Raw genomic sequence first — 230,686 nt, 5'->3', positions numbered from 1 at the left:
ACGCGTGCTCGAACTGGGTGACGCTGGCGCCGCTGATTACCTGGCCCGAGCCAGTCTTTATCAGCGGCTCGACTGCCCGAATGCCGAGCGCTTTGATCTGGAACACGCGCTGATGCTCAGCGACGACCCGATTCAGCGCCTGCGGCTGACTGAACGCCTCGGACACCTGCCGCCCAACTCAGTCGTCCATTAAAAGCAAAAGATCGCAGCCTTCGGCAGCTCCTACATTGAAATATGCATTCCCATGTAGGAGCTGCCGAAGGCTGCGATCTTTTGCTCTTCAGGATTTGACAGATATCCCCACTCCAACTGCCGAATTTCCTTCGGAAGGCGAACGCACCTGAATAATCAGCAGCGCGGCGATGACCGCCGGGATCGCACAGAAGAAGAAAATCTGCGTCACTGGAATGTGCATCGCCAGCAGCAGGCTGCCAAACAGCGGCCCGAGAATCGAACCGAAGCGACCCACGCCCAATGCCCAACCGGTGCCGGTCGCACGCACATGCGCCGGGTAGAAATTGCTGGCAAACGCATTCAGCGTCAGTTGCCCGCCGATGATGCAGAACCCGGCGGCGAACACGCAGGCGACCAGATAACGCGGGTTGTCGTGATTTAGCCCGAGCAGAATCGTGCACAGCGCCGCACCGGCCAACACTGCGGACAACAATCGCACCTTGCGCTTCAAGCGGTCAGCGAACCAGGCCATGCAGATCGCGCCCAAGGTGCCGGCGAACAGAAACATCGACGTCACCAGATTGGCTTCGTTGAGTTTCAAGCCACTTTCCAGCAGCAGCGTCGGCAGCCAGCTGATCATGAAATACAGCAGAATCAGGCTGACGAAAAACGTTGCCCAGATCAGCAAGGTCGGTCGCGCGTAGCCATTACGGAACAATTCGACCACGGTCAGTTTGCTGCCCTGCTCACGTTCGTTCTGCTCGGCAGTCGCCAGCGGTGGTTGCCAGTCCGGCAGCATGCGCGCGGTGACTTTGCGCAGCCGCGTATACGGCGGTTCATCACGCAGCAAACGTGGCAGCGACTCCGGCAGCATCCACCAGAGAAACGGAAACAACAGCAACGGCGTAACGCCACCGGCGAGAAACACTGCTTGCCAGCCGAACTGGTCGATGAACCCGGCGGCGACGAAACCACCCGCCGCGCCACCGAACGAAAAACCACACGCCGCCAGCGTTACCATCAAGGTGCGCAAACGCGGTGGCGAATATTCCGACATCAATGCCATTGCACTGGGCATCGCCCCGCCCATGCCGATGCCACAAATAAAGCGCGCGATCATCAGCGTGTTCAACGAGTCGGCGAAGACCATCAGCACCGTCAGCGTGGCGTAGATCAGTACGCAGGCGAGCAAGATCCGGCGTACGCCAAAGCGGTCGGCGAGCGGTGTGACTGCGAGCGAACCGAGCGTGAGGCCGAGCAGGTTGGCGCTGAAAACCGGGCCGAACGCAGACTTTTCCAGGCCCCAGTCCTGCGCCAGCGCAGGCACCACGTAACCGAGCACCTGGGCGTCATAACCGTCGGTGACCAGCAGCAAGGCGAGCAGGATCAAGAGCAACCACTGATAGCGGGACACAGGACGGGCGTCGAGTGCCGCCCGAAAGCTGGCAATCTGGTTGTGCATCGCAAGGTACCTGTTTTGTTTTTATGATTATGCGAATGGCGATATTCCCTTGTAGGAGTGAGCCTGCTCGCGATAGCGGTGGGTCAGTCAGAAACTGAGTGACTGACACTCCCTCATCGCGAGCAGGCTCACTCCTACAGGGTTATGGGGTGTCTGGTTGGTTGGCGGGATGCGCCTTGATGAACGCAGGATGTTCAGCCGCCAGTGCGGCGACCCGACGAATGTTCGGATACGCCTCAAGGCTGACATTGAACCGCTCAGCCGCATACAACTGCGGAATCAGGTACACATCGGCCACACACGGCCACTCGCCGAAACAGAAACCCTCATCGCCAATCAACTGCTCCACCGTCGCCAGCCCTTGGCTGATCCAGTGACTGATCCACTCCACCACCTGCGCCTCATCGTGCCCTAACTGACGCAGGCGATTGAGCACACTGACGTTGTGCAGCGGATGCACATCGCAGCCGATCACCGCCGCCACACCCCGCACCTGCGCACGGGCAAGCAGATCTTCAGGCAGCAACGGCACCTGTGGATAACGTTCTTCCAGGTACTCAATGATGGCCGGCGACTGAATCAGCAAACCGCCTTCGTCAGTGCGCAAGGCCGGCACCCGGCCCTGTGGATTGATCGCCAGATACGCCGCTTGGCGATGCTCGCCACCCGGCGGTGCGATCAGATTGACCGGCAACGCCTGATAGTCGAGACCCTTCAGCGCCAGCGCGATTCGCACCCGGTACGACGAGGTCGAACGGTAATAGGTATAGAGATCCATATGCCGCTCCTGTCAGCGCGCCGGCAACACTTTGCCGCGGCACTCGCCGAAGCCGATCGAAGCAAAACCATCGCGAGCGCAACGAGCGCGCAGAATGATTTCGTCACCGTCCTCGAGGAATTTACGCACCTCGCCAGACGCCAGTTCAATCGGCTTTTTACCGCCCTCGGTGATTTCCAGCAGGCTACCGAACTGACCGCTCTCAGGGCCGGACAAGGTGCCCGAACCGAACAGGTCACCGGCCTGCAACTGGCAGCCGTTGACGCTGTGGTGCGCGACCATTTGCGCGACGGTCCAGTACATGTAACGGGTGTTGCTCAGCGTCAGGCGATGAGCCGGCAGGTTCTGCTCGCGCATGGCTTCGGTGAGCAGCAACACTTCCAGTTCGATGTCGAAGGCACCGCCGTCCTGATCGCGCTTGTCGAACAGGTACGGCAGCGGCTGCGGATCACCTTCAGGACGCTTCGGTTGCGCGGTGCGAAATGGCTCCAGCGCTTCTGCGGTAACCACCCACGGCGAGACGCTGGTGATAAAACTTTTCGACAGGAACGGACCCAGCGGCTGGTATTCCCAAGCCTGGATATCGCGTGCCGACCAATCGTTGAGCAGGCAGAAACCGGCGATGTGATCAGCCGCGTCAGCGATGGCGATCGAATCGCCCATCTCGTTGCCCTGACCGATCCAGATGCCCAGCTCCAGCTCATAGTCCAGGCGTGCGCACGGACCAAACGTCGGCTCGGTCTGACCGGCCGGCAAGGTCTGGCCTTTCGGACGCCGTACGTCAGTGCCCGACGCGCGCACGGTGGAGGCGCGACCGTGATAGCCGATCGGCACATGCTTGTAGTTCGGCAGCAGCGGGTTATCCGGACGGAACAGTTTGCCGACGTTCTGCGCGTGCTCGATGCCGACGTAGAAGTCGGTGTAATCGCTGATGCGTGCCGGCAGATGCAGCTGGCAATCGGCGGCCAGTGGCAGCAATTTCGCGCCTTGGGCTTCGATGTTGCCACGGTGAGTGCTGCCTTCGCTGAACAGTTCCAGCAGACGCGAACGCAGAGCCACACGTGCCTCGCGACCGAGTTCGAAGAACGCGTTCAACTGGCCGCCGTGCATGGCTTCGACCGCACTGCGCGCGACGCCGTCGAACAGCCCGGCTTCCAGCGCCACTTGCAGATCGAAGATGTGTTCACCAATCGCCACGCCAGCGCGCGGCGGCGCACCGTTGCTGCTGAACACACCCAGCGGCAGGTTCTGCAGCGGGAAATCAGCGTGGCCGTTGGCCGAGGCAACCCAACTGCGGGTAATGGAAGTCTGAGTCATGGGTTATCTCCGGGTCGGGTCGAACGTCGCGGGCAGCGTGGCCCAGCAAGCGTCGTAAGTGGATTGCAGTTGCGGGCAGTCGAGGGCGAAGCGGCTTGGGCGCAGCACCTGGCTGGTCTCGAACATGAAGGCCATGGTGTTGTCGATTTTTGCCGGTTTGAGTTCGGCGTTGATCGCTTTGGTGCAGGTCTCGCCATCCGGGCCGTGGGCGCTCATGCAGCTGTGCAGCGATGCACCGCCGGGCACAAAACCTTCGGCCTTGGCGTCGTATTCGCCCTGGATCAGGCCCATGAATTCGTTCATCAGATTGCGGTGGAACCACGGCGGACGGAAGGTGTTCTCGGCGACCATCCAGCGTGGCGGGAAGATCACGAAGTCGAGGTTGGCCAGACCGTGCACGCTGGTCGGCGAGGTCAGCACGGTGAAGATCGACGGGTCCGGGTGATCGAAGCTGACGGTGCCGATGGTGTTGAAACGGCGCAGATCGTATTTGTACGGCACGTTATTGCCGTGCCAGGCGACCACGTTCAGCGGCGAGTGATTGAGTTCGGTGGCCCATAGCTGGCCGAGGAATTTCTGCACCAGCGTGGTCGGCTGCTGGAGGTTCTCGTAAGCGGCGACCGGGGTGAGGAAGTCGCGCGGATTGGCCAGACCGTTGCTGCCGATCGGCCCCAGATCCGGCAGGCGCAACGGCGCGCCATGGTTCTCGGCGACGTAGCCGCGTGCTTGCGGGTCGAGCAATTCGATACGGAATTTGAGGCCGCGCGGCAGCACGGCGATTTCCAGCGGCGCCACTTCCAGCACACCGAGTTCGGTGGCGATGCGCAATCGACCGAGTTGCGGCACCAGCAGCAGTTCGCCGTCGGCGTTGAAGAACACCCGTTCCATCGAACGGTTGGCGACGTAGTTGTAGATGCTGATGCCGGACGGCTTTTCCGCGCCAGCGTTGGCGACCATGCTCACCAGACCGTCGATGAAATCGGTTGGCTCGGCCGGGATCTCCAGCGGATTCCAGCGCAGGCGATTGGGCGTCACTTCGCCCAAAGGACCGCCGGCCAGTTGTCTTTCCAGTTTGACGAAGGCCGGGTGATTGGCCGAAGGCTGAATCCGGTACATCCAAGTGCGCCGCGCTTCACTGCGGGTCATGGTGAACGCGGTGCCGGAGAACAATTCGGTGTAGAGACCGTACGGCGCTTTTTGCGGGGAATTCTGGCCGACGGGTAGCGCGCCGAGCAACGCTTCAGAGCTGAATTCGTTGCCGAAACCGGACTGATACGCCAGCGCCTGAGCGGTTGAATCGAGGTTCATGGAGCCTCCTGAACAGGGAGTCGGCAGTGGCCCATCGCTCTGGCTCAGAGGTTTCGGCACGCCGGGGTTGTTATTATCGTAATTCGATTACGCATAACGTAATTTGCTCGCTATCCAGCGTCAAGCTATAAAGACGCCCATTCGTTTCGGAACCCGGCCGCACCATGGAAAAAACCAGCGACAGCAACGGCAAACAGAAAGTCCGCTCCGCCGAAGTCGGCACCGACATCCTCAAGGCTCTGGCCGAGTTGTCGCCGTCCACTTCGTTGTCGCGACTGGCCGAACATGTGCAAATGCCGGCGAGCAAGGTTCACCGCTATCTGCAGGCGTTGATCGCCTCGGGATTCGCCGAGCAGAACACCGCGACCAACCATTACGGCCTCGGCCGCGAAGCCTTGCGTGTAGGCCTCGCCGCACTCAACAGTATGGACGTGCTGAAAGTCGCCGCCCTGCCGTTGGCCGAACTGCGCGACGAACTCAACGAAACCTGCTTTCTGGCGGTGTGGGGCAACCAAGGCGCAACCGTTGTGCACATCGAGCCGGCGGTGCGTGCAGTGACGGTGGTGACGCAATTGGGTTCGGTATTGCCGTTGCTCAGTTCATCGACCGGGCTGGTATTCAGCGCTTATCTGCCACATCGCGAAACCGATGATTTGCGCGTTCAGGAGATTGCCGCTGCCGATCATCCGCTGAAGGACGAGAAGACTTACGTATCACTGTGTGAACAGATCCGCGAACGCGGTCTGCATCATGTGCATGGTTTGCTGATGCCGGGTGTGGATGCGTTGTCCGCACCGGTGTTCAACGCTGTCGGCCAGGTCGCCGCCGTGCTGACCATTGTCGGCCCGACCTCGCTGTTCCACGCCGACGAAAACGGCCCGGCGGCGCAGCGGTTGCTGGCGGCGACGCGGGCCGTGAGTTGGCGGATGGGTTATGAACGATAAACGCTTTACGCATTGAGCGAGCAGCAAGTGCTCAAAAGCGGTCAATGAACGGTTGTTTTACTCAGTCCGGAACTGGCACTTTCCATCAATGTGTTGAAGAACTCGACCAGCATCTCTTTCAACTCTTCCTGGCCTGTGTAGTAAGTGACCAGCTCCGCGACCGTCCGCGCATCTTCGAACAAACTGAGCAAGGACCGTTGTGCATGTGTGATTTCCTTGACGGGGGCACCCGCAGCTGCGGCCTGGCCCAACGTCATCAGCCCGGTCAGCGCTTCCTGGACATGTCCCAGGGCAGCGCGGTAGTCACCTCGCTTGTCCGACTGTGAGGCGTCGTAGATGCTTTTCATCATCTGCACAGCCACCACGACAGTGCCCACGGGAGGCACCAGCAGGCTCACGATGTTCGCGGCCTTCAACAGGTTGTCATAAATAATACCGGTGATTATTTCATTGAGACTGGTGGTGCGTTCGTCGATATCGCTCAATACACGGCGCACTCGCTCGTCATGGAAAGTGAACAGATCAGGCAATAACGAACGCTGCTGGGTGCGAATGACCGGTTTGGTATCGGCGGTTGCAACCAGATTGTCGAAATAGTCGTTGATCACCTTTTGGTCGACCAGCAATATCCGCTGGCTGTAGTAATTCCTGAACGGGCCGTATCGAAAACGAATCGAAGGAATGAAATCAGCGATGGGCCGGAAGCTGACCAGATCCGGCGCGTCAGGCGTATAGAGCAAATCGAGCAACCCTGAAGACATCTTCAGTCGGAAAATATAAACGCCGCCAACCGTGCGGTCCCAGGCAGCCGTCAAACCCGGCTCGACGATGTTGAACTTATACAGTCCGACGTCACCTTCGGCGACGCTATTCACAATTGACTGATAACCGCCACTTTCTTTCAGATTATCGATAGTCCGCTGGATAGCAGAAAAAGACTCTACTGACAGTCTGCCATTGGTAAAGTCGGCAAAAGCATTGCGGTACATTTCACAGCGGATTCTTCGGGCGTGTACCGCGCGCTTGAACGCGTAGTCAGGATGAGCGCTGTTCTGATATTGCGCTTTCAGCATGGCGGTATATCTGTCGCCGGGACGGAAAGTTTTCGACAGTGAGGACAGGTCTCGGATATCCAGTTTTTCAATGCTGGGATGGCCATTCACCAAATAGTATTTCGGGCTGAATTTCGTTTCGTAGCCCGGATGCACGGCCTCAAAGGCGAGTCCCTCAAGCAAAACGTCAGTAACGCTCTTACGAAACTCTTCGGTTTGAACAATGATCTTGTCGGGATTGACCGAAACCTTGCTGCCACGAGTACGCAAAATGTCTTCTATCTGAGCTTTCACCGAGTCATAAGTGAACTGCTCGAATGTCGGAAAACCATTGTCTCGTGCATCAACTGTAGAGAGTGCCTTGAGTTCGGTGGTCAGACGCGAATAGCGCTTGCGGCCTTCGATGCCCAGTGCTCGATAACCAGCCGGAGCAATGGCCTTGTGCAGGGCAACTTCGGCTCGGTAAGCGATATTTACGTAGTCTGCCAACGGTGCCTTGAGATTCAGGCCAAGATCGACCGGCCGGCCATCGAGCGTGTAGCGGTAGTTCAGTTTTGTGGGATCGCTGCCGAGCAACTTACCTGCTTCGTGCAGGTAGTCTGGATGGATCAGCAATGCAGCGTATTCACGATCTGCGGACAATGCCGACTCCAGCCAGACGTTCGCCGCATAAACATCGGAAAACTTTTGCAGTTCAAATTCACCGCCAGGCATTTTGACCAGCATCAGCGAGGGTACATATTCTCTGGCCGAAATGATCAGGACATCTTTCAACGCTGGTACTTGTGATTTGATTCCCAATCCCTGAATAGTCACCGTGGCGTCATTGGCCATGGCTCGCGCGATGATATTCGCATCGGTGGAGTCCAGCTTTCCAGAGTGGCGAGCAACAAAAACTGCAAACGCCATCTGGCTGAAGAGGTAGTTGCGATAAGCCTCTTGGTAATCAACCGAGGGCGAGGATGCAAGGCTGCTGGTAAATTCCAGTCGCAGGTTGCGACTCTCCAACCACTGCTCAAGCGCCACCGTCGTCAGCCGACTTGCGTCGGGAACGCCGATGATAGTCAGGGCGGCTTTATAACCATTGTCATGCAGACCGAAAACGATAAATTCTGTCAGCGTGCGGGTTTCTTCCTGTTCGATAGTACGCCCGGCAACTTGCAGAGTGTACGAGCTCTGGACACTTATCGCTTCTGGATCCAGGTGCTCACCGAGAACCCTGTCCGCCCATTCAGCGAACGTACGCACCACATAATCCTTAAACGAAAAACACGCATGGAACGCGCTTGAAAACGCAGCCTGGTATTGATCCTTGGATTCTTCAAGCTCGTTATATCGTTGTTGAATATCGCTACCAGCGCCATGGAGCCAAACCGGCCAGTCGGTGCGTTTCAACGCAGTCCGAAGCAGATAGAAGCGGGTGTTGATACCGTAGCGCAGAACATGCAGGCTTTGATTGTCCTGCAACACCGAGGTAAGCGGATTTTCCAGTTGTTCCCGACCACTGAACAAGGATGACACGCTTTCAAGCTGGCCTTTGAGATGAGTCTCTACACAAAAGGCGTGAGGACTTCGCGTACCCTTCAGGTATCTGATCTGGTCACTACCCAAGGACAATCGCTGCTGAAGTTTGCTGTGCAAATCGGTATTTTTTTCAAAAAACTCAAAGCCGTATTCCGGCGTGTGCACAAGATAGGACGTCGACTCGTTGAGCAGCGGCATTTCTGCATCCGGACGCTCGGCGTTGTCCAGAACGAAACAGGGCTGACGCGACAGAAGGTAATCCTGCGTCGGGCGCAGGTTGACTTCAAACGCTGCGCGGCCGGAGTCTGCGTCAAGAAGATGAGCGAATCTCTCACCCAACAGGGCATCAAAATTGTTGGCCATGACCGACAGGGACAGCTCTGCACTCGTGACCACGGCGTACGCTTCGATGAAAGTCTGCTTATTCGACAGAGGTGCAGTGTCCGGGCGAATGGTTTTCGCTGGCGCCGCCCAGAACTTTGCGATCTCGGCTCGCAACGTTTTTTCCAGTCCTGCAGCTACAGCCGCGATCAGATCCTCGACAATAAACGTATTCAGAACATTGACTTTGAATTGCTCACTGAACGTGTCCGGCAGAAAAAACACACCATCGCCGCCCACTATGTAAGCGGGGCTGACGTTGTTATCCAGACAATGAACTGTGACGTCCCAAAGAGTGCCTGAAGGCCGGTTTTCATTGGCGGGAAAAGCAGGATCCGTATTGATATAGACTTTGTCGATATCGACCGTTTTACCCAAGCGCTTTAACTCACTCCCAAGCAAGTTGCGAAGAATATCCAGCACGCTTGGCATGGCGTCGATGATCTTGAATAGACCTGCTTTTGCCTGGCTGGCCTTTTTCCACTCTTCAGCCCACGTAACTTGCTCACCCAACGAACCACGCATCAAACTTTTAAATAACTTGGCCACAACACTTCCTTACTTGACTATTCAGAGCTGCGAGTGCAGCTATGCAGAGGGTCGCAAGGTAGTTTCTTTTTCAATCAACATGAAGTTCGAACAATTTACAAAACATGCCAACAAACAACCAAAATCATTTTCACCAGCAAAAAAAATTAAAACACTAAGCCAATATCCCCATCAACTTTGCTTTCGCCACCGCCTGAGTTCTGCGCTCCACCCCCAACTTCCCATTAATCCGTCTCGCATGTGTTTTTACTGTATGTAACGAAATAAAAAGTTGTTCTGCAACTTGCTGATTCGAAGCACCTTGAGCAATCAACATCAGCACTTCGCGCTCACGCCGACTGAGGCCCGACGCCAGATCAGGGTTATCGCATTGCCTGGCAGGAATCTGCTTGGCAGACACTGTTCCGAGACTGCCCCGGCGTAATTCCCACTCCCGCATGGCGTGCTGCAATTGACAGCGCTCCACCAGCATTCCGGCACGCTGGAAAGCTTGCTGCGCCGCCTCTGTGTCACCGTTCGATTCGGCCAACTGGGCGAAGGCCAGCAGCAACTCCGTTTCCGCAGTCAACATGCCTCTGCCCTGCGCCTGATTGAGCAATCGTTCAATGGTTGGCAGACAGTTTTCATCCGGATTCAACTGCGTATGCGCGCAGGCCAGCAGGTATTCAATGCGGATAATCAGCTCGAAAGTGGCGGGCGGCGCCTGGAGTGCAGAGGGTCCACGGTAATGCCTTAACAGCCGGCCCAACGCCTCTTGCACCAATTGCGGTCGCCCCTGCTGCAACCAGAACTGGCTGCTGACCTGAAGCACGACACCGCGATAGACCGTATCGGGAATCTGCCGCTGCTGCATGACCCTTTCGGCCTCGCGCAGGCGCTCGAAAGCGCAGGCATAATCGCCTCGATTGCCGGCCAGTTGAGCCTGCCCGAGGTAGCCATACAAGACCCGCTTGTCTTCACTGCGCAAACAATCTTCAAGGCCTCGGCTGAACAGATCCGCAGCCTGCTCTTCCAGACCCATGCACAGCGCCAGCCGACCTCGTCGCAGGGCAATTCGGCCCAGCAGCGGCGTGGGTACCAGGGTGCGCTGACGCAGCAAATGCTCAATGTCCACCAGCAGACTTTCGGCACGCGCGGGCGCTCCTCGCTGCTCGAGCCATTGCGCATGATCAAGCTCCAGCAACCCTTCGAACAACAGGGAGCCATGCGCGCGCGCCAGGCACAGCGCCTCGCGGTTGAGAGCATGGGCCTGATCGAGTTCACCGCACAGTAACGCCTGCTGCGTCAGTCCCGACAGACACATCAGACGGGCTTGCCAGGCATCGTCGGTCAACGCTGACAATGCCTCCTGAAAACAGGCGCGCGCCGGCTCCATTTGCCCCTGCAAGTGGCAGAGCCAACCTTGTTGCGCCTGCCAACGTGCCAGCAGTTGCTGCTCCAGATGCTTCGTCGGCTGCGGCATGAAGCGGACGAGATGAGCCATGCATTGCGCGGCCTGTTCGAATCGGCCGGCGAACAGCAATGCCCCCGTGACCAGCCCGATCAATTGCGGTGTCATCAAGGTCAGCTCGCGACTTTGCTGCTCATGCAAGCGCAACAGCAGGACGACCGTCTGGTCTTCCAGCAGATCCTCGAAGCTCAAATGCTGCAACAGGCTTACGGCCGTTTCGTACTCTTCGGCCAACAACGCTTGCTCGAACGCTGCTCGCCAATCCTGCACCGCAGTGAACCACTGACAGGCGCGCCGATGCCACGAACGCGCACACGGCCAATGCGACTCCTGCATGATTCGCGACAGCGGGCGAAAAACCTGCAGCCAATCGACGGACTCCTGCCAAGGCTCGATAAAGCAGCCCAGCACTTGTAGGTCATGCAACAGCTGTGCGCCTTCGCCGGGGCCGAACAAATGCTCGCATAATGGCGCGTTGAACCGCGGCAATTGGGCCAGAACACGCCATGCCTCATCCTGCTCTGGCGTCAGGTTGCTGAAGAGTTCGTGCTGCAGATAATCGAGCAGGGTGTCGACACGCTGTTGTGGCTGCAGCTTTTGCGACCAGTCGCACTTTTGCAGCAGCGCCATACGCGCACCCGCGCACCAGCCGCCAGTACGCTGGATGATACCGGCGGCGACACGGTCCGCCTGGTCTGGCGGCAAATGGCGCAACACCGGTACAAGCTCATCGTGGGTCAGTGCCAGGCTGGCGCGCTCGGATTCGTAGAGTTCGTCATCGAGCAACAGGCGCGGCCAGTTGCACTGTGGCCGGCGGCGAGTGCTGATCCACCAGGTGAGCGCCGGGCTGCTGACCGCCAACAAACGATCCAGTAAAGCATCCAGAGCCGGATCCGGCAGACGGCTGTAATCGTCGATAAACAGCGAAGTTGTCCTGGGCCAACGTGCCAGCTCCGCCATCAGCTGCGCAACGTCAAGGTCCTCGACCAGCCCGAGCACCTGAGTCAGACGCAGGCAAAACTCCTCGCAGCTGAGCGCTGCTCCCGCCAGCGGCAGCCAAATCGTCTCGCAGTCTGCACGCACCTGCAGAAGACATTCGCTGAGCAGTGCGGTTTTGCCACTGCCAGCGGGTGCGCACAACAGCCTGACCCGCGCGTTCGAAGCCAGAAGAGGCGCACTCAAGCGAGGGCGAGGCTGATGATGTGAAGAAAGTCTGGGCAGAAATCCGGGTCGATCCAGGCACGGGGTCATGGCGGTCATCGGGTGAGCCTTCTTATCGTTGTGCGCTCACCCTAGCCCTCTCCCGTGCGCTTGTTGACGAGTATTCAGCACGCTGATTGACGACCATAAAAAAGGCGACCGTGCGGTCGCCTTTTGCGCTGCCGATGTATCAGAACCGTTACCGCACGCCCTCTGCGCGCAAGGCCGATGGCGTGTAGTCAGCTGCCTTGGCTTCGAAGCCGAACTCGAAACTGTGCTTCTCTTCGTTCTTCATTCCCAGGGCAATGTAGCGACCGGCGATGATGTCGTAGAGCGCTTCGAGGGTATAGGCCTGCGCCTGGTGATCGTAGTAGTACTGAGCATGCCCTTCGGCGACACGCCACAGTTGCCCGCGACCGTCGTAGTGATCGGCGAGCGCCACCTGCCAGCTGTCCTCGTCGATGTACATGTGGCGCTTGGCGTAGATGTGCCGCTCGCTCGGTTTCACCGTGCCGATCACTTCCCAGACGCGGTGCAGTTCATAGCGGGTAAGGTCCTGATTGATGTGACCAGCCTTGACGATGTCGTCGTATTTCAGGCTCGGCGAATCGAGTTTGTAGCTGTTGTAAGGAATGTACATTTCCTTTTTGCCGACCAGTTTCCAGTCATAGCGATCCGGTGCGCCGGAGAACATGTCGAAGTTATCCGACGTGCGCAGACCATCGGCGGCGGTACCCGGGCCGTCATAGGCCACTTGCGGCGCACGACGCACCCGGCGCTGGCCGGCGTTGTAGATCCAGGCCAGACGCGGCTCTTTCACCTGATCGAGCGTTTCATGCACCAGCAGCACGTTACCGGCCAGCCGCGCCGGCGCGGTCACCGACTGTTTGAAAAAGGTCAGCACGTTGGCGGCTTTTTCCGGATCGAGATCCTTCATCAGTTGCGGCACGGCGATCTCTTCTTCAAAGCGGATCGGCGTGTAGCTGCCGTTAGTCTGCGGCGTCACCTGGGTGATGATGCGCCGCAGGTTACCGCCGTGATATCGGGTGATGTGGTTCCACAACACCTCCACACCGTTCTTCGGAATCGGGAATGCGTAGTAGCGGTTGCCTGTGAAGTTGGCCAGGCCATTACCATCGTTGATACTGGTGACATTCAGCGCGCTGCGTTTGGCCGACTCATAGATCTCCGCTGGCACGGCGACGGTGCGATGGGTCGGGTAAACCGGGATTTTGTAGGTTTCGGGGTAACGTTTGAACATCGCCACCTGACCGTCGGACAGCTTGTCCTTGTACTTGTCGACGTTGGCCGCGGTGATCGTGAACAGCGGTTTCTCGTTGGCGAACGGGTCGGCGAGGAAGCCTTTGCTGTCCACCGCACCGGCGTTTTTCGGGATGCCACCGGTCCATGCCGGAATCGAACCGTCAGCGTTGCCAGCCTTCTCGGCGCCGAGTGGCGTCAGGCTGGTGCCAAGTTTGTTGGCTTCATCCGGCGACACCGCCGCCATCACATTGGCCGCCAGCAGACTCAGCGCCAGCACACCACATTGCAGAATCGTTTTGCGCATTGCAGTCATCCTTCTCGGGCAGATCAGAAGTTCACGCCGAAGCTCAGAGCCACGAAGTCACGGTCTTCGAGGACGTTGTAATCGCCACCGAAAAAGTCGGTGTAACTGAGGCTCGCGGTGTAGGTGTTGCGGTAGTCGGCATCGACGCCGACGCTGATCGCTTTCGCGCCTTCGTTGAACAGGCCGTTGGGGCCGTAACCGGCGACGTCATGCGACCACGACAGGTTGGGTTTGAGGTTGATACCGCCGATCACGTTGGCGTAATCGAGGATCGCCCGGGCGCGGTAACCCCACGAGGTCGAGGTGACGAAACCGTCGGTGTCGCCACCAAAACCGTACTGCCCGTAAACCGAATCACGGCCATAACGCAGCTTGTCGCGTGACTCCAGTCCGCCGACCCGCACCACAGCGGCTTCACCGACCAGGGTCAAGCGCTGAGCGCCCCAGACCTGATCGAAGAAGTGTGTGAGGGTGCTCTGGATTTGCGTGACTTCTTTGCGCCGATAGCCTTTGTTGTCCGCTCCCGGTGACGTCGCAAGTGGAGACGCCGTGCCACCCGCAATCGGGTTGAGCAGCGCCAGTGTCAGGTCGTTGGTGTTGACCTGCACCGGAGCGTTCGGACGGTAGCTGATCTCGCCGGTCCACGCGGTACCGGTGGGCAATGTGGTGGAGAAACTCGCGCCGTAGAGGCGAATGTCTTCCGGGTATTCAAGGTAATACCCACCGCGTCCGAGCATCACGCTCTGCGCCAGACCGGAACCACTGCCGGGGGCCAGGCCATTGGCGATGCCGACCATGCCCGGCAATGCCGCCAGCGTCGAAAGACCGGCCGTGGTCGTGCCTACCGCCGGCGTACGACTGTGGTAGTTCATGAAATAGAGACCGTACTCGGTGTCGTCGCCGAGCCAGCGCAACGCCGTCCCCCACTGCCCGGAATCCCGCGCATCACGGTCACCACCACGAGGAATCACCACACCCTCACGGGTCACCTGAATCCCTTGGCCAAAGGCCTGGGTCAGCGGCACAAACGGCGCGATCGCCGGGTTGCCGACGGTGTAGCCGTTGTTGCAACCGTCCGCCGCCACATCGACACCGAAGAAGGTGCCGCAGTTGTCGAGAACGGTCTGGTCCCATTCCAGTTGGTAGAAGCCTTCAACGGTCAGTTGATCGGTCAGGCCTTGCGAGCCAAACAACATGTTGACCGGAATCAGGCCTTCCTTGATCTCCGCACCGGGGCGGCGAAACGCCGAGACGTCGATCGGGTTGATGCTGTTGATCGAGTTACCGATGAAGGTACTTTCGCCCCAGCTCACCACTTGCTTGCCGGCACGCACGGTGCCCGGCAGGTCGGCGATGGAATAGTTGTGATAGACGAAGGCATCAAGAATTTGTGCGCCGGAAGATTTCGCGCCCTCTTTTCGACCGCTGTCGCTGATCGGCTTGAACTCGCGGTCTTCATCCTTCAGCTCGAAGTCGTACCAGTACTTACCGCGCACGAAGACACCGGTGTCGCCGTACTTGAGTTCAAGGTCGTGAATGCCTTTGAAGATTTTCGAGAAGGTCTCGCCCTTCTTGAAATTCAGACGCCCGTCATCACCGGTCGAGGATTGCCCGGTCCCCCCATTGACCGTGCCGACCAGCGACTTGTCGGCATCGCGCATGCCCCAACTCGCACCGATCGACAACGACGAGTCGAAGGTGCCTTCAATCTCGCCAATGTTGAACGCAACCGCTTGCGCCTGGGCGCAGCAACCCAGAGCTACCGCGGCTGCCAGCGCCTGCGGTGTGAAGATGGCGCGCATTGTTGTTTTTGTCATGCGTCTTCCCCGGTGAGTGACAGAAGGCCCCACCCTACTGCCGGGCAACCGCGTCGATAAGCGCACCAAGGAGGTATTCGTGTTGTCGCTCGAAAGGATGAATGGCCTTGCAGGACCGGGCTTTGCGCCGCTCATGGATCGGCTGGATGGAGGATCATCAGTGCAGCGCATGGTGCGCATTGGTTCATCGGACTGTTGCATGCCCCGCAACAGTGCATGTCCGGAATCGGTATTTTTCCTACACGCTCAAGACCTTATTCTGAACGCGCTTTCACGGGACACGCCGCAAAGCCCGAAGCCAGCTACGCTAAGTGACTGAAGCGAATGGCAACAGATTCCAGATAAATCGAAAGTTCGGTTTATCGCCCCGGTGTTCACTGACGTTGATTTGTAGCTCCTTGATCCAACGTCTTACCTTGGCCGCTGCGTTTGCAGCGGCCTTTTTTATGGGCGTTGAAAAAAAACCTCTACAACTTGCAAACACTTTCCGAGAACAACGTAGGACATTTCCTGCAGCGCAGAAGAATTCTCCCTACTTTGTTATTAGCCTGCGAAAACCCTCTCGAAACAAAGCCCTGTTACTTACGGGCTTCTCAGATTTTGTAACCGCAAGTCTGATGTAACTTGAAACACCTAAACCCCTCGCTGGTGACACGGACGTCGCTATCGGTCGCGCTGACTTGCCAGCGAATTATCACGCACATTCAAAAGGACATGAATATGCAAAAGCCTCCACCCTTTGTGTTAACCGAAGCTGTTCATACGACGGCAACAGCCCCCCCCAACACACCTTTGATTAGAGGGACATCACCGAACCTCTCCCAAAGCGGCACATTTGCTATTCCCAACAATGTTCAAGTCAACTCTCGGGAGTTTACTGCCCACAGCCTGAGAACTGCTCGTGAGTTTCAAACTCGAACAGAGCAACTGCCCCAATCAATTGAGCAGGATCTGGCCGCAACGCGGCTGGAAGGTGCAACCCACCCACTTCCTCCCGCGCAAGCAATCCTTCGTGAGTTGGGTGTACGACATACCCTCATTCAAAGAAAAACCGCTGAATTTCATCAAAAAATAGCACAAGCCAATCAGTTCTTTGGAGATGACCCACTTAATAAAGACTTCCATGCCTACTTTCGAAAAGCCCAAAGCATCGATAGAACCGTTAATGCGCGGGGAATTGCGATGCAGACCTGGGCTGCCTCGTACAGAGCCGCACACGAAGCGAAATTGCTGGCGCAATCAATTCAGATGCTCAACCAGCAACAGGTCAACGTGCAGAACTGGCTGGCCGCCGTTCAGACAAATGATCAGGCGCAAGCACAAGCGGCGGCAGAAGCTCGGCGAGTAGCGGCAGAACACGCACGGATTGCCTTAGAACAGCAACGTCAAAGAGAAATTGCTGAAGCTGCACGTCAAGAGCAGGAGCAAATTCGTGCCCGTGAACAGGCGCGACTTGCCACCCTGGCGAAAAAGCAGGATATGGATGCATACCTGGCAAAATACTCCGCCCAGTTGGCACGCATTCTTGCTGAAATGAGAGCTGAAGCTCGGGAACAAGCGCGAATCGCGGCATTGAAGAGCGCTTTAGCCGAAGCACAAGCAAAAGCTGAAGCAGCCGCACAGGCGTTTGCTGCCGAGCAGGCTCGTCTTCAAGCGCAAATGGAGCAGCGTGTAGAAGCGAACCAGCAGGAAGGTCATTCAGCAGAGATCCAGCATGTATATCCGGCTTCAGGAGCCGTGGCTTCAACCAGTCCGGTTTTGTCTTTTGCCTCCAAAACCATTCGTCTTCCTCCGGCATCGTCATCCGGGATTCTCAGCGCAATGCGCACAGGATTACTGGCCGTGAAGGCTGCAGGCGCTGCGCTGATCAGCGGTCCGGTGCTGGTAGGTTTCGCGGCACTGTTAATGCCATCACGCTTGGGCAACGGCGAACGCTTTTCCATGAGCGTTCCACTTGCGGAGTTGTCGCCGGAGTCTCCTCAGACATTGCGCGAAATAGCGGATCGGCAAGGCACATTAGAGCTGCCCGTGGGCTTAGGCGTAAGGCGGCTCGGGGCTGGCGCTGAAGTCTTCGTCGCTACAAACGATGACTTCCATATCCGCTCGAGTGTGCTGGTTCTGAATGCGGCTTATGACTTGCTGAATGATGTTTATGAAGTAGCGCTGCCAGATTCGCCGACGGACTTTCTGACCTGGACGCCCGCCATCTCGCCGGGTGACAGCTCGACTGAATCGCCCGTGGTAGATACCGACTCCCCGGCGTATACGGGCGCTCCGATTGTTCCGATCGAAGGACGGTTGGACCTGAATCCGATTCTGGTCGAAGGCTGGGAACGATTCATCATCGTGTTTCCCGATGACTCGGGGATTGCGCCGCTTTATGTGGTGTTCAGCAGTCCGTACGCGGGAGGTTATGTAAAAGGGAAATACAGCGGTCGGACCTACAACCCAGAGCAGTCTGGTGGACCAGTACTTGATCTGGATTGGCGAACGGCTGTAATCACGCAAGCTGGAGTCACCAACGTGAAATTACACGTAGCGAGATTCAACCAATCAGACGCTAACGACATCATGATTCAGCGATTAGAGAGAATTTTAAAAGGTGATCTGAATTTTACTGACACTGACCTGCGTTACTACACTCACGAATTGAGAGAGCTGGAGCGATACAGAAATTTTGGCTATAGCGACGACACATCGCCCTCTGAGGAATCCACGATATGGAACAATGCCCATACTGCGACCCTTGAGGACTACAAACTCGGCAGCGAATTGACTCTGCTCTACAACGAAGAGGCAGTCAACGCAATGAATGCTCAAGATGAACGGGAATATCAAAACGACATGCGGAGTTTCGTCCAATGACTACTGTCGAGAAAATCATAAAAAACGAACCGATTGCGGACGTCATTTCACTCTTAGCACTTTGTTTTCATCCCATGCGCCTCGATCAAATGTATGCACGTTATCGCAAGGATACAATCTCCCACAGTGTCTTCATCGACACATATAACTCGCTGTTCAGAGATGGGGTGTTGTCCTACGACGAAAATGGAAAAACCATTAAAGGTCCCAATTGGACACCGCCAGCGTTCATGACAGAAAAACGCTACGACTAAAACACAAAAAACCACCCGACCATCACTTGCATTAGTCGGGTGGCTTAAGTACTTAAAGCGAATACTTCTGCAAATTCGCCATCATTTCCTTCAGCGCCTCAATGTTGTCCTTCGGATGCGCCGCCCCTTCGAAATCGCAAATCTGCTGCCAGTGCGCCGCGACATCTTCCGGCGAGAAGCCTACGCGCGGATCAAAACCGGCACCGAGGCTGCGTTCCCAACGCACCTTGCCCATCCAGCCGCCCCCGACCTCGAACAGCCCTGACGTTTCCTGACATTGCTCACTGGCCAGATACACCACCAGCGGGCTGACCAGTTCCGGTTTCAATTGCTCGAACACTTGCGGCGGGATCAGGCCTTCAGTCATACGCGTGCCGCCGGTTGGGGCGATGGCGTTGACGAGGATGTTGTTTTTACGGCCTTCGATGGCCAGGGTGCGGGTCAGGCCGTAAAGGCCGAGTTTGGCCATGCCGTAGTTGGACTGACCGAAGTTGCCGTAGATGCCTGAGGTCGAGGCGGTGAAGATCACCCGGCCGTAGTTTTGCTCGCGCAGGTGCGGCCAGGCGGCGCGGGTGACTTTGTAGGCGCCTTCGACGTGGACGCGGTAAACCAGATCCCAGTCGGCGTCGTCCATTTTGTGGAAGGTCTTGTCGCGCAGGATTCCGGCGTTGTTGACGACGACATCGACCCGGCCGAAGACGTCGAGGGCGTTTTGTACCAGTTTGTCGCCGTCGGTGACCGAGTCGTGGTTGGCTTCGGCGATACCGCCAGCCCCACGAATTTCCGCAACCACGCGATCAGCGGCGGAGGCATTGGCGCCTTCGCCCTGAGTCGAGCCGCCAAGATCATTGACCAGCACTTTGGCGCCCTGTTTGGCAAACAACAATGCGTGGGCGCGTCCGAGGCCGCCACCGGCTCCGGTGACGATGACGACTTTATCTTCGAAACGCACAGACTCATTCATCGCAGCAACTCCAGCAGGCCAGTATTGATCCTGAGTGTCAGGCACAGGGCTTTGGGTCACAACGAACACGGCTGAGGCTGAATGGTGCGCGATAAGGTTGGGGGATGATGAGGGTGTCAAAGAAACAAAAGATCAAAAGATCAAAAGATCAAAAGATCAAAAGATCGCAGCCTTCGGCAGCTCCTACATTGGATTTGTGTAGGAGCTGCCGAAGGCTGCGATCTTTTGATCTGTCAGGAGCAGGCCACTTTGCGCGGCGGCAGCACAAAACGATCGCGAAACGCCAGATAGTGCTTGAGCACCTGCACCGGCGCCTCGGTCTGGGGATAGTGACCGATCCCCGGCAACAGCACCGTGTCCGCGTCCGGGATCAACTCGCGATAGCGCTCGACCATGTGCGCCCCGGAAATCGGATCGACTTCGCCATCGATCACCCGCAGGGGGATTTCGCCACGCTGCATCGCGCTCACCCAACGATCACGCTGCACCCGGCGCTCGGGAATGTAGCTGATCAATTTGTGCATGATCCGTGGCCCGCGATTGCTGTCGACCAGGCTCCAGAAATCGTCCAGCTCGCTTTCGCTCGGACGCGTTTGCGGACCGAAGATCTGCCGGAAGCTTTTCACCAGAGCATCGCGTGTAAACGCGCGGCCAATCATCCAGCCCAGTGGACTGAGCAGCAGTTTTTGCATCAGCACCGGGCGATGGGTTTCCGGAAACAATCCGCCGTTGAGAAACACGCAACTGGCGATCTCGATCTTGTCTTCGTAGTGTCGGGCAAGCAGTTCTTGCGCAACGCTGTCACCGTAATCATGCGCCAGCACATGCACCGGTTGTTCGACCTGTAAATGCGCGAGCAAGGCCTGTTGCAGGTCAGCCTGTTCCAGCAGGCTGTAGGTGTGATTGAGCGGTTTGGCCGAATCGCCAAAACCGAGCATGTCGCAGGCAATCACCCGATAACGCTGGGCCAGTGGCTGCCACAGGTAGTGCCAATCCCAACTGGCAGTCGGAAAGCCGTGGATCAGCAACAGCGGCTCACCCTGCCCCGCCGCCCAGTAACGAATCGGCTGACCACGAAAGACAAACGTCTGGCTGCGTTTACGCCAGACACACAGAGGAATCTCGGCAAGAGGCATTAGAGTTTATATCCGGGGTCTTGTTTATCGAGTTTGCGCAGCAACGCCGGCCAGGCCAGCGCGCCACCCATGCCTTGAGCACTTTTGGTGACGCCAGCGATCATCGCTTTGGCGCCTGCCAGAATCTGCGGTTCGATAGCGATGAGTTCCGCGCCACCGGTTTGCGCCATGACCTGAATGTCGCACGCGCGCTGGAAGGTAAACATCATCAGAAAGGTATCGGCGATGGTGCCGCCACAGGTCAGCAGACCGTGGTTGTGCAGCATCAGGAAATTGTTCTCGCCCAGATCCGCCTGAAGGCGCGCCTTCTCTTCATGGTTCAGCGCCACGCCTTCATAGGCGTGATACGCCAGGCTCGACAGCACGAACAGCGACTGCTGGCTAATTGGCAACACGCCCTGCTTTTGCGCCGACACCGCGACACCTGAGGCGGTGTGCGTATGCAGCACGCAAACCACATCGTGCCGCACTTCGTGCACGGCGCTGTGGATGGTGTAGCCGGCGGGGTTGATCTCGTAAGGGCTGTCCATGAGTTTGTTGCCGGCCTGATCGACTTTCACCAGGCTCGACGCGGTGATCTCATGGAACATCAGACCGAACGGGTTGATCAGGAAATCTTCGGTGCCCGGCACCTTGGCGGAAATATGCGTGAAGATCAGATCGTCCCAGCCATGGGCGGCGACCAGACGATAACAAGCGGCGAGATCGACTCGGGTCTGCCATTCCGCAGCACTGACCTGGTCTTTGACATTAAGGGACGATTGGACGGGGGCTACGCTCACTGTATGCACCTCTGCGTTCTTATTGTTCTGCACGTGTCAGCAGTCTAGTCAGGCGCAGAGCATCGCGTAGTTGCATTGGCAGCCAGCTTGATGACTGAGCGGGTCAGCCAGGCAAACTCCTTGGATCCATGTCAAAGCAACGACGCCAACAAAGGCGCGGCAAACAGATTGAGCAATCCGGTCAGCACCATCACCAGCCCGGCGACAGAACCTTCTTCGCCGCCGACTTCATGGGCCCGGCTGACCCCGGCACCGTGCGCGCCAACCCCGAACAACGCACCACGGGCCAAAGCACTGCGCAACGGCAACCACTTCAACAACACGCCGCCGAGCATCGCGCCAAACACCCCGGTGAACATTACAAAAACCGCCGTCAACTCCGGCACGCCCCCCAGGTTCTGTGCCAGCGGCATGGCGAACGGTGTGGTGATCGAACGTGGCACCAGCGACATCGTCACCGAACTGTCGAGCGCCAGCGCCCTTGCCAGCCCGAACGAGGTGCCGATCGAGGCAGCACTGCCGGCAACCATGCCCAACAGCAGTGCTGACCAGTGCCGCATCAGCAAGCGCCGTTGCTGCCAGATCGGCACGGCGAAAGCCACGGTGACCGGGCCCAGCACCAGCATCAGCCAGTGGGTATTGCTGGAGTATTCGGCATAAGCCGTGTGCAACGGCACCGCGAGCGCCAGCAGTAACGCCGGCACCAGAATCAGTGGCGACAAAACGTAGCGCCCGGTGCGCCGATACAACCAGCGGCTGAACAGGTACGCCAACAGGGTGAAGGCCAGCCAGAACATCGGCATCCATTCAAGCTTCATGGGACCGCCTCATGCGCACGGCAAGCTCGACTGTGAAAGCCGTTACCAGCATCACCATCAAGGTGCTGGCGGCAATCACCAACAAGATCCGCCAGCCGTCATTGCGCAACAGCGCGCCGTAGTCGAGCAGACTCATCAGCGCCGGAATGAAAAACAACAACATCTCGGCCATCAGCAAGCCCGCGCCCAATTGCAGCGCCGCCGGTTTCACCCAGCCAAAGGCAAATGCCAGCAGCAACAGCGCCATGCCGACTACGCCACCGGGAATCGGCCACGCCAGCCAGGCCGCCACTTGGCAACCGAGCAGGTAAAGGCCGAGCAATACCGCGAGTTCGGCGAGAAGACGAGACAGATGTTTGAGGGTGACGACGTTCATGATTTTGCTCCTGACAGGGGCATATTTTACGAAGCGCGCTGCCATCCCAGAAGCGAATTGTTAGACTTAATACCATTCCAAAATGGAATCAGGCTATGGAACTCAAACAGCTGCGCAGCTTTGTCGAAGTCATGCATCAGGGCGGCTTCACCCAAGCCGCAAAAACCCTGCACATCAGCCAGTCAGCGGTGAGCAAACAAATCGCGCAACTGGAACAGAGCCTCGGCACGCCATTGCTCGAACGGCTCGGTTCGCAACTGCGCCTGACCGCCGCGGGCGGCGTGGTGCTGCAACGGGCCGAGAGCATGCTGCGCTTGCGCAATGAATTGCTCGCAGAACTGGATGATCTGAGTCATCTGGTGCGTGGAGAACTGCGCCTCGGACTGCCACTGCTGGGCAGTGACGCGCTGTTCGCCGGGCTGTTTGCCGAATACCGACGACGCTATCCGAATATCAACATTCAGTTGCTTGAGGGGGGCAGCCGCAATGTTGAACAAGCGGTGCTCAGCGGTGAACTGGAGTTGGGCGGCAGCCTGTTACCAAAGGATCCGCAATTCGACTGTCAGCCGTTCTGTGATGAGCCTCTCGACGCCCTGCTGCCGGCAGATCATCCGCTGGCAGGTCGGGGTGAGATCGGCCTGGAAGAATTGGCCGAGACGCCATTCCTGCTCTATCAACGCAGCTTCGTGCTCAACGACCGCTTGCTGCAGGCATGCCAGCAATTGGGCTTCACGCCGAAGGAAGGCGGACGCAGCGGTCAGGCGGATTTTCTTGCGGCGCTGGTGGCCGCCGGGCAAGGCGTGGTGCTGTTGCCCAGCGTGGTTGCACGCGGCCTGGTGCGGCCAGGCGTGGTGCGTCTGACCTTGCGAGCGCCGGATTATCTGCGTTGGGATATCGCGTTTATCTGGCGTCGCGGTGCGTATCTGTCGAAAGCCGCACAGGCGTGGCTGAGCCTGCTGCGCGAGCGGGCGATCAACCCTTGAGCGTGTCGATCAACTGCGCCAGCCAAGGCTCGGCGTCGGTTTCCGGGGTGACGCTTTCGCTGGCGTCGATGCGCAGCATTTCTTGCACTTCACGCACACCCAGTTCGCCGAACAGCTCTCGCATTTGCTCGCCACCGCCGCAGAAGGTGTCGCCGTAACTGGCGTCGCCCAAGGCAATCACTGCGCCCGGCAAACCGCGCCATGCGGCTGGCAACTGGTCGCGAATCGCCGAATACAGCGGTTGCAGGTTGTCGGGCAATTCGCCCATGCCGGTGGTTGAGGTCACCGCGAGTAACGCTTCGGGGCCAAACGCCTGAAGGTCGGCGAGGCTGGCGCGCGAGTTGTAGAAGGTTTCAAAGCCAGCGTCTTTCAACAGGTTCTGGGCGTGGCGGGCGACTTCTTCGGCGGTGCCGTAGACCGAACCGGAGAGGATGGCGACTTTCATCAATCTGATCCTGAAACTGAAAAAAAGAGCGGCGATAGTAACAGCCTCCAATGCAAAGCTGCGACTGGATCTCAATTGGCGGTAATGGCCAGTAGACAGCGCCTACGGTTCTTCTAGAATGCGAGCCACTGACAACTCTGAAAGGATTCAAAGATGATCAACGCAAGCTTGTTGCAAATGGTGATCAACGCGTCGAACGACGGCATCGTGGTCGCTGAAAAAGAAGGTGAGCAGGACAACATCCTGATTTATGTAAATCCGGCCTTTGAACGTCTGACCGGCTACACCAGCGAAGAAATCCTCTACCAGGATTGCCGCTTCCTGCAGTCCGGGGACCGCGACCAAGAGAGCCTGGAACTGATTCGCGACACGTTGCGCGGCGGCGGATCGTGCCGGGAAATCCTGCGCAACTATCGCAAGGACGGCACGCCGTTCTGGAATGAACTGTCGCTTTCCACAGTAAAAAACGCCGATGACGGGCAGACTTATTTCGTTGGCGTGCAGAAGGACGTCACTGTTCAGGTCAAGGCTCAGCAACGCGTGGTGCAGCTGGAAGCGCAAGTCGCCGCACTCGAAGCCGAACTGGCTACGGTGAAAGCGACAAACGGTCAAAACAAAATCGCGAACTAAGTGTCATTAACTACAATCACCAATGACTTTGTAACTATATCTTTTGAGTTAGCCATGCAGCGCGACGCCCTCCTCACTCAGGATGAGCTGGATTTCATCCAGACCATGCAGCACAACCCGCAACTGAACGTGCGGGATGCGACGTCGAGTCTGCTGGTTAACGGCGGTTCACAGATCCGCGATTTGCTCACGCGCCTGGCCGCGCACGAGCAAGTGACCATTCAGGCCAACTTCGAAAACCAGCAGATGACCTTCCCGTTGCACCTGGTGGAAGATGAGTTTCACGCACTGCATCTGCGCCTCGGCGTGCCGAGTATTTACGAAGACGGCCCGATGGTACGGCCATGGCGCTTGACGCTCGAAGAGCCGGTAGCCCTGGAAAACGCCAAAGGTCAGCCAGGAATGTTGTGGGTACACGAGGTTTCGCACAAAGGTGTGCTGCTGGAAGTGCGCAACAAGACCAAACCGCCCAAGCATTTCGCGTTGTGGTTCAGCCCTTCGGGTTACGAGCGGATTTCATTGCGCGGTAATTTCGAACGAGAAACCGAAAGCGGGTTCTACGCCTACGAGTTGAGCCAGACCGATACCGACGAAACCGAACGTCTGCGCCAGTTCATCCTGCAGCAACATCGCTTGACGCATCCTGCCCTTCACACCTGAGTTTCAGGTATCCAGATTGCCGGCCAGAAACTGCAGCATGCGTTGACGCATGTTTGCGCCTTCATTGCCCAGACAGGCAACAGAGGATCCGGCCAGGCTGTCCTGCGCCAGATCCGAAGCGTCGCCCGCCAGCATCAACTGACAATCGAGTCTCAATGCCAACCGGTTCAAACGTCGAGGCAATTCGGTGCTGGGCGCGTGATTGGAAAACAGGACGAGTGCATCAGGTTTGATCTTTTCGCACACCAACGTCAGCTCATCGAATGGCTGACCTGTCGTCAGCACGCGAACACCGGAATTGCTATCGCTGAGAAACAGCGCCGCCACCAGCAATTCCAGCTCTCGACATTGCCCGGCCAGCGCGCTGACGATCACACGACGCGGTTGAGTGCCACGCAGCATTACGATCCGTTGCAACACCCGCGCCCGCAGGAACCCGTCGAAGAACAGCCACTCGCTGGTCTGCCCGAAAGCGTCTTGGCGCTGCAGCAATTGCAGCCACAGCGGCATGAGGATGTCCTGAAACACCACCGGCAATGAGTATGAAGAGAAAATCTGACCATAGACGCGGTCCAGTTGCTGGTCGTCGAACGCACTCACCGCCTGCTGGATCTGCTCCTGCCATTGCAGGTAATCGGCTTGCACCAAATCATCGGGGATGATGTGCGCCAGCACTTTCTTCGGTTCGGTTTTAGCCAGGATCTTGCCGACTTTACTCACGGCAACACCACGATCAATCCAGTCAACGATGCCGCGCACGCGCTCGATATCGGTCATCGAGTAGAGCCGGTGCCCACTTTCGGTGCGTGTCGGCTGAATCAAACCATAGCGTCGCTCCCAGGCGCGCAAGGTCACCGGGTTGACACCGGTGAGGCGCGCAACCTCGCGGATCGGGAACAGATCGGCGCGCTCGAGCGCAACAGATGCCTCCAAAGCAGGGCTTGCGTCGGTGATCACAGGCATATGGCGCTCAACTTCCATGTCGGTTCAATTGGATCCCATTCTAACGCTTATGTCCCATTGGGTTTCAAGTGATGAAATGCGACGAAAGTCGCTGGTTTATTCGCGAAAAAACGGAATAATCCTTGCTTGCTGAAAAACGCAGGCCTCTACCCCGGTCCTGCGTCAGGCGAAATTCCTACCCGGAGTGACGCACTCGAAATACGGAGATACAAAATGTCTACTTCCCCCGTCACGCTGATGGTTGCCCGTCGCGTCGCCGACGGCCGTTATCAGGATTTGATCGCCTGGCTGCGCGAAGGCGAACAACTGGCCACTGATTTCCCCGGTTACCTGGGCTCTGGCGTGCTCGCTCCCCCCCCCGGCGACAACGAATTCCAGATCATTTTCCGCTTTGCCGACGAACACACGCTGCATGCGTGGGAACATTCGGCGTCCCGCACCGCGTGGTTGAGCCGTGGCAGCGATCTGTTTGCCCACCCGAAAGAGCATCGGGTCAGCGGTATCGAAGGCTGGTTCGGCGCGGCCGGTCAGCGTCCACCGCGCTGGAAGCAGGCCGTCGCGATCTGGCTGGCGTTCTTTCCAGTGTCACTGCTGTTCAACTTTGTCCTCGGCCCGTTGCTTGCCGACATGAGTTTGTTGCCGCGCGTGCTGATCAGCACGGCGTGCCTGACGCCACTGATGGTTTACTTCTTTATTCCATTGTCGACCCGCTTGCTGGCGAACTGGCTGAACAGCACGCCGGTGCGACTGCCTGTTTCGGCAGCACCTCAGAAACATTAAAGATCGCAGCCTCGTTGCACTCGACAGCTCCTACAGGACTGAATACAGACCAGAGTAGGAGCTGCCGAAGGCTGCGATCTTTTCAGGCTCGTCGCTGTTATAGTTTTTGCTCCAGCCGCGACGCGAGCCGTTCATGACCCTTTCTTCCGCTCCGATCCTCATCACCGGTGCCGGCCAGCGTGTCGGCCTGCATTGCGCGCAGCGGTTACTCGAAGACGGCCATCGCGTCATCTTCACCTACCGCAGCGAACGCCCCGGCGTGCAAACGCTGCGTGATCTGGGCGCCATCGGCCTGTTCGCCGACTTTTCCAGCGAGGCCGGGATTCTCGCCTTTATCGAAGCACTGAAAACCCACACCGAGAGCCTGCGCGCCATCGTGCACAACGCTTCCGAATGGCTGGCCGAAACTCCGGGCAGCGAGGCCGAAGCCTTCACGCGCATGTTCAATCTGCACATGCTCGCACCGTATCTGATCAACCTGCACTGTGGCGAATTGCTGCAACGCTCGACGCCCGCCGACATCATCCACATCAGCGACGATGTCACCCGCAAAGGCAGCAGCAAGCACATCGGCTATTGCGCGACCAAGACCGGGCTCGACAGCCTGACCCTGTCCTTCGCCGCCCGCTATGCGCCGGCCATCAAGGTCAACGGCATCGCGCCAGCCCTGCTATTGTTCAATCCCGACGACGACGCGGCGTACCGCGCCAAGGCCCTGGCAAAATCCGCGCTGGGCATCGAGCCCGGCAGCGAAGTGATCTATCAGAGCCTGCGCTATCTGCTCGACAACCCTTATGTCACTGGTACGACCCTGACCGTCAACGGCGGAAGGCACGTCAAATAACACCTGCCTGCGAGGCTGCCCATGAGCCGCTCACTGCCCGAGAACTACCGCGAAATCCTCATCGGCCTCGGTGAAGATCCCGACCGCGAAGGACTGCTCGATACGCCAGTGCGCGCGGCCAAGGCCATGCAATACCTGTGTCACGGTTACGAACAGAGCGTCGATGAGATTGTTAACGGCGCGCTGTTTGCCTCGGACAGTGACGAAATGATCATCGTCGCCGACATCGAGTTGTACTCGTTGTGCGAACATCACCTGTTGCCCTTCATCGGCAAGGCCCATGTGGCTTATATTCCGACAGGCAAGGTGCTGGGCCTGTCGAAAATCGCGCGACTGGTGGACATGTTCGCCCGGCGCCTGCAGATTCAGGAAAACCTCACCCGGCAAATTGCCGATGCGGTGCAACAGGTCACCGATGCTGCCGGCGTCGCCGTCGTCATTGAGGCCAGACACATGTGCATGATGATGCGCGGTGTCGAAAAACAGAATTCGACCATGAACACCTCGGTCATGCTCGGCGCGTTCCGCGAGTCGAGCAACACCCGCCAGGAGTTCCTGCAATTGATTGGACGGAGCAAGTAAATGCCACAACTTCAGCCGGGAATGGCGCGCATCCGGGTCAAGGATCTGCGCTTGCGCACCTTTATCGGGATCAACGAGGACGAAATCCTCAACAAGCAGGATGTGCTGATCAACCTGACCATTCTGTATGCCGCGCAGGAAGCGGTGCGTGACAACGACATTGATCACGCACTGAATTACCGCACGATCACCAAAGCGATCATCGCCCACGTCGAGGGCAATCGCTTTGCGCTGCTTGAACGCCTGACTCAGGAATTGCTCGATCTGGTGATGAGCAACGGTTCGGTGCTGTACGCCGAAGTCGAAGTCGACAAGCCCCATGCGTTGCGATTTGCCGAGTCGGTTTCGATCACACTCGCCGCCAGCCGCTGAGTGCGTCTGGCGCATTGGCCGTCAGACTTTTATCATCCGCGCCACGAATTGACTGCACAGAGCCCATCATGACCGAGCAACAACGCCTCGAACTCGAAGCCGCCGCCTTCCGCCGGCTGGTCGCCCACCTGGACAGCCGCAAGGACGTACAGAACATCGACCTGATGAACCTCGCCGGGTTCTGCCGCAACTGCCTGTCGAAGTGGTACAAGGCCGAAGCCGACGAGCGCCAGATCGAGGTCAGCCTCGACGATGCTCGCGAAGTGGTTTACGGCATGCCATACGCCGAGTGGAAAGCCCAATATCAGCAAGAAGCCAACGCCGACCAGCAAGCGGCGTTCGCCAAAGGAAAAACCCATGAGTGATCTGAACACCCTGCGCACCAGCCTCAAAAGCGGCGAACACGCTTTCGCCGACACCCTGGCGTTCATCGCCGCCGGTTACGATTATCAGCCGCAAGCCTTCAACAACGGTGGTGTGGAAAACGCCGCCGGACAGAACGAAGGTTCGTGCAAGACTTTGGGTCTGGCGTTGCTGGAAGGTCTGAGCGATGAAGAAGCGCTGTTGGCGTTCGGCGAGCATTATCGCTCGGTAGTGGCGACGCCTGAGGGCAGTGATCACGGCAATATTCGCGCGTTGATCAAACACGGTCTGGCCGGCGTCAAATTCACCGCACAGCCCCTGACTCGCCGCTGATTCCAGCTGCAACGCCCCCCCCTGTAGGAGTGAGCCTGCTCGCGATAGCGGTGTATCAGTCGACTCATATGTTGACCGGTACACCGCTATCGCGAGCAGGCTCACTCCTACAATGAATTGCGTTGGAGCAGGAGTAACGGGCACAAAAAAACCGGCCGAAGCCGGTTTTTTTATGCCTGCGATCTTAGAACGAAGCGTTCTGCAGACCGTCCAGGTAACGCTCGGTGTCCAGTGCCGCCATGCAGCCAGCGCCGGCCGAGGTGATCGCCTGACGGTAAACGTGGTCAGCCACGTCACCGGCGGCGAAGATGCCTTCGACGCTGGTCGCAGTCGCATTGCCTTCACGGCCGCCGTGCACCACCAGATAACCGTCTTTGAGGGTCAACTGGCCTTCGAACAGCGAAGTGTTCGGAGTGTGGCCGATGGCAATGAACACGCCGTCAACGGTGATTTCATCGAAACTGCCGTCGTTGTTCTTCAGACGCGCACCGGTCACGCCCATGTTGTCGCCCAGGACTTCGTCGAGGTTGGCGTTCAACTTGAGGATGATCTTGCCTTCGGCGACGCGAGCGTTGAGCTTGTCGATCAGGATTTTCTCGGCGCGGAAGGTTTCGCGACGGTGGATCAGGGTTACGGTGCTGGCGATATTGGCCAGGTACAGTGCCTCTTCAACAGCGGTGTTGCCGCCGCCGACCACTGCAACAGGCTTGTTGCGGTAGAAGAAACCGTCGCAGGTCGCGCAGGCCGAAACGCCTTTGCCCATGAACGCTTCTTCCGAAGGCAGGCCCAGGTAACGCGCGCTGGCGCCGGTGGCGATGATCAGGGCGTCGCAGGTGTAGGTCGCGCTGTCGCCGGTCAGAGTGTAAGGCTTGGCAGCGAAGTCGACGGCGTTGATGTGATCGAAAACGATCTCGGTTTCAAAACGCTCGGCGTGCTCGCGCATGCGTTCCATCAGGGCTGGACCGGTCAGACCGTGGACATCGCCCGGCCAGTTGTCGACTTCGGTGGTGGTGGTCAGTTGACCGCCAGCCTGCATGCCGGTGATCAGCAGTGGCTTGAGGTTGGCACGGGCCGCGTATACCGCAGCGCTGTAACCGGCAGGGCCGGAACCGAGAATAATCACTCGCGAATGACGGACTTCAGACATGACCTGCTCCTGTTGACCGGGCCGAAAAACGGGCACGGATCGCCGGACTGCCGGCGGGAATAAAAAAGGACCGTGGAAAACCTTGGGGAAGGCTTGAGCTCGACAGTCCTGTAAAAAGTTGGGTGCAGCGTATCGAGGGGGGCAAGATTAAGGAAATACGGTTTAACAATCCAGCTCATAGGTGGTCTCTATGCCGACACACTGACGAGATGGACGTCTTTGTTACAGTGAATGTCGATCGCTCTGCCGCGCTTTCACAGGCGTTGCAAAGTCGGTAAGGTCGGCGCGTTTTCCCTTGCTCGGAGCACCTTATGCCCGCCCCTGTTCTGTCCGGCCCGCAATACCTGCGCGAAGGCCTTAAACTGGTCTTGAGCCCAGGCTTGCGCCTGTTCGTGTTATTGCCGCTGGCGATCAATCTGGTGCTGTTCGTCGGATTGATCTATCTGGCCGGCCACCAGTTCAGCCTGTGGGTCGATACGCTGATGCCATCGCTGCCCGAATGGCTGAGCTTTCTAAGCTACATCCTCTGGCCCTTGTTCGTGGTGCTGGTGGCGTTGATGGTGTTTTTCACCTTCACGATGCTGGCCAACGTGATCGCCGCACCGTTCAACGGCTTTCTTGCGGAAAAAGTCGAAGTGGTGGTGCGTGGCACCGATGATTTCCCGGCGTTCAGCTGGGGTGAACTGATTGCGATGGTCCCGCGCACCCTCGCCCGGGAAATGCGCAAGCTCGGCTACTTTCTGCCCCGCGCCATCGGTCTCTTCATCCTGTCGTTCATCCCGGTGGTAAACATCATCGCCGCACCGCTGTGGTTGTTGTTCGGCGTGTGGATGATGGCGATCCAGTACATCGACTACCCGGCGGACAACCACAAACTGGGCTGGAACGAGATGCTCGCCTGGCTGCGGCAGAAGCGCTGGCAGAGCATGAGTTTTGGCGGGATCGTCTATCTGGTGCTGCTGATTCCGGTGGTCAACATTCTGATGATGCCGGCGGCGGTGGCCGGGGCGACGTTGTTTTGGGTGCGTGAACGCGGTGCTGAGAATCTCGTCACTCAACGCTGAGCACGTCACAAATCCATCATCCGAACGTCACAAGCACGACATGGCCTCAGTCGACACTGAGGCCATGACGACAGCTCTACACATCACCCTGATCAGCGAAACCTTTCCACCGGAAATCAACGGGGTGGCCAATACTCTTGGCCGCTTGTGCGATGGGCTGCGCGCGCGCGGCCACCAAGTGGAACTGGTGCGCCCGCGTCAGGCCGGCGATCCGCAGCGCAGTGAAGACGACGCGTTGCTGTTGTGCCGTGGCTGGCCGTTGCCGGGATATCCGGGGCTGCAATGGGGGCAATCGTCGATGCACAAACTGCTGCGCCGCTGGAAACGTCAGCGTCCCGATGTGCTGTACATCGCCACGGAAGGCCCACTCGGCTTATCGGCCCTGCGTGCGGCGCGGCGTTTGGGCATTTCGGTGGTCAGCGGGTTTCACACCAACTTTCAGCAATACACCAGTCAGTACGGCCTCGGACTGCTGACGCGAATGCTGACGCATTATTTGCGCTGGTTTCACAATCGCTCGGCCATGACTCTGGTGCCGAGCGTCAGCCAGCGACTGGAACTGGAGCGACGCCATTTCGAGCGCTTGGCGCTGTTGTCGCGCGGTGTCGACAGCCAGCTATTTCATCCAAGCAAACGGCTGAATGCCTTGCGTGAGCAATGGGGCCTGTCCGAGCAGGACATTGCGGTGATTCACGTAGGACGACTCGCGCCGGAGAAGAACCTTGGCCTGCTCAAACGCGGCTTCGAAAAACTGCGGGACACTTATCCACAGCGCAATCTGAAACTGATCGTGGTCGGCGACGGGCCGCAACGGCTAGCGCTGGAAAAGGATTTGCCCGAGGCGATTTTCTGCGGCTCACAGCGTGGTGAAGCGTTGGCGGCGCACTACGCGTCCGGCGATATATTTCTGTTTCCCAGCCTGACCGAAACCTTCGGCAATGTCGTGCTGGAGGCACTGGCCTCGGGACTTGGTGTGGTGGCTTACGATCAAGCTGCAGCGGCGCAGCATATTCGCCATGGTTACAACGGCGTGCTGGCGATGCCCGGTGATGAACAGGCGTTCTGCGAGGCGGCGGCGTGGTTGCTGGAAGAGGATGAGGCGTTGCGCTGCGTGCGTTTGAATGCGCGGCAGCATGCGAGTCGTCAGGGATGGCCGGCGGTTATCGAGCAGTTTGAAAAGCATTTGCGCGGGGCTTGTGTGGGGGAGCAGGTTGTCCCGAATGCGCAGACATTGCCTTGAATTATTGTTGCGTTTGAAACCGCCATCGCTGGCAAGCCAGCTCCCACAGGGATTTCCAGTGACCACAGGTCGTGTGAACCCCCATGAAACCTGTGGGAGCTGGCTTGCCAGCGATAGCGTCAGTAAGGGCGCTGGTTAAACCAGCGTCATCAACGCCTCACGGCTGAACGGCAAAATATCCTGTTCACGCCCTTCGCGGACTTTTTGCGCCCAATCCGGATCGACCAACAGCGCGCGCCCAACCGCCACCAGATCGAATTCCTCTTTGTTCAAACGCTCCAGCAGGTTCTCCAGACTGGCCGGTTGCGCGACCTTGTCGGTGTTGACCATGAACTGCAGGAACTCGCCATCGAGACCGACGCTACCGACGGTGATGGTCGGCTTGCCGGTGAGCTTGCGGGTCCAGCCTGCCAGGTTCAGCTCGGAACCATCGAACTCCGGCTCCCAGAAACGCCGCGTCGAGCAGTGGAAAATATCCACACCGGCGTCGGACAACGGCTTGAGGAATTCGCCCAGTGCTTCTGGGGTTTGCACCAGACGCGCGGTGTAATCCTGCTGCTTCCACTGCGAGAAACGGAAGATGATCGGGAAACCTTCGCCAACGGCCGCACGCACCGCTTGAATCAGTTCGATGGCGAAACGCGAGCGGTTAGCCAGGCTGCCGCCGTATTCGTCGCTGCGCTGGTTGCTGCCTTCCCAGAAGAACTGGTCGATCAGATAACCGTGGGCGCCGTGGATTTCCACGCCGTCCATGCCGATGCTTTGTGCGTCTTTGGCCGCCTGGGCGAAGGCTGCGATCACGTCCTGGATGTCTTGCTTGGTCATGCCGTGCACCACGACCTGACCGTCCTTGAGTTTTTCCGACGGGCCGTAAGCCGGCACGCTGGCGTCCGGCTCGGTGCCGATGCGGCGTACGCTGCCCACATGCCACAGCTGCGGAACAATCTTGCCGCCTTCAGCGTGAACGGCGTCGACGACTTTCTTCCAGCCGGCCAATGGCGCATCACCAAAGAACTGCGGCACGTTCGGGTAACCGTTGGAGGCGATGTGGCCGACGGTGGTGCCTTCAGTGATGATCAGGCCGACACCGGCCGCCGCGCGACGACGGTAGTACTCGATGACTTTCGAATTAGGCACGCCGCCCGGGGAGAAGGAGCGAGTCATCGGCGCCATGACCACGCGGGTCGGCAGTTCGAGGGCACCGAGGTGGAACGGTTTGAACAAGGCTTGAACGGGCATCGATGGGCTCCACAGAGAAGGCTTTATGACGGCGATAATATGGAGACGTGAACCCTTTGAACAGCACTATTGATTTGGGTGATTAAGGATTAAAAGACGCAAAGCAAAAGATCGCAGCCTTCGGCAGCTCCTACATGGGGTTTTAAGGTCACCTGCAGGAGCTGCCGAAGGCTGCGATCTTTTGATCTTGCTGTTTCAGCTCAGCGCTTTTTCAATCGCATGCACAATGGTCGGATCATCCGGCGCCGTACGCGGCGAGAACCGCGCCAACACCCGGCCGTCCTTGCCGAGCAAAAACTTTTCGAAATTCCAGGTAATGTCACCGGGAAACTCCGCGCCCTCGCCCGCCAACAGACGGTAGAGCTGATGACGCTCGTGGCCGTTGACTTCGAGCTTGCTCGACAACGGAAACGTCACGCCATAGTTAAGGCTGCAGAAGTCCTGAATTTCTTTTTCAGAACCGGGTTCCTGACCGGCAAACTGGTTGCACGGCAGGCCCAGCACACTGAAGCCTTTGCCTTTGAATTGCTGATGGAGGTTTTCCAGCGCCGCGTACTGTGGGGTCAAGCCGCACTTGGAGGCGACGTTGACCACCAGCACGACTTGGCCCTTGAACGGCGCCAGCGGTAGCTCCTGGCCATCCAGGGCTGTCAACTTAAGGTCGTGAAAAGCACTCATGACGAACTCCAGGATTCCCATGTTCTACTCGAAACAGCCACTTGGCGAGGCCACCAAGGACAGCCGCGGACTAAAAAGGCGCCCGCAGGCGCCTCTCCAGTACTCGAAGCTTAGCGCAGAAAATCAGTGGTGATGGCCACCTTCGCCATGGACGTGGCCATGAGCGATTTCTTCCTGGCTGGCATCACGAATGTCAACGATCTTCACTTTGAAGTTCAGGCGCTGACCGGCCAGTGGGTGGTTACCGTCGACAGTCACGTCGTCGCCGTCGAGGTCACGGATGGTGACGATTTGCATCTGGCCGTCCGGCGCCGAAGCGTGAAACTGCATGCCGACTTCCAGTTCGTCAACGCCTTCGAACATGCTGCGGCTCAGGGTGCTGACCAGCTCAGCAGCGTATTCACCGTAAGCGTCTTCCGGCTCAACGGAAACTTCCAGCTCGTCACCAACAGCTTTGCCTTCCAGCGCTTTTTCCAAGCCTGGAATGATGTTACCTGCGCCTTGCAGGTAGACCAGCGGAGCGCCGCCGGCGGAGCTGTCGATGACCTCACCAGCGTCGTTGGTCAGGGTATAGTCGATGGAGACAGCCTTATTGGCGGCGATCAGCATGGGGCGAGACCTTTTGCATAAGAATATAGAAAGGCCAAGTTTAGCGAAGCAAACGCGCGAAAGCGAACACAACCCGGACAAACGGGTTTCGACGATCGCAGGCTTCCATCAAGACGAAGAAGGCCATTGGGTGGCCGAGCTTTCCTGTGGCCACACCCAACACCTGCGCCATCAGCCGCCCTGGCAATCACGTGCCTGGGTGCTCGACCCGGCGCAACGTATTGAAAAAATAGGCCAACCCTTTGCCTGCGGTTGGTGCGCACAAGGCTCGGTTAGCGATAACCTTGGCGACTGAATTTCGGCAGATTGTCAGTAAAAGATGATCGCCATTGCCATGCACCCTTAGAGAATTCGCATGCAAACTTTTTTTATCGCGCCCACCGATTTTGGCGTGGGTCTGACCTCCATCAGCCTCGGGCTGGTGCGTACGCTGGAGCGAGCGGGCCTGAAAGTCGGCTTCTTCAAACCGATTGCGCAGCCGCACCCCGGCGACACCGGCCCTGAACGTTCCACCGAACTGGTGGCGCGCACACATGGCCTGAAACCACCGCAGCCGCTGGGCCTGGCCCACGTCGAGCGGATGCTTGGCGACGGTCAGCTCGATGAGTTGCTCGAAGAAATCATCACCCTGTATCAGCAAGCCGCCATCGGCAAAGACGTGCTGGTCGTCGAAGGCATGGTGCCGACCCGCAGCGCCAGCTACGCCGCGCGAGTCAACCTGCACCTGGCCAAGAGCCTCGATGCCGAGGTGATTCTGGTTTCGGCGCCGGAAAACGAAGTACTTGCCGAGCTGTCCGGTCGCGTCGAGTTGCAGGCGCAATTGTTCGGTGGGCCGAAAGACCCGAAAGTCCTCGGCGTGATCCTCAACAAGGTCAAGACCGACGAGAGCATGGACGCCTTCGCCACGCGTCTGAAAGAGCATTCGCCGTTGCTGCGCAGCGGTGATTTCCGTCTGCTTGGCTGCATTCCGTTCCAGCCTGAACTCAACGCACCACGCACCCGTGACGTCGCCGACCTGATGGGCGCGCAAGTGCTCAATGCCGGTGACTACGAAACCCGGCGCATGACCAAAATCATCATTTGCGCACGGACCATGCGCAACACCGTCGAGCTGCTCAAGCCCGGCGTGCTGGTGGTGACACCGGGTGATCGCGACGACATCATCCTCGCCGTCAGCCTGGCGGCGATCAACGGCGTGCCGCTGGCCGGTCTGCTGCTGACCAGCGACACCTTGCCTGATCCACGCATCATGGACTTGTGCCAAGGCGCGTTGCAGGCCGGTTTGCCGGTGTTGTCGGTGAGCACCGGCTCTTACGATACCGCCAACCTGCTCAACGGCCTGAACAAGGAAATCCCCATCGACGACCGCGAGCGTGCGGAAATCATCACTGATTTTGTCGCCAGCCATCTCGACGCCAAGTGGCTGCACCAGCGTTGCGGCACGCCACGGGAAATGCGCCTGTCGCCCGCCGTATTCCGCTATCAGTTGATTCAGCGCGCGCAGGCGGCGAACAAGCGCATCGTCCTGCCCGAAGGCAGCGAGCCGTTCACCGTGCAAGCGGCGGCGATCTGTCAGGAACGCGGGATTGCCCGTTGCGTGTTGCTGGCCAAACCTGCAGACGTCGAAGCGGTCGCTCGCGCCCAAGGCATCGTGCTGCCGCCGGGGCTGGAGATTCTCGATCCGGATTTGATCCGCGAGCGCTACGTCGAGCCGATGGTCGCCCTGCGCAAAACCAAAAGCCTCAATGCACCAATGGCCGAGCAGCAGCTGGAAGACACCGTGGTGATCGGCACCATGATGCTTGCACTGGATGAAGTCGACGGCCTGGTATCGGGCGTGATCAACACCACCGCCAATACCATCCGCCCGGCCCTGCAGTTGATCAAGACCGCCCCGGGCTGCACGCTGGTGTCGTCGGTGTTCTTCATGCTCTTCCCGGAGGAAGTGCTGGTTTACGGTGACTGCGTGATGAATCCGCACCCGAGCGCCAGCGAACTGGCCGAGATCGCCCTGCAAAGCGCTGACTCGGCGGCGGCATTCGGCATCACTCCGCGTGTGGCGATGATCAGCTACTCCAGCGGCGAATCGGCCACCGGCGAAGAAGTCGAGAAAGTCCGCGAAGCCACCCTGCTCGCCCACGAACAACAGCATTCGCTGCTGATCGACGGCCCGCTGCAATACGACGCTGCTGCCAACGCCGACGTGGCCCGGCAACTGGCGCCGAACAGTCAGGTGGCCGGCCGCGCCACGGTGTTTGTGTTCCCCGATCTGAACACCGGCAACACCACGCACAAAGCCGTGCAACGCAGCGCCGATTGCGTCAGCCTCGGGCCGATGCTGCAAGGCCTGCGCAAACCAGTGAATGACTTGCCGCGCGGCGCGCAGGTCGATGACATCGTCTACACCATCGCCCTCACCGCGATTCAAGCCGCCAACCGACCTATGGATGTGTAAATGCTGGATTTTCTACCTGCACCGTTGCGCGGCGTGATTGCCTCGCTGCTGTTGGCACTTAATACGATTCTGCTGTGCTCGTTTCTGTTCTGCGTGGCGCTGATCAAAGTGTTGCCGTTCGATTTCGCCCGGCGAGCTTCGCTCTGGCTGATGAGCCATACCCATGAAGCGTGGATCAGCAACAACAAGGGCTGGATGAACCTGGTGCGCCGCACGCGCTGGCACATCAGCGGTTTGCAAGGCCTCGACTATCAACACTCATATCTGATCACCAGCAACCACCAGAGCTGGGTCGATATTCTGGTGCTGCAATACGTGCTCAACCGCCGTATTCAGCCGCTGAAATTCTTCCTCAAACAGGAACTGATCTGGGTACCGGTGATCGGTCTGGCCTGGTGGGCGCTGGGCTTTCCGTTCATGAAACGCTACTCCAAGGCGTACCTGGCCAAGCACCCGGAGAAGAAAGGCAAAGACCTGGAAACCACCCGTAAGACTTGCGCGAAGTTTCGTAATAACCCGGTGGGAATTTTCAACTTCGTCGAAGGTACGCGGTTCACTGAAGGCAAGCATGCGCAGCAGCAGTCGCCGTTCCAATACCTGCTCAAGCCCAAGGCTGGCGGAATTGCGTTTGTGCTGGATGCGATGGGTGAACAGCTGGAGTCGATCGTCAACGTGACCATCCACTACCCGGCCGGGCGTCCCGGGTTCTGGGACCTGCTGTGCGGCAATGTGCGCGATGTAGTGGTGCACTTTGAAGAGCTGAAGATTCCGCAGCAGTTCATTGGCAAGAATTACGATCAGGACGGCGAATATCGATTGCAGTTTCAGGGCTGGATCAATCAGCTGTGGCTGGACAAGGATGCGCTGCTGGAACAGATGCACCGCGAATATCCAGCGAATTAAAGATCAAAAGATCGCAGCCTTCGGCAGCTCCTACAGGGTGTACGCCGATCCAATGTAGGAGCTGCCGAAGGCTGCGATCTTTTGACACTCTCAAAGCGACAAAAAAGCCCGCCGATGATCACTCATCGGCGGGCTTTTTCTTGCAGCTTGAAGCTAGAAGCCAGTCGCTGCTTCAGTGCTTAGATCGCGCCACGCTTGCGCAGCAGATCCAGCACTTGCTTGACGCTCTCTTCCACACTCAGCGTCTGCGTGTCGATCACCAGATCGGCATTCAGCGGTACGTCGTACGGGAAGGATTCGCCCGGGATGTTGTCGCCAGCGGCGGCATACAGACCTTGCGGATCACGCTCGGCGCACACGGCCGGCGAGGCCTGTACGTAGACCGTCAGCAGACGATCCTTGCCGATCAGATCCTTGGCTTGCTCACGCCCTTCAGCGCTTGGCGCGACGAACGAGGCCAAGGTCAGCAGACCCGCTTCGTTGAACTGACGCGCGACGTGCGCGGCACGACGCCAATTCTCGGTGCGACCGGCGCGATCCTGTGGCAGGCCTTTGTTCAGGTCCTGACGCAGGTTCTGGCCATCCAGCACAAACACCGCACGGCCCATGTCGAACAGCTTGCGCTCGACCGCGTAAGCCAGCGTGCTCTTGCCCGCGCCCGACAGGCCGCTGAACAGCACAGTGGCCGGTTGCTGACCGAAGCGCTGAGCGCGTTCTTCAGTGGCAACATGCGCCAGTTTGCCGTGATGGGTGGCGGTACCGTGGGTCACTGGCTGCGCGACGATCATGCCGGCGCCAACGGTACCGTTGGTCAAACGGTCGATGATGATGAACGCGCCGGTGGTGCGGTTGCTTTCGTAACCGTCGAGGGCGATCGGCGCGTCGAGCGCGATCTTCACCTTGCCGATTTCGTTGAGCTGCAATGCGCTCGCCGGGCCTTCTTCGAGGGTGTTGACGTCGACCTTGTTGACGATGCTGGCGATCGAGCCCGGCACGTAACTGGTGGCGCGTTTGATGTCGTATTTCTTGCCAGGCAGCATCGGCTCTTCAGCCATCCACACCAGCATCGCTTCGAAGCTGTCGGTGACCGGCGGCACGTTGTCGGCATGCACCAGCAGGTCGCCACGGGAGATGTCGATTTCGTCTTCCATGGTCAACGTTACCGCCTGACCTGGACCTGCGTGCTCCAGCTCACCTTCGAAGGTAACGATGGATTTCACGCGGCTACTCTTGCCCGACGGCAGCACCACGACTTCGTCGCCCTTGTGCACGATGCCGCTGGCCAGGGTGCCGGCGAAACCACGGAAGTTCAGGTTCGGGCGGTTGACGTACTGCACCGGGAAACGCAGATCGGTGAAGTTGCGGTCGCCCGCGACTTCCACGGTCTCGAGGATTTCCATCAGCGACTGGCCGGTGTACCACGGCGAGCGCTCGGACTTGTTCACCACGTTGTCGCCCTTGAGGGCAGACATCGGCACGAAGTGCATGCTGGTCGGCTTCATCTTCAAGCCTTCGGCGAACTTCAGGTAGTCAGCCTTGATCGACTCGAACACGCCTTCATCGAAGTCCTTCAAGTCCATCTTGTTGATGGCGACGACGATGTGTTTGATCCCCAGCAGGGAGGCGATGAAGCTGTGGCGACGGGTCTGGGTCTGCACGCCGTAACGCGCGTCGACCAAAATGATCGCCAGGTCACAGGTGGAGGCACCGGTGGCCATGTTGCGGGTGTACTGCTCATGGCCGGGCGTGTCGGCGATGATGAATTTGCGTTTGGCGGTGGAGAAATAGCGGTAGGCGACATCGATAGTGATGCCCTGCTCACGCTCGGCCTGCAGGCCGTCAACCAGCAACGCCAGGTCGATGTCATCACCGGTGGTGCCGACTTTCTTCGAATCGCGGGTAATCGCTTCGAGGTGATCTTCGTAGATCATCTTCGAGTCGTGCAGCAGGCGCCCGATCAGGGTGCTCTTGCCGTCATCGACGTTACCGCAGGTCAAAAAGCGCAGCAGTTCCTTACGTTCGTGCTGGCCCAGGTAGGCGAGGATGTCCTCGCTGATCAAATCAGATACGTGCGACATGACAGCCCCTTAGAAATAGCCTTGACGTTTTTTATCTTCCATCGAGCCGGCACCATCGTGGTCGATGACTCGGCCCTGGCGCTCGGAAGTTCGCGTCAGGAGCATTTCTTGAATGATGTCCGTGAGGCTTTCGGCCTCGGACTCCACGGCGCCCGTCAACGGGTAGCAGCCAAGGGTGCGGAAACGCACTTTCTTTTTGACGATGCGCGCTTTGTCTTCATCGGACAGGTGCTCGAGGATGCGCTCGTCGTCGATCATGATCAGCGTGCCGTTCTTCTCGATCACTTCGCGTTCGGCGGCGAAGTACAACGGCACAATCGGGATGCCTTCGAGGTAGATGTACTGCCAGATGTCCAGTTCGGTCCAGTTCGACAGCGGGAATACGCGGATCGATTCGCCCTTGTTGACCTTGCCGTTGTAGACGTTCCACAGCTCGGGACGCTGATTTTTCGGGTCCCAGCGGTGCTTGCTGTCGCGGAACGAGTACACGCGCTCTTTGGCACGGGATTTCTCTTCATCGCGACGGGCGCCGCCGAAGGCTGCGTCGAAACCATGCTTGTCGAGTGCCTGTTTCAGGCCTTCGGTTTTCATGATGTCGGTGTGCTTGGCACTGCCGTGGGTGAACGGGTTGATGTTCTGCGCCACGCCATCGGGGTTGATGTGGGTGATCAGGTCCAGGCCCAGTTCTTCGACCATCTTGTCGCGGAACTTGTACATCTCCTGGAATTTCCAGCGGGTGTCGACGTGCATCACCGGAAACGGCAGTTTGCCCGGAAAGAACGCCTTGCGTGCCAGGTGCAGCATCACGGCGGAGTCTTTACCGATGGAGTACAGCATCACCGGGTTATCGAACTCGGCGGCCACCTCGCGGATGATGTGGATGCTTTCCGCCTCCAGCTGTTTCAGATGCGTCAGTTTGTCGACCATGGCTACTCACGAAAACTTTCTTATGAACGGCCAGCGGGCCGTGTTCGAGCGGGGAATCCTAGCACAGCGGCCTCTTCTAATCAGGACGCCAACTAGATCGAAAGGGTATATGAATATGCCCACTCGTTTGGGCGCCGCCCCCTGTAGGCGCTGCCGAAGGCTGCGATCTTTTTGATCTGGTCTGTTAAAAAACAAGATCAAAAGATCGCAGCCTTCGGCAGCTCCTACAGGGGGCGGCGTGAAATCAGATCGGGTTGGGGCAGTCGATGAAGATGTGTTCGACGGCAAAGCGTTTTGCCAGGTAGTCGCCCAGCGCCTGTACGCCATAGCGCTCGGTGGCGTGGTGGCCGGCGGCAATGAAGCTGATGTCGTTCTCGCGGGCACTGTGGAAGGTCTGTTCGGAAGCCTCACCGCTCAGATAGAGATCGACGCCTGCGGCGACGGCTTGATCGATATAGCCCTGACCGCCGCCGGTGCACCAGCCGACCCGGCGGATCATCGGATTACCTTCAATCAGCAACGGTTCGCGGCCCATGACTTCTTGCACCTTGCGGGCGAAATCGCGCGCGGTCATCGGCTCTTTCAAAGACCCGACCAGACCAACGATTTTAAGATTATCCGGATCCAGCGGGCCTTCAACAGTGATGTCCAATTGCCGAGCAAGCTGCACGTTATTGCCGACATCAGGATGCAAATCCAGCGGCAAGTGGTAAGCGAGCAGACTGATGTCGTGCTTGAGCAAGGTCTTCAGTCGACGCTGCTTCATGCCAGTGATGCAAGGGTTCTCGCCCTTCCAGAAGTAACCGTGGTGCACCAGCACCAGATCGGCCCCGGCCTCGACGGCGGCATCCAGCAAGGCCTGACTGGCCGTGACGCCACTGACGATGCGCATCACTTGCGGACGGCCCTCGACCTGCAATCCATTCGGGCAATAATCGGCAATTTTCGCACTGCCGAGGTAACGGTCGGCTTCTTCGACGAGGGTGCTGAGGGCAACGGCCATGAAAGACTCCTAAATATCCCGTTCAGAGGCGCGCGCGGCCTCGTATAATGCGCGACATTATGGGCGGTCTGACCCCGCCTGCAACTCTTCCAGGACGTGCTTAATGCTCAAGGCGCTGCGTTTTATGGGCTGGCCACTGTTGGCCGGCGTGCTTATCGCTCTGTTGATTATTCAGCGTTACCCGCAGTGGGTCGGGCTGCCGAGCCTCGACGTCAACCTGCAACAGGCCCCGCAAACCACCAGCGTGCAGCAGGGGCCGGTGTCCTATGCCGATGCGGTAACTATCGCAGCGCCCTCGGTGGTCAATCTGTACACCACCAAAGTCATCAACAAACCGGCGCATCCGCTGTTTGAAGATCCGCAGTTCCGCCGCTTCTTTGGTGATAACTCGCCAAAGCAGAAACGCATGGAATCGAGCCTCGGCTCCGGCGTGATCATGAGCCCGGAAGGCTACATCCTCACCAACAACCACGTGACCAGCGGCGCCGATCAGATTGTGGTCGCCCTGAAGGACGGCCGTGAAACTCTCGCCCGCGTGATCGGCAGTGATCCGGAAACCGACCTCGCGGTGTTGAAGATCGATCTGAAAACCCTGCCGGCGATCACCGTCGGCCGCTCAGACAACATCCGCATCGGCGACGTCGCACTGGCCATCGGTAACCCGTTTGGCGTCGGCCAGACCGTGACCATGGGCATCATCAGCGCCACCGGGCGTAATCAGTTGGGTCTGAACAACTACGAAGACTTCATCCAGACTGACGCGGCGATCAACCCGGGCAACTCCGGCGGCGCACTGGTCGATGCCAACGGCAACCTCACCGGCATCAACACGGCGATTTTCTCCAAGTCCGGCGGCTCGCAAGGCATTGGCTTTGCGATCCCGGTGAAACTGGCGATGGAAGTGATGAAGTCGATCATTGAGCACGGTCAGGTGATTCGTGGCTGGCTGGGGATTGAAGTGCAACCGCTGACGCAGGAACTGGCCGAGTCGTTCGGTTTGTCCGGGCGCCCGGGGATTGTCGTCGCGGGGATCTTCCGCGATGGCCCGGCGCAGAAGGCAGGCCTGCAGTTGGGTGACGTGATTCTGAGTATCGATGGCGAGCCGGCCGGCGATGGTCGCCGTTCGATGAACCAGGTCGCGCGGATCAAGCCGACCGACAAAGTGACGATTCAGGTGATGCGCAACGGCAAAGAGATCAAGCTCACCGCTGAAATCGGCCTGCGTCCGCCACCGGCACCGGTGAAAGAAAAAGAAGAATAAAACTTTGCTCGCGCGGAATGCGCGGATAAAAGACATTCTCAACAGACATGTTATATTGTTTCAATTCTAAGAATTGGAACAACATAACATGTCGTCTCGAACAAAGGCTTCCCTGCTCGGCCTGAGCCTCGGCTTGCTGGTCGATCCCGCCTTCGCCGAAGAACCCGAACCGATTGAACTCGACGCCATCAGCGTCATTTCCGACTATGAATCGCCGACCGGACCGGTCAAGGGATACCGCGCTACGCGCTCGTCCAGCGCGACCAAGACCGACACGGCGATCCGCGATATCCCGCAGGCGATCAGCGTGGTGCCCGCCAGCGTGCTCAAGGATCTGGGCAGCACCAGTGTCGAGCGCGCACTGGATTTTGCCGGCGGTGTATCGAAGCAGAACAACTTCGGCGGCCTGACGCTATACGAATACAGCGTGCGCGGCTTCACCACTTCGGAGTTCTACAAGGACGGTTTCAGCGCCAATCGCGGTTATCCGAGCACACCCGACGCGGCCAGCATCGAGCGCATCGAAGTGCTCAAAGGCCCCGCCGCCAGTCTGTATGGCCGAGGCGATCCTGGCGGCACGGTAAATATCGTCACCAAGAAACCGCAGCCCGGAGCGTTCACCACCCTGCAAACCAGCGCCGGCAGTTGGGACCGTTATCGCACCGCACTGGACGTCAACACGCCGCTGGATGATCAGGGTGATGTGCTGTCGCGGATCAATCTCGCGGTCGAAGATAACAATAGCTTTCGCGATCACGTCGACAGCAAACGCGTGTTCGTTGCGCCCTCGATCAGTTGGCAATTGAACCCGGACACGTCGCTATTGGTGGAAAGCGAAATCGTCCGTCACAGCTCGACGTTCGATCGCGGCATCGTCGCGCCCAACAACAAATGGAGCGGTGTTTCGCGTTCGACTTTCCTCGGCGAACCCAATGACGGCAACATCGACAATCACAACAATCTTCTTCAAGCCACGCTGGAGCATCATCTCAACGACAGCTGGAAACTGCGCCTGGCCAGCCACTACAAGGAAGGCAAGCTCTGGGGCGACGCCTCGGAACAACGGGCGCTGAACGCCGACGGCCACACGGTCAACCGTCGCTTGCGCGAACGCGATACAAGTTGGCACGACAGCATCACCCAACTGGAATTGCGCGGTCTGTTCGACCTCGGTCCTTGGCAGCATGAACTGCTGATCGGCACCGAGCATGAAAACTTCCGCAAGAACGAACGCGTCACCACCATTGCCGGCGGCCCTTACGCCATCGACATCTATAAGCCGATCTACGGCCAGCCAAAACCCAACGGCGCACGCTCGGGCACTGACTTCTTCGAACAGGTCGAAAGTCATGCGCTGAACCTGCAGGATCAGATCATCTTCACCGACAAATTGCGCGGAATGATCGGCGCACGTTTCGAACATTTCGACCAGCACATCGACGATCACAGCCGTAACGCCAAGAGCAGTCAGCGCCATGACGCCCTCACCCAGCGCGCCGGCCTGCTCTATCAACTGACGCCGAACACCGGCCTGTTCGCCAACGCCTCGACCTCGTTCAAACCGAACAATGGCCTAGATGCCTCCGGCAAATCCTTCGATCCGGAAGAAGGCGTCGGTTACGAAGTCGGGATCAAGAACGAGCTGTTTGACGAGCGCCTGAGCAGCACCCTCGCCTTCTTCCACATCGACAAGGAAAACGTCCTCGCCCTCGACCCGGCCAGCGACACCAGCCGCGCGATGGGCAAGGCGCGCAGTCGCGGTTTCGACCTGCAAGTCACCGGGCAAGTGACTGACGCAGTGCGGGTGATCGGCGCGTTCGCTTACATCGACGCCGAAGTGACCCAGGGTGACGCGGCAATTCCCACCGGCAGCCGCATCCTCGGCGTGGCCAAGCGCAGCGGCAGCCTGCTTGGGGTTTACGAGTTTCAGGATGGCCATTTGCGCGGCTCGGACGTCGGCGCAGCGTTTACCTATGTCGGCGACCGCTCGGGAGAGTCCGGCAGCGACTTCGAACTTCCGGCGTATCACACCGTCGACCTGCTCGCGCATTACAAGGCCAGCGACAAGGTCACTGTCGGCCTCAATCTGAACAACCTTTTCGACGAAAAGTATTACGAGCGCTCCTACAGCAACTACTGGGTCAACCCCGGCGAGCCGCGCAACTTCACCGTCAGCCTGACACTCAATCTGTAAAAGGACGTCACCATGCAATACGACAAAACCCTTGTGCTCATCGCCGCGCTGTTCGCAGGCGAAGTCTCGGCTCATGGCCTATGGACCGAAGAGCGTCGCGGCAATATCGAAGTGGTCTATGGTCACGGCGCTGAGGACAACGCGTTCAAAGCGCAGAAGATCAGCGGCGCCTGGGCTTACGACGTTGCCGGCAAGATGATTCCGGTGAGCGTCGAGCGCCTGGCGGATCATGCTCGCCTGAAACCTTTGAAGTCGCCGGCGGTGATGGCCGTGGCATTGAACAATGGCATGTGGTCGCAAACGGCCGACAAGAAGTGGGTCAACGAAGGCCGCAGCAAAGTGCCGGGCGCCATTGAGGCAACCGAGACGTTCAAGTACAGCCTGGCGATTTATCAGCCGGGGGCGAAGTTGCCGAAACTCGATCAGATCAAACTGCTGATTCTGCCGGAGGTTGATCCGCTGACGGTTGGGCCGGGCAAGTCATTACCGGTGCGGGTGTTGCTCGATGGCAAACCGGCGGCTGGGGTGAAGTTGATTGGCGATTATCGCAGTGCGCCGAACACATTGAGCACCGCGACTGACAAGGATGGTCGGGCGCAGGTGTTGGTGAGGAATGAAGGGTTGAATGTGATTGCGGCGCAGGTTGAGGTGCCGGTGAAGAACAGTGTGGATGTGAATAGTCGTGGGTTGTTCAGTTCGCTGACATTCCTCGGCGAGCCGCATCACGAATAAAAGCACACCCTCACCCCAGCCCTCTCCCAGAGGGAGAGGGAGCCGACCGATGTGCAGGGCGTCATGCATCGACCTGGAAGACCGAGTCGATTATGGATTCGGTAAAGCAGCATCAGGTCGGTGCAGTTCAACAGCATCCCCCATTCAGTCCCCTCTCCCTCCGGGAGAGGGCTAGGGTGAGGGGCTCTTGCTTTTATAGATCGCCAAGCCCATCGATCAGCGCCTGATTCTGCTCCGGCGTGCCAATCGAAATCCGCAGGAACTGCGCAATCCGCTCCTGCTTGAAGTGCCGCACAATCACACCCTGCTCGCGCAATTTAGCCGCCAGCCCCGCCGCATCATGCTGCGGGTGCCGGGCGAAGATGAAGTTGGCCGCCGACGGCAGTACTTCAAAACCCTTGGCCTGCAACTGTGCAATCACCCACTCACGGCTTTCGATCACCAGACGGCAAGTCTTGCCGAAATGCTCGCGATCTTCGAACGCCGCCGCCGCACCGACAATCGCCAGACGATCCAGCGGATAAGAGTTGAAGCTGTTCTTGATCCGCTCTAACGCCTCGATCAAATCCGGATGCCCAACCGCCAGACCAACGCGCAAACCCGCCAGCGAACGCGACTTGGACAACGTCTGCGTCACCAGCAGGTTCGGATAACGGTCCACCAGAGTGATCGCCGTCTCGCCGCCGAAGTCGATATAGGCCTCGTCAACCACCACGACCGAATCCGCGCTGGCCTTGAGGATCTGCTCGACCGCGTCCAGCGCCAGCAGGCATCCGGTTGGCGCATTCGGATTCGGGAAAATGATCCCGCCATTCGGCTTGGCATAGTCTGCCGGGTCGATCTGGAACTGCGCATCCAGCGGCACCGCATCAAACTCGATGCCGTACAAACCGCAATACACCGGATAGAAGCTGTAGCTGATGTCGGGGAACAACAGCGGCTTATCGTGTTGCAGCAAGCCGTGAAAAATGTGCGCGAGCACTTCATCCGAACCGTTGCCGAGGAACACCTGATTGCTCTGCACACCGTAATACTGGGCGACGGCGGTTTTCAGCAGGTCGCTGTTCGGGTCCGGGTACAGACGCAGGTTGTCATTCAGTTCGGTCTGCATCGCTGCCAAGGCTTTTGGCGACGGGCCGTACGGGTTTTCATTGGTGTTGAGCTTGACCAGTTTGGTCAGCTTCGGTTGTTCGCCCGGCACGTAGGGCACCAGATCCTTGACGAACGGGCTCCAGAATTTACTCATCGCTCAGTTCCCCTGCCCTTTTAGAAAGTCTTCGTCTTTGATGCGGTATTCGGCACTGCGTGCGTGGGCGCTCAGCGATTCTCCACGGGCCAATACCGATGCCGTTTTACCCAGCTCGGAAGCGCCGGCCTCGGAGCAGAAAATGATCGACGAACGCTTCTGGAAGTCATACACACCCAGCGGCGAGGAGAAGCGCGCGGTGCCGGAGGTCGGCAGCACGTGGTTCGGGCCAGCGCAGTAGTCGCCCAGCGCTTCGGAGGTGTGACGGCCCATGAAGATCGCGCCAGCATGGCGGATCTGCGGCAGCCAGGCTTGCGGGTCAGCGACCGAAAGCTCCAAGTGTTCCGGGGCAATACGGTTGGCGACTTCGATCGCTTGCGCCATGTCCTTCACGTGAATCAGTGCACCACGGCCATTGATCGAAGTTTCGATGATGGTCGCGCGGTCCATGGTCGGCAGCAGTTTATCGATGCTCGCGGCGACCTTGTCGAGGAACTCGGCGTCCGGGCTGACCAGAATCGCCTGGGCGTCTTCGTCGTGCTCGGCTTGCGAGAACAGGTCCATGGCGATCCAGTCCGGATCGGTCTGACCGTCGCAGACCACGAGAATTTCCGAAGGGCCGGCGATCATGTCGATGCCGACCTGACCGAATACGTGACGCTTGGCCGTGGCGACATAGATGTTGCCCGGGCCAACGACTTTGTCGACTTGCGGCACGCTTTCGGTGCCATAGGCCAGCGCCGCAACGGCTTGCGCGCCGCCGATGGTGAACACCCGGTCGACGCCGGCGATGCACGCAGCCGCCAGCACCAGCTCATTGATTTCACCGCGTGGCGTCGGCACCACCATGACCACTTCGGTCACGCCGGCGACCTTGGCAGGAATCGCGTTCATCAATACCGACGACGGATACGACGCTTTGCCCCCCGGCACGTACAGACCGGCGCGATCCAGCGGCGTGACCTTCTGGCCCAGTACAGTGCCGTCAGCTTCGGTGTAACTCCACGAATCCTGCTTCTGTTTTTCATGGTAGCTGCGCACGCGGGCTGCGGCTTTTTCCAGTGCTTCGCGCTGTGCCACGGTGATGCGCGTGAGCGCCAGTTCCAGGCGCTCACGCGGCAGAATCAGATCGGCCATCGAAGCGACTTCGAGGCCGTCGAACTTCTGGGTGAACTCGACCAGCGCCGCGTCACCGCGTTCGCGCACAGCCTTGATGATGTCCAGCACGCGCTGATTGACCGAGTCGTCAGACACACTTTCCCAGCTCAGCAGATGATCCAGATGATGCGCGAAATCCGGGTCAGCAGCGTTGAGTCGGCGAATTGCAGTCGGTGCGGTCATAGCGAGAGCCTCATAGGAATGGCAAAAACTCAGGCGCCCGAAACTATCATTCGATCCGCTTGGGCACCTGAGAATTCTGGCTATGAGGCGGATAGACGGCGCGACTTGGGGTCGCGCAGGTAAATCAGCCGCGGTGTCGCGATTCCACTGCGTTGCGCAGGGTATCGATCAACGCCTGGATTCGGGCGTGTTGCATTTTCATCGAAGCCTTGTTGACCACCAGGCGCGAGCTGATCGTGGCGATCAGTTCCTGAGGTTCCAGGCCGTTGGCGCGCAGGGTGTTGCCGGTGTCGACCACGTCGATGATCTTGTCAGCGAGACCGATCAGCGGTGCCAGCTCCATCGAGCCGTACAGCTTGATGATGTCGACCTGACGGCCCTGCTCGGCGTAGTAGCGCTTGGCGACGTTGACGAACTTGGTCGCCACGCGCAGACGGCCCTTGGGCTCAGGCGCGCCGATCTTGCCGGCGGTCATCAGCTTGCACTGGGCGATCTGCAGATCCAGTGGCTCGTAGAGGCCCTGGCCGGTGTATTCCATCAACACGTCTTTACCGGCAACGCCGAGGTCAGCCGCGCCATGCTCGACGTAAGTCGGCACATCGGTGGCACGCACGATCAGCAGACGAACGTCGTCTTGCGTCGTGGGGATGATCAGCTTGCGGCTCTTGTCCGGATTCTCGGTCGGCACGATGCCCGCTTCGGCGAGAAGCGGCAGGGTGTCGTCAAGGATGCGGCCCTTGGACAGTGCGATGGTCAACATGGGAAACGTCAGTCCTTATCAAGGTACTCATGTCCGGTCGCAATCGGCGCCGGACACACATCGAGCCGGAAACCGGCTCGACTCTTAAAATCAGTGGACACGTCCCTGTGTCCCAATGCAGCAATCAGCCCGGAACGCGACGGATCTTGGCGCCCAGCATCTGCAGTTTTTCTTCGATGCACTCGTAACCACGGTCGATGTGGTAGATGCGGTCGATCAGCGTGTCACCTTCGGCAACCAGTGCCGATATCACCAGGCTGGCCGAAGCACGCAGGTCGGTGGCCATTACTGGCGCGCCCTTGAGGACTTCAGTACCGGTAACGATGGCAGTGTTGCCTTCGACCTGAATCTTGGCGCCCATGCGGTGCAACTCGTACACGTGCATGAAACGGTTTTCGAAGATCGTCTCGATTACCGCACCGGTGCCTTCGGCAATGGCGTTGAGCGAGATGAACTGCGCCTGCATGTCGGTCGGGAATGCAGGGTACGGCGCGGTGCGCACGTTGACTGCTTTCGGACGCTTGCCGTGCATGTTCAGCTCGATCCAGTCTTCACCGCAGGTGATTTCTGCGCCGGCTTCACGGAGTTTTTCCAGAACGGCTTCGAGGATGGTCGGATCGGTGTCCTTGACCTTGACGCGGCCGCCGGTCACAGCGGCAGCGACAAGGTAGGTACCGGTCTCGATACGGTCAGGCATGACTTTATAGAAAGCCGAACCCAGACGCTCGACGCCATCGATGGTGATGGTGTCGGTACCGGCGCCGGAAACCTTGGCGCCCATGGCGTTGAGGAAGTTCGCCAGGTCAACCACTTCAGGTTCACGTGCGGCGTTCTGCAACACGCTGCGGCCCTTGGCCAGAGCAGCGGCCATCATGATGTTCTCGGTACCGGTCACGCTGACGGTGTCGAAGAAGAAGTGCGCACCGCGCAGGCCACCTTCAGGGGCCTTGGCCTTGATGTAGCCGCCTTCGACGTCGATGACCGCGCCCATGGCTTCGAGGCCACGGATGTGCAGGTCGACCGGACGCGAACCGATGGCGCAACCGCCAGGCAGTGCCACTTCGGCTTCACCGAAACGGGCAACCATCGGGCCCAGTACCAGGATCGACGCACGCATGGTTTTCACCAGTTCGTACGGCGCGATCAGGGTCTTGATGGTGCGCGGGTCGATTTCGACGCTGAGCTTCTCGTCGATCACCGGCTCAATGCCCATGCGACCGAACAGCTCGATCATGGTGGTGATGTCGTGCAGGTGCGGCAGGTTGCCAACGGTCACCGGGCCATCGCACAGCAGGGTGGCAGCCAGGATCGGCAGGGCAGAGTTTTTTGCGCCGGAAATGCGGATCTCGCCATCAAGACGAGCGCCACCGGTAATAATCAATTTATCCATAAGAATCTCGACGCCCTTAGGCTCAGGTGCGCTCGGCCCAGGCCGCGCTGCTGAAAAATTTCATAGTGACCGCATGGATGCTGCCATCGGTGATCCATGGGTTCAAATGGGCATAGATCTGCTGCTGACGCTTCACCGGGCTCAACGCCGCCAGTTCATCGCTAATCACGTTCAGCTGGAAATTGCAGCCTTCGCCCTCAACTTCTACCAACGTTCCGGGCAGCTTTCCTTCAAGGAAGCTCTTCACTTCTACGGCCTGCATGCTCAACCTCAATCGGCGCCCTGTGCGCACGGGTCGGACATCATACAAAAAAGCCCCGCGCCTGCGAACCCCGCATGGCAGGACTCTGACGGGGGGCTTCTTTATAGATGTGGGTTCAGGGGTGCGCCAACAGTTCGGTCAGTTCACTGACCTGAGCAATTTCGCGCATGTCTTCGGGCATCGCACGGATGCTGACAGCCTTGCCGGCCGCATTCGCATCGCGCATGAAGCACAGCAGCAACGACAAACCGACGCTGCTGGACTTCTTCACCGCCGAGCAATCGATCACCAGCGAAGCAGCCTTGCTGGACTTGATCAGCGCCTGGCCTTCCTTGCGCAGGTCGGCACCGGTGCGATAGTCCAGCACGCCACTGAGCAGAAGCTCGTCGACATCACTCATACGAACTGCGGCCTCATTCATTGCGCGGGGTTCTTTTCGGTGGCTTCCTTGGCCTTGGCCACTTCCCCGGCCCAACCATTGATGGTCTTGTCCAGATCGTTGCCATTGCGCTGCATCGCGTCGGCGAACTGATCACGGAACAGCTTGCCGATGTTGATGCCGTTGATGATCACGTTGCGCAGTTTCCACTCGCCGTTGATCTTCTCGAGCGTGTACTGCACAGGATAGATCGCGCCGCTGCTGCCCTTGACGGTCATGTTGACGCTGGTGCGATCGCCCGATTCGTCCTTGGCAGGATCAACGGTGATGCCCTGATTGTTGTACTCAAGCAAGGCGTTACCGTAGAACTGAAACAGGCCTTTTTTGAAGTTTTCCTGGAAGGTCTGCATCTGCGCCGGCGTGGCCTTGCGCGAATACTTGACCGTCATGATGCTTTTGGAAATGCCTTCGGCATCCACTACCGGCCCGACGATGGTGTTGAGCGCCGCGTAGAAATCAGTCGGATCCTGCTTGTATTTCTCTTTGTTGGCAGCCAGGTCGGCCAGCAACCGGGTGGTCGTGTCCTGAACCAGATCATGTGCCGAAGTCGCAGCAGCCACGGCGTTACCCATCAACGGCAAGGCCGCCAACAGCACCAACAGGCTGCGTCGCAAGATAGAGATCATTCAAAAGCTCCTCATTTGGCGTCTTTGCTAACGGTATTGAGCAGGAATTTACCGATCAGGTCTTCCAGTACCAGTGACGACTGGGTGTCGTGGATGGTTCCGCCATCCTTCAGCGGTTTGTCTTCACCGCCTACGCTGATACCGATGTACTTCTCGCCCAGCAGACCAGCGGTCAGGATAGACGCTGTGGAGTCGGTCGGCAGGTTGTCGACCTTTTTATCCACTTGCAGGGTGACCCGACCGGTGAAGCTGTCGCGATCCAGATCGATTGCCGTGACCTTGCCGATGGTCACACCGGCCATGGTCACTTTGGCTCTGACCGTCAAACCGGCGATATTGTCAAAGTAGGCATACAGTTTATAGGTGTCGGTGGTCGACGTCGGAGACAGACCACTGACCCGCAAAGCAAGCAGCAACAAAGCCAGGATCCCTGCCAGCAGGAACAGGCCGACACCGATTTCCAGGGTGCGGTTTTGCATCAGAAATCTCCAAACATCAAAGCGGTCAGAATAAAGTCCAGGCCGAGCACTGCCAGCGAGGCAAACACCACGGTCTTGGTGGTGGCACGGCTGATCCCCTCGGAAGTGGGCTCACAGTCGTAGCCTTGGAATACGGCGATCCAGGTCACTACAAAGGCGAAAACAATACTTTTGATCACGCCATTGAGCACGTCACTGGTGAAATTCACGCTGTTCTGCATGTTTGCCCAATAAGAGCCTTCATACACACCCAGCCAGTCGACAGCCACCCACGAACCGCCCCAGATGCCCACCACGCTGAATATCATCGCCAGCACTGGCAGGGAAATGAAGCCGGCCCACAGGCGCGGGGCAATGATGTACTTGAGCGGATCGACGCCGATCATTTCCAGGCTGGAAAGCTGTTCGGTGGACTTCATGTTGCCGATCTCTGCCGTCAACGCCGAACCGGCACGACCGGCGAACAACAGCGCTGTCACCACCGGGCCGAGCTCACGCAACAGGGTCAGCGCAACCATCTGCCCCACGGCCTGTTCCGAACCGTAGCTCGACAGAATGCTGAAGCCCTGCAGCGCCAGCACCATGCCGATGAAGATCCCGGAAACGACGATGATCACCAGCGACATCACGCCGACTGAATGCAGTTGCTTGACCAGAAGGCTGAAGCCACCGCTGATCCCGCCACGCCCCAGCAAGGCATGAAACAGAAACAGCGTCGCACGACCGAACACCGCGACGGCGTCGATCGCCGCCTCGCCGAACCGGCGCACGCGTTCTATTAATGAAATTCTGCGCATCAGCGCTTCCCCAGAAGATCTGCGCGGTAATCCGTCGCTGGAAAATGGTACGGCACCGGGCCATCGGGATCGCCGGTCATGAACTGGCGGATCCGCGGCTCGTCCGAGTTCATCAACTCGTCCGGCGTACCCTGACCCAGCACCTGACCATCACCGACGACATAGATATAGTCAGCGATGCTCGCGGTTTCAGCCAGATCGTGGGACACCACGATACTGGTGATCCCCAGAGCATCATTGAGCAGACGGATCAGACGGACCAACACGCCCATGGCGATCGGATCCTGCCCGACGAACGGTTCGTCGTACATGAGGATCTGCGGATCGAGCGCAATCGCCCGCGCCAGTGCGACACGGCGCTTCATGCCACCGGACAGCTCATCCGGCATCAATTCGATGGCACCGCGCAGACCGACCGCCTGCAATTTGAGCAGGACGATGTCGCGGATCATTTCTTCCGGCAAATCGGTATGAACACGCAGTGGGAAAGCGACGTTCTCGAACACATCGAGATCGGTGAACAGCGCGCCGCTTTGAAACAGCACACCCATGTGCTTTCGCGCATCGAACAGATCGCTGCGCGAAAGCGCAGGCAGGTTCTGGCCGTTGACCCAGACTTCGCCGCTGGCAGGGCGCAATTGTGCACCCATCAATCGCAGCAGCGTGGTCTTGCCACACCCGGAAGGTCCCATGATGCCGGTGACCTTGCCGCGCGGGATGCGAATATCGACGTTATTGAAAATGCTGCGCGCACCGCGCTTGAAGGAGACTCCCTTCAGCTCGACCGCGTAGGCGTTATCGGCACTCATCTAAACTCCTTGCGATGCAGCCTCTCACTCGGACGCCTGTCTTTACTTAAAAAGCACGTACATCCCGGGCAGGCCGAACTGGCGGCGAACTATATCACTGCAAAGGCTAAGCGCCCAAGGCTTGTACCAGCCTGTGTTCGGCGATATGACAGGTGCGCAGGCTCTTTTGCCGGCTTTTGGTAACGAGGAATGACAAAGCACGACGAACTTGCGTGAGCCTTTGCAACATAACCGCTATAATCGCCGCCTTTTCATCGGGCTATACGATTTCTGACATGAGCCAATCCAGCGACCTGATTCAATCGGCACAACGCACCATCCAACTCGAAGTGGAAGCCGTACAAGGCTTGCTGCCCCATATCGACGCCGATTTCGTACGTGCTTGCGAGATGATTCTGGCCAGTAAAGGCCGTGTGGTCGTGGTTGGCATGGGCAAATCCGGGCACATCGGCAACAAGATTGCCGCGACCCTGGCCAGCACCGGCACCCCTGCATTTTTCGTGCACCCGGCCGAGGCCAGCCATGGCGACATGGGCATGATCACCCGCGACGACGTGATCCTGGCCCTGTCGAACTCCGGCTCGACCAATGAAATCGTGACTTTGCTGCCGTTGATCAAACGTCTGGGCATCCAGTTGATCAGCGTCACCGGCAACCCGCAATCGCCGCTGGCCAAGGCGGCCGAAGTCAATCTCAACGTTCACGTCGAACACGAAGCCTGCCCGCTGAACCTGGCACCGACCTCGTCGACGACCGCAGCACTGGTCATGGGCGATGCGCTGGCCGTGGCACTGCTGGAAGCACGCGGCTTCACCGCCGAAGATTTCGCTTTCTCGCACCCGGGTGGCGCCCTCGGCCGTCGCCTGCTGCTGAAAGTGGAAAACGTCATGCACGCCGGACAAGAGTTGCCGCAAGTCCAACGCGGCACGCTGCTCAAAGACGCATTGATGGAAATGACCCGTAAAGGTCTGGGCATGACCGTTATCCTTGAAACGGACGGTAAACTCGCCGGGATCTTCACCGACGGCGACTTGCGCCGCACGCTGGATCGCAGCATCGACATCCGCAGCGCCACCATCGACCAGGTAATGACGGCCCACGGCAAGACTGCCCGCCCGGAAATGCTGGCCGCCGAAGCCCTGAAAATCATGGAAGATCACCGAATCAACGCATTGGTAGTCGTAGACGAGGAAGATCGCCCGGTCGGCGCCTTCAACCTCTCCGATCTGCTGCGCGCAGGAGTCATGTAATGAGCAACGATCTGCTGCAACGCGGCAAAGCGATCAAACTGGCGGTTTTCGACGTCGACGGCGTTCTCACCGACGGTCGCCTGTACTTCCTTGAAGACGGCAGCGAGTTCAAGACCTTCAACACCCTCGACGGTCAAGGCATCAAAATGCTGATGAACGCCGGCGTGCAGACCGCTATCATCAGCGGCCGCAAGACACCCGTCGTTGAACGTCGAGCGAAAAACCTGGGGATTCCCCACCTGTTTCAGGGCCGCGAAGACAAATTGGTTGTTCTCGACGGTCTGCTTGAGCAACTGGGCCTAAGCTATGAAGAAGTCGCTTACCTCGGTGACGATCTGCCCGATCTGCCGGTGATTCGCCGTGTTGGTCTGGGCATGGCCGTAGCCAACGCCGCCGATTTCGTCCGCGAACACGCCCATGGCGTAACCCGCGCCCGTGGTGGCGAAGGGGCCGCCCGCGAATTCTGCGAATTGATCCTGCGCGCCCAGGGCCGCCTCGATGCGGCCAACGCCGCGTACCTGTGAGCCAAACCATGTTTAGCAAAAAATTTCGCAACTTCCTGCTGTTCGGCTGTATCGCGGCGATATTTGCCGCGGTGGGCTACTGGAACATCAGTCCGGAACGCTTCCTCGACAAGCCACCGGTGACGTCGGTCGAAACGCCTATCGACTGGTATGCAACCAACACGCACACCCTGCAATACCTGCCGGACGGCAAAGTGCAGTATGAAATGACCTCCGACAAGGCCGAGCACGTCAAGGCTACCGATGTCACCCTGGTCACAAAGCCGGACCTGAACATGTATCGCGGCACCGACTTCCCTTGGCACGTAACCAGCGAACGCGGCGAAGTGAACTCGGGCGGTACCGAAGTTGAACTGATCGATTCGGTACGCGTACAGCGCACCGATGAGAAAAAACGCGGCACTCTGATCACCAGCACCCGCATGACCGTGTTCCCGCAGCAAGAATATGCGCAGACCGAGCAACCCGTTAGAATCGAGGGTGCTGGCGGTGTATCGACTGGCGTCGGAATGAAAGCGTACCTGAAGGAAAGCAGGATACACCTGCAATCGAACGTAAGAGGACAGTATGAGGCTCGTTAAAACCCTCCCTATTTTGCTCAGTCTGGGCGCAGCACTGGGAAGCGTGAGCGCCTGGGCTCTGCCGAACGATCAGCAGCAACCTATCCGCATTCAGGCCGACGACGCCCAACTGGATGACAAGAACGGCATCGCCACCTACAAAGGTGATGTGATCATCACCCAAGGCTCGATGATCGTTAAAGGCAACACGGTGACCATCACCCGTACGCCGGCTGGCGATATCGATGTCGTGACGTCGGTGGGCAACCTCGCCTACTTCGAACAGTTGCAGACTCAAGGTGATGCCAAGCCTGTACAGGGCTGGGGCGTAACGATCCAGTACCACGCCGCGCAAAACCGCGTTGTACTGATCGACAAGGCCAAGGTTGTCGATAAGGACAACAACACGACGCAAGGCGAGAAAATCGTCTATGACACCGTGAAGAAACTGGCCAGCGCCGGTCGCGCTACCGGCAGCAAGGTCACCGAGGCGCGTCCGCGCATCGACATGGTGATCCAGCCGAAGAAGAAAACCGACGAGAAAACCCAGTAATGGCAACTCTGAAAGCTCAGCACCTGGCCAAGGCCTATAAAAGCCGCCAGGTCGTGCGTGATGTCAGCCTGTCGATCGACAGCGGCCAGATCGTCGGCCTGCTCGGCCCGAACGGCGCCGGCAAGACGACCTGCTTCTACATGATCGTCGGCCTGGTACAGGCCGATCAGGGTCGCGTGCTGATCGATGATCTGGACGTCAGCCACCAGCCGATGCACGGTCGTGCCAAGGCCGGTATCGGCTATCTGCCGCAAGAAGCGTCGATCTTCCGCAAACTGTCGGTGGCCGACAACATCATGGCCATCCTCGAGACCCGCCAGGAGCTCGACAAGGCCGGCCGTCGCAAAGAGCTGGAAAACCTGCTGCAGGAATTCCACATCAGTCACATCCGCGACAACCTCGGCATGAGCCTGTCCGGTGGTGAACGCCGCCGTGTGGAAATCGCTCGCGCGCTGGCAACGGCACCGAAATTCATCCTGCTCGACGAACCGTTCGCCGGTGTCGACCCGATTTCGGTCGGCGACATCAAGCAGATCATCCACCACCTCAAGGCCAAGGGCATTGGTGTACTGATCACCGACCACAACGTCCGTGAGACGCTGGACATCTGCGAAACCGCTTACATCGTCAACGACGGTCAGTTGATTGCCGAGGGCGATGCAGAAACCATCCTGGCCAACGATCTGGTCAAGGAAGTGTATCTGGGCCACGAGTTCCGCCTGTAAGCGCAACAGTGCCCGGTGCGCCGCCCGGGCGCTGTATCGATTCAAGCAGGATTTAATACGCTTTAATTGTTACAGCGCTCTAGGCAAACACTTCAGTTTCAGGCATATAATTTGCTTAAGTTTGGCGCTTCGGCGCCCTGTAGTGGATGGCGCATAGCGCCGGCGAATAAGGTGTTAAGCCCCTGCCATGAAACCATCGCTAGTCTTGAGAATGGGCCAGCAGCTGACGATGACACCGCAGCTGCAACAGGCCATCCGTCTGCTCCAATTGTCGACCCTGGATCTGCAACAGGAAATCCAGGAGGCTCTGGAATCCAATCCGATGCTCGAACGCCAGGAAGAAGGCGACGACTTCGACAATTCCGACCCCATGGCCGACAACGCCGAACAGAAGCCCGCCACCGAAATCCAGGAACCGTCCTATCAGGAAACTGCCCCGACGGTGGACAACCTCGAGGAGGGCGAATGGAACGAGCGCATCCCCAACGAGCTTCCGGTCGACACCGCTTGGGAAGACGTCTACCAGACCAGTGCCAGCAGCCTGCCGAGCAGCGACGATGACGAGTGGGACTTCACCACACGCACCTCCGTCGGCGAGAGCCTGCAAAGCCATCTGCTGTGGCAACTGAACCTTGCACCGATGTCCGACACCGATCGCCTGATCGCCGTCACCCTGATCGATTGCATCAACAATCAGGGCTACCTGGATGAAACCCTCGAAGAGATCCTCGAGGCGTTCGATCCGGAACTGGACATCGAACTGGACGAAATCGAAGCCGTCCTGCACCGCATTCAACAATTTGAACCAGCCGGCATCGGCGCCCGCAACCTCGGCGAATGCCTGCTGCTGCAATTGCGCCAGCTGCCAGCCAAGACGCCTTGGCTGGCTGAAGCCAAGCGTCTGGTCAGCGATTACATCGACCTGCTCGGCGGCCGCGACTACAGCCAGTTGATGCGTCGCATGAAGCTCAAGGAAGACGAACTGCGTCAGGTCATCGAACTGGTGCAGAGCCTGAATCCGCGCCCAGGCTCGCAAATCGAGTCGACTGAAGCCGAATATGTTGTCCCTGACGTTATCGTGCGCAAGGACAACGAACGCTGGCTGGTCGAGCTCAATCAGGAGTCGGTGCCACGCCTGCGCGTCAATGCCCAGTACGCCGGTTTCGTGCGTCGCGCCGACACCAGCGCCGACAACACCTTCATGCGCAATCAGTTGCAGGAAGCCCGCTGGTTCATCAAGAGCCTGCAGAGCCGCAACGAAACCCTGATGAAAGTTGCCACCCAGATCGTCGAGCATCAGCGCGGTTTTCTGGAGTACGGCGACGAAGCCATGAAGCCGCTGGTCCTGCATGACATCGCCGAAGCGGTCGGCATGCACGAATCAACGATTTCACGGGTGACCACACAGAAATTCATGCATACCCCGCGCGGTATTTATGAGTTGAAATACTTTTTCTCCAGCCACGTCAGCACCTCCGAAGGCGGCGAATGCTCGTCCACAGCGATCCGCGCGATCATCAAAAAACTGGTTGCAGCGGAAAATCAGAAAAAGCCGTTGAGTGACAGCAAGATCGCTGGTTTACTGGAGGCACAAGGCATTCAGGTGGCTCGCCGCACCGTCGCCAAGTACCGCGAATCCCTCGGGATCGCGCCTTCGAGCGAACGCAAGCGGTTGATGTAAGCCACGTTACAGCGTTCCAGTGGCAGGCTTTTCGGCCTGCCGCTTTATGCACTGGCAACGAAGGAGAAGCTGTATGCAAGTCAACATCAGTGGACACCAACTGGAAGTGACCCAACCTCTGCGTTCCTACATCGAGGAAAAACTCCAACGACTGGAGCGACATTTCGACAAGATCACCAACGTGCAAGTCACGATGTGCGTCGAAAAGCTGAAGCAGAAAATTGAAGCCACCTTGCATATACCCGGCAGCGAAGTGGTCGCTAACGCAGAAGATACTGATATGTATGCTGCGATCGACTCACTGACCGACAAGCTGGATCGCCAACTCAAAAAGCATAAGGAAAAGACCCAGAGCCTCCTTCAGGGCGCTACCGGTCGTTAACATCCCTAATCCATGATCCGACTTGAAACCATCCTGACCCCCGGCCGTTCCCTCGTGAACGTGCCGGGCGGCAGTAAAAAGAAAGCCCTCGAACAAATTGCCAACCTGATCGCCCGCGAAGTGCCGGATCTGGAGATGCAAGATGTCTTCGAGGCGTTGATTGCCCGTGAAAAACTCGGCTCCACCGGTTTTGGTAACGGCATCGCCATTCCTCACTGCCGTCTCAAGGGTTGCCAGTCGCCTATCAGCGCCTTGATGCACCTTGATACGCCAATCGATTTCGACGCCATTGATGGCGCTCCGGTTGACCTGCTGTTCGTACTGCTGGTCCCGGAAGCCGCCACCGATGCGCACCTGGAGTTGCTGCGTCAGATCGCCAGCATGCTCGACCGCAAGGACGTGCGCGATAAACTGCGCAGCGCCGCGAGCAACGAAGCCTTGTATCAGGTTGTCCTGGACGAGCAGAACGGGCATTAATCATGCGCTTGATCATCGTCAGCGGCCGTTCCGGCTCGGGTAAAAGTACGGCTCTGGATGTCCTTGAGGACAATGGCTATTACTGCATCGACAACCTTCCTGCAGGCTTGCTGCCGGAACTGGCCGAACGCGCGCTGATTCACACTGAGCTGGCGCAACCGCTGGTGGCCGTGTCCATCGATGCGCGCAACCTGCCGAGCCACCTGACGCGCTTTCCGGAGCTGCTTGAAGATGTCCGGGGAAAGCACATCCAGTGCGACGTTCTGTATCTGGACGCCGACGAAGAAACCCTGCTCAAGCGTTTCTCCGAGACTCGCCGTCGCCATCCACTGAGCAACGCCAACCGCTCGCTGGCCGAGGCGATCCAGGATGAAACCGCCCTGCTCGGCCCGATTGCCGACCTCGCGGACCTGAAGATCAACACCACCAATCTGAACCTGTATCAGTTGCGCGACAGCATCAAGCTGCGCCTGCTGAACCAGCCGGAGCCGGGGACCGCATTTCTGGTCGAGTCCTTCGGCTTCAAGCGCGGCATGCCGGTCGACGCGGATCTGGTATTCGATGTGCGCTGCCTGCCCAATCCGTACTGGAAGCCGGAACTGCGCGCGCAATCAGGTCTCGATGCGCCGGTGGCTGAGTACCTTGCGGCGCAGCCAGAGGTCGAAGAAATGTTCCAGGACATTTTCACTTACCTGCACAAGTGGCTGCCGCGCTTCGCTGCGAGCAACCGCGCCTACGTCACCATTGCCATTGGCTGCACCGGCGGGCATCACCGCTCCGTCTACCTGACCGAACGCCTGGGTCAGGCCCTGCAGAAAACCCTGAAGAACGTCCAGGTTCGCCACCGCGACCTCACTTAAAGGATTCACACCGCGATGCCTGCTCTGGAAATCGAAATCATCAACAAGCTGGGCCTGCATGCCCGCGCATCGGCCAAGTTTGTTGGAGTGGCCGGGCGGTATCCGGATTGCACGATCAGAGTGGGTCGTACACCAGAGACCACGATTGATGGCAAAAGCATCATGGCGATGATGATGCTGGCGGCTGGCAAGGGCACCAAAATCTATCTGAGTACTGAAGGGCATCAGGAACAGGAAGCCCTGGATGCGCTGGTGGCGTTGATCTACAACTACTTCGACGAAGGCGGCTGACAGCCAAAGTCAAAAGATCGCAGCCTGCGGCAGCTCCTACACTGGAATGCGTTCCCTGCAGGAACTGCCGCAGCCTGCGATCTTTTGCTCTGCTTCAACCCAACGCCGTATCCATCACCATCATCAGACAAAACCCGATCAGCAAACCAAGACTGGCCAGCTTGTCATGACCATTGCGTCGCGACTCGGGAATCACTTCGTGAGTCACTACCAGCAACATCGCCCCTGCCGCGAGCGCCAGACCTAACGGCAACAACACCTGCGCCAGACTGACCAGCCAGGCACACAACAGTGCAAACACCGGTTCAACCAGACCAGACGCCGCGCCGATCAGAAACGCCTTGATCCGCGACATCCCCGCCCCGGCCAGCACCAAGGCAATCACCAGACCTTCCGGTACATCCTGCAAAGCGATGCCCATGGCCAGACTGTCCGCATCCGGCATGCCGCCGCCGGCGGAAACGCCGACGGCCATACCTTCCGGTATGTTATGGGCAATGATGGCGAATACGAACAGCCAGATACGCGGCGCAATTACCGGATGCTCAGGTGTGCCGACCAACATTTCCGGCGAAGCTCCGGATAACTGACGATCAACCAAATACAGACCGAATGCACCGAGCATGATGCCGAAGCAAATCAGGCCGCTGGATGACCAAGGTGTCAGACCCAGATTTTCGGCGGCGGCAATGCCCGGCACGATCAGCGAAAACGCCGTCGCCGCCAGCATCACCCCCGCGCCAAATCCCAGCAAGGTGTCACTGAGTGCCTGCGGCATGCGCCGAATCACCAGCACCGGAACAGCGCCAAGCGCCGTGCCGAGGGCGCAGATCGCGCCGCCCTGAAGCGCCCGTGACAGTCTCGGTTCCAGATTCAGCCATTCCAGTCCGTGGGCAACCAGCAAGGTCATGCCCGCCAACAGCAATAGCGAGCCCACTGCGTAGCGAAACATACGCCCACTTCCGATCGCCAGTGTTTCAGTGCCCATAGTCAGCCTTGGATTGTTTTTATAAAAGACTTAAACCAGTGCGGCGTGATAGCGCGCAGCAACTTCAGGCCAATTGATCACGTTGTAGAACGCGCTGATGTATTCCGGACGACGGTTCTGATAACGCAGGTAATAGGCGTGCTCCCACACGTCGAGACCGAGAATCGGCGTGTTGCCGTTCATCAGCGGACTGTCCTGATTGCCGCTGCTCTCCACGATCAGCTTTTTCTCGGGCGTCACACTGAGCCAGGCCCAGCCGCTGCCGAATCGGGTCAGTGCGGCTTTGGTGAAGGCTTCCTTGAAGCTGTCGAGACCACCCAGTTGCTCATCAATCGCCTTGGCCAGCGCGCCATCCGGTTTACCGCCGCCGCTCGGCACCATCACTTCCCAGAACAGCGAGTGGTTGGCGTGACCGCCGCCCTGATTGATCACGGCCGCACGGAGTTTTTCCGGCAGATCCTTAACGCTGGCGACCAGTTTTTCTACCGGCCACTCCGCATATTCAGTGCCTTCTACGGCGGCGTTGAGGTTGTTGATGTAGGTCTGGTGATGTTTGGTGTAGTGAATCTCCATGGTCTGCGCATCGATATGCGGCTCGAGGGCGTCGTAGGCGTAAGGCAAGGCAGGCAAGGTAAAAGCCATTTCAATGGACTCCATGGTGATGTGGGACAGGCGCGCGGCGCGCATTGCCGGTATCCGGGTGCAGCAGGCGCTGGGTGCGCGGGTATTCGCCGTGTTCACTGATGAAATTCAGCAGCTCGACGTAGGTCTTGCTGCTCTGGCGCAGCGCCGCTTCACGTAATGCAAGGCGCTGACGTTCGTCCTGCATGGTCTGCAACAGCCGTTGGTGGATGGCGCAGAGGTATTCGGCACTCTCCTCCGGCTGGTTCAGGCGCAAGTGCAGATCCGCCAGGTTGTGATGGGAGATGACGCAGGCCGCCACCGCTTCGTCGGCATCGGCCCAGCGTTCGAATAACACTTGCGCCAGGGCCAGGGCTTGCAGATAAGCCTCACGGGCGTCGATCAATTCGCCCAGCATGAAGCAGCGATTGGCCCGTTCGATCGTGCGTTTCCAGTGCTCCATGGTGAGCCTCCTCCAAAGCGGTTGCAGGGTTTACACGCCGCCGGCGGTGAGTTTCTCGGGGTTGAGCAACTCTTCCAGTTGGCTGCGCGACAGGTCGGTGTGTTCCATTGCGACGTCGATCACCGCGCGGCCTTCCTTGTAGGCCTGCTTGGCGATCTCGGCGGCTTTCTGGTAACCGATAATCGGGTTGAGCGCGGTGACCAGAATCGGGTTGCGTGATAGCGCCTCTTTCAGGCGCGACTCGTTGACCTTGAAGGTGGCGATGGCCTTGTCGCCGAGCAGACGGCTGGAGTTGGCCAGCAGTTCGATGCTGCTCAACAGGTTTTGCGCGATGATCGGCAGCATCACGTTGAGTTCGAAATTGCCCGACTGGCCGGCGACAGTGATCACCGAATCGTTACCGATGACTTGCGCGGCGACCATGGCGGTGGCTTCCGGGATCACCGGATTGACCTTGCCCGGCATGATCGACGAGCCCGGTTGCAGGGCTTCCAGTTCGATTTCGCCGAGACCGGCGAGCGGGCCGGAATTCATCCAGCGCAGGTCGTTGGCGATTTTCATCAACGACACAGCGGTGGCTTTTAGCTGACCGGAGACGGCGACGGCGGTGTCCTGCGAGCCAATCAGCGCGAACAGATCCTTGCCCGGGGTGAATTGCACGTCGGTCAGTTGGCTGAGCTGACGACTGAAACGCGCGGCGAATTCAGGATGTGCGTTGATCCCAGTGCCGACCGCCGTGCCACCCTGCGCCAGGGATTGCAGGCTTGGCAGCAAATCCTGCAGGTGAGCGATGTTGGCTTTGATTTGCTGCGCCCAGCCGTTGAGCACCTGGCTCATGCGCACCGGCATGGCGTCCATCAAATGCGTGCGGCCGGTTTTGACGTGATGATGCACTCGCCCGGCCTTGCGCTCGATCACTTGCACCAGGTGCAGCAGCGCCGGCAGCAATTGTTCGTGCAGGGCCAGCGCGGCGCTGACGTGGATGGTGGTCGGGATGATGTCGTTGCTGCTCTGGCCGCAGTTGACGTGATCATTGGCATTCACTGGCTCATCGAGCAGGCGACTGGCGAGAGTGGCAATCACTTCATTGGCGTTCATGTTGGAACTGGTGCCGGAACCGGTCTGGAAGATATCCACCGGGAAATGCTGCATGAAATCGCCTTCGAGCAGGCCTTGCGCGGCGTCGCTGATGGCTTTGCCCTGCGCGGCTGTGATCTGGTTGAGTTCAACGTTGGCGCGCGCGGCGGCGGCTTTGGCGAGGATCAGTGCGCGAATGAATTGCGTCGGCATAGGTTTGCCGCTGATCGGGAAGTTATCCACTGCGCGCTGGGTTTGCGCACCGTAGAGAGCGTCCACCGGCACCTGCAGTTCGCCCATGCTGTCGCGCTCAATACGTGTCTTGGTCATCTGAAAATCCTTGCACCAGTTCAATAAGAGGAATCGAGGGAAGCAGTTCGCAAGTGGCGAGCTGCCAGGTATAGCGTTGCCAACGTTTGAGCCGGCATTTGCACAGGGACAGGCGTTCCATTTCACGCAATGGGCGCCAGGCTTGATCGAGACAGAGGCTACGCCAGTGCCACGGCAAGGCGATGTCGGTGGCCGTGTCGAGCAGAAGGCGGAAGGAGGTTTCAGCGATGGTCCAGGGAGAAGTGGCCGTACAACAGGCCAGATACCGGCCTTCGGCCAAGTAATGTTCGATCACGCGCGGCTCGTCAGGATCCATCGCGCAACGGATCTGGCGACTCATCCAGCGCCAGCTTTCGAGATACGGCTGCTCGTGCAAGGCAGAACTCATGATCCGGGGCTCATCCGATAATGAGATTTATTATTAGATGATAATGAGAACCAAAACAAGAGCTCCGATTTACGCAGAGTTCATTGTGGGAGCGAGCCTGCTCGCGAAGGCGTCCTGTCAGTCACCGCTGCGGTCGGCTGTTAAATCGCTTTCGCGAGCAGGCTCGCTCCCACAGGGTTTTGTGTGGAGACAATAAAAAAGGCGCGCCATCCGATGGGGTGGCGCGCCCTTTTATTTTTGACGAATGGGGTTTAGCTGCCCGCCACCGTCATCCGCTCGATCAACACAGAGCCGGTGCGGATGTTGCTACGCAGTTCCAGGTCATTACCCACCGCAACGATCTGCTTGAACATGTCGCGCATGTTGCCGGCGATCGTCACTTCCTGCACGGCGAACTGGATTTCGCCGTTTTCAACCCAGAAGCCTGCCGCCCCGCGCGAATAGTCGCCGGTGACCATGTTCAGGCCATGGCCCATCAATTCAGTAACCAACAAGCCACGCCCCATACGCTTCAGCAGCGCCGCCTGGTCTTCATCACCATGGGTAACGAACAGGTTATGCACCCCACCAGCGTTCGCCGTGCTTGGCATGCCGAGTTTGCGCCCGGAGTACGTGCCGAGGATGTACGACACCAACTCGCCCTTTTCGACGAACGGTTTGGCATACGTCGCCAGACCATCACCGTCGTACGAAGCACTGCCCATTGCGCGCATCAGGTGCGGACGCTCGTCGATGGTCAGCCACTCCGGAAACAACTTCTGCCCTAGGGTGCCTTCAAGGAACGACGACTTGCGATACAGACTGCCGCCCGACACCGCCGAGAGGAAACTGCCGAACAAACCGCCCGCCAGCTCTGCGGAAAACAGCACCGGCACCTCGCACGTCGGTACCGGGCGCGCGCCCAAGCGGCTCGCCGCCCGTTGCGCGGCACGCTGGCCGATGCTCACCGGATCGGCCAGAAGACTGCCCTGACGGTTCACGTCGTACCAGTAATCACGCTGCATCTGGCCGTCGGCCTCAGCGATCATCACGCAGCTCAGGCTGTGTCGGGTCGACGCATAACCGCCGATAAAGCCGTGGCTGTTGCCGTAAACGCGGCAGCCCTGATGGGTGCTCAGGGTAGTGCCGTCTGCGTTCTTGATCCGCGCATCGGCGTCGAAGGCCGCTGCTTCACAGAGCAGGGCCTTCTCGATGGCCTGCTCCGGGGTGATGTCCCACTCGTGGAAAAGGTCAAAATCGTGCTGTTCCTTGGCCATCAACGCTGCATCAGCCAGACCAGAAGCCTCGTCTTCCGACGTATGCTTGGCGATGGCCAGTGCCGCTGCGACGGTCTCGCGAATCGCATCCGGGCCGGTTGCCGAGGTGCTGGCCGAGCCTTTGCGCTGGCCCACGTACAGCGTGATGCCAAAGCCCTGATCGCGGTTGAATTCAACGGTTTCGACTTCGCGCTGGCGCACCGACGTCGACAGGCCCTGCTCCAGCGACACCGCTACTTCACAGGCACTGGCGCCCTGACGCTTGGCTTCGGCGATGATCTGCTCGACTTGTTCTTGCAGTGCCGGCAATGCCTGCGGGCCGACGCTTTCAACTGCACTCATGCTCATCTCCACTCAAATTCTGCTTTCGGCTGGGGTCATCGAGCGACCGGGCCGGACAAGCGGCCCCCGACTGGTTATCATGGCGGCGTTTCTTTGCGGACTGCCACCATGGTTGATTCTTACGACGACTCCCTCGATACGGGAGAAAAAAGCAAATCTCAGGTCAAACGCGAGCTGCATGCTCTGGTTGACCTCGGCGAGCGCCTGACAACACTCAAGCCAGACTTGATCGCAAAACTGCCGCTGACCGACGCTATGCGCCGGGCTCTGGCCGATGCGCCCAAGCACACCGCGAACATCGCGCGTAAACGGCACTTGCAGTTCATCGGCAAACTGATGCGCGATCAGGACACTGACGCGATTCTGACCTTGCTCGATCAACTCGATGCCTCGACTCGTCAGTACAACGAGCGTTTCCATAACCTGGAACGCTGGCGTGATCGCCTGATTGCAGGCGACGATGCCGTGCTGGAGAAATTCGTCGTCGAGTACCCGGACGCCGATCGCCAGCAACTGCGTTCCCTGATCCGTCAGGCTCAGCATGAGGTTGCGCAAAACAAACCTCCTGCTTCCAGCCGCAAGATCTTCAAGTACATCCGTGAGCTGGACGAGACTCAACGCGGCCTGCGTTGATATTCGCCACCGGGTGGCCGCCCTGCGCGCCACCCGAAGCTCCACCTCTTCTTATGCGCCCGTGCCACCCACGGTGATCGCATCGATTTTCAGCGTCGGCTGACCCACACCTACCGGCACCGATTGCCCATCCTTGCCGCACGTGCCCACACCGCTGTCCAGCGCCAGATCGTTACCGACCATCGACACCCGGCTCATCGCCTCGGGGCCGTTGCCGATCAACGTCGCGCCTTTGACTGGCGCGGTGATCTTGCCGTCTTCGATCAGGTACGCCTCGCTGGTGGAGAACACGAACTTGCCGCTGGTGATGTCGACCTGACCACCGCCAAGGTTGGCGCAGTAGATGCCCTTCTTCACAGAGGCGATGATTTCTGCCGGATCGCTTTCGCCGCCGAGCATGTACGTGTTGGTCATGCGCGGCATCGGCAGATGCGCATAGGACTCCCGACGACCGTTACCGGTGCGAGCAACGCCCATCAAGCGCGCATTGAGTTTGTCCTGCATGTAGCCTTTCAGTACGCCATTTTCGATCAGCGTGGTGCACTCGGTCGGCGTGCCTTCGTCGTCGACGCTCAGCGAACCGCGACGGCCGCTCAAGGTGCCGTCATCGACGATGGTGCAAAGCTTCGAGGCAACCATTTCACCCATGCGACCGCTGTACGCCGAGCTGCCCTTGCGGTTGAAGTCACCCTCCAGACCGTGGCCGACCGCTTCGTGCAGCAGCACGCCAGACCAGCCCGAACCCAATACCACCGGCAAGGTGCCGGCCGGCGCCGGAATCGCTTCCAGATTTACCAGCGCCTGGCGCAGCGCTTCACGGGCATAGCCCATGGCGCGGTCTTCGGCGAGGAAATAACGGTAGTCGGTACGCCCGCCACCGCCATGCCCGCCGCGCTCGCGACGACCATTCTGTTCAACGATGACGCTGACGTTGAAACGCACCAGTGGCCGCACATCCGCCGCCAGGCCGCCGTCGGTGGATGCCACCAGAATGCGTTCCCAGACACCGGCCATGCTGACGCTGACTTGCTGGATACGCGGGTCGAGGGCACGGGTAGCCACATCGATGCGCTTGAGCAGCTCGACTTTCTCGGCACGAGTCAGTACTTCCAACGGGTTATCCGGCGCGTATAACTGTGCGACATCCTGCGTGGTGAACGCCTGCACCGTGCCGTTCTGCCCGGCCCGGGAGATCGAACGCGCGGCACGGGCCGCTGCGCCAAGCGCTTCGAGGGTGATCGCGTTGCTGTAGGCAAAACCGGTTTTCTCACCGGACTGCGCACGCACGCCCACACCCTGGTCTAGGTTGAAGCTGCCTTCCTTGACGATGCCGTCTTCCAGCGCCCACGACTCGGAGATCTGGCCCTGGAAATACAGGTCGGCCGCATCGATACCAGGACCGGCCAGATCACCGAGCACGCCTTGCAGGCTCTCGATCGTCACGCCACCGGGCGCCAACAGGTGATCACTGACTGAGGACAACAACTCGCTCATAGGTTTACGCCTTAAATTCGTGTTCTGAAGCAGGCCGCTGTGCGCCCTGCGAGAAAAACCGCCGATGGCTCACCACCGGCATTCGCGCCCTGATGGACGCTTGTTCAATACTGTCGCGTTCGGCCAACAACACCGCTTCGCCTTGATCCTGACTCGCCAGCACGCGCCCCCACGGATCGATAATCGCCGCATGACCGAAGGTTTCTCGCGGTCCTGGATGGCTCCCGCCCTGCGCTGCGGCCAGCACATAACACTGGGTCTCGATGGCCCGGGCGCGAATCAGCACATCCCAATGCGCTGCTCCGGTTACCGCAGTAAAGGCCGACGGTGCGGTAATCAACTCGGCACCGGCGGCGCGCAACTCGCTGTAAAGCTCGGGAAAGCGCAAGTCGTAACACACGGTCAGACCAAGTCGGCCTACCGGCGTGTCGGCAACCACCACGCCACTGCCATAAGCATAGTCATCGGATTCGCGGTAACGGCCGCGATTGTCCGCCACATCGACGTCGAACAGATGCAACTTGTCATAGCGTGCAACGATTTCACCCTGATCATCGACCAGCAGCGAGCAGGCATTGGCCTTGGCCGTCGGTTGATCCACCGGCGGCAACGGCAAGGTGCCGGCCACTATCCATAACTTGAGGTCGCGGGCGGTCTGTTTCAACCATGGCAGGATCGGTCCTTCGCCCAATGCTTCGGCGCGGCCGATGTCAGCGATGTCGCGACGGCCCATGGCGGCGAAGTTTTCCGGCAGCACCGCCAGCTTCGCGCCGCCAGCAGCAGCCTGTTCGAGCAGGCGTCGGGCCTGAGCCAGATTGGCCAGCACGTCGCTTTGGCTGACCATTTGAATCACCGCTAAAGACATGGCCGCTCCTCGGAATCTGCACATAAATCTGTAGGAGCTGCCGCAGGCTGCGATCTTTTGATCTGACTCTTAAAACAAAAGATCGCAGCCTTCGGCAGCTCCTACCAAGGCGTAGTGTCTGCTAGTTAAAAAGGCTTGTCGAAGGTGATTTTCGGCTCTTTCCAAGGGCCTTTGACGGTGTACTTCACACTGGCGAAGCGCGCCACGCGGTCACCGATCAACTTGTCGATAAGGAACAACGCACCGCCAACCGCTGGTGCGCCAACGATCAGCGCAGCAATCGGCAGGTTGTTGGTCACCGGCAAGGTCACCAGCAACTTGGCGTCAACCTTGTCGCCGACCAGATCCAGCGTACCGTCCAGCTCAAGGTTGCTGGAAGGACCGGTCAGGCGAATCGGCTCGCGGGTGACATACACACCGTTGTTTGCCACCAGCAAACCTTTGACCCGGTCGTAGCTCAAGCCTTTGCCGAACAGATCAGAGAAATCCAGACGCAAACGCCGGCCGATGGAGTTGAAGTTGAGCAGGCCGAACACCCGCAACGCCTGCGCGCCGCCCTCCACTTCAACGAACTGGCCTTTGTTCAGCGACGCATCAAGCGTGCCGGAGAAACGCTTGGTCGCCAGCCACGCCGGCGAGCCCGGCCAACGGCCATCGACGTCCATGTGGAATTCTTCGCTGGTTACGCTCGGGGCAAAACCCCAGCCCTTGAGGACGTCGGCGAGGTTCTTGCCACCAATGCGACCTTTGAACCAACTGTTGGTCGCACCCGGCGCACCTTCCCAGCCACCATTGCCCTGCAACAGGATGCCTTTTAGACCCATGTCGAGGTTGTTCAGGGCGATGCCTTTGGCGGTCGGACGCACCTTGAGCGACCAGCCGCCGACCAGATCCGGGCCGAGGAACAGTTGATTGATGGTGATATCCAGTGCCGGAATCTTCGTCGGATCGACAGAGACCAAAGGGTCCGGCGAATTCTCGTCAGCCTGCACCGTCGGGTCCGGCGCCGGCAGTTTCACGTATTGCAGATTGACCGCGATCGGCACGCCCTTGGCGTCCGGCAGACTGGCCGAGCCTTTCGCCTGCTGGCTGTCGAGCGCCAGATTCCACGCGCCCGGCTTGCGGTTGAGCTGTACCGACGCCTGATCCAGCGTGGTCCCGAATGCGGTGAGCTTGCCGACCTTGAAATCAGCACTGTTGAGTAATTGCTTGGCGCTGCCGCCCGGATCCTGCCCGGCATATTTGTTGACCAGGTCCTGCCACGGTGCGACGTCCAGTTCCGAGAGCACACCGCGAATCCGCAAACCCTTGGCGCCCGGCAGCACTGCTTCGCCGGCTCCGAGGAACAGCTCGCCACGGCCCTCGGCGAAATTGGTCGGCGGTGCAGCAAAGGTGAAGTTGGCCAATTGGTCGTAATTGACCCAATAACGCCGTTCCTGCCCCTGCAATGTCATGCGGAACACGGTATCGCGCCCGACATCCGCCGTCATGCCGAACGGTGCCGGCAGATCCACGGCAACGCCTTTGAGATTGGAGCTGACCATCAACTGACTGTCGGCGCCATCCAGATTCAACTGCAGTTGATACGGAATCACCCCCGACACTGGCAATGGCTGCGTGACACCCAACCAGTCGGTGAGTTTCTTCACTTCGACCTGCCCGGATGCCGCCACCCGAGTCTTGAGCTTGCCGGGACTGCCATCGGCGAAGATCTGCGCAGTCACCGGTTTGTCGAATGCGCGCGCGGCGATGTTCTGCCCGCTCAGCCCTTTGGCGCTGTCAAAGCGGAAATCGCCCTTGAGCTGAGTCAGCTCCAGCTTCGGCTCAGCCAGCTTCAGGCGCCCATTGGCGGTTTTGAAGTCGACGAGGATTTTCGGCTGGTCGCCACCCTTGTCCAGCGGGATATCGAGCTTGAGCTTGCCTTGCAGATCCCCGGCCCCTTCCCAACCGGCAAAGGTTTCACCTGTGCCGATCGGTGCGTCCTGAAGAATTTTCAGTCCATCACCGAGGCCGCCGGCAAAGCCGCCATCGAGATACATGTGCGTGTGTTGTCCAGCCGGCACATGCGGGATATTGACGAACACATCGCTGACCTGAGTGTCGAGCAACTGCCCCTTGTCAGCCCAGATCCGCACGCCACTGTCTTCGATGAACACGTCACCACTGACCTTGCTGACGTGCGGCCAGCCCGGCTGGAAGGCCAGTTCAGCGTCATGCACTTTGAAGAACAGACTGATGCTGCGGTCGGCCTCACCGGCATTCTTGCTCAGCGAGCCCTGATACTGGAAGAAACCCTGGTCGACTGCACCTTTGAGGATTGCTGTACGCAGCCACTCGTCGAGCGCCGGGCTCAAGACTTCGGGCAGGTATTTGGCCGTGTAGCGACCATCGCCCTCGACCAGACCGACCCGCAGGTCCATGTAGTCTTCCTGGCTATGGTCGAAATGCAGGCGAATCAGGAAGTCGCCGGCAATCTTGCCCTCTTCGCCGAGCACCTTCAGGTACGGAGCGATCAAGGTGAAACCGTCTTTATCGAGTTTCCAGGTCAGACGGGCGTTGGCCTGAAGGTACTGCCATGGCTTGGCGAAAATCGGGTCGAGGTGCAGGACAAAATCCTTGCTGTCCATGCGCAGTTCGCCACCGTCGAGGTTGCCGCTGAGGCTGCCGCTGACATTTCGTGCCGCCGGCGCTCCGTGATAGGCGTCGAAACCGACGTTATCCAGGTTGGTGGCGAAACTGAATTTGTTGCCGTCGGTAGCGTTGGGGCGAAAATCCAGCAACACATTGCGCAGACCACCGGTGACTTTCAAATGATCAACGGCCGTAGCGAAACCTTGCGGTAACGGCCCCAACGCATTCAGCAGTGGCGTGATCGGGGTCAGATCGAGACGATCCGCCTGCAAGTGCCAGAGCTCGTCCACCTTGTCGGTCGCGCGCGTCTGCTTGAGCTGTACATGCGACTCCCAACGTTTTTCAGCGAAATTCATCGCCAGCGAATCGAGGGTGAGAGTCGCGCCCTCGGCACTGTTCTCGTAGTAGGCATTCAGCGCCAGATTATTGATCTGGATCGGCTTGCGATCGGCATAGGCGCCGGTCAGTCGCGGCGCGTTCAAACGGAGCGCTGCACTTTGCAGCGTGCCCTTGGCCCAATTGACCCAGAGCTCACCGCCGGCCTTGATCTCGGAAAAATTCCATTGTTGGGTCAGACGCTCCGGCAGCCACTTCGACCAATCGCTCTGCGGCAGGCTGGCGTAACCCTCCACCACACTGTCCTGCCATTGATCAGGACGAATTCGCGTACGCAGGCTCAGCGCAACGGGCTGGCCGTCCGGCAGGGTCAGACGGGCATCGAGCCGTTGGCGGCTGGCGCCGGTTTTCAGATTGAGGCCGACATAGGTGAGCGTCAGCGGCGCGTGATCCTGCGGCTGCAAAGTCACCTGACTGTCGAGCACCGACAGTTGTTGAATCATCTGCGAGCGATTGAACAACTGCTGCGGATCGAGCGGCTGATCGTTCTGCACCGGCAAGCCTTCCAGTGCCCAACTGCCGTCTTCGGCCTCTTTCAGGCTGATCTTCAGACCATTGAGTTCCAGGTGGGCAATGCGCACCTCGCGAGCCAACAGACTGGCCCACAAATCCGGTACTACCCGCACGTGATCAAGACGCAATGCATTGGTACCGGCCCCGACCATCACGTCATGAGCCAGCAGGATCGGCGCAAAACCGCTCCAGTTCCCTTCCAGTTCACCAATCTGCAACGGCATGCCAAGGGCGGCGCTGGCCTTGTCCTCGATGTCGGCGCGATATTCGGCCACCAGCGGGGTCAGCTCACGGCCAAGACTGACGTACAACGCCATCAACACCAGAACCAACGCGCACAGGCCCAGCCCCCAGCGGGTGAGTGCGGCCAGAATGCGTGTCAGACGCTCCATGTCAGATGGCTCCCATGGCAAAAATACTGCGAAAAGCTGAGGCCAGCCGCGGTGGAATAAACGTGACGCAGGGGATCAGAGCAACACCACGTCATATTGTTCCTGGGAATACATGGTTTCCACCTGGAAGCGTATGGTGCGCCCGATAAACCCTTCAAGTTCGGCGACGTTACCGGATTCTTCGTCAAGCAGGCGATCGACCACTTTCTGGTTCGCCAGCACCCGATAACCCTCGGCCTGATAGGCCCGCGCTTCACGGAGGATCTCGCGGAAAATCTCGTAACAGATGGTTTCCGCGGTTTTCAGTTTGCCGCGCCCCTGACAACTGCTGCACGGCTCGCATAGCACTTGCTCGAGACTTTCGCGGGTGCGCTTGCGGGTCATCTGCACCAGACCCAACTCGGTGATGCCGATGATGTTGGTCTTGGCGTGGTCACGCTCCAGCTGTTTTTCCAACGTGCGCAGCACCTGGCGCTGGTGTTCTTCATCTTCCATGTCGATGAAGTCGATGATGATGATCCCGCCCAGATTGCGCAGGCGCATTTGCCGGGCAATGGCGGTGGCCGCTTCGAGATTGGTCTTGAAGATGGTTTCTTCGAGGTTGCGATGACCGACGAAAGCGCCAGTGTTTACATCGATGGTGGTCATGGCTTCTGCCGGATCCACCACCAGATAGCCGCCGGATTTCAGCGGCACCTTGCGTTCGAGGGCTTTCTGGATTTCGTCTTCGACGCCGTACAGGTCGAAAATCGGCCGTTCACCCGGGTAATGTTCCAGACGATCGGCGATTTCCGGCATCAATTCGGCAACGAACTGCGTGGTTTTCTGGAAAGTTTCCCGGGAATCGATGCGAATCTTCTCGATTTTCGGGTTGACCAGATCACGCAGGGTACGCAACGCCAGACCGAGGTCTTCGTAAATTACGCTCGGTGCGGCGATGGTTTTGATCTGCTCGTTGATCTGATCCCACAGGCGACGCAGATATCGGATGTCCATGAGTATTTCGTCGGCGCCAGCACCTTCTGCGGCGGTGCGCAGAATGAAACCGCCCGCCTCTTTGATGCCTTCTTTGGCTACGCAATCGCTGACCACCTGTTTGAGGCGCTCACGCTCGGCTTCGTCTTCGATTTTCAGGGAAATGCCGACGTGGGCAGTACGCGGCATGTACACCAGATAGCGCGACGGGATCGACAGTTGTGTGGTCAAGCGCGCGCCTTTGGAGCCAATCGGGTCCTTGGTGACCTGCACCACAAGACTTTGGCCCTCGTGCACCAGCGCGCTGATGCTTTCCACCGCAGGGCCTTCGCGCAGGGAGATTTCGGCAGCGTGAATGAACGCCGCGCGATCCAGACCGATGTCGACGAATGCGGCCTGCATGCCCGGCAATACCCGAACAATCTTGCCTTTATAGATGTTGCCGACGATCCCGCGTTTTTGCGTGCGCTCAACGTGGACTTCTTGCAGCACACCGTTTTCGACCACCGCCACGCGCGATTCCATCGGCGTGATGTTGATCAGAATCTCTTCACTCATGGCAGGATCTCGTTCAGGCATGTTCACGATAATGGCCGCATCTGGATTCGTACGACGCTCATTGCGCGTTCAGGTTTTGCCAACAGGGTATGCCGAAATGGCCTAACAGTTCTGCGGTTTCGCAAACAGGCAACCCGACCACAGCCGAGTAACTGCCATTGAGGCCGGCGACAAACACCGCGCCGAGCCCCTGAATGCCATAACCGCCGGCCTTGTCCCGTGGCTCGCCACTGGCCCAATAGGCGGCGGCTTCTTCACTGCTGATCGGGCGAAACCGCACCAGACTGCGCACCACCCGCGACTCGCAGCGCTCGTCTTCCAGCACAGCGATGGCGGTCAGCACTTCATGCTCCTTGCCGGACAACATCATCAGCATGGCGCATGCGTCGGCTTCGTCCACCGGTTTGCCAAGAATTTTGCCGTTCAGCACCACGGCGGTGTCGGCACCCAGCACGCAGAATGGCTGAGCAGACACGACGCTACGGCGCCCGGCCTCGGCCTTGCCGCGCGCCAAGCGCTCGACATAGGCCGACGGCGATTCTTCGGGTAATGGGGTTTCGTCGATATCCGCACTGATGGCGGAAAACGGAACGCCGATCTGCGTGAGCAATTCACGGCGACGCGGCGATCCGGAGGCGAGGTAAAGCGGCTTCATCAAAACATCTCCCTGTTCAGTGCCCTACTTCACCGGCTCAATTGATTTTGTAGCGTCGGCGCAATCCGCGTAGGGCAAAGCTGACCCAAGGCCAGAGCAAGGCACTGACCAGCGCCGGAAGTACCAGCGCCAGGGTCGGCTGACGATTACCGGTCAACGCGCTGAGCCACAATTGCACCAGCTGCGCGAGGCCGAAAATCACCAGAATTACCAGGCATTGCTGCCACATCGGGAACATTCGCAGGCGTTGTTGCAATGAGAGCACGAGGAAGGTGATCAGTGTCAGGATCAATGCGTTCTGCCCAAGCAGCGTGCCGTAGAGCACATCTTCAGCCAGTCCGAGGCAAAACGCTGTGACCATGCCGACCGTTTGCGGCATGTACAGTGCCCAGAATGTCAGGAGCAGCGCCAGCCACAGCGGACGCAGAATTTCCATGAATTGCGGCAACGGCGAGACACTGAGCAACATGCCGATGAGAAACGTCAGCCAGACAATCCAGCCGTTTCGCGATGCGGTAGCCCCGACCATTATTCTTGTCTCCCGGTTGTCGCCGGTGCACTGACAGGCGGTTTGACCGCAGGTCGCGCAGCAGGCTGGGCAGCTGGAGGTTTGGTTGCCGCCGGCGTAGCTGCCGGTGGTTTAGCAGGCGCAGGCGGTTTACTGGCAGCGGGTTTGGCCGGTGTGGCGCTGGCTGCAGCGGTCGGTGCGGCAGGTGTTGCGGGCGTCGGAGCAGCCGCCGCAGGCACAGTCACGGACTTCGGCACAGTGGCCGGAATAATCGGACCACCGCCAAAGGCATCAAGATTTTCCTGCGCTTGCGCGGCATCGTTGGCGCGCTCTTCGGCGGTGCGGTTGTCACTGAATACCAACAACAGGTAACGGCTGCGGTTGAGTGCGGCAGTCGGCACGGCGCGGACAATCGCGAACGGCTGGCCGGAATCGTGGATCACTTCCTTCACCGTGGCGACCGGGTAACCGGCCGGGAAGCGCTGGCCAAGGCCGGAGCTGACCAGCAGATCGCCCTCTTTGATATCGGCCGTGTCAGCGACGTGACGCAACTCCAGACGCTCCGGGTTGCCGGTGCCACTGGCAATCGCCCGCAGACCGTTGCGGTTCACCTGCACAGGAATGCTGTGAGTGGTGTCGGTCAACAACAATACACGGGAGGTGTAAGGCATCAACTCGACCACTTGCCCCATCAGACCGCGTGCATCGAGCACCGGCTGCCCCAGCACCACGCCATCACGCTCACCTTTATTGATGATGATGCGATGAGTGAAAGGGTTGGGGTCCATGCCGATCAACTCGGCCACTTCGACCTTTTCATTGACCAGCGCAGAGGAATTGAGCAACTCGCGCAGCCGAACGTTCTGCTCGGTAAGGGCGGCAAGCTTCTGCATGCGACCCTGATACAGCAGGTTTTCGGTCTTGAGTTTTTCGTTTTCGGCGACCAGTTCGGTGCGACTGCCGAATTGACTGGCAATCCCTTCCCAGAGCCGTCCGGGCAGGTCGGTAATCCAGTAGGCGTCCATCAACACCAGCGACGCTTGTTTGCGCGCGGGCTTGAGCAAGTCGAAGCGGGCATCGACCACCATCAGCGCGACCGACAGCACGGCCAGCACCAACAGGCGCACACCCAACGAAGGGCCTTTGGCGAAAAGCGGTTTAATAAGCCGCTCCTCCCAGGCAAATGTTCTGTTTATTCATACGGCATCAAACCGGCCTGGATGAAGACTGACAGAAGATAAACGCCAACAGGCAGCACTGCAAAGTGCTGCCTGCGCGCTCACCCACGTATTGCACTCGGCGACTTATTCGCTCGAGAGCAGATCCATGGTGTGCTTATCCATCATTTCCAATGCACGGCCACCGCCGCGAGCAACACAGGTCAGCGGATCTTCGGCAACGATGACTGGCAGACCGGTTTCCTGGGCCAGCAACTTGTCGAGATCACGCAGCAGCGCGCCACCACCGGTCAGCACCAGGCCACGCTCGGCGATGTCGGAAGCCAGTTCCGGCGGCGATTGCTCCAGCGCGCTTTTCACGGCCTGAACGATGGTAGCCAGAGACTCTTGCAGAGCTTCCAGCACTTCGTTGGAGTTCAGGGTGAATGCGCGTGGAACGCCTTCGGCCAGGTTGCGACCGCGAACGTCGACTTCGCGAACTTCGCCGCCCGGGTAGGCCGTGCCGATTTCCTGCTTGATGCGCTCAGCGGTGGATTCACCGATCAGGCTGCCGTAGTTACGACGCACGTAGGTGATGATCGCTTCGTCGAAGCGGTCGCCGCCAACGCGCACGGATTCGGCATAGACCACACCGTTCAGGGAGATCAGCGCGATTTCAGTGGTACCACCACCGATATCCACGACCATCGAACCGCGTGCTTCTTCGACCGGCAGGCCGGCACCGATCGCAGCAGCCATCGGCTCTTCGATCAGGAACACTTCACGGGCACCGGCGCCAAGGGCCGATTCACGGATGGCACGACGCTCAACCTGAGTGGATTTGCATGGAACGCAGATCAGCACACGAGGGCTAGGCTGCAGAAAGCTGTTTTCGTGAACCTTGTTAATAAAGTATTGCAGCATCTTTTCGCAGACGCTGAAGTCGGCGATCACGCCGTCCTTCATCGGACGAATGGCAGCAATGTTGCCCGGCGTACGGCCGAGCATGCGCTTGGCTTCGGTGCCGACAGCAACGACACTTTTCTGGTTACCGTGTGTCCGAATGGCCACAACCGATGGCTCATTCAGGACGATACCGCGCTCGCGCACGTAAATAAGGGTGTTGGCAGTGCCCAGGTCAATGGAAAGATCGCTGGAAAACATGCCACGCAGTTTCTTGAACATGGGAAAGGGACCCTAGGCAACGCGTGGGTAAAAAAGTGCGGCAAACTCTAACAACGACAGGGATTTTGGGCAAGGCGCCAATATGTTAAATTGGCCGCTTTTCTGTGCACCAAGCCCCACAATCGCGGCCTTATGACCGTAGAAGTGCGGTAGTGTTCCGACAATCTAACACACGGACGCCGTCCGTTCTGTTTTCCACAGGAGAATCCCGATGGCGCTAGAACGCTCCGACGTGGAAAAAATCGCTCATCTGGCCTGCCTTGGCCTCAATGATGCCGATCTTCCACACATTACTTCCGCTCTCAACAGCATTCTCGGTCTGGTCGACGAAATGCAGGCTGTTAATACCGACGGAATCGAGCCTCTGGCCCACCCGCTGGAAGCCAGTCAGCGCCTGCGCGCCGACGTCGTGACCGAGAGCAATCACCGCGAGGCCTACCAGTCCATCGCACCAGCGGTCGAAAACGGCCTGTATCTGGTTCCGAAAGTCATCGACTAAAGGGAAAGAGCCTGCAATGCATCAAATGACTCTGGCCGAGATCGCCCGCGGTCTCGCCGATAAAAAGTTTTCCTCCGAAGAGCTGACCAAAGTCCTGCTGGCGCGCATTACCCAGCTTGATCCGCAGCTCAACAGTTTCATCAGCCTCACCGAAGAGCTGGCCATCGAGCAGGCGAAAGCCGCCGATGCCCGCCGCGCCAACGGTGAGAGCGGCGCCCTGCTCGGTGCGCCGATCGCTCACAAAGACTTGTTCTGCACCCAGGGCATTCGCACCAGCTGCGGCTCGAAGATGCTCGACAATTTCAAAGCCCCGTATGACGCCACTGTCGTCGCGAAGCTGGCCGCTGCCGGTGCCGTGACCCTAGGCAAGACCAACATGGACGAATTCGCCATGGGTTCGGCCAACGAGTCGAGCTGGTACGGCGCGGTGAAAAACCCGTGGAACCTGGAACACGTACCGGGCGGTTCGTCCGGCGGTTCGGCGGCGGCGGTTGCTGCTCGTCTGTTGCCAGCGGCGACGGCCACCGACACTGGCGGTTCGATTCGTCAGCCGGCGGCATTCACCAACCTCACCGGCCTGAAACCGACCTACGGTCGTGTTTCGCGCTGGGGCATGATCGCTTATGCATCCAGCCTCGATCAGGGTGGCCCGTTGGCGCGCACGGCCGAAGACTGCGCAATTTTGTTGCAAGGTATGGCTGGCTTCGATCAGAACGACTCCACCAGCATCGATGAGCCGGTGCCGGATTACTCCGCAAGCCTCAACGAATCGCTGCAAGGCCTGCGCATCGGCGTACCGAAGGAATACTTCAGCGCCGGTCTCGACCCGCGCATCGCCGAGCTAATTCAGAACAGCATCAAAGAGCTGCAGAAGCTCGGTGCGGTGATCAAGGAAATCAGCCTGCCGAACATGCAGCACGCGATTCCTGCCTACTACGTGATCGCGCCGGCAGAAGCCTCCTCGAACCTGTCGCGTTTTGACGGCGTGCGTTTCGGTCATCGCTGCGAGCACCCGAAGGACCTGATCGACCTGTACAAGCGCTCCCGTGGCGAAGGCTTCGGCGCGGAAGTCCAGCGCCGGATCATGGTCGGTGCCTACGCGCTGTCCGCCGGTTACTACGACGCCTACTACCTGAAAGCGCAGAAGATCCGTCGCCTGGTGAAGAACGATTTCATGGCTGCCTTTAATGAAGTCGACATCATCCTCGGCCCGACCACGCCGAACCCGGCCTGGAAGCTTGGCGCCAAGAACAGCGACCCGGTCGCTGCCTATCTGGAAGACGTCTACACCATCACCGCCAACCTCGCCGGCCTGCCGGGTCTGTCGATGCCGGCCGGTTTTGTCGACGGTCTGCCGGTTGGCGTGCAGCTGCTCGCGCCGTATTTCCAGGAAGGTCGCCTGTTGAACGTTGCCCACCAGTATCAGCTCAACACTGACTGGCACACCCGCACCCCAACCGGCTTCTGAGGAGACACACATGCAATGGGAAGTCGTGATCGGGCTGGAGATTCACACTCAGCTCACTACCCGGTCGAAAATCTTTTCCGGTAGTTCCACCACATTCGGTTCCGAGCCGAACACCCAGGCCAGCCTGATCGATCTGGGCATGCCTGGCGTGTTGCCGGTGCTGAACCAGGAAGCGGTGCGTATGGCGGTGATGTTCGGTCTGGCGATTGACGCCGAGATCGGCCAGCACAACGTGTTCGCGCGTAAAAACTATTTCTACCCGGATCTGCCGAAGGGCTACCAGATCAGTCAGATGGAATTGCCGATTGTCGGCAAGGGTCACCTGGACATCGCCCTCGAAGACGGCACGGTCAAACGTGTCGGCATCACCCGCGCGCATCTGGAAGAAGACGCCGGCAAGAGCCTGCACGAAGAGTTCAACGGTGCCACCGGCATCGACCTGAACCGTGCTGGCACGCCGCTGCTGGAAATCGTTTCCGAGCCGGACATGCGCAGCGCCAAGGAAGCCGTGGCTTACGTCAAGGCGATTCACGCGCTGGTACGTTATCTGGGTATTTGCGACGGCAACATGGCCGAAGGCTCGCTGCGTTGCGACTGCAACGTGTCGATCCGTCCGAAAGGCCAGGTTGAATTCGGCACGCGCTGCGAGATCAAGAACGTCAACTCGTTCCGCTTCATCGAGAAGGCGATCAACTCCGAGATCCAGCGTCAGATCGAGCTGATCGAAGACGGCGGCAAAGTGATCCAGCAGACCCGTCTGTACGATCCGAACAAGGACGAGACCCGTCCGATGCGTTCGAAAGAGGAAGCCAACGACTACCGTTACTTCCCCGATCCGGACCTGCTGCCGGTGGTCATCGAAGAGTCGTTCCTCGGCGAGGTGCGCGCCACCCTGCCGGAACTGCCTCCGCAGAAACGCGAGCGCTTCCAGAGCCAGTTCGGTCTGTCGGCGTACGACGCCAACGTGCTGGCCACCAGCCGTGAGCAAGCGGACTACTTCGAGAAAGTCGCAGCCATCGGCGGCGACGCCAAACTGGCGGCGAACTGGGTGATGGTCGAGTTGGGCAGCCTGCTCAACAAGCAAGGCCTGGACATCGACGAGTCGCCGGTTTCCGCTGAACTGTTGGGCGGCATGCTGCAACGCATCAAGGACAACACCATCTCCGGCAAGATTGCCAAAGTGGTGTTCGAAGCGATGGCCAACGGCGAAGGCAGCGCGGACGAGATCATCGAAAAACGCGGCCTGAAGCAAGTGACCGACAGCGGCGCGATCTCCGCGGTACTGGACGAAATGCTCGCGGCTAACGCCGAGCAGGTTGAACAGTATCGTGCGGCGGATGAAGCCAAACGCGGCAAGATGTTCGGCTTCTTCGTCGGCCAGGCGATGAAAGCGTCGAAAGGCAAAGCCAACCCGCAGCAGGTGAACGAACTGCTGAAAAGCAAGCTCGAAGGCTGATTCCGGCCCGGCGCTCGGGGATCGTTCCCACGCTCTGCGTGGGAATGCCGCCCCGGACGCTCCGCGTCCATTGCGGTGTGACGCAGAGCGTCACGGGATGCATTCCCACGCTGGAGCGTGGGAACGATCACTTTGGAGTATCTGAATGAAACGTCTGCTCGGCGCCTGCGCCCTGCTCTCCTTGCTGGCCGGTTGCGCCAGCACCGATATCATCGACCCGCACGGTTACGACCAGACCGGCGTCGCCTCCTATTACGGTGCCAAGCACCACGGTAAACGCACCGCCAGTGGCGAGCCGTTCAACCAGAATTCCCTGACCGCCGCCCATCGCCAGTTACCCTTCGGCACACGGGTGAAGGTCACCAACCTGAAAAACGATGAATCCGTCGTGGTCCGCATCAATGACCGTGGCCCGCATACCCGTGGACGCCTGATCGACGTGTCCCGCGAGGCTGCCGAACAACTCGGCATGCTGCGCAGCGGCACCGCACGGGTTCGCGTGCAGGCCCTCGACGACTGATGGAGCGCTGACCATTTTCGGATTAGCCGACTTACCCCTGATCAGCGTGATCGAACTGCTCGCCGGCCTGTGCCTGCTGATCTTCGGCGCAGAGCTGATGGTGCGTGCGGCGGTGCGTCTGGCGGCGCGTCTGCATGTGCGGCCGCTGATCATCGGTCTGACCATCGTCGCCCTCGGCAGCAGTGCGCCGCAAATGGCCGTCAGTCTTCAAGCGGCACTGGCGCATAACCCGGACATTGCCGTTGGCAGCGTAGTCGGCAGCAGCATCTTCAACATCCTTGTCACCCTCGGCCTTTCCGCGCTGATCATTCCTCTGCGCGTTTCGCGGCAATTGGTGCGCCTCGATATTCCGCTGATGATCGGTGCCAGTCTGCTGGTGTTCGTATTGGCCTGGAACGAAGAGATCGGTCGCTTCGACGGCATCCTGCTGTTGGCCGCATTGGCGCTGTATCTCGGCTTGCTGCTGCGCCAGTCACGACACTCGACGCGGCCGCACACGGAGCGCATTGAAACAAGCCAAGCGTCGTGGATCGGCAGTTCGCTGATGATCATCGTCGGTTTGGCGATGCTGGTATTTGCCGGGCACCTTTTGCTCGGAGCTGCCGTGGTGGTGGCAACTGATCTTGGATTTTCCGAGCGTGTCATTGGCCTGACCGTTGTCGCTGTCGGCACCTCGCTGCCGGAACTGGCGACCTCGCTGATCGCCGCACTGCGCGGGCAACGGGATATTGCCGTCGGCAACGTGATCGGTGCCAACCTGTTTAATCTGCTCGGGGTACTCGGCCTGACCGCATTGATCGCGCCGACGCCGCTGTCGGTGTCGCCGAACGCACTGGATTTCGATCTGCCGGTGATGCTCGGCGTCGCCGCGCTGTGCCTGCCGGTGTTTTATTCCGGTTACCGCGTGACGCGAGCCGAAGGTCTGCTGCTGCTCGGTTTGTATCTGGCGTACGGGCTGCACGTGGTGTCGTTCACCACCGGCATGCCCCTGGCCGGCAAGCTTGAGCGAATGATGTTGTTTTACGTCCTGCCAACGCTGCTGACGTTCTTGTTGTTCACGTCGATACGCGCCTGGCGCCGCCAGCACCACAAGAGGGATATGCCATGACCGAATCGAAGAAGTCCGGGGTTGAAGTCCGCCGTCAGGTAATGGGCGATGCGTTTGTTGATCGCGCCTTGGGCAACGCCACCGAGTTCACTCAACCGTTGCAGGATTTCGTCAATGAACACGCCTGGGGCGGTGTGTGGAATCGCGAAGGTCTGCCGCTGAAAACCCGCAGTCTGATCACCCTCGCCGCGCTGACCGCATTGAAGTGCCCGCAAGAACTGAAAGGCCATGTGCGCGGTGCGCTGAACAATGGCTGCACGGTGGACGAGATTCGTGAGGCGCTGCTGCATTGCGCGGTGTATGCCGGCGTGCCGGCGGCGATTGATGCGTTTCGCGCGGCGCAGGAAGTGATCGACAGTTACGAGAAAAGCTAAAAGATCGCAGCCTGCGGCAGCTCCTACATGGAAATGCGGTCTCCTGTAGGAGCTGCCGCAGGCTGCGATCTTTTGATCTTGCCTTTATATCCACCCACCCCACTGCAAAACAAAGATCCCGACATTGGTGGTGATCGCCGCCATCAACGTGGTCATCACGATAATCGCCGCCGCCAGTTCATGATTGCCCTGCGCCGCCCGGGCCATGACAAAACTTGCCGCCGCCGTCGGGCTGCCGAAGTACAAAAACAGAATCCCCAATTCCGCGCCGCGAAAACCCCACAACCACGCCCCTAACGTCGCCAGCACCGGCAACCCGATCATCTTCACCAGGCTGGAACTGAGCGCCATGCTGCCGCTCTTGCGCAACGCCGCCAGCGACAGCGTGCCGCCAATGCAGATCAACGCCAGCGGCAAGGTGGTCTGCGCCAGATACTGACCGGAGGTCTCCAGCCATCCCGGCAAACCGATCTTGAAATAGGCAAACGGCGCCGCCGCAATCACGCTGATGATCAGCGGATTGCTGAACACGCTTTTGCAGATGCTCCACGGATCGGACTTGATCACCGGGCTGTACACCGCCAGCACGATGGTCGACAGCGTGTTGTAAAACAGGATCACCAGCGCCGCGAGAATCGCCCCGAGGGAAATCCCGTAATCGCCGTACATACTCGCCGCCAGTGCCAGACCGATGACGCCGTTGTTGCCGCGAAACGCGCCTTGGGTATAGATGCCGCGATCTTCGCGCGGGCAACGGAAAATCGCCCAGCCCCAGGCCAGGGCAAAGCTCACCAGCGTGGCGAGGGAGAAGTAGATCAGCAAGGACGGTTGCAACGCGGCGTGCAGATCGGCATGCAGAATGCCGAGGAACAGCAGCGCCGGCATGGTGACGTTGAACACCAGCGACGAAGCGGTATGAATGAAGTTGTCGTTGATCCAGTCGATGCGCTTGAGCAGCACACCAAGAAACAGCATGGCAAACACCGGCGCGGTGATGTTCAGGGTTTCGAGGAAGATTGCCAGCATGCCGGGGAGCCTTGGGTGAGCGTCGTTAGGGGGCTAATGATAAGCCAAAAGCTTGAAAAGCCCCTCACCCTAACCCTCTCCCCGAGGGAGAGGGGACTGACCGAGGTGTTTTGCGGCATACATCGACCTGCAAGACCGAGTCGATTATGGATTCGGCAAAGCACTTTCAAGTCGATGTACTTCTAAATATCCCCGGATCGGCCCCCTCTCCCCGAGGGAGAGGGGACTGACCGAGGTGTCTTGTGTCATACATCGACCTGCAAGACCGAGTCGATTATGGATTCGGCAAAGCACTTTCAAGTCGATGTACTTCTAAAATATCTCCGGATCGGCTCCCTCTCCCCGAGGGAGAGGGGACTGACCGAGGTGTCTTGTGTCATACATCGACCTGCAAGACCGAGTCGATTATGGATTCGGCAAAGCACTTTCAAGTCGATGTACTTCTAAAATATCTCCGGATCGGCCCCCTCTCCCCGAGGGAGAGGGGACTGACCGAGGTGTTTTGCGGCATACATCGACCTGCAAGACCGAGTCGATTATGGATTCGGCAAAGCACTTTCAAGTCGATGTACTTCTAAAATATCTCCGGATCGGCTCCCTCTCCCCGAGGGAGAGGGGACTGACCGAGGTGTTTTGCGGCATACATCGACCTGCAAGACCGAGTCGATATGGATTCGGCAAAGCACTTTCAAGTCGATGTACTTCTAAAATATCTCCGGATCGGCCCCCTCTCCCCGAGGGAGAGGGGACTGACCGAGGTGTTTTGCGGCATACATCGACCTGCAAGACCGAGTCGATTATGGATTCGGCAAAGCACTTTCAAGTCGATGTACTTCTAAAATATCTCCGGATCGGCTCCCTCTCCCCGAGGGAGAGGGGACTGACCGAGGTGTCTTGTGTCATACATCGACCTGCAAGACCGAGTCGATTATGGATTCGGCAAAGCACTTTCAAGTCGATGTACTTCTAAAATATCCCCGGATCGGCCCCCTCTCCCCCCGGGAGAGGGCTGGGGTGAGGGCCGAGCCGGTCACGCATCAAGTAATCGGCGCCGGGTTGAACAACGTAATGTCGTTATGCAGCTTGTGCTTCTCCGCCCACGTCTGCTGTTTGCCGCTGGCAACATCCAGGTAGTAGTGGAACAACTCCCAACCCAGTTCCTCGATCGTCGCGCGCCCGGTCGCAATCCTTCCGGCGTCGATATCAATCAGATCAGGCCAGCGCTGCGCCAATTCCGTCCGCGTCGATACCTTCACCACCGGCGCCATCGCCAAACCATACGGCGTACCCCGCCCGGTGGTGAACACATGCAAGTTCATCCCCGCCGCCAACTGCAACGTCCCGCAAACAAAATCACTCGCCGGCGTTGCACAGAAAATCAAACCCTTCTGCTTGAACCGCTCGCCCGGGCCGAGCACGCCGTTGATTGCGCTGCTGCCGGATTTGACGATCGAACCCAGCGACTTCTCGACAATGTTCGACAGCCCGCCCTTCTTGTTGCCCGGCGTGGTGTTGGCGCTGCGATCCGCTTCACCCTTGGCCAGGTAACGGTCGTACCAGTCCATCTCGCGCACCAGTTCCTCGGCGACGGTTTTGCTTTCGGCGCGTGAAGTCAGCAGGTAAATCGCATCGCGCACTTCGGTGACTTCGGAAAACATCACCGTCGCCCCTGCACGCAACAACAAGTCCGAGGCATAACCCAGCGCCGGGTTGGCGGTGATCCCGGAGAACGCATCGCTGCCGCCACACTGCATGCCGAGGATCAACTCGGACGCCGGCACGGTTTCGCGGCGGCGCTGGTCGAGCTTCTTCAAACGGACCTCAGCCAATTCCATGATCTGCTCGATCATCTCGGTGAAGCCGTGACTGGAATCCTGCAAGCGATACAGCCACGGATCGCTGAGATCCACCGACGCATCGTCTTCGTGCATCACCTGCCCGGCCTGCAATTTCTCGCAACCGAGGCTGATCACCAACGCCTCGCCACCGAGGTTCGGATTACGCGCCAGATTGCGCACGGTGCGAATCGGGATGTAAGCGTCGGTGGCAGTAATCGCCACGCCGCAGCCATAACTGTGGGTCAGCGCCACGACGTCATCGACATGCGGGTACTTCGGCAGCAGCTCTTCCTTGATGCGTTTTACCGCGTGATCAAGCACGCCGGTGACGCACTGCACCGTGGTCGTGATCCCGAGAATATTGCGCGTGCCGACGGTGCCGTCAGCGTTGCGATAGCCCTCGAAGGTGAAGCCTTCCAGCGGTGCCTGCGCGTCCGGCACCTCGGTGGACAGCGGCAAGCTGTCCAGCGGCGGCGCGGTCGGCATGCGCAGTTGATCTTCCTTGACCCAACTGCCACGGCGAATCGGCTGCAATGCGTAGCCGATCACCTGACCGTAGCGAATCACCTGGCCGCCCTCGGGAATGTCTTCAAGGGTGACCTTGTGGCTCTGCGGCACAAATTCCAGCGTCACCAGGCCATCGGCAAACTCAGTGCCGGCCGGTGCGCCCTGGTCGTTGACCACGACCACCACATTGTCCCGCTCGTGCAGGCGGATGTGGCGCGGCGAGTCGGAATGTTCAATCAACTGCATGACGCCGCTCCTCAGGAATGCGCTTGGGACAATTTACCGCTGGCTTCAACACCGCCGTTGGTTGGCGGCTCTTTGAGTACCACACGTTTGATCGGGCCAACGATGACCAGATAGCTGAACACCGCGACCAGTGCGTTGGCACCGACGAACACCAGCGCCCATTTGAACGAACCGGTGGAGCTGATGATGTAGCCAATCACGATCGGCGTGGTGATCGAAGCAATGTTGCCGAAAGTGTTGAACAGGCCACCGCTCAGACCGGCGATCTGTTTTGGCGAAGTGTCGGAAACCACCGCCCAACCGAGTGCGCCAACGCCTTTGCCGAAGAAGGCCAGGGCCATGAAGCCAACGACCATCCATTCCACTTCAACATAGTTGCAGGCAACGATGCTGCTGGAAACCAGCAGGCCGGCAATGATCGGCGCTTTGCGCGCGAAGGTCAGCGAGTGGCCCTTGCGCAGCAGGTAATCGGAAATCACCCCGCCGAGCACCCCACCGATAAAGCCGCAGATTGCCGGCAACGAGGCGATGAAACCAGCCTTGAGAATGGTCATGCCACGCTCTTGCACCAGATACACCGGGAACCAGGTCAGGAAGAAATAGGTGATGCCGTTGATGCAGTACTGGCCCAGATACACGCCGAGCATCATGCGATTGGTCAGCAACTGACGGATGTAATCCCACTTCGGACCGTCGGACTTTTTGCCCTTTTGGTCCATATCGACCATGCCGCCGTTTTCAGCGATGTGTTTGAACTCGGCTTCGTTGATACGCGGGTGTTCACGCGGGCTGTAGATCACTTTCAGCCAGACCAGCGAGAAGATGATCCCGAGAATCCCCATAACGATAAACACGTGCTCCCAACCGAAGGAATACACGATCCAGCCCATCAGCGGTGCGAACAACACGGTGGCAAAGTATTGCGCCGAGTTGAAGATCGCCGAAGCAGTGCCGCGCTCAGCGGTCGGGAACCATGCGGCGACGATACGCGCATTGCCGGGGAACGAAGGCGCTTCAGCCAGACCGACGAGGAAGCGCAGCATGAACAGCGCAACGATGGCGGTGGACATGCCGAACTCACCGACAAAGCCTTGCAGCACGGTGAACAGCGACCAGGTGAAAATGCTCAGGGCATAGACTTTTTTCGAGCCGAAGCGATCGAGCAACCAGCCACCGGGGATTTGCCCGGCCACATAGGCCCAACCGAATGCGGAGAAGATGTAGCCGAGGGTGACTGCGTCAATGCCCAGATCTTTTTGCAGGCTGGAGCCGGCAATGGCGATCGTGGCACGGTCGGCGTAGTTGATCGTGGTCACCAGAAACAGCATGAGCAGGATCAAATAGCGGACGTGAGTCGGCTTGGACGATTGCATGTAGAGGTACTCCCACTGATTATTTTTATGCGCGGGTGAATCTTCTTTGGTCTTGCATCTATTCCCTGTAGGAGCTGCCGAAGGCTGCGATCTTTTGATCTTAAAAGATCGCAGCCTTCGGCAGCTCCTACAGGGTTATTGCGTTTATCAGGAACCGATGTAACTGGTCTTCACGACCGTGTAGAACTCTTGCGCATAACGGCCTTGCTCACGTGATCCATAGGATGAACCTTTACGGCCACCGAACGGAACGTGGTAATCGACGCCAGCGGTCGGCAGGTTGACCATCACCATCCCGGCTTGCGAATGACGTTTGAAGTGGTTGGCGTACTTCAGCGAGGTGGTCGCAATACCCGCCGACAAACCGAATTCGGTGTCGTTGGCCATCGCCAGCGCCGCGTCGTAATCGGCCACGCGAACAATGTTGGCCACCGGGCCAAAGATCTCTTCGCGGCTGATGCGCATCGACGCTTCACTGTCGGCAAACAGCGTTGGTGCGAGGAAGTAGCCTTCGGTATCGCACGTCACCAGACCACCACCGCTGACCAGACGCGCACCTTCGGACTGGCCGATGTCGATGTACTTCATGTCCTGTTCAAGCTGTGCCTGGGAAACCACTGGACCGATGTCGGTGCCGGATTTCAGTGCGTGGCCGACCTTGATCGACTTCATGCGCTCGGCCATGGCTTCAACGAACTTGTCGTGAATCCCGGCGGTGACGATCAAGCGGCTCGACGCTGTGCAACGCTGGCCGGTGGAGTAGAACGCGCTCTGCACCGACAGCTCGACCGCTTGCTTGAGGTCGGCGTCATCGAGAATGATCTGCGGGTTCTTGCCGCCCATTTCCAGCTGAACCTTGGCCTGGCGCGAGACGCAGTTGACCGCGATCTGACGACCCACGCCCACCGAACCGGTGAAGCTGATGCCGTCGACTTTCGGGCTCTGCACCAAGGCATCACCGACCACACGGCCGCTGCCCATCACCAGATTGAACACGCCGGCCGGGAAGCCTGCGCGGGAGATGATTTCCGCCAGTGCCCAGGCGCAACCCGGCACCAGATCGGCGGGCTTCAACACCACGCAGTTGCCGTAGGCCAACGCCGGAGCAATCTTCCACGCCGGAATCGCAATCGGGAAATTCCACGGGGTGATCAGACCGACCACGCCCAGTGCTTCGCGGGTCACTTCGACGTTGACGCCCGGACGCACCGACGGCACGTAGTCGCCGGACAGACGCAGGCATTCACCAGCGAAGAACTTAAAGATGTTACCGGCGCGGGTCACTTCGCCGATGGCTTCGGGCAGAGTCTTGCCCTCTTCGCGGGCCAGCAAGGTGCCGAGTTCTTCGCGACGGGCGAGAATTTCCGTGCCGACTTTATCCAGCGAATCGTGACGGGCTTGAATGCCCGAAGTCGAGTACGCCGGGAATGCCGCGCGAGCAGCGTCGATGGCGGCGTGAACCTGAGTCAGGTCAGCCTTGGCATAGTCGCCGATGGTGTCGCTCAGTTCCGATGGGTTGATGTTGGCCGAGTAGTCGGCACCGGCAACCCATTCGCCGTTGATGTAGTTGTCGTAGCGTTTTGCAGTTGTCACAGGGGCAGCCCTCAAATCTCAAAGCCTTCACGCAAAAAGCCGCTGATTGCTCAGCGGCCTCGCTTTTATCGGGTGTTACTGCGCACCTTGCTTGTCGATCAGCGCGGCGAGCATTTCGTACTCTTCGCCAGTCAGGTCGGTCAGCGGTGCCCGCACCGGGCCTGCGTCATAGCCAGCGATTTTCGCGCCTGCCTTAACGATGCTCACGGCATAACCGGCCTTGCGGTTGCGGATGTCGAGGTACGGCAGGAAGAAGTCGTCGATGATCTTGCCGACGGTGGCGTGATCTTCACGAGCGATCGCGTGGTAGAAGTCCATCGCGGTTTTCGGGATGAAGTTGAACACCGCCGAGGAGTAAACCGGTACGCCCAGCGCCTTGTAGGCTGCGGCGTAGACTTCGGCGGTCGGCAGACCACCCAGGTAGCTGAAGCGATCACCGAGGCGGCGACGGATCGACACCATCAACTCGATATCGCCCAGACCATCCTTGTAGCCGATCAGGTTCGGGCAGCGCTCGGCCAGACGTTCCAGCAGCGGTGCGTTGAGGCGGCAAACGTTGCGGTTGTAGACGACCACGCCGATGTTGACCGATTTACACACGGCTTCAACGTGAGCGGCAACACCATCCTGGCTCGCTTCGGTCAGGTAGTGCGGCAGCAGCAACAGACCTTTGGCGCCCAGACGCTCGGCTTCTTGAGCGTATTCGATGGCCTGACGAGTCGAACCACCGACACCGGCTAGGATCGGCACACTCGTTGCGCAAGTGTCGACGGCAGTCTTGATGATTTCCGAGTATTCGCTGGCGGCGAGGGAGAAGAACTCACCAGTGCCACCGGCGGCGAACAAGGCTGAAGCGCCATACGGAGCCAGCCATTCCAGGCGTTTGATATAGCCCGCGCGGTTGAAATCGCCCTGCGCGTTGAAATCGGTCACCGGGAAAGACAGCAGGCCGGCAGAGAGGATGGACTTCAGTTCTTGTGGATTCATTATTCGAACACCCTGGTAGCAACGTTTTTTGTGAGTTGATCGTTCAGCCTTCGCTGAAGTTGTAGGTCATCGTACAACTTAAAAGATAACCGTCAACTGCATTTCATCGTTGTGGGTGGTTTTTTGTCGGACAAAAGTGTTTAAGCCCTAGCGCGAATTCTCGCAAAGGCCCGTGATTACTGGGTTCGATTGCAGAAACGTCTGGTCAAGATTCGTTTACTGAGCGCCGTTGCTACGCCGCGTAATGTGTGACGACCGCCACGAAGGATCGTGGCGGATCACTCGAAGGAACCCGAAATGTCCACGAATTACGCTGCTCCGACTCTCTCGAAAATGGCTGCTCAGTCCTCCTGCACCCTCACGCTTCAGCTATCGACGCTGCCTGATGTCTTGATCGTACAAGTCCCGGATTCCAGCGATTTTCCGGCGAACTGGAGCGTCTACCCGATTCTCGGCGACGACCCTGAGGAACCGGAATGGGCAGGTGAGGAAGTGAACACTGGCACTTGGGACGATGCCGAGGACGAGATGGAAAAGCTCACAGGGATCGAGTTGCAGATACCTAAAGAGGCGCTGCGGCCGTACCTGAACAGGGTGGTTGAACTGCGCTACAAGTTTTGCGACGAGTCGAGCATGGAGCCGTTTTCGGAAGTGTTGAGGTTGCGGATCGAAACTTGATCATGATTTTCGATTGACTAGCTCACAACGCTTTGGCACAGGCGCTTCGCGTGATAACCGTTCGTCGAGACTGGTATTTCTTACAGGTGCGTAAGAATGGGTATTCCTGAGCTAATGACGTCAGGAGATAACAAACCGACTCCGATCGTAGTGTGTCATCACTACGCGATTGCAAAGGTTTGATTGGTTATAAAAGGAATTTCGATCATGAATGTTCAAGTAAAAGCACTCGCTCCCCCCCGCCTCCGCGAAGCCATCGAGCACAATGGAGAGTTCACACTCTACGTTCACAACCTGGTTGATCCTGCCCACGGCGAAGTCCAGTCATATCCAAATGTTAGCAAGGGAGACAAGATCACATTCAAGGTCAGCACTTCCACAGGGAATGAATACAACTGGGAACTTGCCGTAGGGTCACCCGCCGATGCTCCATTTGTATTCGAGATCCCGAAAAAGATATTTGCAGAAAAGCTCGTACCAGGTGCCACCGCTAAATTGAGTTATAGCGTGCAGACCTCGTCAGGTAATACGGCTGAGTCTCCGGATCTGCGGGTTTACCTCAAACACTAATAAATACTAACCCTGCGCCTGCGCCTCTTCATGGGCCTGGCGCAGTCTTTCACGGCTGTTGGTCAGGTGCAGACGCATCGCCGCACGCGCTGCATCGGAATCCTGACGGGCAATCGCGTCGTAGATTTCTTCGTGCTCACGGCTCAGGCGACTCATGTAGTGCTGTTGATCATCATGGGCCAATCGCGCCGAATTCAGCCGCGTACGCGGAATGATGCTGGTGCCCAGGTGGGTCATGATGTCGGTGAAGTAGCGGTTGCCGGTGGACAGGGCGATTTCCAGGTGGAAAGCAAAGTCCGACGCCACAGCATCACTGGCATGGGCAGCGCTTTCATTAAGCGCATCGAGCGCGGCGCGCATGGTCGCCAGTTGCTCGGCGCTGCGACGTTGCGCGGCAAGGCCGGCAGATTCGACTTCGAGGCTGATGCGCAATTCGAGGATGGCCAGCACATCACGCAGGGTGACGACGGTGGCCGGATCGATACGGAAACCGCTCGGACTTGGCGTGTCGAGTACGAAGGTGCCGATGCCGTGGCGAGTTTCCACTTGGCCGGCTGCCTGCAAACGGGAAATCGCCTCGCGCACCACGGTGCGGCTGACGCCATGGGCTTCCATGATCGCCGACTCGGTAGGCAATTTGTCACCGCGTTTAAGCAGGCCATCGCGGATCTGCTCGCTCAGCACCGTCACCAGTTCCTGGGCCAGGCTGCGGCGCTTGCGCGGGAGACGCGGGGTGTCGATCAGGTTTTCCATGGTGTGCATCTAGTCTCGAAAATTCGGCTTGTGGGCATGATAGCTCAAGCGGGTTGTACGATCACTTTCCATTTCCATACAAAACCTGTGGGAGCTGGCTTGCCAGCGATGAGGCCATACCTGTCAATGAAGATGTCGACTAAACCGACGCCATCGCTGGCAAGCCAGCTCCCACATGGGATGTGTGTTGATTAGGCAGTCACGGTCTGTTCAACCAAATGCCCGCTGTCGATCCGCACATGCCGTGGGTGGAAGCGTTTCAAACTGCTGCGATGGCCGACGCTGACAATGCTCAGCCCCGGTATCTGATCAATCAACGCCTGATACAGCGTCGCTTCATCTTCCTCGTCCATCGCCGAAGTCGCCTCGTCCATGTACAACCACTGCGGTGCGTAAAGCAGCGCACGGGCGAAGGCCAAGCGTTGCTGTTCACCCGGCGAGAGCATGCGTTGCCAGTGATTGGCCTCGTCCAGCCGCGCGACCAGATGCGGCAAACGGCAGGTTTCCAGCACTTGTGCATAACGTTCAGACGCGTAGGTGTCACCCGGTTGTGGATAACTCAGTGCCTCGCGCAGGGTGCCGATCGGCAGATACGGCTTTTGCGGCAGGAACAGATACCGCGCCGCCGGCAAGCGGATGTTGCCGTGCCCCGCCGGCCACAAATGCCCCATCGCCCGCAACAGCGTCGACTTGCCGCTGCCGGAACGGCCGCTGAGCATGACCCGATCACCCGGCTCCACGGTCATGTCGGCATTGGTCAACAGATGACGACCATCGGCCAGGTCCAGACCAAGGTTATGCACCTGCAGTTCGCTGCCCTGATTCTGCACGTCGATCGCCGGGATGCGCTCTTCGTTGTCGGTCATGGCCTGGCGGAAACTCAGCAAACGATCACAGGTTGCGCGCCACGCGGCCAGATCCGAATACGCACTGATGAACCAGCTGAAATTCTCCTGCACGTTGCCGAATGCCGAGTTGATTTGCATCAGCTCACCCAGTTCGATCTTGCCCGCCAGATAACGTGGGGCCGCGACGATGAACGGGAAGATGATTGCGATCTGGCCGTAGCCGGAAGTGAAGAACGTCAGGCGCTTGGATACGCGCATGATGTCCCAGAAGTTGTGCCAGACCAGCCCGAAACGGCTGCTCAAACGACGATTTTCGTTCGGTTCACCGTTATACAAGGCGATGCTTTCAGCGTTCTCGCGCACGCGCACCATGGAGAAACGCAGGTCTGCTTCGAAACGTTGTTGTTGGTTGTTCAGGCCGATCAAGCGTCGACCGATCAGGTGCGTCAGCCAACTGCCGACGGCGGCATAAATCAGCGCACACCAGAACATGTAGCCGGGAATCTCGATGCCGAACACTTCGATGCTGCCGGAAACACCCCACAAAATGATCGAGAACGACACCAGACTGACCACCGTGCGAATCAGCCCGAGGCCAAGGCTCAGGGTGTTGGCGGTAAAGGTGTTGAGGTCTTCGGAAATCCGCTGGTCGGGGTTATCGGTGTAACCGCCCTGCTCCAGCTGATAGTAGTTCTTGTGGCCGAGCCAGCGCTTGAAGTGGTTCTCGGTCAGCCACGCCCGCCAGCGAATCGTCAGCATCTGCGTCAGGTACAGGCGATACACCGCGCCGAGAATCGCCACCGTGGCGATGCCGCAGAAATACAGGATCAACTGCCAGAACGCCGCTTCGTCCTTCTTTTGCAGAGCGTTGTAAAAATCCTTGTACCAACTGTTGATCCACACCGAGATCGCCACGCTGAACAGCGACAACGCGATCACGGCAATCAGCAATGTCCAGGCCTTGCCCTTCTCTTCGCTGCGCCAGTAAGGCGTGGTCATCGCCCACACTTTACGAAAAAACTGCCCGCGCACAGCATCGTTGACCGCGGAATATTCAGCGTTCTGATTCATGGATAAGGCTCGATATAGAAAAGAACAGACACGCACCGATCATAGATGATCGGTGCGTTTTATCGCGAGGGCTGGCGATAGTCGTTCAGCGCAGGTTCAGCGACGAACCGGGCGCTTCTGCAGTTTGCGCTGCAGGGTGCGGCGGTGCATGCCCAGGGCACGGGCAGTGGCGGAGATGTTGCCTTCGTGTTCGGTGAGCACACGCTGGATGTGTTCCCATTGCAGGCGGTCAACCGACATCGGGTTTTCCGGCACCAGACTGTCGAGATCAGCATGCTCGGAGAGCAACGCGGCCAGCACGTCGTCGGCGTCGGCCGGTTTGCACAGGTAGTTGCAGGCGCCGCGCTTGATCGCTTCGACTGCGGTGGCAATGCTCGAATATCCGGTGAGAATCACCACGCGCATTTCCGGGTCCAGCTCCAGCAACTTGGGCAGCAGTACCAGACCGGAATCGCCGTCCATTTTCAGATCGAGCGCAGCGTAATCAGGCAGATCGGCCTGGGCGATGGTCAGGCCTTCTTCGGCGGAACCGGCGGTGCTGACGCGAAAGCCACGGCGAGCCATGGCACGGGCCATGACGCGGGTGAAGGTTGCGTCGTCGTCGACCAGCAGCAAATGCGGCAGTTCTTCGCCTTCGACTTGGATTTCGTCACTCATGTTGGTCTCCTCGGGCGCCGTGGGGCAGGCGCAGCTCGGTGAGCGTGCCGCCTTCCTCATGACTATAGAGTTTCACTGAGCCGCCGGCGCGTGTCACGCTGGCCTTGCTCAAAAACAGGCCCAGGCCGAAACCTTTGCCCTTGGTGGTAAAAAACGGTTTGCCGATCTGCTCGGCGATGGCCAGCGGCACACCGGCGCCGTGGTCACGAATGCTGATGGTCACCGTTTCCGCGTCCCAGTCCAGGGTCACCTTGAGGTTTTCCGGGCAGGCGTCGGCGGCGTTGTTGAGCAGATTCAACAGCGCCTGAGTCAGATCCGGCGGCGGCGCCATGCGCGGCACGGTGCCTTGGCCGAGCCGGTGGAAGCGGTAACTGGCTTCCGGACGCATCAGGTGCCAGCGGTTCAGCGCTTCGTCGAGCCAGTCGGTGACGTCCTGCATCTCGACGGCCAGACGCCGGTTGGCCTCGGCGGCCCGCACCAATTGCTGCAAGGTCTCCTTGCAGAGTTTGACCTGATCCTGCAGCACTTTCAGATCGTCCTGCAGCATTGGGTCGGGGTGATCCTGCTGCATTTCCTTGAGCAATACGCTCATGGTCGCCAGCGGTGTACCGAGCTCATGGGCGGCGCCGGCGGCCTGGGTGGCGACAGCGAGCAACTGCTGATCGCGCAGGCCTTCTTCACGGCGGATCGCACGCAATTCTTCCTGACGGCGCAACTCTTCAGCCATTCGTGCCGCGAAGAAGGTGATCACCGCCGCCGCGAGCGCGAAGCTCAGCCACATACCGTAGATCTGCAGGTTCTCGCGGGCCACCGGCAGGGTTTCCAGCGGATAGAACCGCGTCAGCATCACCGTGTACAGCGCCAGCGCGATGCCGGAGAGGATCACCGAATAGCGCCACGGCAGTGTCACCGCGGCGATGGTCAGCGGTACCAGATAATAGGAAACAAACGGGTTGGTCGAACCGCCGGAGAAGTACAGCAGCGCACTGTGGATCACCAGATCGCAGGCCAGTTGCAGCGCATATTCGAGTTCGGTCACTGGCCACGAGGTACGCAAACGCACCGCGGTAAACACGCAGAGCAGCGTCGAGCAGCCAAGGGTCATTGCCAGTTGCACCCACGGCAACGGCAGCAGTTGCAGCCAGTAGGCCAGGCCTACGGAACCGGCCTGCGCGGCGAGCACCAGAGTGCGAATAAAAGTCAGCCGCCAGAGGTTCTGGCGAGTGGCGGAAGTCAATTGTACGGGGGCGAGCATGAGCTCTCCTGATGAGCGCTCCAGGCGGATCGCACGGAGTATAACCAAGCCACGGCCTTGAGAGGCGAAAGTGCGGCAAACGACCACATGGCGAAGACATCTTCGGCGGCTATAAGGGCCTCTTCGCGAGCAAGCTCGCTCCCACAGGGGGGAATGCATTTCAAAGGTGGCAGCGAGCCTGCTCGCGAAGGGCTGCACAGCTGACCCGCCGATGTGTATAGAAGTTGTAACTGGGCGAACCGGATCATAAAAGCTAGAGTCTGATGGTTTCACGCAGGCCCCCGAACCATCACCTGCGCCCTCATCAAGGAGCTTTCATGCACACATTCCGCCGCAGCGCCGCCCTTCTCGCCCTGACCGTCGGCAGCGTCGCCAGCCTTCCGGCCCTGGCCGCCGATGAGCTGCACTACAACCAGATTTCCCTGCGCGCCGAAGTCAGCACGGAAGTGGCCCGCGACCTGATGATTGTCACCCTCTACACCGAAGAGCAAAACACCGACCCGGCGAAACTCGCCGCCGACGTCAGCACCACCATGAACAAGGCATTGGCCCAGGCCAAGCAAGTCAAAGACATCACCTTGCGCCAAGGCAGCCGCAACAGTTACCCGATCTACGACACCAAAGGCCAGAAGATCACCGGCTGGCGTGAACGCGCCGAACTGCGCCTGGAAAGCGCCGACTTCGCCGCCCTGTCCAAACTCACCGGCGAACTGCTGGGCGACCTGAAAATGGGCGGCATGGACTTCGCCATCGCCGACCCGACCCGCAAGGCCAGCGAAGACCAGTTGCTCAAAGAAGCCGTGACCGCCTTCAAAAACCGCGCGCAACTGGCCACCGATGCACTGGGCGGCAAGGGTTACAAAATCGTCAACCTGAACCTCAACAGCAACGGTTATCCACAAACGTACCTGCGCGCACCGATGATGATGAAAGCGGCGGCGATGGACTCGGCGCCAGTGACGCCAGAAGTTGAAGCGGGTACCAGCCAGGTCAGCATGACCGCCGATGGCTCGATTGAAGTGTTGATGCAGTGATTTGATCTGGGCTGAATGAAAAACCGGCGATCAGAGCATGGTCGCCGGTTCCACCCTACAACCCCCGCAAAGCAGGCGACAACGTTGATAGGTCAGACAAGACTTCTACTGTTCTAGAGGTTTAAGTCCCAATCTCATCGACGATGCGCTGTGCATCTTCCCTCGTAGCGCATAACTGTGAATAAGGGGTTCCGTCCTTATAACAAACTTGAAAGCGGGAGAAGCCCCATTCATATTCGTAAATCCTGAAGGCTTTGTAGTCAGTAATAATCGGATAACTCATGGTCAAGTCCTTATGTGTTTTCGTTCAAGCCTCTAAGTCGCTCCTTGCAGTAGCGAAACGTACTCGGCTTGAAGAAATACTCAGGCGCATTGGAAAGATTATCTACTGTCATAAATTACAGGTTTGCGGTGAGCTTCATATCGAATTGAAATAAGCCATTGAGTCAAGCATTCATCTGCTTATGAAACCAAAAAACCGGGCCGTTACTGGTGATAATCACCATTCTTGTACCTGGATTTTTGGTGAATGAACCGGCTCCATAGCGAGCACGCTCGCGCCTACAAAGGGAACGCGTCCCAAATGTGGGAGCGAGCCTGCTCGCGAAGAACGATAACGCGGTCTCAGGTCTGCGGATCAACCCGATCCAGCGCCCGATTCACCGCCAACTCGGCCAGCATAATGATCTGCTGAATCGCCAACGCCGTATTACGCTCGGGCCGGCCCAGTTGATCGGCAAAGTTACCGGTTAACGTGTTCGCCGACGCCAGTGATTCACAGGCATGCGCCAGCAGGCTTTCGGTGTCGATGTTTGGCTGGATCAGGAACATCGTGCTGGGTTGCCGGGGCTTGACCGGGTCGGGGCTGAGATAGAAATCCAGGGCGCGTTTGATGGCTTCGCGGGTTTTGATCTGGTCGTCGGCGCGGATGGCGTCTTCGAGTGGGGTATCGAGGGGTGGGTCAGGTATCAATTTATCCATGGAAAATTTCCTTATTAACTGACGCCATTCATTTCCGATCTCACTCGAGAAATGAGGTGGCAACTATGTACGGAGTGAGATTACCGGTAAGGAAACCAACCCGGCCGGACAAAGTCCGCCCGTACATAGCCGCCATAAAAACTGCTGACAGCATGAGCTGGCGGCGATTATGGGGTGGCTTGTGCAGGTTTCCAAATTCAATAACCGGGAATCTCACCTCCCGATCGCCGAGTCTTCAGCGACGCCCAAAGACTAGAGAGCCCACGTCCGACGGACAACCTGAAAACCTTGTGGGAAGGTTCTGGTTATCTGACACAGATTTAAACAGCCAAAAGCCAACCCTCACCCTAGCCCTCTCCCAGAGGGAGAGGGGACTGACCGTGGTGTTTGGGAGAGTTACGCCGACGTGCGATTGCCGTGTTGAACTCAGATTCTGAAACAGATCAAAAGCCCCTCACCCTAGCCCTCCCGAAACGTCGGACCGCCCGCAGGGAGAGGGGACTGACCGAGTTGTTTGGGAGAGTTACGCCGACGTGAAATACCGAGTCGAACTCAGATTTTGAAATGCCCAAAAATCGGCTCCCTCTCCCTCGGGAGAGGGCTGGGGTGAGGGGTAGCCACAACACAAATCAACAGCCGAACACCGCTTGGCTCTTCACCACTCAACAGGATGAGCGTTAGCTCGGCTGCAGCTCTTGATCTGTAGGGCGACGTCGGAAGGCTGAGTGGAGGGATTGATCCGGGCGAGGGAGCGCAGCGACCGTTTGGCGCAGCCAAACACAGCGAGAGGAGGTGCAGCGAAGCAAACCGTAGGCGCTGCGCCCGGATCGATCCCGCAGCGAAGGAACCCCGAGCCCTAGCGAGCGGGCCGTACGTAGGAGCAAGCGTTTTTGGTTACTTTTGAGGCGTTTGTCAAAAGTGACCCGCCGTAAGGGCGGAACCCTAAGCAGCCGTTACCGCAGCAACGGATATACACACAAGTGCTAGATATGCCGAGATAGACGCTTCAACAGGAAAAACGATATTTCCGCCCCCCCCCCGCCCCAGCTACTCTTCCACGATTACCACAGCCGATTCCCCGGGGACCCCATGCCAAGATCCACCCTAAAACCGCTCTTGATCTCCCTCGCACTAACCGCCATAGCCCCGATCGCCAACGCCGCCACAACCCTGGTCTACTGCTCCGAAGCCAGCCCCGCCGGCTTCGACCCCAGCCAATACACCAGCGGCACCGACTTCGACGCCTCCGCCGAAACCGTCTTCAACCGCCTCACCCAATTCAAACGCGGCGGCACCGACATCGAACCCGGCCTGGCAACAAAATGGGATATCTCCCCGGATGGCCTGCAATACACCTTCCACCTGCGCCAAAACGTAAAATTCCACACCACCGACTACTTCACTCCCACCCGAGACTTCAACGCCGACGACGTCCTCTTCACCTTCCAGCGCCTGCTCGACCCGGAAAACGCCTTCCGCAAGGCCTACCCCGCCGAATCCCCCTACTTCACCGACATGGGCCTCAACACCACGATCAAATCAGTAGAAAAACTCGACGAGCAAACCGTGCGCTTCAACCTCAACAACGTCGACGCCGCGTTCGTGCAAAACCTCGCCATGAGCTTCGCCTCCGTGCAATCAGCCGAATACGCCAACCAACTGTTGAAAGAAGGCAAAGCCGCCGACCTCAACCAGAAGCCGATCGGCACCGGCCCATTCGTGTTCAAGCGCTACCAGAAGGACTCACAAATTCGCTACGCCGCCAACACGGCCTACTGGAAACCCGAAGACCTCAAAATCGATAACCTGATTTTCTCCATCACCCCGGACGCCGCCGTGCGCCTGCAAAAACTCAAGGCCGGCGAATGCCAGGTCAGCGGCTACCCACGCCCGGCCGACATCGAAGTGATGGAAAAAGACCCGAACCTGCGCGTGCTCAAACAGGCCGGTTTCAACCTCGGCTTCCTCGCCTACAACACCACCCACGCGCCACTCGACCAGCTCAAAGTGCGGCAGGCGTTGGACATGGCCATCGACAAACCGGCAATCATCAAAGCCGTCTACCAAAGCGCCGGCCAGTTGGCGCAAAACGCCTTGCCGCCGGCGCAATGGTCGTATGACCCGAACATCAAGGACGCACCCTACGACCCGGCAAAAGCACGGGTGCTACTGAAAGAAGCAGGGGTTGCGCCGGGTACAACCATCAACCTCTGGGCGATGACAGTGCAGCGCGCCTCGAACCCGAACGCGCGGATGTCGGCGCAGATGATCCAGCAGGATTGGGAGAAAATCGGCATCAAGGCCAACATCGTCAGCTACGAATGGGGCGAGTACATCAAGCGCGCGAAAAATGGCGAACACGACGCGATGATCTATGGTTGGACAGGTGACAACGGTGACCCGGACAACTGGCTTGGCGTGCTTTACAGCTGCGCGGCGGTAAAAGGCAGCAACTACGCCAAATGGTGCGATCCGGCCTACGACAAACTGGTGCAACAGGCCAAGTTGTCCACCGACAAAGCACAGCGGGTAAAACTGTATCAACAGGCGCAACTGATCCTTAAACAGCAAGTGCCGATCACACCGATTGCCAACTCCACGGTGTTTCAGCCGCTGCGCAAGGAAGTTACTGACTTCCGGATCAGCCCGTTCGGTCTAACCCCCTTCTATGGCGTGGGTATAAATAAGTAACACCGAGCCCCAAGGCGGCGCGCACAACGTGACCAACGCACCGTTTTGGGGCTTCATTTGCACCGTAAAAACCACCCGCAAACGGTCAAATGCGTCAGAAGTTATACAGATGCGACATTAAGGTACGTTCGTGCCACGCTTTGAGGCCGGCAGTCACTCTGGATCTTGCAATGGGTATGGCCCCTGCATAAGTATCCGCAGGCACGACTCACGAGGTCGTACCTCACAACTAAAAAATGACAACAAATCATGAGGCCAACATGCTTAAACACGCGGTCATTCCGTTTTTAGTCGGCGCAGGCTTGTTAGCCTCCGCACCTTTCGCATCCGCTGCGACTAACCTGGTGTTCTGCTCCGAAGGCAGCCCGGCCGGTTTCGACCCAGGCCAGTACACCACCGGAACCGACTTCGACGCCTCAGCCGAAACCATGTTCAACCGTCTGACCCAGTTCGAGCGCGGCGGCACCGCCGTGATTCCTGGTCTGGCGACCAAGTGGGACATTTCCGATGACGGCCTGACGTACACCTTCCACCTGCGTGAAGGCGTCAAGTTCCACACCACCCCGTATTTCAAGCCGACTCGTGAGTTCAACGCCGACGACGTACTGTTCACCTTCAATCGCATGATTAACAAGGATGACCCGTTCCGTAAGGCGTACCCGACCGAATTCCCGTACTTCACCGACATGGGGATGGACACCAACATCACCAAGATCGATAAAGTCGACGATCACACCGTCAAGTTCACTTTGAAAGAAGTAGATGCCGCGTTCATCCAGAACATGGCCATGAGCTTCGCCTCGGTACAGTCCGCCGAGTACGCTGCCCAGCTGCTCAAGGAAGGTAAGGCTGCCGACATCAACCAGAAGCCGATCGGCACTGGCCCGTTCGTGTTCAAGAGCTACCAGAAAGACTCCAACATCCGTTACACCGGCAACAAGGACTACTGGAAGCCTGAAGACGTGAAGATCGACAACCTGATCTTCGCCATCACCACCGACCCGTCGGTACGTATTCAGAAGCTGAAAAAGAACGAGTGCCAGGTCACCCTGTTCCCGCGTCCGGCCGACCTGAAAGCGCTGAAAGAAGACAAAACCCTGAAAATGCCTGACCAGGCTGGTTTCAACCTGGGTTACATCGCCTACAACGTGATGGACAAGGTCAAGGGCAGCAACGAGGCCAACCCGCTGGCAGACCTGCGCGTTCGTCAGGCGCTGGACATGGCCGTGAACAAGCCGCAAATCATTGATTCGGTTTATCAGGGCGCAGGCCAACTGGCCGTCAACGCCATGCCGCCGACCCAATGGTCTTACGACACCACCATCAAAGATGCCAAGTACGATCCTGAGAAAGCCAAACAGCTGCTCAAGGAAGCCGGCGTCAAGGAAGGTACCGAGATCGTGCTGTGGGCGATGCCGGTGCAGCGTCCGTACAACCCGAACGCCAAACTGATGGCTGAAATGCTCCAGTCCGACTGGGCCAAGATCGGCTTGAAAGTGAAGATCACCAGCTACGAGTGGGGCGAGTACATCAAACGCTCCAAAGGTGGCGAGAACCAGGCCATGATCATTGGCTGGAGCGGTGACAATGGTGATCCGGACAACTGGCTGAACGTGCTGTTCGGTTGCGACTCGCTCAGCGGCAACAACTTCTCCAAGTGGTGCGACAAGAAGTTCGACGGCCTCGTCAAAGAAGCCAAACGCACGACCGACCAGGCCAAGCGCACCGAACTGTACAAACAGGCGCAACACGTCCTCAAAGATGCAGTCCCGATGACACCTATCGCTCACTCGACGGTGTACCAACCCATGCGCGCCAACGTGCAGGATTTCAAGATCAGCCCATTCGGCTTGAATTCCTTCTACGGCGTCAGCGTCAGCAAATAAGGCACTGCAACGGCGACGTTTATAACGTCGTCGTTGTTTTACCTGCCGGGAAGTTAGGAAATTGCCTACAGCCAATTCCACTGTGGATTACCGCAGCGGTATAGGACGCGTCGCCTTTTCCTACGAGCTTTAAGGCATTTACGCATTTACTGCCAGAACCGCGGCCCCTACCGTCGGGTACTGACCAGTGTCTGCGTGGGCCACCGGTTTGCCGTACGCACTGGATTGAGCTCGATGCAGCCAAAACGTCTCCGGATGAGACGACGGCGCATTGAACAACACTAAAAAAGAGGGAGCGTCATGCGCCATACCTTGATTTATTCCGCATTGCTGGGGGCCGGCCTGTTGGCCGCCTCGTCCGCCAGTTTCGCCGCCAGCAAAAGTCTGGTGTTCTGCTCTGAAGGCAGCCCGGCGGGCTTTGATACCGCGCAATACACGACGGCCACCGATAACGACGCCGCCGAACCGATCTACAACCGACTGGTCGAGTTCGAAAAAGGCGCGACTAATGTCGTCCCGGGCCTGGCAACCACGTGGGATATTTCCGAGGATGGTCTCAAGTACACCTTTCACCTGCGTGAAGGTGTGAAATTTCATACAACGCCGTACTTCAAGCCGACCCGCGACTTCAACGCCGACGACGTGTTGTTCACGTTTAATCGCATGCTCGATGCACAGCAACCTTTCCGTAAGGCTTATCCCACCGAATTCCCGTATTTCAACGGGATGAGCCTGAACAAGAACATCGCCAAGGTCGAGAAGACCGGGCCGCTGACCGTGGAGTTCACGCTCAACAGCGTCGACGCAGCGTTCATTCAGAATATCGCCATGAGCTTCGCCGCCATCCTGTCCGCCGAATACGCCGACAAACTGCTGGCCGAAGGCAAGCCAAGCGACATCAACCAGAAACCGATCGGCACCGGGCCGTTCGTGTTCAAGAGTTATCAGAAAGACTCGAACATTCGTTACACCGGTAATAAACATTACTGGGATCCGAGCCGGGTCAAACTCGACAACCTGATCTTCGCGATCAACACCGACGCCTCGGTGCGCGTGCAGAAGCTCAAGGCTGGCGAATGCCAGATTACCCTGCATCCGCGCCCTGCCGATGTTGAAGCGTTGAAGGCCGACCCGAAACTGCAACTGATTTCCAAACCGGGTTTCAACCTCGGCTACATCGCCTATAACGTCCGCCACAAGCCCTTCGACCAGCTCGAAGTGCGCCAGGCGCTGGACATGGCGGTGAATAAACAAGGAATTCTCAACGCTGTTTATCAGGGCGCCGGTCAACTGGCCGTCAACGCCATGCCGCCGACCCAGTGGTCCTACGACGACAGCATCAAAGACGCCGCCTACAACCCGGAAAAAGCCAAAGAGCTGCTCAAGGCTGCCGGCGTTAAAGAAGGCACCGAGATCACCCTGTGGGCGATGCCGGTGCAGCGCCCGTATAACCCGAACGCCAAACTGATGGCCGAAATGCTCCAGGCGGACTGGGCCAAGATCGGTCTGAAAGTGAAGATCGTCAGCTACGAATGGGGCGAGTACATCAAGCGCACCAAAAATGGCGAGCACGACATCAGCCTGATCGGCTGGACCGGTGACAACGGGGATCCGGACAACTGGCTCGGCACGCTGTACAGCTGCGATGCCATCGGCGGCAACAACTACTCCATGTGGTGCGACCCGGCTTACGACAAGCTGATCAAACAGGCCAAGGTCGTCACCGACCGCGACCAACGCACCGTGCTCTATAAACAGGCCCAGCAATTGCTTAAACAGCAAGTGCCGATCACGCCTGTCGCCCACTCGACGGTCAACCAGCCGTTAAGCGCGAGGATCGAAGGGTTCAAAGTCAGCCCGTTCGGTCGCAACGTGTTCTCGGGTGTCGGTATCGATTAAACCAGATGATTAGCCGCAACGCTGGGGGGCGCTGTCTAGCCCCTCACGCAAGCGCTTTGCCGAAATTCGCCAATCCGGCTTTTTGCAAACGTTTGCGATGTGTGAACGAGTTCTAAACCAATAACCGGCATACCAAAAAAAGCCGGCATAAAAAGAAAGTAAAGGAGCTTCACCCATGAAACTGAGCAGCACCGCGATACTGGCTCTGGCCATCAGCAGCGTCACCGCCACGGCGTACGCAGAAACCCAAAGCCAGGCGTTCACTCCAGTAACCGTCAACGAGAAGAGCGCCCAGGCCGAGGCCACCGGCTTCCTCGAAGGTCAATCGATCAGCGGTTCGACCCGCAACTGGTACGCCAACGAGCAACTCAAGCGCGGCGGCAAGTTCGCCTATCGCAAGAACGGCCAATCGACCGAAACCGACCGCCGCATCAACTGGGTGCAAGGCACGATCATCAAGTACAACTCGGGCTTCACCGAAGGTACTGTCGGTTTCAGCACCGAAGTGGCGGCCTACAACGCCATCGCTCTTGAGCGTGACCGCGAGAACCTCGCCTCCAACAACGGCGGCGCACCGGGCACTCGTCCAGGCGCAGGCAACAACCGTACGCTGACCAAAGAAGGCGGTGACGCTCAAGGTCAATGGAGCAAAGTGGGCCTGGCCAACATCAAGGCACGTATCTCCAATACCACCCTGACCGCCGGCCGCATGAACTTCAGCAGCCCGCAGGTCGACGTGATCGGCAACCGTCCGCTGCCGTCGAGCTTCGAAGGTATCGCGATCCACAGCGAAGAGCTGAACAACCTCTCGTTCGACCTGGCAACGTTCGACCGCGTCTCGCCTCGTACCGAAGAGAGCCTCAGCAAGTTCCGCTCCGAATACGGCAACATCGACGCCGAAGCTGACCACGTGAATACCGCCGGTATCTCGTACCAGCCGTTCGCCAGCCTGACCACCAGCCTGTGGGGCACCCAGGCTGAAGACCTGTGGAACCAGTACTACTTCGGCGCCACCCACGTGCTGGGTGACAGCTCGATCCTCAGCCTGACCACCGGCCTGAACTACTACAAGACTGTCGACGAAGGCAAAAAACTGCTGGGCGACATCGACAACGACACCTACTCGCTGTCGTTCGGCCTGACTCACCTGGCACACACCCTGACCTTCTCCTATCAGGAAGTGAACGGTAACGAGTACTTCGACTACCTGCACGAAACCAACGGTATCTACCTGGCCAACTCCCTGCTCTCGGACTTCAACGGCCCGAACGAGAAGTCCTTCCAGGTTTCCTACGGCATCAACATGGCCGAATACGGTGTACCGGGCCTGAAGTTCAACATCTACCAGGCGCGCGGCTGGGGCATCGACGGCACTCACTACAAAGGTGGCGGCTACGACGGTGTGCAATCGATGGACGGCGAGCACCACTATGAATACGGCATCGGTGCAACCTATGCCGTACAGAGCGGGCCACTCAAAGCCACCACGATTCGCGGCACTTACACCGCTCACCGCGCCAGCGAAAACCAGGCCGACGGCAGCATCAACGAGTTCCGTCTCGTGACCACGATTCCATTCAACATCCTGTAAAAAACGCCAACCGACGGCTGACTCATGATGAGTCGGCCGTTCGGTTTTTTGTCTTCAACCGATTGCAGAGGGTTATCGATGAAAATGCTTCCCCTACGTGCGGCCATCGCGGCTGCGTTGCTGAGTGTCGCTGTTGGCGTCTCGGCCAAACCCTTGGTGGTCTGCACCGAAGCCAGTCCGGAAGGCTTCGATATGGTCCAGTACACAACTGCAGTCACGGCGGACGCTGTGGCCGAAACCATCTTCAACCGCCTGGCTGACTTCAAGCCCGGCACCACTGAAGTGATCCCGGCTCTCGCCGAGTCCTGGGACATCAGCGAAGACGGCCTGACCTACACGTTCCACCTGCGCAAAGGCGTCAAGTTTCACACCACCGAATATTTCAAGCCGACCCGCGACATGAACGCCGACGACGTGGTCTGGAGCTTCCAGCGTCAACTGGACCCGAATCACCCGTGGCACAAACTGTCGAGCGTGGGCTTCCCGTACTTTGAGAGCATGGGCTTCAAGGAACTGCTCAAAAGCGTAGAAAAAGTCGACGACAACACGGTCAAATTCACCCTGACCCGCCGCGAAGCACCGTTCCTGGCCGACCTCGCGATGGCGTTCTCCTCGATCTACCCGGCCGAATACGCCGATCAGTTGCTCAAGGCGAACAAGACCGGCGACCTCAACAACAAGCCGATCGGCACCGGCCCGTTCATCTTCCAGCGCTACGCCAAGGATGCGCAGGTGCGCTTCAAGGCCAACCCGGAGTATTTCCGTGGCAAGCCGCCAGCCGATGCGTTGATCCTGGCGATCGCCACCGACAACAACGTGCGCCTGCAGAAGCTCAAGGCCAACGAATGCCAGATCGCGCTGTATCCAAAACCGGATGACATCCCGAGCATCAAGAAAGACGCCAAGCTCAAGGTCGATGAACTGAACGCGATGACCGTTTCGTACATCGCCATGAACACCCAGCACAAATACATGAGCGACGTGCGCGTGCGTAAGGCGATCGATATCGCCTTCGACAAAGCCGCTTACGTCAACGCGCTGTTTGGCCCGGGCAATGCGACCGTCGCGGTCAACCCGTACCCGGACACGCTGCTGGGCTACAACCACGACCTGAAGAACCCGCCACGCGACCTCGACAAGGCCCGCGCCCTGCTCAAGGAAGCCGGGGTTCCGGAAGGCACCGTGTTTACCCTGTTTACCCGTAACGGCGGTGGCCCGACCAACCCCAACCCGATGCTCGGCGCACAAATGATGCAGGCTGACCTGGCGAAAGTCGGGATCAAGATCGACATTCGCGTGATGGAATGGGGCGAAATGCTCAAACGCGCCAAGGCCGGTGAGCACGATATGGTGTCGGCCGGATGGGCGGGCGACAACGGCGACCCGGATAACTTCCTGACGCCTATGCTCAGTTGCGAAGCTGCCAAGAACGGCGAAAACTACGCGCGCTGGTGCAACGAGAAATTCCAGGCACTGCTCGACGAAGCACGGGCTAAAGTAGATCCGGCCGAACGCGCGAAACTCTACGAGCAGGCTCAGGTCCTGTTTAATCAGGATCAACCGTGGATCAGCATGGCCCACACCCGGATGTTTACTGCAATGCGCAACAACGTAGAGGGCTATCACATCAGCCCTCTCACCACTAATAACTTCGCCACCACCCAGGTGAAGTAGATAAGAAACTCCCGGTGTTCCTGACCCCAGGGACACCGGGCACGCCTAACCGGCTGATGAGGTACCACACAAGATGTTTAGTTTTATTGCCCGCCGACTGGGGTTATTGATCCCCACGTTTTTCGGCATCACCTTGCTGACTTTCGCGTTGATTCGCATGATTCCGGGCGACCCCGTGGAAGTGATGATGGGCGAACGTCGGGTCGACCCCGAAATGCACGCTCAGGCAATGGAACGCCTAGGTCTGAACAAGCCACTGTATGCCCAGTATCTGGACTACATCGGCAAACTGGCTCAAGGCGACCTCGGCGAATCCCTGCGTACGCGTGAAAGCGTATGGACCGAGTTCACCTCTCTCTTTCCGGCGACTTTGGAACTGTCCATGGCCGCCCTGCTGTTCGCCGGCATTCTCGGTCTTCTGGCCGGGGTGATTGCGGCACTCAAGCGAGGATCGCTGTTCGACCACGGGGTGATGGGCATCTCCCTCGCGGGCTATTCGATGCCGATCTTCTGGTGGGGCCTGATCCTGATCATGTTCTTCTCGGTGAGCCTGGGCTGGACCCCGGTTTCCGGGCGGATCGATTTGCTCTATGACATCGAGCCGCGCACCGGTTTCATGCTCATCGACACGCTGCTGGCCGATGACGTCGGCGCGTTCTTCGACGCGCTGCATCACCTGATCCTGCCAGCCATCGTGCTCGGCACCATTCCGCTGGCAGTGATCGCGCGGATGACCCGTTCGTCGATGCTTGAAGTGCTGCGCGAAGACTACATCCGCACCGCCAAGGCCAAGGGCCTGTCGCCGTCGCGCGTGGTGTTCGTCCACGGCCTGCGTAACGCGCTGATTCCGGTACTCACCGTGGTCGGTCTGCAAGTCGGCACCCTGCTGGCCGGTGCGGTCCTGACCGAAACCATCTTCTCCTGGCCCGGCATCGGTAAATGGCTGATCGAAGCCATCGGCGCCCGGGACTACCCGGTTGTGCAAAACGGCATCCTGTTAATCGCCTGCCTGGTGATTCTGGTCAACTTCGTAGTGGACATCCTCTACGGCTTTGCCAACCCACGCATCCGTCATCAGCGCTGAGGTCAATAACCATGAGCACTCCAACATCCTCAGTAGCCACCGCCGCCGCCAACGCGGATCAAAGCCTGCTGTACCCGTCGCCGTACAAAGAATTCTGGCAAGCCTTCTCGAAGAACAAGGGCGCAGTTGCCGGCCTGCTGTTCATGCTGCTGATCATTTTCTGCGCGCTGTTCGCGCCGTGGGTCGCGCCGCATAACCCGAGCGAGCAATACCGTGACTTCCTGCTGACGCCGCCGGCATGGCTGGAAGGCGGCCAGATGCAATTCCTGCTCGGCACCGATGAACTGGGGCGTGACCTGCTGTCGCGTCTGATCCAGGGTTCGCGCCTGTCGTTGCTGATCGGCTTGTCGTCGGTGGTGATGTCGCTGATTCCGGGGATCCTCCTCGGTCTGTTCGCCGGGTTCTTCCCGAAGATGATCGGCCCGACCATCATGCGTCTGATGGACATCATGCTGGCCCTGCCGTCGTTGCTGCTGGCTGTGGCGATTGTCGCCATCCTCGGCCCTGGCCTGATCAACACCGTGATCGCCATTGCTGTGGTTTCGCTGCCGTCCTACGTGCGTCTGACCCGTGCCGCCGTGATGGGCGAACTGAACCGCGACTACGTGACCGCCGCGCGCCTGGCCGGTGCCGGTCTGCCACGTCTGATGTTCATCACCGTGCTGCCGAACTGCATGGCGCCGCTGATCGTTCAGGCAACTTTGAGCTTCTCCTCGGCGATTCTCGATGCCGCCGCACTGGGCTTCCTCGGCCTTGGCGTACAACCGCCAACCCCTGAGTGGGGCACCATGCTGGCCTCGGCCCGCGACTACATCGAACGCGCCTGGTGGGTAGTCAGTCTGCCTGGTTTGACCATTTTGCTCAGCGTGCTGGCAATCAACTTGATGGGCGACGGTCTGCGCGATGCGCTGGACCCGAAACTCAAGAACGCCGCCTGAGGAGATTCCCATGTCACTGCTAGAAATCAAGAATCTCAACGTTCGCTTCGGCGACAAGACCGCGACCCCGGTGGTCGACGGCCTCGACCTGAAAGTCGACAAAGGCGAAGTACTGGCCATCGTCGGCGAGTCGGGTTCGGGTAAATCCGTGACCATGATGGCGCTGATGGGCCTGATCGAGCATCCCGGCATCGTCACCGCCGACTCGCTCAGCTTCGACGGCAAAGACATGCTCAAGCTGAGCAACCGTCAGCGTCGGCAAATCGTCGGCAAAGACCTGTCAATGGTCTTTCAGGACCCGATGACCGCGCTGAATCCGAGCTACACCGTCGGTTTTCAGATCGAAGAAGTGCTGCGCCTGCACCTGAAAATGTCCGGCAAGCAAGCGCGCAAACGTGCGATCGAACTGCTGGAAAAAGTTGAAATCCCGGGCGCCGCGAGCCGTATGGACGCCTACCCGCACCAACTGTCCGGCGGTATGAGCCAGCGTGTTGCGATTGCCATGGCGATTGCCGGCGAGCCGAAACTGCTGATCGCCGACGAACCGACCACGGCTTTGGACGTGACGATTCAGGCGCAGATCATGGATCTGCTGCTGGCGTTGCAGAAAGAACAGAACATGGGCCTGGTGCTGATCACTCACGACCTCGCGGTCGTGGCGGAAACCGCCCAGCGCGTCTGCGTGATGTACGCCGGTCAAGCCGTTGAAGTCGGCCAAGTGCCGCAACTGTTCGACATCCCGGCGCACCCGTACAGCGAAGCGCTGCTCAAGGCGATTCCCGAGCACAGCCTCGGCGCCTCACGCCTGTCGACTCTGCCGGGTATCGTCCCGGGCCGCTACGACCGTCCGCAGGGTTGCCTGCTGTCGCCGCGCTGCCCGTACGTGCAGGACAGCTGCCGCACGCAGCGTCCAGGCCTTGATCCGAAAAGCAACAGCCTCGCGCGCTGCTTCTTCCCGCTGAACCAGGAGGTGGCGTAATGGCCGTCGTACTTACCGCCCGCGACCTGACCCGTCACTACGAAGTCTCCCGTGGTCTGTTCAAGGGCCACGCGACCGTGCGCGCACTCAACGGTGTGTCGTTCGAACTGGAAGCCGGCAAGACCCTCGCCGTGGTAGGCGAGTCGGGCTGCGGCAAATCCACCCTCGCCCGCGCTTTGACGCTGATTGAAGATCCGTCGTCCGGATCCTTGAAAATCGCCGGCCAGGAAGTCGCCGGCGCCGACAAAGCCCAGCGCAAGCAACTGCGCAAAGACGTGCAGATGGTCTTCCAAAGCCCATACGCCTCGTTGAACCCACGGCAGAAAGTCGGTGACCAGCTCGGCGAACCGCTGCTGATCAACACCAACCTCTCCGCCGCTGAGCGTCGCGAGAAAGTCCAGGCGATGATGAAGCAGGTCGGCTTGCGCCCTGAACACTATCAGCGCTATCCGCACATGTTCTCCGGCGGTCAGCGTCAGCGTATCGCCCTGGCCCGGGCGATGATGTTGCAACCGAAAGTGTTGGTGGCGGATGAGCCGACTTCGGCACTGGACGTGTCGATTCAGGCGCAGGTGCTGAACCTGTTCATGGATCTGCAGCAGGAGTTCAACACCGCTTACGTGTTCATCTCGCACAACCTCGCGGTGGTGCAACACGTGGCCGATGACGTGATGGTGATGTACCTCGGTCGCCCGGTGGAACTGGGGCCGAAGAACGACATCTACGAGCGTCCGCTGCACCCGTATACCCAGGCGTTGCTGTCGGCAACCCCGACCATTCACCCGGATCCGAACAAGCCGAAAATCAAGATCGTCGGCGAACTGCCTAACCCGCTGAACCCGCCGCCGGGCTGTGCTTTCCACAAGCGCTGCCCGTATGCGACCGAGCGTTGCAGCACGGAAGAGCCAGCGTTGCGCCAGCTCGACAGCCGGCAGGTGGCTTGCCACTACGCCGAGCAGTTCCTCGACGGCGCGGCATAAGCAAATCTGGAGAGCGACACGAAACCTGTAGGAGCTGTCGAGTGAAACGAGGCTGCGATCTTTTGATTGTCAGAATCAGAATCAAAAGATCGCAGCGTGCCGCAGCTCCTACAGGGATCATGTTTATTCAGGGATAAAGTGTTGAGCAAACCCCTTCCACCTCGATTGCGCATCAGTCGAGGCAGAAGGGGTTTTCTTTTGCCTGCGATTTATGTCTGGCTATCGCCTTCGTCGTCCGGATCATCAGGGTCCGGCTCATCGGTGGTCGAGTCGTCGTCATCGGCGCTGCCACCCTGCCCCTGATCGCCCGGCTCGGATTCAGACTTGGCGAGCATCAAACCGCTATGCCCCACCTGTCCGTTGAACGCCTGGGAATCATGATCCTCGCACTCGGCCCAGGCCGTCGCGGTGCCGAGGGACAGCATGACCATCACTTTCAACAGTAATAAAACCCGTAGCAATCTGCTTTTCATAGCCGACTCCATCCATTTTCAGGTGAGACATTCGTGCCTGACTGGCGCTGTGTGAAATCTAGTTCCGATCCATCGGGTTCACCAGATAGGACGCTAACGAGCGCGCAGAAATGCCCTCGACAGACAGAATGCTTTCGAATAATGCCAATAGCCGGATCAGCTAAGCGACCGGGCGCACGCGCGTGGCCTGCCAAGTCAGCGGGATGGAAATCAACACCATCAGCGCACTCGCCAGCCACACACTGTGGCCCCCGAATTGACCATACAACTGGCCACTGAGCACCGGTGACAACAGCGCACTGGCGCTCCAGCTCATAAAGAACAGGCCGAAGTACTGACCGCTTTTGCCGCCTAGGGCAAAACGCATCGCCAGCACATTCAGCGGCGGCATGAAAAACGCCTCGCCCAAGGTCCAGATCAGCGTCGACAGGCAGACGTAAAACAGCCCGGAACCGAACGGCAACATGCCGAGCCCGCAGGCCAGCAACACACTGCCGAGCAGCATTTGTCGACGCATGCCCCATCGCTCGCCCCAATGCGACAACGGAATCTGCAGGGCGATCACCAACAACGCATTGAGGCCAAACTGCCAACCGATCGCTTCGGTGCTCAAGTGATAGTAATCACGCAGATAATTGCCCAGGGTGCTGTAGACCGTGTCGAACGCGATGCCAAGCACAGCCGTCGCCGCCAGCAACCAGAGGAACGGTTTGTCGCGATACGGCCCCCCGGAACCTGCGTCATCCGTGGGCCTTTCGTCATTGATCAGCACTGGACGCTGCCACGTGGTGCGGACAAACCACAGCAAGGCCAGCAACGTCATTGCCGCACTGGCGAAAAATACCCAGCGAAAATCAGCCTGCGCCAAAACCCCGCCCGCCCCCCCGGCAGCGGCCATCCCGAGGTTGCGCGCCACCCGGCTCAAGGCCTGCGCACGCGAGCGCTGCGCCACCTCGCAATATTCCATGATCAGGCGCTGATGCAGCGTGCGAATGGCCCCATCGAGGGTTCCGCTGAGCAACAACAATGCCGCCAGCAACGGCACCTGCGTCACCAGCCCCAGCAGCAACAGCACCCACACCGAAACAAAGAACAACGCCGCCGTCAGCCGCGCCGTGCGCACATGATCACTGAGCCAGCCACCGAGCATCGAACCGACCAGCAAACCCGCACCGTACGCCGACAGCAACCAGCCAACCGTCTCGATCGCCAGCCCCAGCTCCTGACGCAGGTACAGTGCCATGAACAGCTTGACCATGCTGCTCAAGCGATTGATGAACAACAGCGCCGCGAGCACCCAGGCCATTACGCTGAAATAGCCGTTCAGTCGTAGCAAGTGAGTCAGGCGACTCGTCATTCCCTTGACCTCTCAAAGCGACTTGCGTGGAGCTGGAACACTAACGGCCAGCAGGCTGGTTGTCGCGTTCGAGAACATCGAGATCACAAAAAACGGAGTCGTACTACAGCCATTGCGCACGATAAAACCGTGCCGAAGATCAAAAGCCCCTCACCCTATCCCTCTCCCAAAGGGAGAGGGGACTGACCGAGGTGTTTGGGAGAGCTACGCCGACGTGAAATACCGAGTTGAACGCAGGTTCTGAAACAGGTCAAAAGCCCCTCACCCTAGCCCTCTCCCGGAGGGAGAGGGGACTGACCGCGTGGGCTGGAAGAGATACGCCGACGTGAAATACCGAGTCGAACTCAGATCTTGAAAAGCCCACAAATCGGCCCCCTCTCCCTCGGGAGAGGGCTGGGGTGAGGGGTAGCCACAACACAAATCAACAGCCGAACACCGCTTGGCTCTTCACCACTCAACAGGATGAGCGTTAGCTCGGCTGCAGCTCTTGATCTGTAGGGCGACGTCGGAAGGCTGAGTGGAGGGATTGATCCGGGCGTGGGAGCGCAGCGACCGTTTGGCTCAGCCAAACACAGCGGGAGTAGGTGCAGCGAAGCAAACCGGAGACGCTGCGCCCGGATCGATCCCGCAGCGAAGGAACCCCGAGCCCCAGCGAGCGGGCCGCACGTAGGAGCAAGCCTTTTGGGTTACCTTTTCGGCGTTTGGAAAAGGTGACCCGCCGTAAGGGCGGAACCCTAAGCCGCCATCACCCAAAAAACGGATATACCCCCAAAACCAAAGCAAAAAAAAGCCCCCTAGGCACACACCGAGGGGGCTTCGGACAAACCAACTCAGAGCTTAGTGATGCTCACGCGTCGCGCGGAATTTCACATCCGGCCAACGCTCTTCCATCAACGCCAGGTTAACCCGCGTCGGCGCAAGATAGGTCAGGTGCCCACCGCCATCGACCGCCAGGTTCTCCACAGCCTTGTTGGAAAACTCCTCAAGCTTCTTCTTGTCGCTGCACTCAATCCAGCGCGCGGAGTACACAGTAATCGGCTCATACGAGCACTCAACCTTGTATTCCTCCTTCAAACGGCTGGCGACCACATCAAACTGCAGCACACCCACAGCGCCAAGAATGATGTCGTTGCTGCGCTCCGGGAAGAACACCTGCGTTGCACCTTCTTCGGCCAGTTGCTGGAGACCCTGACGCAACTGCTTGGATTTCAGCGGATCACGCAGGCGCACACGACGGAACAGCTCCGGCGCAAAGTGCGGAATGCCGGTGAAACCGAGGGTTTCACCTTCACTGAAGGTGTCGCCAATCTGGATGGTGCCGTGGTTGTGCAAACCAATGATGTCGCCGGCAAAGGCTTCTTCAAGCTGCTCACGCTCGGAGGAGAAGAACGTCAGGGCGTCGCCGATACGCACGTCCTTTCCGGTACGCACGTGGCGCATCTTCATGCCTTTCTCGTACTTGCCGGAGCAAATGCGCATGAAGGCGATGCGGTCGCGGTGCTTCGGGTCCATGTTCGCCTGGATCTTGAAGATGAAGCCCGAGAACTTCTCTTCCACCGGCTCGACGGTACGCTCGTTAGCGACACGGGCCAGCGGACGCGGTGCCCAATCAACGACGGCGTCGAGCACATGATCAACACCGAAGTTGCCCAGTGCGGTACCGAAGAACACCGGGGTCAGCTGACCGTCGAGGAATTCCTGTTGGTTGAATTCGTGGCAGGCACCCTGAACCAGTTCCAGCTGCTCGATGAAACGCTCGTACTCGTCGCCCAGATGCGCACGCGCTTCGTCGGAGTCGAGCTTCTCGATGATCTTGGTTTCGGTGCGTTCGTGACCGTGACCGGCGGTGTAGACAATGATGTAGTCATCGGCCAGGTGGTACACGCCCTTGAAGTCGCGGTAGCAACCGATCGGCCAGGTGATCGGCGCGGCCTTGATCTTCAGCACGGCTTCGATCTCGTCGAGCAGTTCGATCGGGTCGCGGATGTCACGGTCGAGTTTGTTGATGAAGCTGACGATCGGCGTGTCACGCAGACGGCAGACGTCCATCAGCGCAATGGTACGCGGCTCGACACCTTTACCGCCGTCGAGAACCATCAATGCCGAGTCCACCGCGGTCAGGGTGCGGTAGGTATCTTCGGAGAAGTCTTCGTGGCCCGGGGTGTCGAGCAGGTTGATCATGTGTTCGCGATACGGGAACTGCATGACCGACGTGGTAATGGAAATACCCCGTTGCTTCTCCATCTCCATCCAGTCGGATGTCGCATGGCGATCGGATTTACGGGATTTCACCGTACCGGCCACTGCAATCGCCTTGCCCATCAACAGGAGCTTTTCGGTGATCGTGGTTTTACCGGCATCGGGGTGGGAAATAATGGCGAAAGTGCGGCGTTTCGCGACTTCGGCGGCCTGGTTGGTCATGGGAAATCGCCTGGCGGTGATTCAAAAAAGGGCCGCGATTATAGCCCAACTCGATGCAATAACCGAACCGTTGAGCACATTAAGGGTGGCCAAATGCTGCCGCAGATGGGAACCTTTTGAAGCACGGAGACGTCCATCCCCTGTTACGAATTTTCGTCAGGGGCTGAAAAATCAGCAAGTTAGCCTGACGAGGCTGCGCTCATGGCTCGCTTTCAGACCGCTTTTTGCCGGTGCTGAGGGAGCTGCTTCTCGCGAACGTTTATTCCCGGCAGCCATGTATGGCATGCCACACGGGAGGGCGTTCGCCGACTACAAAAAAAGGAGTCCGCCTGTGGCTATCCGCTATGGCAAAGGGCTGATGGGAGGTGCGGTGGTGATCGCGCTCCTGGCCCTGCTGGTCCACTGGATCGGCATCAACACGATCGAACACTACCGCGACGATTTGTTGTTTTACCTGCAAGCTCATCTGATTCTCGTCCTCGCTTCAATGCTGGCCGCCCTTGTCGTGGGCATCCCCGCCGGCATCTTCCTCAGTCGCCCGACCATGGTCGGCCGCGCTGAACGCTTCATGCAGATCTTCAATATCGGTAACACCGTACCTCCCTTGGCCGTGCTCGCGATTGCCCTGGGCGTCCTCGGCATTGGCAGTGGCCCGGCGATCTTCGCTTTATTCCTCGCTTCGTTGCTGCCGATTGTGCGCAACACCTACGAAGGCCTGAAAAATGTCCAAGGCTCGCTGAAAGAAGCGGCCGTCGGCATCGGCATGACCCCGCGCCAAGTGCTGTGGAAAGTCGAATTGCCCAACGCTGTGCCGATCATCGTCGGTGGTGTGCGCGTGGCGTTGGCGATCAACGTCGGCACCGCGCCGCTGGCGTTCCTGATCGGTGCCAACAGCCTTGGCAGCCTGATCTTCCCTGGCATCGCCCTGAACAATCAGCCGCAACTGCTGCTCGGCGCCGCGTGCACCGCGCTGCTGGCCTTGCTGCTCGATGGCGTCGTCACCCTCGCCAGCCGACTCTGGCTGGAACGCGGTTTGCGCCCGTCTTAAGGCTATTGCGAAGGAATATTTATGAAACGACTTAGCTTGATGTTAGGCCTGATGTTGAGCAGTGCCCTGCTGTTTGCAGGCATCGCCCAAGCCGCTGAAAAACCGGTTATCCGCCTCGGCGCACGAGTATTTACCGAGCAGACCCTGCTCGCGGAAATCACCGCGCAATATCTGCGCAGCAAAGGCTACGACGCGCAGATCACCGGTGGTCTGGGCAGCAACCTCGCCCGCAGCGCCCACGAAAGCGGGCAGCTGGACATGCTCTGGGAATATACCGGCGTGTCGCTGGTGGCCTACAACCACGTCACGGAAAAACTCGACAGCGCCCAGTCCTACGCCCGGGTAAAAGAACTCGACGCGAAAAAAGGCCTGGTCTGGCTGACCCCGTCGAAATTCAGCAACACCTATGCCCTCGCCCTCCCTAAAAAGGTCGCCGAGGAATATCCGCAGATCAGCAACATCAGCCAGTTGAACGAAGTGCTGCGCGCCGAGGCCAAGACCAATCATCTGGTGGCGCTTGACACCGAGTTTGCCAACCGCTCCGACGGCCTGATCGGCATGGTCGATCTCTACGGCATGAACCTGACCCGCAAGAACATCCGCCAGATGGACGCGGGCCTGGTTTACACCGCGTTGCGCAACGGCCAAGTGTTTGCCGGTCTGGTCTACACCACCGACGGTCGCCTCAACGCCTTCGGCCTGAAACTGCTGGAAGACGACAAGCATTACTTCCCCGACTACACCGCCGCGCCGGTAGTGCGTCAGGCCTACCTCGACGCGCACCCGCAATTGGCCGAGCAACTCAAGCCGCTGGCCGAACTGTTCGACGACGAAACCATGCGCCAGCTCAACGCGCGGGTCGACGTCGATCACGAAAGCCCTTCGAAAGTGGCCGCCGATTTCCTGCGCCAGCACCCACTTAACTAAGGAGGAAAAGTCATGGAATTTCTGAACGCCTTTTCCCACCTCGACTGGCAGCAGGTGATGCACCTGACCTGGCAGCACATCACCCTCGTCGGCATTGCCGTGACCCTGGCGATTGTCGTTGGCGTGCCGTTGGGCATTCTGATGACGCGGTTTCCGACTCTCGCCGGCCCATTGCAAGCCAGCGCCACGGTGCTGCTGACGGTGCCGTCGATTGCCCTGTTCGGTTTGCTGCTGCCGTTCTACTCCAAGTTCGGCCAGGGCCTCGGCCCGATGCCGGCGATCACCGCCGTGTTCCTTTATTCACTGTTGCCGATCATGCGCAACACCTACCTCGCCCTCACTGGCGTGGAACCGGGTATCCGTGAAGCCGCGCGCGGCATCGGCATGACCTTCGGCCAGCGTCTGCGCATGGTCGAGTTGCCGATCGCCGTGCCGGTGATCCTCGCCGGCGTGCGTACCGCCGTGGTGATGAACATCGGCGTGATGACCATCGCCGCGACCATCGGCGCCGGCGGCCTCGGTGTGTTGATCCTCGCTTCCATCAGCCGCAGTGACATGTCGATGCTCATCGTCGGCGCACTGCTGGTCAGTCTTCTGGCCATTTTCGCTGACCTGTTTCTCCAATGGCTGCAACGCTCGTTGACTCCAAAAGGACTGCTCAAATGATCGAACTTCAAAACCTCAGCAAAACTTTCCAAAGCAACGGCAAAGACGTCAAAGCCGTGGACTCGGTAAGCCTGACCGTCAATGAAGGCGAAATCTGTGTGTTCCTCGGGCCATCGGGTTGCGGTAAAAGCACCACGCTGAAGATGATCAATCGCCTGATCAAACCGACCTCGGGCAAGATCCTCATCAACGGCGAAGACACCACCGACCTCGACGAAGTGACCCTGCGCCGTAACATCGGTTACGTGATCCAGCAGATCGGCCTGTTCCCGAACATGACCATCGAAGAGAACATCGTTGTCGTGCCGAAACTGCTCGGCTGGGACAAACAGAAATGCCACGACCGCGCCCGCGAGTTGATGAGCATGATCAAGCTGGAGCCCAAGCAATATCTGCATCGCTACCCGCGTGAACTGTCCGGTGGCCAGCAACAGCGCATCGGCGTGATCCGCGCACTGGCCGCTGATGCACCGTTGCTGTTGATGGATGAGCCGTTCGGTGCGGTCGACCCGATCAACCGCGAGATGATCCAGAACGAGTTCTTCGAGATGCAGCGCGCGCTGAACAAGACTGTGATCATGGTCAGCCACGACATCGACGAAGCGATCAAACTCGGCGACAAGATCGCGATCTTCCGCGCCGGCAAACTGCTGCAGATCGATCACCCGGACACGCTGCTCGCGCACCCGGCGGACGACTTTGTCAGCAACTTCGTGGGGCAGGACAGCACGCTCAAGCGTCTGTTGCTGGTGAAGGCAGAAGATGCGGCGGACAACGCACCGTCGGTGAGCCCGGAGACGCCGGTGGCTGATGCGCTGGAATTGATGGACGAGCATGACCGTCGCTACGTGGTGGTCACCTGTGCCGAGAACAAGGCGCTGGGTTATGTGCGCCGTCGTGATCTGCACCGTCAGACCGGCACCTGCGCGCAGTTCCTGCGTGAGTTCAATGCCACGGCAGCGTACGACGAACATTTGCGCATCCTGCTGTCACGCATGTACGAGTTCAATCGTTCGTGGCTGCCAGTGATGGATGCCGAACGGGTGTTCCTCGGTGAGGTGACGCAGGAGTCGATTGCGGCTTATCTGAGTTCGGGGCGTTCGCGTGGGATGAAGACCAGTATTGTCTCGCCGGCTGAGGCGGTGGTCGCCTGATTAACCGGTAAAAACACAAAACCCTGTAGGAGTGAGCCTGCTCGCGATAGCGCAATATCAGTCAATGAAGATGTCGGCTGAAAAAAGTCATCGCGAGCAGGCTCACTCCTACTGGACCGGGGGTGTTACCAAGTCATTCACAAGGCGGAAAAGAATCTCAACACCTGAGAACCAGACAGCATGCGCTGGATAGCCGTCCAAACAGCCAAAATCCCCCTCACCCCCATCTCTCGCGGCCATCGTCGCCGATGTTGCGCCCATCACACTTACCCGCGAATTCGCCGACAAAATCCCCGAACGTGCAGGTATTTTTAACACTGGAAAATTCTCGGGGAACATCTGCCCGTCATCTCGGTCGGCTACAAAGAGTGATGAACGCGACGCACGTCAGAAGCGTGCAAAAACGCGACATTTTTAGTTGATCTCACGCCCCTCACGCCCTAAAGTTCGCGCCGAACGTCCATGCTGGAAACGATCCATCCGGCTCAAGTACTGACGACGAGACAGCAAGGCCAAGGGAAAGCTGCACATCCCATGGCCTTTTTGCTTTCGGCGACATGCCTTGGGAAGTAGGCGAACCAAAGTGGGGATACGGAGGACGTTCATTTGCACCCATTGTTAATTTCAGTTTGCCAGTAGGAGTTCCCAGCATGTCGATCCAGGTCGAAGACTATTTCGCGCGCGCTACATTCGACAAAATGAAGGCGTTCGCCGACAAACAGGAAACCCCGTTCGTGGTGATCGACACCGCGATGATCGCCCAGGCCTACGATGACCTGCGCGCCGGTTTCGAATTCGCCAAGGTCTACTACGCGGTCAAGGCCAACCCGGCCGTCGAGATCATCGACCTGCTCAAAGAGAAAGGTTCGAGCTTCGACATCGCCTCGATCTATGAGCTGGACAAGGTGATGGATCGTGGCGTCAGCCCGGACCGCATCAGCTACGGCAACACCATCAAGAAATCCAAGGACATCCGCTACTTCTACGAGAAGGGCGTGCGTCTGTTCTCCACCGACTCCGAAGCCGACCTGCGCAACATCGCCAAGGCTGCCCCGGGTTCGAAAGTCTATGTGCGCATCCTCACCGAAGGCTCGACCACGGCTGACTGGCCACTGTCGCGCAAATTCGGCTGCCAGACCGACATGGCCATGGACCTGCTGATCCTCGCTCGCGACCTCGGCCTGGTGCCTTACGGCATCTCCTTCCACGTCGGTTCGCAGCAACGCGACATCAGCGTCTGGGACGCGGCGATCGCCAAGGTCAAAGTGATCTTCGAGCGCCTGAAAGAAGAAGACGGCATTCACCTGAAGCTGATCAACATGGGCGGTGGCTTCCCGGCCAACTACATCACCCGCACCAACAGCCTGGAAACCTACGCCGAAGAAATCATCCGTTTCCTCAAGGAAGACTTCGGTGATGACCTGCCGGAAATCATTCTCGAGCCGGGCCGTTCGCTGATCGCCAACGCCGGAATTCTGGTCAGCGAAGTGGTGCTGGTTGCACGCAAGTCACGCACCGCTGTTGAACGTTGGGTTTATACCGATGTGGGCAAATTCTCCGGCCTGATTGAAACCATGGACGAAGCGATCAAGTTCCCGATCTGGACCGAGAAGAAAGGCGAGATGGAAGAAGTCGTGATCGCCGGCCCGACCTGCGACAGCGCTGACATCATGTACGAGAACTACAAATACGGTCTGCCGTTGAACCTGGCGATCGGTGATCGTTTGTACTGGCTGTCGACCGGGGCGTACACCACCAGTTACAGCGCGGTTGAGTTCAATGGCTTTCCGCCGTTGAAATCGTTTTACGTGTAAGCGCAGCTGCGAGTTTCAAGCTGCTAGCTGCAAGTGAAAAGCCCATGACGTGTCATGGGCTTTTTTTGTGTCTGGCTTTGAGATTTGTGGTGTGCTTTCGATCTATCCCCCTCACCCCAGCCCTCTCCCCCAAGGGGGCGAGGGGGAAAGGGAGCAGATCGGGGGCCTTTCAAAAGCTGAGTTCGACCGGATATCTCAGGTCGGTGTATCCGGAACATCCAACTCGGTCAGTCCCCTCTCCCTCTGGGAGAGGGTTAGGGTGAGGGCTCTTGGCACCGAAGCGCATACCGCTCAGCCAACGCCTGAATCCTCAGATCAACAGCACTCGCCAACGCCTGACTCGCCACCCGCAAAAAATTCAGATTGCCGCCGACCAAAGCTTTCTCAAGCCAATCGACCGCCTGATCAATCCGCCCCTCATCCGCTAAAACTGCAGCAAAACTGAACTGCCCACGAAAATCCCCACCCTCGGCCGAACGCCGATACCAATCGCGCGCCGCAACCGGATCCGCCGGGCACTCCTGCCCTTCCTCCAGATAGCGCCCCAGCAGATTCATCGATTTCGCATGGCCCAATTCAGCCGCGCGCCGATACAGCGCCAACGCCTGTTGATGATCCACCGCCACTCCCCGCCCGGTCGCGAGCAGATTGGCGAGGTTGTACATCGCCCAATCCAGCCCGGCATTCGCTGCGATCCGGTAATGCGGCGCAGCAACCGATGCATCCGCAGCAACGCCCCAGCCATGCTCATGACAACGCCCGAGCATATTGCGCGCCATCAGATGCCCGCGCGCGGCAGCGATGCCGAACCAGCGCAGCGCCAGCGCTTGATCCTGGGCGATGCCTTGGCCGTCGAGCAGGATTTGTCCGAGCAACGCCTGCGCTTCAACTTCGCCCTCCCCCGCCGCCAGCAAAATCGCCTGCGCAGCACGGGCCGGACTTTCGCCGAGCATGGCGCTAAGTTGTTCGCCGTCGAGGACTTCCTCGCGGCGCAGCTGGAAACTCATACCTCGACCCAGCGCCGCAGCAAGTTGTGATAGGTGCCGGTGAGGCGGATCAGCGAAGGGTGATCAGGCAGGTCTTGAGTCAGTTGCTGAATCGCCCCGTCCATCTCGAACAGCAACGCGCGCTGGCTGTCTTCGCGCACCAGACTCTGTGTCCAGAAAAACGACGCATAACGCGCACCGCGAGTGACCGCATTGACCTTGTGCAGGCTGGTGCCCGGGTACAACACCATGTCGCCGGCCGGCAACTTCACCCGCTGGGTGCCATAGGTGTCCTGGATTTCCAGCTCGCCGCCGTCGTAATCCGCAGGCTCGCTGAAAAACAACGTCGCCGACAGATCGGTGCGCACGCGCTCGATGCTGCCCTTGGGCTGGCGCACGGCGTTGTCGATGTGGAAATCGAAGCTGCCACCGGCCGTGTAACAGTTCACTAACGGCGGGAAGACTTTGTGCGGCAGCGCGGCGGACATGAACAGCGGGTTTTTCCACAGCCGCTCCAGCATCGCCGCACCGATTTCCTTGGCCAGCGGATGACCTTCTGGCAGTTGCAGATTGTGCTTTGCCTTGGCCGATTGAAAGCCGGCGGTGATCTTGCCATCGGCCCAATCGGCCTGCTCCAGTGCCTCGCGGATGCGCTGCACTTCGTCTTTCGCGAACAGCCCGGGGATGTGCAACAGCATGGCAATGACACCTGATGGCAAAGAGGCGGCAATGGTATTGATTCTTATTGGCTCTGTAAAACCCGAGAGACGAATGAACTGGCAAAAACCGTAAGGTTAAATTGTAAAGAATGTAAATTCAGTGCGAATAACAATGTTTCGCAATTGATACGAATACCTGTTTACCCTATATTCCGCCGCCTCAAATCCTTGGGGAGGGGAATAAAAATGGCACGTCAACACGCACAATTACCGGTCAGTTCACCACGTCTGCTTGCCTCTGCAATCGGTGTGGCAATCACCGCCGGCTCCGCTGGCCAGATGGTGTTTGCTGCCGAAAAAACCGACAGCAAAGCCGCCGGCAATGCCATCGCCCTGGACGCCACCGCCATCACCGGCGAAGCCCAGGACTCGACGTCCTACCAGGTCGAAAAAGCCTCCTCGCCCAAGTACACCGCGCCGCTGGTCGACACGCCGCGCTCGGTCACCGTTATTCCACAGCAGGTTCTGAAAGACACCGGCGCGCTGAACATGCAGGACGCGCTGCGCACCGTGCCGGGCATCACCTTCGGCGCCGGTGAAGGCGGTAATCCACAGGGCGACCGTCCGTTCATTCGTGGTTTCGACGCGCAGGGCGACACCTACCTCGACGGCGTGCGCGACACCGGTTCGCAGAGCCGCGAGATCTTCGCCGTGGAAAACATTGAAGTCAGTAAGGGCCCGAACTCTGCCATCGGCGGTCGCGGCGCGGCAGGCGGCAGCATCAACCTGGTGAGCAAGAAAGCGCACCTGGGCAACTCGTTCGATGGTGGTTTCACCTGGGGTTCCGATCAGACCCAGCGTTACACCCTCGACGGCAACTATCAGTTCAGCGACACCGCCGCCGGCCGTCTGAACCTGATGAGCCACGAGAGCAACGTCGCCGGTCGCGACAAAGTCGATTACGACCGCTGGGGCATCGCCCCGTCCCTGGCCTTTGGCCTGGGCACCGACACCCGCGTCAACCTCGACTACTACCATCTCGAAAGCAACGACACCCCGGATTCGGGCGTGCCGTACACCATTCCTGCTGGCGGCTCCGCTGCACGCACCAAGTCCAATCCGGACAAGCCGTACGCCGGCGGTGACCACAGCAATTTCTACGGTCTGGATCGCGACTTCCGCAAGGGCCGCACCGACACTGCGACCTTCGCCATCGAGCATGACCTGAGCGATTCGCTGACGATCAAGAACACCCTGCGCCACGGCACCAGCATGCAGGATTACATCCTGACCCAGCCGGACGACAGCAAGGGCAACGTCAACAATGGCAGCCTCTGGCGTCGTGCCAATACGCGGGTGAGCAACACCGAAACCACCACCAACCAGACTGACCTGTTCGGCAATTTCTACGTCGCCGGCTTCAAGAACAGCTTCTCCACCGGCGTCGAGTACACCCGTGAGGAAAGCCAGAAGTCTTCGTATAACGTCAACACCGACACCACGCCGCGCACCAGCGCAGTGACCACTAACTGCAACCCGGGCCTGATCGGCGCAGCCAGTGGCTACAACTGCACCTCGCTGTCGAACCCGAACCCGAACGATCCGTGGAACGGCGCAATCTCGCGCAACTACGCCGGCACCGACACCCAGGCCAACACCTACGCGCTGTATGTGTTCGACACCCTGGAGCTGAACGAGCAGTGGCTGGTGAACATGGGCCTGCGTTACGACCACTTCGACACCGACTACAAGACCTACAACGCCGCTGGCACCACCACGTCCAAGGGCGATGACACCAGCGAGTTCGTCACCGGTCAGTTCGGCGTCGTCTACAAGCCTGCGGAAAACGGCAGCATCTACGCCTCCTACGCCACCTCGGCCACGCCACCGGGCAACACCTTGGGCGAAGGTCAGGAAGGCAACCCGTTGGGCGGCACCCCGGATCGCAGCGGCAACCTGCTGAGCAGCGACATGGAGCCGGAAACCACCAAGAACTATGAAATCGGCACCAAGTGGGATCTGCTCAACGATCGCTTGTCGCTGACCGCTGACATCTTCCGCACCGAGAAAGAAAACGCTCGTGTGCAAGTCGACACCACCTCGTACGAAAACGCCGGCAAGACCCGTGTGCAAGGTGTCGAGCTGTCGGCCAGCGGCAAGATCACCGACAAGTGGCAAGTGTTCGCCGGTTACGCCTTCATGGACAGCGAACAAGTCGATGGCGGTCCACTGGGCCGGGCCAACGATGGCAACGAGCTGCCTAACACGCCGAAAAACAGCGCCAGCCTGTGGACCACTTACCAGGTCACGCCGAAGCTCACTATCGGTGGCGGTGCGTTCTACGTCGACGACGTGTACGGCAGCGTGGCCAACACCACCATGGTTGACTCGTATGTTCGCTACGACGCGATGGCGGCTTACAAGCTGACCAAGAACGTCGACCTGCAACTCAACGTGCAGAACCTGACCAACGAAACCTACTACGACAAAGCCTTCTCGACCCACTTCGCCAACCAGGCGGCGGGCCGTACGGCATTGTTGAGCACCAACTTCCACTTCTGACCCTGTAGGAGCTGCGGCACGCTGCGATCTGTTGATCTGGCTTTTGATTCTGAAAAAAAATCAAAAGATCGCAGCCTTCGGCAACTCCAAAAAAAAACAGTGGGCCCCGTTCATTCAATTGAACGGGGCTTTTGTGCGTAAGAAAGAACGCTTCTCGATAACCCACGGCATAATGCGCGCCGTGAAGACAATTTCCGAATGGACGGCGAGTGACGTGTTGAAGAAAACCCTGTTCCAGTTGCACTGGTTTTTTGGCATCACCGCAGGCCTGGTGCTGGCGTTGATGGGCATCACCGGCGCGGCCTATTCGTTTCAGGACGAAATCCTGCGGGCGCTGAATCCTTCCGTTCTGCAGGTGGAAAAACAAGTCGCCGGCGTGCTGCCGCCCGTCGAACTGGTCGAGCGCATCGAAGCCACGTCGGGCAAAAAGGTTTCGATGCTCTGGGTCGAAACCGACAGCGGCAACGCGGCGAAAGTCTTCTTCACCCCGCCCAAGGGTGAACGGCGCGGTGAGATGCGCTATTTCGATCCGTACACCGCCGACTTCATGGGCGATGCCGTCGGCCAGGATTTCTTCGGCCTGATGCTGCAACTGCACCGCTTCCTCGCCATGGGCGATACCGGCCGCAACATCACCGGCGCCTGCACGCTGATTCTGTTGTTCTTCTGCCTCTCCGGCCTGTACCTGCGCTGGCCACGTCAGTGGAACAGCTGGCGCGTGTGGCTGACGCTGGACTGGAAGAAAAAAGGTCGCGCCTTCAACTGGGATCTGCACTCGGTGGCCGGCACGTGGTGTCTGCTGGTCTATCTGCTGCTGGCGTTGACCGGGTTGTCCTGGTCGTATGAGTGGTACAACAAAGGCCTGACCAAATTGCTCTCCGACGCGCCGCAAAACGAGCGCGTGCGCGGTGGTCGCGGCCCGGCGCCGGAAGGCCCGGCACCGACCGCCGACTACGCAGCGATGTGGAGCAGCATCTACAGCGCTGCCGGCCCGGGTCTGGCCGCCTACAACATCCGTATGCCGGCCGTCGCCGGCCAACCGGCAACGGTGTTCTACCTGCTCGACAGCTCGCCGCATGATCGCGCGCTGAACCAGATCACCCTCGACCCGGCCACCGGCATCGTCAAACGCGTCGACCGCTACGCCGACAAGAGCTTCAAGGCGCAACTGCTGACCAGCATTTATGCGCTGCACGTCGGCAGTTATTTCGGTCTGGTCGGGCGGATCATCATCACCCTGGCTGCGGTGTGCATGCCGCTGTTTTTCATTACCGGATGGCTGCTGTACCTCGATCGTCGACGCAAGAAAAAGCAGATCAAGGATGCGCGCAAAGGTCTCGCTCAACCGGCGGGCGATGCGTCGGCCTGGCTGATCGGCTTCGCCAGCCAGAGCGGTTTTGCCGAGCAACTGGCGTGGCAGACCGCCGGGCAATTGCAGGCAGCCGGATTGCCGGTGAAGGTGCAGCCACTGGCCAATGTCAGCGAGCAGGATTTGCGTGAATCGAACAACGCGCTGTTTGTGGTCAGCACGTTTGGCGACGGCGAAGCACCGGACAGCGCGCGCGGGTTCGAGCGCAAAGTGCTGGGCAAGGCGGCAACGCTCGATAGCCTGAATTACTCGGTGCTCGGCCTCGGTGATCGTCAGTATCAGCACTTCTGCGGCTTCGCCAAGCGACTGCATCAGTGGCTGAGCGAGCACGGCGGCAAGACCCTTTTCGCGCCGGTGGAAGTCGACAGTGGCGACCCGTACGCGCTGCGCCATTGGCAAACCCAACTCGGCCTGCTCACCGGGCAAGCCCCCATCGATACCTGGCAAGCGCCGAACTACGACAACTGGACGCTGACACGCCGCGAACTGTTGAACCCGGACAGCAGCGGTGCGCCGGTTTACTTGTTGGGCCTGAGCACACCGAACACCAGCAGTTGGCTGGCCGGCGACCTGGTCGAAGTACTGCCACGCAACTGCCCGTGGGCCATCGAACACTTCCTCGACGGCCTCGGCATTCGTGGCGAGACCACAGTAAAAATCAACGGCCTCGACGAACCTCTGGAAGTCGCGCTGGCGTCGCGGCAATTGCCCGAGCACCGCGCACATCTGGTGGGTTTGCATGCGCAATCGCTGGTCGATGCAATGGTGCCGCTGGCCATGCGCGAATACTCGATCGCCTCGATTGCCGCCGACGGTGTGCTGGAGTTGATCGTGCGTCAGGAACAGCATGCCGATGGCACCCTTGGCATCGGTTCCGGTTGGCTGACCGAGCATGCGCCGGTGGGCGGCAGCATCAGTTTGCGGGTGCGGCGCAACAGTGGTTTCCATCTGCCGAACGAACCCGTGCCGATGATTCTGCTGGGCAACGGTACGGGTCTGGCCGGGTTGCGCAGCTTGCTCAAGGCGCGGATTGCCGATGGTCAACAGCGCCAGTGGTTGCTGTTTGGCGAGCGTAATCGCGAACATGATTTCCTCTGCCGCGCGGAGCTGGAAGAGTGGTTGATCAATGGCGATCTGGAACGGCTGGATCTGGCGTTTTCGCGGGATCAGGTGGAGAAGGTTTATGTGCAGGATCGTTTGCGTGAATCGGCTGATGAGCTGAAGAGATGGCTGGCGGAGGGGGCGGTTATTTATATCTGTGGCAGCTTGCAGGGGATGGCTTCGGGGGTTGATCAAGTGCTCAACGATATTCTCGGCAGCGCCGAAGTGGAGCGGTTGATTGAGCAGGGTCGATATCGGCGTGATGTCTATTAAAGAGCCCCTCACCCTAACCCTCTCCCGGAGGGAGAGGGGACTGATTGGGGGAGATTCACGCAATACGCCGACCTGAACGTCCCTCACCGAATCCATAATCGAGAAAGGCTTTGTGCTGATCTCATAATCAACTCGGTCTTTCAGGTCGACGTACCTCTTCAGACACCTCGATCGGCTCCCTCTCCCTCCGGGAGAGGGCTGGGGTGAGGGTTAGCTTTTGATCTTCAAGCGGGCTGCAATTTTTTCTCAAAAACCGCCACCCCATTCAAATCCCGCAACACCACACTCATCTCCCCACTCCCCCCTTCAATATTCACCTCGCCAAAAAACTGAAACCCGGCAAACGGCGAAGTGTTCTGCGCCGGTGGCGCCTTCTCGAATACCACTTCCGGCCCAAAGGTCTTGTCCAGCGGATTAGGCCCAAAGCTCCCGGCATTCAACGGCCCGGCGACAAACTCCCAGAACGGCTCGAAATCCTGAAACGCCGCGCGATCCGGGTGATAGTGATGGGCCGCGCAGTAATGCACATCTGCCGTGAGGAAGACAAAATTGCGCACCTGCTGCGCACGCAGATAGCCGAGCAACTCGGCGATTTCCACCTCGCGCCCCTGCGCCGGTCCCGGATCACCGTTAGCCACCGCTTCCCAACGCGCGACACCCGGGCTGACCTCGCCATCCGGCACGCCAAGGCCGATCGGCATGTCGGCGGCGATGACCTTCCACTGGGCTTTGGATTTCTTCAAACCGCGCTTGAGCCAGTTCAGTTGCTCACGCCCCAGGAACGGTTTCGCCGCGCCGAGGTTGTCGTCATTGGCGCCGCGATAACTGCGCATGTCGAGCACGAACACATCGAGCATCGGGCCGTAACTGATCTTGCGATAAATCCGCCCGCCGCCGTCGGCAGCCTGCAAACGCATCGGCGAGTATTCCAGCCACGCCTTGCGTGCGCGCCCGACCAGGGTGTGGATATCTTTCTCCTGATAGCGCTCGTCGAGCTGCTTGCCCGGCGACCAGTTGTTGACCACTTCATGGTCGTCCCATTGCCAGATCTGCGGCACTTCGGCGTTGAAGCGACGGATGTTTTCGTCCATCAGGTTGTAGCGGTAGTTGCCGCGATAATCGTCGAGGGTCTGTGCGACTTTGCTCTTGGCTTCGGTGGTGAGGTTGCGCCAGATGCGTCCACCTTCGGTGGTGAGCTGCGCGGGTACGGGGCCGTCGGCATAGATGGTGTCGCCGCTGTGGATAAAGAAGTCCGGCAGGCGCAGACGCATGGCTTCGTAGATGCGCATGCCGCCGATGTCCGGGTTGATGCCGAAGCCCTGGCCGACGGTGTCACCGCTCCAGACGAAACGAATATTGCGCCGCGCCGTCGGAGCGCTGCGCAGGTGACCCAACCATGGTTCGCTGGCGACGCCGGTGCGGGCGTCCTTGAAATACACGCGATAGAAAATCGCCTGATCGGCGGGCAGCCCGGTGAGCTCGACCCGAGCGGTGAAATCTGTGCGCGCATCGGCGAGCGCCGAGACCAAGCGGCGGGGATGGCGAAACTGGCTGCGGGTGTCCCACTCGACCACCATATGCGCCGGGCGATCGCTGCGGCTCCAGATCATCGCGCGGTCGCCTTGCAGGTCGCCGGACTGCACGCCGTCGGTCAACTGCGGGCGATCCTTGACCGAGGCAATCACTGCCGGCGCCAGGCTTGGCATCAGCAGACCGGCGCCAACGACTTGCATGACACGCCGGCGACCGGGGTTGAAATCGCTCATGATGTTCTCCCTGAAAAAAGGAAAACTTAAGCACGCGATCATGAAACACACATGACACCAGACACACCGCAGAACCAATTGTAGGAGTGAGCCTGCTCGCGATAGCGGTGTATCAGCCGACACTCATGTCACTGACAGACCGATATCGCGAGCAGGCTCACTCCTACAGGGGTTTGCGGTGTCAGTCAGGCCTTGGCGGGTTCCAGCGCCAGCTCGACGGCTTCCGGGCGTTTGACCGTCGCATAGACCACAGCGGTCAACAAACTCCCCGCGACAATCGCCAGCAAATACAACAACGCATGGTTGATCGCATTCGGAATCGCCAACACAAACAAGCCACCGTGCGGCGCCATTAGTTTGCAGCCGAAATACATCGACAGCGCACCGGTCAGCGCACCACCGGCAATGCTCGCCGGAATCACCCGCAACGGATCTTTCGCGGCAAACGGAATCGCCCCTTCGGAGATAAAGCACAGCCCCAGCACCAGCGCTGCTTTACCGGCTTCGCGCTCAGTCTGAGCGAACTTGCGCCGCGCAATAAACGTGGCGATACCAAGCCCGATTGGCGGCACCATGCCCGCGGCCATGGTCGCGGCCATCGGCGCATAACTCTGCGACGCCAGCAGCCCCACCGAGAACGCATAGGCGGCTTTGTTGATCGGCCCGCCGAGGTCGACGCACATCATGCCGCCGAGCAACACACCGAGCAGAATCGCGTTGGTGGTGCCCATGCTGTCGAGGAAATGCGTGAGCGCCCCGAGCATGCCGGCGACCGGTTTGCCGACCACGTAAATCATCACCAGACCGGTGAACAGACTGGCGAACAACGGGATGATCAGAATCGGTTTCAGTGCTTCGAGACTTTGCGGCAAGGCGACATATCGACTGATCGCCTTGGCCGCATAACCGGCGATGAAACCGGCGACGATGCCACCGATAAAACCAGCACCCAACGTACTCGCGAGCAAGCCGCCAATCATCCCCGGCGCCAGGCCCGGACGGTCGGCGATCGAGTAAGCGATGTAACCGGCCAACAGCGGCACCATCAATTTGAACGCGGTCTCGCCACCGATCTGCATCAACGCAGCGGCCAGCGTGCCTTCTTCCTTGAACGCGGTGATGCCGAACACAAACGACAGCGCGATCATCAAACCGCCGGCCACCACCATCGGCAGCATGAACGACACGCCGGTCAGCAGGTGTTTGTAGATGCCGGTCTTCTCTTGCTTCGCCGGAGCTTTGCCGTCAGCCGCCGCGCTTTCCACCGCACCTTCGGCCAAGGCTTTTTTCAGTGTGGCTTCGGACTGCTTCAAGGCGATCCCGGTGCCGCAACGATAGATTTTCTTGCCGGCGAAACGCTCGGTGGCGACTTCGATGTCCGCTGCCAGCAACACCACGTCTGCGTCGGCAATTGCCGCTGCACTCAACGGGGTTTTCGCGCCCACCGAGCCTTGGGTTTCGACCTGCAGTTCGTAACCCAGACGCTTGGCGGTTTGCTGTAGGGCTTCGGCCGCCATGAAGGTGTGGGCGACACCGGTCGGGCACGCAGTGATAGCGACGAGACGTGGCGCGCGCGGCGCATCAGCAACCGGTTCAGCAGCGCCGGCGACGTAAACTTCAGCCTCTTCAGCTCCACGACGCAGCACCGCTTCGACATCCTGCAGCGCTTGTGCCGGGGCAATCTGAAAGACTCGTTTACCGACAAAACGCGTCATGTCGACTGCGCCTGTGGCGACCAGCAAAACCCACTCGGCCGCTGCAATGGTCGCCGCCGACAACTCGCGTTCCGGGTGCGCAGCATCGACCACTTCAACGCTGGTGCTCCAGCCCTGACGCTGCGCCGCCGCATCGAGCAAACGCGCGCACAGCACACTGGTGACCATGCCGTTCGGGCAAGCCGTAACAATGGCTAATTTCATGACCAACCCTCTTATTGTTCTGTCAGGGGGCGCACGCGCACGCCCTGTTCGAGCTGCGCCAGTTGCGCAGCGTCGTTGATGCCAAAACCGATCTGGGTCACCGCCATCGCCGCAATCGCGGTGGCCGTGCGCAGGGTTTGTTCAGGCGTGTCGGCGCTGAGCAAACCGTGAAGCATGCCGGCCAACAGCGAATCACCAGCACCGACCGTGCTGGCGACGCTGACCTTCGGCGGCGTGGCGTGCAGTGCCGAACCGACGCTGAACCAATTCACACCGTCAGCACCGTGGGAAATCACCACGTGCTCGATGCCTTGCGCATGCAAGCGCGCCGCTGCTTGCGCTTCCGCCGCGTGGGAAACCACGTCGCAACCGAGGGCGTCGGCGAGTTCTTCGGTGTTCGGTTTGATCAGCCATGGACTGGCTTTCAACGCTTCGCGCAACGCTTCGCCGCTGGAGTCGAGAGCGACTTTCAGACCGAGCTGGTTGAGCCGTTCGATCAGTTCACGCAACCACTGCGCCGTGACGCCGCGCGGCAAACTGCCGGCGACCACCACCGCATCGTGACCCGGTGCAATCTGCAGCAGACGCTCCAACAAGGCCTGCTGCGCGGCGGCGTCGACCACCGGCCCCGGGCCGTTGATGTCGGTGATACGGCCATCCTGTTCGGCGACCTTGATGTTGCTGCGCGTCTCACCCGGCACGCGGATAAACGCGTCGACAAAACCGCGCTTGGCGAACAGGGTTTCGAACGCTTGCAGATTGTCTTCGCCGAGAAACCCACTGACCGTCAGTTGATGGCCTAGATCGGCCAGCACTTGCGCGACGTTCACGCCTTTACCAGCGGCGTGGGTGTGCATCTCGTCGCTGCGATTGACCTGACCGGCCTCCAGCCGTGGCAGTTCGACGGTGAGGTCGAGCGCCGGATTAAGGGTCAGGGTAAGAATCTTGGCCATTACAGGGCCTCCACTAATGCGCGCACTTCGTTGGCGCTGCCCACGGCCAGGGCCTGTTGAGCAAGGGTTTGCGCCTGGGTCAGGCTGAGTTCGCGGATGCGTGCCTTGACTTCGGCAATGCTGCGGCCAGAGACGCTGAGTTCATCGACGCCGAGGCCAACCAGCACCGGCACCGCCAGCGGATCCGCCGCCAACTCACCGCAAACACCGACCCACTTGCCGTGGGCATGGGCCGCGCGCACGGTGATGTCGATCAGTTGCAGCACCGCCGGGTGCAAACCGTCAGCCTGCGCCGACAGGGTCGGATGGCCACGGTCGATGGCCAGGGTGTATTGCGTCAGGTCGTTGGTGCCGACGCTGAAGAAGTCGACTTCCTTGGCCAGCACCGGCGCGAGCAAAGCGGCGGACGGCACTTCGATCATGATCCCCAGTTGCAGATCGGCGACCGGGATTTCCAGGCGCAGACGTTCAGTCATGTCGCGGGCCTGACGCCATTCTTCAACGCTGCCGACCATCGGGAACATGATCCGCAATGGACGGTTGTCCGCCGAACGCAGCAAGGCGCGCAATTGCGCTTCCATGATCTGCGGCCGCTGCAAGGTCAGGCGAATGCCGCGCACGCCGAGGAACGGGTTTTCTTCCTTGGCAATCGGCCAATACGGCAGCGGTTTGTCGCCACCGACATCCAGCGTGCGAACCACCAACGGGCGACCGGCGAGGCCATCGAGGACGCGGCGGTATTCGGCTTCTTGCGTGGCTTCGTCCGGTGCTTGCGGATGGGCCATGAAAATCAGTTCGGTACGCAGCAGACCGATGCCTTCGGCGCCCTGCTCCACCGCGCTGATCACGCCAGCGCTTTCGCCAATGTTGGCAAAGACTTCGACGGCGTGACCGTCGGTGGTGTGTGCCGGTTGATGACGTTGTTCGGCGGCAATCTTCAGCCGTTGTTCGCGGGTATCGCGTTCTTCGGTGGCGCGTTGCAGAGTCGCGGCATCGGCGTCGACGTGCAGACGACCGCGTTGGCCGTCGAGCAGCAATGGCGTGCCCGGTTGCAGCAGCAACACTGCCGCGCCAGCGCCAACCAGCGCCGGAATCCCGAGCGCTCGCGCAACGATTGCACTGTGCGCGGTGGCGCCGCCGCGTGCGGTGAGAATCCCCGCGACACGCGCCGGGTCCAGCCGCGCGACGTCGGACGGGCCGACTTCGTCCATCACCAGAATGTACGGTTGTTCAGGCTCGCTCGCGGTCTGCACGCCACACAGTTGCGCCAGCACGCGGCGACCGATGTCACGCAGATCCGCCGCACGCTCGGCGAGCAAGGCGTCCTGCAACGACTCCTGCTGTTTGGCCGCCGCTTCGATCACCGCCATCCATGCCGCTTCGGCGCTTTCGCCTTGTTTGAGGCGGGTGTCGACTTCGTCGGTGAGGTCCGGGTCGTCGAGCATTTCCTGATGGGTGATGAAGATCTCGCGGATGGCTTTGGCTTTGCTGCGCTCGATCAGGCCCTGAATATCGCTGCGCACATCGCTGAGCGCTTGCTTGAGACGTTCGCGTTCGATGGCAGCGGACTCGCCCCGCAGCGGATAATCGATGGTTTGCTGCACTTGGATGTGTGCCGGGCCGATAGCGATGCCGGGTGCCGCCGGGATTGCTTGCAACTGGCTGCCGGAGGCCGGGGCGAGCAGCACTTCGGCGATGTCGGCGATGACTTCGCGTTGCTGGCTCACCGCTGGCAGCGGCTCGACTTCTTCGCCGAGACCCTCTTCGATAGCGGCCAAGAGTGCCGGCAAAGCGTCGGCGGCAATGCTCGGCTCGGCGATCAACTCCAGCACCTGACCACGACGGGCGCCAAGGCTGAGCAGTTTGCTCAGACTCTTCACCGACACGGCGCTGTCCTGACCGTCGACGATGCGCACGCGAATCTCGCCATCAAAACTCTTCGCCAGTTGCGCGAGGATCTTCGCCGGGCGCGCGTGCAGACCGTGGGCGTTGGCCAGGGCAATACGCGCGCTCGGCCAGTCGGCGGGCAATTCACCGCCGAGCACTTCGAGAACTTTGCGACTGCTGGTAGCGCGGCCCAATTCATGGCCGCGACCTTCGATCAGCAACGCACACAGGCGTTCAAGCAACGCTTGATGTGCCTCGCCGAGGCTGGCCAGGCAGAACAGACCGCTAAGCGGCTGACCGAGGTAGCGCATCGGTTTGTCCGGCGTAACAAACGCCAGGCCCGGACGCTTCACCGTTTGCTCGCTGTGCAGCCACCACAAACCATCGCCCAGCGGCAGCGCTTCGACCTGCTGCAACACGCCGGCAAAACCGTTGCTCACACAATCGGCCTGACGCAGCAGACGCGCGCCACGCCAGACCAGTTCTTCGAAATCGTCGGCCGAGACACCGAGGCCAATCATCTGCGCATCGAGCGCCAGTTCCTGCGGCGCGCCTTGCAGCAATTTCAGCAGCGCCTCAGGTGAACTGGCGCGACGCAGGGCCTGGCCCAGATCGGTCTCGCCGAGGGCACGGGTCAGCAGTTGCAGCAGGCGCAGGTGTTCGTCGGATTTGGCGGCAATGCCAATCGCCAGATAAACGATCTGGCCATCGCCCCAATCCACGCCTTCCGGGAACTGCATCAGGCGCACGCCAGTGGCGAACACCTGATCGCGGGTTTCCGGGGTCCCGTGGGGAATGGCAATACCTTGACCGAGAAAGGTCGAGCCCTGGGCTTCCCGTGCCTGCAATCCAGCGAGGTAACCGTCGGCAACCAGACCATCGGCCACCAGGTGATTGGCGAGCAGTTGCAGGGCAGCGGGTTTATCCACAGCCGATTGGCCCATGGATATCTGCTCTATAGTGAGCTCGAGCATGCGATCTCCTTTTTGGCGCTTTATGAGTGCCAGGTATTGTTTTGGATGGTTTGCAGCTTAGGCGCTTTACCGCTTTGCTTTTCAGCGGCAGTTTTGGCGGTTTCACGGCAGAACCGGCCAAAGACGTCTAAAACGTAGAAAATACGCTTGCTGAAACGTTTAATCTAGATTGATCGGCACGTTACTCGATAATGTCCCATCCTTGAAGTCCAACTTGTCGGATGCGCTGCGACAATAGTCGCCTGCCCTAATCGGGTAGGATTGGCGAAAATGTCGCGGCAAGCTCGAAAAAACAAGGAAATCCCGGGTTGAAACTCAGTGATATCGCGCGGTTGGCCGGAGTGTCCGTGACCACCGCCAGCTACGTCATCAACGGCAAGGCCGAACAGCAACGCATCAGTAACGCCACCGTCGAGCGGGTGCGGGCGGTGGTCGATCTGCACGGCTTCACGCCAAACCCTCAAGCGGCCGGGCTGCGCAGTCGGCATACGCGCACGCTGGGCTTTATTCTGCCGGATCTGGAAAACCCCAGTTACGCGCGGATCGCCAAGCTGCTCGAACAAGGTGCGCGAGCGCGCGGCTATCAATTGCTGATCGCCAGCTCCGACGATGCGCCAGACAGCGAGCGGCAGTTGCTGCAACTGTTCCGCGCGCGTCGTTGTGATGCGTTGATCGTCGCCAGTTGCCTGCCCGCCGGCGATGATAGCTATCGGCAGTTGCAGGCCAAAGGGCTGCCGATCATCGCCATCGACCGGGTCATGGAGCCGGAACATTTCTGCTCGGTGATCAGTGACGACCGCGAAGCCAGCCTGCACCTGACCCAGAGCTTGCTCGACCCGCAACTGAAGCAGATTGTGCTGCTCGGCGCGCGCCCGGAACTGAGCATCAGCCAGGAACGTGCCGCCGGTTTCAAAGAGGCGCTGGTCGACTTCAAGGGCGAAGTGCTGGTCGAACACGCCGAATCCTTCAGCCGTGAGTGCGGCAAGCAACTGATGGAAGAACTCCTGCAACGTCTGGGACATTTGCCCGACGCGTTGGTGACGACTTCCTACGTGCTGCTACAAGGCGTGTTCGATGCGCTGCATGACTTCCCGCTGAAATCGCGGCCGCTGCGCCTGGGCACCTTCGGCGATACGCAGTTGCTGGATTTCCTGCCGCTGCCGGTCAACGCCATGGCCCAGCAACACCAGTTGATCGCCGACAAGGCGCTGGAACTGGCGCTGGCCGCTGTCGAGCAGTCGGAGTACAAGCCTGGCGTGCAGGCCATTGCGCGGACCTTCAAGCAGCGTATTCACCGGGACTGAGCCGTGGAGCTGATCGACAGCCACACCCACCTCGACTTCCCCGACTTCGACGCCGATCGCTCGGCGTTGCTCGCCGAAAGCCGCGCGCTCGGGGTGCGGCGGATGGTGGTGTTGGGTGTCCATGAGGTTAATTGGCAACGGGTGTGGGATCTGGTGCAGAGCGATGCGGATTTATACGCGGCATTCGGTCTGCACCCGGTGTATCTCGATCAGCATCGCCCCGAAGATTTGTCGGCACTCGGAGATTGGCTGACGCGATTGCGCGGTCATCGGCAGTTGTGTGCGGTGGGCGAGATCGGTCTGGATTACTTCATCGAAACCCTCGACCGCGAGCGGCAACAGGCGCTGTTCGAGGCGCAGCTACAACTGGCCGCGGATTTCGAATTACCGGCATTAATCCACGTTCGCCGTAGTCATGCGGCAGTGATCTCAACGCTCAAACGCTTCAAGCTCAAACGCGCGGGAATCATCCACGCCTTCGCCGGCAGCCGTGAAGAAGCGCGGGAGTACATCAAACTCGGTTTCAAACTGGGTCTGGGCGGCGCGCCGACCTGGCCACAGGCGTTGCGCATGCATCGAGTGATTGCGCAATTGCCGCTGGAGTCGATCGTGCTGGAAACCGATTCGCCGGACATGGCGCCCGCGATGTTTCCCGGTCAGCGCAACAGCCCGGCGCATTTGCCGGCGATTTGTGAGGTGCTGGCCGAGTTGATGAGCATCACAACCCAGCAATTGGCCAGACAAACTACCGCTAATATCGAGGAATTATTTGATTGGCATTAGACCATATCGGGTTCAGCTCTTGTAAACGCGAATAGCCTTGAATGCCCCAACCACTAACCTTAAAAGGCCCGCGACTCTAACAAAAACCTTATAAAAATAAAAAACAAAACGAACGACTGCTTCGACACCACAAACCCAACAACAGCCGCTCGCATACCTGACTGCTTCCTTACATGTCGAGCAAGACAACCAGACTTCGACTTACCCCTCACACAGTATATTGCTGTCAAGGGTACGTATAATAAATGGAGTTTTCTCCACTCACATCTGCGAAGGGAAGGTCAAAAACGAATCTGACATAAACGCGGGCTCGTCTATTTGCCGCTATATAACCTCCGACGCGCCAAGGATTCCATTGATTGTCTTGGCGCATGCTGTCTGGAGAGTCGATTCCCCACCACTGGTTTGAATCAAAACTGAAATGGATGTTCGCCTTATGCCGGCTAAAACCGTCTGGATCATTAATGGTGTAGTGGGACGCATAACAATAAAACATTCCGCCGTCATTACCCCACCAGTAAGTATATTTAATTTGCCCACGATAGACTCTATTATCCGCAATCAAAATCCCCTCGTAGGTTTTTGCACCTTTGGATAACTTATCAATCTCCTCGCTCGTGAGAATATTTTTCTCAGTGACGTTCTCGATGTTTTTTGTAGAGCCGGGAGTAGCATCTTTATCTTTCATGATCGCTCCATGGATCGGGATCAACAATAGTCGAAATATAAGTGCAGCCTTTGTTAGGCCAACATTAGTAAATCTGACTATTTCATCATGCTCTACTGTCAAACCTGACAGTCCCGACAAACGGCTATCGCTGATCTTGCGGTGTTTTTTATACCTGATCACATAGCGTTCAACTGTGCCCGTTGCCAATTATTTCCTGCCGATAACATTCACTCAGCCCACCGATAGCGTTGAGGTGGCCGCAGGCGTTACGCATGCATCGAGTGATTGCTCTTTTGATCCTGGCTTGAAGAAAAGATCAACAGATCGCAGCCTCTTTTCACTCGACAGCGCCTACAAATCAGTCGGCGTGCGCCTTGGCGGCCTCCAGAACCAGCGTCAGATGCTGACGCTGGCGCGCGTAACGGACGACCACGAAGTACACGAAGATCGTGATCAGTGATGCGTTCAGTTGCTCGTTGACGCTAAGCAATCCCACCCATTCCATCACCAACGCCACCAGCAGCGCGGTGCAGACTGTTACTGAAGCGCTGAAACGCAGTAGCGCCAGTGAATCGAGGGACTTGAAGCGCTTGATCTGTTGCGGGCAACGCAGCTCCAGCGCTTGCTGGCAATGCTCGCAGCTGAACGGTTCATTGATCGAGATGGCATTGAGTTGCCACGGTTTGAGCAGCAGCGTGGTCTGGCAATGAGCACAACGGCCCTGGACTCCCAGAGTTGCGGCAGACATGAGCGGCCTCCTCTACCGAACGATTGGGTATGGATACTGGCTCATTGCAGGGGAAATGCCAGAGTCTGCAGAGAAACAGGATTGGGCTTACGGGCCGAAGTGAAAAAGTACTACAAAAGGTTCTGATAAAACCCAGAACCCGGTGGGAGCGAGCCTGCTCGCGAAGGCGATGTGTCAGGTGACAGAGATGTCACTAACAGATTGCATTCGCGAGCAGGCTCGCTCCCACAGGTTTCGTGCGTGCCTCAGACGCGGAAGGCGCTGATCAGCTGTTTGAGTTCTACCACCTGGGCCGACAACGCCCGGCTGGCATCTTCGGTCTGGTGCGCACCTTGCGCCGTACGTTCGCCGGCGCGGTTGATCTCGACGATGTTCTGGTCGATGTCGTGGGCCACCGCCGTTTGCTGTTCAACCGCAGCGGCGATCTGCTGGTTCTGATCGACGATCATGCCCACCGCACCGAGGATGTTTTCCAGCGCCTGCTGGACCTTCTCCGACTGCCCGACCGTGCCATTGGCCATCTGATGGCTGACGCCCATGGCTTTCACCGCCGCGCCGACACCGCCGTGCAGTTTGGCGATCATCTGTTCGATTTCTTCGGTCGATTGCTGGGTGCGTTTGGCCAGGGTGCGCACTTCGTCGGCAACCACAGCAAAACCGCGTCCCTGCTCACCAGCACGGGCTGCTTCGATCGCGGCGTTGAGCGCGAGCAAGTTGGTTTGTTCGGCGATGCTCTTGATCACTTCCAGTACACGACTGATCGCCTGGCTGTCACTGGCCAACTGGTTGATCACCAACACCGACTGATCGATTTCGCTGGCCAGCGCGGCAATGCTGCCCTGTTGTGATTCGACCAGACCGCGACCGCTGATAGTCTCGTCATTCACACTGTGGGCACTGCTCACCGCTGCGGCGGCACTGCGCGCCACCTCCAGTGAGGTTGCCGACATCTGATTCATCGCCGTCGCCACTTGCTCAATCTGCGTGCGCTGTCCGGCGACCGCCTGGTTGCTTTGCGCCGAGACGTTTTCAACCTGCCCGGCCTGACGCTCGACCTCGCCGACGGTCTGCCCCACGCGCTCGATCAAGTCATGAATCTTGCGCACCGTGCCATTGAACACTTCGCCCAACTCACCCAATTCATCGCGACTGTTGGCCATGAAGTTGACCGTCATGTCGCCGGCCGCGACCTTGTCCATCATCGCGCCCAAGCGTTTCAGCGTGGTGCGGGTCGAGGCGTAGAAACCACCATAGAGGTAGAAAATCAGCACAAACACCACCGACAGCGCCACCGCCTGCAAGACCATGTGCGTGCGGTTTTGCGCCAGACGTTGCTGCAATTGAGTGTCGAGGAATTTCAACGTGGCTTCGTTGAGCTGGTAAGTCCGGTCGATCAGCCCGGTGACCTGATCGTAAAACGCCTGCCACGGTGCATCGAGCGTGTCAGCCATCACCACTTGTTCTTCGAACAGTTCGCTGGCCTGTTTCAGCGAGCCCTTGCTGCTCTCGGCCGCCGCGCTGAGGTTTTCCCGCGCGGCTTTGCTGGAGCCGAGGGCGTCCTGCAGCTTCAGGCCGTATTCGGCCTGGAGTTTTTCGATCTGCACCATCAGCTCATCAAAACGCGTGCTCGACGAACTGTTAAGAAAACCCTGGCCCAATGAATACGAACCCATGGCCCGGCCTTCGCCGAGGGTTTGCGTGACGGTCGGCGTGATCAGGGTGACCAGTTCGCTGAGCTGACGGATATCGCTCTGATTATCGCGGCTGAGTCCGGCCTGACTGCTGATGATCTGGCTGAAAATCTGCGCACTGGCCAACAATTTGCCGATCAGCGCGCTTTTGCTTTGCAGCGAGTTTTCCGTTTGCTGGGCCTTGAACGCGACGATCATTTCATCGCGTTTGCCGTCGAACACCTGAATCTGTTCGGGATCGTCGGTCATCGCCGTCAGCCCTTGCAAGCGCGTCAAAACCGCTTGCTCGAGGGTGGTGATCTGCGCCTCGACATTGCCGGCCTTGCCGGACTGGCCGAGGGTGACGTTGATCTGCACCAGATTGTTGAGGGTTTCCAGATCCCGGCGCAGGGCCAGGCTGCTGCCCAGCAGATCGAGGCTTTGCAGTTCGACCCGAGTGCCCTGGAATTCGCGATAGGAATCGCGCACCAGATAGAAATTGGTCACCAGCATCGGCACCAGGAACAGCACGCTGATCAGGCTGAACTTCATGCCGAAGCTCAGACGGTTCATCAGCGAGACGGCGGGATAGAGCAAGCTCTTCACTGGAAGTCTCCCTTGGTTTTTCTTGTTTTTATTGGCAGGCGCGGGGCGACAGCAGATAGCCACTATCGGGCGCCATCTCTGTATAGCTCAAATCGAAGGGAGGTTTTGTAACTTAAGGTTAACGACATCGCAGCCCGCGACACACAGACCTCCTCGTAGGAGCTGCCGCAGGCTGCGATCTTTTGATCTTTCCTGAATCAGTGAACCAGAACCGTCCACAAGGCAAACCCGGCATACCACAGCACCGCCGCGCGCAGCAGTAGTTCCCACAGGCAATCGAGGGTGTTGATGCCGTCCGGCCCGACCACGGGAGGTGGAATCTCCCCCGCCGCCAGACCGACCCGATTGATCAGTTGCGCAGCACTGATATTCCAGTTGAGCAATTCATGCAGCATCACCCGACTGACCGCGACAAAGTTGCCGACCAGCGCCAGACTCGCCGCCAGCAAGCGTACCGGCAGCCAGTCAAAGGCATGCCGCAGTTGCGCGGCACGCTCGACCAATGCCGGGTTCTGCCCGTGTTCCTGCGCCAGCGCCAGCAGGCGATACGCCAATGCCGCCACCGGGCCGAGCACGAAATACCAGAAGATCACCGCAAAAAAGCTCTGATAAGCCTGCCACAGCAGATGCCCCTGCACGCTTTCAAGCAACTGCTCACCGCTGTCGGCGCAAATGTTCAGATCGCGTTTGGCCACATGTGCCGCCGCTTGCAGATCCTCGCGACGCCAGGCATCGCGAAACGGCCCAAGACCGCCAAGCAAGTCGCCGCGCCCCAGGCTGTAAATCACCACCAGCAAATGCACCGGCAACGCCAGCAAGCCGTAGGCCACCGGTTCCAGCACCACTAGCAACAGCGCCAGCAACGCCACCGGAAACAGCACCAGAATCGTCAGCACCAGCCAGGGCTGTTTGGCCAGCCGCGCGCTGGTTTCGAGTTTGTTCAGTTCGCGGATCCATCCGCCATCGCGTTGAACCCGATGGCGCAGGGCCGAAAACTTCTCGATCCACAACGCCAGCAGTAACACCAGAAAACTCATTGTCCTTCCTCTTGTGCCAGGGCTGCGCGATAACGCGCCCAGTCGAATGCCGGGCCAGGATCGGTCTTACGCCCGGGTGCTATATCGCTGTGCCCACAAATGCGGGCGCCGGTGATGGCCGGAAATGCGCTTTGCAATTGGCGGGTCAACGCCGTCAACGCCTGATACTGCGCGTCGGTGAACGGTAGATCATCAGTGCCTTCGAGCTCGATGCCCACGGAAAAATCGTTACAGGTTTCCCGTCCTTCGAAGACCGACACGCCGGCATGCCACGCCCGCTCAAGACAGGAGACAAACTGGGTGACCTTGCCGTCACGTTCAATCAGAAAATGCGCCGAGACGCGCAGATCAGCGATCCCTGCAAAGTAGGGGTGTTCGGTGACATCCAGACGATTCTGGAAAAACTCCTGCACCTTGCCCGTGGCAAACTGCGCCGGCGGCAGGCTGATGTTGTGAATGACCAACAGGGAAATTTCGCCCGCCGGGCGTTCATTGAAGTTGGGCGATGGGCAGACCTGCACCCCGTGACACCACCCGCTAGCGGGATCCAACTGCATACCGATTCCTTCAACGCCGACTGTGTAGGCGCCCAGTATGCCGCGATCAGCCCCCGGCGCGCGATCACTTGCCGCGATTGAGTCGCCGCAGATTGCCCAGCACCGACTCCAGCGCGCGGTCGAACAGCAAGGTGTCATCCAGCGCACGTACCGCGCCGCGCTCGAATTCCACGGCCAGCGCGCTGCGGCTGCGCTCCAGCACCTTCATGCCGGTGCGATCGACAAATACATACTTGCCGGTGGCTTCGATGATGGCCGCCAGTTTGCAGCGCAGACTGTGTTCATCGTCTTCCTGAAACGCCACCCAACTGCCCAGGCGCAGTTGCTCGACCTGGCGCAGACCGGCGGCATCGTGGGGCAAGCGTACCGACGTCAATGCCATGCTGCTGTCGTCGGCGGTTTGCAGCACGATCTGCTGCGACACCTCGATCATGGGCGCGGCCTGATCAGCCGCAACGGAACGCTCCAGCACCTGCACATGCAGGGCTTCCAGTTCACTGAAAAACTCGCTGGTGGCAAAGGGGTCAAACGCCGAACTGCTCAGACCATCACGCAGCGACTTGAGCAACCCCGGCACCAGTGCCAGCAAGCGCAAGCTGGATTCAGCGTCTTCATGACGCTGCACACTCCAGATCAATTGCTCCATGGTCTGCACATCGGCCTGCCATTCGGCTGACTGATCACCATGCTTGAGGCACGTCAACAGCAATACTTTGCTCCAAGCGTCCTGTACGAAGGTGACCACGGACGGTGGAAGTACTTTACCCAGCAGCGCTTGATTCAACGCCCGCTCGACCCGGCGCCGCGCCAGCTCGGTTCTCGCTCGCCCCTCTTCGGCGTCACGCAGGCGCTGTTCAAGCAACTCGCTGCGGCGGCGCTCATCGCTGGTGAAGGCGAGAAAATCAGCCAGTAACTCGGAGAAAATCGCCGGATCATCGACAAAATCGGTCAGCAGACGCTGCACCACTTGTTCGATACGCAGGTACAAGCTGTCGCGCGCCTCACCGTCGCAGCCGCCCCAGCCCATGGCCGCCTCGGCGATTTCGTTGAGCAGGCGCCGCGCCGGATGACTGCTGCGGCTGAAGAAACTCTTGTCGAGCACCGCGACCTTGAGCATCGGGATCTGCAACCGGGCGATCAGGGCCTTGAGCGAATCCGGCACATTGCGGTCTTCAAGAATGCAGTCGAAGACCATGGCAATCAGATTGATCACGTCTTCGTCCGCATCGCCCACGATCCGCGATTTGCCACTTCTGACGCTGACCCGGGTCAGCAGTTGTTCGAGCTGATTGCGCAGATCGAAGTCATCCTGAGCCGCCAGCGTCGGCACGTACTGTTGCAAGTGCGAGAGCAGGCGCAGCAGGTCGCGAGTGGAAATCGGCTGCGCCGCAACGCTGGATTCCAGCGTCGGCGCGACACTGCCACGGACGTGCGCGAGCAGTTGCTGCAGTGCGGCGAAAACCTCCTGCACGCCTTCGTCGACGGGCGGCGTGTCGTCGCTTTCATCGCTGTTCACATTGGCGATCGCACGATCAATCGCACGGCGCGCCGGGGCCGCTTTCAGCTCGGGCAACACTCCGGTGGCGAGCAGCAATTGATTTGCTTCGGCGTAAAGCTGCTCGGTGTCGGTCAAGACATAACGCTCGAAGAGTTTGAGCAGGATCAGCTTGACCTTGATCTCCACGCCCAGGTTTCGCCCGGCCTGCAGGAAAAACTCGCAAAGCATCGCCGGGCCAAGCGGGTTGTGTTGATCGTCGAGGGTGTTGCCGAGCAGCGCGTTAAGCCGCGCGGTCAGTTGATCGAGCGCGAAGCCGTCACGCTTGAGTACGCGACCAACCATGGTCTCGACCGCCACGCTGCGCTCCATGTCGTCGCTGCGGGGGGCCAACTCGTCGTATATCAAGGCATGGGGCAGCGTGTTGTGCGTGGGATCGTATTGCGTCAGACCGACGAAGGCTTCGAAGAATTGCTCAAGAAAGCCGCGCTCGATGTTTTTACGCTTGAGGCGCAGGTCGCGCATGGCTTCGAAAAAGATGTTCTGCTCAATGTCGTTGCGCGCCCGGTCGGCCATTTCAAACAGTGTGTCGTCGGCGTTATCGAACAGTTCCTGCAAACCGTGACGCAGTTGCTGGGCAGCCTTGTCGCGAACCTGAAGCAGAATCACAGGCAGGCGGGCGAGCGGCGAATGATTCGCCTGATCGGTAGCCGCCTTGTGCAAAGGCACTACTTTCCCGTCGTTGTGCATCCAAGCCTCCTGAAACGGTGATTCGTTCGGTCACTTTCAACATAAGCCTCCTGTGGGAGCGAGCTTGCTCGCGAAGGCGATCTGTCAGTGACATTGTTGGTGACTGACACTGCGCTTTCGCGAGCAAGCTCGCTCCCACAGGTCTCAACAACTTTGGCCGCTCTGCACGTCAAAGCTATGACGTCAAATGCAAGGCGAATTATCTTTCATAACTTGCACCCGGCGCCATAGCCGTCAGGGTTTCCCCTATACCGCCCCTTTCAGTGACCACGCCTGGCCGGTTTTGCTCAAAGAAAATCGACCGGATGCAGGCTGGCACGCGCGTTCTCGCCTTGGGTTGGCTCGCGCCATGCCCCTATAATCGAACCACTTTGTTTGTGGAGCCCGTTATGCCGAATCTACGTCTCGCCGATTTGACCGCCGAAATCGAAGCCAACGTGCGCCGTGCGTTGCTCGAAGACATCGGCAGCGGCGACATTACCGCGCAACTGATCCCGGCCGAACGTCTGGCCAAAGCCACCATCATCACTCGCGACGCAGCTGTCATCTGCGGCACCGCTTGGGTCGATGCAGTGTTTCGCCAGCTTGATCCGCGGGTCGCGGTGCACTGGCAAGTGATCGATGGCGAGCGGGTAAAGCCCAATCAACCGCTATTTCATCTGGAAGGCCCGGCCCGTTCGCTGCTGACCGGTGAACGCAGTGCGCTGAACTTCCTGCAACTGCTGTCCGGTGTGGCCACACGCGCGCAGTACCTGGCCGATTTCGTCGGCACCACTCAGGTCAAGTTGCTCGACACCCGAAAAACCCTGCCAGGCCTGCGGCTGGCGCAGAAATACGCGGTGACCTGCGGTGGCTGCCACAACCATCGCATCGGTCTGTACGACGCGTTCCTGATCAAGGAAAACCACATCGCCGCCAGCGGTGGCATCCCGCAGGCCATTGCCGCCGCGCACAAGATTGCGCCGGGCAAACCGGTGGAAGTCGAAGTGGAAAGTCTGGAGGAGCTGAAAGAGGCACTGGCCGCCGGCGCCGACATCATCATGCTCGACGAACTGAGCCTGGATGACATGCGCGAAGCCGTGCGCCTGAACGGCGGCAAGGCGAAACTGGAAGCCAGCGGCGGCATCAACGAAAGCACACTGCTGCCGATCGCCGAAACCGGGGTGGACTACATCTCGATCGGCGCGATGACCAAGGATGTCAAAGCGGTGGACCTGTCGATGCGCTTGAGCCTCTGAAGGATTCACGCAATAAAAAACGCCAGCCCGGTTGAGGCTGGCGTTTTTGTTTCAGACCACCAGATTATTCATCTCGCAGTACTCGTCCCACTCGACACCCAGCACTTCGGCCGCCTCTTTGTGCAGCACAAGGCGCTGTGCCTCGAACTCCTGCGGCGTGCTCGTGTACTTGAGTGTCAGCTCCCACGGCTGCAGGCCCTGGGCTTCGGCTTCGTCTTCGAATGCCCACTGAATCTGGTCTTTCTGATCGTCGGAACTGAGATCCTTGATCTCTTCCAGCAGCTGGGGCGCATCAAGCTTGTACTTTTCCAGCGCTTGTTCGTGACGTTGCTCTTGAGTTAGTTCGGTCATGGCGTTCTCGCTGATCGTAAGAATGGAGGATGGATCTGGATCATCAAGGATCTCTCTGACGCGGATTTTTCCGGCCTTCGGAACCATTCGGGATCATCTGAAAACTGCTGGGCGATGCTCATGCAGGCACTGAATATAGGACGTTTGCATGACGAATTACACGGCTCTTTACATCTCTCGCACAAAAAGTTGACCTGCGGAACATAAATGCGGATTTCGAGTCATAGCGATGTGCCACTTCGGCACGTCTCCGCTGTTCACAAGGAAAACCAGTGATGCGCAGCTTTTCGAAGATTCTCTCTGTTGTGCCCGCTACCGCGCTGATGGCTGTTCTGGCCCTGCCTGCAAACACAATGGCTGTCGAGTTGAGCAGTAGCAGTTCCTCCTACGGCGACAAGGTTGCCCTGATTCACAACGATTACGGCAAAGATGTCGTCATCAGAAGCGACATCAGCGTCGACGAACTGCAAAAAATGCGCGACACGATCAGTGACCAGTCGCGGCAGATCGAAGAGCTCAAACGCAGCAACGGTTCGAACTCCAGCTCCAGCGGCAAGGAAATCGATGATCTGAAAAACAAGGTCAAAGACCAGGACCGTGAACTGGACACGCTAGGTCGTCAGGTCGAAGACCTCAAGCGCAACAGTGGCTCCAGTTCCAACTCGAACAGCAGCGAGATTTCGAATCTGAAGCAGAAAATCAACGATCAGGATCGGGCGATGGATCAGCTCAAACGTACCGTCGAGGATCTGAGCCGCAAGGTAAAGTAGAGAAAATGGTGTTGAGACAGGACCCCAACCCAGACGGAAAACCCCAGCACTATCCTGAATAAATAGAGCTGAGATTTTCTTCTGGCTAAACGATGTACTTTTTGTGAAGTGCTGGCCCTCCTTGCGAGGGCCAGCGGCTCAATTGACAGACTCGGACGGTTTGAGCTTCGGGCGAGTTAAATCGTAGAACCGCATGATCCCCTTCTGGCACGGTTTCTCTACGAACTTCCAGATGAGCGCCGCACAGGCGATGGACGTGATCGCTACAAACCAAAACCGAGTGTAGGGGCCGTAGTCAGACAGTAACTGTTCCTGTGTCGTCAGACGGATTACGACTTGGTGAATCAAGTAAACAGAGAAACTGATTTCGCCAAGGAACACTAGGGGCCGCCACGACAAGGCGCGCGACACGATACCTTTGTCCATATAGAAGCATGTGATGACGGCGGCAAAGAGCAACGCCATCGATGAATGCCGAAAAAACTCAGATAACGCAATATGCGAAGCCCCAACGATCACAGACGCTGAAGAGCTTAGGAATGGTGTAACAAAGATAATCGACAGAATTGCCAGAATTTCTAGAACAGTAGCCGGACCTTTCTTGACTGCATCCAGTTGTGCACCAGACAAAAGCCGCTGACAAACAATGCCAAGCATGAACTCTTGAATTCGACTAACCGGACTGATGTAAACCAAACCGTGCGATGAAATCTGATTAAGTTTATCTGCGGCGTAATAGACAACGCCGAGCGCGTCCAGCGCATACGCGAACAACCCGCCAAAAGCTATTGCCGCACAAAGCTTCAACACTGGCGTGCTGGAGAACCACAGCAGCAACAGCGGGAACGCCATGTAAAAGAATATCTCTGTGGAAATACTCCAAGAGACAGCGTTGAACGAGAAGTAGACATCAGGAATTGGAACTGCTGCGTGCAGCATCAACAAGTTCAGAATCAGTGTATAGACGTTACTGGCTGACTCTAACAACTCGCGCTGATAGGGAATGCAGGCCAGTAGCATCAATGTGCAAAATGCATGTGCTGGCCAAAGCCGTGCAAACCGAGCAACATAAAACCTCGACAGTCCTCCGCGAATTCCTTTTTCCGAATAAACGTGAGAAAGAATAAAACCGGACAACACGAAGAAAAAAGTCACCCCAGCATCAAGCGGAAGTCCTGCCAGAAATTCCGGTGGAAAAAAATTCCCTTTGGCGTGGTGAATAAGAATCGCGAATGCCGCAAAAAATCGGAGGGCCGTTAGCCCTCCAATCTGTCTTGTGCTCATTTTGTGACATACCCTGTCGACTGAAATTTTCGGGATACTATCACGATTGCATCTGGCCACTGGTCACTACGCGAACAGGTGCCTGCCTGGGACCAACCGTTTAGCGATTAGGCTGTGCCGTTGGCTCTAGCGCCCAGGCGCGATTTTGCAGGTCGCGGGCTTCCTTAAGGTAATTTCCTGGTAAATGCCTAGCGACATACGGCGCCACTTGCCATGCCGATGGAATCTGAAGAACCAGGACTTGGTGATATTGGTGGCGACGGCATAGGAATGATGGTGTGAAAGTTGCCGAACGCCGAAGAACGTTGATGTGGTGCCCGAGACAGGAATCGAACCTGCGACCTTCGCGTTACGAGTGCGCTGCTCTACCGGCTGAGCTACACGGGCGGTGGGCTAAACCTAGCACCGGTCTTGAAGTCCGGCAACTTCGCAGAATGTCCGGGTATTTCACAGACAAAAAAATGCCCCACCGTTTTCACGGCGGGGCATTTTTATTGCGCTAACGCTTTGGGCTGATTAAACGCCCGAAGCCTTGGCCGCTGCCACGTCTTTGATGGACAGCTTGATACGGCCGCGGTTGTCCACGTCCAGTACCAGCACTTCCACTTCCTGGCCTTCTTTCAGGATGTCGGTCACTTTCTCTACGCGAGCGTCGCTCAGCATCGAAATGTGCACCAGACCGTCCTTGCCCGGCAGGATGTTGACGAATGCGCCGAAGTCGACGATGCGCTCAACTTTACCGACGTAGATCTTGCCGATCTCGGCTTCAGCGGTAATACCCAGAACGCGCTGACGTGCAGCTTCAGCAGCTTCCTTGGTTTCACCGAAGATCTTGATCGAACCGTCGTCTTCGATGTCGATCGAAGCCTTGGTTTCTTCGCAGATCGCACGGATGGTCGCGCCACCTTTACCGATAACGTCACGGATCTTGTCGGTGTCGATTTTCATCGCGATCATGGTCGGAGCGTTGGCCGACAGTTCGGTACGCGACTGGCCGATGATCTGGTTCATCTGACCGAGGATATTCAGGCGCGCTTCCAGGGCTTGGCCCAGAGCGATCTCCATGATTTCTTCGGTGATGCCCTTGATCTTGATGTCCATCTGCAGCGCAGTAACGCCTTTGGCGGTACCGGCTACTTTGAAGTCCATGTCGCCCAGGTGGTCTTCGTCACCGAGGATGTCGGTCAGGACGGCAAATTTCTCGCCTTCTTTAACCAGACCCATGGCGATACCGGCAACCGGCGCCTTCATCGGCACACCAGCGTCCATCAGGGCCAGGGAAGCGCCGCAAACGGAAGCCATCGAGCTCGAACCGTTGGATTCGGTGATTTCCGAAACCACGCGGATGGTGTACGGGAACACGTCAGCGGCTGGCAGCATGGCCGAAACCGAACGACGGGCCAGACGGCCGTGACCGATTTCACGACGACCAGCGCCACCCATGCGACCACACTCGCCCACCGAGAACGGAGGGAAGTTGTAGTGCAGCATGAACGGGTCTTTTTTCTCGCCTTCCAGGGTGTCCAGCAGCTGTGCGTCACGGGCGGTGCCCAGAGTCGCGACTACCAGAGCCTGGGTTTCACCACGGGTGAACAGCGCCGAACCGTGAGTCTTCGGCAGAACGCCGACTTCGATGTTCAGCGGACGTACGGTTTTGGTGTCGCGACCGTCGATACGTGGCTTGCCGTTAACGATGTTTTCGCGAACGGTGCGGTATTCGATTTCGCCGAAAGCGGCTTTGACTTCGCTGGAAGAAGGCTGGCCTTCTTCACCGGACAGCTTGGCAACGACTTGATCCTTCAGCTCGCCCAGACGCGCATAACGGTCGGCCTTGACGGTGATGGTGTAAGCCTGGGAGATCGCCTCGCCGAACTCGGCACGGATAGCGCCCAGCAGTTCGGTGGCTTCTGGCGCAGGAGCCCAGGTCCAGGTTGGCTTGGCAGCTTCGGCAGCCAGTTCTTTAACCGCGTTGATCACAACCTGGAACTCGTCGTGAGCAAACAGTACCGCGCCCAGCATCTGGTCTTCGGTCAGCTCTTTGGCTTCCGATTCAACCATCAGTACGGCGTCGGAAGTACCGGCAACGACCATGTCCAGGCTCGAAGCAGCTTGCTGCTCGTAAGTCGGGTTCAGCAGGTAGCCGGTGCTTTCGTGGAAAGCTACGCGAGCGGCGCCGATCGGGCCGTCGAACGGAATGCCCGAGATGGCCAGGGCAGCCGAGGTACCGATCATCGCAGCGATGTCCGGATCGGTCTTTTTGCTGGTGGAAACGACGGTGCAGACAACCTGCACTTCGTTCATGAAGCCTTCTGGGAACAGCGGACGGATCGGACGGTCGATCAGTCGGGAAGTCAGGGTTTCTTTCTCGGAAGGACGGCCTTCACGCTTGAAGAAACCGCCAGGGATCTTACCGGCAGCGTAAGTCTTTTCCTGGTAGTGAACCGACAGAGGGAAGAAGCCCTTGCCTGGATCGGCTTGTTTTGCACCGACTACAGTCACCAATACGCTGACGTCGTCGTCAACGGTGACCAATACTGCGCCGGAGGCCTGACGGGCGATACGGCCAGTCTCGAGGGTAACGGTCGATTGACCGAACTGGAATTTTTTGATTACCGGGTTCACGGTGTCCTACCTTCTTTGTGGCTCTTGGGGGAACTGGTTTCTTGCGAATTCTTGGGCAATGTCGGGAATCGGCCCAACGCCTGTCCAGGGTAAAACGTGTATCCAGATAAAACTTGAGGCTGGGAGCCTGCAAGCCGTCGGCGGTAAACCGCAGACGTCCGACAGACAACCAACCTCATAGCGCAATCGCTGATTAGCGACGCAGACCCAGGCGACCGATCAGAGTCTGATAACGACCCAGATCCTTGCCTTTCAGGTAGTCCAGCAGCTTGCGACGCTGGTTTACCATGCGGATCAGACCACGACGGGAGTGGTGATCTTTACCGTTGGCCTTGAAGTGACCTTGCAGCTTGTTGATGTTGTGGGTCAGCAGTGCAACTTGCACTTCTGGCGAACCAGTGTCACCAACAGCTTGCTGGTAGTCAGCAACGATTTGAGCTTTTTCTTGAACGTCGAGAGCCATGAGGCAATCCTTTTATCAGGAAGCTGTTTCAAAGAAACAACTTCAACAGGCCAGGGACAAATCCCTGTATCTATAAATGAGTAGTGACCGTGCCTGTTGACAGCCACCCTCGCCAGCCTGCTTTGACACAGACCGGTTTCGGTCATTCCGACCGAATCAGTCGACGTGGCGCAATGCGCCCGTCTTCGCTCACTTCACCGATACCGATGAAGCGACCATTGTGATCCTGTACCCGCACCATGCCGAACTTCGGAGCATCCGGGGCACGCACCGGCTGGCCGTTGAGCCAGTAGAACGCGCTCGCTTCCGAGAAGTGCAGCAGTGGCCAATCCTGCAGGCCGCTGTCCGATGGCATCAGGAAGCGATCAACCGCTTCGTTGCCGCCTTCGGCATGAACCGCCTCAAGCTCTTCGAGGGTCACGGTCTGCGCCAGGGTGAAAGGCCCGGCCTGGGTACGGCGCAATTCAGCGACGTACGCACCACAACCGAGTTGCTCACCGATATCCTCCACCAGGGTGCGAATATAGGTGCCTTTGCTGCAATCCACCGCAAGTCGCGCAGTATCGCCTTCGAAGGCCAGTAATTCCAAGCGCGCAATAGTAACAGAACGCGGTTCGCGCTCCACTACTTCGCCTGCACGCGCCAACTTGTACAGCGGCTGGCCATCACGCTTGAGCGCCGAGTACATCGGCGGTATCTGACTGATTTGCCCACGAAATTTCGGCAATGCTGCCTCGATATCGGTGCGACCAACGGTCACCGGGCGCTCCTGCAAAACTTCACCTTCGGCATCCGCCGTGGTGGTGGTCTTGCCCAGCTGCGCCAGGGTTTCATAAGCCTTGTCGGAATCGAGCAGGTACTGCGAGAACTTGGTGGCCTCACCAAAGCACAACGGCAAGACACCGGTGGCCAATGGATCGAGGCTGCCGGTGTGACCGGCCTTCTCGGCATTGAGCAGCCAGCGAACCTTCTGCAACGCGGCGTTGGAAGTGAACCCCAACGGCTTGTCGAGCAAGATGATACCGCTGACGTTACGACGGATACGTTTGACCTGAGCCACCGAATTACTCCTTGGTGTCTTCAGGTTCAGCAGCGACCGGATGCTGATTGTCTTCAGCCACGGCACGCTCGATCAGGGCCGACAGGTGCGCACCACGGACAACGGATTCGTCGTAGTGGAAGTGCAATTGCGGCACGCTGCGCAGTTTCATTTCACGGGCCAGTTGCATCCGCAGGAAACCTGCGGCGGCATTCAGCACCTTGATGCTTTGCGCGATATCTTCGGCGTTGTCCTGGCCCATCACGGTGATGAAGATCTTCGCGTGACCAACGTCACGGCTGACTTCTACTGCGGTAATGGTGACCAGGCCGACGCGCGGGTCTTTGACTTCGCGACGGATCAGTTGAGCCAGCTCGCGCTGCATCTGATCGCCGATACGTTGGGTACGGCTGTATTCTTTTGCCATGATTTTGTTACCTGTTACTGCCCCGCGGCGAAACCCGCAAGGTCTGAAAGCGGCAAACGCCCGGCCTGACAAAAGCCAGACCGGGCGTTGCGTTTAGAGTCCGGGTGATGCGCCACACTGTTGAGTGCGGCCGACCATCACGGCTCCTGAAGTGCGCGAGTTAGAGGCTGCGAGCAACCTGAACCTTCTCGAAGACTTCGATCTTGTCGCCGACTTTGACGTCGTTGTAGCTCTTCACGCCGATACCGCATTCCATGCCGGCACGTACTTCGGAAGCGTCATCCTTGAAGCGGCGCAGGGATTCCAGCTCGCCTTCGAAGATAACGATGTCTTCACGCAGTACACGGATCGGACGGTTACGGTGCACAACACCTTCGATCACCATGCAACCAGCGATCGCGCCAAACTTCGGCGAACGGAACACGTCACGCACTTCGGCCACACCCAGGATGTTCTCGCGAACATCGCTGCCGAGCATGCCGGTCAGGGCTTTCTTGACGTCTTCGATGATGTCGTAGATCACGTTGTAGTAACGCATGTCCAGACCTTCCTGCTCGACGATCTTCCGTGCGCCAGCATCGGCACGCACGTTGAAGCCGAACAGTACAGCGTTGGAAGCCAGTGCCAGGTTAGCGTCGGACTCGGTGATACCACCAACGCCGCCGCCCACTACGCGCACTTGTACTTCGTCGTTGCCCAGGCCATTCAAGGCACCGTTCAACGCTTCCAGCGAACCACGGACGTCGGACTTGAGGACGATGTTGAGCGTCTTCTTCTCGGCCTGCCCCATGTTTTCGAAGATGTTTTCCAGCTTGCCAGCATGAGCGCGAGCCAATTTGACTTCGCGGAACTTGCCTTGACGGAACAGAGCCACTTCACGGGCTTTCTTCTCGTCGGCAACCACGCTCATCTCGTCGCCAGCGTCCGGAGTACCGTCCAGGCCGAGGATCTCGACAGGGATGGAAGGACCGGCTTCCTTGATTGGCTTGCCGTTCTCGTCGAGCATGGCACGCACACGGCCATAGTTCGAACCGACCAGGACCATGTCGCCTTGGCGCAGGGTACCGTCTTGAACCAGAACGGTTGCAACCGGGCCACGACCTTTGTCGAGACGCGATTCAACCACAACGCCACGGCCAGGAGCCGATGGAGTTGCTTTCAGTTCGAGAACTTCAGCTTGCAGCAGAACGGCTTCAAGCAGCTCGTCCACGCCAGTACCGACTTTCGCCGACACCGGTACGAACGGCGTATCACCGCCCCACTCTTCGGAAGTCACGCCGTGAACCGACAGCTCGCTACGGATGCGATCAAGATCGGCGCCCGGCTTGTCGATTTTGTTCACTGCAACAACCAGTGGAACACCAGCCGCTACTGCGTGCTGAACAGCTTCAATGGTCTGCGGCATCACGCCGTCGTCCGCTGCAACCACCAGAATCACGATGTCGGTCGCCTTGGCACCACGAGCACGCATTGCGGTAAACGCGGCGTGACCCGGGGTGTCGAGGAAGGTGACCATGCCGCGTTCGGTTTCAACGTGGTATGCACCGATGTGCTGGGTGATACCACCGGCTTCGCCAGCAGCTACCTTGGCACGACGGATGTAGTCGAGCAGGGAAGTTTTACCGTGGTCAACGTGGCCCATTACGGTCACGACTGGCGCACGGGAGAACGACTCACCTTCAAACTTCAGGGACTCGGCCAGGGAATCTTCCAGAGCGGTGTCGCTGACCAGGGTCACTTTGTGGCCCAGTTCTTCGGCTACCAGTTGAGCAGTTTCCTGATCAAGCACTTGGTTGATGGTCGCTGGAGTACCCAGTTTGAACATGAACTTGATGATTTCAGCAGCCTTGACCGACATCTGATTGGCGAGATCGCCAACAGTGATGGTCTCGCCGATCTGCACATCACGCACGACAGGGCCGGTTGGGCTCTGGAAACCGTGGGCGTTGCGCTTCTTCAGCTTGGCCTTGCCGCGACCACCGCGACGGAAGCCATCGCTTTCTTCGTCGGTAGTGCGTGGCGCCACACGTGGAGCCGGCGCTTTTTCTTTGACCGATGCGCGATGCGGAGCGTTTTTGCGCTCGCCATCACCACCACCGCTGCGACGATTGTTGTCGTCGGCACGCGGCTTGTCAGGACGGCGCTGTTCGTTCTGCTTGTTGCGAACATCAGCAGACGGAGCTGGAGCAGCGGCAACCACCGGCGCGCTTTCGCGAACAGGTTCGGCAGCTGCAGCCGGCGCCGCAACGGCGTCGCTGGTAGCGGTCTGCGCAGCAGCAGGCTGGCGGCGCGCTTCTTCTTCGGCGCGCTGCTTGGCTTCTTCTTCAGCCTTCTGACGAGCAGCATTTTCTACTGCGCGACGCTCATCCAGTTCACGCTTGCGTTCGGCTTCGATTTCTTCCGGGCTACGCTGTACGAAAACTTTCTTTTTGCGAACTTCTACGCTGATGCTTTTGCTACCAGCCACACGCAGGGTGCTGGTGGTTTTACGCTGCAGCGTGATCTTGCGTGGTTCTTCCACTTTCGCCTTGTGGCTGCTTTTCAAGTGAGTCAGCAGGGACTGCTTCTCACTGTCAGTCACATTTTCTTCGGCGGCGGTGTGCGGCAGACCTGCCTCACGCATCTGCTGCAACAGGCGCTCTACCGGTGTTTTGACCTCATCGGCCAGTTGTTTCACCGTGACTTGCGTCATGCACTTCTCTCCTCAGGCCGCGCCTAATTACTCGAACCAGTGGGCTCGGGCGGCCATGATCAACTTGCCGGCACGATCATCGTCAATGCCGTCGATGTCGAGCAGGTCGTCAATAGACTGCTCGGCCAGGTCTTCGCGGGTAATTACGCCGCGCACCGCCAGTTCCATCGCCAAATCCTTGTCCATACCCTCAAGCGAGAGCAGGTCTTCGGCCGGATGGGCGTCTGCCAGCTTTTCCTCAGTAGCGATGGCTTTGGTCAACAAACGATCCTTGGCACGAGCGCGAAGCTCGTTGACGGTATCTTCGTCAAAGCCGTCGATGTTGAGCATTTCTTCCAACGGTACGTAGGCAATCTCTTCCAGGCTGGTGAAGCCTTCATCTACCAGCACCTGTGCCAGGTCTTCGTCGACTTCCAGCTCGTCGATGAAGTTGCGCAGGATGTCGCCGGTTTCTGCTTGCTGCTTAGCCTGGATGTCCGATTCGGTCATCACGTTCAGGGTCCAGCCAGTCAATTGGCTGGCCAGACGCACGTTCTGACCACCGCGACCGATGGCCTGAGCCAGATTGTCTGCGCCAACGGCGATGTCCATTGCATGGGCATCTTCGTCAACGATAATTGCCGCAACCTCAGCCGGGGACATGGCGTTGATCACGAACTGAGCCGGGTTGTCATCCCAGAGGACGATATCAACACGCTCACCGCCCAACTCACCCGACACTGCCTGGACGCGCGAACCGCGCATACCGATGCAAGCGCCCTGCGGGTCGATGCGTTTGTCCTTGGAGCGGACGGCGATCTTGGCGCGCGAACCCGGATCACGGGACGCTGCCATTACTTCGATCAGGCCTTCGGCAATTTCCGGCACTTCGATGCGGAACAGCTCGATCAGCATTTCCGGCGCGGTACGCGACAGGATCAGCTGCGGGCCGCGGTTCTCGGTGCGGATTTCCTTGAGCAGCGCACGCAGACGCACGCCGACACGGAAAGTTTCGCGAGAAATGATGTCTTCACGGGCCAGCAACGCTTCAGCGTTGTTACCCAGATCGACGATCACGTTGTCGCGGGTGACTTTTTTCACGGTGCCGGAGATGATTTCTCCCAGGCGCTCGCGATAAGCGTCGACCACTTGAGCGCGCTCGGCTTCGCGAACTTTCTGCACGATGACTTGCTTTGCAGTCTGCGCAGCGATGCGGCCGAACTCGATGGATTCGATCTTTTCTTCAACGACGTCGCCAACCTTGGCACCTGGATGCGTTTCAGCAACCTTGGTTGGCCAGGTTTCGATGGCCGGATCGTCGAGATCATTCTCTTCGACGACCGTCCAGCGACGGAAAGTTTCGTAAGAACCGGTGTGGCGGTTAATTTCCACACGCAGGTCAACTTCGTCTTCAAAACGCTTTTTGGTAGCAGTGGCCAGAGCCAGCTCCAGCGCTTCAAAAATCACGCTTGCCGGTACGCCCTTTTCATTGGATACCGACTCAACAACCAGCAGTACTTCTTTGCTCATCGTACGCCTCGCCTTTCGCAAGCCATTGGATCCGCGGGATCCGCGTCTCAGTCAAAACTGGGAATAATGTTGGCCTTGTCGATCATATCGATCGGCAACAGGAACTCATGGTCATCTACCTGCACCACGACATCCTGTTCTTCTACACCGCGCAGAAGGCCCTGAAAGTTGCGTCGACCTTCAAAAGGCGAGCGCAGCTTGATCTTCACTTGTTCACCGGCAAATTTTGCAAACTGCTCAAGAGTGAACAGTGGGCGCTCCATGCCAGGCGAGGAAACTTCGAGGGTGTATTCAACGGAGATAGGATCTTCAACATCCAGTACACCGCTGATCTGACGGCTGACAATGGCGCAATCGTCCACCAGCACGCCGCCCTCTTTATCGATATAAACGCGCAACATCGAGTGACGACCCTGAGCCGAAAACTCGATACCCCAGCATTCATAGCCCAGGGCCACGACCACCGGGGCCAGCAAGGCCTGCAACTCTTCTAGCTTGCTCGACACCTGAACCCCCTAGTGCATGATATGTGCATGCTTTGCAAAATAAAAAAATGGGCGAAACGCCCATCCTTGAAACGCCGTCGAACAGCGGCGTTGAAAGTGTCCAGCTAACAAAAAGCCCCTTAAAAGGGGCTCCTTAAACTGGTTGCGGGGGCCGGATTTGAACCGACGACCTTCGGGTTATGAGCCCGACGAGCTACCAGACTGCTCCACCCCGCGACAAAGCTGGGGCGGAAGTATACGACCGATCCCTTATAGGGTCAATGTAACCTTCCACCTGCAAGAAAGCCCGCAACAGCGGGCTCTCCTGACTAATTGGTACCGAGAAGGGGACTCGAACCCCTACACCCTATGGGCACAACCACCTCAAGGTTGCGTGTCTACCAATTCCACCACCTCGGCAAAACTACGTTTGAAACCTTCTTACTTCTGCTCTTGAGCTGGAGGTACGTCAGTCGCTGGAGTAGCCGACTTTTGCTCTTGAAGCACCGGGACATCATCAGAAGCCGGTTGTTGTTGCTTAGGCACTTCCAACACTGCTGGATTTGGGAGACCTGCCTGAGTCAGCTGATGAGCCTTCTCTTTAGCAAAGTAACCTAACCCCAAGCTGGTTATGAAGAAACCGGCGGCAAGTATAGCAGTAAACTTACTAAGAAAGGTAGAGGAACCTTGGCTTCCGAACACAGTATTTGAAGCACCTGCTCCGAAAGACGCGCCAGCGTCCGCACCCTTACCCTGCTGCAGCAAAACCAGAGCAACTACGCCCAATGCACCCAGCAGATGAAAAACGACTACGACTGTTTCCAGCATTTTTTCAGTTTCCCGCGGCGCGACAGATCGCACCGAACTCATCTGCATTCAGGGAAGCTCCACCAATGAGCCCCCCATCGATATCCGGCATGCCGAACAGTTCGACCGCATTGGCCGCCTTCACGCTGCCGCCGTATAGAAGCCGCACACCTCGTGCGACTTCAGAATTCTCTGCCGCCAACTGCTCGCGAATGGCTTTATGCACATCCTGAGCCTGTTGCGGCGTTGCAGTCAGTCCGGTACCAATGGCCCAGACAGGCTCGTAAGCAATGACTGCCTTGGCAAAGGCACCTACACCCAGCTCCTCAATGATACTGCCCAGCTGACGCCCGACAACCTCAAGAGTTTTCCCGGCTTCGCGCTGCTCGAGAGTCTCCCCTACGCACAACACCGGAATCAAGCCGCATGCCTGTGCCGCTGCGAACTTGCGATTCAGCATACCGTCTCGCTCGCCCATTATCTGGCGGCGTTCGGAGTGCCCGACAAGTACTAGGGAACAACCTGCATCCACCAACTGACTCGGAGCAATTTCACCGGTCAATGCACCTTGCATGGCTTCCACCGCAGAATTCTGCGCACCGACCGAAATCGATTTGCCTTTCAAGCCATCAATCACTTGATTGATATACAAGCAAGGCGGGAATACCGCGACATCAACACCGCTTGGCAAGGCCAGATGACGAAGGCCGTTGATCAGCTCAGCGACGCTGGCGCGGGTACCGTGCATCTTCCAGTTACCAGCTACCATAGGGCGACGCATGCTGTACCTCGTCGGTCAAAGTGGGCGCAGATGTTACCCAACACAATCATGGCTTGCAAGCCGAATCAGGCAGAAACTTCAGTTACCAGTTTTGCCAGCTCTTCGGCGTAGTTGCGAACCTGGGTTTCGTCCTCGCCTTCGACCATTACGCGCACCAGAGGCTCTGTCCCGGACTTGCGCAAAAGCACGCGTCCGCGTCCTGCCATTGCCTGGGTGACGCGCGCACTGGCTTCCTTGACAGCCGGGTGTTCCAGCGGACTTTCGCCACCACCGAAACGCACATTGATCAGCACCTGAGGGCACTTGCGCAAAGCCTGACGTGTTTGCGCCAGTCCTTCATTGCGGGCCTTCAGTGCCATCAGCACTTGCAAAGCTGCGATGATCGCATCACCGGTTGTGGTGTGATTGAAGCAAACGATATGCCCCGAATTCTCGCCACCGACCAGCCAATTGCGCTCAAGCAGTTCGGCGATCACGTAGCGGTCGCCGACATTGGCACGAATGAACGGAATCGAAAGATCGGCCAGCGCCAACTCCAGACCCAGGTTGCTCATCAATGTACCGACCACGCCGCCCTGCAATTTGCCACGCTCATGCAGATCACGAGCGATGATGAACAACAATTCGTCGCCATCAACGATGGCGCCCGTGTGATCGACCATCAAAACCCGATCACCGTCGCCATCAAAGGCAATACCTAGATCAGCATGTTCAGCCAGTACCGCCGCCTGCAGCTGCCCCATATGGGTCGAGCCGCAATTCTCGTTGATGTTCAGACCGTTAGGCTGGGCCGACAGTACGACGACTTCTGCACCCAGCTCCCGGAAGACACTCGGAGCCACTTTATAGGTCGCGCCGTGCGCACAGTCGATGACGATTTTGAAGCCGGAGAAACTGGTACCGGTTGGCACACTGCTCTTGCAAAATTCGATGTAGCGACCCGATGCGTCGTTGATCCGCGAAACCTTGCCGATTTTGCTCGACTCGACCACGGTCATCGGAGTATCGAGCAATTCCTCGATCATCAACTCCAGCTCATCCGGCAGTTTTGTGCCCTTACCGGAGAAAAATTTGATGCCGTTATCGTCATGCGGATTGTGCGAAGCACTGATCACGATACCGGCCTCAGCCTGGAAGGTGCGCGACAGATATGCGATAGCCGGCGTCGGCATCGGGCCTAGCAGCATCACATCAGCTCCCGCCGACGTCAGACCAGCTTCAAGTGCCGACTCAAACATATAACCGGAAATCCGCGTGTCCTTGCCGACCAGCACTTTGCAGGCGCCCATCTTGCGAAAGGCCATGCCGGCCGCCCAGCCGAGCTTGAGCATGAAGTCAGGAGTAATCGGGTATTCACCGACTCGACCACGAATGCCGTCAGTACCAAAGTATTTCTTGCTCATAAGTGCTCCATCATTCTTATTCGGCTGATTCCACGGCCGCGATCATCCGCACCACGTCTACCGTTTCCGCCACGTCATGGACACGCAAAATTCGCGCACCTTTTACCGATGCCAATGCCGCCAATGCCAATCCACCGTGCAGCCGTTCGCCCACAGGACGATTCAGGGCGTGGCCAATCATGCTTTTTCGAGAAACACCAACAAGCAGCGGCCGACCCAACGCATGCAGGGCTTCCATGTGCTTGAACAAGCTTAGATTGTGCTGCAGGGTTTTGGCGAAACCGAAACCCGGATCGAGGATGATGCGCTCGGCAGGAATACCTGCCGCCGCACACTGTGCCATGCGCTCAGCGAGAAATTCGCCCACTTCGCGCGTGACATCCTGATACTGCGGATTGTCCTGCATGTCACCGGGCTCACCGAGCATATGCATGAGGCACACCGGTAAACCGGTAGCTGCCGCCGCATCCAGCGCACCATCGCGCTGCAGCGAGCGCACGTCGTTGATCAGCCCGGCGCCCAACCGCGCAGTTTCGCGCATGACGGCAGGAGTAGACGTATCCACCGAGATGATCACATCAAGCTCGCGATTGATCAGCTCGACGATCGGCGCGACGCGCTCAAGCTCCTCAAGCGGAGAGACAGCTCGCGCACCGGGACGCGTAGATTCGCCACCGACATCAATCAGCGTCGCACCGGCTGCAACCATAGCTTCGGCGTGACGCAAGGCCGCATCCAGCTGACTGTATTGGCCGCCGTCGGAGAAAGAATCGGGGGTGACATTGAGAATGCCCATGACATGCGTCTGGGCCAAATCAAGAACCCGGTTGCCGCAAGGCAACCGGGTCAGGGACTGTACAGAAGTCATTTCAAACCTTAAACGTCAGCAGCCGGACCGCCAATCGGTGTTTCCGGACGCTCGTCCCGAACCACTGGTGGTGGCGGAGTACCTGTGCCACCCGACCAGTCGCGAGGCTCGCGAGGTGTACGACCTGCCATGATGTCATCGATCTGTTCAGCATCGATCGTTTCATACTTCATGAGGGCATCAGCCATGGCGTCGAGCTTGTCACGGTTATCCGTGAGGATCTGTTTGGCCGTGCCGTAGCACTGATCAATGATGCTGCGCACTTCGGAGTCGATCAGCTTGGCTGTCTCACCGGAGAAGCTGGCAGCCTGCCCACCACCGCCACGACCGAGGAATACTTCACCCTCTTCCTCGGCATACATCAACGGACCGAGTTTTTCCGACAAGCCCCACTTGGTCACCATGTTCCGCGCAATCTGACTGGCACGCATGATGTCGTTGGAAGCGCCGGTAGTCACACCGTCGAAGCCCAAGGTCATTTCTTCCGCAATACGGCCGCCGTACAGCGAGCAGATCTGACTGATCAGCGCGCGCTTGGACAGGCTGTAGCGGTCTTCTTCCGGCAGGAACATCGTCACACCCAGCGCACGACCGCGCGGAATGATCGACACCTTGTAGACCGGATCATGCTCAGGGACGACGCGACCAACAATGGCATGGCCAGCTTCGTGATAAGCGGTGTTCTGCTTTTCTTTCTCGGACATGACCATCGATTTGCGCTCGGCGCCCATCATGATCTTGTCTTTGGCCAGTTCGAATTCTTTCATTTCAACGATGCGTTTGCCGCTGCGCGCAGCAAACAGCGACGCTTCGTTGACCAGGTTGGCCAGGTCAGCACCCGAGAAGCCCGGAGTACCACGCGCGATTACGGCCGGAGCGACGTCGTCTCCCATTGGCACCTTGCGCATGTGAACCTTGAGAATCTGCTCGCGACCACGGATATCCGGCAAACCAACCACGACCTGACGGTCGAAACGGCCCGGACGCAGCAGCGCAGGGTCGAGTACGTCTGGACGGTTGGTTGCAGCGATAACAATGATGCCGTCATTCATCTCGAAGCCGTCCATCTCAACCAGCAATTGGTTGAGGGTCTGCTCGCGCTCGTCGTGACCGCCACCCATGCCGGCGCCACGATGGCGACCGACGGCGTCGATTTCGTCGATGAAGATGATGCAAGGCGCGTGCTTCTTCGCCTGCTCGAACATGTCACGAACACGACTGGCACCGACACCGACGAACATCTCGACGAAGTCAGAACCGGAAATGGTGAAGAACGGAACCTTGGCTTCGCCGGCAATCGCCTTGGCCAGCAAGGTTTTACCGGTACCCGGAGGGCCGACCATCAGCACGCCACGAGGAATGCGACCACCCAGACGCTGGAACTTGCCGGGATCACGCAGGAACTCAACGAGTTCGCCGACTTCTTCTTTGGCTTCGTCGCAACCAGCAACGTCAGCCAGAGTGGTTTTCACCTGATCTTCGGAGAGCAGGCGCGCCTTGCTCTTGCCGAAGCTCATCGGTCCGCCCTTACCGCCGGCACCGCCCTGCATCTGGCGCATGAAGAACATGAACACCGCGATGATCACCAGGATCGGGAAGCTGGCTACCAGCAACTGGGTCCAGATGCTTTGCTGCTCAGGCTGCTTGCCTTCAACCACAACGTGGTTGTCGACCAGATCGCCGATCAGGCCATTGTCCTGGATTGCCGGACGAATGGTCTTGAAGCTGTCGCCGTCGTTACGCTTGCCGGTAATCACATAACCATCAACGGCTACGCGCTCGACCTTGCCATCCTTGACCTGCTGGATGAAGTCGGAATAGTTGAGGGTCTGCGGCTCGTTAGGGCTGGAGAAGTTGTTCATCACCGTCACCAGGACAGCCGCGATGATCAACCACAGGATCAGATTCTTTGCCATATCGTTCAATTAACTACCCTCTGAAGCAAGCTCCGCTACTGGCGCGCGCTTCGCATGATATTCACCGGCCTAACTTACTACATTACCTACGACTCTGGCAGGCGCCGTCTGTAACCCTTTGTGAAACACTTTCTACACAATATTCGTTAATGCTAGCCGGGCGAAATACTAAAAACCTATCACCCCGCACAAAAACCTCGTTTTACTCGCTACGCCCGCGATAACCCCAAGCCAGCATGTATTGCTCGCGGGAGCTGCCACGAGAGGAGTCCGGCTTGATCATCTGGATCTTGTCGAACTTCTTGCGAGCATCCTTCAGGTAAACATCAAACCCTTCACCCTGAAAAATCTTGATCACGAAATTACCACCCGGCTTGAGTATCCGTTCAGCCAGATCAAGCGCCAACTCGCAAAGGAACATGGCTTTTGGCATATCCACTTCAGGCGTACCACTCATATTGGGGGCCATATCGGAAATCACAAGGTCCACCTGCGAATTACCCACAGCTTCAAGGATCCGCCCGAGCACTTCGTCCTCGGTGAAGTCACCCTGAATGAAGGTCACGTCCGGAATGCTGTCCATTTCCAGGATGTCCGAGGCGATCAAACGCCCCTGACCACCGATCAGCCGGCTGGTGACCTGCGACCAGCCACCGGGCGCTGCACCCAGGTCGACCACGCTCATGCCGGGACGGATCAGCTTGTATTTCTCCTGGATCTCCAGAAGCTTGTAACTCGCACGCGAGCGGTAGCCATCCTTCTGTGCTTGTTTCACATAAGGATCATTGACATGTCTTTTCAGCCAACCAAGGCTTGTCTTGGAACGCGCCATTGGGCACCTCGTTGATAAGGGTCGTGATTAATTGGGCGGATCCACGAGCCCTCGGGTAAAATGGCCGCCATTTTACAGAATCCAGACGAAAGGGTCAGATTATGCCGCTCACTCCAGAGCAGAAGAAACAGTACAAATCCATTGGCCACCACCTGAAACCGGTTTTGACGGTGGCTGACAACGGTTTGACTGAAGGTGTTTTAGCCGAACTTGAACGCGCCTTGGCGGATCACGAGCTGATCAAGATCAAGCTCAACATCCTCGATCGCGAGTCGCGCCTGGCGCACATCGCAGAACTGTGCAAGGTTGGCAAAGCGGACCTGGTGCAGGTCATCGGCAAGATGGCACTGATTTACCGCAAGAACTTCAGCGTCAACAAGCAGCTGTCGAACGTTCATCGCTTCAAGTGATGAAAGGGGTCAAGGGTGTGCCTGGCGCACCCTGCCACTCCATCCCGGCACAGGCTGCATCACCAGCACCAGCCCGGAAAACCCCAGAACCAGATAACTGAATACCTGCCAGCGCTGCGCATCCGGCCAGCCGACACGCACTGCGACAAACATCGCACACGCGTACATCGCCATCAACAGCACCTGTCCGCGAAAATCTCGCCATAGACTGGCAAGGCCCTCGGCCTGTACCAGCACCAAAGCCTGAAAAATAACGCATGCGGCGGAAAACTCCACCACCAGCACTTCAAATGCACTGGCGACTTCATCGATCAGCAACGGTGCCAGGCCAATCTGGCCCAGCGCCGGCTGCAAACCGAGATGAATCAGCCATAGACCGCCGACCCAGAGCATCTGAGTCAGCTGCCAAAGCATGGCGCCCGCATGCAGCGGGCGCCCTTTTTCAGATGTGACGGACTTCGACAATCTCGTACTCGATCACGCCGCTTGGCGTTTTCACGGCGACCACATCGCCCTCTTCCTTGCCAATCAAGGCACGGGCCAAAGGCGAGCCGACCGAAATCTTGCCGAGTTTGAAGTCAGCCTCATCCTCACCCACGATGTGGTAAGTGACGCTTTCATCGGTCTCGACGTTGGCGATTTCGACGGTGGTACCGAAAATCACTTTGCCGGTGTGCGGAATAGTTGTGACATCGATGATGACCTGATTCTGAATCCGGCCTTCGATGTCGCGAATCCGCGCCTCGACCATGCCTTGCTGTTCGCGGGCGGCATGGTATTCAGCGTTCTCTTTCAAGTCACCCAACTCGCGGGCCGTACCGATGTCCTGGCTAAGCTTCGGACGGACGACCTTGGTCAGGTGAGCGTGTTCTTCTTCCAGGGCTTTAGCGCCCTGGACGGTCATTGGGTATTTGATCATGCCTTCAATCCTGCGTGTAGATCCTGCAAGCGGCGCACGGTCTTTTCCGGACCGAACTTCAGCGCTTCACAGATAGCTTCGCCAGCAGCAATGGTGGTGGTGCAATAGATCTTGTGCTGCAAGGCATTACGACGAATGGAGTACGAATCAGCGATCGACTGACGACCTTCGGTGGTGTTGATGATCAGGGTGACTTCGTCATTCTTGATCATGTCGACCACGTGCGGACGCCCCTCGGTCACCTTGTTCACACGGCGCACTTTCAGGCCTGCGGCTTCGATCAGCTTGGCAGTACCGGCAGTGGCAACCACTTCGAAACCCAAGTTGATCAGATCGCGGGCTACGCCTGCAACCAGTGGCTTGTCGTCATCGCGCACGCTGATGAACGCAGTACCGCCGGTCGGCAGCACTTCGCTGGCGCCCATCTGGGCTTTGGCGAATGCTTCACCGAAGGTGTCGCCGACGCCCATCACTTCACCGGTCGACTTCATCTCTGGGCCAAGGATCGGGTCAACGCCAGGGAATTTGGCGAACGGGAACACCGCCTCTTTCACGCTGTAGAAGTTCGGGATGATTTCTTTGGTGAAGCCGATTTCTTTCAGAGTCTTACCGGCCATTACGCGGGCAGCGATCATCGCCAGGGAAACACCGATGCACTTCGATACGAACGGTACGGTACGGGAAGCACGCGGGTTGACTTCGATGACGTAGATGTCTTCGCCTTGCAAAGCCAGCTGCACGTTCATCAGGCCGACAACGCCCAGTTCCAGGGCCATTTTCTTGACCTGTTCGCGCATCTCGTCCTGGATATGCGCCGGCAGCGAGTACGGCGGCAGCGAGCACGCGGAGTCACCGGAGTGAACGCCAGCCTGTTCGATGTGCTGCATGATTGCGCCGATGACGACGTCTTTGCCGTCGCAGACCGCATCCACGTCCATTTCGATGGCGCAGTTGAGGAAGTGGTCGAGCAGCACCGGGCTGTCGTTGGACACTTGCACTGCATCACGCAGGTAACGCTTGAGCTCGTCTTCCTTGTAAACGATTTCCATCGCGCGGCCGCCCAGTACATAGGACGGGCGCACCACCAGCGGATAACCGATTTTCGCGGCAGCGCGAACCGCTTCGTCTTCGCTACGCACGGTGGCGTTAGGCGGCTGACGCAGGTTCAGGCGCTCAACCATTTGCTGGAAGCGCTCACGGTCTTCAGCACGGTCGATGGCGTCAGGGCTGGTGCCGATGATTGGCACGCCAGCCGCCTCCAGAGCACGAGCCAGTTTCAGCGGAGTCTGGCCGCCGTACTGAACGATCACACCTTTCGGCTTCTCGACGCGGCAGATTTCCAGCACGTCTTCCAGGGTTACCGGCTCGAAGTACAGACGGTCGGAAGTGTCGTAGTCGGTGGAAACGGTTTCCGGGTTGCAGTTGACCATGATGGTTTCGTAGCCGTCTTCGCGCAGAGCGAGGGCAGCGTGAACGCAGCAATAGTCGAACTCGATGCCCTGGCCGATACGGTTCGGACCACCACCCAGAATCATGATCTTGTCGCGACCCGACGGTGCGGCTTCGCACTCTTCCTCGTAGGTCGAGTAGAGGTAAGCGGTGTCGGTGGCGAACTCGGCGGCGCAGGTGTCAACGCGCTTGTAGACCGGGAACACTTCCAGCTTCTGGCGGTGCGTACGCAGGTTCTTCTCGGTCACACCCAGCAGCTTGGCCAGACGCTGATCGGAGAAGCCTTTGCGCTTGAGCTTGAACATCAGGTCGCGGTCGATAGCGGACAGACCGAGGGTCTTGACCTTCTCTTCTTCCTTGATCAGATCTTCGATCTGCACCAGGAACCACGGATCGATCATGTTCATGCCGAAGATGTCTTCGACCGACAGGCCAGCGCGGAAAGCATCCGCCACGTACCAGATACGCTCAGCGCCCGGCACGGTCAGTTCACGCTTGAGCACGCTCATGCTTTCCGGGTTGCTCAGGTCGAGCTTCTCGTCCAGACCGCAAACGCCCACTTCCAGACCGCGCAGAGCTTTCTGCAGGGATTCCTGGAAGGTCCGGCCGATGGCCATGACTTCACCGACCGACTTCATTTGCGTGGTCAGGCGTGCGTCGGCCTTGGCGAATTTCTCGAAGGCAAAACGTGGCAGCTTGGTCACGACGTAGTCGATCGACGGCTCGAAGGACGCCGGGGTCTTGCCGCCGGTGATGTCGTTCGACAGTTCGTCGAGGGTGTAACCCACAGCCAGCTTGGCCGCAACTTTGGCGATCGGGAAACCGGTGGCTTTCGAAGCCAGTGCCGAGGAACGCGATACACGCGGGTTCATTTCGATCACGACCATGCGGCCAGTGTTCGGGCAGATACCGAATTGAACGTTGGAACCGCCCGTCTCGACGCCGATCTCGCGCAGTACCGCCAGGGAGGCGTTACGCAGGATCTGGTATTCCTTGTCGGTCAGGGTTTGCGCAGGAGCCACGGTGATCGAGTCACCGGTGTGCACACCCATCGGGTCGAAGTTTTCGATCGAGCAGACGATGATGCAGTTGTCCTTTTTGTCGCGGACAACTTCCATTTCATATTCTTTCCAGCCGATCAGCGATTCGTCGATCAACAGCTCTTTGGTCGGCGACAGGTCCAGACCACGGGCGCAGATTTCTTCGAACTCTTCACGGTTATAAGCGATACCGCCACCGGTGCCACCCATGGTGAAGGACGGACGGATGATGCACGGGAAGCCCAGGGTTTCGAGAACCGCGTTGGCTTCTTCCATGCTGTGGGCGATACCGGAACGCGGGCACGCCAGGCCGATGGATTTCATCGCCTTGTCGAAACGCGAACGGTCTTCAGCCTTGTCGATGGTGTCAGCGTTGGCGCCGATCATTTCTACGCCGAACTTCTCCAGAACGCCTTCGCGCTCCAAGTCCAGGGCGCAGTTCAGAGCGGTCTGGCCGCCCATGGTTGGCAGCACCGCGTCCGGACGCTCTTTTTCGATGATCTTGGCAACGGTCTGCCACTTGATCGGCTCGATGTAGGTAGCGTCGGCCATGTCCGGGTCGGTCATGATGGTGGCCGGGTTGGAGTTCACCAGGATGACGCGGTAACCCTCTTCGCGCAGGGCTTTACAGGCCTGGGCGCCGGAGTAGTCGAATTCGCAGGCCTGGCCGATAACGATCGGGCCAGCGCCGAGAATCAGGATGCTTTTAATGTCTGTACGTTTTGGCATGGGTTTGTCACTCAAATCCGCAGGTCAGTCGGCAAGCCGTCTTGATCGATTTCTGAAGTCTCGAAGGGGCCGCCGGTGTCGGGGCCGCCCTCGAGGGGCTTCTCTCTACAGTCTCAAGGCGAACGCTTAGCGTCGCTTGGCCATCTCGTTGATGAAGCGGTCGAACAATGGCGCAACATCATTCGGGCCCGGGCTCGCTTCAGGGTGACCCTGGAAGCTGAACGCGCTCTTGTCGGTGCGCTCGATGCCTTGCAGGGTGCCGTCGAACAGCGATTTGTGGATCGCACGCACATTGGCTGGCAGGGTTTCTTCGTCTACCGCGAAACCGTGGTTCTGGCTGGTGATCATCACGACGCCAGTGTCCAGATCCTGCACCGGGTGGTTGGCACCATGGTGGCCGTGGCCCATTTTCAGGGTCTTGGCGCCGGAGGCCAGTGCCAGCAGTTGGTGACCGAGGCAGATGCCGAATACCGGAATTTCGGTTTCCAGGACTTCCTTGATCGCCTTGATCGCGTAGTCGCATGGCTCCGGATCACCAGGGCCGTTGGACAGGAACACGCCGTCCGGCTTCAGCGCCAGTACATCGGCAGCTGGAGTCTGGGCAGGCACCACGGTGACGCGGCAGCCGCGCTCGACCAGCATGCGCAGGATGTTGACCTTGACGCCGTAGTCGTAGGCAACCACGTGGTACGGCAGCTCGGAAGCGTCGATGGTCGCGTGGCTGTCGGTTTTCAGATCCCAGACAGTCGAACGCCATTCGTATTGAGTCTTGGTGCTGACGACTTTCGCCAGGTCCATGCCCTTCAGGCCCGGGAAGCCTTGCGCAGCGGCGATTGCCGCTTCTTCGGAGATGTTGTCGCCGGCCATGATGCAGCCGTTCTGTGCGCCTTTTTCACGCAGGATGCGGGTCAGGCGACGGGTGTCGATACCGGCGATGGCCACAACGTTGTTGGCTTTCAGGTAGTCGGACAGGGACATCGTGTTACGCCAGTTGCTCGCTACCAGCGGCAGGTCACGGATGACCAGGCCAGCGGACCAGACGCGATCGGACTCGGCGTCTTCCGGCGTGGTGCCGGTGTTGCCGATGTGCGGGTAAGTCAGGGTAACGATCTGTTGGGCGTAGGAAGGATCGGTAAGGATTTCCTGATAGCCGGTCATTGCGGTGTTGAACACCACCTCACCAACGGTTTGACCGTCGGCACCAATGGCTTCGCCGCGAAAAATGCTGCCATCAGCAAGGGCAAGTATGGCTGGCTTAGTCAAGAAGACCTCCCGTAAATAACGCATGAAAGGGCGATCGCAGGTTGTAAAAAAGCGGAGTGACGTATGGACACGTCACCCCGCTTCTTCACTGAATTATTCTGCGCGCTTTTAGTGGACACACTAAAGCTGTAGCTTACAGAAAAAGGCTTTTTTGGTCCACCGCTAAAGAGCCTAAAAGGCCGGAGAATGCGACAGGTCGTCGCCAAGCGGAGAAAAACCAGCGCAAACAGGGCGTTTGCGCTGGGTTCAGCAGTGTATCAACGCAGGTCGAGCACGTCTTGCATGTCATACAGGCCAGGCTCGCGACCATCCAGCCACACCGCCGCACGCACCGCGCCCTTGGCAAACGTCATGCGGCTCGACGCCTTGTGCGTGATCTCCAGACGCTCACCTTCGCAGGCGAACAGCACGGTGTGGTCACCCACCACATCACCACCACGCACGGTGGCGAAACCGATGGTTTCACGCTCACGAGCGCCGGTATGACCCTCACGACCGTAGACCGCGACTTTCTGCAGATCACGCTCCAGCGCACCGGCGATCACTTCACCCATGCGCAACGCCGTACCCGAAGGCGCATCGATCTTGTGACGGTGATGAGCTTCGATGATTTCGATGTCGGCATCATCACCCAGCACACGCGCTGCCATATCGAGCAACTTCAGCGACAGATTGACACCAACACTGAAGTTGGCCGCGAAGACGATAGGAATGTCCTTGCCCGCCTCGACCAGCAACTGCTTCTGCGCAGCGTCCAACCCAGTAGTGCCGATGACCATGGCCTTGCCTGCCTTGCGGCAGAACGCCAGATTTTTCAGCATCACTTCCGGCAGCGTGAAGTCGATCAATACGTCGAACTCTTCAGCCACAGCTTCGACATGCCCGGACAACGGCACGCCGATGCGACCCAGCGAGGCCAGCTCACCGGCATCGACGCCGATCAGCGTGCTGCCAGGACGAACCACCGCGGCGGTCAAACCGGTCAGCGGCGCACTCTGCTGCACGGCCTCGACCAGAATCTTACCCATGCGCCCAGCAGCGCCCATCACAGCTATACGTCGCATGCCGACTCCTTAGAGATCGCCGAAGAAGCGCTTCACACCGTCGAACCAGCCAGTGGTTTTCGGCGAATGACTGTTGTCGTCTGCCAGCGAGCTGCGGAACTCCTCCAGCAGCTCGCGCTGACGACGATTCAGATTGACCGGCGTCTCGACCGCCACACGGCACATCAAATCGCCCGCACCGCCGCCACGTACCGGCGCCACGCCTTTACCACGCACGCGGAACTGCTTGCCGGTCTGAGTACCCTCAGGGATTTTCAGTTTGACGCGACCGTCGAGGGTCGGGATTTCCAACTCACCACCCAGTGCTGCGTCAACGAAGCTGATCGGTACTTCGCAGAACAGATGCTTGCCATCGCGCTGGAAAATGTCGTGCTCGCGCACATTGATGACTACATACAGGTCGCCCGTCGGACCACCTTGCGTACCCGCCTCGCCTTCGCCGGACAGACGAATGCGGTCGCCGGTATCGACACCAGCCGGCACTTTGACCGACAGGGTTTTGTACTCTTCAACGCGACCGTCACCGTGACAGGAATCGCACGGATCGGAAATGATCTTGCCTTGGCCATGGCAACGCGGGCAGGTCTGCTGCACCGAGAAGAAGCCCTGCTGCATGCGCACCTGACCGATGCCGCCGCAGGTCGGGCACGTCGATGGCGACGAGCCTTTTTTCGCGCCGGAACCATCGCACGGCTTGCAATTGACCAGCGTCGGCACACGGATATTCACGGTGGTGCCGCGCACCGCTTCTTCCAGGTTCAGCTCCAGGGTGTAGCGCAAGTCGCTGCCACGCTGAGCGCCGCCACGGGAACCGCCGCGACCGCCACCGAAGAAGTCACTGAAGACATCACCAAAGATGTCCGAGAAGTTCTGACCACCGAAGCCGGCGCCACCACCACCCATGCTCGGGTCGACGCCGGCATGGCCGTACTGATCGTACGCCGCACGCTTGCTCGAGTCGGACAGCACTTCGTAGGCCTCATTGGCCTCTTTGAACATTTCTTCCGACGCTTTGTCATCGGGATTACGGTCCGGGTGGTGCTTCATCGCCAGACGACGGTAAGCCTTCTTCAGGTCCGCATCGCTTGAGCCGCGCTCAACACCCAACACTTCGTAATAGTCACGCTTTGCCATAAGTCTTCTGCACTCTTGAGGACGTTCGGCAAACCCCTCCTGAGGATGGCCAAACTCGTTGAGCCCCAATACAGGCCCGGACCCAACTCACGTCAATTCAACGATCCTGGTCTTTGTTTCTTGCGGTACTTTCGGCACGAAAAGCAGGAGCATTCCCGGCCATACCGCCAACATCCGAACCTTGTCGCATGCTGTAAAAATTCGCATATTCCAGATACGCCAACGCGGGAGCTAGCTCCCGCGCGGCGACATCCTACCAGTCACTGCCTGAAGGCAGTCAACCGACCGACCAACAACTTACTTGTGGTCTTTGACTTCTTCGAACTCTGCATCGACAACGTCGTCAGCCTTCTCAGCCGATTCGCCTTGCGGGGCCGCGCCATCAGCTGGCTGAGCCTGTTCGGCGTACATCTTCTGAGCAACCGGAGCGGAGACTTTCGACAGCTCCTCAACCTTGGCTTCGATAGCAGCTTTGTCGTCGCCTTTGACAGCGGCTTCCAGAGCAACCACAGCAGCTTCGATCGCAGTCTTCTCTTCAGCGGTGACTTTGTCGCCCGCGTCGGCAATCATCTTGCGAGTCGAGTGAACCAGTGCGTCACCCTGGTTACGGGCAGCGGCCAGCTCTTCGAACTTGCGGTCTTCCTCAGCGTTAGCTTCGGCGTCACGCACCATGCGCTCGATTTCTTCGTCGGACAGACCGGAGTTGGCCTTGATCACGATCGACTGGGTCTTGCCGGTCGCTTTGTCTTTCGCACCAACGTGCAGAATGCCGTTAGCGTCGATGTCGAAGGTCACTTCGATCTGCGGCACGCCACGTGGAGCTGGTGGAATGTCGGCCAGGTCGAACTTGCCCAGGGACTTGTTCTGAGTGGCTTGCTTACGCTCGCCCTGCAGCACGTGAATGGTCACAGCGCCCTGGTTGTCGTCGGCAGTCGAGAACACTTGCGATTTCTTGGTAGGAATCGTGGTGTTTTTCTCGATCAGCGCAGTCATCACGCCGCCCATGGTTTCGATACCCAGGGTCAGCGGGCTAACGTCGAGCAGCAGAACGTCTTTCACGTCACCGGCCAGAACGGCGCCCTGAATCGCAGCACCCATGGCAACAGCTTCGTCCGGGTTAACGTCTTTGCGAGCTTCTTTACCGAAGAAATCGGTAACCAGCTTCTGTACCAGCGGCATACGGGTCTGACCACCGACCAGAATCACGTCGTTGATCGCGCCAACGTCCAGACCGGCGTCTTTCATGGCGATGCGGCAAGGTTCGATGGTGCGCTGAACCAGGTCTTCAACCAGTGCTTCGAGCTTGGCACGCGAAATCTTCACGTTCAGGTGCTTAGGACCGGTCGCATCTGCAGTGATGTACGGCAGGTTGACGTCGGTCGACTGAGCGGAAGACAGCTCGATCTTGGCTTTCTCAGCGGCTTCTTTCAGGCGCTGCATGGCCAGCGGATCACCTTTGAGGTTCATGCCGCTTTCTTTCTTGAATTCGTCAACGAGGTAGTCGATCAGACGAATGTCAAAGTCTTCACCGCCGAGGAACGTGTCACCGTTGGTCGCCAGAACTTCGAACTGGTGCTCGCCATCAACTTCAGCGATCTCGATTACGGAAACGTCGAACGTACCGCCACCCAGGTCATAAACAATCACGGTGTGATCGCCCTTGGCCTTGTCCATACCGTAAGCCAGAGCGGCTGCGGTTGGTTCGTTGATGATACGTTTTACGTCCAGACCGGCGATGCGGCCGGCGTCTTTGGTCGCCTGACGCTGGCTGTCGTTGAAGTAGGCCGGAACGGTAATCACCGCTTCGGTCACGGTCTCGCCGAGGTAGTCTTCGGCGGTCTTCTTCATCTTTTTCAGGATTTCAGCCGAGATTTGTGGCGGTGCCATTTTCTGGCCGTTCACTTCAACCCAGGCATCGTTGTTGTCAGCCTTGACGATCTTGTAAGGGACCATCTGGATGTCTTTCTGCACAACTTCTTCGTCGAAACGACGACCGATCAGACGCTTTACCGCGTACAGAGTGTTGTGCGGGTTGGTCACAGCCTGACGCTTGGCCGACTGACCTACCAGGATTTCGCCATCGTTGGCGTAAGCGATGATCGACGGCGTGGTACGCGCGCCTTCAGCGTTTTCGATAACTTTTGCTTTGCCGTTTTCCAGCACGGAGACGCAGGAGTTGGTAGTCCCCAGGTCGATACCGATAATTTTGCCCATGTTAACTCTCCCGAAACTTTGGATTTTTTTGCCGCAGCAGTGGTGGCTGACTGCGGTAATACTTAAACGCTTGACTTCTAAATGGGGGCCTTGCGGCTAATTTCAAGCCTTCTCGTCAATCGAAGGCGAAATTGGCGCAGGCGCCTTGCTGACCACAACCATGGCCGGGCGCAACAGGCGACCGTTGAGCTGGTAGCCCTTCTGGAACACCTTCAGAACGCTGTTCGGTTCTACGTCGGCGCTTTCCTGCATGGCCATCGCCTGATGTTGAACGGCGTTGAACGGTTCGCCATGCGGATCGATCGCTTCCAACTGATAACGCTTGAGGGTGTCGTGGAACATTTTCAGCGTCAGCTCGATACCTTCGCGCATCGGGCGGATGCTTTCGTCGTCCGGGTTCGACAGCTCGAGGCCGCGCTCCAGGCTATCGACGATCGGCAGCAGGTCGCCGGCAAATTTTTCCAGGGCAAACTTGTGCGCCTTCTCGACGTCCTGTTCGGCACGGCGACGGACGTTCTGCAGATCGGCAGCAACACGCAGAGATTGATCCTGCGCGGCGGCCAATTGCTCTTCGAGCACTTGTACACGGGTCGCCAGGTCATCACCCGAACCTTCGGGCGCCTGATTGGCTTCTGGGTTTTGCGTATCTACTGTCTGTTCGTCAGCCATAGAATTCTCCTTTCAATTTCGTCCGCGAGCCTGACTCGCGCTTCTGCCCCGATATATGGGGCCGCAAAATCAGGCTTCAAGGGCCTTCAAGCATTAACCCTACAAAAAAGTGTCGAATATTCATTCCTCAATGCGCTAAGCAGATTTGACCTTCAAGCAAATCGAGCTAAGGGCGGGCATTGTCAGCCTGAAACAAAACACTGTATAAATAACCAGACCTAAAGCTTGGGAGCGGCCTTTATGCTGGTGCACCTGTCCGTACATAACTACGCCATCGTTGAACATCTCGATCTCGAACTCGATCGCGGGATGAGCGTGATCACGGGTGAAACCGGCGCCGGCAAGTCGATCATGCTCGACGCGCTGGGCCTGACTCTAGGTGATCGTGCCGACAGCGGCGTGGTTCGCCCCGGCGCCGACAAGGCCGACATCCTCGCGACCTTCGATCTGGCGGACATCCCTGAAGCCAGCGCATGGCTGGCCGAGCGCGACCTGGAAACGGATGGCCCGTGCATTCTGCGCCGGGTGATCACGTCGGAGGGTCGTTCGCGTGGCTACATCAACGGCACCCCTTGCCCACTCGGTGACCTCAAGTCGCTGGGCGAATTGTTGATCGATATCCACAGCCAGCATGAACACCAGTCCCTGCTGAAAACCGATACCCATCGTCGCCTGTTGGACGAGTACGCCGGCGCTACCGACCTGGCCCGCCAGGTTCAGCTCGCCGCCCAGCGCTGGCGACAGACTCGCCAGGAACTGGAACGCCTCTCCAATTCCGGCGACGAACAACGCGCGCGCCACCAATTGCTGAGCTATCAACTCGAAGAGCTGGAAAATCTCGGTCTCGGCGATAACGAACTTGAGCAACTGGAGCAGGAACACAAAAACCTGACCAACGCCGAGACGCTGCTGGGCATTTGCCGGCAAGTGGTCGAGCAATGCAGCGAAAGCGATTCTGGCAATGTATTGAATGCACTGACCGCCAGCCTCAACCGCCTGTCGAGCGTGAATAACTCCGTCGGCGCACTGGGCGAAGCCAGCAGCCTGCTGACCAGTGCGCAGATCCAGGTCGAAGAGGCCGTTGGCGAACTCAATCGCTTCCTCGATAACTTCGATGCCGATCCGGCACGCCTGCAGTATCTGGAAGAACGCCTCGACGCGATCTACACCCTGGCGCGCAAGCACCGGATCCAGCCGACCGAAGTGGGTGAGATGCAGCAGAAGTTGCTGGATGAAATCGAAACCCTCAACGCCAATGATGAATCCATCGAGCGCCTCGGTGAAGAGCTGGCCTCCTATGCCCGCCACTATCAAGAGAAGGCACGGGAACTGAGCGATTTGCGGCATCAGGCTGCCGGCAGTCTCGCCAGCGCGGTTGAGCAGGAGATTCAGCGACTGGGCATGCCTGGCGGCCGATTCACTATCGAATTGAAGGCTAACAGCAGCGATGAGTTGCTGCCCAACGGGCTGGAACAGGTCGAATTGCTGGTCAGCGCCAACCCGGGCCAGCCGCTGAAGGCACTGGCAAAAGTCGCTTCCGGTGGTGAGCTGTCACGGATCAGCCTGGCAATTCAGGTGATCACCGCACAGACCTCCCGCGTTCCGACACTGGTGTTCGACGAAGTGGACGTCGGCATCGGCGGCCCGACGGCTGAAATTGTCGGCCAACTGTTGCGCCGTCTCGGCGATCGCGGCCAGGTATTGACCGTGACGCACTTGCCACAAGTAGCAGCGCAGGGTCATCAGCATCTGTTCGTGCACAAGGTGCGCGGTGAAGAGGCAACGCACACCGCCGTCTCCAAGCTGAGCAAGAACGACCGTATAGAAGAAGTGGCGCGCATGCTCGGCGGCATCGATCTGACTAAAGAGTCCTTGGCTCACGCGAAAAAAATGGTCGTTACCGCCAAGGTTTAGGAACGACAGAAAGCACGAAGGCGACCCTTGGGTCGCCTTCGTTCGTTTCGCGAATGTGAAATTCACGCGACATGCTTACTTTTTCTTGCGGATGTACAGCACCAGATTGTGATCCACCAACTCGACACCGTGCTCCTCGGCAATTGCCTTCTGGAGCTTTTCGATTTCCGGGCTGACGAATTCGACAACCTCACCGGTTTCCACGTTAACCATGTGGTCGTGGTGACCACTGTCGGCCAACTCAAAAACCGCGTGGCCGCCGTCGAAGTTGTGACGGACCACGAGGCCAGCCGCTTCGAACTGGGTCAGAACACGGTAAACCGTGGCCAGACCGACGTCCTCGCCAGCTTCCATCAACGCCTTGTAGACGTCCTCGGCGCTCATGTGACGCTGCTCTGTAGAGTCGAGCATTTGCAGGATCTTGACCCGTGGCAGGGTCACTTTAAGGCCGGCTTTGCGTAGTTCGCTATTTTCAACCATGGTCAGCTTTCTCGCGATGCTGCTTCGCAGCTTCTCTTAATGCGGGTATGATCGGCGTTTACGTTGTCCCAGCCAAGATAGTGGAAGTCGCCCACCGATGCAAAACACCAAGCTCTTGCTAACCAGTTTCACCTTTGTGGGACTGCTCGCACTCGCCGGTTGTTCATTCCCCGGGGTTTACAAAATCGACATCCAGCAGGGCAATGTCGTCACGCAGGACATGATAGACCAGTTACGCCCGGGAATGACCCGGCCGCAAGTACGGTTTATCATGGGTAACCCTCTGCTTGTCGACACGTTCCATGCCGATCGCTGGGATTATCTGTACAGCCTGCAACCGGGTGGCGGTGAACGCCAACAGGAACGCATCAGCGTTATTTTCAACTCAAACGACCAGCTTGTCAGCCTGTCCGGTGACTTTATGCCGGGCGTAAGCCGTGACGAAGCCATTCTCGGCAAGGACAGTGGCACTACGGTGACCGCTCCTGCTGAAAACGCCGAGAAGCCAACACCGGAAAAACCGGTCAAGCCAGGTTCCTTGCTGGATCAGATCCAGAAGGACGTCGATGGGGTAGAAACCGTTCCGGTTCCAACACCAGAGCCGCTGGACACCTCGCCGCAATAATTTGCGACGCAATAAAAAACCCGGAAATTCCGGGTTTTTTATTGCCTGCAATTTTTCTTTTTACGCGTTTCGAGCCTTGGCTTCGGCAGCCTTGGCAGCACGCAAACGTCGAACTTCTTTGGGGTCGGCAAGCAATGGGCGGTAAATCTCGATGCGATCTCCCGCCTGAATTACCCGCGTACCCGGATCAGCCACTGCTTTGCCGAAGATTCCCAACGGGCACTCCGCCAGATTCAGCTCAGGGAATTCGCTACCGATACCTGACACCAGAACCGCGGCGCGAACCGTCGCACCCTCTTTCACGCTGACAGTGCGTAAAGCCTGACGGTCCACGGCGGCGTAAACGACCTCTATCTCAATCACCGGCTCAACCATGCATCTGCTTGGCGCGCTGACAGAACGCGTCCACCAGCGTGTTGGCAGCCTGATTGAACAGCGGCCCCAACGTCGCGCGTACCAGTGGCCCGGCGTAATCGAACGAAAGATCCAGACTGATCTTGCAGGCCTTCTCATTCAAGGCCTTGAACACCCAGACGCCGTGCAATTGATTGAACGGACCTTCTTCCAGGTTCATCTCGATCGACTGTCCCGGCACCAGCGTGTTGCGCGTCACGAAATGCTGGCTGAGACCGCCCTTGGCCACGCCAACGCTGGCGCGCATATGCTCCGGCGAACTTTCCAGCACTTCAGCGGCTGAGCACCACGGCAAAAATTCCGGGTAACGCGCCACGTCGTTGACCAGGTCGTAGAGGAATTGCGCCGGGTACGGCAGTAATGCCGATCGTTGAATATGTGTCGTCATGTGAGCGTTACTTCCAGAGCTGAGCGGCAAACACTACAAGAATGCCGATGGGCGCCACGTAGCGCATCAAAAACAAAGACAGGGCGAACAGTGCCGGATTGCGGATCGACAACTCGTCGCGTACCGCTTCACGCCCCATCACCCATCCGGCAAACAGCACAAAACACAGGCCACCGAGCGGCAACATGATCCGCGAGGTGAAGAAATCGATCACGCCAAAGAAGTCCAGACCGCTCTGCGCACCCCATTGGTAGAGGTGGAACATCCCGCCTTCGTTCACGAAAAATTTGGCTTCCTTCCAGATATTAAAGGAGAACACCGTACCCAGACCGACGAACCAGCAGATGAACGCCAGCCAGAACGTCACCCACGCGCGACTGACTTTCGTGCGCTCAACCAAATAGGCAACCATCGGCTCCAGAAGCGAAATCGCCGAACTCCAGGCCGCAATCGCCACCAGCACAAAGAACACCACGCCCATCAGTTGCCCGAAAGCCACGTTACCAAAGGCAAATGGCAGGCTGACGAACATCAGGCCCGGGCCTTCGCTTGGGTTCAGGCCGCCGGCAAACACAATCGGGAACAGAGCTAGACCGGCGACCAGCGAAACAAAGGTATCGAGCAGGGCCACACCGACAACCGTGCCGGACAACGACGAACTCTTCGGCATGTAAGCGCCGTAGATCATGATCGAACCGACACCGACGCTCAGCGAGAAGAACGCGTGCCCCATCGCCGGCAACAAACCGTCGAGGACTTTTTCCGGGTGGAAATCGAACATGAAATGCACGCCTTCCATGAAATGCCCGGTGGTCATGCTGTAACCCAGCAACACCAGAATCATCACGAACAGCAGCGGCATCATGATGCGCAGGCTGCGCTCAAGCCCGGCGACCACGCCTTTGGCGATGACGAAGGCCGACAGCAGCATGAAAATCGTGTGCCAAAGTGTCAGGCGCCATGGATTGGAGATGACATTGCCGAAATAAGCACCGACCTGATCGGCCGTGGCGCCCTGAAAGTCGCCGCGACCCATGTCGACGATGTAGTCCAGCGACCAGCCGCCGACCACACTGTAGAAAGACAGGATCAGCAATGCCGTGATCATCCCGGCAAATGCCCCCCACGACCACTTGCCCGAGTGCCCGGCTTCCAGCGCCAGCACCTTCAAGGCGTTCGCCGGACTTTGCCGGGCGCGCCGGCCGATCAGGGTTTCAGCGAGCATGACCGGGATGCCGATCAGTGCGATGCACGCCAGAAACATCAGCACAAAGGCGCCGCCGCCGTAGACCCCGACCATGTAGGGGAACTTCCAGATGCTACCCAGTCCCACGGCCGAACCGGTCGCGGCGAGTATGAAAACCCAGCGGCTAGCCCAACTGCCGTGGACAGAAACCTTGTCTGTCGACATCGTTTATCACGCCCAAGCGTTAGAAAAAGAGGCCGCATTGTCCGGGATTCACTCAACCTGCTCAAGCACGCAGCATCACCGTAGCCGACAGCCGTTTATCTCCATATAATGCCGCCCCTATGGCTAAACAGAAGAAACACCCAACAGGGACCATCGCGCAGAACAAAAAGGCGCGACACGATTACTTCATCGAACATAAGTTCGAGGCTGGTCTGGTCCTGGCCGGCTGGGAAGTAAAAAGTCTGCGGGCAAGCAAGCTACAGCTGGTCGACAGCTATGTGCTGCTCAAGGATGGCGAAGCGTGGTTGCTCGGCAGCCACATCACGCCTCTGATGACCGCAAGCACCCACGTCATCGCCGACCCGGTGCGCACGCGCAAATTGCTGCTCAACCGCCGCGAGCTGGAAAAACTCGCCGCCGCTGTGCAGCAAAAGGGTTACGCCTGCGTCTGCCTGTCCTGGTACTGGAGCAAGCACATGGTCAAGTGCGAGATCGCTCTGGGCAAGGGCAAGAAGGAATACGACAAGCGTGATACCGAGCGCGAGCGCGATGCCGGTCGTGAACTGCAGCGTGCGGTGCGCAATAAGGGCAAGGAAGACTGATCTTCCGACCTTGAAAGCAAAGATCGTCCGATCGCGGCCCGAGCCTTCGGCAGCTCCTACACTGGGATTCGCATTTCCCTGTAGGAGTTGCCGCAGGCTGCGATCTTTTGCTTTAAAGAATCACATTCCCTTGCGCCGCTCTGCCCGAGCCATGCGCTGAACCTCCTGCCGCACCTCTTCCAGCACTTCCTGCACATACAAAATATGTCGACTGGAGACTTCCCGTGCCTGCTCCGCGCGACCTTCAATAATCGCCAGATACAATTCCCGATGTTGAGTGATCAGCATGTCGCGGGTTTCCGTGCGCTGCTTGTACATGCCGCCGATGTTGGTGACCACGTTGCGCTTGAGCAGATCGAACAGCCCGCGAATGGTGTGCAGCAACACCGCGTTATGGCTGGCTTCGGCAATTGCCAGATGAAATTTCGCATCCGCCGCGCCCTCCTCCGCCCGGCTGACTTCATCGTGGCGCGAGTAGCAATCCTGCAACTCTTCGAAGGCTGCGGTGAGCCTTTCACGATCGACATCAGTTGCGCGCAATGCCGCGTAATAGGCGCACGATGCCTCCAGAGTGTGCCGAAACTCGAGCAAATCACGCTGTGCTTCGGGGTTGCTTTCAAGCAGTTGCAACAGCGGATCGCTGAACGTCGACCCGAGGCTTTCCACTACATAATTGCCGCCGCCCTGACGACTGACCAGCAGCCCTTTCGCCGCCAGTTTCTGAATCGCTTCACGCAGAGATGGCCGTGATACGCCAAATTGTTCGGCCAGCGTGCGCTCCGCCGGCAGCCGTTCGCCGGACTTCAGCGTGCCCTCAAGGATCATCCCCTCAAGTCGCTCGACAATATCGTCAGACAAACGGCGCTGACGTATCTGATCAAACCCCATAACTCATTTCTCCACGATCCCGACCGCTCGCCGGGCTCTCTATTCTGGCCTATCGGCGCCTTCTCGACACCTACCAGACGCCAGTTGCCGAAACCGGATCAGATGCGATCTGCACCGCTTGTTCGACAAAAGTTTTAGGGCGGCAAATTGACACACCGCCATCAAGGCTTTTACCCTAGCCAACAGCGATTGTAAATTGGTCTTACCAATTATCCAAGAACGCTGACAGTGCCTGACCAACAACAATTAGGGGCCACCCCATATGCAAACCTGGCAACAGCTCTACAGCCCGCTCGGCAGTCTCGGCGTGTCCGCACTTGCGGCCGTCATTCCCATCGTTTTCTTTTTCCTCGCGCTGGCGGTGTTCCGCCTCAAAGGCCACGTGGCCGGGAGCATCACCCTCGCCCTGTCGATTGCCGTAGCAATCTTCGCGTTCCAAATGCCGGTCGACATGGCCTTTGCCGCCGCCGGGTATGGCTTTGCCTACGGTCTGTGGCCGATTGCCTGGATCATTGTCGCAGCGGTATTCCTCTACAAACTGACAGTGAAAAGTGGTCAGTTCGAGGTCATTCGCAGTTCGGTGTTATCGATTACTGACGACCAGCGCCTGCAAGTGCTGCTGATCGGTTTCTGCTTCGGTGCGTTCCTGGAAGGTGCCGCCGGTTTCGGCGCGCCCGTGGCGATTACTGCCGCGCTGCTGGTCGGCCTGGGCTTCAACCCGCTGTACGCCGCCGGCCTGTGCCTGATCGCCAACACCGCGCCGGTGGCGTTTGGCGCCTTGGGGATTCCAATCATTGTTGCCGGCCAAGTCACCGGCATCGACGCGTTCAAGATCGGCGCCATGACCGGTCGCCAACTGCCGCTGCTGTCGCTGTTCGTGCCGTTCTGGCTGGTGTTCATGATGGACGGCCTGCGCGGCGTGCGTGAAACCTGGCCGGCTGCATTGGTCGCGGGCCTGAGCTTCGCCGTCACTCAGTACTTCACGTCCAACTTCATCGGCCCAGAGCTGCCAGACATCACTTCGGCACTGGCCAGCCTGATTTCCCTGACCCTGTTCCTGAAAGTCTGGCAGCCGAAACGCGCCGCCGGCCAACACATCGCCGGTGCCGTTTCCGCCTCGGTGGTGACCGCCAGCGTCGGCGGTTTCGGCCAGAAGCGCACTACCGTGGCGTCGCCTTACAGTCTCGGGGAAATTTTCAAAGCCTGGTCGCCGTTCCTGATTCTCACTGTGCTGGTGACCATCTGGACACTGAAGCCCTTCAAAGCGATGTTCGCCGCCGGCGGCTCGATGTACAGCTGGGTGTTCAACTTCGCGATCCCGCATCTTGACCAACTGGTGATCAAAACCGCACCGATCGTGGCTGCTCCAACAGCAATACCCGCGGTGTTCAAACTCGACCCGATTTCCGCGACCGGCACGGCAATTTTCTTCTCCGCGCTGATCTCGATGCTGGTACTGAAGATCAATTTCAAAACTGGTCTTACCACTTTGAAAGAAACCTTCTACGAACTGCGCTGGCCAATCCTGTCGATCGGCATGGTGCTGGCGTTCGCCTTCGTCACCAACTACTCCGGCATGTCTTCGACCATGGCCCTGGTATTGGCCGGAACCGGCGCGGCATTCCCGTTCTTCTCGCCGTTCCTGGGCTGGCTCGGCGTGTTCCTCACCGGCTCGGATACCTCGTCCAACGCCCTGTTCAGTTCGCTGCAAGCGACCACCGCACACCAGATCGGCGTCAACGACACCCTGCTGGTGGCGGCGAACACCAGCGGCGGCGTGACCGGCAAGATGATCTCGCCACAATCGATCGCCGTGGCCTGCGCCGCGACCGGGCTGGTGGGCAAGGAATCGGATCTGTTCCGCTTCACCCTCAAGCACAGCCTATTCTTTGCAACGATTGTCGGTCTGATCACCTTGGCTCAGGCTTACTGGTTCACCGGCATGCTGGTGCACTAAACCTACAAGAAACACAGAAAAAACCGACGCCGGTTCGTGATGCCGGCGTCAGCAATTCACAACCCGGTCTGTAAGGCTGCTGAAAGCAACGCTCTCTATATTCAGCAGCCTCAGCGGACGGATAACCGGGACCACCCGGAGACACGCCTGATGAGCGAGCTTTTTTATAACGCCGTGCCAAACGCGACCCGCGTGGCACCGCCACTGCCCGAACCTCGGCAATATCCCAACGAGAAACCGTCGCGGGTCTACCTGTTTGGCACGTGCGTGGTCGACCTGTTCTACCCCGAAGCCGGGATGGACGCGATCCACTTGCTGGAGCGTGAAGGGATCCGGGTCGAGTATCCGCAAGGGCAGAGTTGCTGCGGCCAGCCGGCCTACACCTCGGGTTACACCGAGCAGGCACGGACGGTAGCGCGCTCGCAACTGGCGCTGTTTGCCGGAGATTATCCGGTAGTGGTGCCGTCGGGTTCCTGCGCCGGCATGCTGCGCGAGCATTACGCCGACTTGTTCAAGGACGAGCCGGAGACGTTAAAACAGGTTCAGGCCCTTGCGGCCCGAACCTATGAATTGGCGGAGTTTCTGCTGTTCGTCTGCAAGGTGCAGCTCAAGGACAGCGGCGAACCGGTCAAAGTCGCGCTGCACACTTCATGTTCGGCACGTCGCGAAATGAACACCCACCTGCACGGTCGCGAGTTGTTGGCGCAGTTGAGCAACGTGGAACGGGTCAACCACGACCACGAAAGCGAATGCTGTGGCTTCGGTGGGACATTCAGCGTCCGTATGCCAGACATTTCCGGCGCGATGGTGGCTGACAAGACCAAAGCGTTGAAGGATTCCGGCGCGCACAAGGTGTTGAGCGCCGACTGTGGCTGTTTGATGAACATCAACGGCGCATTGGAGAAACAAAAAGAAGCGCTACGCGGGCAACATCTCGCCAGCTTCTTGTGGCAACGAACCGGAGGTGCGCAATGAGCACTTCCGCGATTATCCCTACGGTCGCCGTAGAAGAAGATTTCCGCACCCGGGCACACAATGCCTTGGGTGATCAGCAGCTGCGGAACAACTTCCGCACTGCCATGGACTCACTGATGGCCAAGCGGGCAGCCGCTTTCAGTGATGCCCACGAAAGAGAACATTTGCGCGCACTGGGCAATTCGATCAAGGCCCGCGCGCTCTCCAAGCTGCCCGACCTGCTCGAGCAACTGGAACAGAACCTGACCCGCAACGGTGTGACAGTGCACTGGGCGGAAACGGTGGACGAAGCCAATGGCATCGTCTTATCGATCATCCGCGCTCACGAGGCGCGGCAAGTGATCAAGGGCAAATCGATGGTCAGCGAAGAGATGGAGATGAACCATTTCCTCGAGGCTCGGGACATTGAATGTCTGGAGTCCGACATGGGGGAGTACATCGTCCAGCTCGACCACGAGAAGCCTTCACACATCATTATGCCGGCGATCCACAAGAATGCCGGTCAGGTCGCGTCCTTGTTCCACGACAAACTTGGCGTGGAATACACCAAGGACGTTGACCAACTCATTCAGATCGGTCGCAGAGTCCTGCGGCAGAAATTCTTCGAAGCGGACATCGGCGTCTCCGGTGTCAACTTCGCCGTCGCCGAGACCGGCACCCTGCTGCTGGTGGAAAACGAAGGCAACGGGCGCATGACCACCACCGTGCCGCCGGTGCACATCGCCGTCACCGGCATCGAAAAAGTCGTGGAAAACCTGCGTGACGTGGTGCCGCTGCTGTCACTGTTGACGCGTTCGGCGCTGGGTATTCCGATCACCACTTACGTCAACATGATCTCCGGCCCGCGCAAGGAACACGAACTCGACGGCCCCCAGGAAGTGCACCTGGTACTGCTCGACAACGGTCGCAGCCAGGCGTTTGCCGACAGTGAATTGCGTCAGACCTTGAACTGCATCCGCTGCGGCGCCTGCATGAACCATTGCCCGGTCTACACCCGCGTCGGTGGCCACACCTATGGCGAGGTGTATCCCGGGCCGATCGGCAAAATCATCACCCCGCACATGGTTGGCTTGGCCAAGGTTCCGGATCACCCGAGTGCCTCTTCGCTGTGCGGTGCCTGCGGTGAAGTCTGCCCGGTAAAAATTCCGATTCCGGCGATCCTGCGTCGCCTGCGCGAAGAAAACGTCAAAGCCCCGGACAGCCCGAATCAAGTGATGCGCGGTCAGGGCAGCAAATATTCGCGCAAAGAACGCTTCATCTGGAACGCCTGGGCCAGGCTCAACAGCTCTCCAACGCTGTATCGATTGTTCGGTTTCTTCGCCACGCGCCTGCGTGCCCTGACCCCGAGTAACGTCGGCCCGTGGACGCAAAACCACAGCGCGCCGAAACCTGCCGCTCGCTCACTGCACGACATGGCCCGCGAGCATCTGGCCAAACAGGGAGACCGCTGATGAGCGCCAAGCAAAATATCCTCGGCAAACTGCGGAAAAGTCTGACGGGGACCACACCTATTGCCGACGACTTCGACGTCGATCTAGTGACGCAGCCTTACACCTACAGCGCCGAACAACGCATTCCGCAACTGCGCAAATTGATGGAAGCAGTGCACACCGAAATCCACCTGACCTCGGGCGAAGCATGGCCGGCGTTGCTTGCGCAATTACTGCGCGACCGTCAGTTGCCGAGCCTGTTGATTGCACCGACTACCGCGCACGGGCAGAAAATCACACAGCACTGGGCGAACAATCCTGATCTGCCAGCACTGAAATCCTACGACCGGCCGATGGAAGAGTGGAAAGCCGAGCTGTTCAACGACACTCCGGCGAGTCTCACCGGCACCCTCGGTGCAATCGCCGCTACCGGCAGCCTGATCATGTGGCCAACCCGCGAAGAACCGCGTTTGATGAGTCTGGTGCCACCGGTGCATTTTGCCCTGCTCAAGGCCAGTGAAATCCGCGACAACTTTTATCAGGTGCAGCAGGAATTCGAATGGGCGCAAGGCATGCCGACCAACGCGTTGCTGGTGTCCGGCCCGTCGAAAACCGCCGACATTGAACAAGTGCTGGCCTACGGAGCCCACGGCCCGAAAGACTTGGTGGTGCTGATCTTGGAGGACCAATGACGCTTCCGGCTAATTTTCTGCGTGATGCGCAACAACTGATTCCGGCCGAGCGCCGCTTTGATGATCCGTTATCGACTCTGGCCTTCGGCACCGACGCCAGTTTTTATCGACTGATTCCGCAACTGGTAATCCGCGTCGAATCAGAGGACGAAGTCGTGGCCCTGCTGAAGCTGGCTCAGCGCGACCATGTTCCGGTGACGTTCCGCGCGGCCGGCACCAGCCTGTCCGGTCAGGCGATCAGTGATTCCGTTTTGATCGTGCTTGGGGATAACTGGAACGCTCGCGAGATCCGTGGCCAAGGCACGCAGATTCGCCTGCAACCGGGGGTGATCGGCGCGCAGGCCAACGCGTGGCTCGCACCGTTCGGGCGCAAGATCGGCCCTGATCCGGCGTCGATCAACGCCTGTAAAATTGGCGGCATTGTTGCAAACAACGCCAGCGGCATGTGCTGCGGCACGGCACAAAACACCTATCACACACTGGCCGGGATTCGTCTTGTACTGGCCGATGGCACGCGACTCGATACCGAAGATGCTGCCAGTGTTACAGCGTTTCGCAGCAGTCACGGCGATCTGCTCGAACGCTTGGCGACATTGGGCCGCGAGACCCGTGCCAACGCCGAACTGGCTGCACGAATCCGCCACAAATACCGTCTGAAAAATACCACCGGCCTGTCACTCAACGCCTTGGTGGATTTCGATGAGCCTGTGGATATCTTGAGCCACTTGCTGGTCGGCTCCGAAGGCACCCTCGGTTTCATCAGCGCGGTGACTTACGACACGGTGATCGATCACCCGAACAAGGCGTCGGCGCTGATCGTCTTCCCGGATGTGGAAACCTGCTGCAACGCCGTCACCGTACTGAAGAGCCAACCGGTGTCCGCCGTAGAACTGCTCGATCGACGCAGCCTGCGCTCGGTGCAAGACAAACCGGGCATGCCTGCTTTCGTACAACAGCTGTCGAACAATGCCTGCGCGCTGCTGATCGAATCCCGCGCCGCATCGTCCACTTTGCTGCAGGAGCAACTGGGGCAGATCATGGCGTCGCTCAGCGGCTTCCCAGTGGAGAAGCAGGTCGACTTCACCGAAGACCCTGCCGAGAACGCCAAGCTCTGGGCGATCCGCAAGGACACCTTCCCCGCTGTCGGCGCGGTGCGCAAAACCGGTACCACGGTGATCATCGAAGACGTGACTTTCCCCGTCGAACAACTGGCCATCGGCGTGAATCGCTTGATCGAGTTGTTCGACAAACATGCCTACGACGAAGCGATCCTTTTCGGACACGCGTTGGAAGGCAATCTGCACTTCGTCTTCACCCAAGGCTTCAACAACCCGGAAGAAGTCGCACGCTATCAAGCGTTCATGGACGATGTCGCGCAACTGGTCGCGGTGGAATTCGGTGGCTCGCTGAAAGCCGAACACGGCACCGGCCGCAACATGGCGCCGTTCGTGGAACTGGAATGGGGCAGCGACGCCTATCAACTGATGTGGCAGCTCAAACGTCTGCTCGACCCGAACGGGATTCTCAACCCGGACGTGGTGCTCAGCGAAGATCCACAGATCCATCTCAAGCATCTGAAACCGCTGCCGGCGGCCGACGAGATTGTCGATAAGTGCATCGAGTGCGGTTTCTGCGAACCGGTCTGCCCATCGAAAGGACTGACCCTGAGCCCGCGCCAGCGCATTGTCATCTGGCGCGATATTCAGGCGAAAAAACGTGCCGGCGTCGATACCCGCGAACTGGAAAAAGCCTACGAATATCAAGGCATCGACACCTGCGCCGCCACTGGTCTGTGCGCGCAACGTTGCCCTGTAGGCATCAATACCGGTGAGCTGGTGAAAAAACTCCGAGCCCGACACGCGACGCATCAGAAAACCGCTGACTGGATCGAAGGAAATTTCGCCAAGACCCTGCAAGGCGCACGCTTCACCCTACACGTGGCCAACGGCGCACGAATGATGCTCGGCGCGCCGCGTCTGGCGAAGCTTTCGGCAACCATTACGCGACTGTCCAAAGGTCAGGTGCCGTTGTGGACGAATGCGATGCCGCAGCCAGAGAAGGCCATTCGCTTCAGCCCCAGCGTCTCAGACGAACGTCCGCGTGTGGTGTATCTCGCAGCGTGTGTCTCGCGAGTCATGGGTCCGGCGGCGGGTGATAAAGAGCAAGTGTCGCTCTACGACAAAACCCGTGGACTGCTGGAAAAGGCCGGTTACCAAGTGGTCTTCCCGGACAATCAGGACAACCTCTGCTGCGGTCAGCCCTTCGCCTCGAAAGGCTACGCTGAACAAGCCGAACACAAGCGTCAGGAGTTGATCAGCGCCCTGTTGCACGCCAGTCGCGGCGGACTTGATCCAATCTATTGCGATACCAGTCCGTGTACGTTGCGACTGGTGCAGGACGCAGGAGAAACCCGTCTGGATCTGTACGACCCGGTGCGCTTCATCCGTACGCACCTTCTCGAACGACTGGACTTCACTCCGCAAGACGCACCGATCGCGGTACACGTGACCTGCAGCACGCAACATCTGGGCGAAAGCCAGGCGTTGATCGATCTGGCGCGCAAGTGCAGCAATAACGTGGTGATCCCGGAAGGCATTCATTGCTGCGGGTTTGCCGGCGACAAAGGCTTCACCACGCCGGAGCTGAACAGCCACTCGCTGCGCACGCTAAAGGATGCGGTGCAGCATTGCAGCGAGGGGATTTCCACCAGTCGCACCTGTGAGATCGGCCTGACGCAACACGGCGGAATTGACTACCACGGGCTGGTCTATCTGGTGGATCGAGTGACCCGGGCGAAGGCCTGCTGAAGAAAAATAGAACCCTTGAGTTCGACTGTAGTCCACAGAATAACCCCGACTGATCGGGGTTTTTCTTCCATACGGTTGCCCGTCCTGACGGCCAGCGAAGTCTGGACCCACTCGGTTCAAGGAGATACACATGAAACGTTCTGTACTGTTAGGTCTGTTCGTTACTGCATCGATGATGGCGTCCACTTCGTTCGCCGCGGACAAGCCTGCTGACCTGTGTGATGCGAATATTCAGACCCTCAATAATATGAAGGGTCAGCTGTCAGCGAAGCCAGAAGTGAGCCAGAAGGTTGAAACCACTGTGACCAGAGCCCACGACCTCAAGGCCAAAGGTCAAATCGATAACTGCGTTGCGGAAACCTCGCAACTCATCTCGGACCTTCAAAAAGCAGCCGGCACCAACAATTGATCAAAGCCCGGCCAACCTTCGGGTTGGCCTTACGGGCTGATTGGCGTACACTGCGCAGGCTTGTTGCTCAAACAGATGTACTGAGCAATGAGTTCGGGGCCGTTTAGGATTCGACGCCGGTTGCGAAACTTTAGGTGCATGCCGACTTGGTAACAGAAGTCGTAAATCCACTGTTGCAACTACTTATAGTTGCCAATGACGACCAATACGGTGTTGCTCTCGCTGCTTAATTGCAGCTGACAATGCTCCTGGTACCTTCGGGTCCAGCAATCATCAGGGGATGTCTGTAAACCCAAAATGATTGTCATATAGAACAGAATCGCCGTGCAGTACGTTGTGGACGAAGCGGCTAAAACTTACACAACTCGCCCAAAGCACCCTGCCCTTCGGGTCGCTGAGGGTTAACTTAATAGAAACGGCTACGCATGTAGTACCGACAGCGGAGTACTGGCGGACGGGGGTTCAAATCCCCCCGGCTCCACCACTTCATCATCTAAAGACGTCCACGGACGTCTTTTTTTGTGCCTGAAATCCAGCAAAATCAAGGGTTTAAGCGCTACCGGGCTCTGCAGAGGTTTTTTGAGTTCCAGCCGTTTGGGTATTCCAAATGGTATTCCAAGCCATCCGGTGCTATTTTTTGGAATACCAAAACGGTGTCAGAGGTAGCTCTCATGCCTGCTCCAGCCCTTCGCCTTTCCGACCGCCAGCTCAAGGCAGTCAAGGCAAAAGACAAGGATTACGTCCTCAGCGATGGTGACGGCCTTCAGCTCCGAGTCAGGAGCAACGGCTCGATGCTGTGGAACTTCAACTACCGCGAGCCGGTAACAAAAAATCGTATCAATATGGGGCTGGGCACGTACCTAGAGCTCTCACTAGCGAACGCCAGGAAAAAAGTGGTGGAAGCGCGCGAGCTGCTTGCACAAGGCATTGATCCCAAAGTGCAACGCAATGCACAGGACGAAGCCAAACGAGCGGAGACGGAACATACGTTCGAGAACGTGGCCACCGCCTGGTTCGAGCTGAAGAAGGACTCCGTCACGCCGGCGTACGCCGAAGACATTTGGCGCTCGCTCACGCTGCATGTATTTCCAGACCTGAAAACAACGCCGCTCTCAAAAATCAGCGCACCAATGGTCATCGAACTGCTTCGCCCAATCGAGGCCAAAGGCAGCCTCGAGACAGTGAAGCGATTGAGCCAACGGCTCAACGAGATCATGACCTACGGGGTCAATTCAGGATTGATCTTTGCGAACCCCCTCAGTGGCATTCGCGCAGTATTCAAGAAACCCAAGAAACAGAACATGGCCGCGCTACGACCCGATGAGCTTTCCGAGCTCATGATCGAAATCGCGAACGCCAGCATCAAGCGGATCACCCGCTGCCTGATCGAATGGCAACTGCACACTATGACCCGTCCTGCCGAAGCGGCTACCGCCCGATGGGTAGACATCGACTTTGACAAACGCATCTGGACCATCCCGCCGGAGCGCATGAAAAAGCGTCGCCCGCATACCATCCCGCTGACCGAACAGGCACTCGCGTTACTGGAGGCGCTCAAGCCCCACAGCGGCCACAGGGAATACGTGTTCCCGGCAGATAGAAACCCGCGCACCCACGCCAACAGTCAGACTGCCAACATGGCGTTGAAACGCATGGGCTTCCAGGACCGCTTGGTCAGCCACGGCATGCGCTCCATGGCAAGCACCATCCTGAACGAGCATGGGTGGGATCCGGAGCTAATTGAAGTCGCGCTGGCGCATGTCGACAAGGACGAAGTCCGAAGCGCTTACAACCGAGCTGACTACATCGAACGCCGGCGTCCGATGATGGCTTGGTGGAGTGAGCACATCCAAAAAGCGGCCACTGGCAACCTGTCGGCATCTGCGATCAATCAAACCAGGGGCCACAACGTCGTGCCGATACGGTGAGCGCTCACCGGACGCCGCGGGTAACCGAAAATGACTCCCCAGATGGAGTGATGGTTGATTTGGCGACAGCGGCGACACCGGCGGCGACCCGCGCAATACCTGGCCTGCAGCATGGCGACAGAAGTGGCGACTGTCGCCGTTGCAAGCCTCACTCTTGGGGCTTTCTCGGCCAAGCCCACGCGAGCGGGAAGGCTCTGCATTCCCACTCGCATGGGCTCTACGTGAATACATCTCGCTTGACCACCTAATTGCATTGCCACTGACCAGTTGTTTGCAGCCGACTTGACCAGTCATTTGCATTCGCGCTGACCAGCCGTTTGCAGTTGATAGGTGTCAGCGGGTGCCACTCAGCGCGAGTACGTCAGCCAAGCACTAAAGGACTGCAACCGGCCAAAAGCGGTCACTTACCGAAGGCAAAGTCGGAGGGGATTCTCACCGAATGCCCTCGGCTGCCTTGAGTCAATTGCGTGTTATTTAAGGTGCATCAGTTTCGTCTTCGCCCTCATAATCGTAGTCAATCAAGCTTGCCGACACTTCACCAAGCTCAAATTCGCCTAAAGCTCTGGTGCCGAGCAGCAAAGTATTTTTAATTTCGATATTGAATCCAATATCGCGACCGGGAACATCATCATCCCGTCTATGAGAGCCGCTTGCTGAACCAGTAAAAGTAACACTCAAGCCATCATCAAATGTAATAGAGTCCAATTCGTCGATTTCAATTTCGTCAAAGATAGTATCAGATTCTGCGATGGGTCCAGAGAACTCATCACCATTAAGCAAATCATATTTTAGACTTTCGCAGATATCTCTACAAACCTCTTCTACTTGATCCTCGGTGAGTAATTTATATTCTAGATTTTCGAAGACTGATATCACATGGTCAAATAGAAGGTCGGACCCTAGGTTCTCGTTTTCGGTTCCCTCGTCTTGCACGATCGTTTCGAGGCTTGACGCAAACTCTTTAGGATCGTAGTAGATGTATGAAACTTGTGATAGCTTTTCGTTGTTAAAATTTTCGTCGTGGACTAAGGAGTGAAAGTCTTCGTAGCCAAAAATCATCGCTACGATCTCACCTAGTCCAGCTAGAGATAATTGAACACCATCTGCTTTCAGGCTTTCCTCGATTGCCAGCATGAAGCTGTAAGAAGATGGAAAGCGATTTGATGCCTGTGCTGATTTTAGCTGAGCACTTGCCAAATTGAATCGTTGTCGTTCAAGTGCAGCATTTTTCTGTTTTTTCTCTTCTTCTAGCTCAGCTTGATTCGCTCGGCTTTTGGCTTCCGCCGCTGAGGCTGTAGCCGCTTCCGATGCCGCTATTGCCGCTTCGGCTTTTTCTTTTAGCCTTACGCTTCTGAGTTTCAATTGTTCGATTGTTTCTTTTCGGCGGTCAATGTCTAATTGGACGTTCTGCTCTAAAAATTTCTTGTCAGGATCTGCTAGCAGCTTTTGTCTATTCAATATTTCCTGTTGCTTAACCTTGCCGACTTCGATTGATATGGCTTGCTGATGCAAACGTTCGTTTGCAAATTTTTGTATCGATTTCAGCGCGAGGGATGCCCAAGGGAAAGCAAATAAGAATAGCAGCGCCATACATAAAGGGATTATAAGCATTGTATTTAATCCAATTATGTCGGTCTCTTTAAAGTACTTGCCAAGAGCATTAATTCGTTCTGTGGCGGTTCCGTCGCCCCATATCAGGATTGCCAAATGACTCCAGTTGCAGACTATCCATGACCCTATGAATGCGCCGATAAATGGATCTTCAACCTTTGTTTTCGTGTTTCCAGAAATTGACTGCATTATATCGTCGAGAAATTTCATTCCGGATGACCTGCTTTCCTATATTCAAAGTAACGCATGGAGTGGGCCCAAGGCGTTAACGAGTATGGCGATTTTAGGGGATGATCGATACTGCCAGATGACTACGAAGGCTCACAAACTCGTTACGGTACAGGCCTTACCTCTGCCACTCCTTCATTCAACACCCAGGCCTGATAGAGAGAAATGGCTAGGGATCGCCAGGGGGACACAGCAAGAAGACCCGGATGCCTGAGCCAACATTGAGCCAATGTGTCCGCTTGGGTCAACTGCGTCCCCTCGCGACAGGAAAAAATCGGCCAAAAGCGGGCTTTCGCAGTAGACGGTTGTTGGCTATAGACGGACTGTTGCGCACTGCTAGTGCTATATAGTAGCTTTGTGCCATTTACAAATGGCAGATTTCGGCCGCTCGATATATTTTTCTCAGAGTCAAACATGCTCAAGTCAATTACCATCCGCCGATTTAAAAACCTCAGAGATGTCGAAATCCCACTGGAGCGCATAAATATCCTTGTAGGTACAAACAATTCGGGGAAAAGCAGCATCCTTCAAGGAATAGCTTTTGCTGTAAGTATTGCTCAGACATCTAAGCTTCAGGGTGAGGTCACCACTCTTTCTCCTGAGCAATTAATTTACACTCCTCTCCGAGATGTTTCAGCCCTTGCCTTTGGCGGAGATTTGAAACAGAGCAGACAACATGCGATTGAAATTTTATTCAATCAAGAAACAGTAGATCCGCAAGGCCAGAGCATTGATTCCAATACATCAGTTGAAATTAGACGTGGAAAGAACAAAAACATTGCCTTGAGCGTAAATGATGGCGGCCTGAAAGAAGATATTTCATCCCTTGATAATCAGTTTGCAATGTATGTGCCCGGCTTGGCCGGAATTCCTTCCTCAGAGCCTTATAGGACGCCTGCCGCACTACGAAAAGCAGCTGCCCGCGGTGATGCTAACGCCGTATTAAGAAACATTCTTTGGAGTCTAAAGTCTGACAATGACGCCTGGGAAGTATTCAGCGAACACCTTTCACGCGTTTTTCCGGAAATTGTTGTCAACCCAAAATTCGACCCTAACGTGGACGAATTTGTTGACGTAACAATAGAAAGACAGGGGGTCAAGCTACCTATTGACGCAGCGGGTACCGGTTTTTTGCAAACAGTACAAATTCTCGCCTACGCTGCCAAGTACAAACCCAAATTGCTTCTCTTAGATGAACCAGACTCTCATATACACCCTGACAGACAGCGCCAGTTAATAAATCTTCTATCTGAACTGGCGGAGAAAGATGACTTTCAAGTAATTGTGGCTACGCACTCCAGGCATTTACTGGATGTCCCAGGCGCCTATTTTCATTGGATGGCGCAAGGAAGTCGAGTGAATATTGAACCAGACGAAAGCAGTCGACTACGCATATTAACGGACCTAGGCGCCCTAGATAGCGGCGATAGGCTCAAGAATGGAAATATAGATGTCGTCGTGCTAACTGAAGATAGCGATCAAAAATTTCTCAAGATCCTCATGGTCTCTTCAGGCGCAGAGGAAGAGAGAGTTCAAATTTGGTCTTACTCTGGCTGCACAAAAATAGACGCAGCAGTAACCTTGTGCCGTTTTATTCAAGATCACGCACCTGGAACAGAGGTGCTTGTTCACCGTGATAGTGACTACCTGACAGACGAAGAAACAAATCAGATGAAGGATATTTTTTCTGCAAAAAATATCCGGATATTCCTTACCCAAGGAACGGATGCTGAATCACATTTAATTAACGTCCAACATATTCGAACATTCTATCCTCAGCTATCGGAGCTCCAAATCAATCAAGCCATTGAAGAAGCCACCGAAGCAGTTAGAGAATACTCTGTCAAAACGCTTGCTAAAAATCTCTTAAGAGAAGAAAAAGCGAGGAGAAAAGCAAATGGCGATAATGGTGACCCAGACATTGTTGCGTTGGCAGATCAGGCTCGGGCTGATTTCGCTGCTTGCTCTGAAAGATGGCGCCATGGCAAGAAAACCTTGGGGCAACTCAAGTCAAAACTTCAGGTCACGCTTGGTGAGAACCTCAATATTGTTCGCCCTTCAGATAACTTAGCCGTTGAGGTTCTCGCAGAGGCCATTAGAGCAGTTCGAGAGCGAAGAGGGGCGCACCAAGTAGGCGATCAAGCCTGACGCAAGGAACGCCCGCTTTGGGCTGCGGATTCAACTAGCCAGAAGCGGTCAGTCTTGACCAGCGACTATCGGTTGCAGCCCTTGGCGACAGGCAGAGATCGGCCAACAGCAGTCATTCAATGACCTCATGAAACTTAGGTCGATTTATTCGGCCAAAAGCGAATGTTGAACATGGTGATGGAAAATGACTAGTGTCACGGATATTTGACTAGAAGAGAAGCGTGGAGACACGAACTAGCATTTTATAGATGCTCGCCAACCCCACAAGAAAAGAATAAAAAATTGTTCAAATCGCCCATTAAAATGATTTAAACTTTCCTGGCAATAGCCGCGCAAAGTTAGACGCCATCGATTACAAAAGACATATTTGCACCCGACTTATGCCTTCCAAGCTTACTAGAAAATGGGGTGGATTTATTTATGGACAATGAATCTACCATTTTCTCATGCGGCAGTCATGCGACGTAAGCACTTCAGCACCATCAAACTAAGGTGAAACATGGACTTGTACTCTCAATTGTTCGGCATTAATAATGAGTTCTTCAATGAGACCGGTAAGCCGATCCACATGAATGAAAACTATTTCAAAGATTTCCACTACAGTTTTATTAGTGATAGAGAGCAGGCAAGAAAGAAGAAAGGTAGATGCATCATGCCCGATTGTGATAAGAGGTGCGTGTCATCACATACAATTCCTGAGTCATCAGTATTAAAAAGGATTGCCCATAAAAAAGACGTTCTTTATCCAACGTTCGACGCCAAACTAGGTAGGTATGTATGCAAACCTATTAATATAGGGAAAGCTTCCGCTTTTCCGGGCTTTTGTGTTGATCATGAAAAACTTTTTAGTGGCTTTGAGACCCATGGAGACTTTGAGGATTCATCTATAGCCTTGCAAAACCTGAGAGTGGTTTTCAGGTACTTATTCGAAGCTTCGAGCCTGCTCAATGTTTTTAAGCGAAAGCTGACATTATATAAAAAAGAAATTACGGATTATCAGCAAAAACGATTTAATGATGTGAGCCACTTGCTGAAGAAAGGTATCGTGCTAAAAAATGTTGAGGATGAGATAACTGAGCACCTCAAGATCCAAATTAGCAAATTGGAATATTCATTTGCAACCATCAATAACGAAGATCTTGTCCCGCTCGTTGACACTCTGACAGGAGTGGACTGCTCAGTTACAATAATTGCTGCCCATCTGGATTGCGAAGTTCCTGTGTGTCTTGCTGGCAAAAGTGAGTTAAAGTCCGGCGATAAAAAATACACTGTTCACCTTTCGATATTTCCGGGACCAGAAAAAACATTTTGCTGCTTTTCTCTGCCGAAATCGTACGAGCAAGAATTTACAAGAATTTTAGAAAAATATAAAAGTGATCTTGAGTTTTTGAAATTCATTGAATCATGGATGGTTCACGGTACTGATTTTTGGTACATCAGCCCGATAGAATGGGCAAGTTACTCCCAAGAAAAACAGGAGAGAATTCTCACTCTGCTCAAATGCACTGATAACTTCCCTGATGAGGAACTGAACTTCACAATATTTGATAACCTGCGCGCTGATTTAGCTAAACCAGAAGCGAAATCCCTAGGGGAAAATTAATAGCCAGCGACGGCTTACGGCCCAGAGTGTGTAAAAACGCAGGCGCCGTTTTGAAGGCTGCGCTGCTACGCGAAATCTGCCAGTGTTTGGCTAATCAGCAGAGCTGGAATTTACATAGGCGCGCGATTTTAGCTCCCAATCAGGCCGCCAAAGCTGCTCGAAAACGTTTTTACACAGCCTCGGCCGAAAGCAATCAGTCAGGACTGGCGGCTATTGGCCGTTCTCCGCCGGTCGTCACTACGGCGTGTGCTGGTCAAGTCGAATGCAAACGGTTAATCAGCACGAATGCAATTGACTGGTCAGTGACAATGCAAATGGTCAAGTCCATGCAATTACGCAGGTTCACATTAAAGACCGACGAACGACCACCCGACCATGGAAAACCACCGACCTCCAAGGTCTTCCTGCGCTACCGATTGGCGAAAGAGCCGCCCCCAAAATACTGTTGACCGCGAGCGGAACGAGCGCTAAACCAGAATTGTACAAGCGCTGTCCTTGACAGCACCCAGGTAGCCAGAACCTTTGAGGCTACGCCACATTGTGGTGGTTCACCCCCAAGTGCGATTAGCGTCCGGCGGCTCGCACGGTCACAGCGATGTGATGGATGCCTACTTCTCAGCTTTGCCCATTGCGGCAACTCAGGCCTTCTCCTGGCTGCTCTGCAGCAATTTATTCGCTTGGCCATTTCTTGCGCCAACCTGTTGCCCGTCTCTTTGCCCCCTAAAGAGACGGGCGCATATCACACTGCTGCTGCCCCACTCGCACGGGCCTTTGCGGCTTTCCCCCTCGTGACAATCGGCGTGACAAACACCGAATGCTCACTCACCACAGCGATGCCGATGATGGTGCCGCAGCCCATGAAATGGACTGCACCTGACTGACAGTCAGGCATGCCCCGGTCATCACATCACTGCCTTCACCTGACTCAGGATCTCGCGGCATTGGTCTCGTCAGCCAGTGCAGCCTCCACCCGCCCACTTCTTCGGAGGTGTTCAGGAGGCCAGATCATGAGATGCCCAAGCTCCCGGTCGTAAGGAGCCGTCAGTCCCGCGCTAGTGGACAAACCTCACAGGTCGCAGGGGCCTTGATCCCTGATAACACTCAACAACCGTGGCGGGATGAGTGAGGACGAAGTCGATAAACCCAGGAGAATGGCGATGCAACTGTGCGAAGCGTTCGAGCCACCACTACCATTGCTGGAATACCAGCAGGCGCCACTGCCCTACCCGGTCGAAGCACTCGGGGATTTGTTAGGCCCTGCGGTCGAACGATTGGCCGAGGTGATCGGCGTGCCCTGCGCCATGGCTGCACAATCGGTGCTGGCTACTGCTGCCCTGGTGAGCCAGGGCCATGCCAATGTCCAACTCGACGGCCGAACCTATCCGCTGTCCCTCTACCTGCTGACGGTGGCGTCCTCGGGTGATCGCAAAAGTGCGGTGGATCATCTGGCACTGAAGGCGGCGCGCGACTGGGAACAACAGCAGTGGACCCTGTATTCGAAAAAGCTCAAAGCCTATCGCGCCGCCAGCAGCATCATGGCCAAACCTAAAACCTCTAAGAAACACGCGGAGACGGAAGGCAGTGAGCTGTCCGAGCCAGTGCCGCCGAGATTGATCATTGCCGAGCCCACCATTGAGGCTCTGGTCAAAAGCCTGTGCCAGGGCTTGCCCAGCATGGGCTTGTTCAATGATGAAGGTGGCCAGTTCTTGGGCAGCAGCACCATGAGCAAAGAGAACCTGCTCAAGGCGATCACCACCTTGTCGACACTGTGGGATGGTAGCCCGATCGACCGGGCGCGTTCCATGGCCGGAGAAAGCCTGCGCGCCTATGACCGCCGCCTCAGTCTGCATCTGATGCTGCAGCCCTACCTGGCCAACCAACTGTTCAAAGACCCGGTGATCAATGGCCAAGGCATCCTCGGCCGCTGCCTGATCAGTTGGCCCGAGCGCCTGGCTGGCCAGAGACTCTACAAGGCAATCGACCTGACCCGAGATGCCAAAGTCCAGGGCTACCAACAGCGGATCACCGCCCTGCTGCAAAAGCCCTGGTCGCTTCACAAGGATGGCTCACTCAATCCCGCCACGCTCGAGCTGACTGCCCGTGCCCGTCGTGCCTGGATTGATATTCACGACACCATCGAGTGCCAGTCTGGCGAGTTCGGCGAGCTAGCCGGTGTCCAGCCTTTCGCGGGCAAAGCCCCGGCGAATGTGCTGCGCATCGCGGGCGTGCTGGCCATGGTTGAAGAGGCCAGTCAGTTAGATGAAGCACACATCCAGCGCGCCTCCACGTTGATGGATTACTACCTGGCCGAGATCCAGCGCCTGACCGAACAGGAGCCAGTCAATAGCCGACGCGAAGAGGCGGATCGGCTGCTGCGCTGGCTGGTGCAGAAAGGCTGGACCCACTTCAGCATCCGAGACGTCAATCGCAACGGCCCTCGTTTTGCCCGCAAGAGCGCTGACCATACCGCCTCTTTATTGGTCGTACTGATCACTCATCGCTGGCTGAGCAGTCGCGATGGAAGAACCTTCGAGGTACGCCATGTTCCGCCTCAATGACGCGGTGCGCCGCTACCAAGCGCAACATCAACCGCAGCCAGAATCGCGGCGTGTCGCCACCTCTGTCGCCACCCTGTCGCCGCGCCCCAGGCCAGAAACGACGCGGGTTGTCGCCACTGTCGCCGCTGTCGCCACACCACCACTTGATCCTGCCTACCTCGTCCTGCTGATTGAGCAACTACGTGAAGAAGGGGCACTGTTGCAACACCACGAGAACGCCCTCCTGATCCGCCCGACACACTGGCGGCAGGTGGACAGGCTCAGCCCCCACTGGAAAGCCCTGCTGCTCTTTCTGCAAACAAACGAAAACGGTGATGATGATGGCTCTGGTCGGTCGGCGTGAGGGTCGCAACTTTGGCTACGGTCGGCAGCTGAGCTACGCTGGCCCACAGGCGCTCAAGGATCTGTTTGCCGACGGCCACTTCGCCACGGTCAAAGCGCATAGCGATCGCTGGCAAGCGTTCGTGCGTTGGTGTCGGTCAGAGGATGGACCCGGTTACAACGATGCGCGCCAGATCGATCGACAGACGCTGCAAGACTACGCCGCTTACCTGCGCCAGCAGATCCAGCAAGGCGAACTCTGCATCGCTACTGCGCAGAACCGTCTGAGCAGTGTTAACCGCACCCTCGCGGCACTGCGCGGTGATCAGGACGTGAGGATCGCCAGTCCGAGCCAGGCGTTGGGACAGCAGCGCTCGAGCGTACGCACCCGCGCGCCGGATGGCCAAGACCAGCAACAGGTACGGCGAGTATTCGAGGCGCTTGGCAAACAGCAACACGAGCGGGTGGCCGCGATTGTCCTGTTGGCCCGAGTAACCGGTATGCGCCTGCGCGAAGCGATCCTGGCTGACCTGCCACGCTTGCACCGCGAAGCCGAACACTTAGGCCGCATCAATATCCAGGACGGCACCAAAGGCGGCCGCTCAGGCGCATCAGCGCCGCGATGGGTCGCGGTAAATGAAGAGGTGAAAGCGGCGCTGCTGTTTGCTCGTAAGGCATCGCCGCCCCGCAGCCGCAACTTGCTGGCCCGAGACGAAAGCTACGCCGCGTTCCTGCAACAGACCGTACTTCCCGCCCGTGAAACGCTGCATGAACACGGGCTGAAGGGTTTTCATGAACTGCGAGCGGCCTACGCCTGCGAACGTTACGAGCAGCTCACTGGCCACGCGGCTCCGGTCAATGGTGGTCACTGCTATCGCATTGACCGCGACCTTGATCAACAGGCGCGCCAACAGATCAGCCTTGAACTCGGGCATAACCGGATCGATGTGATGTCGGCCTACATTGGAGGTCGAGCATGACCAAGTCCTTCGATATGGCGCTGTTCCTGAGCGGCGTACTGACCGGCTCGAAGGTCACTCAGCAACGCCACCTACGCCAAGCCCGAATCATGCAAGCGACCATTCAACAACGATGGCAACGCGATAATCCCTGGACCTGGCAGCTCAAGCATGTGCGCTGGTTTCTCACTCAACACCTGAACGACCATTGCGACGCCACCCGGTATTATTATCGACTCACAGCTCTGTTGATCTGGGAGCGGCTAAGGAATGACCGGCAACTGCTGATGGATATCTCGATGCGTCTTGGATAGACGACACACCGGCCTTAACAATTGACAAAACGATTGCTCTCAAATAAGGAAATCAAATGAAAGCCAGATTTTTGCCACCTAGAGTCGGCCATTATGGAAATCTCGTATGGCGTAGAGAGGAGTTCGTAAATAAAAATGCTGAAATATCAAGCTCACTTAAAAAACTGAGAAGCCTCGGGTACTGGGCAAGTGCATTCCCAGAAGGCGATGGCGTGACATTTAGCGCACCAAGCTTTACTGCCGACGAAGACGACAGAGATATACTTGAAGACTTCAGGAACTGCTTCGACTGGATTGACATTGAGCAAGCTCAGTCTCACGACTCCAATACCGAAATAGCTGAACTGGAGACAGATAACAGAACATTAAACTGCACAATTATAATCCCTCTAGAAAAAATCTACATACAAAAAACCTTAACCCTGGGAAAGTATAAATATTTCTGCCGCAAAGAATTGGACCAAGAGCCCTACGAGCGGTTATCAGACTTAGAAACTGAGTACGTACAATTCAACTGCAAACTAAACTATCGAGACCTACTAAGGCTCAATCGCACTATAGACCATAACGACTACGTTATAAATAAATGCTTATCTTTAGCAGAACATGCTTTAGACATCATAAGATACTCCCACAGCTCCTTTAAAAATAAAGCATTTACGCCAAATCCGGCTGGACAGCGCGATGATGGCTTTTATGATGTCGAAATCATCCCATCTGAGAGAACACACTTGAAACCGCTGAAACTTAGCGGAATATCAAAGCCACTATCGGTTAGTAATAATTGGCTAGGACCTCAAGTCGACGACCTGTTCTATCCAGGCACTCACTATTTAGCCGCCATCTACAATGAAGAAATTACAAGCGAAATATCCTCATCCGTAACTTCATCATTACGCTCGTGCAGGCAGTCGTTTTACTCGATTGGCAGCGAGTCACAATTCTTAAATCTTTTATTTACACTCGACGGCCTTGCCGATCCTGAAAAAAAATGGACGGGTTGGAAACATCGGAGTTACATAGCCGCCCTTATTTGCGAACGTTCCCCCAACAAATTCCAATCCATCCTTGAGGAGTTCGACCGCATATACAACGACATCCGAAACAAACTAGTTCATGAAGGAAGAGATTTTTACCAGATCCCCGATGATCCGGACGACGTATCCGAGACGATATTTTGCTATATTAAAACATTAATCCAGCTAATTGCTGACAAAGGCTTCTCTAATAAATCCGAATTAAAGCAATACGCCATGACGCTATTAAAGGAACAGACCTATAAAGACAAATGTCATGAGGTCGTTCAACGAGTATCTATAGCTCGAGAAAAAAAACCTGAGCATCCTTCATGGTAGGTTTACACTACGGAGCAGCCCTTTAATTTTTCGGTGAGTCACAAGCCCTCCCCAAACATTTTCAAATCAAAAAATAAATTTTGGCCAGACCACTATCTTTATAAACAGCTTGCACCCTATTGCACGTAAACGTGGTCTGACCCCAGTTTTCCTGCATTGCTTTCCAGTTAAAATTGAAATTCCACGCTATTAAGCAGCTCTTAAAAACAAACAATGGAGCTTGCAAGACCGACAATAAACCCAGTAGCGTTTACTACAGCCTATAACGCCCCCCTATCATTACGGTAGGTACCAATCGATAATATCTCGCACATGATAAGGCGCCTCGTAAACAGTGCTTTTAAATACTATATTTGACTCCGATATAGATTGCACATAACCGGTGATCTCTTCGATATCTTCGGGCGCAAAACCGTAACGCATAAGTAGCATATGCATCGAATTATTTGTTCCAAACCTTAACAACTCAATCATCTTGTCTGCACGGGCATCAGCGGTTAACGTTTTGTAGACTTTAAAAGCCGCTATAAAAACGTCCGACAGGGAAAAAGATATAACCTGATCTAGATAGTCATATGTATCAAAGACGATCACATCGTAACTGACATCAGTTGCGGGCGTCCCATCCTTGTGAAGTGAATATACATAAAGACCACTATGAGGTAACTTATGAGCCGGCTGAGAAAACTCAGCGGCGCCACGACGCCCAAAGCTCCTACGTGATATACGGCTATATCTAACCCCTACAATCTCCTTGAATGATCGCCCTTGAAACGTTTGAAGCATTATACTGATTGCACTTTCAAAGACATTCATCTCCCCCTTGCCTAGCTCTCTGTCCAAAGAACGCTCGAAGATAACTAAAAAATAGTCATTCAAGCGAATTCTGGTATCACGATTTTCATCTCCCTGAAGGACACTTCTAATAGTCAAATTTGAGCCATAAAGCACACCCAATATTTCTTTGGCAGCGTCAATAACTTCAGGAGAGGATAATCTATCAATTTTTGTAGAGGGCAAATGGAGCTCGTCGTCAAATGTCCCATCTTTCATAGAATCTAAGAGCTCGGCGTTATCACTATCTTCGTCATACGGCTGATCTATGACTGACCTTTCGTTCAACACAAATTTATCGTTAATCCTAGTAATGAAAAGATCAGCGCTTCTTGTAAACACATATCCATAATCGAATATCGCTTGTTTTGAAAGCCGCCCCGCTCGCCCAATCAAGTTTTTAAATGAAAGTGACTTTTCTTCGTCACTCTCGCCTTGAAATCGCATATTGTCTAGCCAGACGATATCGAAGGGCATATTTACACCCTGAGCAAGGGTACTGGTTGCAAAACAAATTTTTGCAAAACCTGCCCGAATGAATTCTTCGACCAAAAAGCGCACTTCTAACGGAACTGATCCATGATGGATGACTACTCCTTTTTGCAGTAGTTCAACCATTCTTGAGCGGTGGTCAATTTTGTTGGCACCAAGCAAATTCTCGACAGAAGTTATTATCTGCCTGGCCTTAGGATGCGTAATGCTAGGAAATTTGGCTATATGCTCTTCATACCCCTCTAGAAAGGAGCCATTATAAATAGATGCTTTGGACACATAAATTAAAATGGAATGATCACCACTAAAGGCAAAAGACTCAAATCCACCCTCAAACTTTACACAATTGCGTAGAAGATTACCTTTCTCTTCGAAAGGTGAAAATATATAGCAGTTGCCATTTGAATGCTGGAAGACACAAATTTTTCCCACTGTCCCATGAGTGTAAGACCTAGCATAACCATTACCTTCAGGAATATCGTGCTTCTTAAACTGAGCGTCAGGATTGTCCACGAAAGGATGAGCGAAAATAAGTTTTGCTGATGAGAATGTTTTTTGTATTCGCCTTACTAAAACATCAAAAATCACACCCCGCGACCGATCTTCAGAAACGTGTGCCTCATCAAAGAAAAAGACTCTTAAATCCAGCTTGGCTGAAGTTGTAAAAAGATCTCTAGCTCGCTCAGGAGTGAGTACAAATATTCTACGAGGATTTCGACTTGTAAAAATAGCGTCAACAAATGGAGTGATCATCACCCCCTTATCGCCATCAAACCTCTCCTTCATAGTATTTATATATTCAGCAATCAAGGCTCTAGAAGGTACAACAACAACTGCATCACCTTCTTGCTCAGCAATGAAATCCCGAATCGAATAGGACTTCCCAGCACTAGTTGGCGCCGATATTGATACAAATTGCTTGCTATCAATAGCTCGACGAACACTTGCCTGCACGGGAGTCAAGTATCCCCCGTAGGCTTTTTTATGAGCTTCACCTATGGAAGATAGAAGCAAAGAGTATAGGTTCTCAGGCCTAATCACCTTATAGAAAAGTCCTAGCGCGGAGATTATTCGCTCTTCAAGCTGAGAAAACACATCCGGATGAAACACTCTATATAAAGATAGAGTTTCTAATATACCTGAATTAATCGGCCCTATCCTATGGACTTCATCAAGCACTCCAACCAGATCTTCAAAAGGAGTTAAACTATTTCGAATCAATCTAACCTTCATGAGTCACACCAATCATATAAACAAATTTCACGCTATGATTTTCGGAAAACTCTGCAGCTTTCTTTAGTGCATTTCTATATACTGTGAGCTGATCATCAGCATGAATCGAAAACGCCGCAATAACACCATGAACATTATTATCAAGATTAGAAATCCCTTCGCTTGTAGCCAGGCTTACTAAGTGAACCCTATCTCGTTTGTGTTTTTTTACCGTAACGAAATCTCCAGCTTGTTTTAGCGCACGCCCATACGAAGTAGTGCTTGAGCAATACTTCGCCTCTCCAAAATTTATGATATGGCCAGGGCATATACTATGAAAATCGAAGCCTTCATTCTGTTTAGCTTGAGGCTTCCAAAGCTCCGCGATGGGTATGAGAGTGTGTTTGAAAACAACCTCAAGAGCTTTGGCCGCTCCCATTGAGACCATTAGCTCACCAAACTCATCAACGACAGAGTCTTCTCTTTCAGCAGCTTTAAATATTTCGACAAGAAGCTGCGCGGTTTCTTGAACAGTGTATTCATAGGAGGATCTGGTGCCGGCATCCAAGGTCATCATCCATGAAGTATCCACTACAGACTCGGAAAGCACCTTGGCTATTTTTGATATCTGGGACACATGAACATGGCAGAGTTTTACGAAGTCAATTCCATTTGCATTAAATACCTCGGTGAACTCACACCCCCAGCTAGAATCCGGAAGCGTCCCGCCATAAGTTATCGTCACGTAGATTCCTCCTTGAAAAGCGGGCTAAAAAAAATAGGAAGTACGCCACAACAGTCTGCGGGTCTTATGAGGTCTGGAATTATGAGAAAGAAGGAATGCGGAAGAAAAGCGCACCCTAACTGACGAGAATCAGCTCTAAGCGAAAAGCAAGGCACGTCCACTCTATAGGTAGTCTTAGCCACAAATCGAATCCCTGATTAGGCACATCGCCATCACGGATGAGGCTAGCGCGCTAGGCTTAGAAGGTAAAGAGCCTGCAGTAACTACATTGGTCTAATTTTTGGAAAACTACTGCCTAAACCAGTCTGGATGGAAGCAGGAAATCTCTGCTATGAGCCGCCCTGGCTTGGCGGGGCAAGCGCGAGGATTCATCATGCTGAGCCACAACACTATGCCGCAGTGCCTATGCTTGATGGCCAGCGTGAGGTCAAAAGAAACGATGGTAGCTGCCGAAAGGATTGGGGATGAAGGAGACAGATTTACTTTCCGGGCTCCAAGCGCTGCAGCCTCACCGACTGAGCGTCTTACTTTCATTAAGCCAAATACAAAAAAGCCTCTTTTTTGGTTTTTAGTATTCCAAATGGTATTCCATCGAAAAATCAGAACAGATTTTAATCATCAAAAACAATAGGTTAGCAATTTAATTCAGATTCCCCCGGCTCCACCAACTCTCAACGACAAAGCCCGCCAAGTGCGGGCTTTGTCGCATCTGGCCGTCCCATCCAGCCCCTACCGCCAAAAACCAATCCCTCCCCACACACCTCAATGCTCATGCCGATGATGCACATCCGGAAAATGCGCATGCCGATGACGCATCGGCGTATGCACATGCGGATGACTGTGCGGCTCCGTTCCATCCCACTCAAACCCGTGCGCATGCTGATGATGCTCGTCGTGTATGTGGCGATGCTCATGCTCGAGCCGTTCGTGCTGATGCTCATGACTATGGTTTTCCATCAGGTGAATCCATACCCCCACGGCCATTAACGCTGCGGCGAGCAGGAACATCAGCGACACCGACTCGCCCAGCAGCAGAATCGAGATCGCTGCGCCCAGAAACGGCGCGGTGGAAAAGTACGCGCCGGTGCGCGCACTGCCCAGCCCGCGCAGGGCGAGAACGAACATCACCAGGCTGACGCCGTAGCCGATAAACCCGACCAGCAGGATGGGCACCAGCGAGTCGGCTGCGGGCAGTTGTTTGCCGATGAACAAGGCGAGGCCGCAGTTGACCAACCCCGCCACAAGACCTTTGCTGCCCGCGATAAACAGTGCATCCGAGGCAGAGACCTTACGCGTCAGGTTGTTGTCGATGGCCCAGCAAAAGCAGGCGAAGGCGACGGCGAGCGGCCCTGTCCAGTCCTGCGCCGACACGGCCTCCTGCGGCCATGACAACACGACACCACCGGCCACGATGGCGAGCATGCCGATCACGATTCGCCGATCGGCATTTTCCTTGAACACGACCCACGCCAACAGTGCCGTGAGCACTGATTCCAGATTGAGCATCAGTGACGCGCTCGCGCCGGATGTTCTGGTCAAACCGAACATCAATGCCACTGGCGCCAGTACACCGCCGAAGCCGATGGCTCCGATCAGCCACGGCCATTCGCCGGTGCCGAGTCCGGAGCGCTGCCAGCCTCGATCGCGGGCAAAACGCAGGACGGTCAGACCCAGCCCGCTGCCCAGATAGAGCAACCCGGCCAATAGAATCGGTGAAATCTGTACCCCCAGCAGCTTGGCGAGTGGCGTGCTGGCGCCAAACAATGCTGCCGCAACCAAAGCGTAGAGAACGCTCACATTCATGACGGAATCACTCACTCGGGCTGATGGAATGCCGGTGATGATCATGGCAGAACTCAGGTGAGAATTATGTGAACGGTTTCCTGATGGATCGAACATCCAACGCTGGCCGCCCCTTCAAGCACACGCTCAAATCCAGCAACATTTAATCCGCGCAATCCAGGACGCTGGCTCGACGCAGCCTCTATGCTGCAAACATCGAGATGAATGGAGTTGAAGATGAAGATCTGGATCGCCGCCACACTGGCGGCACTGATTTCCCTGCCTGTCCACGCAGCAGATGCTGGCGCTGTGCGCATCGAACCGATCGCTTTCACAACCAGCGCCGACAGTGTCCAGCGCAAACAGTCGATCAAGGGTGACCAAACGGCGGAGTACCGATTCAACGCCAGGACCGGCCAGATGCTCACCGTCGATTTCAAACCATCCAACACCTCCGCTTACTTCAACATTACTGCCAAGGGCGCGGATTACGCACTGTTCAACGGCTCGATCATGGGCAATCACTTTTCCGGCACCTTACCTTCCGATGGCGAGTACACCGTTCAGGTATACCTCATGCGCAATGCGGCACGGCGCAATGAAGTCGCCAACTATGCGTTGTCTCTGAGGCTCGCCACTGCTGATGCGGCGGACGGGACGAAACCGTTCGAGCAGACATTGGAATTGCAGGGCATCCGCTTTCACGTCAGCCGTGAACAGGCCGATGGCCAAGCCGTTTTGCGCATTGAACCCAAAGGCCTGGAAATCGACAACAGCGCGATTACCCGGCCGCTCAAGGGCGATATCGTCCGCGCCGAGATTGGCGACCTGAACAACGACGGCTCGCCCGAAATCTACGTTTTCACCCGCATTCCCGGACGCGGCATGCCGGGCGATCTGATTGCCTATTCAGCCAACAACAAGAAATCCCTGAGCGAAATCTACCTGCCGCCGGTCAGCGACAATCCAAACATCGCCGAGGGCTATCAGGGCGAGGATTCGTTTGCGGTGGTGGAAAACGCCTTGGTGCAGCGCTTCCCGGTGTATGACAGCACTGATGCAGGCGCAGGCCGCACGGGGAAGATGCGCCAGGTTCAATACACGTTGGTGACGGGCGAGGCCGGGTGGGTTCTGCGCGGAGATAAGGTGGCGGAGTATTGAGTTCCCGTCCGGACCACACGTCTTGAAATGACTATCCGTGATCACCGCGACTGCCGTTTGGTTTTATCGCTACGCCCGCCCTCCCACATCGAACGTCCTAGGAAAATTCCTGCAACACGCGTCGACTTTGATGAACTGGTGCACAGTTCCTCAGGGCGTTACGCTCCACGACCACTGCCATCCAGCGGACGGTTTGGCAGCCGCAATTGCAGTGAATGTTCACTCCACGGAGCTACGTCATGAAGAAAATCCCCCGTCTTTCGCTGGTTGGCCCGGCACCGTCCGACGCGCCAACGTCCAGCACCCAACCGCAATCGAATAACAGCGCACACAGCGAAGCGCACAAACGGCGCCGTAGCATCCCGCTCAATCAACTCATCAGGGTGCGCGACGATGTCGACACCCTGACCCTGCTCACCCACGCCAGCGAGATCCTCGATTCCCTCGCGGCCATCAGCGCAACCTTTGCCGATGAGTTCGACGGCTCAAAACGCCATGTGGCGGTGGCCATGAAGCAATTGAGCGCACTGGCCGAGATCCTGATTTGTCGGGCACGGGACAATCTTGATCCGCAGAAACCGCTGAACACTACCGGGCCTGAAACCCGCCATTGACGGGCGAAACCCCGGCGCTCGGTTGCGCATCGGACTGCATTGGGGCCGCCCATCGAGATGAATTTTTCTTCACTGCAGCTGCGCGGCCAACCCTTGTACAGTCCGCTCGCTCATTCAAGAAACTACGGTTCGCCCGCGCTCCTGCGGGCTTTTTTTTGCCTGAAACAAAGTCCTGTCTTCGCCACGACTTGCCGTAACCCCGGTGATTGCGCGACTCTGCCTGCAGATCCCACAAGCCGGAGCGCCCGATGCCGCTGTTGACCCTGCCCTGCAAACGCCTGACGCTCGCGATACTTTCACCGGAGCAGGCCGAGCTGGAAAGCGAGTTCTACCGACGCAACCAGCGCCACCTCGCGCCCTGGTCACCGATCCGCACCACTGAGTATTTTTCCACCGAGCAGATTCGCCGGCGACTCGACGTGCAGGCCAGCGCATTCGAGGCCGGGCTGGCCATGCATTTTGCGCTGTTGACGCCGGATGGCCAGCAGATGATCGGCGCGTGCAACTTCAGCGGCATCATTCGTGGTGCCTTTCAGGCGTGTTATCTGGGTTATCACATCGATGAGGCCCAACAGGGTCAGGGCTTGATGCAGGAAGCGCTGGAGGCTGGCATCGCTTACATGTTCGATACCCAGAACCTGCATCGGATCATGGCCAACTACATTCCCGGCAACGATCGCAGTGAGCGCTTGCTTGAACGCCTGGGCTTCGAGCACGAGGGTTACGCCAAGGCGTATCTGAACATTGCCGGGCGCTGGCAGGATCATGTGCTGACGGCGCTGGTCAATCCGCTGTTCGAAACGCCGGAGAAGCGTTGGTCACGACAACTGGCCTAGCTTCACAATTTGTTCAGGATTGCCGACGTATGCTCAGGCCTCCCGCCCCTTCCGGTTGCCTGAACCCCATGTCACGTGCCGTCACTTCGCTGTTTCTGCTTGCCGCCCTGCTGTTTTTCTTCGCATTGGGCGGCCATCAATTGCAAGGCTCCACCGAGGCCCGCGTGGCTGGCATCGCCATGGAGATGCATCTGGACGACGACTGGGTGACACCTCGTCTGTTTGGTGAACCGTTTCTGGAAAAACCACCGTTAAGCCTGTGGCTGGATGCTGGCGCCATGCGTGTGTTCGGCGTTTCACCGTGGGCCGTGCGACTGGCGTCGGCGGTGGCGGGCTTGCTCAGCGTGATGCTGCTGTACGGCATGTTGCGGCGTTTCGAGCGGCCGAAAATGATTGCCTGGACCGCAGGCATTCTGCTCGCGACCATGGCCAGTTACTGGAGCAACGTGCGCGGGGTCGGTGAGGACGCGTTGCTCGCCCTCGGCGTGACCACCGCGCTGCTGGCCTTTTTCCAGGCGCAACGGGCGTCGACCGCGGGCAACTCGCTGTTGTTTGTCGTTGGGATCGCCATCGCTACATTGAGCAAGGGTGTGCTGGGGCTGGCCATGCCGGGCGTGGTGATTTTCGCCTATCTGCTGGCCGACAACCTGATGGACAAGCGCCTGAAAATCGCCGACTGGTTACGCCCGGGTTTACTGACACTGGTCGGTTTGATTCCGCTGCTGATCTGGCTCGTCATCCTCTTCCAGCACGGCGGTGCGCAGGCCGTCAAAGAGGTGCTGCTGACCAACAGCGTCGGGCGCTTCAGCGGTTCGTTCGTCGAAGCCGGGCACTATGAACCGTTCTATTACTACCTGGCCAAACTGCCGGAAGCCTTTCTGCCATGGAATATTCTGGTGTACCTGGGGCTCTGGCATTTCCGCAAACAATTGAAGGCCGACCGTTACCTGCTGTTTTTCAGCCTGTGGATCGTGGCGCAATTCATCATGCTGACGTTGGCGTCGAGCAAACGCACGGTGTACCTGATGTCGATGACACCGGCCGCCGCGGTGATCGCAGCGGAGTATGCAGGCGTGCTGTTCGAGCGCTTGAAGCAGTATGAATCCGGTAATGGATTCGTAGGCCGAATCGCCCGGCAGCGTCAGACACTGGCAGTCGGTGTGCTCACGCTGGTGATCGGCAGTTACCTCGCCGCCGCGCAGTGGGCACTGCCCCACGCCGACAAAAAGCTTTCGTTCCTGCCGTTGAGCGCTGAAATTCAGACGCTGCAAACCGCTGGGCATCAAGTCGCGCTGTTTCAGGCCAATGAGCGGGTCGGTGGCGCTACGGTCTTCTATACCCAGCAAGTGCTCAAAGGCCTGGATACCGAAGTGCAGTTGCGAGATTTCCTCGCGGCCTCGCCATCCCATGTCGTGGTGATGGCCGGCGACAGCGAACCCGCCGCCCCACTGAAAGTGCTCAAGACCATGATGGTCGGACGACAGGCGTATTACTTCGTCGGCTATTGAGACCTGCGCAGGCCCATAAAAAACCCGCCGTGATGGCGGGTTTTCATTTCATCTGAACGGGTTCAGAGAGAGACCTCAGGCTGCGCACTGAAAGCTTTCTGTGCGCGCTTGCCCAGCAACGGCACATCCAGCCGCGCCCGCCCGTAGAAGGCCAACGCCGTCAGCAAACACGCCAGCCACACGAAGATTCCGGCCCAGAACGTGTGGGACATGTAGTGCCAGCCTTGCAGGACGCGAGTAGTGCCATAAACGAACCCCAGCAACAGCGAGCCCCACAAGATGGCACTGGAAAAACGCCATTGATAACGTCGCGCCACGAAATACAGCGCCAGCATGGTGAAGCCGCCCGACGCATGACCACCCGGCCAGCACCGGCCACTCCCGGCTTCGTGGAACAATTGAAAATTGCTGTACCACTCAATGTGGGCCATTTTCCCGCCGTACAGCGTGGTCTCGATCGGGCAGTAAACGCTGGTGTGGGATTTGAGGAAATGAATCACCCCGGTGCAGACCGCAAATGCGACCACCACAAACAGAAAATCCCTACGATGATCAGCGGCAAATCGCAGCACTGGCGCGACTTTGCTGCGCTCCAGCATTGCACCGAGTCGCGGACGTTTCTGCGGATTGACCAATGGCCAGACCAGCGATAACAGCGCGCCGATCAGGGCGATTTCTGCCGTCCAGTTGGGAATGATCCGCGCCCATTTATGCGTGAGCTTTTCGAAGAAGTGGATTTTGTCGAGTGGGAAGGTCTGCGTCAGCGGATCGAACAGCAGGTTGCTGAAGGCGATGTCGATCTTGGTCATGTCGAACATCAGGAACACCAGCGCCGCACAGGCCAGCGGAATACCAAAGTTGTAAGCGTAGAAGCGGGATTTCATCGGCTATTCACCGTGCGCCAGTCGGAGGCTTCAATAAAGCCGAGCATCTTGGGAGCCGCCGGGCTGGCAGCGGAAACAAACAATGACGAGCCATAACCCATGTCCGAGGTCGGCACTTTGAGGTCTTTCTCGATTTGCGCCATGCATTCGCTGTGGGTCACCAGGACCAGATTGCGACCGGGCAGCTTGTGGGCCAGCGCATCCTGCAACATGCGCCCACGGCAGTTGATCAACCAATCGTCACCGCTGGCGGCATGGTTGAACATGTAACCGGCGGTCTGCACCGTGCGCATCGACGGGCTGTTATAAATGTCGGCGTTGTTCAGGCCCAGTTGTTCGAACTGTGCACCGACCGCCACCGCGACACTGCGCGAGCGATCGGTGATGCCGTCGTTGCCACTCAGGCAGGCAGCTTTAGAGTGATCGCAGCGCTCGACGTGACGCACCAGCACGATCATCTCGCCCTTGGCCCAGCCCGTCGCCAACGCTTGCGCACCCGCCACGTTGCCGTGGGCCAGGTCCGGCACCGCCGCCGGCGCCAGCAACCACAGGGTCAGTGGCATAACCAATACCGATGACGCCAACACCACCCAAGTGTTGCGAAAACGCGCCAAAAAGCTCAGATCGATCGAGCGTTTGACGCCGAACAGACTCAGTCTCAATTCCACAAAAACCGCCTCGCCACTCTGCATCACGGGTTCATTCGATGCGGCGAAGGTACAGAGGCGGGCGTAGGCAGCCAGTGAAACCCATGTGAAAAAAGTCTTGGGATCCGATGTTACAAATTCCGTAGGACAAAATCCTTTCAGCTCTGGGAAATGCGGCCGATACAAACCTGCTAACACCCTTGCTGGCTCAAAAAAACAACAATCTTCCAGCCTAACTGACGACAAGAAACCCAACGTTTCTGGAGGATTTTTGATGAATAGCTGGTTCGGCAACATCAGCGTGAACATGAAATTAGGCCTGGGCTTCGGCCTGGTGCTGGCCCTGACCTGCGTGCTGGCCCTGACAGGCTGGACCAGCCTCGGTGGCCTGATCGACCGCAGCAACTGGATGAGCGATATCACCCAGCTCAATGCCGGTCTGACCAAACTGCGCGTGGTGCGCCTGCAGTACATGCTGACCAACGGCGATGAAACCGCCGCGCAGAATGTGCAGACCACCCTCGAAAGCTTCGCCGCGCAGCAACAGAAGCTGATCAACAGCTTCAAGAGCCCGGAAAACGTCAAACTGCTCAAGGAGCAGGCAGCGACCATCGCTGAATACCAGACGTCGCTGAACAAAATGCGTAACGCCTATCGCACCGGCAACAGCGCCCGCGACAGCATGAGCGTGAGTGCCGAGACCGCGTACAACCAGATCGAATCGATCAGCAAACGCGTGCAGCAGATGGACATGAGCGAACAGCGTTTCGAACAGTTCCAGGCGATCACCGCCGCCAAGGAAGCGTTCATCCTCGCGCGCTACGAAGTGCGCGGCTATACCGCCACCACCAACGCCGAAACCGAGCAGAAAGCCGTCGGCCAACTGGATGTCGCAATCGCCAGCCTCAAGCAACTGAACGTGCATTTCGCCGACTCTCAGCAAGACGCGCTGCGTCAGCTGGAAACCGCACTGGTCAACTATCGCAGCGCATTGATGGCGTACAAAAACGCCAACACCGACGCGGTGCAGGCCCGTAAGGAAATGACCGATCAGGGCGCCGCCATCGTTACCACGAGCGAGCAGCTGTATCAGATCCAGCTCGACCGTCGTGATATCGAAAGTGCCCAGGCGCGCACCTTCCAGTTGATCAGCACCCTGCTGGCGCTGTTGGTCGGCGTGATTGCTGCGGTAATCATCACCCGTCAGATCACCCGTCCGCTGCAAGAAACCCTCGCCGTGGTCGAGCGCATCGCCAGCGGCGACCTGACCCAGAACGTTACCGTCACCCGCCGCGACGAACTCGGCGTGCTGCAACAAGGCATCGCACGCATGGGCGTGACCCTGCGTGACTTGATCAGCGGCATCCGCGACGGCGTCACCCAGATCGCCAGCGCCGCTGAAGAACTCTCGGCCGTGACCGAGCAAACCAGCGCCGGCGTGAACAGCCAGAAGGTCGAAACCGATCAGGTTGCCACCGCGATGCACGAGATGACTGCCACCGTGCAGGAAGTCGCACGCAACGCCGAAGAAGCCTCGCAAGCGGCCGCCGCCGCTGACGGCGAAGCCCGTGAAGGCGACAAAGTCGTAAACGAAGCCATCGCGCAGATCGAACGTCTGGCCAGCGAAGTGGTGCGTTCCACCGAAGCCATGAGCGTGCTGCAACAGGAAAGCGACAAGATCGGCAGCGTCATGGACGTGATCAAGGCTGTTGCTGAGCAGACCAACCTGCTGGCCCTCAACGCTGCGATCGAAGCCGCGCGCGCCGGTGAAGCCGGTCGTGGTTTTGCCGTGGTCGCCGACGAGGTTCGTGGCCTGGCTCAGCGCACACAGAAATCCACCGAGGAAATCGAAGGCCTGGTCGCCGGTCTGCAGAACGGCACCCAGCAGGTTTCAGCGGTAATGAGCAACAGCCGCGCCCTGACCGACAGCAGCGTGGCGCTGACCCGCAAGGCTGGCGCCTCACTGGAAAACATCACCCGCACGGTGTCGAACATCCAGTCGATGAACCAGCAGATCGCCGCAGCGGCTGAACAGCAGAGCGCCGTGGCCGAAGAGATCAGCCGCAGCATCATCAACGTACGCGACGTGTCGGAACAGACCGCAGCGGCGAGTGATGAGACGGCAGCGTCGAGCGTTGAACTGGCGCGTTTGGGTGGTCAGTTGCAGCAGATGGTCAGCCACTTCCGCGTTTGATCTTCTTATAGCGCTGAAGCCAAAAACCAATCGCGGGCAAGCCCGCTCCCACAGATTTTTCGGTCGTTCACAGATATTGTGTTCGACTCATGACCTGTGGGAGCGGGCTTGCCCGCGATTGCGTCAGGCCTTTCACCGCTTAGCGTCAAACCACACCGTGCATAAAAAACTCGACTGGCACTTTAAAGAACTCGGCGAATCCCTTTATCTGAGCAACGGTCATTTTTCGCTTGTTATTCAATATCTCTGAAACAGCACTCTGAGTTGCGATCTCAGACAAGTCCTTCTGTTTAACGCCTCTTTCCGACAGCAGAAACGCCAGCGCTTCAGATTGGGACGAATAAGCAATCAACACCGTTTCATTTTCGTACTCATAAACCCGATCAGCCACAAACTCCGCAAACCGTGCCGCAGCATGATCCTCGGTGTTCGCGTGGGAATAAAGCTCATCAATCAGGGCCATTCGCACTTGCAGATCGTCATCATTTTTTATCGGATCATGGCAGGCAGACAACAACTTGGACAAAGTCGCTAGCTGATCGCCCAGCCCCTCAAGCATGGGTGAAATATCGGCTATGAAGGAATCCAGTCCTGTCGCTTCGACTTTATTACGCTTCATTGAGATCACCTTTATTTTCGTTAAACATAAATAGCGTATTTCATTCTGGCCAACTACTTGACATCACCCTTCCACCATTTGTCATATCCGGCATGGGGAAGAATGTCCTTGATATAGATAGTGCCAGTCTTCGTGTTGATCCACGTAATGACACGGCACTCGTTTTTCTTGATATCAAAAACGTAAATATCAAGCGGACCTTTCTTGCTCGTCAGCCTCAGCTTCGAGTGAGGGATACGATCAACGTTCCAACCTGAGGCGCTGGCCCAGTCTTGACGAAGCTTCTCAAACGACTCGAAGCGCAGCGATGCTCTGTCGAAGATGGTTAGCCACAAGGTGAGAGGATCTCTCCACTGGCCATGAGTCTCAATGGCCCGCGCAACCGCCGCTTTTGTGATCACTCTCATACAATTTTCGGTTCTGGTATCCCTACATGCGCCCAAATTATCTCAAATACAGATATCTGTAAAGTAGATATATTTAGCTCCACAGAACAAACCCGAAGCCAAATGTATCAGTGGCTTCGGGCTTTTTTCTGTCAGTGGTGCGGACTTAAACTTCAGCCATCACCGCGTCCCACGCTGCCGCAACGCCGACGGCATAAAATACGCATCCTCCGGCACCGGCTGCGCGAAATCGACAGTCTCCGCTTCTTCGTTATCAAGGTTCTGCACGTAGTAACGCCGCGCCTGCAAATCGTGGAAAACATCCAGCGCACTCCACGTCGTCGGCAGGTCATAAAAGTTTTTCAGGTAAGCCATCGACACCCGCCACAACTCCCCTCGCCCGTCGTATTGATCAACCAGTGCCGCGCCCCAGCTGTCTTCATCGAGAAACAACACGCGTTTGGAATAGATGTGCCGCGACCCGGGTTTCAGGTTGCCTTCCACCACCCAGACCCGGTGCAACTCGTAGCGGGTGTATTGCGGATTGAGGTGGCCGGGGGTCAGCAATTGCGCGTACTTCACCTCGGGGCTGGCGACTTTGTAGTTGTTGTAGGGGATGTAGATTTCCTGTTTGCCCTTGAGCTTCCACTCGTAGCGATCCGGTGAGCCGTTGAACAGGTCGGTGTCGTCGGCGGTGCGCAGGCCATCGGATGAAGCGATCGGCGTGTCGTAAGCGAGGTTCGGTGCGCGGCGCACGCGGCGTTGGCCGGCGTCGTAGATCCAGGCCTGGCGTGCGTCCTTGAGTTGATCGAGGGTTTCGTGCACCAGTGCGGCACCGCCGGCCAGGCGTGCGGGGCTTTTCACGAAGGCGAGGTAGTAGAACAGGATGTTTTTCAGGTCGGCGAACTGGCCGTTCGGGCGGTAGTAGTTGAACAGCGCTTCCTGCTGCGAGGTCACCAGCGCGAAGCTGCCGTTGCGCTGCACCGGTGCTTCGGAGGCGCGGCGCACGACGTAGATGCCGCGATAGCGAGTGATGTGGTTCCACAACACTTCAACGCCATCCTTGGGCACCGGAAAAGGTACGCCGCCGTAGGCATCAGAGAAGCCACTGCCGCCTTCGAGCAATTTTGCTGAGGTGGCGTTTTTCAGGGTGTTGTCGTACAGCCATTGCGGCGCTGAGCCAGATCGCCGGGATGGGTAGATCGGCATCTGAAAGGTGTCGGGATAGCTGTTGAACAGAGCGATCTGACCGGGGCTGAGGTGGGCCTTGTACTGGTCGAGGTTGGCTTTGGTGATGGTGAACAGCGGTTTGTCTGCCGCGTACGGATCGGGGTGATGCTGGCCGGGTTTGTAGCCGGCCGGCGCCTGGGTGATGCCGCCGGTCCACGCAGGGATGGTGCCGGCTGAGTTGCCCGCGCGCTCGGCGCCTATGGGGGTCAGCGTGGTTTTCAGTTGTTCGGCTTGTTGTGGGGTGATGGCGGCCAGTGCGGTGCCGGCGGCAAGGCCTAAAACAAGCCCTAGCGAAGCCTTGGTCAATCTTGAAGTGCGAACCATGATCTTCTCCAAAATACAGAAACCTGTGGGAGTTGCGGTGCGACGACTCGACTTGCCAGCGATTGCGCTGGGTCAGCCATCATTGATGTCGAATGTGCTGCCGTCATCGCGGGCAAGCCCGCTCCCACAGGGGGACGGGGTGCCGCAAGTTTTGTTCTGGGCAATCAAAGGAAATACTTGAGGTTGAACCCGACGTTGTCGCGGTCGCGAATGCCGTTGTTTTGCCCGCCGCCATAGAACTCGGTGTATTGCAGTTCGGCTTCGAGCTTGTTCTGGTAGTTGGCCTTGATCCCCAGCGTGTAGGCCTTGCGACCTTCGATGGTGTTGCCGGCCTGATAGCTGTTGCCCTCGAAATCGTCCTTGTAGACGATGTAGGGCGAGACGTTGACCCCGGCGTACACGTCGTTCCAGGTGCCGTTGAGCATCGCCGTATAGCTGTAGGAATTGCGATTGACCTGATCGTCGCGATCACCGCCGGAGACATAGGAATAGTTACCGGTGCCGGCGTAGAAGCGACGGCTGCCGTCATACGCGGTGTATTGCAGACTGCTGCCGCGCAGGTGCTCCGAGGCCAGTTCGAAGATACCGAACAGCGAGTCGAACGAAGCGGTCGGGCCAAAGTTGTAAATGGTGCCGAGCGAGGTGTTGAACGCTTCGACGCGTTCGGCGTTGTTGATCTCGCTGTTGAGATTGACCATCTGCCCGCCGACGTTGATCGACCGCCCCGTCACCGCCACTGCCGCACCGTTGGCCAAATCACCAATCAAATCATTAGTGGCCGCGACACCGATCGGCAGGTTCGGCCGATAAGCAATTTCACCAAACACCGAAGCCTCACCCAACGTGGTGTTGAAGCTGAAGCCGTACATGCGGATGTCTTCGGCGTAGCGCCGATGCGCCTGAATATTGCCCATCACATCGGCCGTCGCCAGACCGTTGGCCAGCGCCCCGGCCTGACTGCCGGCGACACCGGACAACAGGTTGGTCAGCGCGTCCATGTCGATGCCTTTGTACCCGCCCAGATCGGCAGCGATGGTCGGTTCCTTGGCGTGGTAATTGACCATGTACAACCCGAACTCGGTGCTGTTGAGCTGCTCGGCGATGTAGCGAAAGGCAAAGCCGAACTGGCCATCGTTGCGCGCGTTGTAGTCCTTGCCGATGCTCGCCACTTTCAACGTATTGCCATAGGCCGGCGTCACGCCGTTGGCGTACAGGCCAGTGGTTTGCAGGGCGGAGCTCAGTAACGGGTTATTGCCCAACGCGCTGTACAAACCGATGACGTTGCCAAACCCCGGAACCGGCGTGTCGAGCGCTGTGCCGCTGAAGTTGTTGTAACCGGTGTTGCCACCGTCAGCGAACAAGTCGGTTTGCGAGTAGAAGGTGCCGACCGGATCGATGCGGGTTTCCTTCCAGTTGGTCTGGTAGAAACTCTCCATGGTCAGTGAGTCGGTCAGGCCGATGTTGAAGCTCAGCGCCTCGACCGGCACCAGCACTTCCTTCACTTCCGCGCCAGGCAAGCGGTACTTGGCGGCGTCCACCGGGTTGGTGGTGTTGATCCCGCCGCGATAGAAAATCCCCTCGCCCCAGTTGAACACCTGCCGACCGATGCGCGCCGTCACCGGCATCTGCGCAACGTCCCAACTACCATGCACATAGGCGTCGAGCATCTCGATGCGGCTGCCGGCGATGTCGCGGGTCTGACTGGTGAAATGATCGTCCTGCGGGTAGCTCTGGCTCGGTTGCGACGGGCTGTTGTTGTCGTAGTAGTCGTTGCGCTTGTCCATCAGTTGCGTGTCGTAGAACGCGGTGCCGCGCACAAACAAACCGTAATTCTGATAGTTGGCTTCAAGCTCGGAGGTGATCTTGTACACCTCGGAAACCAGCCCGGTGTCAAAGTTGCGATTGCCGTCGTTGGTGTTGACGTCATCGTTAGTCTTGTCGCGGCCCTGCACCCGCCACAAACGGCCGTAAGACAAGGTCGTGTCGAGGGAACCGGTGACCTGCTTGTCCATGAAGTTGAACTCCACCGCGTGCGCCGCATCGACTGCGCACAGTTGCAGCAGCCCGGCCAGGCCGACACCGGGGAGCGCCGCGCCCGTCAGGCGCAATCGAGAGTTGATCATGTGTTCCTCCTTCCCTGTTTTTATTGTTTTGGTGTTCGTTACCGCGCTACGGCGCCAATCCCGCGCTGACGTAAATCCGGCTGTGCGCGCCGAAATGCCCTAGCAACTTGAACAGTTGCTGATTGAGTGCCGGGTGGTCGAAATCTTCGCTATGAAGTTGATTGCCGCTGCTGAAATCACTGCTGACGGGCGCGGTTTCCAGCCACTGGCCGATGGCCTCGTCGAACGCTGCGGAATCGTTGACCGACTCGGCACTGACCACTTCGCGCAGGTAGTCGACCGAGTACGGCGGGTAGGTTTTGTCCTGAGCCACATCGGCGTAAGCCGCCAGCATCGGGTGCGGCTGACCGGTGCGCAGCAATCGGCGCAGCCAGGTCGACTGGTACTTCTCCACTTCCATGTGTCGAGTGGCGACGCGCTCGATTGAGGCCTGTTTGTCCTCGGCGAAACCGGCGATTGCCTTGCCTTCCAGCAGCAGGAGATTGGCGAGTTCGACGCCCGGTAATGGCTTGGCGTGATACGGCTGGGTCAGGTCCTGAATGTGGTGCAGGCCCCAGCCGAGAAAGCGATAACCCCAATACGGATGACCGCTGGCAAACGCCAATCGCGCCAGGCCCATGTATTGATAGGCGCGCCAGTCCGGCCAACTGCGTTCAAGGAAACCAGCAGCGGCATACACCACCGCGCTTTCATGGAAGAAGCCCATGTGGAACGGCGCCTGCGAGCTGTACTGGAAACGCGCGTCGCCGAACGGCTGCGGGCCGAAGCCATAGGCCGCGCCGACTGCGCCGGGGTTGTCGCTGAACAGGTTGATGTCGTGGCCGTAATCCGGTTCGTCGGCGGCGCTGGCGAGCACGGCCAGCGCTGCGACTTTTTCGTGCTCGGCGACAACGATGAAACGCTGGCGATTCCACGGTGACAGGGTCTGCTCGACCATGACCTGATTGGCCTGCAGATGCTCGCGCTCGAGCAGGTCTTTGCCGGGCAATGGCTGGATGACCATCGCCAGGTAAATCTCGGGATTGATGCGCAGTGCCGTGAGAAAGTCGTGGCGCAGATTGTCACTGGGCACCGCTGGCAATTTCAGGTTATCGGGGCGTGGCGGGTACTGAGTGAAGTGCGCACGGGCGAAGCTTTCCTGCTGCTCCAGCAGCGCCAGCACGGCCGGGTATTGCTCGGTGAGAAACCGCTCCAGCGGCTCGACTTCAACCTGCGGTGCATCACGCAACGCCGGCAGATCCTGCAACGCCAGATAGCTGCCGACCGTATGGTTCGACCAGCCCCAGGCGCTCGGGGCCGTTGCACAAAGCAGCAACAGGAGGAAGGTCAGCTTCATTGCTTGTCGTTCTTATAGGAGGTGCCGTGGGGGATGAGCCTAACAACCGACCCCGCCGCTGACACTGTCCGATCTCACCAGAAAAGTTCTCCGATGGCGCCACATCGAATCGCAATACGCTCCCTGTAGGAGTTGCCGAAGGCTGCGATCTTTTGACGTTGATCTTAAAAAACAAGATCAAAAGATCGCAGCCTTCGGCAGCTCCTACAGGGGATTGATGGTGTTCTTTCAGGCGGGGTATCCGGTGATTTTGCGGATGCTTTGATACAGCGGTTTGAGCTGGCGGTACATGCGCAAGTAGACCTCTTTGTACAGTTGCTCATAGATTTTCCGGGCCTCGGGCTGCGGTGTGAAAACCGCGCCGACCCGGGTCATCGCCGCGATGGCCGTGGGGAAATCCGCATGCAGCCCCAATCCCACCGCACAACAAATCGCCGCGCCCAGACCCGACGCTTCATACACATGCGGACGCTCCGCCGGCAGGCCGAAAATATTCGCCGTGAGCTGCATCGCCGCATCACTCTGCGAACCGCCACCGGCAACGCGTAGACGCTTGACCGAGACCTTCGAACGCCGCTCGATATTCTCCATGCCCTGGCGCAAGGCATACGCCAGTCCTTCCAGAATCGCCCGGTAAATATGCGCGCGGGTGTGCACGTCGCCGAAGCCGATCATCGCTCCTTTCGCCTCGACACCCGGCTCGCGAATCCCCGGCGACCAGTACGGTTGCAGCATCAAACCCATCGAGCCGGGCGGCACCGCCTCAACCAAAGCATCGAACAACTGCTCAGGCTCGATGCCCTGCTCTTTGGCCTGCTGCATCTCGCGTAGACCAAACTCGTTCTTGAACCAGCTGACCATCCAGTAACCGCGATAAATCATCACCTCGCAGTTGTACTGATCCGGCACTGCCGAGGGGTACGGCGGAATCAACGGGACGATTTCCAGATAGCGCGTTCGGGTGCTGGTGATCGTCGCCGTGGTGCCGTAAGACAGGCACACCGTACCCGCATCGACCACGCCGGCACCGACCACTTCGCAAGCCTTGTCGGCGCCGGCAGCGATCAGCGGCAAGCCTTCGGGAATGCCGGTGTGGCGAGCGGCTTCAGCGGTGATGTAGCCGAGGGTTTCACCGGGTTTTTGCAGGCTCGGCAATTGCTCGGGGCGCACCGCCAGTGCCTGCCATTTCCAGTCACTCGGCGCGGCCCATTTCAGCCGTTTGAAATCGAACGGCAGATAGCCGACGCAGCAGCCCACCGAGTCGACAAAGCGCCCACACAGTCGATGGGTGAGAAACCCCGAGAGCAGTAAAAACTTGTCGGTCGCCGCCCACACGTCAGGCTGATATTTTGCTATCCAGTTAGCCTCAGCCTGGGCGCGAAAGTAATCCACGGTGCCTTGCGCGCCGACCAGTTTGAACAACCAGCCCCACGGTCCTTTGATCCCGCCTTCGACTTCGCTCTGCCGTTGATCGAGCCACAAAATCGCCGGGCGCAGCGGTTTGCCCTCGGCATCGACATTGATCACCGTGCCGCGCTGAGTGGTCAGTGACACCCCGGCAATCTGCGAACGATCAATGCCGGTCTGCGCCCACACTTGCTGGCACGCCTCGCCGAGTTTCGCCCAGTAATACTCCGGATCCTGCTCGGCCCAGCCCGGCTGCGTCGAGTAATACGCCTGCAACTCGACCTTGCCTTTGCCGAGCAGATTGCCCTGCAAATCGAAAAGCAGCGCGCGCACGCTCTGGGTGCCGTTGTCGATGGCCAGCAGGTAACGCTTGTTCGGGTGGTTATCCATGGAGCTCTCTTCAAGGGGCATCAAAGCGTGGCATCCGGCAAACCGTGATGGCGTTGCCACAACGCCCGATAACGCTGTTCTTCCTGCTGCCAGTGTTCGTCGCTCCAGGCCAGTCGTGGCTGGCAGAGTTGGCGAATGGCGGCGAAATACTCTTCGCCACCGCGCGGTAACAGCAGACCGAGACGCGTGCGGCGCAGGAGCAAATCGTCGAGGTGCAGAACCATTTCCGACTCACAGGCGAAAGCCAGTTCGGCCCACAGAGTGTCCGTAGCGCCGACCGTGGCGTGGCCGATTTCTTTGATCAATTGCGCCAACTTCGGCAGATCTCGACCATGCCTCCCGGCCAGACGTCGCCACTGATGGCTGCTCAACTCAGAAATCGCCAGCACAGGAACAGCGGCAAACACGGGCGCGGCGTCATCGACGAAAGGACGTTCGAGCATCGCCGCGCAGGCCTTGAGCACTTCGATGGCTTGCGGGCGAAACGTGGTGAGTTTGCCGCCGGCCAAGGTCACACAACCGGGCTCCTGCCACAGCACATGCTCGCGGGTTTCGTTCGACGGTTTGTCTTGATGCGCACCTGCGCTGCCCACCACCGGACGCACGCCGGACCAGGTCGACAACACATCCGCCGCGCTCACTTCGGCGCCGGGAAACTGTTGCGTGCAGGCGGCCAGCAGATAGTCGAGTTCTTCGCCGCTGATGCTCGCACTCTGATCCAGATCCTCACGATGATCGAGGTCCGTGGTGCCCACCACCGTCGCGCCTTCCCACGGAAAAACAAACACCGGACGCCGATCGCGCTCATGCAGAAACGTGAACGCCTGCGCCACCGGCAGACGCCAACCCGGTAGCAATAAATGACTGCCGCGTAACGGTCGTAGTTGCCGTGACGCCTCAGTCGGCCGCAAGCGTTCAGCCCACGCGCCAGTCGCCACAGCGAGCACGCCGCAGCGCAATTGCAGGGTAGCACCAGCCTCGCAATCCTCGACCTGAACGCCACACACTCGGCCGTTTTCACGCAGCAGATGTTCGACGCGCACGCCATTGACCACGACCGCACCCTCGGCACGCGCTTCACTCAACACACGCATCACCAGCCGCGCATCATCGGTCAGCGCATCGACAAAACTGGTGCCGCCGAGCAAGTCGTTTTCCCTCACGCCCGGCGCCAGATAACGCAGTTGTTGCGCATCATGAAAACGATGGCTGCGCCGTCCCGCCAAGGCGTCGTAAACGCTCAGCAAGCCACCCAACACCCGAGGCCCGGGAAAGCCGCCGCGATAGTGCGGCATCATGAAACTCATCGGCTCGACCAAACCCGGCGCTTCGTCGAGCAAGCGTTGACGCTCGCGCACTGAATCGCGGGTCAGGCGCCACTGGCCCTTGGCGATGTAACGCAAACCGCCATGGACCATTTTCGAAGAGCGGCTGGAGGTGCCCCAGGCGAAATCGCGCTGCTCCAACAAAAGGCAGCGCCAGCCTCGACGCGCTGCTTCACGCAGGATGCCGGCGCCGCTGATGCCGCCACCAATGACGATCAGATCCCAGGTTTCATCCGCCAGTGTTGGCAGAATCTGCTGGCGCCATGCGGCGTTCCAGTCCTGACTCATGGCCGTCACTCCGGCAGCAGCGTGCCGGGGTTGAGGCGCCCGGCCGGATCGAAGTACTTGCTCAACGCCTGCAACGTCTCCATCGCCAGTGCGCCCTTCTCACGCAACAGGTACGGCGCGTGATCCTTGCCGACGCCGTGTTGGTGGCTGATGGTGCCGTGGTTGTCGACGATGGTCTGGCTGGCCGCGTGCTTGAGTGCTTTCCAGCGCGCCAGCGTCGCCGGGTAATCCGCCGCCGGGCGAAACACGTAGGTGGTGTAGATGCTCGAGCCTTCGCCGTAGACGTGGGACAGGTGGGTGAACACATGCACGCGTTCGCCTTCGGCGGCCAAGGCCTCGCGCAGGCTGTTTTCGATGAGGTCGAGCAGGTTGTCGACATTGCTCCAGTCGGTGGCGGTTTCGAGGGTGTCGACCACGTAACCGGCGTTCCACAGGTTTTCGCGCAGGTAGGGGAAACGGAACCGGTTCTGCGCCCATTTCTTGCCGAGCAAGGTGCCGGTGAACACGCCGCCGAAGGCCTTCAGATGCTGTCGTGCCTGGGTCAGCGACAGTGCGTTTTGTCGACGATTGCCAGTTACGCCGAAGGTCAGCAGGCACTTGCCCGCACCGGCGCCGCGCAGTTTCAGATACTTTTCCAGCCAGGCGATTTGTTGCGGATGACCGGCCAGCGCCAGCTGCGTTTCGGTTTCCACGGCGTTGGATAAACGCAGCATCGACAGCGGTACGCGCGCCTGGGCCAATTGGCGGATGGCTTGCAGGGCCTTGGTCCAAGAGGGCAGAAACACGCCGTAGAAACGCTCATCGGCAGGCAGCGCGCTGATCCGCACTTTGACTTCGGAAATGATCCCGAAACGGCCTTCGCAACCGAGCACCACTTCGCGCAGATCAGGCCCGGCGGCAGAGGCCGGAAACGTCGGAATTTCCAGAGGCCCGGCGAAGGTTTCCAACGTCCCGCCCGCAAATAACTGCTCGATCCGGCCATAGCGCAACGACTGCTGACCGCTGGAACGACTGGCGACCCAACCGCCCAACGTCGACAACTCCCACGACTGCGGGAAATGCCCCAGCGTGTAGCCACGCGCACGCAACTGACTTTCCACCTGCGGCCCGCTCGCACCGGGGCCGAACGTCGCCAGCAGGCTTTGTTCGTCGAGATCGATCAGGCGATTCATCCGCGCCAGCGACACCGTCACCACTGGCCGCGCAGAATCTGGTGGATTGATGTGTCCGGCCACCGACGTGCCGCCGCCGTAAGGGATCAGGCACAAGTCCTGTTCGTGAGCGAGCGCCAGCAACTGGCGAATGTGTTCAGCGGTCTCGGGGAACGCCACCGCATCCGGATAATTGCCCAACGCCCCTTCGCGCAACGCCAGCCAGTC

199 protein-coding genes, 3 tRNA genes, 1 other RNA gene and 1 pseudogene (2 of these 204 running past the window's edge) are annotated in these 230,686 nt (G+C 58.1%); 87 read left to right on the top strand and 117 right to left on the bottom strand.

Features of this window, described 5'->3' with window-relative positions; all coding sequences use genetic code 11:
• Positions 1-193: the end of a SirB1 family protein gene (locus tag AC3IUF_RS04725; protein ID WP_007950287.1), read on the top strand. 611 nt of this gene lie to the left of the window's left edge; 193 of the gene's 804 nt are visible here — the last part of the coding sequence; its start codon lies beyond the left edge, outside the window; the stop codon is at positions 191-193.
• Positions 194-280: 87 nt separating this feature from the next.
• Here AC3IUF_RS04725 and AC3IUF_RS04720 read toward each other — a convergent pair whose 3' ends face one another.
• The 4 genes from AC3IUF_RS04720 to hmgA form a co-directional block, all read right to left on the bottom strand.
• Positions 281-1,636: an MFS transporter gene (locus tag AC3IUF_RS04720; protein WP_007914203.1), complete on the bottom strand. Its 1,356-nt coding sequence runs from the start codon at positions 1,634-1,636 to the stop codon at positions 281-283.
• Between the two features lie 142 nt (positions 1,637-1,778).
• Positions 1,779-2,414, bottom strand: a complete 636-nt coding sequence (maiA, locus tag AC3IUF_RS04715; RefSeq protein WP_007914205.1) for a maleylacetoacetate isomerase — start codon at positions 2,412-2,414, stop codon at positions 1,779-1,781.
• 12 nt (positions 2,415-2,426) lie between these two features.
• Complete coding sequence (gene fahA, locus AC3IUF_RS04710) at positions 2,427-3,731, bottom strand: fumarylacetoacetase (RefSeq protein WP_007914206.1); 1,305 nt, start codon at positions 3,729-3,731, stop codon at positions 2,427-2,429.
• Positions 3,732-3,734: 3 nt separating this feature from the next.
• Positions 3,735-5,039, bottom strand: coding sequence for a homogentisate 1,2-dioxygenase (hmgA, locus tag AC3IUF_RS04705; protein ID WP_489280506.1), 1,305 nt, complete (start codon positions 5,037-5,039; stop codon positions 3,735-3,737).
• Positions 5,040-5,203: 164 nt separating this feature from the next.
• On the opposite strand from hmgA, the gene AC3IUF_RS04700 reads away from it, so the two are divergent.
• The gene (locus AC3IUF_RS04700; protein ID WP_007914208.1) at positions 5,204-5,983 is read left to right on the top strand and encodes an IclR family transcriptional regulator; all 780 of its coding nucleotides are present in this window, start codon (positions 5,204-5,206) and stop codon (positions 5,981-5,983) included.
• A 41-nt stretch (positions 5,984-6,024) separates the two neighbouring features.
• On the opposite strand, the gene AC3IUF_RS04695 is transcribed toward AC3IUF_RS04700, so the two are convergent.
• The 4 genes from AC3IUF_RS04695 to AC3IUF_RS04680 form a co-directional block, all read right to left on the bottom strand.
• Positions 6,025-9,489 (bottom strand): dermonecrotic toxin domain-containing protein, encoded by a 3,465-nt coding sequence (locus tag AC3IUF_RS04695; protein WP_489280504.1) that lies wholly within the window; start codon positions 9,487-9,489, stop codon positions 6,025-6,027.
• A 154-nt stretch (positions 9,490-9,643) separates the two neighbouring features.
• The gene (locus tag AC3IUF_RS04690; protein WP_489280502.1) at positions 9,644-12,199 is read right to left on the bottom strand and encodes a LuxR C-terminal-related transcriptional regulator; all 2,556 of its coding nucleotides are present in this window, start codon (positions 12,197-12,199) and stop codon (positions 9,644-9,646) included.
• Positions 12,200-12,338: 139 nt separating this feature from the next.
• Positions 12,339-13,706 (bottom strand): DUF1329 domain-containing protein, encoded by a 1,368-nt coding sequence (locus tag AC3IUF_RS04685; protein WP_007914212.1) that lies wholly within the window; start codon positions 13,704-13,706, stop codon positions 12,339-12,341.
• A 23-nt stretch (positions 13,707-13,729) separates the two neighbouring features.
• Entirely contained in the window at positions 13,730-15,523 is a 1,794-nt protein-coding gene (locus tag AC3IUF_RS04680; protein ID WP_489280500.1) for a DUF1302 domain-containing protein, read from the bottom strand.
• A 720-nt stretch (positions 15,524-16,243) separates the two neighbouring features.
• Between AC3IUF_RS04680 and AC3IUF_RS04675 the strand changes: the two genes are divergently transcribed.
• On the top strand, positions 16,244-18,388 hold the full coding sequence (locus AC3IUF_RS04675) for an S-type pyocin domain-containing protein (RefSeq protein ID WP_322845944.1): 2,145 nt from the start codon (positions 16,244-16,246) through the stop codon (positions 18,386-18,388).
• A complete protein-coding gene (locus AC3IUF_RS04670; RefSeq protein ID WP_322845943.1) occupies positions 18,385-18,642 on the top strand; it encodes an immunity protein in 258 nt (85 codons plus the stop codon). The genes AC3IUF_RS04675 and AC3IUF_RS04670 overlap by 4 nt, the downstream gene beginning before the upstream one ends.
• Positions 18,643-18,694: 52 nt before the next feature.
• Here AC3IUF_RS04670 and AC3IUF_RS04665 read toward each other — a convergent pair whose 3' ends face one another.
• From AC3IUF_RS04665 to AC3IUF_RS04645, 5 genes are all read right to left on the bottom strand, one after another.
• The gene (locus tag AC3IUF_RS04665) at positions 18,695-19,606 is read right to left on the bottom strand and encodes an SDR family oxidoreductase (RefSeq protein ID WP_095112658.1); all 912 of its coding nucleotides are present in this window, start codon (positions 19,604-19,606) and stop codon (positions 18,695-18,697) included.
• 233 nt (positions 19,607-19,839) lie between these two features.
• Positions 19,840-20,742 (bottom strand): alpha/beta fold hydrolase, encoded by a 903-nt coding sequence (locus tag AC3IUF_RS04660; RefSeq protein WP_095112659.1) that lies wholly within the window; start codon positions 20,740-20,742, stop codon positions 19,840-19,842.
• Positions 20,742-21,524 (bottom strand): class II aldolase/adducin family protein, encoded by a 783-nt coding sequence (locus AC3IUF_RS04655; protein ID WP_007950070.1) that lies wholly within the window; start codon positions 21,522-21,524, stop codon positions 20,742-20,744. The genes AC3IUF_RS04660 and AC3IUF_RS04655 overlap by 1 nt, the downstream gene beginning before the upstream one ends.
• Before the next feature lie 131 nt (positions 21,525-21,655).
• Positions 21,656-22,342, bottom strand: coding sequence for an LrgB family protein (locus AC3IUF_RS04650; RefSeq protein WP_007914240.1), 687 nt, complete (start codon positions 22,340-22,342; stop codon positions 21,656-21,658).
• A complete protein-coding gene (locus AC3IUF_RS04645; protein ID WP_007914242.1) occupies positions 22,332-22,718 on the bottom strand; it encodes a CidA/LrgA family protein in 387 nt (128 codons plus the stop codon). The genes AC3IUF_RS04650 and AC3IUF_RS04645 overlap by 11 nt, the downstream gene beginning before the upstream one ends.
• Positions 22,719-22,813: 95 nt before the next feature.
• Here AC3IUF_RS04645 and AC3IUF_RS04640 point away from each other — a divergent pair, with 95 nt between their 5' ends.
• Complete coding sequence (locus tag AC3IUF_RS04640; RefSeq protein WP_007914245.1) at positions 22,814-23,701, top strand: LysR family transcriptional regulator; 888 nt, start codon at positions 22,814-22,816, stop codon at positions 23,699-23,701.
• Here AC3IUF_RS04640 and AC3IUF_RS04635 read toward each other — a convergent pair.
• The gene (locus AC3IUF_RS04635; RefSeq protein WP_007914247.1) at positions 23,691-24,146 is read right to left on the bottom strand and encodes a flavodoxin; all 456 of its coding nucleotides are present in this window, start codon (positions 24,144-24,146) and stop codon (positions 23,691-23,693) included. The two genes, AC3IUF_RS04640 and AC3IUF_RS04635, sit on opposite strands and share 11 nt — an antisense overlap.
• Positions 24,147-24,299: 153 nt before the next feature.
• Here AC3IUF_RS04635 and AC3IUF_RS04630 point away from each other — a divergent pair, with 153 nt between their 5' ends.
• Together AC3IUF_RS04630 and AC3IUF_RS04625 are read left to right on the top strand one after the other, a co-directional pair.
• Positions 24,300-24,776: a PAS domain-containing protein gene (locus AC3IUF_RS04630; RefSeq protein ID WP_123375743.1), complete on the top strand. Its 477-nt coding sequence runs from the start codon at positions 24,300-24,302 to the stop codon at positions 24,774-24,776.
• 54 nt (positions 24,777-24,830) lie between these two features.
• Positions 24,831-25,436, top strand: coding sequence for a hypothetical protein (locus AC3IUF_RS04625; RefSeq protein WP_007914250.1), 606 nt, complete (start codon positions 24,831-24,833; stop codon positions 25,434-25,436).
• A gap of 3 nt (positions 25,437-25,439) precedes the next feature.
• Here the strand turns inward: AC3IUF_RS04625 and AC3IUF_RS04620 are convergent, their stop codons facing one another.
• On the bottom strand, positions 25,440-26,399 hold the full coding sequence (locus AC3IUF_RS04620) for a MerR family transcriptional regulator (protein WP_489280497.1): 960 nt from the start codon (positions 26,397-26,399) through the stop codon (positions 25,440-25,442).
• A gap of 213 nt (positions 26,400-26,612) precedes the next feature.
• On the opposite strand from AC3IUF_RS04620, the gene AC3IUF_RS04615 reads away from it, so the two are divergent.
• The 6 genes from AC3IUF_RS04615 (at position 26,613) to AC3IUF_RS04590 (ending at position 29,673) form a co-directional block, all read left to right on the top strand.
• The gene (locus AC3IUF_RS04615) at positions 26,613-27,179 is read left to right on the top strand and encodes an antibiotic biosynthesis monooxygenase (RefSeq protein WP_007914254.1); all 567 of its coding nucleotides are present in this window, start codon (positions 26,613-26,615) and stop codon (positions 27,177-27,179) included.
• Positions 27,180-27,312: 133 nt separating this feature from the next.
• Positions 27,313-28,023, top strand: coding sequence for a dihydromonapterin reductase (folM, locus tag AC3IUF_RS04610; protein ID WP_463542405.1), 711 nt, complete (start codon positions 27,313-27,315; stop codon positions 28,021-28,023).
• Between the two features lie 21 nt (positions 28,024-28,044).
• A complete protein-coding gene (folE, locus tag AC3IUF_RS04605) occupies positions 28,045-28,605 on the top strand; it encodes a GTP cyclohydrolase I FolE (RefSeq protein ID WP_007914261.1) in 561 nt (186 codons plus the stop codon).
• Positions 28,606-28,977 (top strand): dihydroneopterin triphosphate 2'-epimerase, encoded by a 372-nt coding sequence (gene folX / locus AC3IUF_RS04600; RefSeq protein WP_007914273.1) that lies wholly within the window; start codon positions 28,606-28,608, stop codon positions 28,975-28,977.
• Between the two features lie 68 nt (positions 28,978-29,045).
• Positions 29,046-29,342, top strand: a complete 297-nt coding sequence (locus AC3IUF_RS04595) for a DUF1244 domain-containing protein (protein ID WP_007914276.1) — start codon at positions 29,046-29,048, stop codon at positions 29,340-29,342.
• Complete coding sequence (locus AC3IUF_RS04590) at positions 29,335-29,673, top strand: HopJ type III effector protein (RefSeq protein WP_007914278.1); 339 nt, start codon at positions 29,335-29,337, stop codon at positions 29,671-29,673. Before AC3IUF_RS04595 ends, AC3IUF_RS04590 begins: the two co-directional genes overlap by 8 nt.
• Before the next feature lie 184 nt (positions 29,674-29,857).
• On the opposite strand, the gene trxB is transcribed toward AC3IUF_RS04590, so the two are convergent.
• Positions 29,858-30,820, bottom strand: coding sequence for a thioredoxin-disulfide reductase (gene trxB / locus AC3IUF_RS04585; RefSeq protein ID WP_007912350.1), 963 nt, complete (start codon positions 30,818-30,820; stop codon positions 29,858-29,860).
• A gap of 311 nt (positions 30,821-31,131) precedes the next feature.
• Between trxB and cysZ the strand changes: the two genes are divergently transcribed.
• Both cysZ and AC3IUF_RS04575 read left to right on the top strand, forming a co-directional pair.
• Entirely contained in the window at positions 31,132-31,884 is a 753-nt protein-coding gene (cysZ, locus tag AC3IUF_RS04580) for a sulfate transporter CysZ (protein ID WP_007912358.1), read from the top strand.
• A 40-nt stretch (positions 31,885-31,924) separates the two neighbouring features.
• Complete coding sequence (locus AC3IUF_RS04575) at positions 31,925-33,124, top strand: glycosyltransferase family 4 protein (protein ID WP_489280494.1); 1,200 nt, start codon at positions 31,925-31,927, stop codon at positions 33,122-33,124.
• A gap of 135 nt (positions 33,125-33,259) precedes the next feature.
• Here AC3IUF_RS04575 and AC3IUF_RS04570 read toward each other — a convergent pair whose 3' ends face one another.
• The 3 genes from AC3IUF_RS04570 to AC3IUF_RS04560 all read right to left on the bottom strand — a co-directional run bounded on the left by AC3IUF_RS04570 (position 33,260) and on the right by AC3IUF_RS04560 (position 35,650).
• The gene (locus AC3IUF_RS04570; protein ID WP_007912361.1) at positions 33,260-34,363 is read right to left on the bottom strand and encodes an NADH:flavin oxidoreductase; all 1,104 of its coding nucleotides are present in this window, start codon (positions 34,361-34,363) and stop codon (positions 33,260-33,262) included.
• 195 nt (positions 34,364-34,558) lie between these two features.
• On the bottom strand, positions 34,559-35,041 hold the full coding sequence (locus AC3IUF_RS04565; RefSeq protein WP_007912363.1) for a glutathione peroxidase: 483 nt from the start codon (positions 35,039-35,041) through the stop codon (positions 34,559-34,561).
• Positions 35,042-35,164: 123 nt separating this feature from the next.
• Positions 35,165-35,650: an FKBP-type peptidyl-prolyl cis-trans isomerase gene (locus AC3IUF_RS04560; RefSeq protein WP_007912368.1), complete on the bottom strand. Its 486-nt coding sequence runs from the start codon at positions 35,648-35,650 to the stop codon at positions 35,165-35,167.
• Here AC3IUF_RS04560 and AC3IUF_RS04555 point away from each other — a divergent pair.
• The 3 genes from AC3IUF_RS04555 to yihG are packed head-to-tail and all read left to right on the top strand — an operon-like array spanning position 35,619 to position 39,008.
• Positions 35,619-35,945 (top strand): DUF3565 domain-containing protein, encoded by a 327-nt coding sequence (locus tag AC3IUF_RS04555; RefSeq protein WP_081498742.1) that lies wholly within the window; start codon positions 35,619-35,621, stop codon positions 35,943-35,945. The two genes, AC3IUF_RS04560 and AC3IUF_RS04555, sit on opposite strands and share 32 nt — an antisense overlap.
• Positions 35,946-36,005: 60 nt before the next feature.
• Positions 36,006-38,105, top strand: a complete 2,100-nt coding sequence (pta, locus tag AC3IUF_RS04550) for a phosphate acetyltransferase (protein ID WP_007912369.1) — start codon at positions 36,006-36,008, stop codon at positions 38,103-38,105.
• Positions 38,106-39,008, top strand: coding sequence for a 1-acylglycerol-3-phosphate O-acyltransferase, YihG family (yihG, locus tag AC3IUF_RS04545; protein ID WP_489280492.1), 903 nt, complete (start codon positions 38,106-38,108; stop codon positions 39,006-39,008).
• A gap of 179 nt (positions 39,009-39,187) precedes the next feature.
• On the opposite strand, the gene cysN is transcribed toward yihG, so the two are convergent.
• The 3 genes from cysN to AC3IUF_RS04530 all read right to left on the bottom strand — a co-directional run bounded on the left by cysN (position 39,188) and on the right by AC3IUF_RS04530 (position 43,016).
• Entirely contained in the window at positions 39,188-41,086 is a 1,899-nt protein-coding gene (gene cysN, locus AC3IUF_RS04540) for a sulfate adenylyltransferase subunit CysN (protein WP_095112669.1), read from the bottom strand.
• 9 nt (positions 41,087-41,095) lie between these two features.
• Positions 41,096-42,013 carry a sulfate adenylyltransferase subunit CysD gene (gene cysD, locus AC3IUF_RS04535; RefSeq protein ID WP_007912374.1) on the bottom strand — a complete coding sequence of 306 codons (918 nt, stop codon included), beginning with the start codon at positions 42,011-42,013 and terminating at the stop codon, positions 41,096-41,098.
• 244 nt (positions 42,014-42,257) lie between these two features.
• Positions 42,258-43,016 (bottom strand): Nif3-like dinuclear metal center hexameric protein, encoded by a 759-nt coding sequence (locus AC3IUF_RS04530; RefSeq protein ID WP_095112670.1) that lies wholly within the window; start codon positions 43,014-43,016, stop codon positions 42,258-42,260.
• A 103-nt stretch (positions 43,017-43,119) separates the two neighbouring features.
• Here AC3IUF_RS04530 and algW point away from each other — a divergent pair, with 103 nt between their 5' ends.
• The 3 genes from algW to AC3IUF_RS04515 all read left to right on the top strand — a co-directional run bounded on the left by algW (position 43,120) and on the right by AC3IUF_RS04515 (position 47,203).
• Positions 43,120-44,277 carry a Do family serine endopeptidase AlgW gene (algW, locus tag AC3IUF_RS04525; protein WP_007912377.1) on the top strand — a complete coding sequence of 386 codons (1,158 nt, stop codon included), beginning with the start codon at positions 43,120-43,122 and terminating at the stop codon, positions 44,275-44,277.
• An 88-nt stretch (positions 44,278-44,365) separates the two neighbouring features.
• On the top strand, positions 44,366-46,471 hold the full coding sequence (locus AC3IUF_RS04520) for a TonB-dependent siderophore receptor (RefSeq protein ID WP_489280491.1): 2,106 nt from the start codon (positions 44,366-44,368) through the stop codon (positions 46,469-46,471).
• A gap of 12 nt (positions 46,472-46,483) precedes the next feature.
• On the top strand, positions 46,484-47,203 hold the full coding sequence (locus tag AC3IUF_RS04515) for a DUF4198 domain-containing protein (RefSeq protein ID WP_489280490.1): 720 nt from the start codon (positions 46,484-46,486) through the stop codon (positions 47,201-47,203).
• Positions 47,204-47,396: 193 nt separating this feature from the next.
• Here AC3IUF_RS04515 and hisC read toward each other — a convergent pair whose 3' ends face one another.
• From hisC to AC3IUF_RS04465, 10 genes are all read right to left on the bottom strand, one after another.
• A complete protein-coding gene (hisC, locus tag AC3IUF_RS04510; protein WP_007912382.1) occupies positions 47,397-48,449 on the bottom strand; it encodes a histidinol-phosphate transaminase in 1,053 nt (350 codons plus the stop codon).
• Between the two features lie 3 nt (positions 48,450-48,452).
• Positions 48,453-49,790: a histidinol dehydrogenase gene (hisD, locus tag AC3IUF_RS04505; RefSeq protein WP_007912383.1), complete on the bottom strand. Its 1,338-nt coding sequence runs from the start codon at positions 49,788-49,790 to the stop codon at positions 48,453-48,455.
• Between the two features lie 124 nt (positions 49,791-49,914).
• Entirely contained in the window at positions 49,915-50,550 is a 636-nt protein-coding gene (gene hisG / locus AC3IUF_RS04500) for an ATP phosphoribosyltransferase (RefSeq protein ID WP_007912384.1), read from the bottom strand.
• Between the two features lie 124 nt (positions 50,551-50,674).
• On the bottom strand, positions 50,675-51,940 hold the full coding sequence (gene murA / locus AC3IUF_RS04495; protein ID WP_007912385.1) for a UDP-N-acetylglucosamine 1-carboxyvinyltransferase: 1,266 nt from the start codon (positions 51,938-51,940) through the stop codon (positions 50,675-50,677).
• A gap of 22 nt (positions 51,941-51,962) precedes the next feature.
• A complete protein-coding gene (locus tag AC3IUF_RS04490; RefSeq protein ID WP_007912386.1) occupies positions 51,963-52,202 on the bottom strand; it encodes a BolA family protein in 240 nt (79 codons plus the stop codon).
• 115 nt (positions 52,203-52,317) lie between these two features.
• Entirely contained in the window at positions 52,318-52,623 is a 306-nt protein-coding gene (locus AC3IUF_RS04485; RefSeq protein ID WP_042704933.1) for an STAS domain-containing protein, read from the bottom strand.
• On the bottom strand, positions 52,620-53,267 hold the full coding sequence (locus AC3IUF_RS04480; RefSeq protein ID WP_038357539.1) for an MlaC/ttg2D family ABC transporter substrate-binding protein: 648 nt from the start codon (positions 53,265-53,267) through the stop codon (positions 52,620-52,622). The genes AC3IUF_RS04485 and AC3IUF_RS04480 overlap by 4 nt, the downstream gene beginning before the upstream one ends.
• An 11-nt stretch (positions 53,268-53,278) precedes the next feature.
• Complete coding sequence (gene mlaD / locus AC3IUF_RS04475) at positions 53,279-53,746, bottom strand: outer membrane lipid asymmetry maintenance protein MlaD (protein ID WP_007912400.1); 468 nt, start codon at positions 53,744-53,746, stop codon at positions 53,279-53,281.
• Positions 53,746-54,543: a lipid asymmetry maintenance ABC transporter permease subunit MlaE gene (mlaE, locus tag AC3IUF_RS04470; protein ID WP_007912402.1), complete on the bottom strand. Its 798-nt coding sequence runs from the start codon at positions 54,541-54,543 to the stop codon at positions 53,746-53,748. Before mlaE ends, mlaD begins: the two co-directional genes overlap by 1 nt.
• Positions 54,543-55,352: an ATP-binding cassette domain-containing protein gene (locus AC3IUF_RS04465; RefSeq protein ID WP_007912403.1), complete on the bottom strand. Its 810-nt coding sequence runs from the start codon at positions 55,350-55,352 to the stop codon at positions 54,543-54,545. The genes mlaE and AC3IUF_RS04465 overlap by 1 nt, the downstream gene beginning before the upstream one ends.
• Before the next feature lie 275 nt (positions 55,353-55,627).
• Between AC3IUF_RS04465 and AC3IUF_RS04460 the strand changes: the two genes are divergently transcribed.
• The 10 genes from AC3IUF_RS04460 to AC3IUF_RS04415 all read left to right on the top strand — a co-directional run bounded on the left by AC3IUF_RS04460 (position 55,628) and on the right by AC3IUF_RS04415 (position 62,655).
• Positions 55,628-56,602, top strand: a complete 975-nt coding sequence (locus AC3IUF_RS04460) for a KpsF/GutQ family sugar-phosphate isomerase (protein ID WP_007912405.1) — start codon at positions 55,628-55,630, stop codon at positions 56,600-56,602.
• Positions 56,602-57,126 (top strand): KdsC family phosphatase, encoded by a 525-nt coding sequence (locus AC3IUF_RS04455; protein ID WP_007912407.1) that lies wholly within the window; start codon positions 56,602-56,604, stop codon positions 57,124-57,126. Before AC3IUF_RS04460 ends, AC3IUF_RS04455 begins: the two co-directional genes overlap by 1 nt.
• Before the next feature lie 8 nt (positions 57,127-57,134).
• On the top strand, positions 57,135-57,707 hold the full coding sequence (lptC, locus tag AC3IUF_RS04450; RefSeq protein ID WP_007912413.1) for an LPS export ABC transporter periplasmic protein LptC: 573 nt from the start codon (positions 57,135-57,137) through the stop codon (positions 57,705-57,707).
• Positions 57,694-58,239 (top strand): lipopolysaccharide transport periplasmic protein LptA, encoded by a 546-nt coding sequence (gene lptA, locus AC3IUF_RS04445; protein WP_007912414.1) that lies wholly within the window; start codon positions 57,694-57,696, stop codon positions 58,237-58,239. Before lptC ends, lptA begins: the two co-directional genes overlap by 14 nt.
• Positions 58,239-58,964, top strand: coding sequence for an LPS export ABC transporter ATP-binding protein (lptB, locus tag AC3IUF_RS04440; protein WP_007912415.1), 726 nt, complete (start codon positions 58,239-58,241; stop codon positions 58,962-58,964). Before lptA ends, lptB begins: the two co-directional genes overlap by 1 nt.
• Before the next feature lie 187 nt (positions 58,965-59,151).
• Positions 59,152-60,645, top strand: a complete 1,494-nt coding sequence (locus AC3IUF_RS04435; protein WP_042704934.1) for an RNA polymerase factor sigma-54 — start codon at positions 59,152-59,154, stop codon at positions 60,643-60,645.
• Positions 60,646-60,718: 73 nt separating this feature from the next.
• Positions 60,719-61,027 carry a ribosome hibernation-promoting factor, HPF/YfiA family gene (hpf, locus tag AC3IUF_RS04430; RefSeq protein WP_007912419.1) on the top strand — a complete coding sequence of 103 codons (309 nt, stop codon included), beginning with the start codon at positions 60,719-60,721 and terminating at the stop codon, positions 61,025-61,027.
• A gap of 12 nt (positions 61,028-61,039) precedes the next feature.
• Positions 61,040-61,504 carry a PTS IIA-like nitrogen regulatory protein PtsN gene (gene ptsN, locus AC3IUF_RS04425; RefSeq protein WP_007912426.1) on the top strand — a complete coding sequence of 155 codons (465 nt, stop codon included), beginning with the start codon at positions 61,040-61,042 and terminating at the stop codon, positions 61,502-61,504.
• Between the two features lie 2 nt (positions 61,505-61,506).
• Entirely contained in the window at positions 61,507-62,364 is an 858-nt protein-coding gene (gene rapZ / locus AC3IUF_RS04420; protein WP_007912427.1) for an RNase adapter RapZ, read from the top strand.
• A 15-nt stretch (positions 62,365-62,379) separates the two neighbouring features.
• Positions 62,380-62,655: an HPr family phosphocarrier protein gene (locus tag AC3IUF_RS04415; protein WP_123375754.1), complete on the top strand. Its 276-nt coding sequence runs from the start codon at positions 62,380-62,382 to the stop codon at positions 62,653-62,655.
• Between the two features lie 94 nt (positions 62,656-62,749).
• On the opposite strand, the gene AC3IUF_RS04410 is transcribed toward AC3IUF_RS04415, so the two are convergent.
• The 6 genes from AC3IUF_RS04410 to pmbA form a co-directional block, all read right to left on the bottom strand.
• A complete protein-coding gene (locus AC3IUF_RS04410; protein WP_007912429.1) occupies positions 62,750-63,643 on the bottom strand; it encodes a ZIP family metal transporter in 894 nt (297 codons plus the stop codon).
• A gap of 30 nt (positions 63,644-63,673) precedes the next feature.
• On the bottom strand, positions 63,674-64,285 hold the full coding sequence (locus tag AC3IUF_RS04405; RefSeq protein WP_042704935.1) for a superoxide dismutase: 612 nt from the start codon (positions 64,283-64,285) through the stop codon (positions 63,674-63,676).
• 1 nt (position 64,286) lies between these two features.
• A complete protein-coding gene (locus AC3IUF_RS04400) occupies positions 64,287-64,727 on the bottom strand; it encodes a DUF2753 family protein (protein WP_007912432.1) in 441 nt (146 codons plus the stop codon).
• 30 nt (positions 64,728-64,757) lie between these two features.
• Positions 64,758-66,134 (bottom strand): class II fumarate hydratase, encoded by a 1,377-nt coding sequence (locus AC3IUF_RS04395; protein WP_489280483.1) that lies wholly within the window; start codon positions 66,132-66,134, stop codon positions 64,758-64,760.
• Complete coding sequence (locus AC3IUF_RS04390; protein WP_007912436.1) at positions 66,115-66,522, bottom strand: hypothetical protein; 408 nt, start codon at positions 66,520-66,522, stop codon at positions 66,115-66,117. Before AC3IUF_RS04390 ends, AC3IUF_RS04395 begins: the two co-directional genes overlap by 20 nt.
• Positions 66,523-66,773: 251 nt before the next feature.
• Complete coding sequence (pmbA, locus tag AC3IUF_RS04385; protein ID WP_095112677.1) at positions 66,774-68,120, bottom strand: metalloprotease PmbA; 1,347 nt, start codon at positions 68,118-68,120, stop codon at positions 66,774-66,776.
• Positions 68,121-68,228: 108 nt separating this feature from the next.
• Here pmbA and yjgA point away from each other — a divergent pair, with 108 nt between their 5' ends.
• On the top strand, positions 68,229-68,753 hold the full coding sequence (gene yjgA / locus AC3IUF_RS04380; RefSeq protein ID WP_007915377.1) for a ribosome biogenesis factor YjgA: 525 nt from the start codon (positions 68,229-68,231) through the stop codon (positions 68,751-68,753).
• Positions 68,754-68,804: 51 nt separating this feature from the next.
• Here yjgA and tldD read toward each other — a convergent pair whose 3' ends face one another.
• The 8 genes from tldD to mreB all read right to left on the bottom strand — a co-directional run bounded on the left by tldD (position 68,805) and on the right by mreB (position 80,082).
• Positions 68,805-70,247 (bottom strand): metalloprotease TldD, encoded by a 1,443-nt coding sequence (tldD, locus tag AC3IUF_RS04375; RefSeq protein WP_007915374.1) that lies wholly within the window; start codon positions 70,245-70,247, stop codon positions 68,805-68,807.
• A 4-nt stretch (positions 70,248-70,251) separates the two neighbouring features.
• A complete protein-coding gene (locus tag AC3IUF_RS04370; RefSeq protein WP_414894717.1) occupies positions 70,252-71,112 on the bottom strand; it encodes a carbon-nitrogen hydrolase family protein in 861 nt (286 codons plus the stop codon).
• A 125-nt stretch (positions 71,113-71,237) separates the two neighbouring features.
• Positions 71,238-75,044 (bottom strand): YhdP family protein, encoded by a 3,807-nt coding sequence (locus tag AC3IUF_RS04365; RefSeq protein WP_489280481.1) that lies wholly within the window; start codon positions 75,042-75,044, stop codon positions 71,238-71,240.
• 75 nt (positions 75,045-75,119) lie between these two features.
• A complete protein-coding gene (gene rng / locus AC3IUF_RS04360; RefSeq protein WP_007915369.1) occupies positions 75,120-76,577 on the bottom strand; it encodes a ribonuclease G in 1,458 nt (485 codons plus the stop codon).
• Between the two features lie 58 nt (positions 76,578-76,635).
• A complete protein-coding gene (locus AC3IUF_RS04355; RefSeq protein ID WP_007915365.1) occupies positions 76,636-77,232 on the bottom strand; it encodes a Maf family protein in 597 nt (198 codons plus the stop codon).
• Between the two features lie 37 nt (positions 77,233-77,269).
• Positions 77,270-77,761, bottom strand: coding sequence for a rod shape-determining protein MreD (gene mreD / locus AC3IUF_RS04350; protein ID WP_077571118.1), 492 nt, complete (start codon positions 77,759-77,761; stop codon positions 77,270-77,272).
• Positions 77,761-78,903, bottom strand: coding sequence for a rod shape-determining protein MreC (gene mreC / locus AC3IUF_RS04345; RefSeq protein ID WP_081498748.1), 1,143 nt, complete (start codon positions 78,901-78,903; stop codon positions 77,761-77,763). Before mreC ends, mreD begins: the two co-directional genes overlap by 1 nt.
• 141 nt (positions 78,904-79,044) lie before the next feature.
• A complete protein-coding gene (mreB, locus tag AC3IUF_RS04340) occupies positions 79,045-80,082 on the bottom strand; it encodes a rod shape-determining protein MreB (protein WP_002555108.1) in 1,038 nt (345 codons plus the stop codon).
• A gap of 211 nt (positions 80,083-80,293) precedes the next feature.
• Between mreB and gatC the strand changes: the two genes are divergently transcribed.
• From gatC to AC3IUF_RS04310, 6 genes are all read left to right on the top strand, one after another.
• Positions 80,294-80,581, top strand: coding sequence for an Asp-tRNA(Asn)/Glu-tRNA(Gln) amidotransferase subunit GatC (gatC, locus tag AC3IUF_RS04335; protein WP_007915356.1), 288 nt, complete (start codon positions 80,294-80,296; stop codon positions 80,579-80,581).
• A gap of 16 nt (positions 80,582-80,597) precedes the next feature.
• Positions 80,598-82,049: an Asp-tRNA(Asn)/Glu-tRNA(Gln) amidotransferase subunit GatA gene (gene gatA / locus AC3IUF_RS04330; protein ID WP_007915354.1), complete on the top strand. Its 1,452-nt coding sequence runs from the start codon at positions 80,598-80,600 to the stop codon at positions 82,047-82,049.
• A 10-nt stretch (positions 82,050-82,059) separates the two neighbouring features.
• Positions 82,060-83,505 carry an Asp-tRNA(Asn)/Glu-tRNA(Gln) amidotransferase subunit GatB gene (gene gatB / locus AC3IUF_RS04325; protein ID WP_007915352.1) on the top strand — a complete coding sequence of 482 codons (1,446 nt, stop codon included), beginning with the start codon at positions 82,060-82,062 and terminating at the stop codon, positions 83,503-83,505.
• A gap of 145 nt (positions 83,506-83,650) precedes the next feature.
• Positions 83,651-84,025 carry a septal ring lytic transglycosylase RlpA family protein gene (locus AC3IUF_RS04320; protein ID WP_095112682.1) on the top strand — a complete coding sequence of 125 codons (375 nt, stop codon included), beginning with the start codon at positions 83,651-83,653 and terminating at the stop codon, positions 84,023-84,025.
• A gap of 46 nt (positions 84,026-84,071) precedes the next feature.
• The gene (locus AC3IUF_RS04315; RefSeq protein ID WP_095112683.1) at positions 84,072-85,133 is read left to right on the top strand and encodes a calcium/sodium antiporter; all 1,062 of its coding nucleotides are present in this window, start codon (positions 84,072-84,074) and stop codon (positions 85,131-85,133) included.
• Positions 85,130-85,507: a carboxymuconolactone decarboxylase family protein gene (locus AC3IUF_RS04310; RefSeq protein WP_007915345.1), complete on the top strand. Its 378-nt coding sequence runs from the start codon at positions 85,130-85,132 to the stop codon at positions 85,505-85,507. Before AC3IUF_RS04315 ends, AC3IUF_RS04310 begins: the two co-directional genes overlap by 4 nt.
• An 84-nt stretch (positions 85,508-85,591) precedes the next feature.
• Here the strand turns inward: AC3IUF_RS04310 and AC3IUF_RS04305 are convergent, their stop codons facing one another.
• The 5 genes from AC3IUF_RS04305 to kdgD all read right to left on the bottom strand — a co-directional run bounded on the left by AC3IUF_RS04305 (position 85,592) and on the right by kdgD (position 93,077).
• Positions 85,592-86,533: an AEC family transporter gene (locus tag AC3IUF_RS04305; protein WP_007915344.1), complete on the bottom strand. Its 942-nt coding sequence runs from the start codon at positions 86,531-86,533 to the stop codon at positions 85,592-85,594.
• A 1,037-nt stretch (positions 86,534-87,570) separates the two neighbouring features.
• Entirely contained in the window at positions 87,571-89,124 is a 1,554-nt protein-coding gene (gene garD / locus AC3IUF_RS04300; RefSeq protein WP_077571106.1) for a galactarate dehydratase, read from the bottom strand.
• A gap of 11 nt (positions 89,125-89,135) precedes the next feature.
• Positions 89,136-90,596: an MFS transporter gene (locus AC3IUF_RS04295; RefSeq protein WP_489281604.1), complete on the bottom strand. Its 1,461-nt coding sequence runs from the start codon at positions 90,594-90,596 to the stop codon at positions 89,136-89,138.
• A gap of 48 nt (positions 90,597-90,644) precedes the next feature.
• The gene (locus tag AC3IUF_RS04290; protein WP_123375760.1) at positions 90,645-92,090 is read right to left on the bottom strand and encodes an aldehyde dehydrogenase family protein; all 1,446 of its coding nucleotides are present in this window, start codon (positions 92,088-92,090) and stop codon (positions 90,645-90,647) included.
• 75 nt (positions 92,091-92,165) lie between these two features.
• Positions 92,166-93,077 (bottom strand): 5-dehydro-4-deoxyglucarate dehydratase, encoded by a 912-nt coding sequence (gene kdgD / locus AC3IUF_RS04285; protein ID WP_007915340.1) that lies wholly within the window; start codon positions 93,075-93,077, stop codon positions 92,166-92,168.
• A 297-nt stretch (positions 93,078-93,374) separates the two neighbouring features.
• Here kdgD and AC3IUF_RS04280 point away from each other — a divergent pair, with 297 nt between their 5' ends.
• Together AC3IUF_RS04280 and AC3IUF_RS04275 are read left to right on the top strand one after the other, a co-directional pair.
• Positions 93,375-93,755 carry a hypothetical protein gene (locus AC3IUF_RS04280; protein ID WP_007915339.1) on the top strand — a complete coding sequence of 127 codons (381 nt, stop codon included), beginning with the start codon at positions 93,375-93,377 and terminating at the stop codon, positions 93,753-93,755.
• A gap of 207 nt (positions 93,756-93,962) precedes the next feature.
• Positions 93,963-94,325, top strand: coding sequence for a hypothetical protein (locus AC3IUF_RS04275; protein ID WP_123375762.1), 363 nt, complete (start codon positions 93,963-93,965; stop codon positions 94,323-94,325).
• A gap of 6 nt (positions 94,326-94,331) precedes the next feature.
• Here the strand turns inward: AC3IUF_RS04275 and AC3IUF_RS04270 are convergent, their stop codons facing one another.
• From AC3IUF_RS04270 to AC3IUF_RS04255, 4 genes are all read right to left on the bottom strand, one after another.
• Positions 94,332-95,078, bottom strand: coding sequence for a FadR/GntR family transcriptional regulator (locus tag AC3IUF_RS04270; protein WP_176472316.1), 747 nt, complete (start codon positions 95,076-95,078; stop codon positions 94,332-94,334).
• A 191-nt stretch (positions 95,079-95,269) separates the two neighbouring features.
• Complete coding sequence (locus AC3IUF_RS04265) at positions 95,270-96,997, bottom strand: ABC transporter ATP-binding protein/permease (RefSeq protein WP_123375763.1); 1,728 nt, start codon at positions 96,995-96,997, stop codon at positions 95,270-95,272.
• Positions 96,998-97,093: 96 nt separating this feature from the next.
• A complete protein-coding gene (locus AC3IUF_RS04260) occupies positions 97,094-97,654 on the bottom strand; it encodes a response regulator transcription factor (RefSeq protein WP_003221630.1) in 561 nt (186 codons plus the stop codon).
• Positions 97,647-98,909: an ATP-binding protein gene (locus tag AC3IUF_RS04255; RefSeq protein ID WP_038357512.1), complete on the bottom strand. Its 1,263-nt coding sequence runs from the start codon at positions 98,907-98,909 to the stop codon at positions 97,647-97,649. Before AC3IUF_RS04255 ends, AC3IUF_RS04260 begins: the two co-directional genes overlap by 8 nt.
• A 317-nt stretch (positions 98,910-99,226) precedes the next feature.
• Here AC3IUF_RS04255 and AC3IUF_RS04250 point away from each other — a divergent pair, with 317 nt between their 5' ends.
• Complete coding sequence (locus AC3IUF_RS04250) at positions 99,227-99,943, top strand: SIMPL domain-containing protein (protein ID WP_489280475.1); 717 nt, start codon at positions 99,227-99,229, stop codon at positions 99,941-99,943.
• A gap of 121 nt (positions 99,944-100,064) precedes the next feature.
• On the opposite strand, the gene AC3IUF_RS04245 is transcribed toward AC3IUF_RS04250, so the two are convergent.
• Together AC3IUF_RS04245 and AC3IUF_RS04240 are read right to left on the bottom strand one after the other, a co-directional pair.
• The gene (locus tag AC3IUF_RS04245; RefSeq protein WP_414894725.1) at positions 100,065-100,226 is read right to left on the bottom strand and encodes a hypothetical protein; all 162 of its coding nucleotides are present in this window, start codon (positions 100,224-100,226) and stop codon (positions 100,065-100,067) included.
• Positions 100,227-100,567: 341 nt separating this feature from the next.
• Entirely contained in the window at positions 100,568-100,924 is a 357-nt protein-coding gene (locus tag AC3IUF_RS04240) for a DUF6124 family protein (protein ID WP_150650068.1), read from the bottom strand.
• A gap of 1,089 nt (positions 100,925-102,013) precedes the next feature.
• On the opposite strand from AC3IUF_RS04240, the gene AC3IUF_RS04235 reads away from it, so the two are divergent.
• From AC3IUF_RS04235 to AC3IUF_RS04195, 9 genes are all read left to right on the top strand, one after another.
• Positions 102,014-103,615: an ABC transporter substrate-binding protein gene (locus AC3IUF_RS04235; protein ID WP_095114531.1), complete on the top strand. Its 1,602-nt coding sequence runs from the start codon at positions 102,014-102,016 to the stop codon at positions 103,613-103,615.
• A gap of 260 nt (positions 103,616-103,875) precedes the next feature.
• The gene (locus AC3IUF_RS04230) at positions 103,876-105,501 is read left to right on the top strand and encodes an ABC transporter substrate-binding protein (RefSeq protein WP_095114532.1); all 1,626 of its coding nucleotides are present in this window, start codon (positions 103,876-103,878) and stop codon (positions 105,499-105,501) included.
• 300 nt (positions 105,502-105,801) lie between these two features.
• Positions 105,802-107,400: an ABC transporter substrate-binding protein gene (locus AC3IUF_RS04225; RefSeq protein ID WP_007917614.1), complete on the top strand. Its 1,599-nt coding sequence runs from the start codon at positions 105,802-105,804 to the stop codon at positions 107,398-107,400.
• A gap of 175 nt (positions 107,401-107,575) precedes the next feature.
• Positions 107,576-108,991, top strand: a complete 1,416-nt coding sequence (locus AC3IUF_RS04220) for an OprD family porin (RefSeq protein ID WP_007917616.1) — start codon at positions 107,576-107,578, stop codon at positions 108,989-108,991.
• A gap of 78 nt (positions 108,992-109,069) precedes the next feature.
• Positions 109,070-110,665, top strand: a complete 1,596-nt coding sequence (locus AC3IUF_RS04215; RefSeq protein ID WP_007917618.1) for an ABC transporter substrate-binding protein — start codon at positions 109,070-109,072, stop codon at positions 110,663-110,665.
• 73 nt (positions 110,666-110,738) lie between these two features.
• Positions 110,739-111,749, top strand: coding sequence for an ABC transporter permease subunit (locus AC3IUF_RS04210; protein ID WP_007917620.1), 1,011 nt, complete (start codon positions 110,739-110,741; stop codon positions 111,747-111,749).
• An 11-nt stretch (positions 111,750-111,760) separates the two neighbouring features.
• Positions 111,761-112,687: an ABC transporter permease subunit gene (locus AC3IUF_RS04205; protein ID WP_414893475.1), complete on the top strand. Its 927-nt coding sequence runs from the start codon at positions 111,761-111,763 to the stop codon at positions 112,685-112,687.
• A 10-nt stretch (positions 112,688-112,697) separates the two neighbouring features.
• Positions 112,698-113,666: an ABC transporter ATP-binding protein gene (locus AC3IUF_RS04200; protein ID WP_007917624.1), complete on the top strand. Its 969-nt coding sequence runs from the start codon at positions 112,698-112,700 to the stop codon at positions 113,664-113,666.
• A complete protein-coding gene (locus AC3IUF_RS04195; protein WP_007917625.1) occupies positions 113,666-114,646 on the top strand; it encodes a peptide ABC transporter ATP-binding protein in 981 nt (326 codons plus the stop codon). Before AC3IUF_RS04200 ends, AC3IUF_RS04195 begins: the two co-directional genes overlap by 1 nt.
• A 209-nt stretch (positions 114,647-114,855) precedes the next feature.
• On the opposite strand, the gene AC3IUF_RS04190 is transcribed toward AC3IUF_RS04195, so the two are convergent.
• From AC3IUF_RS04190 to AC3IUF_RS04180, 3 genes are all read right to left on the bottom strand, one after another.
• Complete coding sequence (locus tag AC3IUF_RS04190; RefSeq protein WP_489280471.1) at positions 114,856-115,119, bottom strand: hypothetical protein; 264 nt, start codon at positions 115,117-115,119, stop codon at positions 114,856-114,858.
• 160 nt (positions 115,120-115,279) lie between these two features.
• Complete coding sequence (locus AC3IUF_RS04185) at positions 115,280-116,476, bottom strand: MFS transporter (protein ID WP_489280470.1); 1,197 nt, start codon at positions 116,474-116,476, stop codon at positions 115,280-115,282.
• A gap of 837 nt (positions 116,477-117,313) precedes the next feature.
• A complete protein-coding gene (locus tag AC3IUF_RS04180; RefSeq protein WP_007915312.1) occupies positions 117,314-118,897 on the bottom strand; it encodes a peptide chain release factor 3 in 1,584 nt (527 codons plus the stop codon).
• A 358-nt stretch (positions 118,898-119,255) separates the two neighbouring features.
• Here AC3IUF_RS04180 and AC3IUF_RS04175 point away from each other — a divergent pair, with 358 nt between their 5' ends.
• From AC3IUF_RS04175 to AC3IUF_RS04155, 5 genes are all read left to right on the top strand, one after another.
• On the top strand, positions 119,256-119,945 hold the full coding sequence (locus AC3IUF_RS04175) for an ABC transporter permease (RefSeq protein WP_169844036.1): 690 nt from the start codon (positions 119,256-119,258) through the stop codon (positions 119,943-119,945).
• 21 nt (positions 119,946-119,966) lie between these two features.
• Positions 119,967-120,872 (top strand): glycine betaine ABC transporter substrate-binding protein, encoded by a 906-nt coding sequence (locus AC3IUF_RS04170; protein WP_095114536.1) that lies wholly within the window; start codon positions 119,967-119,969, stop codon positions 120,870-120,872.
• Positions 120,873-120,884: 12 nt separating this feature from the next.
• Positions 120,885-121,538, top strand: coding sequence for an ABC transporter permease (locus tag AC3IUF_RS04165; RefSeq protein WP_007915307.1), 654 nt, complete (start codon positions 120,885-120,887; stop codon positions 121,536-121,538).
• Complete coding sequence (locus AC3IUF_RS04160) at positions 121,535-122,692, top strand: osmoprotectant ABC transporter ATP-binding protein OsmV (RefSeq protein WP_034154441.1); 1,158 nt, start codon at positions 121,535-121,537, stop codon at positions 122,690-122,692. Before AC3IUF_RS04165 ends, AC3IUF_RS04160 begins: the two co-directional genes overlap by 4 nt.
• A 650-nt stretch (positions 122,693-123,342) precedes the next feature.
• Positions 123,343-124,506 (top strand): type III PLP-dependent enzyme, encoded by a 1,164-nt coding sequence (locus tag AC3IUF_RS04155; RefSeq protein WP_007915304.1) that lies wholly within the window; start codon positions 123,343-123,345, stop codon positions 124,504-124,506.
• A gap of 254 nt (positions 124,507-124,760) precedes the next feature.
• On the opposite strand, the gene AC3IUF_RS04150 is transcribed toward AC3IUF_RS04155, so the two are convergent.
• On the bottom strand, positions 124,761-125,513 hold the full coding sequence (locus AC3IUF_RS04150) for a tetratricopeptide repeat protein (RefSeq protein WP_489280467.1): 753 nt from the start codon (positions 125,511-125,513) through the stop codon (positions 124,761-124,763).
• Positions 125,510-126,190 (bottom strand): Fe2+-dependent dioxygenase, encoded by a 681-nt coding sequence (locus AC3IUF_RS04145; protein ID WP_007915302.1) that lies wholly within the window; start codon positions 126,188-126,190, stop codon positions 125,510-125,512. Before AC3IUF_RS04145 ends, AC3IUF_RS04150 begins: the two co-directional genes overlap by 4 nt.
• 207 nt (positions 126,191-126,397) lie before the next feature.
• Between AC3IUF_RS04145 and AC3IUF_RS04140 the strand changes: the two genes are divergently transcribed.
• Both AC3IUF_RS04140 and AC3IUF_RS04135 read left to right on the top strand, forming a co-directional pair.
• Positions 126,398-128,713 carry a TonB-dependent receptor gene (locus tag AC3IUF_RS04140; protein ID WP_489280465.1) on the top strand — a complete coding sequence of 772 codons (2,316 nt, stop codon included), beginning with the start codon at positions 126,398-126,400 and terminating at the stop codon, positions 128,711-128,713.
• 214 nt (positions 128,714-128,927) lie between these two features.
• Positions 128,928-131,456, top strand: coding sequence for a PepSY domain-containing protein (locus AC3IUF_RS04135; RefSeq protein ID WP_489281602.1), 2,529 nt, complete (start codon positions 128,928-128,930; stop codon positions 131,454-131,456).
• 224 nt (positions 131,457-131,680) lie between these two features.
• On the opposite strand, the gene AC3IUF_RS04130 is transcribed toward AC3IUF_RS04135, so the two are convergent.
• The 4 genes from AC3IUF_RS04130 to ptsP form a co-directional block, all read right to left on the bottom strand.
• A complete protein-coding gene (locus tag AC3IUF_RS04130) occupies positions 131,681-133,222 on the bottom strand; it encodes an alkaline phosphatase D family protein (RefSeq protein WP_489280464.1) in 1,542 nt (513 codons plus the stop codon).
• A gap of 185 nt (positions 133,223-133,407) precedes the next feature.
• A complete protein-coding gene (locus tag AC3IUF_RS04125; protein ID WP_095114226.1) occupies positions 133,408-135,141 on the bottom strand; it encodes a PTS fructose-like transporter subunit IIB in 1,734 nt (577 codons plus the stop codon).
• Between the two features lie 11 nt (positions 135,142-135,152).
• The gene (gene pfkB / locus AC3IUF_RS04120) at positions 135,153-136,094 is read right to left on the bottom strand and encodes a 1-phosphofructokinase (protein WP_141127784.1); all 942 of its coding nucleotides are present in this window, start codon (positions 136,092-136,094) and stop codon (positions 135,153-135,155) included.
• Entirely contained in the window at positions 136,094-138,955 is a 2,862-nt protein-coding gene (ptsP, locus tag AC3IUF_RS04115; protein WP_007915287.1) for a phosphoenolpyruvate--protein phosphotransferase, read from the bottom strand. The genes pfkB and ptsP overlap by 1 nt, the downstream gene beginning before the upstream one ends.
• 308 nt (positions 138,956-139,263) lie before the next feature.
• Between ptsP and cra the strand changes: the two genes are divergently transcribed.
• A complete protein-coding gene (gene cra, locus AC3IUF_RS04110; RefSeq protein WP_123375774.1) occupies positions 139,264-140,259 on the top strand; it encodes a catabolite repressor/activator in 996 nt (331 codons plus the stop codon).
• A 3-nt stretch (positions 140,260-140,262) separates the two neighbouring features.
• On the top strand, positions 140,263-141,042 hold the full coding sequence (locus AC3IUF_RS04105; RefSeq protein WP_489280461.1) for a TatD family hydrolase: 780 nt from the start codon (positions 140,263-140,265) through the stop codon (positions 141,040-141,042).
• 226 nt (positions 141,043-141,268) lie between these two features.
• On the opposite strand, the gene AC3IUF_RS04100 is transcribed toward AC3IUF_RS04105, so the two are convergent.
• The 6 genes from AC3IUF_RS04100 to AC3IUF_RS04075 all read right to left on the bottom strand — a co-directional run bounded on the left by AC3IUF_RS04100 (position 141,269) and on the right by AC3IUF_RS04075 (position 148,575).
• Complete coding sequence (locus AC3IUF_RS04100; protein ID WP_489280460.1) at positions 141,269-141,730, bottom strand: hypothetical protein; 462 nt, start codon at positions 141,728-141,730, stop codon at positions 141,269-141,271.
• Positions 141,731-142,070: 340 nt separating this feature from the next.
• Positions 142,071-142,460 carry a hypothetical protein gene (locus tag AC3IUF_RS04095; RefSeq protein ID WP_489280458.1) on the bottom strand — a complete coding sequence of 130 codons (390 nt, stop codon included), beginning with the start codon at positions 142,458-142,460 and terminating at the stop codon, positions 142,071-142,073.
• Positions 142,461-142,705: 245 nt separating this feature from the next.
• Positions 142,706-144,736, bottom strand: a complete 2,031-nt coding sequence (locus AC3IUF_RS04090) for a methyl-accepting chemotaxis protein (protein WP_489280456.1) — start codon at positions 144,734-144,736, stop codon at positions 142,706-142,708.
• Positions 144,737-144,933: 197 nt separating this feature from the next.
• Positions 144,934-145,773: a regulatory signaling modulator protein AmpE gene (ampE, locus tag AC3IUF_RS04085; RefSeq protein WP_007915275.1), complete on the bottom strand. Its 840-nt coding sequence runs from the start codon at positions 145,771-145,773 to the stop codon at positions 144,934-144,936.
• Complete coding sequence (gene ampD, locus AC3IUF_RS04080) at positions 145,770-146,330, bottom strand: 1,6-anhydro-N-acetylmuramyl-L-alanine amidase AmpD (RefSeq protein ID WP_007915273.1); 561 nt, start codon at positions 146,328-146,330, stop codon at positions 145,770-145,772. Before ampD ends, ampE begins: the two co-directional genes overlap by 4 nt.
• A gap of 64 nt (positions 146,331-146,394) precedes the next feature.
• Positions 146,395-148,575 (bottom strand): DUF1631 domain-containing protein, encoded by a 2,181-nt coding sequence (locus AC3IUF_RS04075; protein WP_007915271.1) that lies wholly within the window; start codon positions 148,573-148,575, stop codon positions 146,395-146,397.
• A gap of 389 nt (positions 148,576-148,964) precedes the next feature.
• Between AC3IUF_RS04075 and nadC the strand changes: the two genes are divergently transcribed.
• Positions 148,965-149,813 carry a carboxylating nicotinate-nucleotide diphosphorylase gene (nadC, locus tag AC3IUF_RS04070; protein ID WP_007915269.1) on the top strand — a complete coding sequence of 283 codons (849 nt, stop codon included), beginning with the start codon at positions 148,965-148,967 and terminating at the stop codon, positions 149,811-149,813.
• A gap of 51 nt (positions 149,814-149,864) precedes the next feature.
• On the opposite strand, the gene AC3IUF_RS04065 is transcribed toward nadC, so the two are convergent.
• A complete protein-coding gene (locus AC3IUF_RS04065; protein WP_007915266.1) occupies positions 149,865-150,164 on the bottom strand; it encodes a DUF6388 family protein in 300 nt (99 codons plus the stop codon).
• A 275-nt stretch (positions 150,165-150,439) separates the two neighbouring features.
• On the opposite strand from AC3IUF_RS04065, the gene AC3IUF_RS04060 reads away from it, so the two are divergent.
• The gene (locus AC3IUF_RS04060) at positions 150,440-150,934 is read left to right on the top strand and encodes a hypothetical protein (protein ID WP_489280454.1); all 495 of its coding nucleotides are present in this window, start codon (positions 150,440-150,442) and stop codon (positions 150,932-150,934) included.
• Positions 150,935-151,072: 138 nt separating this feature from the next.
• On the opposite strand, the gene AC3IUF_RS04055 is transcribed toward AC3IUF_RS04060, so the two are convergent.
• The 17 genes from AC3IUF_RS04055 to rlmE all read right to left on the bottom strand — a co-directional run bounded on the left by AC3IUF_RS04055 (position 151,073) and on the right by rlmE (position 168,062).
• Positions 151,073-152,218, bottom strand: coding sequence for an acyltransferase family protein (locus tag AC3IUF_RS04055; RefSeq protein ID WP_081498747.1), 1,146 nt, complete (start codon positions 152,216-152,218; stop codon positions 151,073-151,075).
• Positions 152,219-152,529: 311 nt separating this feature from the next.
• Positions 152,530-152,605: transfer RNA gene (locus AC3IUF_RS04050), tRNA-Thr, on the bottom strand.
• Positions 152,606-152,734: 129 nt separating this feature from the next.
• A complete protein-coding gene (gene pnp, locus AC3IUF_RS04045; RefSeq protein ID WP_007915263.1) occupies positions 152,735-154,840 on the bottom strand; it encodes a polyribonucleotide nucleotidyltransferase in 2,106 nt (701 codons plus the stop codon).
• Between the two features lie 193 nt (positions 154,841-155,033).
• Positions 155,034-155,303, bottom strand: a complete 270-nt coding sequence (gene rpsO, locus AC3IUF_RS04040; protein ID WP_003177875.1) for a 30S ribosomal protein S15 — start codon at positions 155,301-155,303, stop codon at positions 155,034-155,036.
• A gap of 142 nt (positions 155,304-155,445) precedes the next feature.
• Positions 155,446-156,363, bottom strand: a complete 918-nt coding sequence (gene truB / locus AC3IUF_RS04035) for a tRNA pseudouridine(55) synthase TruB (protein ID WP_007915261.1) — start codon at positions 156,361-156,363, stop codon at positions 155,446-155,448.
• A 4-nt stretch (positions 156,364-156,367) separates the two neighbouring features.
• Positions 156,368-156,769, bottom strand: coding sequence for a 30S ribosome-binding factor RbfA (gene rbfA, locus AC3IUF_RS04030; protein ID WP_007915259.1), 402 nt, complete (start codon positions 156,767-156,769; stop codon positions 156,368-156,370).
• A 160-nt stretch (positions 156,770-156,929) separates the two neighbouring features.
• Entirely contained in the window at positions 156,930-159,461 is a 2,532-nt protein-coding gene (infB, locus tag AC3IUF_RS04025; protein ID WP_007915253.1) for a translation initiation factor IF-2, read from the bottom strand.
• A 27-nt stretch (positions 159,462-159,488) separates the two neighbouring features.
• On the bottom strand, positions 159,489-160,970 hold the full coding sequence (nusA, locus tag AC3IUF_RS04020; protein WP_007915252.1) for a transcription termination factor NusA: 1,482 nt from the start codon (positions 160,968-160,970) through the stop codon (positions 159,489-159,491).
• A gap of 47 nt (positions 160,971-161,017) precedes the next feature.
• The gene (gene rimP / locus AC3IUF_RS04015; protein ID WP_007915250.1) at positions 161,018-161,476 is read right to left on the bottom strand and encodes a ribosome maturation factor RimP; all 459 of its coding nucleotides are present in this window, start codon (positions 161,474-161,476) and stop codon (positions 161,018-161,020) included.
• A 139-nt stretch (positions 161,477-161,615) separates the two neighbouring features.
• Positions 161,616-161,692 (bottom strand) — tRNA-Met (locus tag AC3IUF_RS04010).
• A gap of 97 nt (positions 161,693-161,789) precedes the next feature.
• A tRNA-Leu gene (locus tag AC3IUF_RS04005) sits at positions 161,790-161,875 on the bottom strand.
• 21 nt (positions 161,876-161,896) lie between these two features.
• On the bottom strand, positions 161,897-162,283 hold the full coding sequence (gene secG, locus AC3IUF_RS04000) for a preprotein translocase subunit SecG (protein ID WP_016986497.1): 387 nt from the start codon (positions 162,281-162,283) through the stop codon (positions 161,897-161,899).
• A 4-nt stretch (positions 162,284-162,287) separates the two neighbouring features.
• A complete protein-coding gene (tpiA, locus tag AC3IUF_RS03995) occupies positions 162,288-163,043 on the bottom strand; it encodes a triose-phosphate isomerase (RefSeq protein ID WP_007915248.1) in 756 nt (251 codons plus the stop codon).
• Between the two features lie 65 nt (positions 163,044-163,108).
• Positions 163,109-164,446 (bottom strand): phosphoglucosamine mutase, encoded by a 1,338-nt coding sequence (glmM, locus tag AC3IUF_RS03990; RefSeq protein WP_489280451.1) that lies wholly within the window; start codon positions 164,444-164,446, stop codon positions 163,109-163,111.
• Positions 164,447-164,462: 16 nt separating this feature from the next.
• Positions 164,463-165,314, bottom strand: a complete 852-nt coding sequence (gene folP, locus AC3IUF_RS03985) for a dihydropteroate synthase (RefSeq protein WP_007915246.1) — start codon at positions 165,312-165,314, stop codon at positions 164,463-164,465.
• 8 nt (positions 165,315-165,322) lie between these two features.
• Positions 165,323-167,230, bottom strand: coding sequence for an ATP-dependent zinc metalloprotease FtsH (ftsH, locus tag AC3IUF_RS03980; protein WP_016986501.1), 1,908 nt, complete (start codon positions 167,228-167,230; stop codon positions 165,323-165,325).
• A gap of 202 nt (positions 167,231-167,432) precedes the next feature.
• Positions 167,433-168,062, bottom strand: coding sequence for a 23S rRNA (uridine(2552)-2'-O)-methyltransferase RlmE (gene rlmE / locus AC3IUF_RS03975; protein ID WP_007915237.1), 630 nt, complete (start codon positions 168,060-168,062; stop codon positions 167,433-167,435).
• Positions 168,063-168,163: 101 nt separating this feature from the next.
• On the opposite strand from rlmE, the gene AC3IUF_RS03970 reads away from it, so the two are divergent.
• Positions 168,164-168,472 (top strand): YhbY family RNA-binding protein, encoded by a 309-nt coding sequence (locus AC3IUF_RS03970; RefSeq protein WP_007915235.1) that lies wholly within the window; start codon positions 168,164-168,166, stop codon positions 168,470-168,472.
• Positions 168,473-168,481: 9 nt separating this feature from the next.
• On the opposite strand, the gene AC3IUF_RS03965 is transcribed toward AC3IUF_RS03970, so the two are convergent.
• The 8 genes from AC3IUF_RS03965 to grpE form a co-directional block, all read right to left on the bottom strand.
• The gene (locus AC3IUF_RS03965) at positions 168,482-168,886 is read right to left on the bottom strand and encodes an MFS transporter (RefSeq protein WP_489280449.1); all 405 of its coding nucleotides are present in this window, start codon (positions 168,884-168,886) and stop codon (positions 168,482-168,484) included.
• A 28-nt stretch (positions 168,887-168,914) separates the two neighbouring features.
• Entirely contained in the window at positions 168,915-169,391 is a 477-nt protein-coding gene (gene greA, locus AC3IUF_RS03960; protein ID WP_003221530.1) for a transcription elongation factor GreA, read from the bottom strand.
• The gene (gene carB, locus AC3IUF_RS03955; protein ID WP_007915231.1) at positions 169,388-172,609 is read right to left on the bottom strand and encodes a carbamoyl-phosphate synthase large subunit; all 3,222 of its coding nucleotides are present in this window, start codon (positions 172,607-172,609) and stop codon (positions 169,388-169,390) included. Before carB ends, greA begins: the two co-directional genes overlap by 4 nt.
• A 126-nt stretch (positions 172,610-172,735) precedes the next feature.
• Positions 172,736-173,872, bottom strand: a complete 1,137-nt coding sequence (gene carA / locus AC3IUF_RS03950) for a glutamine-hydrolyzing carbamoyl-phosphate synthase small subunit (RefSeq protein WP_007915228.1) — start codon at positions 173,870-173,872, stop codon at positions 172,736-172,738.
• A gap of 257 nt (positions 173,873-174,129) precedes the next feature.
• Entirely contained in the window at positions 174,130-174,936 is an 807-nt protein-coding gene (gene dapB, locus AC3IUF_RS03945; RefSeq protein ID WP_007915223.1) for a 4-hydroxy-tetrahydrodipicolinate reductase, read from the bottom strand.
• 9 nt (positions 174,937-174,945) lie between these two features.
• On the bottom strand, positions 174,946-176,070 hold the full coding sequence (gene dnaJ, locus AC3IUF_RS03940; RefSeq protein WP_007915222.1) for a molecular chaperone DnaJ: 1,125 nt from the start codon (positions 176,068-176,070) through the stop codon (positions 174,946-174,948).
• Positions 176,071-176,367: 297 nt separating this feature from the next.
• Complete coding sequence (gene dnaK, locus AC3IUF_RS03935) at positions 176,368-178,284, bottom strand: molecular chaperone DnaK (RefSeq protein ID WP_007915221.1); 1,917 nt, start codon at positions 178,282-178,284, stop codon at positions 176,368-176,370.
• 102 nt (positions 178,285-178,386) lie between these two features.
• Positions 178,387-178,953 (bottom strand): nucleotide exchange factor GrpE, encoded by a 567-nt coding sequence (gene grpE, locus AC3IUF_RS03930; protein ID WP_007915219.1) that lies wholly within the window; start codon positions 178,951-178,953, stop codon positions 178,387-178,389.
• Positions 178,954-179,193: 240 nt separating this feature from the next.
• Between grpE and recN the strand changes: the two genes are divergently transcribed.
• The gene (recN, locus tag AC3IUF_RS03925; RefSeq protein ID WP_007915217.1) at positions 179,194-180,867 is read left to right on the top strand and encodes a DNA repair protein RecN; all 1,674 of its coding nucleotides are present in this window, start codon (positions 179,194-179,196) and stop codon (positions 180,865-180,867) included.
• A gap of 75 nt (positions 180,868-180,942) precedes the next feature.
• On the opposite strand, the gene fur is transcribed toward recN, so the two are convergent.
• Positions 180,943-181,347, bottom strand: a complete 405-nt coding sequence (gene fur, locus AC3IUF_RS03920) for a ferric iron uptake transcriptional regulator (protein ID WP_007915216.1) — start codon at positions 181,345-181,347, stop codon at positions 180,943-180,945.
• Positions 181,348-181,444: 97 nt separating this feature from the next.
• Here fur and AC3IUF_RS03915 point away from each other — a divergent pair, with 97 nt between their 5' ends.
• On the top strand, positions 181,445-181,972 hold the full coding sequence (locus AC3IUF_RS03915; RefSeq protein WP_007915215.1) for an outer membrane protein assembly factor BamE: 528 nt from the start codon (positions 181,445-181,447) through the stop codon (positions 181,970-181,972).
• Between the two features lie 60 nt (positions 181,973-182,032).
• On the opposite strand, the gene AC3IUF_RS03910 is transcribed toward AC3IUF_RS03915, so the two are convergent.
• The 3 genes from AC3IUF_RS03910 to AC3IUF_RS03900 are packed head-to-tail and all read right to left on the bottom strand — an operon-like array spanning position 182,033 to position 184,185.
• Positions 182,033-182,347 carry an RnfH family protein gene (locus AC3IUF_RS03910; protein ID WP_489280445.1) on the bottom strand — a complete coding sequence of 105 codons (315 nt, stop codon included), beginning with the start codon at positions 182,345-182,347 and terminating at the stop codon, positions 182,033-182,035.
• Positions 182,340-182,774 (bottom strand): type II toxin-antitoxin system RatA family toxin, encoded by a 435-nt coding sequence (locus AC3IUF_RS03905; protein WP_007915213.1) that lies wholly within the window; start codon positions 182,772-182,774, stop codon positions 182,340-182,342. The genes AC3IUF_RS03910 and AC3IUF_RS03905 overlap by 8 nt, the downstream gene beginning before the upstream one ends.
• Positions 182,775-182,781: 7 nt before the next feature.
• On the bottom strand, positions 182,782-184,185 hold the full coding sequence (locus tag AC3IUF_RS03900; RefSeq protein WP_007915211.1) for a sodium-dependent transporter: 1,404 nt from the start codon (positions 184,183-184,185) through the stop codon (positions 182,782-182,784).
• Between the two features lie 119 nt (positions 184,186-184,304).
• On the opposite strand from AC3IUF_RS03900, the gene smpB reads away from it, so the two are divergent.
• Positions 184,305-184,787, top strand: a complete 483-nt coding sequence (gene smpB / locus AC3IUF_RS03895; RefSeq protein WP_007915208.1) for an SsrA-binding protein SmpB — start codon at positions 184,305-184,307, stop codon at positions 184,785-184,787.
• Between the two features lie 120 nt (positions 184,788-184,907).
• Here smpB and AC3IUF_RS03890 read toward each other — a convergent pair whose 3' ends face one another.
• Entirely contained in the window at positions 184,908-185,675 is a 768-nt protein-coding gene (locus AC3IUF_RS03890) for an FCD domain-containing protein (RefSeq protein WP_007915207.1), read from the bottom strand.
• Between the two features lie 262 nt (positions 185,676-185,937).
• On the opposite strand from AC3IUF_RS03890, the gene AC3IUF_RS03885 reads away from it, so the two are divergent.
• From AC3IUF_RS03885 to AC3IUF_RS03850, 8 genes are all read left to right on the top strand, one after another.
• Positions 185,938-187,632 (top strand): lactate permease LctP family transporter, encoded by a 1,695-nt coding sequence (locus tag AC3IUF_RS03885; RefSeq protein WP_122595216.1) that lies wholly within the window; start codon positions 185,938-185,940, stop codon positions 187,630-187,632.
• A 150-nt stretch (positions 187,633-187,782) separates the two neighbouring features.
• On the top strand, positions 187,783-188,607 hold the full coding sequence (locus tag AC3IUF_RS03880) for a (Fe-S)-binding protein (protein ID WP_489280441.1): 825 nt from the start codon (positions 187,783-187,785) through the stop codon (positions 188,605-188,607).
• On the top strand, positions 188,604-190,058 hold the full coding sequence (locus tag AC3IUF_RS03875; RefSeq protein ID WP_489280439.1) for a LutB/LldF family L-lactate oxidation iron-sulfur protein: 1,455 nt from the start codon (positions 188,604-188,606) through the stop codon (positions 190,056-190,058). Before AC3IUF_RS03880 ends, AC3IUF_RS03875 begins: the two co-directional genes overlap by 4 nt.
• Positions 190,058-190,729, top strand: a complete 672-nt coding sequence (locus tag AC3IUF_RS03870) for a LutC/YkgG family protein (protein WP_095114212.1) — start codon at positions 190,058-190,060, stop codon at positions 190,727-190,729. The genes AC3IUF_RS03875 and AC3IUF_RS03870 overlap by 1 nt, the downstream gene beginning before the upstream one ends.
• Complete coding sequence (locus AC3IUF_RS03865; RefSeq protein WP_489280437.1) at positions 190,726-193,536, top strand: FAD-binding and (Fe-S)-binding domain-containing protein; 2,811 nt, start codon at positions 190,726-190,728, stop codon at positions 193,534-193,536. The genes AC3IUF_RS03870 and AC3IUF_RS03865 overlap by 4 nt, the downstream gene beginning before the upstream one ends.
• Positions 193,537-193,666: 130 nt before the next feature.
• Complete coding sequence (locus tag AC3IUF_RS03860) at positions 193,667-193,945, top strand: hypothetical protein (RefSeq protein ID WP_447783527.1); 279 nt, start codon at positions 193,667-193,669, stop codon at positions 193,943-193,945.
• 95 nt (positions 193,946-194,040) lie between these two features.
• Positions 194,041-194,429: a transfer-messenger RNA gene (gene ssrA / locus AC3IUF_RS03855) on the top strand.
• A gap of 187 nt (positions 194,430-194,616) precedes the next feature.
• Positions 194,617-195,873 carry an integrase domain-containing protein gene (locus AC3IUF_RS03850; RefSeq protein WP_489281600.1) on the top strand — a complete coding sequence of 419 codons (1,257 nt, stop codon included), beginning with the start codon at positions 194,617-194,619 and terminating at the stop codon, positions 195,871-195,873.
• Positions 195,874-196,347: 474 nt separating this feature from the next.
• On the opposite strand, the gene AC3IUF_RS03845 is transcribed toward AC3IUF_RS03850, so the two are convergent.
• Complete coding sequence (locus AC3IUF_RS03845) at positions 196,348-197,694, bottom strand: hypothetical protein (RefSeq protein ID WP_489280435.1); 1,347 nt, start codon at positions 197,692-197,694, stop codon at positions 196,348-196,350.
• Between the two features lie 432 nt (positions 197,695-198,126).
• On the opposite strand from AC3IUF_RS03845, the gene AC3IUF_RS03840 reads away from it, so the two are divergent.
• The 7 genes from AC3IUF_RS03840 to AC3IUF_RS03810 all read left to right on the top strand — a co-directional run bounded on the left by AC3IUF_RS03840 (position 198,127) and on the right by AC3IUF_RS03810 (position 206,970).
• Positions 198,127-199,860, top strand: coding sequence for an AAA family ATPase (locus tag AC3IUF_RS03840; protein ID WP_489280433.1), 1,734 nt, complete (start codon positions 198,127-198,129; stop codon positions 199,858-199,860).
• A 499-nt stretch (positions 199,861-200,359) separates the two neighbouring features.
• Positions 200,360-201,463: a hypothetical protein gene (locus AC3IUF_RS03835; protein ID WP_489280431.1), complete on the top strand. Its 1,104-nt coding sequence runs from the start codon at positions 200,360-200,362 to the stop codon at positions 201,461-201,463.
• A gap of 1,157 nt (positions 201,464-202,620) precedes the next feature.
• Complete coding sequence (locus tag AC3IUF_RS03830; protein ID WP_430954167.1) at positions 202,621-204,021, top strand: YfjI family protein; 1,401 nt, start codon at positions 202,621-202,623, stop codon at positions 204,019-204,021.
• Positions 204,005-204,364 (top strand): hypothetical protein, encoded by a 360-nt coding sequence (locus AC3IUF_RS03825; protein ID WP_426135065.1) that lies wholly within the window; start codon positions 204,005-204,007, stop codon positions 204,362-204,364. The genes AC3IUF_RS03830 and AC3IUF_RS03825 overlap by 17 nt, the downstream gene beginning before the upstream one ends.
• The gene (locus AC3IUF_RS03820) at positions 204,342-205,322 is read left to right on the top strand and encodes an integrase domain-containing protein (RefSeq protein WP_057410723.1); all 981 of its coding nucleotides are present in this window, start codon (positions 204,342-204,344) and stop codon (positions 205,320-205,322) included. Before AC3IUF_RS03825 ends, AC3IUF_RS03820 begins: the two co-directional genes overlap by 23 nt.
• A complete protein-coding gene (locus AC3IUF_RS03815) occupies positions 205,319-205,615 on the top strand; it encodes a hypothetical protein (RefSeq protein WP_489280429.1) in 297 nt (98 codons plus the stop codon). Before AC3IUF_RS03820 ends, AC3IUF_RS03815 begins: the two co-directional genes overlap by 4 nt.
• Positions 205,616-205,671: 56 nt before the next feature.
• On the top strand, positions 205,672-206,970 hold the full coding sequence (locus AC3IUF_RS03810) for a hypothetical protein (RefSeq protein ID WP_489280428.1): 1,299 nt from the start codon (positions 205,672-205,674) through the stop codon (positions 206,968-206,970).
• 279 nt (positions 206,971-207,249) lie between these two features.
• Here the strand turns inward: AC3IUF_RS03810 and AC3IUF_RS03805 are convergent, their stop codons facing one another.
• Both AC3IUF_RS03805 and AC3IUF_RS03800 read right to left on the bottom strand, forming a co-directional pair.
• Positions 207,250-209,529 (bottom strand): DEAD/DEAH box helicase, encoded by a 2,280-nt coding sequence (locus tag AC3IUF_RS03805; RefSeq protein ID WP_057396611.1) that lies wholly within the window; start codon positions 209,527-209,529, stop codon positions 207,250-207,252.
• A complete protein-coding gene (locus AC3IUF_RS03800) occupies positions 209,519-210,253 on the bottom strand; it encodes a hypothetical protein (RefSeq protein WP_057396610.1) in 735 nt (244 codons plus the stop codon). Before AC3IUF_RS03800 ends, AC3IUF_RS03805 begins: the two co-directional genes overlap by 11 nt.
• Before the next feature lie 373 nt (positions 210,254-210,626).
• Here AC3IUF_RS03800 and AC3IUF_RS03795 point away from each other — a divergent pair, with 373 nt between their 5' ends.
• A complete protein-coding gene (locus AC3IUF_RS03795; RefSeq protein ID WP_489280427.1) occupies positions 210,627-210,884 on the top strand; it encodes a hypothetical protein in 258 nt (85 codons plus the stop codon).
• Between the two features lie 131 nt (positions 210,885-211,015).
• Here the strand turns inward: AC3IUF_RS03795 and AC3IUF_RS03790 are convergent, their stop codons facing one another.
• Positions 211,016-212,056, bottom strand: a complete 1,041-nt coding sequence (locus AC3IUF_RS03790; protein ID WP_489280425.1) for a DMT family transporter — start codon at positions 212,054-212,056, stop codon at positions 211,016-211,018.
• A gap of 216 nt (positions 212,057-212,272) precedes the next feature.
• Between AC3IUF_RS03790 and AC3IUF_RS03785 the strand changes: the two genes are divergently transcribed.
• The 4 genes from AC3IUF_RS03785 (at position 212,273) to AC3IUF_RS03770 (ending at position 216,154) form a co-directional block, all read left to right on the top strand.
• The gene (locus AC3IUF_RS03785; protein ID WP_489280423.1) at positions 212,273-213,196 is read left to right on the top strand and encodes a hypothetical protein; all 924 of its coding nucleotides are present in this window, start codon (positions 212,273-212,275) and stop codon (positions 213,194-213,196) included.
• Between the two features lie 239 nt (positions 213,197-213,435).
• Positions 213,436-213,810: a DUF6124 family protein gene (locus tag AC3IUF_RS03780; RefSeq protein ID WP_095114203.1), complete on the top strand. Its 375-nt coding sequence runs from the start codon at positions 213,436-213,438 to the stop codon at positions 213,808-213,810.
• Positions 213,811-214,058: 248 nt separating this feature from the next.
• Complete coding sequence (rimJ, locus tag AC3IUF_RS03775; protein ID WP_489280421.1) at positions 214,059-214,646, top strand: ribosomal protein S5-alanine N-acetyltransferase; 588 nt, start codon at positions 214,059-214,061, stop codon at positions 214,644-214,646.
• 68 nt (positions 214,647-214,714) lie between these two features.
• Positions 214,715-216,154: an ArnT family glycosyltransferase gene (locus AC3IUF_RS03770; protein ID WP_489280419.1), complete on the top strand. Its 1,440-nt coding sequence runs from the start codon at positions 214,715-214,717 to the stop codon at positions 216,152-216,154.
• A 62-nt stretch (positions 216,155-216,216) separates the two neighbouring features.
• Here AC3IUF_RS03770 and AC3IUF_RS03765 read toward each other — a convergent pair whose 3' ends face one another.
• Positions 216,217-217,038: a phosphatase PAP2 family protein gene (locus tag AC3IUF_RS03765; RefSeq protein ID WP_489280418.1), complete on the bottom strand. Its 822-nt coding sequence runs from the start codon at positions 217,036-217,038 to the stop codon at positions 216,217-216,219.
• Positions 217,035-217,706, bottom strand: coding sequence for a lipopolysaccharide core heptose(II)-phosphate phosphatase PmrG (pmrG, locus tag AC3IUF_RS03760; protein ID WP_489280417.1), 672 nt, complete (start codon positions 217,704-217,706; stop codon positions 217,035-217,037). The genes AC3IUF_RS03765 and pmrG overlap by 4 nt, the downstream gene beginning before the upstream one ends.
• A gap of 253 nt (positions 217,707-217,959) precedes the next feature.
• On the opposite strand from pmrG, the pseudogene AC3IUF_RS03755 reads away from it, so the two are divergent.
• Together AC3IUF_RS03755 and AC3IUF_RS03750 are read left to right on the top strand one after the other, a co-directional pair.
• A pseudogene (locus AC3IUF_RS03755) lies at positions 217,960-219,021 on the top strand (methyl-accepting chemotaxis protein); the annotation flags it as partial.
• A complete protein-coding gene (locus tag AC3IUF_RS03750) occupies positions 219,016-219,879 on the top strand; it encodes a methyl-accepting chemotaxis protein (RefSeq protein ID WP_371748303.1) in 864 nt (287 codons plus the stop codon). The pseudogene AC3IUF_RS03755 and the gene AC3IUF_RS03750, both read left to right, overlap by 6 nt.
• Before the next feature lie 145 nt (positions 219,880-220,024).
• Here AC3IUF_RS03750 and AC3IUF_RS03745 read toward each other — a convergent pair whose 3' ends face one another.
• The 8 genes from AC3IUF_RS03745 to AC3IUF_RS03710 all read right to left on the bottom strand — a co-directional run.
• Entirely contained in the window at positions 220,025-220,498 is a 474-nt protein-coding gene (locus AC3IUF_RS03745) for a helix-turn-helix domain-containing protein (protein ID WP_007911534.1), read from the bottom strand.
• Positions 220,499-220,551: 53 nt separating this feature from the next.
• The gene (locus AC3IUF_RS03740; RefSeq protein ID WP_228759094.1) at positions 220,552-220,905 is read right to left on the bottom strand and encodes a type II toxin-antitoxin system HigB family toxin; all 354 of its coding nucleotides are present in this window, start codon (positions 220,903-220,905) and stop codon (positions 220,552-220,554) included.
• 159 nt (positions 220,906-221,064) lie between these two features.
• The gene (locus tag AC3IUF_RS03735; protein ID WP_489280415.1) at positions 221,065-222,438 is read right to left on the bottom strand and encodes a DUF1329 domain-containing protein; all 1,374 of its coding nucleotides are present in this window, start codon (positions 222,436-222,438) and stop codon (positions 221,065-221,067) included.
• A gap of 164 nt (positions 222,439-222,602) precedes the next feature.
• Positions 222,603-224,561: a DUF1302 domain-containing protein gene (locus AC3IUF_RS03730; RefSeq protein WP_489280413.1), complete on the bottom strand. Its 1,959-nt coding sequence runs from the start codon at positions 224,559-224,561 to the stop codon at positions 222,603-222,605.
• A gap of 46 nt (positions 224,562-224,607) precedes the next feature.
• Complete coding sequence (locus AC3IUF_RS03725; RefSeq protein ID WP_489280412.1) at positions 224,608-225,897, bottom strand: phospholipase; 1,290 nt, start codon at positions 225,895-225,897, stop codon at positions 224,608-224,610.
• A 228-nt stretch (positions 225,898-226,125) separates the two neighbouring features.
• Positions 226,126-227,694: an FGGY-family carbohydrate kinase gene (locus tag AC3IUF_RS03720; RefSeq protein ID WP_489280410.1), complete on the bottom strand. Its 1,569-nt coding sequence runs from the start codon at positions 227,692-227,694 to the stop codon at positions 226,126-226,128.
• A gap of 20 nt (positions 227,695-227,714) precedes the next feature.
• Positions 227,715-229,307: a glycerol-3-phosphate dehydrogenase/oxidase gene (locus AC3IUF_RS03715; protein WP_489280408.1), complete on the bottom strand. Its 1,593-nt coding sequence runs from the start codon at positions 229,305-229,307 to the stop codon at positions 227,715-227,717.
• 5 nt (positions 229,308-229,312) lie between these two features.
• Positions 229,313-230,686: the 3' portion of an FAD-binding oxidoreductase gene (locus AC3IUF_RS03710; RefSeq protein ID WP_489280406.1), read on the bottom strand. Its footprint extends 222 nt past the window's final position; 1,374 of the gene's 1,596 nt are visible here — the last part of the coding sequence; its start codon lies beyond the right edge, outside the window; its stop codon occupies positions 229,313-229,315.

The organism is Pseudomonas sp. KH_040 (assembly GCF_057839305.1).
This window is presented reverse-complemented; position numbering and strand designations above follow the sequence as displayed.

Bases quoted from the DNA above. Each gene is read 5' to 3' on its own strand.
- AC3IUF_RS04155 (WP_007915304.1), top strand. From the start codon at position 123,343: ATGTCGATCCAGGTCGAAGACTATTTCGCGCGCGCTACATTCGACAAA.
- tpiA (WP_007915248.1), bottom strand. From the start codon at position 163,043: ATGCGTCGCCCTATGGTAGCTGGTAACTGGAAGATGCACGGTACCCGC.
- AC3IUF_RS04150 (WP_489280467.1), bottom strand. From the start codon at position 125,513: ATGAGTTTCCAGCTGCGCCGCGAGGAAGTCCTCGACGGCGAACAACTT.
- hisC (WP_007912382.1), bottom strand. From the start codon at position 48,449: ATGAGTAAATTCTGGAGCCCGTTCGTCAAGGATCTGGTGCCCTACGTG.
- folM (WP_463542405.1), top strand. From the start codon at position 27,313: ATGACCCTTTCTTCCGCTCCGATCCTCATCACCGGTGCCGGCCAGCGT.
- AC3IUF_RS04690 (WP_489280502.1), bottom strand. From the start codon at position 12,199: ATGACCGCCATGACCCCGTGCCTGGATCGACCCGGATTTCTGCCCAGA.
- cysN (WP_095112669.1), bottom strand. From the start codon at position 41,086: ATGTCGCACGTATCTGATTTGATCAGCGAGGACATCCTCGCCTACCTG.
- lptA (WP_007912414.1), top strand. From the start codon at position 57,694: ATGAGGCTCGTTAAAACCCTCCCTATTTTGCTCAGTCTGGGCGCAGCA.
- AC3IUF_RS04280 (WP_007915339.1), top strand. From the start codon at position 93,375: ATGTCCACGAATTACGCTGCTCCGACTCTCTCGAAAATGGCTGCTCAG.
- rng (WP_007915369.1), bottom strand. From the start codon at position 76,577: ATGAGTGAAGAGATTCTGATCAACATCACGCCGATGGAATCGCGCGTG.
- cysZ (WP_007912358.1), top strand. From the start codon at position 31,132: ATGCCCGCCCCTGTTCTGTCCGGCCCGCAATACCTGCGCGAAGGCCTT.
- AC3IUF_RS04160 (WP_034154441.1), top strand. From the start codon at position 121,535: ATGATCGAACTTCAAAACCTCAGCAAAACTTTCCAAAGCAACGGCAAA.
- AC3IUF_RS04260 (WP_003221630.1), bottom strand. From the start codon at position 97,654: ATGAGTGACGAAATCCAAGTCGAAGGCGAAGAACTGCCGCATTTGCTG.
- AC3IUF_RS04075 (WP_007915271.1), bottom strand. From the start codon at position 148,575: ATGCACAACGACGGGAAAGTAGTGCCTTTGCACAAGGCGGCTACCGAT.
- rapZ (WP_007912427.1), top strand. From the start codon at position 61,507: ATGCGCTTGATCATCGTCAGCGGCCGTTCCGGCTCGGGTAAAAGTACG.
- rpsO (WP_003177875.1), bottom strand. From the start codon at position 155,303: ATGGCTCTCGACGTTCAAGAAAAAGCTCAAATCGTTGCTGACTACCAG.
- AC3IUF_RS04560 (WP_007912368.1), bottom strand. From the start codon at position 35,650: ATGCTGATCGCCGCCAATAAGGCTGTCTCCATCGACTATACCCTGACC.
- ampE (WP_007915275.1), bottom strand. From the start codon at position 145,773: ATGAGTTTTCTGGTGTTACTGCTGGCGTTGTGGATCGAGAAGTTTTCG.
- ptsN (WP_007912426.1), top strand. From the start codon at position 61,040: ATGATCCGACTTGAAACCATCCTGACCCCCGGCCGTTCCCTCGTGAAC.
- AC3IUF_RS03970 (WP_007915235.1), top strand. From the start codon at position 168,164: ATGCCGCTCACTCCAGAGCAGAAGAAACAGTACAAATCCATTGGCCAC.
- AC3IUF_RS04355 (WP_007915365.1), bottom strand. From the start codon at position 77,232: ATGAAGCCGCTTTACCTCGCCTCCGGATCGCCGCGTCGCCGTGAATTG.
- AC3IUF_RS03805 (WP_057396611.1), bottom strand. From the start codon at position 209,529: ATGAAGGTTAGATTGATTCGAAATAGTTTAACTCCTTTTGAAGATCTG.
- AC3IUF_RS03875 (WP_489280439.1), top strand. From the start codon at position 188,604: ATGAGCACTTCCGCGATTATCCCTACGGTCGCCGTAGAAGAAGATTTC.
- dapB (WP_007915223.1), bottom strand. From the start codon at position 174,936: ATGCGACGTATAGCTGTGATGGGCGCTGCTGGGCGCATGGGTAAGATT.
- AC3IUF_RS03770 (WP_489280419.1), top strand. From the start codon at position 214,715: ATGTCACGTGCCGTCACTTCGCTGTTTCTGCTTGCCGCCCTGCTGTTT.
- AC3IUF_RS04190 (WP_489280471.1), bottom strand. From the start codon at position 115,119: ATGAAAAGCAGATTGCTACGGGTTTTATTACTGTTGAAAGTGATGGTC.
- AC3IUF_RS04215 (WP_007917618.1), top strand. From the start codon at position 109,070: ATGAAAATGCTTCCCCTACGTGCGGCCATCGCGGCTGCGTTGCTGAGT.
- AC3IUF_RS04720 (WP_007914203.1), bottom strand. From the start codon at position 1,636: ATGCACAACCAGATTGCCAGCTTTCGGGCGGCACTCGACGCCCGTCCT.
- AC3IUF_RS03815 (WP_489280429.1), top strand. From the start codon at position 205,319: ATGACCAAGTCCTTCGATATGGCGCTGTTCCTGAGCGGCGTACTGACC.
- AC3IUF_RS04490 (WP_007912386.1), bottom strand. From the start codon at position 52,202: ATGCAGGCCGTAGAAGTGAAGAGCTTCCTTGAAGGAAAGCTGCCCGGA.
- glmM (WP_489280451.1), bottom strand. From the start codon at position 164,446: ATGAGCAAGAAATACTTTGGTACTGACGGCATTCGTGGTCGAGTCGGT.
- AC3IUF_RS04460 (WP_007912405.1), top strand. From the start codon at position 55,628: ATGAGCCAATCCAGCGACCTGATTCAATCGGCACAACGCACCATCCAA.
- AC3IUF_RS03720 (WP_489280410.1), bottom strand. From the start codon at position 227,694: ATGGATAACCACCCGAACAAGCGTTACCTGCTGGCCATCGACAACGGC.
- AC3IUF_RS04660 (WP_095112659.1), bottom strand. From the start codon at position 20,742: ATGCCTCTTGCCGAGATTCCTCTGTGTGTCTGGCGTAAACGCAGCCAG.
- AC3IUF_RS03840 (WP_489280433.1), top strand. From the start codon at position 198,127: ATGCTCAAGTCAATTACCATCCGCCGATTTAAAAACCTCAGAGATGTC.
- AC3IUF_RS04625 (WP_007914250.1), top strand. From the start codon at position 24,831: ATGCAGCGCGACGCCCTCCTCACTCAGGATGAGCTGGATTTCATCCAG.
- AC3IUF_RS04435 (WP_042704934.1), top strand. From the start codon at position 59,152: ATGAAACCATCGCTAGTCTTGAGAATGGGCCAGCAGCTGACGATGACA.
- garD (WP_077571106.1), bottom strand. From the start codon at position 89,124: ATGCAGTTGATTGAACATTCCGACTCGCCGCGCCACATCCGCCTGCAC.
- rimJ (WP_489280421.1), top strand. From the start codon at position 214,059: ATGCCGCTGTTGACCCTGCCCTGCAAACGCCTGACGCTCGCGATACTT.
- AC3IUF_RS03830 (WP_430954167.1), top strand. From the start codon at position 202,621: ATGCAACTGTGCGAAGCGTTCGAGCCACCACTACCATTGCTGGAATAC.
- AC3IUF_RS04400 (WP_007912432.1), bottom strand. From the start codon at position 64,727: ATGGAGCACTGGAAACGCACGATCGAACGGGCCAATCGCTGCTTCATG.
- AC3IUF_RS04405 (WP_042704935.1), bottom strand. From the start codon at position 64,285: ATGGCTTTTACCTTGCCTGCCTTGCCTTACGCCTACGACGCCCTCGAG.
- AC3IUF_RS04410 (WP_007912429.1), bottom strand. From the start codon at position 63,643: ATGGGCACTGAAACACTGGCGATCGGAAGTGGGCGTATGTTTCGCTAC.
- AC3IUF_RS04240 (WP_150650068.1), bottom strand. From the start codon at position 100,924: ATGGATAAATTGATACCTGACCCACCCCTCGATACCCCACTCGAAGAC.
- AC3IUF_RS04055 (WP_081498747.1), bottom strand. From the start codon at position 152,218: ATGAGCACAAGACAGATTGGAGGGCTAACGGCCCTCCGATTTTTTGCG.
- hisD (WP_007912383.1), bottom strand. From the start codon at position 49,790: ATGACCGCACCGACTGCAATTCGCCGACTCAACGCTGCTGACCCGGAT.
- AC3IUF_RS04650 (WP_007914240.1), bottom strand. From the start codon at position 22,342: ATGAAGCTTGAATGGATGCCGATGTTCTGGCTGGCCTTCACCCTGTTG.
- AC3IUF_RS04200 (WP_007917624.1), top strand. From the start codon at position 112,698: ATGTCACTGCTAGAAATCAAGAATCTCAACGTTCGCTTCGGCGACAAG.
- AC3IUF_RS04520 (WP_489280491.1), top strand. From the start codon at position 44,366: ATGTCGTCTCGAACAAAGGCTTCCCTGCTCGGCCTGAGCCTCGGCTTG.
- fur (WP_007915216.1), bottom strand. From the start codon at position 181,347: ATGGTTGAAAATAGCGAACTACGCAAAGCCGGCCTTAAAGTGACCCTG.
- AC3IUF_RS04255 (WP_038357512.1), bottom strand. From the start codon at position 98,909: ATGCTCGCCCCCGTACAATTGACTTCCGCCACTCGCCAGAACCTCTGG.
- AC3IUF_RS03910 (WP_489280445.1), bottom strand. From the start codon at position 182,347: ATGGTTGAGCCGGTGATTGAGATAGAGGTCGTTTACGCCGCCGTGGAC.
- AC3IUF_RS04565 (WP_007912363.1), bottom strand. From the start codon at position 35,041: ATGAGTGCTTTTCACGACCTTAAGTTGACAGCCCTGGATGGCCAGGAG.
- AC3IUF_RS04665 (WP_095112658.1), bottom strand. From the start codon at position 19,606: ATGAATGAGTCTGTGCGTTTCGAAGATAAAGTCGTCATCGTCACCGGA.
- nadC (WP_007915269.1), top strand. From the start codon at position 148,965: ATGCCGAATCTACGTCTCGCCGATTTGACCGCCGAAATCGAAGCCAAC.
- AC3IUF_RS04235 (WP_095114531.1), top strand. From the start codon at position 102,014: ATGCCAAGATCCACCCTAAAACCGCTCTTGATCTCCCTCGCACTAACC.
- rlmE (WP_007915237.1), bottom strand. From the start codon at position 168,062: ATGGCGCGTTCCAAGACAAGCCTTGGTTGGCTGAAAAGACATGTCAAT.
- AC3IUF_RS04205 (WP_414893475.1), top strand. From the start codon at position 111,761: ATGAGCACTCCAACATCCTCAGTAGCCACCGCCGCCGCCAACGCGGAT.
- AC3IUF_RS04250 (WP_489280475.1), top strand. From the start codon at position 99,227: ATGCACACATTCCGCCGCAGCGCCGCCCTTCTCGCCCTGACCGTCGGC.
- AC3IUF_RS04465 (WP_007912403.1), bottom strand. From the start codon at position 55,352: ATGAGTGCCGATAACGCCTACGCGGTCGAGCTGAAGGGAGTCTCCTTC.
- AC3IUF_RS04640 (WP_007914245.1), top strand. From the start codon at position 22,814: ATGGAACTCAAACAGCTGCGCAGCTTTGTCGAAGTCATGCATCAGGGC.
- AC3IUF_RS04670 (WP_322845943.1), top strand. From the start codon at position 18,385: ATGACTACTGTCGAGAAAATCATAAAAAACGAACCGATTGCGGACGTC.
- AC3IUF_RS03865 (WP_489280437.1), top strand. From the start codon at position 190,726: ATGACGCTTCCGGCTAATTTTCTGCGTGATGCGCAACAACTGATTCCG.
- fahA (WP_007914206.1), bottom strand. From the start codon at position 3,731: ATGACTCAGACTTCCATTACCCGCAGTTGGGTTGCCTCGGCCAACGGC.
- AC3IUF_RS03835 (WP_489280431.1), top strand. From the start codon at position 200,360: ATGGACTTGTACTCTCAATTGTTCGGCATTAATAATGAGTTCTTCAAT.
- AC3IUF_RS04130 (WP_489280464.1), bottom strand. From the start codon at position 133,222: ATGAGCGATTTCAACCCCGGTCGCCGGCGTGTCATGCAAGTCGTTGGC.
- ftsH (WP_016986501.1), bottom strand. From the start codon at position 167,230: ATGGCAAAGAATCTGATCCTGTGGTTGATCATCGCGGCTGTCCTGGTG.
- AC3IUF_RS04140 (WP_489280465.1), top strand. From the start codon at position 126,398: ATGGCACGTCAACACGCACAATTACCGGTCAGTTCACCACGTCTGCTT.
- AC3IUF_RS03905 (WP_007915213.1), bottom strand. From the start codon at position 182,774: ATGACGACACATATTCAACGATCGGCATTACTGCCGTACCCGGCGCAA.
- AC3IUF_RS04630 (WP_123375743.1), top strand. From the start codon at position 24,300: ATGATCAACGCAAGCTTGTTGCAAATGGTGATCAACGCGTCGAACGAC.
- grpE (WP_007915219.1), bottom strand. From the start codon at position 178,953: ATGGCTGACGAACAGACAGTAGATACGCAAAACCCAGAAGCCAATCAG.
- hisG (WP_007912384.1), bottom strand. From the start codon at position 50,550: ATGTTGACCATCGCACTGTCCAAGGGCCGCATCCTTGACGACACCCTG.
- rbfA (WP_007915259.1), bottom strand. From the start codon at position 156,769: ATGGCAAAAGAATACAGCCGTACCCAACGTATCGGCGATCAGATGCAG.
- tldD (WP_007915374.1), bottom strand. From the start codon at position 70,247: ATGAGCGAGTTGTTGTCCTCAGTCAGTGATCACCTGTTGGCGCCCGGT.
- murA (WP_007912385.1), bottom strand. From the start codon at position 51,940: ATGGATAAATTGATTATTACCGGTGGCGCTCGTCTTGATGGCGAGATC.
- yjgA (WP_007915377.1), top strand. From the start codon at position 68,229: ATGGTTGATTCTTACGACGACTCCCTCGATACGGGAGAAAAAAGCAAA.
- folP (WP_007915246.1), bottom strand. From the start codon at position 165,314: ATGACTTCTGTACAGTCCCTGACCCGGTTGCCTTGCGGCAACCGGGTT.
- kdgD (WP_007915340.1), bottom strand. From the start codon at position 93,077: ATGAATCCACAAGAACTGAAGTCCATCCTCTCTGCCGGCCTGCTGTCT.
- AC3IUF_RS04210 (WP_007917620.1), top strand. From the start codon at position 110,739: ATGTTTAGTTTTATTGCCCGCCGACTGGGGTTATTGATCCCCACGTTT.
- pfkB (WP_141127784.1), bottom strand. From the start codon at position 136,094: ATGGCCAAGATTCTTACCCTGACCCTTAATCCGGCGCTCGACCTCACC.
- AC3IUF_RS04220 (WP_007917616.1), top strand. From the start codon at position 107,576: ATGAAACTGAGCAGCACCGCGATACTGGCTCTGGCCATCAGCAGCGTC.
- nusA (WP_007915252.1), bottom strand. From the start codon at position 160,970: ATGAGCAAAGAAGTACTGCTGGTTGTTGAGTCGGTATCCAATGAAAAG.
- AC3IUF_RS04590 (WP_007914278.1), top strand. From the start codon at position 29,335: ATGAGTGATCTGAACACCCTGCGCACCAGCCTCAAAAGCGGCGAACAC.
- AC3IUF_RS04480 (WP_038357539.1), bottom strand. From the start codon at position 53,267: ATGATCTCTATCTTGCGACGCAGCCTGTTGGTGCTGTTGGCGGCCTTG.
- mreD (WP_077571118.1), bottom strand. From the start codon at position 77,761: ATGGTCGGGGCTACCGCATCGCGAAACGGCTGGATTGTCTGGCTGACG.
- AC3IUF_RS04065 (WP_007915266.1), bottom strand. From the start codon at position 150,164: ATGACCGAACTAACTCAAGAGCAACGTCACGAACAAGCGCTGGAAAAG.
- mlaD (WP_007912400.1), bottom strand. From the start codon at position 53,746: ATGCAAAACCGCACCCTGGAAATCGGTGTCGGCCTGTTCCTGCTGGCA.
- mreB (WP_002555108.1), bottom strand. From the start codon at position 80,082: ATGTTCAAGAAACTGCGTGGCATGTTTTCCAGCGATCTTTCCATTGAC.
- AC3IUF_RS04635 (WP_007914247.1), bottom strand. From the start codon at position 24,146: ATGAAAGTCGCCATCCTCTCCGGTTCGGTCTACGGCACCGCCGAAGAA.
- infB (WP_007915253.1), bottom strand. From the start codon at position 159,461: ATGACGCAAGTCACGGTGAAACAACTGGCCGATGAGGTCAAAACACCG.
- AC3IUF_RS03845 (WP_489280435.1), bottom strand. From the start codon at position 197,694: ATGAAATTTCTCGACGATATAATGCAGTCAATTTCTGGAAACACGAAA.
- AC3IUF_RS04185 (WP_489280470.1), bottom strand. From the start codon at position 116,476: ATGACGAGTCGCCTGACTCACTTGCTACGACTGAACGGCTATTTCAGC.
- AC3IUF_RS04175 (WP_169844036.1), top strand. From the start codon at position 119,256: ATGGGAGGTGCGGTGGTGATCGCGCTCCTGGCCCTGCTGGTCCACTGG.
- greA (WP_003221530.1), bottom strand. From the start codon at position 169,391: ATGATCAAATACCCAATGACCGTCCAGGGCGCTAAAGCCCTGGAAGAA.
- AC3IUF_RS03790 (WP_489280425.1), bottom strand. From the start codon at position 212,056: ATGAATGTGAGCGTTCTCTACGCTTTGGTTGCGGCAGCATTGTTTGGC.
- AC3IUF_RS04165 (WP_007915307.1), top strand. From the start codon at position 120,885: ATGGAATTTCTGAACGCCTTTTCCCACCTCGACTGGCAGCAGGTGATG.
- AC3IUF_RS04395 (WP_489280483.1), bottom strand. From the start codon at position 66,134: ATGACCAAGACACGTATTGAGCGCGACAGCATGGGCGAACTGCAGGTG.
- gatB (WP_007915352.1), top strand. From the start codon at position 82,060: ATGCAATGGGAAGTCGTGATCGGGCTGGAGATTCACACTCAGCTCACT.
- AC3IUF_RS04230 (WP_095114532.1), top strand. From the start codon at position 103,876: ATGCTTAAACACGCGGTCATTCCGTTTTTAGTCGGCGCAGGCTTGTTA.
- AC3IUF_RS04620 (WP_489280497.1), bottom strand. From the start codon at position 26,399: ATGCCTGTGATCACCGACGCAAGCCCTGCTTTGGAGGCATCTGTTGCG.
- AC3IUF_RS04100 (WP_489280460.1), bottom strand. From the start codon at position 141,730: ATGAAAGATAAAGATGCTACTCCCGGCTCTACAAAAAACATCGAGAAC.
- trxB (WP_007912350.1), bottom strand. From the start codon at position 30,820: ATGTCTGAAGTCCGTCATTCGCGAGTGATTATTCTCGGTTCCGGCCCT.
- AC3IUF_RS04195 (WP_007917625.1), top strand. From the start codon at position 113,666: ATGGCCGTCGTACTTACCGCCCGCGACCTGACCCGTCACTACGAAGTC.
- recN (WP_007915217.1), top strand. From the start codon at position 179,194: ATGCTGGTGCACCTGTCCGTACATAACTACGCCATCGTTGAACATCTC.
- AC3IUF_RS04515 (WP_489280490.1), top strand. From the start codon at position 46,484: ATGCAATACGACAAAACCCTTGTGCTCATCGCCGCGCTGTTCGCAGGC.
- AC3IUF_RS03730 (WP_489280413.1), bottom strand. From the start codon at position 224,561: ATGATCAACTCTCGATTGCGCCTGACGGGCGCGGCGCTCCCCGGTGTC.
- pmbA (WP_095112677.1), bottom strand. From the start codon at position 68,120: ATGAGTGCAGTTGAAAGCGTCGGCCCGCAGGCATTGCCGGCACTGCAA.
- AC3IUF_RS04370 (WP_414894717.1), bottom strand. From the start codon at position 71,112: ATGTCTTTAGCGGTGATTCAAATGGTCAGCCAAAGCGACGTGCTGGCC.
- AC3IUF_RS04530 (WP_095112670.1), bottom strand. From the start codon at position 43,016: ATGGCCGTTGCCCTCAGCACCCTCGTCGAAGAAGCCGACCGTTACCTC.
- AC3IUF_RS04415 (WP_123375754.1), top strand. From the start codon at position 62,380: ATGCCTGCTCTGGAAATCGAAATCATCAACAAGCTGGGCCTGCATGCC.
- AC3IUF_RS03745 (WP_007911534.1), bottom strand. From the start codon at position 220,498: ATGAAGCGTAATAAAGTCGAAGCGACAGGACTGGATTCCTTCATAGCC.
- ampD (WP_007915273.1), bottom strand. From the start codon at position 146,330: ATGCAGTTGGATCCCGCTAGCGGGTGGTGTCACGGGGTGCAGGTCTGC.
- AC3IUF_RS03715 (WP_489280408.1), bottom strand. From the start codon at position 229,307: ATGAGTCAGGACTGGAACGCCGCATGGCGCCAGCAGATTCTGCCAACA.
- maiA (WP_007914205.1), bottom strand. From the start codon at position 2,414: ATGGATCTCTATACCTATTACCGTTCGACCTCGTCGTACCGGGTGCGA.
- AC3IUF_RS04125 (WP_095114226.1), bottom strand. From the start codon at position 135,141: ATGAAATTAGCCATTGTTACGGCTTGCCCGAACGGCATGGTCACCAGT.
- AC3IUF_RS03750 (WP_371748303.1), top strand. From the start codon at position 219,016: ATGGGCGTGACCCTGCGTGACTTGATCAGCGGCATCCGCGACGGCGTC.
- AC3IUF_RS04060 (WP_489280454.1), top strand. From the start codon at position 150,440: ATGCGCAGCTTTTCGAAGATTCTCTCTGTTGTGCCCGCTACCGCGCTG.
- AC3IUF_RS03725 (WP_489280412.1), bottom strand. From the start codon at position 225,897: ATGAAGCTGACCTTCCTCCTGTTGCTGCTTTGTGCAACGGCCCCGAGC.
- AC3IUF_RS03765 (WP_489280418.1), bottom strand. From the start codon at position 217,038: ATGAAATCCCGCTTCTACGCTTACAACTTTGGTATTCCGCTGGCCTGT.
- AC3IUF_RS04180 (WP_007915312.1), bottom strand. From the start codon at position 118,897: ATGACCAACCAGGCCGCCGAAGTCGCGAAACGCCGCACTTTCGCCATT.
- gatA (WP_007915354.1), top strand. From the start codon at position 80,598: ATGCATCAAATGACTCTGGCCGAGATCGCCCGCGGTCTCGCCGATAAA.
- lptB (WP_007912415.1), top strand. From the start codon at position 58,239: ATGGCAACTCTGAAAGCTCAGCACCTGGCCAAGGCCTATAAAAGCCGC.
- AC3IUF_RS04595 (WP_007914276.1), top strand. From the start codon at position 29,046: ATGACCGAGCAACAACGCCTCGAACTCGAAGCCGCCGCCTTCCGCCGG.
- AC3IUF_RS04320 (WP_095112682.1), top strand. From the start codon at position 83,651: ATGAAACGTCTGCTCGGCGCCTGCGCCCTGCTCTCCTTGCTGGCCGGT.
- pta (WP_007912369.1), top strand. From the start codon at position 36,006: ATGCAAACTTTTTTTATCGCGCCCACCGATTTTGGCGTGGGTCTGACC.
- AC3IUF_RS04615 (WP_007914254.1), top strand. From the start codon at position 26,613: ATGTCTACTTCCCCCGTCACGCTGATGGTTGCCCGTCGCGTCGCCGAC.
- AC3IUF_RS04275 (WP_123375762.1), top strand. From the start codon at position 93,963: ATGAATGTTCAAGTAAAAGCACTCGCTCCCCCCCGCCTCCGCGAAGCC.
- hmgA (WP_489280506.1), bottom strand. From the start codon at position 5,039: ATGAACCTCGATTCAACCGCTCAGGCGCTGGCGTATCAGTCCGGTTTC.
- dnaK (WP_007915221.1), bottom strand. From the start codon at position 178,284: ATGGGCAAAATTATCGGTATCGACCTGGGGACTACCAACTCCTGCGTC.
- AC3IUF_RS04225 (WP_007917614.1), top strand. From the start codon at position 105,802: ATGCGCCATACCTTGATTTATTCCGCATTGCTGGGGGCCGGCCTGTTG.
- AC3IUF_RS03735 (WP_489280415.1), bottom strand. From the start codon at position 222,438: ATGGTTCGCACTTCAAGATTGACCAAGGCTTCGCTAGGGCTTGTTTTA.
- AC3IUF_RS03825 (WP_426135065.1), top strand. From the start codon at position 204,005: ATGTTCCGCCTCAATGACGCGGTGCGCCGCTACCAAGCGCAACATCAA.
- AC3IUF_RS03820 (WP_057410723.1), top strand. From the start codon at position 204,342: ATGGCTCTGGTCGGTCGGCGTGAGGGTCGCAACTTTGGCTACGGTCGG.
- gatC (WP_007915356.1), top strand. From the start codon at position 80,294: ATGGCGCTAGAACGCTCCGACGTGGAAAAAATCGCTCATCTGGCCTGC.
- AC3IUF_RS04305 (WP_007915344.1), bottom strand. From the start codon at position 86,533: ATGCTGGCAATCTTCCTCGAAACCCTGAACATCACCGCGCCGGTGTTT.
- cysD (WP_007912374.1), bottom strand. From the start codon at position 42,013: ATGGTCGACAAACTGACGCATCTGAAACAGCTGGAGGCGGAAAGCATC.
- AC3IUF_RS04095 (WP_489280458.1), bottom strand. From the start codon at position 142,460: ATGTCTGCCGCAACTCTGGGAGTCCAGGGCCGTTGTGCTCATTGCCAG.
- ptsP (WP_007915287.1), bottom strand. From the start codon at position 138,955: ATGCTCGAGCTCACTATAGAGCAGATATCCATGGGCCAATCGGCTGTG.
- carB (WP_007915231.1), bottom strand. From the start codon at position 172,609: ATGCCAAAACGTACAGACATTAAAAGCATCCTGATTCTCGGCGCTGGC.
- AC3IUF_RS04170 (WP_095114536.1), top strand. From the start codon at position 119,967: ATGAAACGACTTAGCTTGATGTTAGGCCTGATGTTGAGCAGTGCCCTG.
- dnaJ (WP_007915222.1), bottom strand. From the start codon at position 176,070: ATGGCAAAGCGTGACTATTACGAAGTGTTGGGTGTTGAGCGCGGCTCA.
- AC3IUF_RS03780 (WP_095114203.1), top strand. From the start codon at position 213,436: ATGAAGAAAATCCCCCGTCTTTCGCTGGTTGGCCCGGCACCGTCCGAC.
- AC3IUF_RS03890 (WP_007915207.1), bottom strand. From the start codon at position 185,675: ATGGGGTTTGATCAGATACGTCAGCGCCGTTTGTCTGACGATATTGTC.
- AC3IUF_RS04455 (WP_007912407.1), top strand. From the start codon at position 56,602: ATGAGCAACGATCTGCTGCAACGCGGCAAAGCGATCAAACTGGCGGTT.
- AC3IUF_RS03900 (WP_007915211.1), bottom strand. From the start codon at position 184,185: ATGTCGACAGACAAGGTTTCTGTCCACGGCAGTTGGGCTAGCCGCTGG.
- AC3IUF_RS04365 (WP_489280481.1), bottom strand. From the start codon at position 75,044: ATGGAGCGTCTGACACGCATTCTGGCCGCACTCACCCGCTGGGGGCTG.
- AC3IUF_RS04245 (WP_414894725.1), bottom strand. From the start codon at position 100,226: ATGAGTTATCCGATTATTACTGACTACAAAGCCTTCAGGATTTACGAA.
- AC3IUF_RS03870 (WP_095114212.1), top strand. From the start codon at position 190,058: ATGAGCGCCAAGCAAAATATCCTCGGCAAACTGCGGAAAAGTCTGACG.
- yihG (WP_489280492.1), top strand. From the start codon at position 38,106: ATGCTGGATTTTCTACCTGCACCGTTGCGCGGCGTGATTGCCTCGCTG.
- AC3IUF_RS03860 (WP_447783527.1), top strand. From the start codon at position 193,667: ATGAAACGTTCTGTACTGTTAGGTCTGTTCGTTACTGCATCGATGATG.
- AC3IUF_RS04270 (WP_176472316.1), bottom strand. From the start codon at position 95,078: ATGGAAAACCTGATCGACACCCCGCGTCTCCCGCGCAAGCGCCGCAGC.
- AC3IUF_RS03795 (WP_489280427.1), top strand. From the start codon at position 210,627: ATGCTGAGCCACAACACTATGCCGCAGTGCCTATGCTTGATGGCCAGC.
- folX (WP_007914273.1), top strand. From the start codon at position 28,606: ATGCCACAACTTCAGCCGGGAATGGCGCGCATCCGGGTCAAGGATCTG.
- AC3IUF_RS03885 (WP_122595216.1), top strand. From the start codon at position 185,938: ATGCAAACCTGGCAACAGCTCTACAGCCCGCTCGGCAGTCTCGGCGTG.
- secG (WP_016986497.1), bottom strand. From the start codon at position 162,283: ATGCTGGAAACAGTCGTAGTCGTTTTTCATCTGCTGGGTGCATTGGGC.
- mlaE (WP_007912402.1), bottom strand. From the start codon at position 54,543: ATGCGCAGAATTTCATTAATAGAACGCGTGCGCCGGTTCGGCGAGGCG.
- hpf (WP_007912419.1), top strand. From the start codon at position 60,719: ATGCAAGTCAACATCAGTGGACACCAACTGGAAGTGACCCAACCTCTG.
- AC3IUF_RS03850 (WP_489281600.1), top strand. From the start codon at position 194,617: ATGCCTGCTCCAGCCCTTCGCCTTTCCGACCGCCAGCTCAAGGCAGTC.
- AC3IUF_RS04570 (WP_007912361.1), bottom strand. From the start codon at position 34,363: ATGCCCGTTCAAGCCTTGTTCAAACCGTTCCACCTCGGTGCCCTCGAA.
- AC3IUF_RS04310 (WP_007915345.1), top strand. From the start codon at position 85,130: ATGACCGAATCGAAGAAGTCCGGGGTTGAAGTCCGCCGTCAGGTAATG.
- lptC (WP_007912413.1), top strand. From the start codon at position 57,135: ATGTTTAGCAAAAAATTTCGCAACTTCCTGCTGTTCGGCTGTATCGCG.
- algW (WP_007912377.1), top strand. From the start codon at position 43,120: ATGCTCAAGGCGCTGCGTTTTATGGGCTGGCCACTGTTGGCCGGCGTG.
- AC3IUF_RS03740 (WP_228759094.1), bottom strand. From the start codon at position 220,905: ATGAGAGTGATCACAAAAGCGGCGGTTGCGCGGGCCATTGAGACTCAT.
- AC3IUF_RS04645 (WP_007914242.1), bottom strand. From the start codon at position 22,718: ATGAACGTCGTCACCCTCAAACATCTGTCTCGTCTTCTCGCCGAACTC.
- AC3IUF_RS03915 (WP_007915215.1), top strand. From the start codon at position 181,445: ATGCAAAACACCAAGCTCTTGCTAACCAGTTTCACCTTTGTGGGACTG.
- folE (WP_007914261.1), top strand. From the start codon at position 28,045: ATGAGCCGCTCACTGCCCGAGAACTACCGCGAAATCCTCATCGGCCTC.
- AC3IUF_RS04575 (WP_489280494.1), top strand. From the start codon at position 31,925: ATGGCCTCAGTCGACACTGAGGCCATGACGACAGCTCTACACATCACC.
- AC3IUF_RS04265 (WP_123375763.1), bottom strand. From the start codon at position 96,997: ATGAATCAGAACGCTGAATATTCCGCGGTCAACGATGCTGTGCGCGGG.
- AC3IUF_RS03880 (WP_489280441.1), top strand. From the start codon at position 187,783: ATGAGCGAGCTTTTTTATAACGCCGTGCCAAACGCGACCCGCGTGGCA.
- smpB (WP_007915208.1), top strand. From the start codon at position 184,305: ATGGCTAAACAGAAGAAACACCCAACAGGGACCATCGCGCAGAACAAA.
- AC3IUF_RS04700 (WP_007914208.1), top strand. From the start codon at position 5,204: ATGGAAAAAACCAGCGACAGCAACGGCAAACAGAAAGTCCGCTCCGCC.
- AC3IUF_RS03785 (WP_489280423.1), top strand. From the start codon at position 212,273: ATGAAGATCTGGATCGCCGCCACACTGGCGGCACTGATTTCCCTGCCT.
- AC3IUF_RS03810 (WP_489280428.1), top strand. From the start codon at position 205,672: ATGAAAGCCAGATTTTTGCCACCTAGAGTCGGCCATTATGGAAATCTC.
- AC3IUF_RS04685 (WP_007914212.1), bottom strand. From the start codon at position 13,706: ATGCGCAAAACGATTCTGCAATGTGGTGTGCTGGCGCTGAGTCTGCTG.
- AC3IUF_RS03965 (WP_489280449.1), bottom strand. From the start codon at position 168,886: ATGCTTTGGCAGCTGACTCAGATGCTCTGGGTCGGCGGTCTATGGCTG.
- AC3IUF_RS04145 (WP_007915302.1), bottom strand. From the start codon at position 126,190: ATGCTGTTGCACATCCCCGGGCTGTTCGCGAAAGACGAAGTGCAGCGC.
- AC3IUF_RS04390 (WP_007912436.1), bottom strand. From the start codon at position 66,522: ATGAGTTCTGCCTTGCACGAGCAGCCGTATCTCGAAAGCTGGCGCTGG.
- AC3IUF_RS04555 (WP_081498742.1), top strand. From the start codon at position 35,619: ATGGAGACAGCCTTATTGGCGGCGATCAGCATGGGGCGAGACCTTTTG.
- AC3IUF_RS04680 (WP_489280500.1), bottom strand. From the start codon at position 15,523: ATGACAAAAACAACAATGCGCGCCATCTTCACACCGCAGGCGCTGGCA.
- AC3IUF_RS04485 (WP_042704933.1), bottom strand. From the start codon at position 52,623: ATGAATGAGGCCGCAGTTCGTATGAGTGATGTCGACGAGCTTCTGCTC.
- AC3IUF_RS04675 (WP_322845944.1), top strand. From the start codon at position 16,244: ATGCAAAAGCCTCCACCCTTTGTGTTAACCGAAGCTGTTCATACGACG.